Origin of the sequence: Planctomyces sp. SH-PL14, from assembly GCF_001610835.1 — a bacterium.
In the GTDB taxonomy this organism is placed as follows: Bacteria; Planctomycetota; Planctomycetia; order Planctomycetales; family Planctomycetaceae; genus Planctomyces_A.
Genome location: NZ_CP011270.1, coordinates 1,211,104 through 1,441,789 on the forward strand (window position 1 = coordinate 1,211,104; position 230,686 = coordinate 1,441,789).

Annotated in this window: 178 protein-coding genes, 2 tRNA genes and 1 pseudogene (2 of these 181 running past the window's edge); 83 read left to right on the forward strand and 98 right to left on the reverse strand. The window is 65.5% G+C overall.

What is annotated here, in order from left to right; genetic code table 11:
- The 3 genes and pseudogenes from VT03_RS04805 to uvrA all read left to right on the forward strand — a co-directional run.
- A protein-coding gene (locus tag VT03_RS04805; RefSeq protein ID WP_075096932.1) for a 3-hydroxyacyl-ACP dehydratase FabZ family protein crosses the window boundary here: on the forward strand, positions 1–320 show its 3' portion. The gene continues 196 nt to the left of window position 1, outside the view; the window shows 320 of its 516 coding nt (coding positions 197–516); its start codon lies off the left edge, out of view; its stop codon occupies positions 318–320.
- A 69-nt stretch (positions 321–389) separates the two neighbouring features.
- A complete protein-coding gene (gene mtnA, locus VT03_RS04810; RefSeq protein WP_075091938.1) occupies positions 390–1,448 on the forward strand; it encodes an S-methyl-5-thioribose-1-phosphate isomerase in 1,059 nt (352 codons plus the stop codon).
- A gap of 89 nt (positions 1,449–1,537) precedes the next feature.
- Positions 1,538–5,452 (forward strand): annotated as a pseudogene (gene uvrA / locus VT03_RS04815) (excinuclease ABC subunit UvrA); the annotation flags it as partial.
- Positions 5,453–5,846: 394 nt separating this feature from the next.
- Here the strand turns inward: uvrA and mnmA are convergent.
- The 8 genes from mnmA to VT03_RS34950 all read right to left on the reverse strand — a co-directional run bounded on the left by mnmA (position 5,847) and on the right by VT03_RS34950 (position 19,612).
- On the reverse strand, positions 5,847–6,950 hold the full coding sequence (gene mnmA / locus VT03_RS04820) for a tRNA 2-thiouridine(34) synthase MnmA (RefSeq protein WP_231870600.1): 1,104 nt from the start codon (positions 6,948–6,950) through the stop codon (positions 5,847–5,849).
- A gap of 177 nt (positions 6,951–7,127) precedes the next feature.
- Positions 7,128–8,006: an ATP phosphoribosyltransferase gene (hisG, locus tag VT03_RS04825; RefSeq protein ID WP_075091941.1), complete on the reverse strand. Its 879-nt coding sequence runs from the start codon at positions 8,004–8,006 to the stop codon at positions 7,128–7,130.
- Between the two features lie 301 nt (positions 8,007–8,307).
- The gene (locus VT03_RS04830) at positions 8,308–9,852 is read right to left on the reverse strand and encodes a Do family serine endopeptidase (RefSeq protein WP_075091942.1); all 1,545 of its coding nucleotides are present in this window, start codon (positions 9,850–9,852) and stop codon (positions 8,308–8,310) included.
- Between the two features lie 543 nt (positions 9,853–10,395).
- On the reverse strand, positions 10,396–11,034 hold the full coding sequence (locus tag VT03_RS04835) for a histidine phosphatase family protein (protein WP_075091943.1): 639 nt from the start codon (positions 11,032–11,034) through the stop codon (positions 10,396–10,398).
- Between the two features lie 145 nt (positions 11,035–11,179).
- Positions 11,180–12,367 carry a phosphoglycerate kinase gene (locus VT03_RS04840; RefSeq protein ID WP_075091944.1) on the reverse strand — a complete coding sequence of 396 codons (1,188 nt, stop codon included), beginning with the start codon at positions 12,365–12,367 and terminating at the stop codon, positions 11,180–11,182.
- Between the two features lie 306 nt (positions 12,368–12,673).
- Positions 12,674–14,947 carry a transglutaminase family protein gene (locus tag VT03_RS04845; protein WP_075091945.1) on the reverse strand — a complete coding sequence of 758 codons (2,274 nt, stop codon included), beginning with the start codon at positions 14,945–14,947 and terminating at the stop codon, positions 12,674–12,676.
- 419 nt (positions 14,948–15,366) lie between these two features.
- Positions 15,367–16,491 carry a hypothetical protein gene (locus tag VT03_RS04850; protein ID WP_075091946.1) on the reverse strand — a complete coding sequence of 375 codons (1,125 nt, stop codon included), beginning with the start codon at positions 16,489–16,491 and terminating at the stop codon, positions 15,367–15,369.
- Positions 16,492–16,591: 100 nt separating this feature from the next.
- Entirely contained in the window at positions 16,592–19,612 is a 3,021-nt protein-coding gene (locus VT03_RS34950; RefSeq protein ID WP_197489195.1) for a hypothetical protein, read from the reverse strand.
- A 309-nt stretch (positions 19,613–19,921) separates the two neighbouring features.
- On the opposite strand from VT03_RS34950, the gene lpxB reads away from it, so the two are divergent.
- On the forward strand, positions 19,922–21,100 hold the full coding sequence (gene lpxB, locus VT03_RS04865; protein WP_075091949.1) for a lipid-A-disaccharide synthase: 1,179 nt from the start codon (positions 19,922–19,924) through the stop codon (positions 21,098–21,100).
- A 368-nt stretch (positions 21,101–21,468) separates the two neighbouring features.
- On the opposite strand, the gene VT03_RS04870 is transcribed toward lpxB, so the two are convergent.
- Positions 21,469–22,212, reverse strand: a complete 744-nt coding sequence (locus tag VT03_RS04870) for a metallophosphoesterase family protein (protein ID WP_075091950.1) — start codon at positions 22,210–22,212, stop codon at positions 21,469–21,471.
- A gap of 135 nt (positions 22,213–22,347) precedes the next feature.
- Between VT03_RS04870 and VT03_RS04875 the strand changes: the two genes are divergently transcribed.
- Together VT03_RS04875 and VT03_RS04880 are read left to right on the forward strand one after the other, a co-directional pair.
- Positions 22,348–22,644, forward strand: coding sequence for a hypothetical protein (locus VT03_RS04875; RefSeq protein ID WP_075091951.1), 297 nt, complete (start codon positions 22,348–22,350; stop codon positions 22,642–22,644).
- 284 nt (positions 22,645–22,928) lie between these two features.
- Complete coding sequence (locus tag VT03_RS04880) at positions 22,929–25,430, forward strand: serine/threonine-protein kinase (RefSeq protein ID WP_075091952.1); 2,502 nt, start codon at positions 22,929–22,931, stop codon at positions 25,428–25,430.
- A 456-nt stretch (positions 25,431–25,886) separates the two neighbouring features.
- Here VT03_RS04880 and hrpA read toward each other — a convergent pair whose 3' ends face one another.
- Positions 25,887–29,858 carry an ATP-dependent RNA helicase HrpA gene (hrpA, locus tag VT03_RS04885; protein ID WP_075091953.1) on the reverse strand — a complete coding sequence of 1,324 codons (3,972 nt, stop codon included), beginning with the start codon at positions 29,856–29,858 and terminating at the stop codon, positions 25,887–25,889.
- A gap of 580 nt (positions 29,859–30,438) precedes the next feature.
- Here hrpA and VT03_RS04890 point away from each other — a divergent pair.
- The 3 genes from VT03_RS04890 (at position 30,439) to VT03_RS04900 (ending at position 33,026) form a co-directional block, all read left to right on the forward strand.
- On the forward strand, positions 30,439–31,692 hold the full coding sequence (locus VT03_RS04890; RefSeq protein WP_075091954.1) for a diphosphate--fructose-6-phosphate 1-phosphotransferase: 1,254 nt from the start codon (positions 30,439–30,441) through the stop codon (positions 31,690–31,692).
- 106 nt (positions 31,693–31,798) lie between these two features.
- Positions 31,799–32,368 carry a hypothetical protein gene (locus VT03_RS04895; RefSeq protein ID WP_075091955.1) on the forward strand — a complete coding sequence of 190 codons (570 nt, stop codon included), beginning with the start codon at positions 31,799–31,801 and terminating at the stop codon, positions 32,366–32,368.
- Positions 32,369–32,438: 70 nt separating this feature from the next.
- Positions 32,439–33,026, forward strand: coding sequence for an LURP-one-related/scramblase family protein (locus VT03_RS04900; protein ID WP_075091956.1), 588 nt, complete (start codon positions 32,439–32,441; stop codon positions 33,024–33,026).
- A 15-nt stretch (positions 33,027–33,041) separates the two neighbouring features.
- On the opposite strand, the gene VT03_RS04905 is transcribed toward VT03_RS04900, so the two are convergent.
- The 5 genes from VT03_RS04905 to VT03_RS04925 form a co-directional block, all read right to left on the reverse strand.
- Positions 33,042–33,494 carry a tRNA (cytidine(34)-2'-O)-methyltransferase gene (locus VT03_RS04905; protein ID WP_231870601.1) on the reverse strand — a complete coding sequence of 151 codons (453 nt, stop codon included), beginning with the start codon at positions 33,492–33,494 and terminating at the stop codon, positions 33,042–33,044.
- A gap of 362 nt (positions 33,495–33,856) precedes the next feature.
- On the reverse strand, positions 33,857–34,756 hold the full coding sequence (locus tag VT03_RS04910; RefSeq protein WP_075091958.1) for an LpxI family protein: 900 nt from the start codon (positions 34,754–34,756) through the stop codon (positions 33,857–33,859).
- 51 nt (positions 34,757–34,807) lie between these two features.
- Entirely contained in the window at positions 34,808–35,899 is a 1,092-nt protein-coding gene (gene lpxD / locus VT03_RS04915) for a UDP-3-O-(3-hydroxymyristoyl)glucosamine N-acyltransferase (RefSeq protein ID WP_075096933.1), read from the reverse strand.
- Positions 35,900–36,067: 168 nt separating this feature from the next.
- The gene (locus tag VT03_RS04920; protein WP_075091959.1) at positions 36,068–36,538 is read right to left on the reverse strand and encodes a DinB family protein; all 471 of its coding nucleotides are present in this window, start codon (positions 36,536–36,538) and stop codon (positions 36,068–36,070) included.
- Positions 36,539–37,179: 641 nt separating this feature from the next.
- The gene (locus VT03_RS04925; RefSeq protein ID WP_075091960.1) at positions 37,180–38,343 is read right to left on the reverse strand and encodes a DUF1559 domain-containing protein; all 1,164 of its coding nucleotides are present in this window, start codon (positions 38,341–38,343) and stop codon (positions 37,180–37,182) included.
- Positions 38,344–38,729: 386 nt separating this feature from the next.
- On the opposite strand from VT03_RS04925, the gene VT03_RS04930 reads away from it, so the two are divergent.
- The 4 genes from VT03_RS04930 to VT03_RS04945 all read left to right on the forward strand — a co-directional run bounded on the left by VT03_RS04930 (position 38,730) and on the right by VT03_RS04945 (position 45,317).
- Positions 38,730–39,500 (forward strand): alpha/beta hydrolase-fold protein, encoded by a 771-nt coding sequence (locus tag VT03_RS04930; protein ID WP_197489196.1) that lies wholly within the window; start codon positions 38,730–38,732, stop codon positions 39,498–39,500.
- Positions 39,464–40,651, forward strand: a complete 1,188-nt coding sequence (gene queG / locus VT03_RS04935) for a tRNA epoxyqueuosine(34) reductase QueG (protein WP_197489197.1) — start codon at positions 39,464–39,466, stop codon at positions 40,649–40,651. The genes VT03_RS04930 and queG overlap by 37 nt, the downstream gene beginning before the upstream one ends.
- A gap of 554 nt (positions 40,652–41,205) precedes the next feature.
- Positions 41,206–43,896, forward strand: a complete 2,691-nt coding sequence (locus VT03_RS04940) for a DUF2339 domain-containing protein (RefSeq protein WP_156514299.1) — start codon at positions 41,206–41,208, stop codon at positions 43,894–43,896.
- Positions 43,893–45,317, forward strand: a complete 1,425-nt coding sequence (locus VT03_RS04945) for a DUF3999 family protein (RefSeq protein ID WP_075091963.1) — start codon at positions 43,893–43,895, stop codon at positions 45,315–45,317. The genes VT03_RS04940 and VT03_RS04945 overlap by 4 nt, the downstream gene beginning before the upstream one ends.
- Before the next feature lie 38 nt (positions 45,318–45,355).
- On the opposite strand, the gene VT03_RS04950 is transcribed toward VT03_RS04945, so the two are convergent.
- The gene (locus VT03_RS04950) at positions 45,356–46,084 is read right to left on the reverse strand and encodes a hypothetical protein (RefSeq protein ID WP_075091964.1); all 729 of its coding nucleotides are present in this window, start codon (positions 46,082–46,084) and stop codon (positions 45,356–45,358) included.
- A 990-nt stretch (positions 46,085–47,074) separates the two neighbouring features.
- Here VT03_RS04950 and VT03_RS04955 point away from each other — a divergent pair.
- The 4 genes from VT03_RS04955 (at position 47,075) to VT03_RS04970 (ending at position 50,802) form a co-directional block, all read left to right on the forward strand.
- The gene (locus VT03_RS04955) at positions 47,075–47,623 is read left to right on the forward strand and encodes a hypothetical protein (RefSeq protein WP_075091965.1); all 549 of its coding nucleotides are present in this window, start codon (positions 47,075–47,077) and stop codon (positions 47,621–47,623) included.
- A gap of 258 nt (positions 47,624–47,881) precedes the next feature.
- Positions 47,882–48,316 carry a hypothetical protein gene (locus tag VT03_RS04960; RefSeq protein ID WP_075091966.1) on the forward strand — a complete coding sequence of 145 codons (435 nt, stop codon included), beginning with the start codon at positions 47,882–47,884 and terminating at the stop codon, positions 48,314–48,316.
- 353 nt (positions 48,317–48,669) lie between these two features.
- Positions 48,670–49,728: a S1C family serine protease gene (locus tag VT03_RS04965; protein ID WP_075091967.1), complete on the forward strand. Its 1,059-nt coding sequence runs from the start codon at positions 48,670–48,672 to the stop codon at positions 49,726–49,728.
- A gap of 75 nt (positions 49,729–49,803) precedes the next feature.
- The gene (locus VT03_RS04970) at positions 49,804–50,802 is read left to right on the forward strand and encodes a D-2-hydroxyacid dehydrogenase (protein WP_075091968.1); all 999 of its coding nucleotides are present in this window, start codon (positions 49,804–49,806) and stop codon (positions 50,800–50,802) included.
- Between the two features lie 23 nt (positions 50,803–50,825).
- Here VT03_RS04970 and VT03_RS04975 read toward each other — a convergent pair whose 3' ends face one another.
- On the reverse strand, positions 50,826–51,269 hold the full coding sequence (locus VT03_RS04975; RefSeq protein WP_156514300.1) for a hypothetical protein: 444 nt from the start codon (positions 51,267–51,269) through the stop codon (positions 50,826–50,828).
- A 104-nt stretch (positions 51,270–51,373) separates the two neighbouring features.
- Positions 51,374–52,303 (reverse strand): DUF1559 domain-containing protein, encoded by a 930-nt coding sequence (locus tag VT03_RS04980; RefSeq protein ID WP_075091970.1) that lies wholly within the window; start codon positions 52,301–52,303, stop codon positions 51,374–51,376.
- Between the two features lie 399 nt (positions 52,304–52,702).
- Here VT03_RS04980 and clpB point away from each other — a divergent pair, with 399 nt between their 5' ends.
- The 3 genes from clpB to VT03_RS04995 all read left to right on the forward strand — a co-directional run bounded on the left by clpB (position 52,703) and on the right by VT03_RS04995 (position 57,329).
- Positions 52,703–55,318 (forward strand): ATP-dependent chaperone ClpB, encoded by a 2,616-nt coding sequence (gene clpB, locus VT03_RS04985; RefSeq protein ID WP_075091971.1) that lies wholly within the window; start codon positions 52,703–52,705, stop codon positions 55,316–55,318.
- A 565-nt stretch (positions 55,319–55,883) separates the two neighbouring features.
- Complete coding sequence (locus VT03_RS04990; protein WP_075091972.1) at positions 55,884–56,660, forward strand: hypothetical protein; 777 nt, start codon at positions 55,884–55,886, stop codon at positions 56,658–56,660.
- 54 nt (positions 56,661–56,714) lie between these two features.
- On the forward strand, positions 56,715–57,329 hold the full coding sequence (locus VT03_RS04995; protein WP_075091973.1) for a hypothetical protein: 615 nt from the start codon (positions 56,715–56,717) through the stop codon (positions 57,327–57,329).
- A gap of 21 nt (positions 57,330–57,350) precedes the next feature.
- On the opposite strand, the gene VT03_RS05000 is transcribed toward VT03_RS04995, so the two are convergent.
- The 3 genes from VT03_RS05000 to VT03_RS05010 all read right to left on the reverse strand — a co-directional run bounded on the left by VT03_RS05000 (position 57,351) and on the right by VT03_RS05010 (position 63,313).
- The gene (locus tag VT03_RS05000; protein WP_082845943.1) at positions 57,351–58,121 is read right to left on the reverse strand and encodes an LssY C-terminal domain-containing protein; all 771 of its coding nucleotides are present in this window, start codon (positions 58,119–58,121) and stop codon (positions 57,351–57,353) included.
- A 573-nt stretch (positions 58,122–58,694) separates the two neighbouring features.
- Positions 58,695–61,949 carry an ATP-binding protein gene (locus VT03_RS05005; RefSeq protein WP_075091974.1) on the reverse strand — a complete coding sequence of 1,085 codons (3,255 nt, stop codon included), beginning with the start codon at positions 61,947–61,949 and terminating at the stop codon, positions 58,695–58,697.
- 89 nt (positions 61,950–62,038) lie between these two features.
- Positions 62,039–63,313: an exonuclease SbcCD subunit D gene (locus VT03_RS05010; protein WP_075091975.1), complete on the reverse strand. Its 1,275-nt coding sequence runs from the start codon at positions 63,311–63,313 to the stop codon at positions 62,039–62,041.
- Positions 63,314–63,898: 585 nt separating this feature from the next.
- On the opposite strand from VT03_RS05010, the gene VT03_RS05015 reads away from it, so the two are divergent.
- Positions 63,899–64,483: a hypothetical protein gene (locus VT03_RS05015; RefSeq protein WP_075091976.1), complete on the forward strand. Its 585-nt coding sequence runs from the start codon at positions 63,899–63,901 to the stop codon at positions 64,481–64,483.
- 199 nt (positions 64,484–64,682) lie between these two features.
- Here the strand turns inward: VT03_RS05015 and VT03_RS05020 are convergent, their stop codons facing one another.
- Positions 64,683–65,969 carry a hypothetical protein gene (locus VT03_RS05020; RefSeq protein WP_075091977.1) on the reverse strand — a complete coding sequence of 429 codons (1,287 nt, stop codon included), beginning with the start codon at positions 65,967–65,969 and terminating at the stop codon, positions 64,683–64,685.
- A 551-nt stretch (positions 65,970–66,520) separates the two neighbouring features.
- On the opposite strand from VT03_RS05020, the gene VT03_RS05025 reads away from it, so the two are divergent.
- From VT03_RS05025 to VT03_RS05035, 3 genes are all read left to right on the forward strand, one after another.
- The gene (locus tag VT03_RS05025) at positions 66,521–67,141 is read left to right on the forward strand and encodes a thermonuclease family protein (RefSeq protein ID WP_075091978.1); all 621 of its coding nucleotides are present in this window, start codon (positions 66,521–66,523) and stop codon (positions 67,139–67,141) included.
- 27 nt (positions 67,142–67,168) lie between these two features.
- A complete protein-coding gene (locus VT03_RS05030; protein WP_075091979.1) occupies positions 67,169–68,650 on the forward strand; it encodes a hypothetical protein in 1,482 nt (493 codons plus the stop codon).
- A 451-nt stretch (positions 68,651–69,101) separates the two neighbouring features.
- Positions 69,102–69,641, forward strand: a complete 540-nt coding sequence (locus tag VT03_RS05035; protein WP_197489199.1) for a CinA family protein — start codon at positions 69,102–69,104, stop codon at positions 69,639–69,641.
- 6 nt (positions 69,642–69,647) lie between these two features.
- Here the strand turns inward: VT03_RS05035 and VT03_RS05040 are convergent, their stop codons facing one another.
- Positions 69,648–70,106: an RrF2 family transcriptional regulator gene (locus VT03_RS05040; protein WP_075096936.1), complete on the reverse strand. Its 459-nt coding sequence runs from the start codon at positions 70,104–70,106 to the stop codon at positions 69,648–69,650.
- A 133-nt stretch (positions 70,107–70,239) separates the two neighbouring features.
- Between VT03_RS05040 and VT03_RS05045 the strand changes: the two genes are divergently transcribed.
- The 5 genes from VT03_RS05045 to VT03_RS33195 all read left to right on the forward strand — a co-directional run bounded on the left by VT03_RS05045 (position 70,240) and on the right by VT03_RS33195 (position 75,075).
- Complete coding sequence (locus tag VT03_RS05045; protein ID WP_075091981.1) at positions 70,240–70,818, forward strand: protoglobin family protein; 579 nt, start codon at positions 70,240–70,242, stop codon at positions 70,816–70,818.
- 48 nt (positions 70,819–70,866) lie between these two features.
- Positions 70,867–73,140 carry an HlyD family efflux transporter periplasmic adaptor subunit gene (locus tag VT03_RS05050; protein ID WP_075091982.1) on the forward strand — a complete coding sequence of 758 codons (2,274 nt, stop codon included), beginning with the start codon at positions 70,867–70,869 and terminating at the stop codon, positions 73,138–73,140.
- Between the two features lie 187 nt (positions 73,141–73,327).
- Complete coding sequence (locus VT03_RS05055; RefSeq protein WP_075091983.1) at positions 73,328–73,939, forward strand: DNA-3-methyladenine glycosylase family protein; 612 nt, start codon at positions 73,328–73,330, stop codon at positions 73,937–73,939.
- A 25-nt stretch (positions 73,940–73,964) separates the two neighbouring features.
- On the forward strand, positions 73,965–74,462 hold the full coding sequence (locus VT03_RS05060) for a hypothetical protein (protein WP_075091984.1): 498 nt from the start codon (positions 73,965–73,967) through the stop codon (positions 74,460–74,462).
- A 160-nt stretch (positions 74,463–74,622) separates the two neighbouring features.
- Positions 74,623–75,075: a hypothetical protein gene (locus tag VT03_RS33195; RefSeq protein ID WP_156514302.1), complete on the forward strand. Its 453-nt coding sequence runs from the start codon at positions 74,623–74,625 to the stop codon at positions 75,073–75,075.
- Positions 75,076–75,143: 68 nt separating this feature from the next.
- On the opposite strand, the gene VT03_RS05070 is transcribed toward VT03_RS33195, so the two are convergent.
- Together VT03_RS05070 and VT03_RS05075 are read right to left on the reverse strand one after the other, a co-directional pair.
- Entirely contained in the window at positions 75,144–75,656 is a 513-nt protein-coding gene (locus VT03_RS05070) for a DinB family protein (RefSeq protein WP_075091986.1), read from the reverse strand.
- Positions 75,657–75,749: 93 nt separating this feature from the next.
- Positions 75,750–76,106, reverse strand: a complete 357-nt coding sequence (locus VT03_RS05075) for a cupin domain-containing protein (protein ID WP_082846727.1) — start codon at positions 76,104–76,106, stop codon at positions 75,750–75,752.
- Positions 76,107–76,284: 178 nt separating this feature from the next.
- Here VT03_RS05075 and VT03_RS05080 point away from each other — a divergent pair, with 178 nt between their 5' ends.
- Together VT03_RS05080 and VT03_RS32575 are read left to right on the forward strand one after the other, a co-directional pair.
- Positions 76,285–77,262 (forward strand): hypothetical protein, encoded by a 978-nt coding sequence (locus VT03_RS05080; RefSeq protein WP_075091988.1) that lies wholly within the window; start codon positions 76,285–76,287, stop codon positions 77,260–77,262.
- 82 nt (positions 77,263–77,344) lie between these two features.
- A complete protein-coding gene (locus tag VT03_RS32575) occupies positions 77,345–78,490 on the forward strand; it encodes an alpha/beta fold hydrolase (protein ID WP_082845944.1) in 1,146 nt (381 codons plus the stop codon).
- 301 nt (positions 78,491–78,791) lie between these two features.
- Here the strand turns inward: VT03_RS32575 and VT03_RS05090 are convergent, their stop codons facing one another.
- The 9 genes from VT03_RS05090 to VT03_RS05130 all read right to left on the reverse strand — a co-directional run bounded on the left by VT03_RS05090 (position 78,792) and on the right by VT03_RS05130 (position 90,134).
- Positions 78,792–80,243, reverse strand: coding sequence for an Nramp family divalent metal transporter (locus VT03_RS05090; RefSeq protein WP_075091989.1), 1,452 nt, complete (start codon positions 80,241–80,243; stop codon positions 78,792–78,794).
- 549 nt (positions 80,244–80,792) lie between these two features.
- Positions 80,793–82,340, reverse strand: coding sequence for an FAD-dependent oxidoreductase (locus tag VT03_RS05095; protein ID WP_197489201.1), 1,548 nt, complete (start codon positions 82,338–82,340; stop codon positions 80,793–80,795).
- A gap of 165 nt (positions 82,341–82,505) precedes the next feature.
- Positions 82,506–83,471 carry a methionyl-tRNA formyltransferase gene (fmt, locus tag VT03_RS05100; protein ID WP_075091990.1) on the reverse strand — a complete coding sequence of 322 codons (966 nt, stop codon included), beginning with the start codon at positions 83,469–83,471 and terminating at the stop codon, positions 82,506–82,508.
- A gap of 73 nt (positions 83,472–83,544) precedes the next feature.
- Positions 83,545–84,366, reverse strand: a complete 822-nt coding sequence (gene hisN / locus VT03_RS05105) for a histidinol-phosphatase (RefSeq protein ID WP_075091991.1) — start codon at positions 84,364–84,366, stop codon at positions 83,545–83,547.
- Between the two features lie 151 nt (positions 84,367–84,517).
- Positions 84,518–85,921, reverse strand: a complete 1,404-nt coding sequence (locus tag VT03_RS05110) for a glucose-6-phosphate isomerase (RefSeq protein WP_075091992.1) — start codon at positions 85,919–85,921, stop codon at positions 84,518–84,520.
- Between the two features lie 207 nt (positions 85,922–86,128).
- Complete coding sequence (gene pyrE, locus VT03_RS05115; RefSeq protein WP_075091993.1) at positions 86,129–86,683, reverse strand: orotate phosphoribosyltransferase; 555 nt, start codon at positions 86,681–86,683, stop codon at positions 86,129–86,131.
- Positions 86,684–86,826: 143 nt separating this feature from the next.
- A complete protein-coding gene (locus VT03_RS05120; protein WP_075091994.1) occupies positions 86,827–87,807 on the reverse strand; it encodes a DUF3137 domain-containing protein in 981 nt (326 codons plus the stop codon).
- Between the two features lie 98 nt (positions 87,808–87,905).
- Positions 87,906–88,475, reverse strand: a complete 570-nt coding sequence (locus tag VT03_RS05125; protein WP_197489202.1) for a LemA family protein — start codon at positions 88,473–88,475, stop codon at positions 87,906–87,908.
- A gap of 108 nt (positions 88,476–88,583) precedes the next feature.
- Entirely contained in the window at positions 88,584–90,134 is a 1,551-nt protein-coding gene (locus VT03_RS05130) for a sulfatase (RefSeq protein WP_082845948.1), read from the reverse strand.
- A 598-nt stretch (positions 90,135–90,732) separates the two neighbouring features.
- On the opposite strand from VT03_RS05130, the gene VT03_RS34080 reads away from it, so the two are divergent.
- Both VT03_RS34080 and VT03_RS05140 read left to right on the forward strand, forming a co-directional pair.
- The gene (locus VT03_RS34080; protein WP_075091996.1) at positions 90,733–91,638 is read left to right on the forward strand and encodes an FHA domain-containing protein; all 906 of its coding nucleotides are present in this window, start codon (positions 90,733–90,735) and stop codon (positions 91,636–91,638) included.
- Positions 91,639–91,721: 83 nt separating this feature from the next.
- Positions 91,722–92,354 carry a CPBP family intramembrane glutamic endopeptidase gene (locus VT03_RS05140; protein WP_075091997.1) on the forward strand — a complete coding sequence of 211 codons (633 nt, stop codon included), beginning with the start codon at positions 91,722–91,724 and terminating at the stop codon, positions 92,352–92,354.
- Here VT03_RS05140 and VT03_RS05145 read toward each other — a convergent pair.
- Positions 92,348–92,851, reverse strand: a complete 504-nt coding sequence (locus VT03_RS05145) for a hypothetical protein (protein WP_082845949.1) — start codon at positions 92,849–92,851, stop codon at positions 92,348–92,350. The genes VT03_RS05140 and VT03_RS05145 overlap by 7 nt on opposite strands.
- Before the next feature lie 335 nt (positions 92,852–93,186).
- Between VT03_RS05145 and VT03_RS05150 the strand changes: the two genes are divergently transcribed.
- The 4 genes from VT03_RS05150 (at position 93,187) to VT03_RS05165 (ending at position 97,392) form a co-directional block, all read left to right on the forward strand.
- Complete coding sequence (locus tag VT03_RS05150) at positions 93,187–94,080, forward strand: phosphoribosylaminoimidazolesuccinocarboxamide synthase (protein WP_075091999.1); 894 nt, start codon at positions 93,187–93,189, stop codon at positions 94,078–94,080.
- A gap of 493 nt (positions 94,081–94,573) precedes the next feature.
- Positions 94,574–96,031 carry a hypothetical protein gene (locus VT03_RS05155; RefSeq protein WP_156514303.1) on the forward strand — a complete coding sequence of 486 codons (1,458 nt, stop codon included), beginning with the start codon at positions 94,574–94,576 and terminating at the stop codon, positions 96,029–96,031.
- Between the two features lie 201 nt (positions 96,032–96,232).
- A complete protein-coding gene (locus VT03_RS05160; RefSeq protein ID WP_197489203.1) occupies positions 96,233–96,724 on the forward strand; it encodes an RNA polymerase sigma factor in 492 nt (163 codons plus the stop codon).
- Positions 96,721–97,392, forward strand: a complete 672-nt coding sequence (locus VT03_RS05165; protein ID WP_075092002.1) for a hypothetical protein — start codon at positions 96,721–96,723, stop codon at positions 97,390–97,392. The genes VT03_RS05160 and VT03_RS05165 overlap by 4 nt, the downstream gene beginning before the upstream one ends.
- A 67-nt stretch (positions 97,393–97,459) precedes the next feature.
- On the opposite strand, the gene VT03_RS05170 is transcribed toward VT03_RS05165, so the two are convergent.
- The 4 genes from VT03_RS05170 to VT03_RS05185 all read right to left on the reverse strand — a co-directional run bounded on the left by VT03_RS05170 (position 97,460) and on the right by VT03_RS05185 (position 105,152).
- Positions 97,460–97,855 carry a YidH family protein gene (locus VT03_RS05170; protein WP_075092003.1) on the reverse strand — a complete coding sequence of 132 codons (396 nt, stop codon included), beginning with the start codon at positions 97,853–97,855 and terminating at the stop codon, positions 97,460–97,462.
- Positions 97,856–97,904: 49 nt separating this feature from the next.
- The gene (locus VT03_RS05175; protein WP_156514304.1) at positions 97,905–100,289 is read right to left on the reverse strand and encodes a hypothetical protein; all 2,385 of its coding nucleotides are present in this window, start codon (positions 100,287–100,289) and stop codon (positions 97,905–97,907) included.
- Between the two features lie 705 nt (positions 100,290–100,994).
- Positions 100,995–102,296 carry a DUF1501 domain-containing protein gene (locus VT03_RS05180; RefSeq protein WP_075092005.1) on the reverse strand — a complete coding sequence of 434 codons (1,302 nt, stop codon included), beginning with the start codon at positions 102,294–102,296 and terminating at the stop codon, positions 100,995–100,997.
- A gap of 129 nt (positions 102,297–102,425) precedes the next feature.
- Positions 102,426–105,152, reverse strand: coding sequence for a DUF1549 domain-containing protein (locus VT03_RS05185; RefSeq protein WP_082845950.1), 2,727 nt, complete (start codon positions 105,150–105,152; stop codon positions 102,426–102,428).
- 149 nt (positions 105,153–105,301) lie between these two features.
- Between VT03_RS05185 and VT03_RS35175 the strand changes: the two genes are divergently transcribed.
- On the forward strand, positions 105,302–105,799 hold the full coding sequence (locus tag VT03_RS35175; RefSeq protein ID WP_075092006.1) for a pentapeptide repeat-containing protein: 498 nt from the start codon (positions 105,302–105,304) through the stop codon (positions 105,797–105,799).
- Between the two features lie 317 nt (positions 105,800–106,116).
- On the opposite strand, the gene VT03_RS05195 is transcribed toward VT03_RS35175, so the two are convergent.
- The 3 genes from VT03_RS05195 to VT03_RS05205 form a co-directional block, all read right to left on the reverse strand.
- The gene (locus VT03_RS05195) at positions 106,117–106,638 is read right to left on the reverse strand and encodes a hypothetical protein (protein WP_075092007.1); all 522 of its coding nucleotides are present in this window, start codon (positions 106,636–106,638) and stop codon (positions 106,117–106,119) included.
- A gap of 63 nt (positions 106,639–106,701) precedes the next feature.
- Positions 106,702–107,268, reverse strand: coding sequence for an RNA polymerase sigma factor (locus tag VT03_RS05200; RefSeq protein ID WP_197489204.1), 567 nt, complete (start codon positions 107,266–107,268; stop codon positions 106,702–106,704).
- A 243-nt stretch (positions 107,269–107,511) separates the two neighbouring features.
- On the reverse strand, positions 107,512–107,787 hold the full coding sequence (locus VT03_RS05205) for a bacterioferritin-associated ferredoxin (protein ID WP_075092009.1): 276 nt from the start codon (positions 107,785–107,787) through the stop codon (positions 107,512–107,514).
- A gap of 325 nt (positions 107,788–108,112) precedes the next feature.
- Here VT03_RS05205 and VT03_RS05210 point away from each other — a divergent pair, with 325 nt between their 5' ends.
- Positions 108,113–108,526, forward strand: a complete 414-nt coding sequence (locus tag VT03_RS05210) for a PleD family two-component system response regulator (RefSeq protein ID WP_075092010.1) — start codon at positions 108,113–108,115, stop codon at positions 108,524–108,526.
- Between the two features lie 436 nt (positions 108,527–108,962).
- On the opposite strand, the gene VT03_RS05215 is transcribed toward VT03_RS05210, so the two are convergent.
- The gene (locus tag VT03_RS05215; protein WP_075092011.1) at positions 108,963–110,369 is read right to left on the reverse strand and encodes a POT family MFS transporter; all 1,407 of its coding nucleotides are present in this window, start codon (positions 110,367–110,369) and stop codon (positions 108,963–108,965) included.
- A 552-nt stretch (positions 110,370–110,921) separates the two neighbouring features.
- Here VT03_RS05215 and VT03_RS05220 point away from each other — a divergent pair.
- The gene (locus VT03_RS05220) at positions 110,922–114,170 is read left to right on the forward strand and encodes a right-handed parallel beta-helix repeat-containing protein (protein WP_075092012.1); all 3,249 of its coding nucleotides are present in this window, start codon (positions 110,922–110,924) and stop codon (positions 114,168–114,170) included.
- Between the two features lie 364 nt (positions 114,171–114,534).
- Here the strand turns inward: VT03_RS05220 and VT03_RS05225 are convergent, their stop codons facing one another.
- Complete coding sequence (locus VT03_RS05225; RefSeq protein ID WP_075092013.1) at positions 114,535–114,969, reverse strand: universal stress protein; 435 nt, start codon at positions 114,967–114,969, stop codon at positions 114,535–114,537.
- Between the two features lie 197 nt (positions 114,970–115,166).
- Here VT03_RS05225 and recJ point away from each other — a divergent pair, with 197 nt between their 5' ends.
- Positions 115,167–117,008 (forward strand): single-stranded-DNA-specific exonuclease RecJ, encoded by a 1,842-nt coding sequence (gene recJ / locus VT03_RS05230; protein WP_075092014.1) that lies wholly within the window; start codon positions 115,167–115,169, stop codon positions 117,006–117,008.
- A gap of 140 nt (positions 117,009–117,148) precedes the next feature.
- On the opposite strand, the gene VT03_RS05235 is transcribed toward recJ, so the two are convergent.
- Both VT03_RS05235 and VT03_RS05240 read right to left on the reverse strand, forming a co-directional pair.
- On the reverse strand, positions 117,149–118,168 hold the full coding sequence (locus VT03_RS05235; RefSeq protein ID WP_075092015.1) for an NAD(P)/FAD-dependent oxidoreductase: 1,020 nt from the start codon (positions 118,166–118,168) through the stop codon (positions 117,149–117,151).
- Positions 118,169–118,302: 134 nt separating this feature from the next.
- Positions 118,303–118,785, reverse strand: coding sequence for a DinB family protein (locus VT03_RS05240; RefSeq protein ID WP_075092016.1), 483 nt, complete (start codon positions 118,783–118,785; stop codon positions 118,303–118,305).
- A gap of 164 nt (positions 118,786–118,949) precedes the next feature.
- Here VT03_RS05240 and VT03_RS05245 point away from each other — a divergent pair, with 164 nt between their 5' ends.
- The 6 genes from VT03_RS05245 to VT03_RS05270 all read left to right on the forward strand — a co-directional run bounded on the left by VT03_RS05245 (position 118,950) and on the right by VT03_RS05270 (position 126,898).
- The gene (locus VT03_RS05245; RefSeq protein WP_075092017.1) at positions 118,950–119,912 is read left to right on the forward strand and encodes a glycoside hydrolase family 18 protein; all 963 of its coding nucleotides are present in this window, start codon (positions 118,950–118,952) and stop codon (positions 119,910–119,912) included.
- Between the two features lie 520 nt (positions 119,913–120,432).
- Positions 120,433–122,550, forward strand: coding sequence for a serine hydrolase (locus tag VT03_RS05250; protein ID WP_075092018.1), 2,118 nt, complete (start codon positions 120,433–120,435; stop codon positions 122,548–122,550).
- A gap of 110 nt (positions 122,551–122,660) precedes the next feature.
- A complete protein-coding gene (locus VT03_RS05255) occupies positions 122,661–123,347 on the forward strand; it encodes a hypothetical protein (protein WP_075092019.1) in 687 nt (228 codons plus the stop codon).
- 145 nt (positions 123,348–123,492) lie between these two features.
- Positions 123,493–124,311, forward strand: coding sequence for a hypothetical protein (locus tag VT03_RS05260; protein ID WP_075092020.1), 819 nt, complete (start codon positions 123,493–123,495; stop codon positions 124,309–124,311).
- A gap of 245 nt (positions 124,312–124,556) precedes the next feature.
- Entirely contained in the window at positions 124,557–125,099 is a 543-nt protein-coding gene (locus tag VT03_RS05265; protein WP_075092021.1) for a peptidylprolyl isomerase, read from the forward strand.
- A 428-nt stretch (positions 125,100–125,527) separates the two neighbouring features.
- The gene (locus VT03_RS05270; RefSeq protein WP_082845955.1) at positions 125,528–126,898 is read left to right on the forward strand and encodes an NAD(P)/FAD-dependent oxidoreductase; all 1,371 of its coding nucleotides are present in this window, start codon (positions 125,528–125,530) and stop codon (positions 126,896–126,898) included.
- A gap of 449 nt (positions 126,899–127,347) precedes the next feature.
- On the opposite strand, the gene VT03_RS05275 is transcribed toward VT03_RS05270, so the two are convergent.
- The 4 genes from VT03_RS05275 to VT03_RS05290 all read right to left on the reverse strand — a co-directional run bounded on the left by VT03_RS05275 (position 127,348) and on the right by VT03_RS05290 (position 133,857).
- Positions 127,348–128,475, reverse strand: coding sequence for an ABC transporter permease (locus VT03_RS05275; RefSeq protein ID WP_082845956.1), 1,128 nt, complete (start codon positions 128,473–128,475; stop codon positions 127,348–127,350).
- Between the two features lie 3 nt (positions 128,476–128,478).
- Positions 128,479–129,465 carry an ABC transporter permease gene (locus VT03_RS05280; RefSeq protein WP_075092022.1) on the reverse strand — a complete coding sequence of 329 codons (987 nt, stop codon included), beginning with the start codon at positions 129,463–129,465 and terminating at the stop codon, positions 128,479–128,481.
- Between the two features lie 131 nt (positions 129,466–129,596).
- On the reverse strand, positions 129,597–131,618 hold the full coding sequence (locus VT03_RS05285; RefSeq protein WP_075092023.1) for an ABC transporter substrate-binding protein: 2,022 nt from the start codon (positions 131,616–131,618) through the stop codon (positions 129,597–129,599).
- 568 nt (positions 131,619–132,186) lie between these two features.
- The gene (locus VT03_RS05290) at positions 132,187–133,857 is read right to left on the reverse strand and encodes an arylsulfatase (RefSeq protein ID WP_075092024.1); all 1,671 of its coding nucleotides are present in this window, start codon (positions 133,855–133,857) and stop codon (positions 132,187–132,189) included.
- Between the two features lie 483 nt (positions 133,858–134,340).
- Here VT03_RS05290 and VT03_RS05295 point away from each other — a divergent pair, with 483 nt between their 5' ends.
- Entirely contained in the window at positions 134,341–135,885 is a 1,545-nt protein-coding gene (locus tag VT03_RS05295) for a hypothetical protein (protein WP_156514305.1), read from the forward strand.
- 102 nt (positions 135,886–135,987) lie between these two features.
- On the opposite strand, the gene VT03_RS05300 is transcribed toward VT03_RS05295, so the two are convergent.
- The gene (locus tag VT03_RS05300) at positions 135,988–137,343 is read right to left on the reverse strand and encodes an ABC transporter permease (protein ID WP_075092026.1); all 1,356 of its coding nucleotides are present in this window, start codon (positions 137,341–137,343) and stop codon (positions 135,988–135,990) included.
- 222 nt (positions 137,344–137,565) lie between these two features.
- On the opposite strand from VT03_RS05300, the gene VT03_RS05305 reads away from it, so the two are divergent.
- The 3 genes from VT03_RS05305 (at position 137,566) to VT03_RS05315 (ending at position 141,195) form a co-directional block, all read left to right on the forward strand.
- Entirely contained in the window at positions 137,566–138,345 is a 780-nt protein-coding gene (locus VT03_RS05305; protein WP_075092027.1) for a cysteine peptidase family C39 domain-containing protein, read from the forward strand.
- Positions 138,346–138,363: 18 nt separating this feature from the next.
- Positions 138,364–139,893, forward strand: coding sequence for a RimK family protein (locus VT03_RS05310; RefSeq protein WP_197489205.1), 1,530 nt, complete (start codon positions 138,364–138,366; stop codon positions 139,891–139,893).
- Between the two features lie 108 nt (positions 139,894–140,001).
- Entirely contained in the window at positions 140,002–141,195 is a 1,194-nt protein-coding gene (locus VT03_RS05315) for a glycosyltransferase (protein WP_082845958.1), read from the forward strand.
- Between the two features lie 13 nt (positions 141,196–141,208).
- Here VT03_RS05315 and VT03_RS05320 read toward each other — a convergent pair whose 3' ends face one another.
- Together VT03_RS05320 and VT03_RS05325 are read right to left on the reverse strand one after the other, a co-directional pair.
- Positions 141,209–142,168 (reverse strand): proline racemase family protein, encoded by a 960-nt coding sequence (locus tag VT03_RS05320; RefSeq protein ID WP_231870603.1) that lies wholly within the window; start codon positions 142,166–142,168, stop codon positions 141,209–141,211.
- Complete coding sequence (locus VT03_RS05325; protein WP_075092028.1) at positions 142,165–143,115, reverse strand: dihydrodipicolinate synthase family protein; 951 nt, start codon at positions 143,113–143,115, stop codon at positions 142,165–142,167. Before VT03_RS05325 ends, VT03_RS05320 begins: the two co-directional genes overlap by 4 nt.
- A 255-nt stretch (positions 143,116–143,370) precedes the next feature.
- Between VT03_RS05325 and VT03_RS05330 the strand changes: the two genes are divergently transcribed.
- On the forward strand, positions 143,371–144,135 hold the full coding sequence (locus tag VT03_RS05330) for a class I SAM-dependent methyltransferase (protein WP_075092029.1): 765 nt from the start codon (positions 143,371–143,373) through the stop codon (positions 144,133–144,135).
- Positions 144,136–144,181: 46 nt separating this feature from the next.
- Positions 144,182–144,496, forward strand: coding sequence for a type II secretion system F family protein (locus VT03_RS33205; RefSeq protein ID WP_075092030.1), 315 nt, complete (start codon positions 144,182–144,184; stop codon positions 144,494–144,496).
- On the opposite strand, the gene VT03_RS05340 is transcribed toward VT03_RS33205, so the two are convergent.
- The 3 genes from VT03_RS05340 to VT03_RS05350 all read right to left on the reverse strand — a co-directional run bounded on the left by VT03_RS05340 (position 144,451) and on the right by VT03_RS05350 (position 150,822).
- Positions 144,451–145,440 (reverse strand): hypothetical protein, encoded by a 990-nt coding sequence (locus tag VT03_RS05340; protein ID WP_075092031.1) that lies wholly within the window; start codon positions 145,438–145,440, stop codon positions 144,451–144,453. The two genes, VT03_RS33205 and VT03_RS05340, sit on opposite strands and share 46 nt — an antisense overlap.
- Positions 145,437–148,292 (reverse strand): hypothetical protein, encoded by a 2,856-nt coding sequence (locus VT03_RS05345; protein ID WP_156514306.1) that lies wholly within the window; start codon positions 148,290–148,292, stop codon positions 145,437–145,439. Before VT03_RS05345 ends, VT03_RS05340 begins: the two co-directional genes overlap by 4 nt.
- Positions 148,293–148,977: 685 nt before the next feature.
- Complete coding sequence (locus tag VT03_RS05350; RefSeq protein ID WP_082845960.1) at positions 148,978–150,822, reverse strand: glycerophosphodiester phosphodiesterase family protein; 1,845 nt, start codon at positions 150,820–150,822, stop codon at positions 148,978–148,980.
- 7 nt (positions 150,823–150,829) lie between these two features.
- Between VT03_RS05350 and VT03_RS05355 the strand changes: the two genes are divergently transcribed.
- The 10 genes from VT03_RS05355 to VT03_RS05400 all read left to right on the forward strand — a co-directional run bounded on the left by VT03_RS05355 (position 150,830) and on the right by VT03_RS05400 (position 162,016).
- A complete protein-coding gene (locus VT03_RS05355; RefSeq protein ID WP_082845961.1) occupies positions 150,830–151,456 on the forward strand; it encodes a hypothetical protein in 627 nt (208 codons plus the stop codon).
- 223 nt (positions 151,457–151,679) lie between these two features.
- Positions 151,680–153,341: a tetratricopeptide repeat protein gene (locus VT03_RS05360; protein WP_075092035.1), complete on the forward strand. Its 1,662-nt coding sequence runs from the start codon at positions 151,680–151,682 to the stop codon at positions 153,339–153,341.
- A gap of 320 nt (positions 153,342–153,661) precedes the next feature.
- Complete coding sequence (locus VT03_RS05365; RefSeq protein WP_156514307.1) at positions 153,662–154,687, forward strand: multiheme c-type cytochrome; 1,026 nt, start codon at positions 153,662–153,664, stop codon at positions 154,685–154,687.
- Positions 154,684–156,438, forward strand: a complete 1,755-nt coding sequence (locus VT03_RS05370) for a hypothetical protein (protein ID WP_075092037.1) — start codon at positions 154,684–154,686, stop codon at positions 156,436–156,438. Before VT03_RS05365 ends, VT03_RS05370 begins: the two co-directional genes overlap by 4 nt.
- A gap of 228 nt (positions 156,439–156,666) precedes the next feature.
- Positions 156,667–157,641: a DUF1559 domain-containing protein gene (locus tag VT03_RS05375; RefSeq protein WP_082846728.1), complete on the forward strand. Its 975-nt coding sequence runs from the start codon at positions 156,667–156,669 to the stop codon at positions 157,639–157,641.
- A gap of 215 nt (positions 157,642–157,856) precedes the next feature.
- Positions 157,857–158,267, forward strand: a complete 411-nt coding sequence (locus VT03_RS05380; protein ID WP_075092039.1) for a hypothetical protein — start codon at positions 157,857–157,859, stop codon at positions 158,265–158,267.
- 401 nt (positions 158,268–158,668) lie between these two features.
- Complete coding sequence (locus VT03_RS05385) at positions 158,669–159,448, forward strand: tetratricopeptide repeat protein (protein WP_075092040.1); 780 nt, start codon at positions 158,669–158,671, stop codon at positions 159,446–159,448.
- Positions 159,449–159,514: 66 nt separating this feature from the next.
- Positions 159,515–161,350 carry a carbamoyltransferase gene (locus tag VT03_RS05390; protein ID WP_075092041.1) on the forward strand — a complete coding sequence of 612 codons (1,836 nt, stop codon included), beginning with the start codon at positions 159,515–159,517 and terminating at the stop codon, positions 161,348–161,350.
- A 52-nt stretch (positions 161,351–161,402) separates the two neighbouring features.
- The gene (locus tag VT03_RS05395) at positions 161,403–161,807 is read left to right on the forward strand and encodes an SxtJ family membrane protein (RefSeq protein WP_156514308.1); all 405 of its coding nucleotides are present in this window, start codon (positions 161,403–161,405) and stop codon (positions 161,805–161,807) included.
- A gap of 5 nt (positions 161,808–161,812) precedes the next feature.
- On the forward strand, positions 161,813–162,016 hold the full coding sequence (locus VT03_RS05400) for a DUF5989 family protein (RefSeq protein WP_075092043.1): 204 nt from the start codon (positions 161,813–161,815) through the stop codon (positions 162,014–162,016).
- Positions 162,017–162,212: 196 nt separating this feature from the next.
- Here VT03_RS05400 and VT03_RS05405 read toward each other — a convergent pair.
- Positions 162,213–162,287: transfer RNA gene (locus VT03_RS05405), tRNA-Pro, on the reverse strand.
- A 499-nt stretch (positions 162,288–162,786) separates the two neighbouring features.
- Here VT03_RS05405 and aroF point away from each other — a divergent pair.
- Complete coding sequence (aroF, locus tag VT03_RS05410) at positions 162,787–163,806, forward strand: 3-deoxy-7-phosphoheptulonate synthase (RefSeq protein ID WP_075092044.1); 1,020 nt, start codon at positions 162,787–162,789, stop codon at positions 163,804–163,806.
- Positions 163,807–163,831: 25 nt separating this feature from the next.
- Here aroF and VT03_RS05415 read toward each other — a convergent pair whose 3' ends face one another.
- From VT03_RS05415 to VT03_RS05425, 3 genes are all read right to left on the reverse strand, one after another.
- A complete protein-coding gene (locus VT03_RS05415; protein WP_075092045.1) occupies positions 163,832–165,991 on the reverse strand; it encodes a transglutaminase-like domain-containing protein in 2,160 nt (719 codons plus the stop codon).
- A 109-nt stretch (positions 165,992–166,100) separates the two neighbouring features.
- Entirely contained in the window at positions 166,101–167,300 is a 1,200-nt protein-coding gene (locus VT03_RS05420; RefSeq protein WP_075092046.1) for a sensor histidine kinase, read from the reverse strand.
- A 184-nt stretch (positions 167,301–167,484) separates the two neighbouring features.
- Entirely contained in the window at positions 167,485–168,000 is a 516-nt protein-coding gene (locus VT03_RS05425) for a GNAT family N-acetyltransferase (protein WP_075092047.1), read from the reverse strand.
- 305 nt (positions 168,001–168,305) lie between these two features.
- Here VT03_RS05425 and VT03_RS05430 point away from each other — a divergent pair, with 305 nt between their 5' ends.
- Entirely contained in the window at positions 168,306–169,400 is a 1,095-nt protein-coding gene (locus VT03_RS05430) for a hypothetical protein (protein ID WP_075092048.1), read from the forward strand.
- Positions 169,401–169,590: 190 nt separating this feature from the next.
- Here the strand turns inward: VT03_RS05430 and VT03_RS05435 are convergent, their stop codons facing one another.
- The 13 genes from VT03_RS05435 to VT03_RS05495 form a co-directional block, all read right to left on the reverse strand.
- Entirely contained in the window at positions 169,591–170,865 is a 1,275-nt protein-coding gene (locus tag VT03_RS05435) for a serine/threonine-protein kinase (RefSeq protein ID WP_075092049.1), read from the reverse strand.
- A gap of 307 nt (positions 170,866–171,172) precedes the next feature.
- Positions 171,173–172,027 (reverse strand): spherulation-specific family 4 protein, encoded by an 855-nt coding sequence (locus VT03_RS05440; protein ID WP_156514309.1) that lies wholly within the window; start codon positions 172,025–172,027, stop codon positions 171,173–171,175.
- Positions 172,028–172,516: 489 nt separating this feature from the next.
- Positions 172,517–172,915: a bifunctional nuclease family protein gene (locus tag VT03_RS05445; RefSeq protein WP_075096946.1), complete on the reverse strand. Its 399-nt coding sequence runs from the start codon at positions 172,913–172,915 to the stop codon at positions 172,517–172,519.
- A 438-nt stretch (positions 172,916–173,353) separates the two neighbouring features.
- Positions 173,354–174,208, reverse strand: coding sequence for a carbon-nitrogen hydrolase family protein (locus VT03_RS05450; RefSeq protein WP_075092051.1), 855 nt, complete (start codon positions 174,206–174,208; stop codon positions 173,354–173,356).
- 64 nt (positions 174,209–174,272) lie between these two features.
- Positions 174,273–174,728, reverse strand: a complete 456-nt coding sequence (locus tag VT03_RS05455) for a bis(5'-nucleosyl)-tetraphosphatase (protein WP_075092052.1) — start codon at positions 174,726–174,728, stop codon at positions 174,273–174,275.
- Positions 174,729–175,037: 309 nt separating this feature from the next.
- Entirely contained in the window at positions 175,038–176,279 is a 1,242-nt protein-coding gene (locus tag VT03_RS05460) for an NADH-quinone oxidoreductase subunit D (protein WP_075092053.1), read from the reverse strand.
- 143 nt (positions 176,280–176,422) lie between these two features.
- Positions 176,423–176,953 (reverse strand): NADH-quinone oxidoreductase subunit C, encoded by a 531-nt coding sequence (locus VT03_RS05465; RefSeq protein WP_075092054.1) that lies wholly within the window; start codon positions 176,951–176,953, stop codon positions 176,423–176,425.
- A gap of 75 nt (positions 176,954–177,028) precedes the next feature.
- On the reverse strand, positions 177,029–177,619 hold the full coding sequence (locus VT03_RS05470) for an NADH-quinone oxidoreductase subunit A (RefSeq protein ID WP_075092055.1): 591 nt from the start codon (positions 177,617–177,619) through the stop codon (positions 177,029–177,031).
- Between the two features lie 98 nt (positions 177,620–177,717).
- Positions 177,718–178,167 carry a DUF2203 domain-containing protein gene (locus VT03_RS05475; protein WP_075092056.1) on the reverse strand — a complete coding sequence of 150 codons (450 nt, stop codon included), beginning with the start codon at positions 178,165–178,167 and terminating at the stop codon, positions 177,718–177,720.
- 31 nt (positions 178,168–178,198) lie between these two features.
- Positions 178,199–178,762, reverse strand: a complete 564-nt coding sequence (locus VT03_RS05480) for a NuoI/complex I 23 kDa subunit family protein (protein WP_075092057.1) — start codon at positions 178,760–178,762, stop codon at positions 178,199–178,201.
- 143 nt (positions 178,763–178,905) lie between these two features.
- Positions 178,906–182,451 (reverse strand): hypothetical protein, encoded by a 3,546-nt coding sequence (locus VT03_RS05485; protein ID WP_075092058.1) that lies wholly within the window; start codon positions 182,449–182,451, stop codon positions 178,906–178,908.
- A gap of 271 nt (positions 182,452–182,722) precedes the next feature.
- Positions 182,723–183,061, reverse strand: a complete 339-nt coding sequence (locus tag VT03_RS05490; protein ID WP_075092059.1) for a hypothetical protein — start codon at positions 183,059–183,061, stop codon at positions 182,723–182,725.
- A 174-nt stretch (positions 183,062–183,235) separates the two neighbouring features.
- The gene (locus tag VT03_RS05495) at positions 183,236–183,502 is read right to left on the reverse strand and encodes a GlsB/YeaQ/YmgE family stress response membrane protein (RefSeq protein ID WP_075092060.1); all 267 of its coding nucleotides are present in this window, start codon (positions 183,500–183,502) and stop codon (positions 183,236–183,238) included.
- Positions 183,503–183,878: 376 nt separating this feature from the next.
- Here VT03_RS05495 and VT03_RS05500 point away from each other — a divergent pair, with 376 nt between their 5' ends.
- Complete coding sequence (locus VT03_RS05500) at positions 183,879–184,319, forward strand: hypothetical protein (RefSeq protein WP_197489206.1); 441 nt, start codon at positions 183,879–183,881, stop codon at positions 184,317–184,319.
- Between the two features lie 409 nt (positions 184,320–184,728).
- Here the strand turns inward: VT03_RS05500 and VT03_RS05505 are convergent, their stop codons facing one another.
- From VT03_RS05505 to VT03_RS05515, 3 genes are all read right to left on the reverse strand, one after another.
- Positions 184,729–186,804: a hypothetical protein gene (locus VT03_RS05505; protein ID WP_075092062.1), complete on the reverse strand. Its 2,076-nt coding sequence runs from the start codon at positions 186,802–186,804 to the stop codon at positions 184,729–184,731.
- Between the two features lie 122 nt (positions 186,805–186,926).
- Positions 186,927–187,241, reverse strand: a complete 315-nt coding sequence (locus VT03_RS05510; protein WP_075092063.1) for a hypothetical protein — start codon at positions 187,239–187,241, stop codon at positions 186,927–186,929.
- Between the two features lie 504 nt (positions 187,242–187,745).
- A complete protein-coding gene (locus VT03_RS05515) occupies positions 187,746–188,204 on the reverse strand; it encodes a hypothetical protein (protein ID WP_075092064.1) in 459 nt (152 codons plus the stop codon).
- 670 nt (positions 188,205–188,874) lie between these two features.
- On the opposite strand from VT03_RS05515, the gene VT03_RS05520 reads away from it, so the two are divergent.
- Both VT03_RS05520 and VT03_RS05525 read left to right on the forward strand, forming a co-directional pair.
- Complete coding sequence (locus VT03_RS05520; protein WP_075092065.1) at positions 188,875–189,843, forward strand: Ldh family oxidoreductase; 969 nt, start codon at positions 188,875–188,877, stop codon at positions 189,841–189,843.
- Positions 189,844–189,881: 38 nt separating this feature from the next.
- The gene (locus tag VT03_RS05525; RefSeq protein ID WP_075092066.1) at positions 189,882–191,228 is read left to right on the forward strand and encodes a Gfo/Idh/MocA family protein; all 1,347 of its coding nucleotides are present in this window, start codon (positions 189,882–189,884) and stop codon (positions 191,226–191,228) included.
- Between the two features lie 87 nt (positions 191,229–191,315).
- On the opposite strand, the gene VT03_RS34955 is transcribed toward VT03_RS05525, so the two are convergent.
- Complete coding sequence (locus VT03_RS34955) at positions 191,316–191,444, reverse strand: hypothetical protein (RefSeq protein WP_255378554.1); 129 nt, start codon at positions 191,442–191,444, stop codon at positions 191,316–191,318.
- On the opposite strand from VT03_RS34955, the gene VT03_RS05530 reads away from it, so the two are divergent.
- Positions 191,443–192,015 carry a hypothetical protein gene (locus tag VT03_RS05530; RefSeq protein ID WP_075092067.1) on the forward strand — a complete coding sequence of 191 codons (573 nt, stop codon included), beginning with the start codon at positions 191,443–191,445 and terminating at the stop codon, positions 192,013–192,015. The two genes, VT03_RS34955 and VT03_RS05530, sit on opposite strands and share 2 nt — an antisense overlap.
- A 26-nt stretch (positions 192,016–192,041) precedes the next feature.
- Here VT03_RS05530 and VT03_RS05535 read toward each other — a convergent pair whose 3' ends face one another.
- The gene (locus VT03_RS05535; protein WP_075092068.1) at positions 192,042–193,697 is read right to left on the reverse strand and encodes an alkaline phosphatase; all 1,656 of its coding nucleotides are present in this window, start codon (positions 193,695–193,697) and stop codon (positions 192,042–192,044) included.
- Positions 193,698–193,997: 300 nt separating this feature from the next.
- Here VT03_RS05535 and VT03_RS05540 point away from each other — a divergent pair, with 300 nt between their 5' ends.
- Positions 193,998–194,636, forward strand: coding sequence for a TlpA family protein disulfide reductase (locus tag VT03_RS05540; protein ID WP_075092069.1), 639 nt, complete (start codon positions 193,998–194,000; stop codon positions 194,634–194,636).
- Between the two features lie 517 nt (positions 194,637–195,153).
- Complete coding sequence (locus VT03_RS05545) at positions 195,154–196,515, forward strand: (Fe-S)-binding protein (protein WP_231870604.1); 1,362 nt, start codon at positions 195,154–195,156, stop codon at positions 196,513–196,515.
- Between the two features lie 6 nt (positions 196,516–196,521).
- Here VT03_RS05545 and VT03_RS05550 read toward each other — a convergent pair whose 3' ends face one another.
- The 3 genes from VT03_RS05550 to VT03_RS05560 form a co-directional block, all read right to left on the reverse strand.
- Positions 196,522–197,883 carry a hypothetical protein gene (locus VT03_RS05550; protein WP_075092070.1) on the reverse strand — a complete coding sequence of 454 codons (1,362 nt, stop codon included), beginning with the start codon at positions 197,881–197,883 and terminating at the stop codon, positions 196,522–196,524.
- A 100-nt stretch (positions 197,884–197,983) separates the two neighbouring features.
- Complete coding sequence (locus VT03_RS05555; protein ID WP_075092071.1) at positions 197,984–199,771, reverse strand: sulfurtransferase; 1,788 nt, start codon at positions 199,769–199,771, stop codon at positions 197,984–197,986.
- Between the two features lie 561 nt (positions 199,772–200,332).
- A complete protein-coding gene (locus tag VT03_RS05560; protein ID WP_075092072.1) occupies positions 200,333–201,634 on the reverse strand; it encodes an O-acetylhomoserine aminocarboxypropyltransferase/cysteine synthase family protein in 1,302 nt (433 codons plus the stop codon).
- A 126-nt stretch (positions 201,635–201,760) separates the two neighbouring features.
- Between VT03_RS05560 and VT03_RS05565 the strand changes: the two genes are divergently transcribed.
- Complete coding sequence (locus VT03_RS05565) at positions 201,761–202,222, forward strand: hypothetical protein (RefSeq protein ID WP_075092073.1); 462 nt, start codon at positions 201,761–201,763, stop codon at positions 202,220–202,222.
- Here VT03_RS05565 and VT03_RS05570 read toward each other — a convergent pair.
- Entirely contained in the window at positions 202,197–202,973 is a 777-nt protein-coding gene (locus tag VT03_RS05570; protein WP_075092074.1) for a (Fe-S)-binding protein, read from the reverse strand. The two genes, VT03_RS05565 and VT03_RS05570, sit on opposite strands and share 26 nt — an antisense overlap.
- 519 nt (positions 202,974–203,492) lie before the next feature.
- Here VT03_RS05570 and VT03_RS05575 point away from each other — a divergent pair.
- Complete coding sequence (locus tag VT03_RS05575) at positions 203,493–203,975, forward strand: hypothetical protein (protein WP_075092075.1); 483 nt, start codon at positions 203,493–203,495, stop codon at positions 203,973–203,975.
- A 35-nt stretch (positions 203,976–204,010) separates the two neighbouring features.
- Here the strand turns inward: VT03_RS05575 and VT03_RS05580 are convergent, their stop codons facing one another.
- The 3 genes from VT03_RS05580 to VT03_RS05590 form a co-directional block, all read right to left on the reverse strand.
- On the reverse strand, positions 204,011–204,715 hold the full coding sequence (locus tag VT03_RS05580) for a response regulator transcription factor (protein WP_075092076.1): 705 nt from the start codon (positions 204,713–204,715) through the stop codon (positions 204,011–204,013).
- A 404-nt stretch (positions 204,716–205,119) separates the two neighbouring features.
- Complete coding sequence (locus tag VT03_RS05585; protein ID WP_075092077.1) at positions 205,120–206,088, reverse strand: exo-beta-1,3-glucanase; 969 nt, start codon at positions 206,086–206,088, stop codon at positions 205,120–205,122.
- Between the two features lie 98 nt (positions 206,089–206,186).
- Positions 206,187–207,065, reverse strand: coding sequence for a hypothetical protein (locus VT03_RS05590; protein ID WP_075092078.1), 879 nt, complete (start codon positions 207,063–207,065; stop codon positions 206,187–206,189).
- 182 nt (positions 207,066–207,247) lie between these two features.
- Here VT03_RS05590 and rpmI point away from each other — a divergent pair, with 182 nt between their 5' ends.
- Both rpmI and rplT read left to right on the forward strand, forming a co-directional pair.
- Positions 207,248–207,451: a 50S ribosomal protein L35 gene (gene rpmI, locus VT03_RS05595; protein ID WP_075092079.1), complete on the forward strand. Its 204-nt coding sequence runs from the start codon at positions 207,248–207,250 to the stop codon at positions 207,449–207,451.
- Between the two features lie 136 nt (positions 207,452–207,587).
- Positions 207,588–207,956 (forward strand): 50S ribosomal protein L20, encoded by a 369-nt coding sequence (rplT, locus tag VT03_RS05600; RefSeq protein WP_075092080.1) that lies wholly within the window; start codon positions 207,588–207,590, stop codon positions 207,954–207,956.
- Positions 207,957–208,083: 127 nt separating this feature from the next.
- Here the strand turns inward: rplT and VT03_RS05605 are convergent, their stop codons facing one another.
- The 5 genes from VT03_RS05605 to VT03_RS05625 all read right to left on the reverse strand — a co-directional run bounded on the left by VT03_RS05605 (position 208,084) and on the right by VT03_RS05625 (position 212,466).
- Positions 208,084–208,353 (reverse strand): hypothetical protein, encoded by a 270-nt coding sequence (locus VT03_RS05605; RefSeq protein WP_156514310.1) that lies wholly within the window; start codon positions 208,351–208,353, stop codon positions 208,084–208,086.
- Positions 208,354–208,563: 210 nt separating this feature from the next.
- On the reverse strand, positions 208,564–208,743 hold the full coding sequence (locus tag VT03_RS05610; protein ID WP_075092082.1) for a CPXCG motif-containing cysteine-rich protein: 180 nt from the start codon (positions 208,741–208,743) through the stop codon (positions 208,564–208,566).
- Positions 208,740–209,957 carry an L-2-hydroxyglutarate oxidase gene (gene lhgO, locus VT03_RS05615; protein WP_075092083.1) on the reverse strand — a complete coding sequence of 406 codons (1,218 nt, stop codon included), beginning with the start codon at positions 209,955–209,957 and terminating at the stop codon, positions 208,740–208,742. Before lhgO ends, VT03_RS05610 begins: the two co-directional genes overlap by 4 nt.
- Before the next feature lie 5 nt (positions 209,958–209,962).
- Positions 209,963–210,403, reverse strand: coding sequence for a DUF983 domain-containing protein (locus VT03_RS34085; RefSeq protein WP_075092084.1), 441 nt, complete (start codon positions 210,401–210,403; stop codon positions 209,963–209,965).
- Positions 210,404–210,483: 80 nt separating this feature from the next.
- Positions 210,484–212,466, reverse strand: coding sequence for a PDZ domain-containing protein (locus tag VT03_RS05625; RefSeq protein WP_082845964.1), 1,983 nt, complete (start codon positions 212,464–212,466; stop codon positions 210,484–210,486).
- A gap of 546 nt (positions 212,467–213,012) precedes the next feature.
- Between VT03_RS05625 and dnaB the strand changes: the two genes are divergently transcribed.
- Positions 213,013–214,431: a replicative DNA helicase gene (dnaB, locus tag VT03_RS05630; RefSeq protein WP_075092086.1), complete on the forward strand. Its 1,419-nt coding sequence runs from the start codon at positions 213,013–213,015 to the stop codon at positions 214,429–214,431.
- A gap of 31 nt (positions 214,432–214,462) precedes the next feature.
- Here the strand turns inward: dnaB and VT03_RS05635 are convergent, their stop codons facing one another.
- From VT03_RS05635 to VT03_RS05650, 4 genes are all read right to left on the reverse strand, one after another.
- A complete protein-coding gene (locus VT03_RS05635; protein ID WP_075092087.1) occupies positions 214,463–215,161 on the reverse strand; it encodes a TPM domain-containing protein in 699 nt (232 codons plus the stop codon).
- Between the two features lie 61 nt (positions 215,162–215,222).
- Positions 215,223–216,017 carry a TPM domain-containing protein gene (locus VT03_RS05640; RefSeq protein ID WP_197489207.1) on the reverse strand — a complete coding sequence of 265 codons (795 nt, stop codon included), beginning with the start codon at positions 216,015–216,017 and terminating at the stop codon, positions 215,223–215,225.
- Positions 216,018–216,137: 120 nt separating this feature from the next.
- A complete protein-coding gene (locus VT03_RS05645; protein WP_075092089.1) occupies positions 216,138–216,536 on the reverse strand; it encodes a bleomycin resistance family protein in 399 nt (132 codons plus the stop codon).
- Positions 216,537–216,649: 113 nt separating this feature from the next.
- Positions 216,650–217,819: a DUF1570 domain-containing protein gene (locus tag VT03_RS05650; protein WP_075092090.1), complete on the reverse strand. Its 1,170-nt coding sequence runs from the start codon at positions 217,817–217,819 to the stop codon at positions 216,650–216,652.
- 152 nt (positions 217,820–217,971) lie between these two features.
- Between VT03_RS05650 and VT03_RS05655 the strand changes: the two genes are divergently transcribed.
- The 7 genes from VT03_RS05655 (at position 217,972) to VT03_RS05695 (ending at position 226,441) form a co-directional block, all read left to right on the forward strand.
- A tRNA-Ser gene (locus VT03_RS05655) sits at positions 217,972–218,058 on the forward strand.
- A 123-nt stretch (positions 218,059–218,181) separates the two neighbouring features.
- A complete protein-coding gene (locus VT03_RS05660; protein WP_082845966.1) occupies positions 218,182–219,534 on the forward strand; it encodes a tyrosine-type recombinase/integrase in 1,353 nt (450 codons plus the stop codon).
- A 443-nt stretch (positions 219,535–219,977) separates the two neighbouring features.
- On the forward strand, positions 219,978–221,894 hold the full coding sequence (locus VT03_RS05670) for a recombinase family protein (protein ID WP_082845967.1): 1,917 nt from the start codon (positions 219,978–219,980) through the stop codon (positions 221,892–221,894).
- 738 nt (positions 221,895–222,632) lie between these two features.
- Positions 222,633–223,796, forward strand: a complete 1,164-nt coding sequence (locus tag VT03_RS33210) for an AAA family ATPase (protein ID WP_197489208.1) — start codon at positions 222,633–222,635, stop codon at positions 223,794–223,796.
- A 522-nt stretch (positions 223,797–224,318) separates the two neighbouring features.
- Positions 224,319–225,110 carry a hypothetical protein gene (locus VT03_RS05685; RefSeq protein ID WP_075092096.1) on the forward strand — a complete coding sequence of 264 codons (792 nt, stop codon included), beginning with the start codon at positions 224,319–224,321 and terminating at the stop codon, positions 225,108–225,110.
- On the forward strand, positions 225,091–225,861 hold the full coding sequence (locus VT03_RS05690) for a hypothetical protein (protein WP_156514312.1): 771 nt from the start codon (positions 225,091–225,093) through the stop codon (positions 225,859–225,861). Before VT03_RS05685 ends, VT03_RS05690 begins: the two co-directional genes overlap by 20 nt.
- On the forward strand, positions 225,845–226,441 hold the full coding sequence (locus VT03_RS05695) for a DUF4339 domain-containing protein (protein WP_075092098.1): 597 nt from the start codon (positions 225,845–225,847) through the stop codon (positions 226,439–226,441). Before VT03_RS05690 ends, VT03_RS05695 begins: the two co-directional genes overlap by 17 nt.
- A gap of 120 nt (positions 226,442–226,561) precedes the next feature.
- On the opposite strand, the gene VT03_RS05700 is transcribed toward VT03_RS05695, so the two are convergent.
- The 4 genes from VT03_RS05700 to VT03_RS05715 form a co-directional block, all read right to left on the reverse strand.
- On the reverse strand, positions 226,562–226,951 hold the full coding sequence (locus VT03_RS05700) for a hypothetical protein (protein ID WP_075092099.1): 390 nt from the start codon (positions 226,949–226,951) through the stop codon (positions 226,562–226,564).
- A gap of 108 nt (positions 226,952–227,059) precedes the next feature.
- A complete protein-coding gene (locus tag VT03_RS05705) occupies positions 227,060–227,275 on the reverse strand; it encodes an exodeoxyribonuclease VII small subunit (RefSeq protein ID WP_075092100.1) in 216 nt (71 codons plus the stop codon).
- A complete protein-coding gene (gene xseA / locus VT03_RS05710; RefSeq protein WP_075092101.1) occupies positions 227,268–228,995 on the reverse strand; it encodes an exodeoxyribonuclease VII large subunit in 1,728 nt (575 codons plus the stop codon). The genes VT03_RS05705 and xseA overlap by 8 nt, the downstream gene beginning before the upstream one ends.
- A 34-nt stretch (positions 228,996–229,029) precedes the next feature.
- Positions 229,030–230,686 carry the 3' portion of an error-prone DNA polymerase gene (locus tag VT03_RS05715; protein WP_231870605.1) on the reverse strand. 1,520 nt of this gene lie beyond the right edge of the window, so the window shows 1,657 of its 3,177 coding nt (coding positions 1,521–3,177); the start codon falls outside the window, past its right edge — the gene reads right to left on this strand; its stop codon occupies positions 229,030–229,032.

Below are 230,686 nucleotides of genomic sequence, written 5' to 3' on the forward strand. Positions count from 1 at the left end.
ACATGCCCGGCTTCCCGCTGATGCCCGGCGTGCTGCTGTGCGAAGCGGCGGCCCAGCTCGCTGCGTTTTACGGCAAGAAGTTCAACATCCTCGAAGCGGGAGACTACATGGGCTTCGGCGGAATGGACGAAGTCCGCTTCCGCGCCCCGGTCTTCCCCCCCTGCCGCCTGATCCTCTGCGCCAAGGCGACGCGGATCAAGCCGCGTCTCCGGGCCGAGTTCGAGTTCCAGGGCTTTGTCGACGACAAGCTCGTCTTCAACGGCAAGATGATCGGCGTTCCGATCAGCCGCGACCGGGCGTCCGAATCCTCCGCCGACTGAGCCCCGGGGATTGATCTCCAGGGACGGGCTCGACGGATCTCGCTCGCGTCAGCAACAGGGTTTTCCGCGATGACTCAGACTGTTTCCGCGCCCCGGCCGATCGAATGGATCGGCGGGACCGACGGTTTTCTGCGGCTGATCGACCAGACGCAACTCCCGACGGAACTGGTCTATCTCGACTGCCGGACCGTCGAGCAGGTCTGGGAAGCGATCAAGATGCTGCGGGTCCGCGGCGCGCCGGCGATCGGCGTCTCGGCCGCGTACGGCGTCATCGTCGGTCTGCAGAGTGCCACCTCAAATCTCGACGCGTTCTCGAAGCGGCTCGCCGAAGTCACCGGCTATCTGGCCGAAAGCCGACCGACCGCCGTCAACCTGTTCTGGGCGCTCGACCGGATGAAGCGCGTCGCCGAAGGGCTTTCCGGAACGCCCGGAGAACGCCTGGAGCGGCTCCTCACCGAGGCGAAGGAAATCGAGCGGGAAGACCGCGAGATGTGCGCCGCGATCGGGCGGCACGGGGCGGCCCTGCTCCAGAGCGGCATGGGGGTCCTGACCCACTGCAACGCCGGGGGACTGGCAACGGCCGGGGACGGGACCGCGCTGGCGGTGTTCTTCTCCGCGGCGGCTGACGGAAAGTCGCTCCACGTCTACGCCGACGAAACCCGCCCGCTTCTCCAGGGGGCCCGCCTGACCGCGTGGGAGCTGATGCAGCGGGGCGTCGACGTGACGCTGATCTGCGACAACATGGCCGGCTGGGTCATGAAAGAAGGGCGGATTCAGGCGGTCGTGGTCGGGGCCGACCGGATCGCCTCCAACGGGGACGCCGCCAACAAGATCGGGACCTACTCCGTCGCGCAGCTCGCCAAGGCCCACGGCATCCCGTTCTACGTCGCCGCTCCGTCGAGCACGTTCGACCTGACGCTCGAGACCGGGGCGGGCATCCCGATCGAGCAGAGAAAATCGGACGAGATCACGCACGGATTCGGCCGCCAGACTGCCCCAACTGGTGTTCAGGTGTATAATCCGGCGTTCGACGTGACGCCGGCCGACCTGATCGCCGGCATCATCACGGAGCGAGGAGTGATCTCGCCCGTGACCCGGGAGAATGTCGTGAGAATGGTCGAGGTCTGACGGGGAGGTCCGGAGGGGCTTTCACCGGCGGAGCAGGACGTTCCGGTTCGCCCCTTTCGATCCGCCCCCTCGCCGATCATCGCCACTCCATGTCCGACATCGTCATCCGCGGCGCCCGCGAGCATAACCTTCGCAACGTCGATCTCACGCTGCCCCGCAACAAGCTGATCGTCATGTCCGGGGTGTCGGGCTCCGGCAAGAGCTCGCTCGCTTTCGACACCGTCTACGCGGAAGGTCAGCGGCGGTACGTCGAGTCGCTCTCGACCTACGCCCGGCAATTTCTGGGGCAGCTTCCCAAACCCGAGGTCGACGCCATCAGCGGCCTCGCGCCGTCGATCTCGATCCAGCAGAAGACCGCCTCCCGCAACCCGCGGAGCACCGTCGGGACGATCACCGAGATCTACGACTACCTGCGGGTCCTCTTCGCCCGCGTCGGCCAGGGGCACTGCGTCCAGTGCCAGAAGCCGATCACGGCCCAGACGACCGACCAGATTCTGGAGCGGATCCTCACGCTCCCCGAGGGGACGCGGTTCCAGATCCTCGCCCCGCTGATCCAGAACCAGAAGGGGGAGTTCCGCGACCTGTTCGCCGACCTCCTGAAGCAGGGATTCCTGCGGGCCCGGGTCGACGGCGAGGTCGTTTCGCTCTCGGACGACCTCCAGCTCAAGAAGCACTTCAAGCATACGATCGAAGTCGTCGTCGACCGCCTTGTCGCCGGGAAACAGAACCGGACGCGGCTGGCCGAAGCGATCGAAACGGCGGTCCGGCTCTCCGGCGGGACGCTGCTGGTCGACGTCGCGGAGGAGAGGCCCCAGGAGAAGCAAAAGGAGTCCCCACCCGAGTCGGACGAAGAGGGTTCTCCGCCCCCGGCGACGAACTCCCGGCTCTACTCCGCCAAGTACGCCTGCCCCGACTGCGGCATCGGCTACGAAGCGCCGTCCCCACAGCTCTTCAGCTTTAACAGCCCGCTCGGGATGTGCCCCGAGTGCCAGGGGCTGGGGCAGCGTCACGAGTTTCTCCTCGACAAGATTGTCGCCGCGGCGGAGAAGTCGATCCATCAGGGAGCGCTGCATCTGCTGGGGACGTTCAAGGGGATGGGCCGCTGGCGGCGGCACATCTACGACGGCGTCGCCCGGGCGATCGAGCAGGACTGTGAGCTCGACGAAGGCTCGTTCCTCAAGACACCGTGGCAGGATCTCGACGAGACGGCGAAGGAAATGTTTCTGCAGGGGATGGGAGACCGCCACATCACCTACGCATGGCGGCACAGCGGCGGCCTGTGGAAGCACGGCGGCAAGTGGGCCGGCTTCCTCCCGGAACTTCTCGACGAGTACCGCAAAGCCAAGAACCCGATGCGGCGGAAGCAGCTCGAGAAGTTCATGGAGGTCACGGTCTGCTCGGCCTGCGATGGCGAGCGGCTGAACCGCCAGGCGCGGAATGTGACGGTGACGGGACTAGGGACTAGAGACGAGGGTCTAGGGAGAGAGGCGACAGAAGAGACTTCGTCAAAACGCGGTGGCCGGAAGCGCAACTCGAAGAAGGGAGCCGAAGCAGCCCTTGCCGCTTCCCCCACGACCTTCCGCCTTCCGCCTTCCGCCTTAAGCCTCTCCAAGGTCTGCTCGCTCAGCGTCGAAGAAGCCCTCCACTTCTTCCAGGAACTCCAGCTCGACGCCACACAGCAGCTCATCGCCTCCGAGGCGCTCAAGGAGATCCGCGGGCGGCTCGGGTTCCTGCTCCGCTGCGGTCTGAACTACCTGACGCTCGACCGCTCGGCCCCGACTCTCTCCGGGGGCGAGTCGCAGCGGATCCGGCTCGCCGGGCAGATCGGGTGCGGCCTCGTCGGCGTCCTCTACATCCTGGATGAGCCGTCGATCGGCCTGCACCCGCGTGACAACACGATGCTCCTGCGGAGCCTCGAAGACCTCCGCGACCAGGGGAACACCGTCATCGTCGTCGAACATGACGAAGAGACGATGCTCGCCGCCGACCACATCGTCGATTTCGGCCCCGGCCCCGGCGTGCGGGGGGGCGAGGTGATCGCCACGGGGACCGTCGAGGACATCAAGAAGTCGCCGCGGAGCCAGACCGGGGCGTTCCTCTCCGGACGGCGGTCGATCAAGGTTCCGGAGCAGCGGCGGCCGATCGGCAAGCCGAAGATCCGGATCACCGGCGCCGCTCACAACAACCTCAAGAACGTCGACGTCGATATTCCGCTCGGGGCGTTCGTCTGCGTCACCGGCGTCAGCGGCTCGGGGAAGAGTTCGCTGTGCAACGACATCCTGTGGGAGATCCTGAACCGGGACCTCAACAAGGGGATCGGGCATCCCGGGAAGTTCAAGGCCATCTCAGGCCTCGACCATCTCGACAAGGCGATCGATATCGACCAGTCCCCGATCGGCCGGACGCCGCGGTCGAATCCCGCGACCTACACGAAACTGGCCGACGAGATTCGCGACCTCTACGCCCAGCTGCCTCAGGCCAAGCTCCGCGGCTACACCTCCGGGCGGTTCAGCTTCAACGTGGCGGACGGCCGCTGCGAGGCCTGCGAGGGACACGGGGCGACGAAGCTGGAGATGGACTTTCTCGCCGACATCTGGGTGAAGTGCCCCGTCTGCGAGGGGAAGCGGTTCAACCACGAGACGCTCGAAGTCCGCTACAAGGAGAAGAGCATCGCCGATGTCCTCGACATGGACATTCAGGAGGCGCTCGAGCTGTTCAAGAACCATCCCAAGATCCACGGGATGCTGAAGACCCTCCACGACGTCGGTCTCGACTACCTCAAGCTCGGCCAGCCCTCGCCGACGCTTTCCGGCGGCGAAGCCCAGCGGATCAAGCTGGCCCGGGAGCTCGGCAAGCGATCGACCGGGCGGACGCTCTATCTCCTCGACGAGCCGACGACCGGCCTGCACTTCGCCGACGTCGAGATGCTGCTGCAGGTGCTGCACAGCCTCGTCGACGCCGGCAACACGGTCCTCGTGATCGAGCACAGCCTCGACGTCATCAAGACCGCCGACTGGGTGATCGATATCGGGCCCGAAGGGGGAAGCGGCGGCGGGCGGGTCCTCGTGACCGGAACGCCGGAAGAGGTCGCGGCCTGCGAGTCTTCGCACACGGGACGAGCGCTCCGCACCGTCCTGGAGCCGCGCGTCGAAACGACGTCCCCGCGGAAGGGGGCCAAAGAACGCGCTGCGGCCGCTGCCGCGGCGCTCGCGGCTCAGACACTCAACTCCGCCATCACGATCCGGGGCGCGGCGCAGCACAACCTGCAGTCGGTCGACGTCACGGTCCCCCGCGACCAACTCAGCGTCTTCTGCGGTCCCAGCGGCAGCGGTAAGACGTCGCTGGCGATGGACACGCTCTACGCGGAGGGGCAGCGGCGGTACGTCGAGTCGCTTTCGTCGTACGCGCGGCAGTTCCTCGGCCAGATGCCGAAGCCCAAGGTCGAACACATCAGCGGACTATCGCCCGCGATCGCGATCGAGCAGAAGACGGTCGGCAACACTCCCCGGTCGACCGTCGGCACCGTCACCGAGATCTACGACTACCTGCGGGTCCTCTTTGCCCGGCTGGGACAACCCTACTGCCCCGACTGCCAGGTCCCTGTCAGCAAGCAGACGACGGATGAGATCGTGAACCGGATTCTGGCGCTGCCGGAAGGGGAACGGCTCTACATTGCCGCGCCGATCGAGGTTGCCGTGGGGCAGAGCTACACGAAGCTCTGGGACCGGCTGGGGACGCAGGGGTATCTCCGCGTGCGGATCAACGGGACGACCTATGCGATTGAAGACGTGCCGAAGATTGACCACAAGCGGGATCACCTCGTCGAGGTGATCGTGGACCGGGTCAAGATCGACGCGGAGGGCCGGGGGCGGATCGCGGACTCGACGGAGTCGGCGCTCGACCTTGGTAAGGGGGTCGTTCACATCGTTCATGTTCAGAAGGATGTTCCGGAGGAGAAGTGGCCGGTCGACCGTCTCAGCCTGCACTATTCGTGTCCGAAGTGTTCGGGCCGGATGTAGCATTGTTTGAAGACGGATCGGAGAGGTATCTCACCGACACCAGCAAGCGAACGGACTGTCCATCGCATGAGCCAACCGGGGTCCAGGGGGTACCCCTGGTGGGGGATGCAAGGGGGCAACGCCCCCTTTGCCCGCCGGAGGCTTGGCCGTCGAGAGATGTCTGAAGGAATGCGTGTCCAATCGCGGACAACGCGTCGTATGCCCCCTCACAAACCCGCGGGGATCCCAAGGCGAGCAGTGAGTCCTCAACGCCGGTTCCCCAAAGGGGACGTCCGTTGTTTACCACGGTTCCTCATGAAAGTGCCTCCGGCGGCAAGATCGTGTTCCGACGCCCGCGCTTCCGGCTGGTGTTTGTTTCCGAGCCGAGCACCAACTGCAGCTATCGAATCCAGCCACCGCCCAGGACGCGGTCGCCGTCATAGAGAACGACCGCCTGGCCGGGCGCGACACCGAACTGCGGCTCGTCGAACGTGACGCGGAGCTGGTCCTCGCCGATCCGCTCCGCCACGCACGCCGCCGGAGTGTGCTGGTAGCGGATCTGAGCCGTGGCGCGGATCTCTTCCGGAGGCGAGGGGATCAGCCAGTTGAGCTGGTCTGCTTCCAGCGTCCGGCGGCCGAGTTCCTCCCGCGTGCCGATCACAACCCGGCGGGTCTCGGGCTCGATCCGGACGACGAACCGCGGCTCGCCGAACGCGACTCCCAGCCCCTTCCGCTGGCCAATCGTAAAATTCTGATAGCCGTCGTGCCGTCCCAGGACGGCGCCGCTCGTGTCGACGAGTTCCCCCGCCGTCTCCTGCGGTCCGCGGAACCGCTCGATGAAGGCGGAATAGTCGTTGTCCGGGATAAAGCAGATCTCCTGGCTGTCTGGCTTCTGGGCGACCTGCATCCCCGCCCGGGCCGCCAGCTCGCGGATGTACGGCTTCTCGAAGTCTCCGACCGGAAAGAGAATCCGGTCCGTCAACTCCGGGTCGATCCCGAACAGGACGTACGACTGGTCCTTCGCGGGATCGCGGCCGCGGAACAGCCCCGGACGGGACTCGCCCGGAACGGAGGTCAGCCGGGCGTAATGTCCGCTGGCGATGCAGTCGGCGTCGACCTGCTGCGCAAAGTCCCACAGCTTGCCGAACTTGAGCCAGATGTTGCACTTCACGCACGGGTTCGGCGTGCGGCCGGCGAGGTACTCGTCGGCAAAGTAGTCCTGGATCCGTCCGAAGCCCTCTTGGAAGTTGAGGGCGTAGAACGGGATGTCGAGCAGATCGGCGACGCGGCGGGCGTCGGATGCGTCGGATGCGCTACAGCACCCTTGCTTGTGGGCCTTGGCGGCGATGATCGGGAGCGGATTGTCGTCGAGCCGGCAGGCCTCGGCGGCGGCGGTCATGCCGGAGCGCATGAAGAGCCCGATCACCTCGTGCCCCTGCTCCTTGAGCAGCAGCGCCGAGGCGGAACTGTCGACTCCTCCGCTCATGGCCAAAACGACGCGCACGACCTGACTACCTCGTCAATGACTTCCGGGAGTGAAACACCAAGTCACCAAGGATGCACACAGGTCACAAAGAAAGGAACTCGGACCCGTTCCGAACCGAGTTGTGCATCGCCCTTGGTGTTCTTGGTGCCGGCTTGGTGCCTTGGTGTTGAACCGTTCGTCCGGATGGACCACGGCCTAGTCGATAATCTTGCTGATCTGATACTCGACGATCCCGGTCGCTCCCGCCTGCTTGAGGTTGGGGATGATCGTCCGGACGACCGACTCGTCGAGAATTGTATTCACGGCGACCCAGTCCGGGTTGGAGAGCGACGAGACCGTCGGGCCCTGGAGGGAGGGAAGCTGCTTGAGAACGGCGTCGAGATCGGAGCGACGGACGTTCAGCATCAGGGCGACCTTCCCCTCGGCGGCGAGGCACGACTGAAGCATCATGGAGATATTCTCCAGCTTCCGACGCTTCCACGCGTCGTCCCACGACTTGCGGTTGGCGATCAGCCGGGTCGTGCTCTGGATCACCTCGGCCACGATCCGCAGGTTGTTGGCCCGCAGGGAGGAGCCGGTCTCGGTCACTTCGACGATCGCGTCCGCCAGCCGCGGCGGCTTGACCTCGGTCGCCCCCCAGGAGAACTCGACTTCCGCGGTCACGCCGTGCTCGGCGAGGTACTGCTTCGTCAGGCCGACCGCTTCCGTCGCGATCCGCTTCCCCTGGAGATCCTTCACGGTCTGGACGGGGGAGTTCTCGGGAACGCACAGGACCCAGCGGACCGGGCGGCGGCTCACCTTGGAAAAGACCAGCTCGCAGACTTCGTGGACGTCGGCGTTGGTTTCCTTGACCCAGTCGTAGCCGGTGATGCCGGCGTCGAGAATGCCGTTTTCGACGTACCGGGCCATCTCCTGGGCCCGGATCAGGAGGCACTCGATCTCCTTGTCGTCGATCTGCGGGTAGTAGGAGCGGGAGGCGAAGGTGATGCGGTAACCCGCCTTCTTGAACAGTTCGGCGGTCGCCTCCTGCAGGCTGCCTGCCGGAATCCCAAGGCGGAGAATACTTTCGGACATTATCGGTCTTCTGTTCTGATCGGGGGCGGCGAGGCGGCCCCGGGGGCGCTGCGGCCGGCGCAGGCGGACGCCTGAACTCCAACGACGCTTCAAGGGCGGATTCTGTCGGAACGGGCGGGGTCCCTCAACCCAGCGTGCCGCCCGGTTCGCCCCAGCCGGACGGCGACCGCGTGCACCGTTGGGCTTTTCGGAGCCGCAAAAAAAGAGAGGCGGCCGATGACCGAAGTCACCGACCGCCTCCGAGGAGGGTCTTCGATGGGGAAATCCCGCGGGAAACCCCTTTCCGATTCACCAACCGCGATTACTCGGCGTTCTGCAGGATCGTGAAGAAGGCGGACTTGCCCCGCTTCACGTGCAGCCGGACACCCTTATCGAGCGAACCGGAGTCGAGGGCCTTCTGGAAGTCCTCGACCGAGGAGACCGACTGTCCCTGCACCTTCAGGACCACGTCCCCCTGCCGCAGACCGGCCGCGGCGGCCGGGCCATCGCCCCGCACGTTGCGGACGACGACGCCGTGGGCATCTCCTTCGAGGCCGAGCTGCTCGGCGATCTCGTTGTCGAGAGCCACGACCGACAGGCCGAGCTTCCCGTTCTGGGTCGCTTCCGCCGGGACGGGCTTGGCCATCTTGGCGAGGGCCGGGGTGTAGTCGGACGGCATCTGCTCGACCTTCACGACCATCGGCTTCTTGTCACCGTCGCGGAGGACGGTCGCCTGGTATCCCTTGCCCGGCTCGCACTGCTCGACGACCCCCTGGAGCTCGGTCTGGTTCGCGATCTTGCGACCGGCGAATTCCAGGATCACGTCGCCCGACTGCAGGCCGGACTTTTCCCCAGGCGACTTCGGCATGACTTCGCCGATCAGGGCCCCTTCGTTGGGACCGACGCCGAAGCTCTGGCGGAGGTTCGGAGTCATCGGCTGCAGGGCGACACCGAGGTAGGCCCGGCGGACCGAGCCGTCCTTGATGAGTTGCTCGGCGACCCAGCGGGCCATGTTCCCCGGGATGGCGAAGCCGACGCCGTCGTATCCGCCGCTGCGGGTCGAGATGGCGGTGTTGATGCCGATCACTTCCCCGTTGAGGTTCACGAGCGGGCCGCCGCTGTTGCCCGGGTTGATGGCCGCGTCGGTCTGGATGAAGTCTTCCCGCTCGTTGATCGAAGGAGCCCGGCCGCGGGCACTGATGATCCCGGCCGTGACCGTCGTTCCGATGTCGAACGGGTTCCCGACCGCGAGGCACCAGTCACCGACGAGGGCCGTATCGCTGTCTCCCATCTTGAGGGCGGGGAGCGGACTCCCCGTCGGGGCGAGGCGGACGATAGCGACGTCGGAGCGCGGGTCGTTGATCCACGATTCCGCCTTGATGACGCGGCCGTCCTGGAGGTGGACCGTGACCGAGTCCGCGCCGTCCACGACGTGGCTGTTGGTCATCACGATGCCGTCGGCGTCGATGATGAATCCCGAGCCGGCGCCGCGCTGGGCGGGCATGCGGCGTTGCGGTCCCCCCTGGCGGAACATCTCCCGCATCTGCGGGTTGCCGCCGAAGAACTGCTCGAGCATTTCTTCGTTCCCTTCGAACTGGACTCCTTCGCGGGCCGGCATGACGCGGGCCTTGGTGGAGGTTTCGATGGAGACGACCGCCGGGAGGACTTTGTCGGAGACCTCACGGAAGTTCATGTTCATGTTCTGCGCGGTCTGCGGGCTGCGCGAGACCGGGGGGAGGACTTCCCCCTTGAAGGCGACTTCGGGGGAGGTGGGGGGGCCCTTCGCTTCCGACAAAGCGATGGCGCCGGCTCCCAGACAGATTCCCAGCGAGAGGCCGGAGACCCAGCCGAGGTTATGTTTCACCATGATGGATTGCTCCTGGAATGCTTGCGTTTTTCCTGACGTATCGCCGCCGCGGTGGGCACGTTGCCGGGCTGCAGCAGCGGTGTATTCAATTTGAGTGTTGCCGGTGAAACGTCGAATCCCAGGGGGATTTTTGAATTCTTTGCATACGAAGAATTGGGCCCCTTCCGACACTCGTCCGGACACCGTCCTTGCCGGCGCAGCGTCCGTAGCTCAAACGCAATGTGCCACGGCAGCCCGGGGGTCAAGGGGGCCACGCCCCCTTGCCGCCGGAGGCACTCCTGTGAGGAACCGTGGTAAGCAACGGATGTCCCCTTTGTGGTACCAGCTATGAGGATTCCCTCACACCTCACCGCTCGCTTTGTAGTCCCCGCGGGTTGGTAAAGGGGGCATACGACACGGTGTCCGCGCTTGGTCCCTCGCTCCTTCAGAGAGATCGAGACGAGACGGCCTCCGGCGGGCAAAGGGGCGTTGCCCCTCTGCACTCCCCACCAGGGTGCCCCTGGACCCGGTGGGGCTGTGCACTCGATCATCCGCCTGACGACGTCAGAGCGTCTGCGGCAAATGCCGGACGTGGAGGTCGGAATTCAGCACTTCGACCTCCGGACCATTCTCAGTCCAGCGAATGATGTTGACGCAGCAGTTCGTCTGATGAAGCGTCCGCGCGCGGGCGATCGGCAGTTGCAGAATCGAAGCCAGGATCGACTTGTTCACGACGTTATGAGCCACAATCCCGATCGTGTGCCCGACATACTTCCACGCCAGATCTTCCAAGACCGGCAGCGTCCGCTTCTGCACGTCGACGTAGCTCTCGCCGCCGTAGTACGGCACCGTTCCGGGGTTCGCGAGGAACTCGGCAGACTCCCGCGGATACTGCTCCTTGATCTGGTTCCACGAGAGCCGCTCCCACTGACCGACGTTGACCTCCTCAAAGGCCTTCATGGTCTCAAGAGTCAGCGGCCGCGGCCCGATCGCGGCCTGAGCGGTCTGCTGGGCCCGCAGCATCGGACTCGCAAAGAACGCTTTGAACGGAACGCTTTCGAGCAGCGTCGCCAGCGCCGCCGCCTGCCGCCGGCCGTTCTCGCTCAGCGGACCGTTGACCGAGTTCCCCTGGAGGATGAACGGACGGCAGGCGTTCTCCGCGGTCTCGCCGTGGCGCATCAGGTAGATGATCGTGTCAGGCATTCCGGGGACCGCCTTCTCGCAGGGGAGTCGGGAGCACGAGCGACCAGTTCCGGCCCGAGGCGCTGGTCCGTTCGAACAGGGCGAAGCCAACAAAAAACCGGCTCGGGGAACGAGCCGGTTTTCGCTTCAGGTCACGCGGGAAGGCTCAGGCTTCGTCAAGGATCTCGACGGCGCCGAACTTCTTCCCTTCGAGCATTTCGAGGCTCGCTCCGCCGCCGGTGCTGACGTGCGACACCTTGTCGGCCAGGCCGAACTGCTCGATCGCCGCGGCGCTGTCACCACCGCCAATGATGCTCACGCAGTCGGAGTCGGCGAGGGCCTGAGCGACGGCCTTTGTTCCCACGTCGAACGGCGGCATCTCGAAGACCCCCATCGGGCCGTTCCAGATCACCGTCTTGGCCTTCTTGACGATATCCGCATACAGAGCGGCCGTCTTGGGACCGATGTCGAAGCCTTCGTAGTCGTCCGGGATCTTGCCGGCATCGACGACCTGCTTGTTGCAGGTCCCCTTGAAGTCGTCGCCGCAGTGGGTGTCGACCGGCAGCACGATCTTATCGCCAGCCTTGGCCAGCAGGTCCTTCGCCAGTTCCACCCGATCGGCCTCGAGGAAGCTCTTGCCGATCTGGCCCCCCTGGGCCTTCGAAAAGGTGTAGGCCATCGCCCCGCCGATCAGGATCTTGTCGCAGATGCCGATCAGGTTGTTGATGACGTTGATCTTATCGGAGACTTTCTTGCCGCCGATGATCGCCACGAACGGCCGCTCGGGCTTGGCAATCGCGTCGCTGAGGTACTTGATCTCCTTCTCGACGAGAAAGCCGGAGACCTTGGGCTTCGAGCCCATCGCCTGCGGGGCGTAGTACATCGAGACGTCGTTGCGGTGGCAGGTGCCGAAGGCGTCGTTGCAGTAGACGTCGCCGAAGGCCGCGAGGGCTTCCGCGAACTTGGTGTCCCCCTTCTGCTCACCCTTCTGGAACCGGACGTTCTCAAGGACCAGGACGTCCCCATCCTTGAGGGCGGCGACCTTGGCCTTGGCGTCGTCCCCGACGGTGTCGCTGGCGAAGGCGACCGGCTTGCCGAGGAGTTCGCTGAGGCGGGCGGCGGCCGGCTTGAGGGTGAACTTCTCATCCCCCGCTTCCCCCTTGGGGCGGCCGAGGTGGCTCATGAGGATCAGCTTGCCGCCGCGGTCGACGACCGACTTGATCGAGGGGAGGGCCATGCGGATCCGGCGGTCGTCGGTGATCTGCCCCTTGTCGTCCTGGGGAACGTTGAAGTCCACCCGCATCAGCACCCGCTGCCCCTTCACATCGACTTGCGCAATCGTCCGCTTGGCCATGGAACCGTTTCCGAAAAGTGGTCTGCAAAATCGAACCGGACCGGGCGACGCATCGCCGTCCGCTGATGTTCACGCCGGGCCATCCCGCCGCGAGACGGGGCGAATGCTAGAAAAGCCCCAGCGGTGTTCCAAGGGACGCGAGCGGGCCGGCAAGCCGCTGCGGCTTGACGGGGGAATTCGGTTAAACACCAAGGCACGAAGGAGGCACCAAGAACACAAAGGGGCTCTGCCTGTGCCATGCCGACCGTTCCTGCGCCGGCTTCGTTCCTTCTTGGTGTTCTTGGTGCGATCTTTGTGCCTTTGTGTTTAATCCCCTTTTCTCTCCACCTTGGCAGCGAGGGCAGTCCTGAGCTCCTGAACCCGTTCCAGGACCACTCCTTCGGGAGGGTGTTCCAGGACCCAGTCGGCCGCCGCGAGCCCGTCGGCGTAGCGGCCGAGGTTGTAGCACAGGATCGCTTTCATGATCTGGTCCTGACCGCTCTCGGGGCGGAACGCCAGGATCGCTTCCACGTATCGCAGAGTTGCCTCGGCGTCCCCCTTGCGGTTCGCCACGCCGATCAGGTTGCGGCACATCCGCTCGATGATCTGTCGCGGCGTCTGCGGGGCGAGGTATTCGTCGTCCCAGTCGTCGGTCCGCCCGCCGGTCACGCGGACCTGGGCCTCCTTGATCGAGAGCGGCGCTCCGCGGTCGAAGACGTCGATGAGCTGCGGCTCCCCTTCCGACGGGACGTACCGCGTGACGTAGTGCCCGGGCAGCCCGACCCCTTCGACCTTCAGCCCGACCCGCTCGGCGACGCTCATATAGACGACCGACAGTGTGATCGGCAGTCCTTCGCGGTCGTCGAGCACTTCGTTGAGATAGCTGTTCGAGGCGGAGTCGTAGTTGACCCGGCTACCATGAAAACTCTGCTCCTCGAAGAGGAACTTGTGGAGCACCGCGAGCTTGTCCGCCGGCGATGACGCCGCTTCGATCCGCGGCTTCAGCTCCGCCGAGAGGTCGTCGACGAGGCGGACGTAGTAGTCGACATCGAGCTCCGGGTTGTCGAGGGCCGAGATGAGGAGCGCCGCCCGGAGGAGGTGCGTCGTGCCATGCTCGGAGTCGAGCGCGGCCGCGAGGTCCTTCCGGACACGTGACGCGTGAACCGCCCGGGCGAGTTGCCGGACCCGCTCCGCCTGCCGCTGAAGCCGCTGAGCCTCTTGTTCCAGGAGTCGCCGCGAGTCGCCCGTCAGGGCCCCGGCCGCTTCGACCTGCGCGCCCGTCGGCGGCTGGTCGGCGTGGATCGATCGGGTGATCTCCTCGAGCCTGGCGAGGACATCCGGGGAGGGCCGCTCGTCGACGATCTTCTCCGCCAGCGAAAAATTCTTGAAGCGGGCGGTCGTGTGGCGGAACTTGGCGAGCCCCGCCTTCCCATCGCTCCATTTGAACGGGGAGGGGTGCGCGTCCGTGACCGGCGTGTCCCCCTTGAATTCGAACACCTGCTCGCCGTTGCAGAAACAGACGATCCGGTCCGCTTCGACCCGCACCTTGAGGTTGTTCCAGTCGTTCGGGCGGTACGCGGCGACCGGTTCGTCCCAGATCACGTTCCAGTCGTAGACAACCGGGCCGTCGAAGCGGGAGAACCGGAGCTTGCCGCTGCTGGGATAGAAGCCGTAGTGCCGCTGCCCGTCGTAAAGGAAAACAAGCCCCGCGGCCCCGTCCTCTTCGTCCATGCTCACTGTCACTGCGACCTCGTACGGGACCGCCGGGGGAGCGCCCTTGGAGACGCACAGCGATCGGCCGCCGAAGCCCGAGGGCATTCCCGAGGCCTTGATCGTCCCCGCTCGCTGCGACCAGTTGACGTCAGCCGGGGCGTCCCACTGCTGCGGACTCAGCCGGCCGATCGTCAGCCAGCGGGACATTGGAATCGGACTCGGCTTCTCCAGGAGCGGTTTGAGGGCATTGACCGGGACCGCGTAGCCAAGGTTCTCGGTCACCAGGGACTTGAGCGTCAGCAGTCCGTGGACGCGTCCTTCGAGGTCGAGCAGCGGACCACCGCTGTTTCCCCGCTCGATCGGGATCGCGAGCTGGATCATCGTGCGGCCGTCGACTTCTTTCCGCAGTCCCGAGACGACGCCGGTCACGACGCTGTGCTCCAGGCCTTCGGGGTTGCCGATCGCGACGACCGGCTGGCCCTGCACGAGCGTTTCCGAGTCTCCGAGTTCGAGGGCCGGGAGTCCCTCGGCCTTGATCTTGAGGACGGCCAGATCGAGGTCACGTTCGTGGGCTTGGATGCTTTCGACGGGGTAGCTCTTGCCGTCGACCGTGCGGACCGTGATGGGCCTTGCCTCGCCGATGACGTGGCTGTTGGTCGCGATCAGTCCGTCCTGGCGGACGACGAAGCCGGTGCCGACCCCTTCGGTGGAGCCTTCCCGTCCGGCGAAGGAGACGACGACAACGGACTTCCGCACTTTCTGGACGAGTTCGGCGACGTTGATGAGGGCGGGGGCTTCGAGCTTGGCGGTCGCTTCCTGGGCCTGGAGCGCGGGTGCGGCCGAAGTGATCAGAACGGCAGTGAAAAGAGCTGGCCACCGCGGTGACATAACGTGACTCCGGGATCGCGGATGCGGGACGCCCGCACCATTAGAGCTAAAACCGCGCGCTCATCCCACCGGGTCCAGGGGTCACCCTGGTGGGGGGATGCAAGGGGGGCGACGCCCCTCTTGCCCGCCGGAGGCCTGGCCGTCGAGCGATGTCTGAAGGAGAGCGTGTCCAAACGCGGACACCGTGCCGGATTCCCGCTCACCAACCCGCGTGGGCTGCAAAACAAGCGGTGTGATGTGAAGGAGTCCTCAACGCGGGTACCACAAAGGGGACATCCGTTGTGTACCACGGTTCCTCATGGAAGTGCCTCCGGCGGCAAGGGGGCCAAGAAAACAACACAGGCCCCCTTGACCCCAGCTGCCGTAGCACGTTGGGGTTGAGCTATGGATGCTGCGCCGGCATGGACGCGGTTGGATCGCTATTGCGCCATCGACTTCGAGCCCTGCGGCGATCCCGCAATCGGCACCCCATCCGGAAGAGGCCGCGCCGCCACGTTCAGATCGTGATCGTGCGCAAAATCCTGAAGCTGGCGATATAGCTCGAAACTGTCCGAATAGATCCAGAACGTCATCGTCGACAACGCCCCGGCATTCCGGATCGCCTGCTGGAACCGCGATCCCGCCTTGAGCGCCTCCTCCGCCGTCTCACCCGGCACCACCGACTCCGCCCGGATCACCCACCCGGAGACCGTCATCCGCACCATCGTCTGCCCATACTTCAACTCGTCAGCAATGTTCCCCGCCTTCACCCGCTGAATCGCATATTCCATCCGATACCCGTCGATCGGACCGACCGAGCTCGTGTACCGGTCGCGGGTCATGATGAAATCTTTCTGCCGCTGGATCTGCTGCTGCAGATCATTCACCAGCAGATCGACCGGCACCACCGAAACCCGATTGCCGCTCAACCGGAAGTGAACCTCTTTCGTGCTGACCGCCTTCGCCAGCGGCGCCAGCCGGTGCTCCAGCACCTTGGGCTTCGGCTTCTGCGTTCCCAGCGCGGCAAGCTCCGCCCGAATCCGTTCCAGCGCCTTCCGCTTCTGATCGAGATCCACCTGCGCGGCCTGCCGGCGAAGCGTCTCATTCTGCAAGGCGACCAGGTCCTGCTGGATCGCCAGCTCGATGTCCTCGAGCGCGACCTTCGGCTGATCCAGATCGGCCGGTTTCTGAGCCGCAGCCTGGGCGGCCGCCTGCGACTTCCGGACCTGCTCCAGTTCGCTCCGCAACCGCTCCGCCTCGGCGACCAGTTCCTCCGGCGGCGCGACCTGCGCGGTCGTCTCCGCCGGAGGCTGAATCCCCGTCGGCGTGTCGGTGTTGCCGGGAAGAGCAGCCGACTCGCCGAGGCTCACGACGAACGGTGAGGGTTGCTCGGCCGGCTCCGAAGAGAGTACCGCCCCCTGCTCGACCGCATCGGCGGTCCGCTGCCCGGCACGCAATCCAGCCACCACGATCAGGACCACCAGGATCCCGACCATGTTGCACAGCACGTCCAGGAACGAGTCCGTTCCAAGGGCGGGTTCGGCGGCTTCGCGTTTCTTGGGCATGGGAGGGTGGAGCCGTTGAACGTCTCGGGTTGAGTGAGAGAGGTGGATGGTTCAGCGCCGCCTCAGGCCAACGCTCTTTACCCCACTCTCAACGCTCAACTCATTCCAGAACCTGTTCTGAAGTGGAGTGAATGCCCCATTCGTCGGTCAGGGTCTTGAGGGCCTGGTAGTACTGGTTTCCGCCGGGGTGAATGCGGAACGTGACATTCGGGAGCCAGTAGAAGCTGGCCGGCGGCCGGCCCCACTGGGAAACGTGCCTGTCGAGCGTCTGCGAGAGACGGTCCTTGAGTTCGCGATAGGCGGCCCCGTTCTTGAGGCTGATCTCGGGCTCGTCTTCAAGGAGCACACCCTCCTCGCGGATGTGGATCGTCACGGTCCGTTCGAGGGCGATGACACCGCTGTGTTCCGGATCGCCCCAGCGGCGCTCGCGCGGCTCGCCGTTCGAGGGCCCTTCCTGTCCGATCGACCGCAGGTTGCGCGGAACCGGCATCCCCTCGGGGGCCGATCCGGATCGCGAACCGCGTCCAGACGATGAACGTCCTCCCGGCGCGGCGCCGTACACCGGGACGCCGCCCGCACTCGGAGCGCCGCCCGGATCGGATGGCGAGCCAAAGCCAGGAGCGCCGCCAGAACCGCCGCCAGAACCGCCGCCGCCGCCGCCGCCCCCGGTGGCACCACCACCCCCGGCCGAACCGGCTCCTTGACCACCGCCGCCGGAACCTGGAACTCCGGATCCCGGACCGGGGGCGAATCCATCGGACGAACCACCGAACGACGAACTTCCCTCGGAACCAAAGCCACCGGGTTGGCCTCCCGATCCTGCGGAACCGGGAGCGCCGCGCATCGCGGTCCCACTCCCGCTTCCCTGCGCCGTCCCGTCTTCTTCGAACAGTCCCTCAGGACCGAATTCACCGGGAACTCTGGAGCTGCCGCGGGCCGATCCGGAACCGGATCCGGAGCCCGTCGGGCCTCGTGAAAGTTCGCTTCGATCGGCCCAGAGGCCGTCGGGAGACAACTGGGCCGGACCCGTCGCGCGTCCGGAACCGGGCGCCGCGGCGGCCCCTTCGGCGAAGGGATCGATGCCACCACCATCCGCCCCGTCGGCCGTTTCGCCGCCGAAGCTCTGTCCGCTGCCAAGGTTCTGTCCGCCGCCTGATCCCACCCCGCCTTGTCCGCCGCGACCTTGTCGAGCCTGTCCGCGAGCCTGTTGTCCCAAGGCGTTCGAACCGCTCCCTCCCTCACCGACGAGACCGTATCCCGGGCTCCCTTGAGCCCCTTCGGTCCCTCCTCCGATTCCCGGTGTGCCGAAGCCTGGGCCGCCGGACCCCGATGAACCCGAGGGGCTCCCGACCTCAGAGCCGGTCCCCGGGCCGATTCCGCCACTGCCACCAGGTCCCGTCCCGTTCCCCGTTCCTGTGCCGGTACCTGTGCCTGTGCCGGGGGCCGGATAGGGACCGGGGCCGCCGGCGAGTTGGGGATCCGTTCCGGGCGTCGACGCGCCGGATCCGGGTGCGGAAGAGCCGGTCCCGCCCGACGATGTTCCGGCACCGCCGGACGAGCGTCCGCCCGGGCCGCGTGAGTAACCGCCACCGGGCTGTCGCGGAGCCGCAATCGGTCCGGTTCCCTGCGGAACCAGCGGAGCGGCGGAGTTCGATTCGTATTCCGGGAAGGGGCGGAGGCCCCCTGAACGTCGGCCCGAGCCTCCGGTGCCGGTCCCCGAGCCCGACCCGCCGAGCCGCGGACCGGAGCTTCCCTGGAACGTGCTGGAGAACTCGCGATAGGACGACGGGGACGGACGCCCGGGGGCCCCAGGCGTGCCAGATCCTGCCGGGGAATTCCCGCTGCCACCCTCTCCGACAGACGGGCCGGGACCGCCGGAACCCCCTGGGCCGCGAGAACCGGACCCTGCGGACTCGAACGCGCCGGGGAGCTCGCCGCCTGTCCCTGAACCTGGTTCACGCTTCCATCGCTGCCCGCCGACGACGACGGATTCGTCCATCGCACGGAGGCGTTCGACCTCTTCGGTCACGAAGACGCCATGTTCGTTGTCGTACCGGAGTTCGTTCGCCACGGGGAATCGCTGTCCCTGGAGGCCCGAGGCGATCCTCTCCCGTTCCTTGAGGACGCGCTCCACGGCGTCCCGGCAGACCGTCCGGGCCCGCTCCTCGCTGGCCGGCCAGGTCAGCTCCAGATCGTCCGTCACCAGTTCATAGCCGTAGGGCTGGTCGAACTGTTCAAGGAGCTTGCGGGCGACATAAAAGGCAATCGTCCCCTGCGGCCGCACGACGAGCAGCACGTACGGCGGCGGCGGGGTCTTGAGCGAGGCGTTCTGGCGATCCTTAACGCTCCAGTACTCGAAGAGCGCCCGCGTCCCCGCCAGGACCGGGTTGAAGTCCGAAGGAAAACCGCTGAGCTGCGGGGCGGTGAGGGTCACCCCTTCACAGACGAAGGTGATCGACCGGTCGTCGCACTCGATGATGATCGGCCGGCGGGTCGTGCCGAGCTGGCCGTCGTAAGGGAGGAGCGTGTATGGAACCGGCTGGTTTGCCAGTTCCTCCGCTTTGATCTGAACCGCCTTCTTAGTCCGCCGCGCCGCATCGTCGGTGGCCGCCGCTTCGGAGCTCAGGCGCGTCTCGTCGCGGGTCATCTCAGCCCGACTCGCTTCCAGCTCCTGCTTCTTGATGACGAGCCGTTGCCGCTCCGTTTCGAGCGCCGTCCGCTCCTTGTTGTCCGCCTGCTCTTTCTGGATCGCTTCCGCCCGGATCGCCGCCAGAGTCTGGACCTCGTCCGAGTAGGTCTGCGACAGGTCCTCAACCGTCTTCCGCCACTGGGCCCGGAGTTCCGCCGCCTTTTGGGCGCTGATGTCGGGATCGAAGTTTGCCGAGATCGAGACGAGTTGGGGAAGGAAAGCCGGGGCCGGTTCCAGCGTTTCGGTCTCGGCCGCTTCGCGACGGACCGACTCCGCGATCTTCGCCGCGCGAGCCTTGGTCGCCTTCTGGACGGCGACGTTCTTGATCCGCCGCGTCGCAACGAGCAGCAACAGGATCAGCGCCCCCATGGCGCAGATCAGCACCGCGAGGAACGGGAAGAGCTGAACGGATTGTGAGGAGGATTTCGACACAGTCGTTCGAAGGGGACTCGCTCCTCCGGCGAAGTCGCGCGGAAGAACGCTTGCTCAACAAAGTGGCTATCGGCGGTTTCTGCCGGTCACGCCCCGTGCGTCGCGCACCGGGGCCGGAGAATCCGTCTGATCGGAACAATCGGTCCGGACGCGGCGGAGGGTCTACTGAAAGTCCCTGTTGCCCGCGGACGGCCGGCAGAATCGGCAGCCCGGGAAACTCGTCTGGCCGCTCTGGGCTGTTCGCTGGTACAGTCCCACCCGGTTTCCCAGGGACTGGGAGGCCTCAGGGGGATAGGGGGGATCGTAGGGATGCACGTTTTCTTTTCCGTCGGCGAACCGAGCGGTGATCAGCACGCGGCCCATCTCATCACGGAGTTGCGGCGGCGCGATCCCAGCCTGCGGATCTCCGGCTTCGGCGGCCCGCGGATGTCCGCGGCCGGCTTCGAAAAGCTGTTCAACCTGACCGACCTGGCGGTGATGGGGTTCTTTGCCGTCGTCCCGCTGCTGTGGAAGTTCCTGAAGCTTTACTGGCAGGCGAAGGCGTTCCTGAAGGCCGAACGGCCGGACATGGTCGTGCTGGTCGACTTCCCCGGCTTCAACTGGCACATTGCCAAGGCGGCCAAGCGGCTCGGGATCCGCGTCGTCTACTACTGCCCGCCGCAGATCTGGGCCTGGGGCCCGTGGCGGATCCTCTACATGCGGTGGGTCGACCACGTCCTGTCGGTCCTGCCGTTCGAGGCGGAGTGGTACCGGAAGAAGCGGGTCTCCGTGGAGTACGTCGGCCATCCGTTCTTTGACGAAGTTGCCGAGCACCCGCTCGACGAGGTCTTCTGCCAGCACCTCAAGAGCCGCGCCCCGGTCACGATCGGCCTCCTTCCCGGCTCCCGTTCCAAGGAGCTCTCGGGGAACTTCAACGCCATGCTCGAAACCGCCCGGCGGCTCTGCGAGCGGCACTCGAACATCCGGTTCCACGTCGCCTGCTACAAGCCGGCGCATCAGGAGTTCTGCCTGAAGCGGCTTGCGGAGTTCTCCACGCCGCTCCCGATTGACGTCCACGTCGGGCGGACGTCGGAGATCATCGCCAGTGTCGACTGCTGCCTGATGGTCTCCGGCTCGGTCAGCCTCGAAGTCCTCTCTCGCGCTCTCCCGGCTGCGGCCCTGTATCGGATCGGATCGTGGACGAAGCTCTGCAAGCCGTACTTCATCACGGTCCCGTACTTCTCGCTCCCGAACCTGATGGCGGACCGGCCGGTGATGCCTGAGTTCCTGATGGGGGACGATCCGGAGCCGGAGATCGCGGGGATGACGCGGCTGCTCGACGTGTGGCTTTCGGTGCCGGGGGTTCTCGGCGGCGTCCGGGCTGAACTGGAAGACTTGCGGTCGAAGAATGCTCAGCGGGGTGGACTCGTCAATGCGACGGAAGCTCTGATCCGCCAGTTGGAGATCGCCCGTCCGCAAAGCAGGGAAACGATCCGGCGGGTGGCCTAAGGGACCTCGCACAGGAGGGTACGCTGGGCGTAACGGTGAACTCACCGGGTCCAGGGGCACCCTGGTGGGGAGTGCAGAGGGGCGACGCCCCTTTGCCCGCCGGAGGCCCGTCTCGTAGGGCTCTTTCTGAAGGAGCACTTGTCCAAGCGCGGACCAAGTGCCGTATGCCCCCTCACCAACCCGCGGGGATTCCAGAGCGAGCGGTGAGTCCTCAACGCCGGTTCCACAAAGCGGTCGTCCGTTGCTTACCACGGTTCCTCATTGAAGTGCCTCCGGCGGCAAGGGGTTGCCCCCTTGACCCCGGCTGCCGTAGCACGTTGGGCTTGAGCGATCAGAGTCGTGCCGGCAAGGACGCGGTTCAAGCCGTCTCACTCTGAAGCCAGCGGGTCCGGCAGCGTGATCCGCCCGAACAGCTCCGGATCAATCTGCCCTCCCTGCCGCAGCGCCATCTCGACCACACCGACCGTCTCCTCCGGAACCCCGCACCCCACCATCTGCCGCAGCGTGGCGCCGATGTCGTACTCGACCCGCCGCAACTCGACACGGCCGTCTTCAATCACGGCGTAAGAGGCCCGCGGGTCGCCGTCGCGCGGCTGACCGACGCTCCCCGGGTTGATAACCGTCGTCCCCCCCAGATCCAGCACGAACGGGTTGTGAGTATGTCCGCAGCAGACGAAACGGCTCTCGATCCCCGCCGTCCGGTCCTTCCAGAGAGCGGGATCGTTCGGGAGGTACTCGTCCATCGGATCCCGCGGCGTCGCGTGGACCATGCAGAACGAGAGATCCGCAAACCGCGCGAACTGCATCGTCGGCATCCGGGCCAGGAACTTCATCCGCGGCCGGTCGATCAGCTTCCACTGCACCGGCCGCGTCGCCTGCGCCCAGCGGCGATAACCCGTGTTCCCCCGGGCCGGAATGTGCTGGGCCACGGAGTGGTCGTGATTGCCGCGGACGAACTGCGTCGCATGACTCCGCACCCAGTCAATGCAGGGGACCGGGTCCGTGCAGTAGTCGACGAGATCGCCCAGGAAGAGACAGACGTCAAAATCCTCACGGATCGCGCTCAAGGCGGGCCAATTGCCGTGAACATCGGCAACGAGCAGTATCTTCATGTCCTATAACACCTTGTGCATGCGTCGTTGCGGGAAAACCGGGGTGAAGTTCTTGACGACCAGCGGTCGCGGGAGGTTTAATTCGCGACAGACACTCGTCTCCCGACACGGCGGCCCCGAGTATGAGGAATGAGGATGTCCTTCGCACCTGATTCGCTGACGCTGCGGCAGAAACTGATCGAGGGGGATCAACTCGCGAAAGAGTTGCATCAGCACCTGGACCAGGGCTTTCTCCCCAAGATTCAGCACCTGCGGCGTCTTACCCGTCCCCGGACGGATGCGTCGGAGGAAGAGGTGCGGGATATCAGCATCCGCACGGCGGTCGACGATGTCATGGCGAGCGACCAGTACACACGACAATTCAGCAGCCGTCTCCAGCAGTTCCTGAACGCGATCGAAAAGGACATCGTCCGGATCGTTCAGGAGGGCTGAAGCCCGGCGACCGACTCGAATCGCCCCCATTCCCATCTGGCCGATTCGATCCGATCTCCCATCTCGAAATCTCCCGTCCGCGCCGGCGGTTTTTCGATACCCGTCCTTCTCTCCGAGGGTCTCTCGGCGGGAGGCGGTTCAGGTTGCGTCCATCAGGAATCCGTTTGGAACAAGAATTCCGTCCATCGATTGAAGGGAGCTCGGCGAGGACCGCCTACGCGTTCCTGCGACCGCTCCCCTCTCAACGAGCCGCTCCGAGCACACCCGCCCTCGTGCCGGCCGGCATGACGGAGCCCGCGCGCGAGGATGTGCTCCGCCGTCTCTTCCCGTCCCGCGTTCCGGGGGCGGACGACTCCGAAGGTTCCCTCTCCGTAGCGGGGACCGTCCTGGGGCATTTCCAGATCCAGGAGCGGATCGGCCGCGGCGGGATGGGGGCGGTCTTCCGGTCGACCGACCTGCGACTCGACCGGGTGGTCGCCCTCAAGGTCCTTTCCCCCGAGCAGTCTCACGATCCCTCGTCCGTCCAGCGGTTCCACAACGAGGCCCGGGCGGCGGCCAAGCTCGACCACGACAACATCGCCCAGGTCTACTTCATCGGCGAAGACCAGGGGCTGCACTACATCGCCTTCGAGTTCATCACCGGGACGAACGTCCGCGAGCTCCTCTCCCGGACCGGGGTCGTGCCGGTCCCCGAGACGGTCAGCTACGTCATCCAGATCGCCGAGGCCCTGCGGTCGACGGCGGCGGCCGGGGTGGTCCACCGGGACATCAAGCCTTCGAACATCATCATCGAGCCAACCGGCCGGGTGACCCTCGTCGACCTGGGGCTGGCCCGGCAGGCGAGCCAGGCGGGCGAGGAGCTGACGGTCGCCGGGACGACGCTCGGGACGTTCGACTACATCTCACCGGAGCAGGCGGTCGATCCGCGGCGGGTCGACGTGCGGAGCGACATCTATTCGCTCGGCTGCACGGCGTATCACATGCTGACCGGCGAGCCGCCGTACCCCAGCCGGTCGATGTTCCAAAAGATCGTCGACCACCACGGCTCGGCGGCCCCCGATCCATCGCAGAAGAACCCCGCCGTCCCTGCCCGACTCTCGGCGATCATCCGCAAGATGATGGCCAGCGATCCGGACGAGCGATACGCGACGCCGGAAGCGGTGATCCGCGATCTGACGGGCGTGGCGCGGTACCTCGGCGTCCGTCCGGTCCAGATGACGTGGGACGCCCGGCCCCTGGAGCGGAACTGGCTGATGGAGCACCGGGGCTGGATCGCCGCCTCGGTGGCTGTCGTCCTGCTGGGGCTCGCGATCAACAAGCTGCCGGTGGCGACCGACAGTCCGATCGACATTCAGCCGAGCGTCAGCCAGCCCCCGGCGCCCCCCTCGACCGACTCCGGCTCGTCCCAGACAGCGTCGGTCGCGGCCCCCCCGTCCACGACGAAGAGCCCCGCGGCTGTCCCTGCGTCGGCCACTCCTGACACCCCGAGTCCGCCCGCGGCCTCCGGAACCGGCCTCCTGACCGGCGTCGGCGCCGCCAAGGGGGAACTGACCGGAGCCTTTGCCGCCCCCGGTCAACTCACCGAGACGGAACCGCGGACGCCGATGGTCGTGGCGGCGGCGAAGGAGCCGATGTTCTGGGTCCTTGTCGAAGGGACCAAAGAGCGGAGTTTCCCGACGCTGGAGGCGGCCTGCACCGCTGCACCGGACGGCGCCACGATCGAGATCCGCGGCAACGGCAAGAATCCCGAGCCGCAGGGACCGGTCCGGATCGAGCGGAAGCGGCTGCGGCTCCGCGCCGCTCCGGGAACTCGGCCGAAGCTCGAGTTCCGCGATGTCGCCAATGGATCCACGGCGGTCTCGCGGTGGATCACGGTCTCGCGGGGAGCGCTGGAGATCGCGGAGTGCGATCTCGTGATGCGGGTCCCCTCGACGCGAACGGCGGACCGGTGGGCGGTCCTCTCGCTCGACCGCTGCGAGGCGTTCACGCTGCGGGCGTCGACAATCACGGTCCAGAACGATGAGCGGGCCCAGCCGGCGGCGATGATCGAGATCGCCCGCGAGGCGATGAACTCGCTGAGCATGATGTCCGAGACCGAGGCGGCTTCGCTCGAAGCGGTCGATATCAGCGAGTCGATCCTCCGCGGCGAAGCGGACGTGATCGCGTCGCGGGTCGTCGGCGGGGTGTCGGTCTCGTTCGCGTCGAGCGCGGTGGCGGTCTCGGGGAGCCTGTACCGGGTCGATGTCTCGCAGAAGCGGTCGATGATGTCGACCGAGGAGCAGCCGACGTCGCTCGTCCTCGATCACCTGACGGCGGTCCTCGACCAGCCGCTGCTCGTCGTCTCGGCGGATCGGAACCGGCCGCCGATCCTGAACGTCACGATGGACGACAGCCTGGTCGTCATCCGTCGGACCGACCGGCCTCTCATCGCCTTCTCGGGTGAAGAAGACCAGGAACTGTGGCTGTCCCGCCTGCAGTGGCGCGGTCAGACGAATGCCTTCCAGCTGGCGGGCTCGATGCTGGAAGTCGCCTCCTCGCCGGGGGGCCGACCGTCGCTCGTCTGGACGTTCCGGGACTGGAACCGGATCGCCGCGACCTCGTCGTCGGAGTCGCTGCAGACGATGACGCCGTTCGAGCGGAGCGATGCGACGACGTTGTTGCGGTTGTCGGAGACGCCGTTGACGGCGTTCCAGGTGCGGTCGAACGGGACGGGTTTGCAAGACCGCTTCGGGCGGCCGATTGGGGCGGATGTGTCCCGGCTGCCGGCTCTCGATGATCCGCAGTAAGACGGGTGTGCATTCGCCGAGTGGGTAGTCGCCAAATACGGGCCAAACCGGGTCCAGGGGCACCCTGGTCAGGGGGTGCAGGGGGCAGAATGCCCCTTGCCCGCCGGAGGCCTGACCGTCGAGAGATGTCTGAAGGAGCTTGTGTCCAAGCGCGGACACCGTACCGGATGCCCCCTCACCAACCCGCGGGGATTGCAGAGCAAGCCGTGTGCGGTGAGAGTGTCCTCGTAGCCGGAGCTCAAGAGAGGATGTCCGTTGTGTCCTACGGTTCCTCATGGAAGCGCCTCCGGCGGCAAGGGGGCGGGGCCCCCTTGACCCCAGGCTGCCGTGGCACGTTGGGTTTGAGCAAACAGAGTCGCGCCGGCCAGGACGCGGTTCGATTCAGCACGACAAGACGGCGGAGCCCGGCGGACCGGCGGTGCTGGGCATTGGCCGTTCGCGACGTTCGACCGCTCGCTACCTCTTCGCAGTCAGTTCCACCCAAGCCTGGTTCATCCGCTTCTCCGAGACCGGGATCACCGTCCCGACCTGCTGAGCGAAGACAGACACCCGGTACTCTTCGAGCAGCCACCGGAACGGATCGGTCCAGGGATCGAAGTCGGGCGACTTCGACTTCCGCTGAAGATGGTCCTGATACCGGGCGACGTGCGTCCGGACTGAGGCGGCGAGCGACTTGTCCCGATCGAATCCGCCGCCGATCAGCCGTTCCCAGCGAGTCGAGATCGCCTTGAGGTATCGGGGATACTGCTGCAGCCAGGGCCACGGGCAGAGCCACAGGAATCCCGGGGCCATGAGGTGCTCGATCTGGCTGCGGATCTCAGACGCCAGCGGCACCAGCAGCGGGGCCTTGACCTGATCGAGCGTCCGGCGGATCTCGTGAAAACTCTTGAGGAGCGGAAGCGCGAGCTTCTGAACATCCTGGACGGCGACGGGAATCAGCCCGCGGGCCTTGCGGGATCGCTCCGCGAACTCCGCCTGCGTCCGCGGCGCATTCCCTTCCAGAAACAACGCCCGTTCGGCCAGCCGCAGTTCCAGCTGATACTCGAACCCGGCTGCCGCGCCGGAGCCAGGACCAGCGTCCGGACCGCCGGCCGTCACTGCCGCGGGGAGGAGCGGGTCGGCTTTCGGCAGCGTCGTGGAGTGCAGGTTCAGCTCACCGCGATTGGGCCACCAGTTGATCTGCTCCTTGAGCTTCCGGTGTTCGGCTGCCGCGAAGAGGCGGACCGTCGCCCGCTTCGTGTTCCGCTCGGCGACCGCCTTGTCGAGCGAGAGCCGCAACCCCACCGCCCCGCCCTGATCGATCAGCATCGGGAACGCGGGGACTTCGGCCCCGGCCCGGCGGATCGTCACCTGCTGCGGCAGGATCTCGACCGGCCACTCCTTGAGGCCGTCTTTCTGCCAGCGGTCGTCCTGTACCGCGGCGCCGGCGACGGTCGTGGCCTGCCGCTGAAGCGTCTTGAGATCGCGGCCTTCGGCGACCGTCTTTCCCGCACCGTCGACGAGCCGGATCCGGGCCCGGAGGTAATCGGGGAGCCGGTCGAGCTCGAACATCTCGGGGGTGACGTTCTCACCGCAGATCTGCCGGAGCGTCGAAGCCATCTGGGCCACGAGGTCGCCGTCGCCGGAGCGGAGCTGCGGCACGACCGCGGCCGCCGTCTCCGGGACCGGGACGAAGTAGCGGCGGACATCCTTGGGGAGCGACTTGATGAGGGCCGCGACCTTCTCCTCGAGCATCCCGGGGACGAGCCACGCGAGCCGCGTCTCCGACAGCTGCCCCGCCCCTTCGACCGGGACCAGGATCGTCAGACCGTCGTGAGACTCTCCCGGGGCGAGGTCGTACTCGACCCGCAGGTTCATCGTCCCGATCCGGATCTGGTCCGGGAAGAGGTCGGTGCGAAGCGCCGCGTTCGGGTTCTCGAGGAGGATCTCCCGCCGCAGAAAGAGAACCTCGGGTTTCGACGGCTCGGCCTGCTTCCGCCACTTGTCGAGCGACGGGACGTCGTAGACCGTCTGCGGCAGGAGCTTGTCGAAGAACTCGAACTGAGCCTCCTCGCTGGCGAAAATCTGCGACTGCCGGAGCTTCGCCTGCCAGCCCGCCAGCTCCTCTTTCAGGGCGACGTTGTGTCGGTGGAACGGCGCGGTCGTATCCATCTCGTGATGGACGAGCGCCTGGTCGATGAAGATCGGCCGCGCCGCCTCGGGGGCGATTGATCCATACCGCACGCGCCGCTGGACCACGATCGGCAGCCCGAACAGCAGGACTTTCTCGTTCGCCATGACCGAGCCCGCTTTGCGGTCCCAGACCGGTTCGGAATAGGTCCGTTTGACGAGGTGGTCCGCCAGCCGCTCGATGACCGCTGGATCGATCCCGGCGACCGTCCGGGCGAACTTTCGCGTCGTCTCGACGAGTTCCGCGGCGACGATCCATTTCGGCTTCGACTTGAAGAGCGCCGAGCCGGGCCACAGGACGAAGGTCTGCCCTCCGGCGCCGCGGTATTCGTGCGTCTCGCCTTTCTGTGCGACGTTCGAGAGCAGTCCGCTCAGGACCGCCCGGTGGATCGCCTGCGGGTCGTCGTGCCGCTTCGTCGTCTTGAGCCCGGCGGACTCCGCCATCTCCCGGAGCTGCCGGAACAGGTCCCGCCACTCCCGCATCCGCATGAACGAGAGGAAGTTCTTGTGGCAGGTCTTTTCGAGCTGCTTGCGGGTCAGTTCATCGTCCCAGGTCTCGAACTGGTCCCACAGCTTGAGGAACGACAGGAAGTCCGACGCCTCGTGCGTGAACTTCCGATGGGCCTCGTCCGCCGCCTGCTGGTGCTCGTGCGGCCGCTCGCGGGGGTCGCGGACTTCCAGTGCTGCCGCGATGATCAGGACTTCCGTGAGACAGTGCTCGCGGTCCGCCTCGATGATCATCCGGCCGATCCGCGGGTCGACCGGGAGCCGCGCCAGCGACCGGCCGATGTCCGTCAACTGATCTGCTTCGTTGATAGCGCTGAGTTCGAAGAGCGTCCGCAGTCCGGACCGGACCGCCGCCGGGCTGGGGGGATCGAGGAACGGAAAGTCTTCGATCCGGCCGAGGCCGAGGGCCTTCGTCTGCAGGATGACGGACGCGAGGTTCGTCCGCTGGATCTCGGGGGGCGTGTACTGTTCGCGGTTGGTGTAGTCCTGCTCGCTGTAGAGGCGGACGCAGATGCCCGGCCCCACGCGGCCGCAGCGCCCCTTTCGCTGATCGGCCGACGCCTTGGAGACCGGCTCGATCGGGAGCCGCTGGATCTTGGACTGCGGGGCGTAGCGGCTGATCCGGGCGGTCCCCGGATCGATGACGTAACGGATCCCCGGCACCGTCAGCGACGACTCGGCGACGTTCGTCGCCAGAACGATCCGCCGCCCTGCGTGCGGCTGGAAGATCCGGTTCTGCTCTTTCTCCGACAGCCGGCCGTAGAGCGGCAGGACTTCCGGCCGCGGGCCCCGGACAGTGAGCACTTTCAGGACCTTGTGGGCTTCCCGGATATCGCGCTCTGTCGGCAGGAAGATCAGCACGTCCCCTTCACCGTGGCCGCAGACCTCCTCGACGGCGCCGACCATCGCGCCAAACCAGTCGCTCTCGCCCGTCTCCTCGTCTTCGTCGGGCGGCCGGTACCACGTCTCGACGGGGTACGTCCGACCGGCGACTTCGATCACCGGCGCCGGGCCGTGCTCCGAGCCAAAAAAGTCCGAGAACCGGGCGGCGTCGATCGTGGCCGACGTGATGATCAGCCGCAGATCGGGACGTTTCGGCAGGAGGCGGCGGATGTAGCCCAAGAGGAAGTCGATATTGAGCGACCGCTCGTGGGCCTCGTCGACGATGATCGTGTCGTACTGGTCGAGGAACCGGTCTGACTGCGTCTCCGCCAGGAGGATCCCGTCCGTCATCAACTTGATGTAGGTGCCGGGGCTGGTGGCGTCGGTGAACCGGACCTTGAAGCCAACCCCCTGGCCGACCGACATCTTCAGCTCTTCCGCCACGCGGGCGGCGACCGAGCGGGCCGCAATCCGGCGGGGCTGGGTGTGGCCGATCACCCCCGTGATCCCGCGGCCCATCTCCAGACAGATCTTGGGGATCTGGGTCGATTTCCCAGAGCCGGTCTCGCCGCAGAGGACGACGCATTGGTGCCGGGCGATCGCTTCCCGAATGGCGTCGCGGTGCTCGGCGATCGGCAGGGCCGCGTCGTATTCGATCTTCGGGACGCCGCGTTCCCGGGAGTCGCGGCGGTCGAGCGATTTCCGCAGGCGTTCTTCGAACTTCGCGAGGGCCTGATCGAACGGTTTGCCGCTGTCCCGCTGGCGGAGGAGCCCCTTCCAGTCCCGGTTCAGGGCGAACCGGTCCCCCTGCATCGCCCGTTCGATCTGCGGGGCGAGGTCGTCGAGGGAGGAGGTGGGCGATTCCGACATGGGACGTGGTGATTCCGTGAAACAAATGGCCCAGGACTCTATGCCGTGGGGGGACGCGGGAGAAGACAGTGGTGGGGGGTGTCGCGTTCGCGGGCGCGAGCTGCGTCCTTGCCGGACGGACTCTCATCTCTCAAACCCAACGTGCCACGGCAGCCGGGGTCAAGGGGGCAACCCCTTGCCGCCGGAGGCGCTTCTGTGAGGAACCGTGGTCAGCAACGGACGTCCCCTTTGTGAAACCGGCGTTGAGGACTCACCGCTCGCCTTGGGATCTCCTTGGGTTGGTGAGGGGGCATACGACGCCTTGTCCGCACTTGAACACACACTTCTTCCGACAGTGTCCGACGAGACAGGCCTCCGGCGGGCAAGGGGGTGTGATCCCCTTGCATCCCCCACCAGGGTGCCCCTGGACCCGGTGAGTTAACTTTGACGGCGTGCTGGCCACCAAGCGGCGAATGCACCGTTCGCCGACATCCCGCTGGCCCCTCGCTGGCGTCCCACTTTGGGCGCTCCTACGATTTCGGCTTCCGGCGACCTCGCCACGCCGCCCCCCCTTGCCCCACCTGCATCCACTGCTGTGTCCATGTCGAAAGCCAATGCCCTCATCGGCCAGTCCGGCGGGCCGACCTCCGTCATCAACTCCTCCCTCGTCGGCGTCGTCGAGACCTGCCTCAAAGCGCGCAAGATCGACAAAGTGTTCGGCATGCGGTTCGGCATCGAAGGGGTCCTCAACGACCACCTCCTCGACCTCGGCGCCGAATCGCGGGCGGTCCTCAAGGCCCTCCGCAAGACCCCCAGCAGCGCCCTCGGCTCCAGCCGCCTCAAACTCAAGGAAGAACACTTCGCCCCGATTCTCGAGCAGCTCAAGAAGTACAACATCCGCTACTACTTCATGATCGGCGGCAACGACACGATGGACACGATCCACCGCGTCACCGAGTACGCCAATGCCAACGGTTGGGAAATGACCGGCGTCGGCGTCCCCAAGACCGTCGACAACGACCTCTACGGCACCGATCACACTCCCGGCTTCGGCAGCGCGGCCCGGTTCGTCGCCACGAGCGTCCAGCAGGCCGGCCTCCTCGCCCGCGACATGCAGCGGGTCGACCAGTTCGTCGTCTTCCAGACCGTCGGCCGCAGCGCCGGCTGGCTCCCGGCTGCCGCCGCCTGCGCCCGCCGCGTCGCTGGCGACGCCCCCCACGTCATCCTCTTTCCCGAACGGGCGTTCGATCGCGCGAAATTCCTGGCGCGGGTCAAGGAAGTCCACTCCGAGCGGGGCTTCGTCTCGATCGTCTGCGGCGAAGGGATCCGCGACGCCGACGGCAACCCGGTCAGCGCCTCGACGACCCGCGACAAGTTCAACAACGTCGAGTTCGGCGCAATGGGGGGGACAAGCGCCGCCATGATCCTGCACCGGATCATCAGCGACGAGTTCGGCTGGCGCGGCGAATTCCAGGTCACCGAGTCCCTGCAGATGTGCGCGGCGGACCGGGCGGTCAAGCGGGACCTCGTCGAAGCCTACGGCTGCGGCCGTCAGGCGGCGCGGCTGGCCCTCAAGGGACAGGGGGGTGTGATGGTCACCATCGAACGCGCCTCCAAGCCCGGCAAGCCGTACCGCGCCGAGTTCGGCACGATCCCGCTCAAGGAGGTCGCCAACCACGAGCGGCCGATGCCGGACGAGTACATCGCCGAATCGGGGATGGACGTCACCCCGGCCTTCATCAAGTACGCCGCTCCGCTGGTCGGCGAACTCCCCGAATACGCCCAGCTGAAGATGATCAAGGCCAAGCCCTCCGCGCCGCGGAAGTCCGCCTCCCGAACCCCCGCCGCCACCTGACCCACCCCGACGAGCCGAAGCTTCGTCCCCCCGCCGGATTGAGGCCGGGGGACCCGCTCGGCCCCCTCCATCCCTCCGCTCCTTCGTACGACGAAACGGATCGACCATGACCTTCAAAGCCCAGGCCATCCTGTTCGCGGTGCTGACCGCCTTCTTCTGGGGCGTGTACGGCCCGGCCCTCGGCTTCGCCCGCAGCACCAGCCGGCCCCCCGAGTGGAGCCCGTTCAAGCCGTACCTCTTCATCGGGCTCGCGTACCTTGTGTGGGGCTGCGTCGGCGGCGCGATCATCATGAAGGCGGTCTTCAACGACACCTTCACGTTCTCAGGGAACCACGAGGCGGCCGCCAAGTGGGGCTTCCTGGCCGGGTCGCTGGGGGCCTTCGGGGCTCTGACGCTGACCTTTGCGGTCGTGAACGCCGGCCGGGCCGGATCGGGCCCCGCGCTCGTGATGCCGATCGTCTTCGGCGGAGCCGTCACGGTCTCGGCGATCACCGGCTACCTGATCCTGCGAAATAGCCCCGGTCTCCACGTCGAGTGGCTCCCGCTGCTGACGGGGATGGGGCTCGTCCTGGCGGGGATCATCCTCGTCGCCAAGTACACCCCGCACGCCGCCCCGCCGGCAAAGCCCGCGGCCGCCGTCGCTCCGCCGGCGGAAGCCCCGGCGACAAACTCGTAGTCCGCCTTCCGGCCCCGGGTCAGTTTTCGTTGGTGTCCCCGCCCTCTCCGTTTCCACGAAGGTCTGGTCGATGCACCCCGCCCTGGCGAACAACCTCTACCTGATCAAGGAACACGTCGGATTCTTCAAGGCGGCGAACAACTACGACGTCGTCGATCCTGAAACCGGACGGGAGATCCTGCACTGCCGCGAGCCGCGGCTGGGCTGGGTGACCAAGATGTTCCGGTTCACGGACTACAAGCGGCTGACCCCGTTCCACATTGAAGTCACGACCCCTTCGGGCGAGCCGGTCCTCCGCGTCGAGCGGGGCGTCACCTTCTTCCTCTCGAACGTGTCGGTCTTTGACGACGAGGACGAGCGGGTCGGTGGCTTCAAGCAGAAGTTCTTCTCGATCGGCGGCTCGTTCAATGTCCTCGGCCCCAGCGATCAGCCGCTGTGCTCGCTCAAGGGGTCGTGGACCTCGTGGGAGTTCTCGTTTGAGAAGGACGGCCAGCAGTACGCCAAGGTGAGCAAGAAGTGGCGGGGCCTGGGGCAGGAGCTGTTCACGTCGGCCGACAACTACATGCTCGAGATCTCGCCGACCGTGCCGCCCGACAATCCGCTCCGCGTCCTGATCCTGGGGGCGGTCTTCTGCATCGACATGGTGCTGAAGGAGTAGCCGGCGCCGGATCGGTCACCGGGTCTGCCGCAGCCCCTCGTAGACGATCGTGTTGACGGTGCTGGCGAGGTTCAGGCTGCGGGCCCGTTCGTCCATCGGGAGTTTGAGGCACCGGTCGGGATGTCGGGACCGGAGGGATTCCGGCAGGCCGCGGCTCTCGCTTCCGAAGACCAGGACGTCCTCCTTCTGAAACGTCGCGTCCCAGGCGAGCCGCTCGGCGAACTTCGTGAGAAACCACATCGGACGGCCGGCCAAGCGGGTTTCGAGTTCGTCCCAGGTGTTGACTGCTTCCCAGTCCAGGTACTGCCAGTAGTCCATCCCGGCCCGTTTGAGGTACCGGTCGTCCAGGTGGAAGCCGAGGGGGCGGACGAGCCAGAGTTTGGCACCGGCGGCGACGCAGGTCCGCCCGACGTTGCCCGCGTTCTGCGGGATTTCCGGGCAGTAGAGGACGACGTGAAAGCTGGGCATGGAGGGGTTAAGCATTCAAGGAGGGCCGGCTCGAACCGCGTCCGTGCCGACACGACTATGCTAGCTCAAGCCCAATGTGCGACGGCAGCTGGGGTCAAGGGGGCCTCGCCCCCTTGCCGCCGGAGGCCTCTTCTATGCGGAACCATGAGACACAACGGACGTCCGCTTTGTGGAACCGGCGTCGAGGATTCACCGCTGGCTTTGCAATCCCCGCGGGTTGGTGAGGCGGCATACGGCACGTCGTCCGCGCCTGGACACTCACTCCTTCAGACATCTCTCGACGGCCAGGCCTCCGGCGGGCAAGAGGGCGTTGCCCCCTTGCATCCCCCACCAGGGTGCCCCTGGACCCGGTCGGGGCTTTCTTACGACGCCAGGCGGAGCTGCAACTCGTCTGCCTTCACCGAGACGATCACGATCCCGAGCTTGTCCGCCAGAGCGACCACCGCCGGCTCATCGAGCAGGATCGTCATCCCCGCCTCGATCGCCAGGACGCGGGCTCCCGCCTCCCGCATCGACTGCAACGTCTGCACCCCCACCGTCGGCACATCGAACCGCATGTCCTGCTGCGGCTTCGCTACCTTGACCACCGTCATCCCCCCCCGGCGGCACAGCGCCGCCGAGCGGCGGATGCAGGAGTCGGTCCCCTCAATCGCCTCGACGGCGATCACCGCCATGTCGTTGACGATGACGGTCTGGCCGATGTCGAGCCGCCCCATCTCCTTGGCCATCTCGAAACCGAACCGGATGTCCTTCCACTGGGCGGCGGTCGGCTGACGCTTGGTGAGGAAACCGTGTTTCACGAGCAACTCCGGGCAGAAATTGAGGGCGGATTCAAACACGATCTTGTCGCGGGCGAACTCACGGATGACGGCGAGAAGGATCGTGTCGTCCTTCTTGTTCTCACGGGCGTAGCGATACCACATGTGCATCGCCCGCAGGTCCGGCAGGTACTTCAAGATCCGGAAGGGGTCGAAGATCACGGTCTTCTCGACCTTTCCGGCCATCACGGCCCGGGTGATCTTGTGACGGCGGAAGTACCGGATCGCCCGACCCAGCTTTCCGATTCCCGCGAACTCGATGTCGTCGCAGACATCCCGCAGCTCCTCCTGGGCCATCCCCTCGATGGCGAAGCAGTAGACCGAAAAGCCCTGTTCCCGCGCGGCGCGGGCAAAGGTGATCGGGAAAGCTCCCCATCCGGCCAGCAGGCCCACCCGTTCCCCTTGGCCGGGGCGGATGGGGATGATGTTGCGGTGCTCAGTCATGGCAGAGGAGGCTGGAGGCGGAAGACTGAAGGCGAAGGGCAGGCGGGATCGTCAGGCGGCTTCGACCGCAGGCGCTGCCGGCGGAGCGGCAGAGGCGGGCTGCAGCTGCTTCTGGAGGGCTTTGACCGTCTTTTCGAGTTCCTTCACCTGATCGCGGAGATCGGGAAGTTTTCGCAGGGCGAGGTGAATCCGGATCTGCTCCATGTCCGGAGCGGCGGGGACGCCGTAGTAGGTCGCCTTCTCCGGGATGTCTCCCATGACGCCCGACTTTCCGCCGAGCGCCGCCTGGCTGCCGATCGTGATGTGGTCCGCCACGCCGACCTGGCCGCCGCAGCGAACGTAGTCGCCGGTCTTGCACGAGCCGGCGAAGCCGACCTGCGAGGCGAAGGCGTTGTGCCGCCCGATCTCGCAGTTGTGGGCGATCATCACGAGGTTGTCGATTTTCGTCCCCATCCCGATGACGGTCGCGCCGACCATGGCCCGGTCGACCGTGGCACAAGCCCCGATCTCGACGTCGTCCTCGACGATCACGGTTCCGGTGTGCGGGATCCGGACGAACTGTCCGCGGACCATCCGGTAGCCGAAGCCGTCGGCACCGATGACCGCGTTGGCATGGATGATGACCCGCTGGCCGAGCGTGACGTCGTGATAGAGGACGGCGTTGGGATGCAGGACGCATTCGTCGCCGAGCCGGCAGCCCGGGCCGATGACGACGCCGGGATGGATGTCGCAGTTCTTTCCGATGACGACGCCGTCGGCGATTGTCGCTCCGGGCCAGACATTCGTTCCGGTTCCGATCTTGGCGGTCGGTGAAATGACCGCCCGCTGATCGATCCCGAGCGCCGGCCGCGAGCGGAGCGGCCGGAAGTGGAGCATGACCTGGATGAAGGCCGCCTGGGGCTCGGCGACGGCGATCAGCGTGGCGGCGGTCGCACCGCGAGCCGCTTCGACGACCGCGGGGGTGACGAGGATCGCGCCCGCCTGGCAGGTGCGGAGCTTGGCGACCTTCTTGGGGTCTTCCAGGTACGTCAGCTGGTCCGGCTGGGCCTTCTGGAGCGGGGCGACCTCCTGGATCAGGAGGTCCGCGGCGCCGTGAACCTGACCTTCAACGAGGTCGGCGAGAGCTTGAATGGTGGCGGGCATCGGGGCGGAGTCCTTTCCGCGGTGAGCGGGAACCCGGAAAAACCCGAGGCTCCCCAACCTGTTTGCTCAAGGTTTTTATCTCGTCCCGTCACTCCGCGGCAATGCGAATCCAGCGTCGCCACAACTCACTTGTGCCAAATGGGTTACAAAGCAGAGATCCATTGGCGATTAAGCGGGTCCCAGCGCCTTCCGCTTCTCCGCGATGAACTGGGCGTGGTGGGGGATGTGCCGCGTAATGCGGCGGAGCAGCGTTTCGAGGGTGATCTCGCCATCGGCCGAGTGGATCCCGGCCCGTTGGAACGCTTCTTCCGGGAGGGCTTTGAGGATCGACGCGACGTGCTTCCGGCAAACGTCGATCAACTCGAGTTCTACGTTGAGGTCGCGGGTGGGGTAGGCGAGCTTTGCGGCGAACTGGTCTGGGTCGCCGCTCATCATCTTCGGCTTGTCTTCGGCGACGATCCGTTTCATGCGGTCAGCGTAGATTGGCTCGAAGTCTGCGATGTGGCAGATGAGTTGCCGTGTCGACCATTTTCCCGGGACGGGAGCGGCGTCGAGTTGGGCGGGGGTCATTCCCTGGATGGCGTCGCGGAGGAGTTGGGGGCCACGAAGGTATTCGGAGATGAGGTCGTCGAATGGCATGGGAAGCTCCGGCCGGTGGTGGGGAGAGAACGCGGGGATGGATGCGGCGCCGGACATCCTATCGCCAGGGAAGGTTCGCCTCGACTCTGTCACCGGGGTCCAGGGGGTCACCCCTGGTGGGGGATGCAAGGGGGCGAAGCCCTCTTGCCCGCCGGAGGCCTGGCCGTCGAGAGATGTCTGAAGGAGGGCGTTTCCAAACGCGGACAACGTGCCGGATGGCTCCTCACCTAACCCGCGGGGATTGCAAAACAAGCGGTGTGGGTTGAGGGGGCCTCAACGCTGGTTCCACAAAGCGGACGCCCGTTGTATCCCACGGTTCCGCATAGAAGAGGCCTCCGGCGGCAAGGGGGTGAGACCCCCTTGACCCCAGTGGCCGTAGCACGTTGGGTTTGACGTGGCATAGCCGTGCCGGCACGAACGCGGTTCGAGCGAGCGGCCCCTCAAAACACAAAGACCTTCCACTGACGTCCGTGGAAGGTCTCGCCGCCGGCCGGATGGTGACAGTTCCGGCCGACTGGAACGGAGGGGATCACGATGGTCTCAAGTCATTGTCTTCATCTGTGTTTATCCGTGTTGATCTGTGGCTAAGAAAATCGGCCACAGATGAACGCAGATGCACACAGATAGGACGCGACGCCCGATCACTGCGGAATGTCGACCTGCTCGCCATCCGCCCGGGCCACCAGCTTGCCGAGAAGGCCGGCATCCATATTCTCGCTCAAGAACCGGACCGCTCCGTCACCGAACACCGCCTGGGCGCCGCCGGTGTGGAAGCTGAAAATCTCGTCGTTGGGACCACAGTTCTTCGTGCTCCATGCGTTCGCACCGCCCCCCATCGGGCGATTGCTGTTGTTGATAACCCGCCCCGGCGAACCATAGGCCGAAGAGGACGGAGCCGGCATCGGGCCGTTACACTGGCCGCTCACGCCGATCGCATTCGCCGGATCCCCCCAGCGGTTGGGGCACCGCTCATTGTTCCCCGAGCCACACCCCTGGCCGCTCGCCCCCGGATTGTTGTCCGCTCCCGCTCCAAAGGCGCTCGACGCATTGGCGACCGCCCACTGCCGGCCCGCCGCCTCCGCGATCAGGATGGTGTTGCTCGTCCCGTCCGTGAGGAGCCCGATCGGCGTCCCCCCCAGCCCGAGCGCCCCCACGCGGCGGCTCCCAGGCGACGGCGGCGAACCGGTCGGGTTCGGGAGCTTCACCTTGCCGACGTCGGCCGTGGCCCCCGTCGTCTCAATGTCGGTGTAGCTCGTCGCGCCATAGTCGACCTGGCCGTACCCCTGAGTGTCGTCGGTCATCGCCCCGTTGCTCGGGCAGAGAAGGAGAGCGATCTTGGTCTTGGCGGCGCTGATGTTCTGGTTCGTAGTCGGGGTCAGCGTCGAGTTGTAGGCCGCCCCCATGAACATGGAATTGTAGATCGGGCCTCCATCCATGTAGGGGAGGATCGAGGTGAACGTCGAATGCGGATCGAACGCGGGCTCGTACCGCGTCGAGTTGCCGGTGGTGTCCCAGTTCGGCGTCCCGGGCGCGGAGCCGAGCCGCTGGGTCGAGAACTGCGAACCGCTGGCGATCATGTCGACCCCTTTGCCGCTGCTCGGAAAGCGGCGGAAGGTCGACTCGTAGTTCATGACCGCCAGGCCGAGTTGCTTGAGGTTGTTCCGGCAGGTGCTGCGGCGGGCCGCCTCGCGGGCCTGCTGGACGGCGGGGAGCAGGATCGCCACCAGGACCGCAATGATCCCGATGACGACCAGCAGCTCGATGAGCGTGAAGCCGTGTCGATGAGAGTGATGATGACGACGCATGAAACAACTCCATTGAGGACTGCCCCGCGTTCCCGGGGCCGGATCGGCGCGCAGCGGCGCCGCAGAACCGCCGGGAAAGACAAAATCCCCGGCAAGGAAATCCATCAGCGCGGCCGTCACCGCTGCCGCGCGGGAGAGATCGGGAGAACGTCCGCTCCGCGTCGACCGCAGCGAGGGACCGTTCGGAATTCGGTTCGTCAGAGTGCGGAGAGTGGAAGACTCAACCCGCGGGACTCGTCCGGCGGGAGGCCGGACCATTCAGGCATCGATCGTCACGGTTGCCCTGTCACCGGACACCGCCGACGATACGATCTGTCACCCATCAGCCTGTCTCGTCGCGTTCGACGTCCCGTCCGCGGCTGCGGACAATTCAAGGAAGTCCAATCGTGCGAGTCCTCCTGTGCACCCTGTTGTTCTGTAGTACGCTCTCGGCCGGGGAATCCGTGAACAAAGATTCGTTCGAAAAGCATGTCTTCGAAGCGGAAGGGGCGTCTCTCCCCTATCGCCTGCTGAAGCCGGCCAACGTCGAATCCGGAAAGAAGTACCCTGTCGTCGTGTTCCTGCATGGCGCCGGGGAGCGGGGGACGGACAACGAGAAGCAGCTCGTCCACGGGATGTCGGTCTTCCTCGACGGCCAGTTCCGGAAGGACCACCCGTGCTTCGTCGTCGTCCCGCAGTGCCCGGACAAGACGATGTGGGTCGACATCCCCTGGGACTCCCCCCAGCCGCGGATGCCGGAGATGCCGAACCTGAACCACAAGCTCGTCATCGGCCTGCTCGATCGCCTGGAGAAGGAGCTGCCGGTCGACGTCGACCGCGAGTACGCCGCGGGACTCTCGATGGGGGGCTTCGGGACCTGGGACCTCCTCATCCGCAATCCGAAGCGGTTCGCGGCGGGCGTCGTCGTCTGCGGCGGCGCGGACCTGTCGCGGGTGATCGTGGCCAAGGACATTCCGCTCTGGCTGTTCCACGGCGCGAAGGACACGACCGTCCGCGTGGAGCGGTCCCGCGAGGCGGTCGAAACGCTCAAGAAGATCGGCGCGACGCCACGGTACACCGAGTATCCGGACGTCGCGCACGACAGCTGGAACAACGCCTTCGCGACGCCTGAACTCTACGAGTGGTTGTTCACGCAGAAGCGAACCGCCACCCCATGACGCTCCCCGCTTCGCCCGGACCGGCCTCCACGACGCCGGAGTTGAGCACCCGCGAGGGGCTGACCGGGCACCTCAAAACGCTCGCCGCCGCCCAGGGGTTCTGTCTGGCCGGGGTGGCACCGGCGGTCGAGCCGGACGGGTTCGGCCCGTTTCAGGCGTGGCTCAAGGCAGGCTTCGCCGGAGAGATGCATTACCTCCCCCGGCGGGAGAAAGCGTACGAGCATCCCGCGTCGGTCCTCCCGACGGTCCGCTCGGTCCTGATGCTGGCGATGACCTTCCGGACCGAAGACCGCGCCCCGAATCGACCGGGCGCCGGACAGGTCTCCTGTTATGCCTGGGGGGACGCCGACTACCACGACCTGCTGCGGGATCGGATGCGGCCCCTCTCCGATGCCCTCCATGCGGCGCGGCCGGGATGCCGGACGCGGCTGGCGGTCGACACCGCGCCGCTCCTGGAGCGGGACTTCGCCCGGCGGAGCGGACTCGGCTGGTTCGGGAAGAACACGATGCTCCTGAACCGCCGCCACGGGAGTTTTTTCTTTCTCTCCGCGATCCTCACCGACGTGGACCTGGCGCCCGACACGCCGCACGAGACTGCCCATTGCGGCACCTGCACCCGCTGCCTCGACGCGTGTCCGACGGACGCCTTTCCCGAGCCGTATGTCCTCGACGCCCGTAAGTGCATCTCGTATCTGACCATCGAGCTGAAAGACGATCCCGTCCCGGTGCCGCTGCGGGAGGGGATGGGGGACTGGATTTTCGGGTGTGACATCTGCCAGGAGGTCTGCCCCTGGAACCGCAAGGCCCCGCGGTCGGCTGAACCGGTCTTTGCGCCGCGGGAGGGGACGCGGCCGGTCGAACTGACGCGGCTGCTGGAGCTCTCTGAGGAGGAGTTTGCGAGGGAGTTCGGGCACACGCCGTTGGCGCGGCCGGGGCGGCGGGGGATCGCCCGGAATGCGGCGATTGCGCTCGGGAACCAGAAGGACGCCGGGGCTGTTCCTCAGTTGAAACGATCTCTTTCTGATCCGGAACTGCTTGTGCGGGAGGCGGCCGCGTGGGCTCTGGGGCAGATTGAAGGAACGGCGGAGACGTCGGGAGATGCGGCCCCTGCTGTACGCCCGGCGATGCCGTCGCCGGATGGCGGTGGGTGAAACGGCTTCCCCTGCTGGCTCGAACCGCGTCCTTGCCGGCGCGGCGATGCCAAGTCAAACCCATCGTGCCACGGCAACCTGGGGTCAAGGGGGTCTCACCCCCTTGCCGCCGGAGGCACTTCTATGAGGAACCGTGGGAAACAACGGATGTCCGCTTTGTGGTACCAGCATTGAGGACCCCCTCCAACTACACCGCTCGCGTTGCAATCCCCGCGGGCTGGTGAGGGGGCATCCGACACGTTTTCCGCGCCTGGGTACGCTCTTCTTCAGACGTCTCTCGACGGTCAGCCTCCGGCGGGCAAGAGGGCGTTGCCCCCTTGCATCCCCCACCAGGGTCCCCCTGGACCCGGTTCGGCACAGTCTCCTCTCGGCTCCTCTTCCGCCCTCACCGCTCTCCCGGCGGCCCCCTTCGGAAAAACTTCGAAGAATCGGACGCGCCGGGAGGCAATTGGCGTGATGTCCTGCGATTTCCCACGCCAGAACAGACGTGAGGTCCGTGTCGTGAGGGAATGATGGAAGAACTCTGTCTGTTTCTGACGGGTGCCGCGATTGTATTGGGATTTCCAATTGCGCTGCTCGTCACGCTCATCAAACTCTACCACGGCCAGGACCAGCTCCGGACGGAGGTCAACACCAAGTTCCGCCGCGTCCAGGACCGGCTGGATGAACAGTCCTCCCTGATGAAACGACTCGCAGACGGCGGGAGCTTCACCCGCTCCGACGAACCTTCGCCACCCCACGCGGCCGCTCCTCCCGTTCCTCCGCCTCCCGTTCCCACTCCCGCAGCGGCTCCTGCCTCCCCTCCGGTGATGGAAACTGCTCCGCCGATCGAAGCGGAAGTCGGAACTGCGGCGATGGATTCGAGCGCCCTGAACGCGGCCGCGGAGAACAAGCCCGAACGAGCCTCTGAGGCCGTTCCCGCCCTGAATCAGCACATCATCGGTGAGCCCAGTCCGCCGCCGATCGAACCCGCCGCGCCGCTGCGGCCCGCCGCCTCTCCTCCCCCGATTCCCGATCCAGTCCGCCCGGCGGCTCCGGCATCTCCCCCATACCGTGGCTCGACACGCGCCGCCCCCCAGTCTCCGCGCCGTCCGAACTCCGTTCCCGTCCAACGGTCCGCGCCGGTCCCGCCTCGTCAGCCCAGCCGGTTCGAGCAGGATGCCTTCGAGGCGATGCGGAAGATCTGGAACTGGTTCATCGTCGGCGAGGACAACATCCCCAAGGGGGTCTCCTTCGAGTACGCCTTCGCCAGCCAGTGGCTGCTGCGGATCGGGATCGTCCTCCTCGTCGTCGGGATCGGCTTCTTCCTGAAGTACTCGATCGAGCGCGACCTCATCACGCCGATCGGCCGCGTCGGCCTGTCGACGATCGCCGGCCTCGGGCTGCTGATCGGCGGCGTGCGGCTTTTGGGCGGCAAGTTCCACATCTTCGGCCAGGGGCTGATGGGGGGCGGGATCGCCACCCTCTACTTCACCGTCTTCGCGGCGGCCAACTTTTACCATCTCATCGAGATGCCGGTCGCCTTCGGACTGATGATCGGCGTCACGGCCCTCTCGGGATGGCTCGCCGTCCGCTTCCACTCGAAGCTCGTCGCCATCCTGGGGGTCCTGGGAGGCTACGGGACGCCGATCATGCTCGATACGGGCGTGGTCAACTTCACCGGCCTGTACGGCTACATGACGATCCTCGGCCTCGGGGTGCTGGGCGTGTGCGCGCACAAACGCTGGCCGCTGCTGAACTACCTGAGCCTGACCTGCAACTGGGCGCTGGCTCTGGCGGCCCTCCGCGGCTACCAGCCGGTCCACTTCCAGGAAGTCCTGGCGTTCCTGACCGGCTTCTTCGTCCTCTTCTCGACGATGGTCTTCGTTTACAACCTGCGGAACCGGGTGAAGTCGAACCTTCTCGATCTCCTGGTCCTGTTCGGGAACGCGGGGGTCTACTTCGTCACCGCCTTCCGCCTGATCGAGATGCAGCATGGCCGGGAATGGACCGCCGCCCTCACGCTCGGCCTGGCGGCGTTCTACATCCTTCACGTCTACTACGGCCTCGCGCGAAAGATCCTCGATCGCGAGCTGATGCTGAGCTTCATCGGCCTGGCCGCCTTCTTCCTGACGATCACGATTCCGCTGGTGCTGTCGGACGCCTGGCTCACGGTGAGCTGGTCGATCCAGGCCCTGATCCTGCTGTGGATCTCCGCCAAGCTCGACAGCCAGTTCCTCCGCCACATCGCGTACCTGCTGTACGCGATCGTGATCTACCGGTTCTCGTTCCTCGACCTGCCGGCGAACTATCCGCAGGGAGCGATCACCGCCGTCCCGCTGGCGGACTACTGGCGGCTGCTCCTCTCCCGCGTCGTCATGTTCGGCGTCCCGATCGGGTCGATCGCCGCCGCCTCCCGCCTCCTGACCCACATGCCCTCCCGCGGGGCGCTGGCGGTCGACGGCGAGAGCGACATGTCGGAGGTCGTCTCGCGAAACGGGGCGGCGGCGACGCTCCTTGTTCTGGCGGCCGGGGGACTGTTCCTCTCGCTGCACCTCGAACTCAGCCGGACCTTCGGCGACCTTGTCCCCGACTTCCGGCTCCCCGTCCTGACGGTCCTGTGGGTCGCGATGTCCGCCTTCCTGATCCGGCAATACAACCGCACCGCCAATGCCGCGTTCTTCGCTCTCGGAGCCCTGTTCGGCCTGGGAGCGATCGTGAAGTTGTTCTACTTCGACCTCCCCTCCTGGGAACTCTCGGACCGGCTGTGGTACGACGGGGCCTACAGCGTCCGCGCGGCCGGGCTGCGGCTGTTCGACTTCGGCCTCATCATCGCCCTGCTCGCCTGGGTCGCCACCCGGGTCAAGGGGAACGACGTCGAGCCGGGCTTCGGGGTCTCGTCCGGCGTTCTCTCGGTCGGGATGCTGTTCCTCTTCACGACTCTCGAGCTCAACACCTTCCTCCACAGCTACCTAGAGGAGCTCCGCTATGGCGGAATCTCGATCCTGTGGTCGATCTACGCCCTGGTCTTCGTGCTGGTGGGGATCCGCCGGAACGTCCGCGGCCTGCGGTACGTCGGTCTCCTGCTCTTCGCGATCGTGGCCGCCAAGGTGTTCTTCGTCGACCTGAGCCAGCTCGACCAGATTTATCGGATCGTGGCGTTTATCATCCTGGGGGTGATCGTCCTGAGCGGCTCGTTCCTGTACCTGCAGTATCGTCAGACGTTCGCCACGGCCGAGGCGGACGAACCCGGGGAACCTGTATGAGACTCCTCTCGACATGCATCGGCGGGATCGCGGCCCTCTGGCTCGTCCCCCTTTGGCTCGGCGGCCTGGCCGCTTCGGCCTCCGCCGCCGGAGACGAACTCCGCTTTCAGTCGGCCCGGAAGATTGACCTCCCGGCGATCACGCGGGAAGAACTCGTCGCCGTCCCGCTCGATGCCGCGGTGTATGCCGCGACGAACGAGGCGCTCAGCGACTTGCAGATCCTGGACAAAGAGGGCCACGTCGTCCCGTATCTCCTCCGCCCGCAGGTTCAGACCAAGCTGACCCGCACGGTGCGGTCGACGCGGGCCCAGGACGTGACGCTCAAGCTCCCCGAGGATGGAACGCTCGAGCTGCGGTTCTCCGCCGGGGAGCGGTACGACGGTCCCAATCCCAATGGATTGACGCTTTCGATCCCCCTCCGCGATTTCGAGTTCCGGGTCCAGGTCTTCGACGGAGCCGACGAGACCCGTCTGCTCGCCGAGACGGTGATCTTTGACTACTCGCGGTACATGGACCTGCGGGAGACCAGCATTCGCCTGCCGGGGGACGGGACGACGCGGTTCCTCGTCCGGATCGACAGCCCCACGAGTAAGCAGAAGTCGGAGCTCAAGGAGCTGACGCACCAGTTCCTGGAGGGGAAGCGGGAACGGATCGAGGAACGGCAGTCGGTGGTCGACCGATCGCTGCGGATCGACCGGGTGATGATCTGGGCGGAAACGGAACGGGAGGATCCCGACGGCGACGCGACCGTCGACTATCCGGTCAACTCCTTCGAAGTGACGCAGAATCCGGAGCAGAAGGAGACGATCGTCACGATCGAAGCGAACCGCGAGCCGATCACGTCGTTGACGCTCGAGTCATCCGCCCGGAACTTCCACCGGAACGCGGTCGTCGACGTCTTCCGGCCGCAGCGGAATGAATGGGCCCGCGTCGGCATGGGATCGCTCTCCCGCTTCACCTTCCAGGGAAAGAGCAAGGAGGAGATGACGCTCCCGGTCCAGTCCGACCGCCAGAACCGGTATCGGATCGAGATCGTCGACCGGGACAACAGCCCGCTTCCGATCACGGGCGTCAAAGCCCGCGGCCGGGTCCACGAGCTGGTGTTCATCGCCGACCCGGCCAACCTGTACGAGCTCCATTTCGGGGCCGACCGGATCTCCCCTCCCGAGTACGACGTCGTCTCGATTCATCAGGCGCTCGCCACCGGGGCGACGCCCCTTCCGGGAAAGACCGGCCCCGTCGTGGCGAGTTCGGCTCCCATCGAGGCCCCTGCGAAGACCTTCAAAGAGCTCCTGAACGATCCCGTGGTCCTGGGGGCCGTGATCGTCCTCCTCGTCGCGTTGCTCGGCTTCGGCCTGTACAGCGCGGGGCGCCGGGTTCCGGACATGGAGGACGAGGAAGCCGGAGCGCACAGCCGGTAGCACGGCGTTTGGCTTCGTCTTGAATCCATTCGCCTCGCTCAGTACCGGCGGCGGTGGACCGACTTCGTGGTCCGGAACTCTTCGATCTCCCCGTCCGTCAGGAACGGGGCCGTTCCGATCGGCACGGAGACGATCAGCGTCGAGTTGATGACGCGGGATTGGAGCGGGTCCGGCCGGAGGATCCGCGCCGTGTGCAGCATCCCCTTCCAGCTCCAGGGCCGGTCCGTCGTCGACCGGAGCGAGTTGTTGACGCAGACGATCTGCGCCCCCTCCGGGCGGAACGAGTCCAGGCGGATCGTGTACGGCCGGAGCCGCTCCTCCCCTTCGTAAAACATCGGGTTGTGCCGGTCGAGGAGTTCCTGCTCCGAGAGCCCCTGGTCCCCGGCGCAGGCGGAGAAGTCCGCGACCGCCACTTCGCTCTCGACGGTCGACGGCTCGCATCCCAGCATCAGAAAGCAGTTCTCCGGACCGCCGTCTCGGTGCAGCTTCGTGGTTCCCTGCTGGTCGAACCGCGTCGCCGACTGGTAGATCAGCTCCTCTCCGGTCTCCCGCAGGTGTCGGTCCGAGAGCGCTCGCGTCAGGGCCACCAGGCGGTCTCTCATCCGCAGCGACGTCTCCGTCGCCGGCAGCGTCAGGACGCAGAAGCCGGGACGGTCGAGCGTCTGCCGGCAGACGGTGCGGTAGACCCAGTCGGTCAGCTCGGGGAACGGCGTCGCGTGATCGACCGGACGCGTGTAGTCATCGATGGACCAGGCGGGAGCGGGCATAGCGGGCCAAGGGACAGGGTGTGTTTTGCGGGGGAGGCGGCGTGGGGTCCAGGCGGCGGATGGGCTCAAACCGCGTCCTTGCCGGACGGACTCTCATCGCTCAAACCCAACGTGCCACGGCAGCTGGGGTCAAGGGGGTCTCACCCCCTTGCCGCCGGAGGCACTTCTATGAGGAACCGTGGTAAGCAACGGACGTCCCCTTTGGGGGACCGGCGTTGAGGACTCCACGCTCGCTTTGCAATCCCCGCGGGTTGGTGAGGGGGCATACGACACGGCGTTCGCGCTTGAGCACGCACTCCTTCGGACATCTCTCGACGAGAGGGCCTCCGGCGGGCAAAGGGGCCTTGCCCCTCTGCACGCCCCACCAGGGGTGACCCCCTGGACCCCGGCTCTTGGGCCAGCGCGCAACACTCCGGCTTCGACTCAGCAACGGCAGGACAACGACGCCGCTCCGGGCCGGCGGGTTCGCGTGATTCGTTGCGCTGACGACCCGATTGACGAAGTGTTAAGCCCCTGAAACAGGGCGGGCGCAGCCGGCACAATCGCTACAGACGGACTTCCGGGCTCAAAGTCTTTTGCCATCGAATCTTGGGCACAGGCACACTCGGCGCGGACGGTCCGGTGGTACGGGTTATGCCATCTGTAACGATTGTCAGGATGGCAACGGTTTGCAGGGATGCAACGGATTTTCCACTGTTCAGCCGGAGCAGCACTGGACGAATTGGCTGTCGTGTCGGCGGCCTTCGAGAGCGTGTGTGGCGACCTGAGACACCGCCACTTGACGGCCTTCGGGCCGTTCTTCCGAGGCAAGACTGAAAGTCCCCACGGCGTCCGCCCCCTGGCCATGTTGGCCGCGGGTGGGCCACTGGTCCGGGACGACGTGCGAGCCGCTGCGGGCTCAGCTTTCAGTCTTGCCCGGAGTCTCTCGTCCAGCCTCTTCGCCGCGCCGGCGCCGCCCCTCGCCCCGCATCCGCCCCCATGGAGTCTGTCATGCGCACGCTGCGCGCCCTCTGGAACGATGAAGCCGGTTTCATTATCTCCGCCGAACTGGTGCTGATCGCCACCCTCTGTGTCCTGGGGCTGGTCGTCGGCATGACGCTGGTCCGAGATGCCATCGGAGGTGAGTTCTCCGACATTGCCTGCGCTCTCCGGTCTCTCGACCAGAGCTACTCGTACTCCGGCTTCCGCGCCTGGAAGCGGTGCGGCTACGGCTGCGGCACCACCAAGGCGTACACGGCTGGCTCCTTCTTCAGCCAGAAGGGCGAAGTGACTCAGGCCGAAATCGTGAGCTTCGGGGATTGCCGCCAGGTCGCTCCCGCGCTCCCCGCAGCCCCCGCAGTCGAGACGGTCCCCTGTGCTCCGGTTGCCCTGCCGGTCACCGTTCCCTGTCCGCCGCCCGCGGCCCCGACAATCGAGTGTCCCCCCGTCACGCTCCCGGCCCCGGTCGTCTGTCCCCCCGCTCCGATCTACTGCCCGACGACGATCGAAGTCTGCCCGACGATCCCGACCTGCCCGGCTCCGCTCTACGTTCCGCAGTAGCCGATCGAACACGATGGCAACGGAAATCGCCCTCGACTGACTCCAGACGACTTAGCCCATGAGCCCAGGGTTGGCCGCGATGCGGACTCCCTGGGCTTTTGCCATTGGGCCCTCCGATATCCGACACAACCGCTACCTCTTTCGCGGCCGCCGTCTCTTTCGCGATCGATCGGGTTTGACATCGATCTCTCCCGAGCTCGCCGTCGATAGTCCCCTCTGGAGTGCGACCGAACCGGGTCGCGCCCGAGGGACCGAGACATGGCCGACTCCGCCAAATCACTGACCAGCCTCGTGCTGCTTGTCCTGACCACCACGCTCTTCGCCGTGGGATGGAGCGGCGACGCCCATGCCCAGCGGCGACTCGCCGCCGAATGGGCGGACCAGGCGGCTCGCCGGACCTCCCCGTCGTCCCCCACGCGGGAGCCAGCCCCCCTGCCGCAGTCCGCCCGCGCGAGCCGGGAGCTGACCCGGACCGTCGAGACGTCGCCGCTGGCGCGGCTCTCGCCGGGCCGCTACCGGATGACCGACACCGCCGGGCGGGTGGCGACGTTCGTGATCGATTCGAACTACAGCAGCGGCCTTCCGCCGCGTCACCGCGTCGCCCTGATGAACATCGACGGCGTCGCCATGGCCCTCGTCCGCGAAGAACCGGTCGCCGACCGGGCCACGGACAGCCAGACCGCCCTGCGGTGAGCCGCCTGAGAGGCGTCCGAATCCGCGGTCTCCCGTAACACCACGCGCAGGGCGGCCCTCCGGTCCGTCGACCTACCGGTCCACAGGGTTGTCGGGCTGGAGGCCCCCCCTGCGAAGGTGTTTTCCCCGGCCGCGGATCGCCCCCCTCGCCCCACTCGCGACCCCGCCCCCCGCAATTCCGACTCGCGGGAGATGCCGGGAGCGGACGGCGGGGGTAGAATTCGAACGCTCGTCCTGGAATTCGTCCGGAACGGCCGGTGTCGGCACCGGATCGAGCGGTCAGGGGAGCGCCCCCGCCTGGCAGAGGCGTGGCGTTCCGCCTGCCGGACAGCGACTCAGAGGAGGAACGGGTAATGCCCCTCGTGCTGCGGTTGACGCTGACGGTGTTGGTTCTTTCGGCCTGGTCCGCCGCGTCGGGACGTGAGCGTCGGCCGATCCAGCAGCAGTCCTTTGACGCGATCCGCGGCGCGTTTCGCGACGCGACGCGGGAGGCCCGGAAGTCGACCGTCCGGGTGGCCTGCGACGGAGCGAACGCGACCTACGGCGTCATCGTCCGGCCCGACGGCTGGATTGTGACGAAGGGGAGCGAACTCGCCCGCGGCGGCGAGGCGACTATCACGGTCCGGCTGGCCGGCGGACGGGAGTTCGCCGCCCGGCATGTCGGATACGACCCGACGCACGATCTGAGCCTCCTCAAGATCGAAGGCAAAGACTTTCCGACGGCCCAGTGGGCCGACCGCGACCCCGCTCCCGGGACGTTCCTGGCGACCGTCGGACTCGACGAGGATCCGATCGCCTCCGGAGTTGTCAGCGTCGCCCGCCGCAGCATTCCGCGGCTCTCGGGCGTTCTCGGGATCCGGCTCAAATCGATCCCCGGCCCGGCCGAGATCGATGAAGTCTTCGCCAACGGAGCGGCCGAGGCGGCGGGCGTCCTGACGGGGGACATCGTCGAACAGATCGGCGAGGTGCTGGTCAAGGACCGGGAGAGCCTCGTCCGGGAGATCCGTCGCCACCAGCCGGGGGACGTCATCGCCCTGGCGATCCGCCGGCGAGGGGACCCCGTCTCGATCAAGGCGCAGCTCACGCACCCCTTCGGCGACTTCCTGACGCGGGTCGCCGAACAGAACCAGATGGGGGGAGCCCTGAGCAACCGCCGGGCCGACTTCCCCGCCGTCATCCAGCACGACATGGTCCTGAGTCCGGGCGAATGCGGCGGACCGGTCGTGGACCTCAGCGGCAAGGTGGTCGGACTCAACATCGCCCGGGCGGGCCGGACCGAGTCGTTCCTGGTCCCCGCGGCCGCGATCGCGCCGCTGATCGACGACCTGATCGCCGGGAAGTTCCCCCCCCCGCCGCCGGTCGATCTCAATCCCGTGATTCCGCCCCCGCCGCCGCTGGCCGTGACGCGGTAGTTGCGGGAAATCGTCCGTCTTCAGCTTTCCGTGACTGATGCGTGGGCCGCCGGTCGCTGATGTGGGAAACCAATCTTGAAGCTTGTTGTTCATCCGCCGGTCGAGACCGCTCGCCTGAGCCGGATCCGTGAGGCAGCGGGCCGGATGGACGTCGTCAACGCCGAGGATGGTCCGACCGCCCTCCGCGAGATCGGCGATGCGGACGCCTTCTTCGGCAAGCTCACACCGGAACTTCTCCGGCAGGCCCGGCAACTGCGGTGGGTCCAGTCCCCCACGGCGAGCCTGGAACACTACCTCTTCCCGGAGCTGATCGAGCATCCCTGCGTCGTGACCAACATGCGGGGACTGTTCTCGGATGTGATCGCCGATCACGTCCTCGGCTTCGTCCTCTGCTTTGCGCGGAACCTCCACACCTATCTCGCCCAGCAGGCGACGGGAACCTGGGCGCCGGTGGGGGGTGAAACGGAGCGGGCGACGTTCACGAGCGGACCGGGAACGGTCAACGAGATCGACCGCCGCCATCTCCACCTGGCGGACTGCACGCTCGGGGTCGTCGGAGTCGGCCAGATCGGCGCCGAGATCGCCCGGCGGGCCCGGGCCTTCGGGATGACGGTCATCGGCGTCGATCCCGTGGTGACGGCCACGGACGCCATCGAGTCGGTGTGGCCCCTGGAGCGGCTCGGCGACCTGCTGGGGGTGAGCGATTTCGTCGTCATCGCTGCGCCGCACGCCTCGGACAACGCGCGGATGATCGCGGCGCCGCAGCTTCGGCAGATGAAGCGATCGGCCTACCTCATCAACATCGGGCGAGGCGTCCTGGTCGATCTGACAGCCCTGACCGAGGCGCTCCAGGCCGGAACGCTGGCCGGTGCGGCGTTCGATGTCTTCGAGATCGAGCCTCTTCCGACCGATCACCCGCTGTGGCGGATGCCGAACGTGATCCTCACGCCGCACATCGCCGGAACCTCCCCGCGGATCGCCGAACGGCACACCGGCGTCCTGCTGGAGAACGTCCGCCGGTTCGCCGCGGGGGAGCCGCTCGTCAACATGGTCGACAAGCGGCGGTGGTTCTGACGGCGGCAGGGAGCCGCAGTCGATCAGAACTCCTTGATGACCTTCTCAACGACCGGCTTCTGTCCCTTCCAGCTCAACTGGAGCAGGAGCGTATCGGTCGGCTCGTCGACGGTGATCTCCAGCCCGGATGTCAGGGGATCCCCGTAGGATGCGGGGCAGCCAAAGGTCCGCATCCCGTTCGCTTCGTCGACGGAAACGACCGTGACCTTGTGCTTCCCCGGAACGACGCCGTCGTCCTCCGTGAAGGTGCCGAGGACGAACTGTCCTCCCGGCTTGATCGTCGCGGTCGCCGGACGGGCGTTCGCCGGCAGGACCTGGATATAGCCCTTTTCCAGGGCCTTGCCGTCGATGATGATCGAGCCGGACGCTTTGACGAGTGCCGGACGGCCCTCGCCGCAGCCGGGGAGCAGCGCGAGCCCGCAGAGAAGAGCGCCGAAGACCGGCGCGTGACGCAAACGAAGGTTCATGGAAATCCTGACAAAGCCCGAGCGCGGGCTGGAGGAGGACGAGAATTCAATGAAGCGACGCCGGAGCCTGGTCCGGCGTCGCCAATCTGAGCAATCGGGTATCGCTACAGAGCGGTATTCTGCTCACCACCAGCGCGGGTCGACAGGGCTCGAAAGACCGGGAGGGAGATGTTCTCCGAGAGGAACTCGACCCGGCCATCACCGAAGACGAACTGCGCGCCGCCGACGTGGTAGCTGCCGAAAGCCGCGTTGCTTCCGCTGAACAGGATGCCGGCACCCGGCTTGGTATTGATCGGGTTTTCCGTGCTGCGGAACGTGGCAAAGTGGCGCGAGTAGTAGCCCCAGCGGTTCGGGTTCGTGGTGTTGTCGGAAGCCAATACTTCCCCCGCGAGGAATGTGTTGGACATTCCGTCGGTGGCATCCCGCCCCCTCTTGTGGAACTTGTAGACGAACATCCCGTTGTTATCGAACTTGGCGTTTGTTCCCGTCCCGGTCGAGGGACCGTAGGTTCCCGCGCTGAGGCCGTAGCTGATCACCGCGACCGGCGCCGTCGTCGCCCCGATCGTCAGACTGACGGTCGGCTGGCTGATATCGGAAGGACAGACGTAGGTGGGGGGCCGGCTGACGACGATCCGCTTGTTGATCGGGTCGTCCAGCCAGGTCGTGTTGCCGTCCCAGTTCGGCGGGTTGGCGGGGTTGAACAGATTCGAGAGGGCCGTCTGATCGATGAACGGAAGCAGCCCGACGAAGCCGCTCGTCCCCGTGTACGTGTAGTTCGGATCGGCCGCGCAGCTTCCGTCGCACCCTTGCCGACCGACGGGAAGAACATCGTACGTCGATTCGTAGTTGGCGAACGCAACGCCGAGTTGCTTGAGGTTGTTGTTGCAGGTCGACCGGCGGGCCGCCTCGCGGGCCTGCTGGACGGCGGGGAGCAGGATCGCCACGAGAACCGCGATGATCGCGATGACGACGAGCAGTTCAATGAGTGTAAAACCGGCCTTGCGGCACCGGGCGACAGGCGCATTGTCGTTCACGGTACGTTCCTTGATTCAGGGGACGAAGGGAAAAAATGAAAGTCGCCGCCGCGGCTTTGTGAAAACCGCAAGAAGAGAGCAGAGACGACTTGACTATAAGTCCCGCAGGGGCGCCAGACAACAATTGGCCGGCGATTCCCATGGGCTGCCATCGCAGCATCCCCTCTCGAATACCTTCGACCCGGAGAAGTGCCATTTTGGCACCACTCAGTCGACAGCGAATCAACCCGGAAAGTGCCACATTGGCATTTCGCACAGAGTTAAACACCGGTCCCGTGCCGATGGCGCCGGCTTTTCCTTGAGGAATCTCGCGGAATCTGGTGTGGAATAGGGTTTGCCATCTGACGGCGGACAGGGGTGCGGCGCGCCAAAGCGTCGCTTCCTCCAGGAGGCACATCCATGGCGTTTCGTCCCGACAAACTCACTGTCAAATCCCAGGAGGCGGTCCAAGCCGCCCAACATCTCGCCGAGACCAAGGGGAACCGGCAGCTCGTCCCCCTGCACCTGCTCCGCACACTGCTGGACGAGCCGGACAGCGTCCCCCGCGCGCTGCTGCAGAAGATCGGCGCCAACTACGCTCAGCTTTCGAAGATGATCGACTCGGAGATCGGCCGGCTGCCGTCGTCGAGCGGGTCGAACATTTCGCTGCAGGGTTCGTCCGAGATCATGCAGGTCTTCGACGCCGCGCAGAAGATCGCCGATCAGATGAAGGATTCCTTCGTCTCGACCGAGCATCTTTTCCTCGCGCTCACGAAGGTCGACGACGGGGCGAAGAAGCTGCTCCAGCTCAACGGGGTCGAAGAGACCGACGTCCTGAACGCGCTCAAGGCGGTCCGGGGCGGACAGCAGGTCACCGACCAGAATCCCGAAGAGAAGTACCAGGCGCTCAAGAAGTACGGGAAGGACCTCGTCGAGCTGGCCCGCAACGGCAAGATCGATCCGGTCATCGGCCGCGATCAGGAGATCCGCCGCGTTATCCAGGTCCTCTCCCGGCGGCGGAAGAACAACCCCGTCCTGATTGGCGAGCCGGGGGTCGGCAAGACCGCCATCGTCGAAGGATTGGCGGACCGGATCGTCAAAGGGGACGTGCCGCAGAACCTCAAGGACAAGTCGGTCATCGCCCTCGACATGGGGGCCCTGATCGCCGGGGCGAAGTACCGCGGTGAGTTCGAAGACCGGCTCAAGGCGGTCCTCAAGGAGGTCGAGCAGTCCGAGGGGCGGGTGATCCTGTTCATCGACGAGCTCCATACCGTCGTCGGCGCGGGTGCGTCCGAAGGGGCGATGGACGCCTCGAACCTCTTGAAGCCGGCTCTCGCCCGCGGGGAGCTGCACTGCGTCGGAGCGACGACGCTCGACGAATATCGGAAGCACATCGAGAAGGATGCCGCTCTGGAGCGCCGGTTCCAGCCGGTCATGGTCCAGGAACCGAACGTCGAGGACACGATTTCGATCCTCCGCGGTCTCAAGGAGCGGTACGAGTCCCACCACGGGGTGCGGATCACCGACGATGCTCTGATCTCGGCGGCGACGCTGTCCGACCGCTACATCAACGACCGGTTCCTGCCCGACAAGGCGATCGACCTTGTCGACGAGGCGGCGTCGCGTCTGCGGATGGAGATCGACTCCATGCCGGTCGAGATCGACGAAGCGACCCGCAACCTGACCCGGATGCAGATCGAAGCGGCGGCGCTCTCAACGGAGAAGAGCGCGGAGTCGAAGGAACGGCACGAGGAGCTCAAGCGGGAAATCGCTGAACGGGAAGAGAAGGTCAACGCCCTCAAGGCCCGCTGGCTGGCGGAGAAGGAAGTCCTCAGCGGCCTCAAGCCGCTGCAGGAGCAGATCGACCAGCTCAAGCAGGAGTATGAGCGGGCGTTCTCCCGCGCCCGGACGACGAACTCCAACGCGGACTACATGCAGGCCCGCGAGGCCCAGGTGAAGCTCAACGACGCCGAGCAGAAGCTCGCCGGACTCCAGAAGAAGTTCACGGAGATGAACGCCGCCGGCGGGGAGCAGATGCTCCGCGAGGAGGTCACGCCGGAGGACATCGCAAAGGTGGTCAGCACCTGGACCGGGATTCCGGTGGCGCGGATGCTCCAGACCGAGCGGGACAAGCTGCTGCGGATGGAGGACGAGATCCACAAGCGGATGATCAACCAGGAGGAGGCGGTCACGGCCGTCTCCAACGCGGTCCGCCGTTCGCGGTCGGGACTGCAGGACCAGCATCGCCCGATCGGCTCCTTCATCTTCCTTGGCCCCACGGGGGTCGGGAAGACGGAGCTCTGCAAGGCGCTGGCCGGGTTCCTGTTCGACGACGAGCGGGCGATGATCCGGATCGACATGAGCGAGTTCATGGAGCAGCACTCCGTGGCCCGCCTGATCGGCGCCCCTCCGGGGTATGTCGGGTACGAGGAAGGGGGCCGGCTCACCGAGGCGGTCCGCCGGCAGCCGTACTGCGTGGTCCTGTTCGACGAGATCGAGAAGGCGCATCGGGACGTGTTCAACGTCCTGCTGCAGGTCCTTGACGACGGTCGTCTGACGGACGGGCAGGGGCGGACGGTCGACTTCACGAACTCGATCATCGTCATGACGTCGAATGTCGGCTCGCAGGCGATCATGGACCTGACCGACACCGACGAGGAGGAGCAGATCCGCGAGCGGGTCCTGGAGGCGCTGCGGCACAAGTTCCTGCCGGAGTTCCTGAACCGGATCGACGAGATCGTGGTGTTCCATCCGCTGGAGCGGAACGACATCCGGAAGATCGTGGACCTGCAGCTGGCCAAGCTCGAGAAGCAGATGGAGAGCCACGGTTTCAAGCTGGAAGTTTCCGACGCGGCAAAGACGCTGCTGGCGAACGAGGGTTATGACCCGGTGTATGGGGCGCGTCCGCTGAAGCGGGTGATCCAGAACCGGTTGCAGAACTCGCTCGCGAATTCGCTTTTGGGAGGCGAGTTCGAGGCGGGGGCGACGATCCACGTCGACAACCAGCACGGCGAGCTGACGTTCGAGAAGCGGTGAGGAGCGTTCCAAGCCCGACCGGACGCTGACTGATGAACCCCGGGAGCGCTGGCTGCTCCCGGGGTTCATCGTTTCCCCGGTCAACCGGGTCCAGGGGCACCCTGGTCAGGGGGTGCAGGGGGCAGAATGCCCCTTGCCCGCCGGAGGCCTGGCCGTCGAAAGTTGTCTGAAGGAGCACGTGTCCAAACGCGGACAACGCGCCGTATGCCCCCACACCAACCCGCGGAAATGGCAATGCCAGCGGTGTACGTTGGGGGAGTCCTCAACGCCGGTTCCACAAAGGGGACATCCGTTGTCTGCCGCGGTTCCTCATGGAAGTGCCTCCGGCGGCAAGGGGGTGAGACCCCCTTGACCCCGGCGGCCATGGCACGTTGGGTTTGAGCAATGGGAGCCTGACCGGCAAGGACGTTGTCCGAGACAGCGGGATCCAGCCTCACTCCGCGACCGACCACCCGTCGGCGAAAGCCCCGTCGCAACCCGCCGCTTGACCGGATGGCTATCGGGCGGGCACACTCAGATCCACGCGGATGTTTTGAATGGGTCGAACAAAGCCAGCGGGGCCAACATGCTGAGTTGGTTGTTTCCACCGTCCTGTCCGTGCGAACCGGAAGCGAAGGGGTGGGTCGAAGAGCGCCTCGAATGGCTGGCCGAAGAGTTCGACGACTCCGCGTTCAACGGCCGCCGTCTCGTCCTGCCGACGGCGGACTTCTTTCCCGCTCCGTATGACGGATCGGAAGAGGCGGTCCGCGTCCTGTTCGATCAGGTCTGCGAGTACATGGATGTCATTCCGGATCTCGTCGACCTGAAGCTGGTCACCAATACGAGCCAGCTGTGGATCGTGAACGGGTCCGGGCAGGCGTTGCCGCCGGCCGCCGGCGGAACTTACCAGGAGCGGTTCGGGCGGTTCCTGATCCATCTCGATACGTCGGAGATGCATGACCCCGTCGGCATGGTCGGGGTCATGGCCCACGAGCTGGCGCACGCGCGGCTCCTGGGCGAAGGGCGGATCATGAGCGAGATTTTCGACAACGAACTGCTCACCGACCTCACCGTGGTCCACTTCGGACTCGGGATCTTCCTGGCGAACTCGCCGCGGAACTGGGCCGGGCAGACCTCGCTCTGGCCGGGGACGAAGGTGAAGCGGACGGAGTACATGTCGCCGCCGATGTTCGGCTGGGCACTGGCCCACCTGGCCTGGTTCCGCGGGGAGGAACGGCCGGCGTGGGGAGCCCATCTCCATCCCGCCGCGCGAGCGAATCTCATGGAAGGAGTCCGGTATCTGTTCGCGACGTCGGATTCGGCCTACAAACCGGTCCGGCTGAGAAAGCGCCCGCGCCGATGAGGACCCGCCGCCCGATCGGAAGGCCGGGGCGAATTTTGGAAGTGAAGGCCGCCCATGTCCGCCGAACCCATGTTCCGAGCCGTCCGTCTGGCGGACGGCCGCATGTCGCTTGTCATCGGGCAAGGGCGATCCGCTGAGGTCACCGACCGCGAGATGCTCGAGAACTGTCCGCGGCACGCGTACTCGGTCGCGCAGCTGCACGACACCCGCATGGGCGATCTGGGGCTCCGCACCCTGCTGGACGATTCCCGGGCGACGCTCGAGCACCTCAATCTCTTCTGGACCAACATCACGGACCGCTCCGCCGGCGCGATCGCCGCGTGCGGGAAGCTGATGTACGCCACGGTCGCCCGGACCGCCGTAACGGACCGCTTCGTCGCCGCCCTGGCGGGTCATCAGACGCTCACGCGGCTGATCCTGACCGAGACGGAGGTGACGGACGACTGCATCCGCGCTCTGGCGTCGTGCCCGAAGCTGGAGTTCGCGGCGTTCGTCAAGACCCGGCTGTCGGATGAAGGACTGACGCAGCTCGCGGCAATCCCGTCGCTCCGGTGGCTGGCGGTCGGCGGGTCGCGGGTGACGGAAGCAGGCGTCGAACGGGTCCAGGCGACGTCGAGATTGGAGATCGACACGCGTCTGGGACTCGATTCGGACGACGACAACGAGTGAACGGGCCGCGGCCGGCGCGGCTTATTCGACCCGCTTCTTGAGCACGCAGCCCCGGAGGGTGCCGTCCGTATGCCACGGGTCGCCGCCGCCGTTGCGGCCTTCCTTGACCTTGTGGAAGTTGTCGACCTGAAACATCTCCGCAACGTCGCCGGACGCTTCGAGGTCGCTCATGAGCCGGTCGCGCTCGGTGTCGACGTCCGCCGCGATGTGGTGCGTGATCTCTCCGTCGGTATGGCTCAGTCCCACGCCGCGGTCGTAGGTCGCCCCTCCGACCCACAGCGGGCGGCCATCGGGATCGGGCGTCTCCGTCTTCCAGAAGCGGACGTGGTTCCGCTGCCGCGGGTCGTGGCCGACCGGTTTCTCGAACGCGAGGTCTTCCTTGCGATCAAAGAGGTAGAGCGAGCTGACGGGGGCCTCGTCGAACGGCCTGTGGAGGACGGTGTCGGCGGCGATCTCAATCGAGCTCTTGAGACTCAGCGGGTCGGCCGGGTACCACTTGGCTTTCAGCAGGGCGGCGATGAGCTCGTGCTGTGTGCCGACGACGGCGACGTTGAGGGGGTCGGCGGGGATGCCGACCTTGGTTGTGGTGATCCCCGGGACCTTGTCGAGTCCCGGGTGGCGGTGGACGTAGAGGCCCCACCAGAGCGGCATCACGAGATAGGCGACCGCAACGTAAGTCGCGAGGAGTCCGCCGATCAGGAGAGCCAGCGTTCGGGAGGTCCGCCGCTGCGTCGGCGACGCGGCCGTGCTGGGATCCTGCTCAGGACGTTCGACGTTCCCTTCCGATTCCATCACGCGCTCTCCCCGATCTCGATTGATCGGCTGCCCAGCCAGCTTTCCCCGCTTCGGAATTCGAGGGGGGAGTGCCGCGTACATTAGCAGGCTGGGTGGAGATCGGCTCGTCCGGCTCACTCAAACGGCGTCCTGGCCGGACGGACTCCCATAGCTCAAACCCGACGTGCGACGGCAGCTGGGGTCAACGGGCCAAAAAACAACACAGGCCCCCTTGCCGCCGGAGGCGCTTCCATGAGGAACCGTGGTAAGTAACGGATGTTCCCCTTGTGGTCCCCTCGTTGAGGACTCCTTCACATCACACCGCTTGCTTAGCAATCCCCGCGGGTTGGTGAGGGGGCATCCGGCACGTTGTCCGCGTTTGGACAGGTGCTCCTTCAGCGAGTGCCTGACGAGACGGGCCTCCGGCGGGCAAGGGGCATTCTGCCCCTTGCATCCCCTGACCAGGGTCCCCCTGGACCCGGTGCGGACGAAGACCATGGCCGCCTATTGGCTCGAGCCGCGTCCTCGCCGACGCAGCGATGCCCGCTCAATCCCATCGTGCGACGGCCACCCGGTGCAGCGGGACGCTGCCTAGCTGGCCGCTTTGGTTTCCCGGAGGCCCGAACGCGCGGGAAGCCAGATCGGCTCGATCCCCTGGCTCTCAAACATATGCGCCAAATGCAGGTGACAAGTGAAAAGAAGAATCTGCTGCCCCTGATCCGCAAACTCCATCAACGTCTGCACCGCCGCCTCCGTCCGGATCTGGTCGAAGTTCACCACGACGTCGTCCAGCACCATCGGGATCTGGACACCCCGCTCCGAGAAGTCCTTCACCATCGCCAGCCGGATCGCCAGGAATACCTGCTCCCGCGTCCCGTTGCTGAGATGCTCGACCTTCAGCGACTCGCCATGCTCGTCATCCACGACAATGTGCCGCTGACCCAGCGGCGTCCAGATGTTCTGGTACTTGTGCAGTGTCAGCCGATCCAGGTACTCCGAAGCGTGCTTCAGGATCTCCGGCTGGTTGTTCCGCTCGACACGAGCCCGGATCTTCTCAACCGCCTGGGCCGCCATCTGCAGCGCCATCCACTTCTCAGTGGCCCGCTGCATCTGGTCGACGATCTGGGCGTGATCGTACTTGAGGGCCGGAAGCCGCCGGTCATTCTCGAGTTCGGAAACCTCCTGCTTCGCCCGCCCGAGCTTCTCGAACAGCTGCTCCTGCAGGGTGTCGAGATCCTTCATCTCCCGCTTGATGTCCGCGATCTGCTGCTCGACCCGCTTGGGATCGAACGCCAGCAGATCGTCCTCGACGATCGCGACTTCCTTCTCGGACTTCGTGGCGGTTTCAAGCTCCAGGAGGGCGACAGCGTGGAGCTTCCGCAGTTCTTCCAGCCGCTGGTAGCCCCGCAGGCGACTGACGAGGTCATCCCGACCCGACGCACCGCCGCGGGTCAGGAGCGCGGCACGGCGGTTCCGGCGGTCGGCGATCCGCTCGTCGAGGTCGACGAGGGAGCGAGACGAGTCTTCGATCTCGCGGAGGAGCCGCTGCCGTTCGGCGCGGGCCTCGTCCATGACGCGAATCTGCTGGTCCCAGGAGAGCAGGAGCTCGTGGTGGTCCTTCGCCTTGCCGTCCCGAACCTGGATGCGGCGGGCGAGGCCGTCCACGCGGGTCCGGAAGTCGCCGACGATCCGCTCGTCCCGCTCCGACTCCCGCTGGTCAGCGGACCACACAGCCCACAGTTCCTTCGCCTCGGCCACCTTGGCCCACAGGTCGAACGCTTCCGCGATCTTGAGCGTCTCCTTGAGACCGAGCCGCTTCAGGAGGTCGCACCAGTCGCGGCGGGCGGTCCCCACGCGGCGCTGCCGCTCCTTCATCCCCGCGCGGAGCTTGCTGAGCCGGTCCCGCTGGGCATCGATGTCGAGAGCGTCCCGCTCCATCCGGTCGAAGTCGGCGAGACGGCCCCGGATCTGACTGGCGACGTCCAGCTCGGTCAGGTCCCCCTTCTTCTCCGCCACGATCTTTCCGGCCCCCTTGGCCTCGGCGACGTCGAGCGAGCCGATGTGGAGCGACGGGATGCCGCCGCGGGCGTGGTTCTGATTCGTGATCCGGCTGATCTCGCGGCGGACGTCTTCGAGCTCGTACTCGATCTCGGACTTCCGCTTCTGGATCGCCCCCATGTTGAGCTGGGTCGGTTCGAAGTGCTCCTTCATGGACCACGTCACGCCGCCGCAGGAGACCCCCATCAGCATGTAGACGAAGCCGGCGATCCACGCCGCGTGCCCGCCGAAGCCCCCGGAGGAGATGTTGTCCCCCTGGAACAGGATCGAATAGATCCCGGCCAGGAACAGAACGAGGCCGGCGAGGCCGAAGAACCACATCGTGGCGTAGAAGTAGAGCGGCAGGTCCCGCGGACGGAGGGCCTGCGCCATCTGGAGGCCGACCGCGGCCAGAAGCTCCTGGAGCGTCTCTTCGCGGTTGCGGAGCTGGAGCAGCTGATCGAGCTCATCGAGCCGGCGGTGACAGTGCTCGCGGGCCTGCGAGAGCGAGAGTCCGCCGAGGCCGCGGAGGCGGTCCTCGAAGGCGGCCTGCCGCTTCTGGGCCGCGACGGCGAGCCGCTTGTAGGTCTTGTGCGACTGCGACCGCCGCCAGAGGGCGGCGCGGTAGTCCTTGGCCCGTTCGACCATCGCGTGGACGGAGCGCGGCGATGTGTCGGCCTGTTCGAGGTGCCGGACGTCCCAGCTCCCTTCCAGTGAGCCGAGGTACTTGCCCCGCATGTCGGCGAGGTGCTGGTCGAGCTTCCGCTTCCCTTCGAAACCGGTCTGGCGGCGTTCTTCCAGCCGCCGCTCGATCTCCTTGACCTCCCGCTGCTCGTCGAGGAGGTGCCGGATCACCGAGAGGTGGTCTTCCAGCCGGGAGTCGCCGATCGCGACATCGGACTGCCGCTTCATGCGGGCGATGTCTTCCGCGAGCTTGCGGCGCTGGCCGTCGAACTGATCGAGGTCCTGGTCGAGTTCTTCCAGCCGCTGGAGGCCGTCCTTCGGGAAGTCCCGCAGGTCCGGCAGACCGGTCATCTCCATCCGGAGATTCCGTTCCTTGAGCCACGGACCGTGGACCCGCTCGAAGAACGCCGTCGCCCGCAGGTTGTAATCGAGCGCTTCCTGGCGCTGCTTGCTCTTCTGGATCTGCTGGGCGAGCTGGTCCCGGCGGTCAGTCAGCTCGGCGTGGCGGCGGGTCGTATCCCCCAGGCTCGCCATCTCCTTCTCGACCGCGTGCAGGCTGCGGGCGAGGTCGAACAGTTCCCCTTCGTGGCTCTCCGGATTCACGAGGGCCAGCGACTCCCGCTCCGACGCGTACTGCGCCTTGAGGATCCGCTCCCCATCCGGACCGAGGGAGATGCCGTAGATGTGCCGCGCGACTTCCTCGCCGTCGAGGGTCGCCAGTTCCTGGAGCTCCTGGAGGCCGATGGCGAAGACGTTCTCGAAGATCGCTTCGCTCGTGCCGCCGGTGAAGGTCTTGAGCAGGGCTTCCGCTTTGACCTGGTCCTCGACGTTGTCGATCTGGATCCGGCCGCGGGTGCCGGGATAGGTCATCCGGCGGAGGCCGTATTCCCGGCCGGTGTGGTCAAAGTTGATCGCCCCGGCGCATCGCAGCGGCTGGGGGTTGGGGCCGGCGGTCCGCTCATCCTGCGGGCGGAAGCCGTAGAGCATGCTGCGGATGTACCGCATCAGCGTCGATTTGCCCGCCTCGTTCGGCCCGTAGAAGACGTTCACGCCCGTCGGCGAGAGCCGGAGGTTGAGGTCGCTCCAGACGCCAAAGCGTTCGATCTGTAGTTCGCGGATTCTCATACGTCTTTCGTCCTCCCTGACCGTGGAGGCCGAGTTCTCCGGTCAGCTGTCCCCTCAGGGGCGGGCTGACTCGCGAAACTCTGACCGCCTCACGTCCACCACAGTCGGGCCAGTCGTCGCGATTCGTATCCGACGTGCTCCGGGTCCATCCGGTACACGACGCGGTTCAGGCTCGACGCCCAGGGAGCCTGCACCGATTCAAACACCTTGCCGCGTTCCTTCCACTCCGGCGCCCCCGGCTGCAGCTGGTCCGAGATGGCGCCCGTGTACTCCAGAAACAGGTTCGTCGTTTCCAGCTCGCCGTCCTCGACGGGAGGCTCGCGGGTCAGCAGGTGGTGCCGCCGCACCCCTTCCGTCCGGACTTCTTCGTCGAGGAACTCCCACAGCTCGCGCTGGGTCTTCGATTCGCCGAGCAGGTCGAAGAGCTCACCCGAACCGCGGACGATCCACTGGACGAGCCACATCGATTCCTGGCCGACCTCGCGGTCGACCAGCTGCATCGCCATTCTCTGGACAAGCTCGTCGAAGCTGACTCCGGGACGGACTTCCACCGGAAGGGCTTCCCAGCGGACCGGGGCCGTCTTGACGAGTTCATGGACGAGGCTGCCGTCCGACTTGGATTCGACGACCGTGCAGCCGTGCGGGCCGATCCCGCGGCGGAACCGTGACTGGGACGGGCCGGGCGCGTGAATGAGCGTCGAGCCGGAGCGGATGGTCCGCCGGGCTCCGTTGCCGCCGAAGCCGATGTAGTCGACCTCCGCCGCGATCGCCTGCTGGACGATCGCCAGGGCTCCGCTCGACGAGGGGGAACGATCGAGGGTCAGCGGGCCCGTCGAGTCCCAGCGGAGGGGGGCCCCTTCGGCGATGAGGCCGATCTTGAGGCCGCGGGCGGTCTGGAGAGCGTGATCGAGGAAATCCCAGTGGGCTTCTTCGCCATGGGCTCCGACGAGCGGGATGATGGTGGCCAGGGTGCGGCCGTCGGAAACAAGGTCCGTCGGCTCGTCGTCGTTGGCGTCGAAGATCGTGACGGAATCCGGCGTCCGGATGCCGCTCCAGGCCGACGGGGGGTCCGTGTGGCCCGGCAGAATGAACGACGGGATGTTGTTGTCGTCGAGGCGGCCGAGAGCGGCCTCGATGGCGGACTTGGCGCGGAGGCTGAGCTCGCCGCCGGTGAAGGCATTTCCGGTGAGGAGGAAGAAGTCGACCGCGCGGTCGACGCAGGCGTCGACGAGGCGCGACAGGCTGATGAGGGTGGCGTCTTCGGCCAGCCGACGGTCCTCACCGGTGAGCGGACCGGAGCCAACGAGTGGCTCATCGAGGTCCAATTGCGTGGCATGGATGAAACGAACGCGCTCGTTCGCCATGTCCGGACTCCTTTCCCGTGCGCAGAATGCGCGCACATCCCTTGGGCAAACTATAGGGACCGTGGAAATCTAGGAAAAGCCCAGCCAGGGCCTCCCCCCTGAACCCAGGTTCCGTCGCACGATGGGTTTGAGCGGACCGGGCCTGTTTGGGCGGGCGCGATGCTCGAGCTTTCGAGGAGGGGGCGGGCGGCCCTCGTGGGACGTGGCTGCTGGTCTGCCGGAATCAGACGTTCGGGTCGGACCGGAGGTCCAACCCGGGGCTGGAAACCGCGTCCGGCCAACCGGCATGCGATGCGTAGCACCTCGTCGCCGGCCCACCGGGTCCAGGGCGGATGCCCTGGCAAGATGGTCCGGTGGGCGAACCGCTGCGGATGGCGAAAGGGATCCGCGTTGCACTTTCCTTATCGCAAGCGGCCGGAGGGAATTCCGGATTCCGCCTTGCGCCCGGCCAGGATTCCGGCCGGATGCTCAGGGGAGTGTAGGTTTGAGCGTGTCTCGCCCCCGTGCAGACGTCCGATCCGCGTGTGACCGACAGGCCGCGGACCAGACTGCCGGGAGGCTGCCGCCGCAGGAGTCCGCCGTTCCATGAATCGAAAACTCGTTTCGCTCGCCGTCGGGACCATTCTCTCGGCGTCGTCCGTCCATGCGGGGTGCAACTGCAACAAGGGAGGCCGTGTCGGCTATGAGTCGACGCCCGCCCCCTACGCGGTTTCCTATCCGGCCGCGACCGGGATGCCGACTCAAGCCCCGCAACCCGGCTCGCCTGTCCTGCCGATCTCGCCGTACTCCGCCATCGTTGGCGCGGGACCGGTGTACTCCGGGGTCATGGCCGGCTCCATCACCCCCCCGCCGGGGACTCTGGGGCAGACGTACCAGCGGTCGTCCCGCCCCGTCCCGGCCGACAAGCATCCGCGAGCCGGCCTCCTCGAGGTCCGGGCCCCCGGCGCGGTCGATGTCGCCGTCTACGACGTCGAGAACTACCGGATCGAGGACCGCGTCGACGGATTCCGCAACCAGGATGATCCGGCGATGTGGCACTTCGAGTCGAAGCCTCTCACTCCTGGCCTGACCCACATCTACCGGGTCATCATCCGCCGCGGGCCGGGCAAGGACTTCGAAGAGCGGTACGTCCGCCTCGTCATGGGCCGCGTCGTCTCGGTCGACTTCTGATCACGGGACCGTTGCGGGCCGCCGCCGGTCATGGCCGGCCCTCGAAGCAGTCGAACGCGGGATCGGTCCCCTCCCGGTCCCGCGTTCCGCACAGCAGTGCCGGCCGGCAACAAAAAAAATCGGCCGGCACTCGTCTGGAGTGCCGGCCGATCAGAGGCGAGTCGTCCCGTGCTGTCGCACGGAACTGGTCGAGTCCAAGTTACTCGGCCGTGGGGGTCGGGACCGGGCGGTCGGAGGCGGTCTCTTCGAACCCGTCCTTCTTGCTGTTCTCGGCGACCATTTCGGTCCGGCGGCGGTTGACGACATTCCGGGCCACTTCGCGGATCTCGCTGTCGTCGAGCCGGCGAAGGCTGACGCGGGTGGCGAGCGGTTCGATCATGGCGATCGTCCGGGCCAGGGCGCTCTCCATCATCACGATCTCGGTCAGGCCGCGGCGGAGCGAATCGAGCTTGCCGGTCTGCGTGTTGAACTCGGCCTGCAGGTCGGTGATCAGCTCGAGGTTCCCGACAGCGTCGGCGATCAGGCCGGTCTGGGACTTGAGCTGGTTCTGCATCCCGACGAGCGAGCCGAGGTTCTTCTCGGCGACGGGGAGGTTCAGCTCTCCGCCGGTCAGCGTCGACTGGATCGCGACGAGCTTGTCGGTCGTCTGGCGGGCCTGGTCGATCGTCGCTCCGCCGGCGACGATCTGGTCCTTCATGGCGATCATCGAGTCGGTCGTCTGGCGGGCGGCCGGGACGTCCGAGCCCTTGGCGACGATCTCGGACTTGATTTCGATCAGCTGATCGAGGGTCTGGGCCGCGGAGGCCAGATCGGACTGCTGCGCGGCGATCGACTGCCGCAGGGCGACGAGCGAGTCGATCGACTGGCGGGCGGCGTCGATGTTCTCGACGGCGCCGATCGCCTGCGTCTTGACTGAGGCCAGCCGGTCGAGAGCGGTGAGGGCCTTGTCGAAGCCCGCTTCGGCCGCTTCGATGGCGGTCACGCGGGAGGGGGTCTGGCCGGCGAGGGTTTCGACGCGGGCCTGGAGGGAGGCGAGGATGTCGTAGGAATCGGAGGCGGCCTGGAACTCGGCGGAGCGGGAGATCAGTTCCTGCTGGAGTCCGGCGTAGCCGCGGACGGCTGCCAGGGCCTCGGTGGTCTGGCGCGCTTCCCGCAGGACGTTCTGCTGCAGCAGGCGGGTCTGCTCGACGGCCCGGCCGGCTTCGACGAGCTGGTCGTGCTGGACGCGGAGGTTGTGGAGGAGCGAATTGGAAACGACCAGATCATCGCGGTGTCCTGCGAGAAGGAGCATCTGCTTGTTGATCTCCGCCATGTTCTGCTGCATCCCGGCGACGCGGGACATCAGGGGGCGGGCAATGACGATGTGAACGCTGAGCACACCCAGAATGAGACCGCCCGCGAGCGCGGGCAGGTGCAGTTTCTGGAACCACTGGCGAAGGGCGGAGACATTCGCGTCGGATGCCGACGCGGCTACGGAATGGTTCACGGATGACCTCCGGGGTTTCGGTGAAAAAAGAGGGCGCCGAAACGCAATAGCGGCCGGGCAAGCGACCGGCGCAATGAGCAAGGCGGAACAGTTTGCCTCGCTTCTGTCGTTTCTCTCTACGAACATGTATCGCCAGATTCGCCGACCGGCCCGTTGGGTTTCACCGGCAGAAACCGCCATAGCCCCGCAGTCTCGCAATCTCATCGATACAAACGGACTGATGAGTGGGGATTGGCGAAGTGTTCGTAAGGCCTGATTTTTCGTTGAAGAATCGAAAGACCGCCGAAGTCCAGGGCGAGCGGGGAGTCCTCAACGCCCGTCCACAAAAGGGACATCCGTTGTGTCCCACGGTTCCTCATGGAAGTGCCTCCGGCGGCAAGGGGGCGTGGCCCCCTTGACCCCGGGCTGCCGTCGTACGTTGGGTTTGAGCAATGGCCGTCCATCCGGCGAGGACGCTGTTCGAGCTGACGTGATCGAGCCATTCCGCCATTCAACGTCATCACCCACAATCCTGCGACTTCACTCCCGTCGTCCCGAACAAGAGGAAATCCATGACATCGCGGCGAAGGGCCTCCAGCCGCGCGACTTGGAAATGGCCGGTCCGACGCGGCCTGCTGGCGGCGGCCGGCATCGCCGCCCTCCTGCGACTCGCGTCGCTGTCCCGCGAACCGGCGCAGCCCCCCCGCGCCGCGGACCCGACGGCGGTCCACCGAGTCGTCGACGGCGACACCCTGCTGATGGCCACCGGGACGAGAGTGCGGCTCCTGGGAGTGGATTGCCCCGAAGTCCGTCACGCCGAGGCGCCGGCCGAGCCCTGGGCCGACGAAGCAACCGCCTTCACGCGGCAGGCGATCGGGGACCGCCCGGTCCGCTTCGAATACGACCGCGAGCGGCTCGACCGCTACGGCCGCCTCCTGGCCTGGGTCTGGATCGACGACCGTCTCCTGAACGTCGAACTCGTCCGCGCCGGGCTGGGACGGGCCGAAGTCCGATATCCGATCCGCACCGACTACCGGCGGCGGCTGGAACAGGCACAGGCCGAAGCCGAACAGGCGGGCCGCGGAATGTGGTCGGAACCGCGGCAGGCGGACTTGCGGGCCGACGGTCCGCCCCCCATTGTGAGACGGTCCTCCGAAGCTTCCGGAACCGCGCGGCGGTCCGGCGGGCATTGACCGGCAGGACCAGACAAAGGGACCGAGATGAACTTTGCGGTGCTGGGGTCCGCTCCCCTGGCGTTGGAACTCTCTCGACAGCTGGCCAGCGCCGGCGAAGACCGGGTCGTCGCGGCGAGCGACGATCCCGCGGAGATCCTGGCCTGTCCCGAGATCGATGTCCTGGTCCTGGCGACATCCGCCGCGGAGGCCCTGTCGGCGGCGGAACGGCTCTCGGAAAAGACGTCGCTGATCGTCGTTCCGGACCGGGGCCAGGGTTCGGCGTTCGCCTACTCGCTCGTGCTCCACGACCAGGACGGCCGGACCGTCCTAATGCCCGCCTTCTCCGCGCGGTTCGATTCCCGGCTCCGGACGCTCCGGGAGACCCTCCGCTCCGGAGTCCTCGGGCGGTTCGTTTCCGCACGCTTCGAACGCGTCTCCGCTGCCGGTCCTTCCGGCGGCGACATGCTGTTTCCCGCCGAGGAAGCGGAGCGGGCGATCCTCGCGGATGTCGACGCCCTGCGGTTTCTCCTCGGCGAATTCAACAAGGTCAGCGCCGTCCCGGCCGGAGCCGGCGGGGGGCTGGCGAGCCTGACGATCACCTTCGGCAGCGCCGCCGGACAGGACGTCCTGTGGACGTTCCGCCGCGGAGACCGGTCTGGAGCGGAGCTGGAGATTCGCCTGGAACGGGGGACCTGCCTTGTCCGCTGGGAAGCCGAGGGAGTGGCGGGGGTTCGGATTCAGTCTGAGACTCTGGCCGCGCCATCACCGCCTGAAGTCGCCGAGCGGGTTCTCGCCGAGTTCCGTCAGGCCCACGCCTCGCCCGCCGCATCGCGCGAGGCGACCTGGACGGACTACGTGAGGGCAATGGACCTCGTCGACGCGGTCGCCCGGTCGATGCGCCGCCGCCGGACGATCGACCTGCACCTGGAAGAGACCTCGGAGCGGAACCAGTTCAAAACGCAGATGACCGCGATCGGGTGCGCCGTCGCGGGACTGACGCTGATGGGGTTCTTCGCCCTGCTGACGGTCGGGGCGATGCTGGATCCGCGCGACGCTCAGCAGCGGGTCGCGGAAGGGGCGGGGCTCGTCCTGCACCAAGGGGGGAATTCCCGCTCCGATCTTGATGACTCCCAGCTCCGCGAACTGGAGCGGATCCGGGCGAACTATCGCGTCAGCCCGACCGCAATCCTGGTCGAAGGAATGTCCAGCGAGGATGCCGCCGCCGAGAGCCGCCGCAAAGCCGTCGTCGCGGATCTCTTGAAGGCAGGCTATTCCGACGCCGAGACGCGGGTCGTGATCCGCCCGCTGCGAGGCCAATGGTTCGCACGGGGTCTGGCCGCCGGCTGGATCCTGCTCTTCGCGCCGCTGGGCGCGTTCCTGCTGCTCCAGGTTCTTCTGGGCATTACCCGTTCCGGCACAGAAGCGGCCGCCTCAAGCACGAAGCGGCAGGATGCAGGGGCCCGAGACAGTGCCTCGGACGAAAGCGACCCTGCATCCTGCCGAAGTGCTCTCCCTCCGCGCCGCTAGGCGGCGTCCGGCGAGGGAGAATCGCCCCCGGAACAAAAACGTAGTGAATTCAGGAGCCGCGAAGGGGCGCGGTCGGTCGCGCCGGAGGCGGAGAGGACGAGGGCGAGGGGGACACCGCGTTGGGGCGGAGAGAAGAGAGTACGAGCAAGGCGAGTGTCGAACGCCGGCCACGTGCGGTTCGACGAGCTTGCAGAAACTGCCGGTGGTAAATCACGAGCGCTCCGCCATCACACATGCTACGGACTGACACCGCCACGTTCCCCGAAGGGGCCGACTCATCGTCGGCTGTCGCGGCGGACCAGCGTCGTCCCGTTTCCTCCGGTCTGGGGGAAACTCGACAACCGTTAATATCGGAAGAGGTTCTCCGCTTTGTTGAACCGGACTTTTCGAATCGTGAACATCGGGGTTTCACCGGATGGGCTCGATTTCGCCTCAAGGAGCAGGTGCCGCGGTGATCCCCTTCGAAGAGCCGATTCAGGCAGCGGCGCGAGAGCTGTTCAACCTTCTGGATGCACGTCGCATCCGCCTCGCAGCGGCCGAGAGCTGCACGGGGGGCGGGTTCGCCTCCGCGCTCGTTGGCGTCCCCGGGGTGTCACAGTGGTTCTGCGGATCGGCGGTCACGTACCGCGACGATACGAAGCACCGCTGGCTCGGCGTCAGCGCTGCGGATCTGGCCGACCCGGCGATCACTGCGGTGAGTGAAACGGTCGCCCGCGCGATGGCGGCCGGCGTGCTGGAACGGACCCCGGAAGCGGACTGCGCCCTGGCCACGACGGGTCACCTCGGTCCCGATGCTCCCTCGGGTCAGGACGGGCTCGTCTACCTGGGATTCGCCTCGCGGACCGCGGGCGGCCTCGAGGTCCAGGTCACCCGTCATCACCTGCAGGAGCCTCCGCCGCGGAATGCCGGCGATGCCGACGGTCGACAGCGGCGGCAGCGGGAAGCGGTCCTGGCGGCGCTCCGATTCGCGTGCGACTCGCTGCGGCCGTAAGGGGGTTTACCTGGAGGCAGTCGGTTCGATCGCCGCCCCCGGCGGATAGGGACAGAGCGGGATGCTGGTTGTCGGCTCCGACAGGATCTCGGCCAGCGTCGTCTTGGCGAAAGCACTCTCCACCATCTCCAGCGCGCTGTCGAGCCGGTGGTGCAACGGGCAGAGATGAACGCCGTGGGAGGCGAGCCCCAGCGGGCAGGTCCGGATCCGCTGGATTGGCTCGACGGCGTTGACAACCTCAAGGATCGTCAGTTCCTTGGGCGACCGGTTCAGCAGCACGCCTCCCCCGACGCCTCGCTGAGACGTGACCAGCCCCGCGTCCCGCAGCCCCTGCAGGACCTTCGACAGATAGGCCCGCGGGACAAGCGTCTTGCTCGCAATCTGGTCGGTCGTGCGGGCCGCGGACGGGTCGGTCGCCAGATAGACGATCGCCCGGAGGGCATATTCCACGGTCTGAGAAAACACGATCACGCCTCAAAAGTGGACATTGACATCCACAATTCGACCGATGACACTTTCAATGTGGATGTCGATGTCCACTTTACGCACCTTCCAGGCAACTTTCCATACCGCATCCGTTTCCGTGAAAGGGCAGGCCATGCAGACGATTGATGAACCGCGTCTCGAAACCGATCTCGAATACCGCGTCGGCTACCTCGCCGGATTCATGGGACTGGGACCGGAGGACCTGGCGGCGGTCCATGGGGCCGCGCCGCTCCTGGCTCCCCTCGTCTCGGGACTCGTCGACGCTGTCTACGACAAGCTGTTCGAGTACGACTGCACCAAGCGGCATTTCGTACCCCGGCAGTCGGGCTACGCCGGCGCGGTTCCGGAAAGCGTGGAATCGCTGCAGATGAGCCACGAGCAGATCCAGTTCCGCAAGCAGCACCTCGGGCGGTACCTCGTGAACCTCGTCACGAAGCCGTACGACGCCAAGATGTTCCAGTACCTCGACAACGTCGGGAAGATCCACACCCCCAAGGCGGGCTCCCCCACGCTCGACGTTCCGCTCGTCCAGATGAACGCCCTGATGGGATTCGTCTCCGACGCCCTGATCGCCACGATCCTGGGACTCGGCCTGCCGGCCGAGCAGCAGAACCGGACGCTGCGGGCGTTCAGCAAGCTGCTCTGGCTCCAGAACGACCTGATCGTCCGGCACTATGCGTGTGCGTGCTGAGGAATCGAAGCTGACGCGGCAAATGCCCCCGCCGTATGCTGCGGGGGCATGCCGACTCCCCCTGTCAGTCTGACGGCCGCTCCCCCCACGGCCACGCCGCCGGCCCCCGCTCCGCCGATTCCGCTGCGGCCGCGCGCCGATCTGGTGTTTGTCTCGCGAGTGATGGACGGCCGTCGCTGCTGGACCGTCAAGGACCCGGTCGCGCTCCGGTTCTACGAGATCGGGGACCACGAACAGTTCCTGCTGAGCCAGCTCGACGACGCCATCAACGTCGACGAACTCGAAGAGCGGTTCCGCCGCCGCTTCGGACAGACGCTCCCCCGGCAGCAGCTACTCGAATTCCTCGGCCGGCTCTGGCAGCAGGGGTTGGTCATCAATCTGAACCCGGGAACCGGCATCGCCCTCTTCGCGCGTCGGGAGCAGCGCGGAGCGGGCTCGTGGATCTCACGGCTGGCCGGGCTGCTGTCGTTCCGCTGGAAGGGAGTGAATCCCGACCGCTTCCTCGGCTGGCTTCATGGCTGGATGGGCTGGATCTACTCGCCGCCGGTTCTCGTGATCGTGCTGCTGACGATCCTCGCCGCCGCGACCCTCGTCGTGACGGAGTTCGACACGTTCTGGCGCCGGCTCCCCGACCTGCAGTCGTTCCTCAACGTCCGCGACCTCGTGACGGGGGCGATCCTGCTGGGAGGGATCAAGGTCCTCCACGAGCTGGGGCACGGACTGACGTGCAAACACTTCGGCGGGGAGTGCACGGAGCTGGGGGCGATGTGGCTGGTCGTCACGCCGGCCCTCTACTGCAACGTGACCGATTCCTGGCTCCTGTCGAGTCCCTGGAAACGGGCCGCCATCAGCGGCGCCGGGATCGTGACAGAGCTGTTCCTCTCGGCGATCTTCACCTTCCTGTGGTGGTTCAGCGAGCCGGGCCACTTCCACGACGCCTGCCTGTGGGGCATGGTCATCGGCTCCGTGAACACGCTCCTCGTCAACGGCAACCCGCTGATGCGGTACGACGGCTACTACGTCCTGGCCGACCTGCTGAACATCTCGAACTTCCGCGCCCGTTCGCAGCGCGAAGCGGGAGCACTGGCGGCCGCGGTGATCCTCGGCGTCCGCCGACCGCCGTCGGGAGAGCGGGGCGCCCGCCGCGGCGTGCTCCTGGCATACGGGATCGCCTCGTGGGTCTATCAGTGGGTCGTGCTGATCGGGATCGTCTGGTTCCTGTACTATCTGACGCGTCCCTACGGCCTCGATCCGTTCGTGATCGTCCTGGGGACCGTGATGCTCGGGACGCGGGTGCTGACCGGGGGACTCCGGACGGCCGCCGCCGTCCGGCAATGGCGACGCGAGGGATCAATGAGCTGGATCCGGGGGATCATCGGACTGGCGGCTCTGGCCGCCGCGATCTGGTGGGGAGGCACAACCCCCTTCCCGCAGACCGTCCGGGGCCCGGCCCTCCTGGCCCCGCGCGAATCCCAGACGCTCTATGCCACAACCCCCGGCCTGCTGAAGTCTGTGGCGAAGCCAGGGGCCGTCAACGCAGGGGACGAACTGTTCGTTCTCGACAACCCCGACGTCGGAATCGAACTTCAGAAGCTGGAAGGGAACGTCGCGCGGCACGAACGGATCGTCGCCTCACTGGCGGAACGGGTCGTGAACGAACCGCACCTCACGGCGCAGCTCGCCGCGGCTCAGGCCTCGCTCGCCGACCACCGCGAACGGCTCGCCGGTCGGAAGCGGGAAGCGGAACGGCTGCGGATCGTCGCCCCTGCGGAAGGCCGCTGGCGGGCCCTGACGGTCGAAAAGGAGGGAGAAGGGACCTCGCGGCTCCTCTCCCTGACGCCGGGGGACCGCGCGCTGCGGTCGGTCCGCTGGTCCGATCCGCGGATGCTTGGCGCCTGGGTCCCGGCCGGGACGGCGATCGCCGAACTCTCGACCTCCGGTGAGATGGAAGCCCGCGTCTATGTCGAGCAGTCGGAGATCCCGTTCGTCCGCGTGAATCAGCCGGTCCGCTTGCGTCTTCCCCAGGTGAGCGACCGCGTCCTGGAAGGAACGGTCGTCGAAGTCGCCGCGCGGAACGTCGACTCTCCACCGCTGGAACTCCTCCGCCGTCAGCTAGTCGCTGCCCAACCGGCTGCGGCGACCGGCGGTTTCCCGCGCAGCCGCGACGTCCTCTACGAAGTCCGGGTGACAATCCCGTCGCCCCCCCACGATCTCGTCTCCCGCGGCACCGGCGAAGCCAAGATCGAAGTCGGAACAAGCTCGCTCTTCGAGCGCCTCGTCCGGTTCCTCCGGCTGACGTTCCGGATCCGGGAGGGAGTGTAGGAGAGAGGAGGAAGGCTGAAGGCTTAAGGCGGAAGGTGGAGGGGGCCATCCGGCCGGGGGCCGGTTCGCTTCGACGACGATCGGATTTCGCCTAGCCTTTGATCTGCGCCTCCCGAAGAGCTCGAACCGCGTTCAAACGTCTCCTCTACCTTCCGCCTTCAGCCTTAACCCCTTCCGCCTCCCCCTCATGTCTTCCCGCCACCACGCCGCGACCGAACATCTTCACCGCTCGGACAAAGTGCTGCGGCGCGTGATCCTCGCCACGGGGCCGTGCGTACTGCGGCCGAACCGGGATCGGTTCGGAATGCTCGCCCGGTCGATCCTGTCGCAGCAGATTTCGACGGCTGCCGCCCGGACGATCAGGGACCGCCTGATTGCCCTGACCGGGGGACTGGAGGCAACGCGGCTGGCCGGTCTCACCGATGAGGAGTACCGCTCGGTCGGCGTCTCGCCGCAGAAGGCGAAGTACCTGCGGGACCTCTCGGAGCGGGTCGACTCGGGGCGGCTGGAGCTGAAGCGGATCGGCCGACTGCCCGACGACGAGGTGATCGAACGGCTGACCGAAGTGAAGGGGATCGGCCGCTGGACGGCCCAGATGTTCCTGATGTTCGCGCTGGGCCGGGCGGACATTCTGCCGCATGACGATCTGGGAATCCGCAACGCGATGCGGAAGCTCTACGGACTCGAAGCGATGCCGAGCCGCGATGACATGGATCGCATCGCCGAGCCCTGGCGGCCCTACGCAACCGTCGCCTGCTGGTACTGCTGGCGGAGCTTGGAGCAGCCCGCTCAAGTGTAGCCGACATGGCCTGGGGAGGGGAACAATGGACTTGCCCGACATCGTGAGTCGCTTCGGGGCAGCGGATTTCATTTATCCTCCGACCTCCGCAGAGGACTTGAACGCTGCGCGAGTGCGAGGCATCCCTGACTCGCTGCTTGAACTGTTTCGATTGGTGGATGGCCTCTACGTCATCCCCGGTGAAGACTTTCTCGCGCCGAATGGCCAGAGCTTCCGATTCCAGATCCCTCGGTTGAGGCAGATCGAATCCGTTGCGGAGGCAGGCTACTGCCCCAGTCATTCGCCAATGGTTCGTCGTTTAGAGCGATGGTGGCAGTTTCTCGACTGTGGCGACGGTAACTGGGTGGGCATGACGGATTCAGAGGATCATTGCCGGATCGTCGATCTGTTTCACGAAACGATCGGAACACCCGGCTCCCACGCAGTCATCGCGGATTCTCTTGAGCGGTTCCTCGAGTTGCTGTTGGAGCACCAGGGGATGTTTTGGCTTGGGGAGGAATTCCCAAAGGTTGTGTGGATCTGATTACAGTCGCCCGTATTGCAACGGTCACCTGCTGTTCCTGCTGGCGGATCCTGCAACAGTCAGCTCAGGGATGAAGTCCTTCTAACTCAGCGTTTGCGTTCTCAATCCCGCGAACGATCTGCATAGAGAGGGGAGCAACCCTCGATCGGAGGCGGATCCGGTGCATGGTCGCGTCACGAGAATCGTCGTCTCTCTGGTCGCCCTCGCGGTTCTCTCAACGCTGACCGTCTGTCACGACCGTGCGTTCGTGGATCGGCACACCGGATCGAGAAAGGGCTTTCGACAGTGGTGGTTCGGACTGCGGACGGGCGAGTGGTATCGTCAGTCCCTCCTCGAACGGTGGGTCCGAGCATATCGCCGTTCCCCACCGACTTCCGACTGGGTCAGCTACGCCGGGACGGGACGAAATCTCCTCGGGCGACCTATGGAGAGCGGCCACGGGATTCCCGGGCCGATCATTCTCGTGTCGCCGGAAATGCTCGACGAGTACTGCCGCACACACGACGACGCGGAGCTTCTCGCTCTCCATGACACCCTGGTCAGGGACGACTCCGCCGAAGTTCAAGAAGAGATCGGGTGGATCCTGGACTGGAGTCTTCAGGAGACGGAATGACTCCGCCACGGTTCCTGGGCCAGGAATCGACCCTGACAGCACCTCGGCCCCCTGCCCGATCTTCTCTTTCAGGCATCCGCCGACAGGTCTGTTCCGAGACGCTCACCGATCTTCTGCAGATGGTGCCGCAGGTGTGTGACATAGTCCTCAATGAGGTATCCCAGCGTCACCGGCTCATAGGGGCCGATGAAGCAGCGAGTCTCCAGGGACGCCGGCGCGACCTGCCGCATGACGTGGGCGAGATGGCGGTTGTAAGCAGCCCAGAGAGTGATGACATCGGACCAGATGGCGGTGTCGTAGCGTTGCCGCGAAACCCACTCGTTCTGCTCGTACTTGGGGAAGACGAACTCCCCCGGGGACTGAGCCCGCACGAACCGCTGATGGTTGTTGGCGGCGGAGTCGATCAGGTGTCCGACGACCTCCTGGATCGCCCAGCGGTCGGGGGACGGACGGGCGGACACGACGTTGTCGGTCAATCCCCGCAGCACGGGCTCGGCCGCTTCAACCGTTCGCAGCAGCCGGTCGGCGACCGTGTTCAGGAAGGCCCGGTTGTCATCCTCCGTGGATCGTTCGAGGCTCATGAAGCGGGGACCAGTCAGCGATGGGCACTGGGGCCGAATGTAAGAACTGTTCGGGGATCGTGAGTGATGACACCCGCCTCACGTCCGAGGTTCTCACGGGACCGCGTTTCCGGGTGGGTTTTCCCGGAACCACTGAACGATGCCGGGCATGTGCGGCTCGAAGGTGCCAGGAGTCGAGAAGTTCAGGACGCCGGCCCGCACGGTTCCGCGGTTCTCGAAGTCGTGCGTCGTTCCGCCCGGAATCAGGACGAACGATCCCGGCGCGGCGTCGGTCCAGGTCGTCCCCACGAGGATGCTCATGGTTCCCGCCAGGACATAGAAGATGTCGTCCTCGGGATGGGAGTGCGTTCCCGGCCCCTTCGTGTTCGGCTCCAGCCACCACTCCGAGATCGAATACCCACCGGCTGTCTCTTCGCCATCCGCCTTGAACAGAGCGGTGATCCGTCCCATGTCATAGGACCGCCCCGCTCCGGGAGCCAGGACGACGGGACGGCGGGGAGAAACGGGATTCGGTTCGGCCACGGAAACCTCCTCTGGACGGGGCCGGGACATCGTAGCCCCTTTTCCGGAGGAGGTCCCTATACTGGCCGCCGCGGCAGGGCGCCCTGTCGGTCGGGAGAGGCGGTCGATGCGGGGATGTCAGAACGTCGGGCGGCACTGGGCTCTGGTGCTGCTCATCGTCGTCGTGTGGTGCCGGTGCGGCGCCGCGCAGGACCTGATCACGCGGCGGGCGATCGCGCGGAAAGCCCTGGAAGAGAGCGTGGTCTCCCTGCAATCGCTCTCCTGCCGGTTCGATTCCGAGGAGCTGAGGGCCGGGGCGGAACCGGCCGCTCCGGAACATTGGATCTCGATGGAGTCGGGCCGTCGGGCGCTGCTGACGCGGAACGGGACCCCCTCGGGCGCAGGATTGAAGTCCCCCTACACCTGGATGAGTTCCGACGGAGACCGCGGCTTCTGGCTCAAGCCAAGGGAGGCCGATCCCCGGCAGATCGAACTCGTCGTCGTCAGCGCTGCGATCGTGCCGCAGTATCAGTCCTTCGTTCGTCCGGCCCACTTCATCGGCCGGCCGTTCATGCTCACGGCGATGACCCCGGCGAACGCGGTCGCGGCGGAGCGGGTCGAGTTCCTGGGCGAAGAACGCCTTCACGACGCGGCCTGCTGGAAGTTCATGCTCCCGGACCTGCTGGCGACGAGCGGCGCGCGGAAGCGTCTGACGTTCTGGCTCGACCCGCACGCCGGCTTCCTCCCGCGGCGATATGTGGTCGCCCCCGACGATGCCGACCTGGCCCGGCTGGGGGAGCCCGGATATCTCCCGACGTCGACGTACTACATCTTCGATGTTCTCCGGTTCGAGTTTCTCGCGGACGAGGCTACGGGAACGGCCCGCCCGTTCCCCGCCGAGGGGACCGTGGTCAGTCCGCAGGGACGGTGGCGCTATCGCTTTCTCGAAACGCGTCTCAATCCGGAACTCGCCGCTTCGGACTTCCGGCCCCGCGCCCAGGCGAATACGAAGCTGGAGTTTCGCGGCGCCGCGGGACAGCAGGATGTCCAGGTGGGGCGGGCTCAGGAGTGGCTCAAACGTCTTGCGGACGAACCGGAGCGTTAGTCGAGAGATCGTCTCCGCTGACATCTCGTCTTGCCGCCTTGGTTCTTTCCGGCCACGATGAGCAGCCAGCAGCAGGTGCCGGATGGGCGAACGGACTCGATGGCGATGGGGATTCGACAGGATTGCGGCCTGCGCGGCGCTCCTGGTTGCCGTGATCGCCCTGGCGGAGGACCGGCCGGCTGGACGCAGGCCGAATGAGTCCGGGAAAACCCGGGAGCCGATCCCGACCTGGTGCCAAACCCAGCAGCGGCAGGCGGTGGCGGCGCCGGAGTCGCTCCTCGCGCGAAGCTGTCAGCAGTGCCACTCCGCCGATGATGAGAACGCAGGTTCCACAATGCCCTTCAACGCTCCCCTTCCCACGCTCGGCGGCCGACAGCTGTGGGGGGACGTGCGGTTCTTCAGCGGGTGGCGGGTCCAGCAGAACGTCCTCACGAAGCACTTTCGACTGCTCGATCCCGGCGATATCCGGCGGGCGTGGGGAACGCGGGAGGAGTGCGACGCCGTACTCGCTGACATCCGCCGGACACGGGGCCTTCCGCCGATGTCCGGCAAGGCGTGTCTCCTGATCCACGGGATCTCGCGGTCGTCCAAGTCGATGGCTCCCCTGGCGGAGCCTCTGCGGCGAGAGGGCTACCTCGTCGTTCCGTTCGATTATCCGAGCACGCGTCTCTCGATCGAAGAGTCAGCCGACTATCTGCGGCAGGTCGTCCGTTCGCTCGAGGGGGTCGATCAGATTGACTTCGTCGTCCACAGCATGGGGGGGTTGCTTGTCCGTTCCTCGCTGGCGAAGACAGCCGACGCTCCCGAGCCTGATCCCCGGTATCGGCGGCTGGTCATGCTCGGTGTTCCCAACCATGGTGCCCGGATGGCGGACCTGGTTGAGCGGCAGCCGCTGTACCGGCTGATCTATGGCCGGGCGGGGGGGCAGCTTGTGGGGCGGGCGAATCCGTTTATCACCGAGCTGCCGATTCCGGCGTTCGAGTTCGCGGTCATTGCGGGCGCACGGGGGACGGCGGATGGTTACAACCCGCTGATTCCCGGGGACGACGACGGGACGGTGCGGGTTGAGGAGACCCGTCTCCCGGGGGCGACGGATTTCATGACGGTCCCGGCGATCCATAGCTTCCTGATGAACAACCCGGCGGTGATCGACGCGAGTCTGCGTTTCCTCAAGGAGGGGCAGCTCCGGAGCGAGCCAGGCCGAACGCCGATTCCGCAAGGGCCTTGAAGCGCGCTGGCCGTCGCGACTCCCATAGCTCAAACCCAACTTGCCACGGCAACCTGGGGTCAAGGGGGCCACGCCCCCTTGCCGCCGGATGCACTTCCATGAGGAACCGTGGTAAGCAGAGGACTCCCTCACATCACATCGCTCGCTTTGCAATCCCCGCGGGTTGGTGAGGGGGCATCCGGCACGTGGTCCGCGCCTGAGCACGATCTCCTTCAGACATCTCTCGACGAGAGGGCCTCCGGCGGGCAAAGGGGCGTTGCCCCTCTGCACTCCCCACCAGGGGTGACCCCCTGGACCCCGGCTAAGAGAAGGCGGCGATGAGATCGCGCAGCTGCGTCGGGACTGCGTAGGCCGCAACGATCAGGATCGACACCACCGCGATCCATAACAACACATCCGTCACCACCCACGGCTGGAGCCGCTTATCGACTCGCGTATACCGGAAATACATCGTCACCAGCGCGATCATCGGCAGCGTCATCGCCTGGGCAATCCCCCCCACCTTGACCATCAGCTGCGGGTCACGGGCCACAATACAGAAGAACAGCGCGAGTGCCGGAAAGAACAGACAGAACCGCTGAATCATCCGCACCCGCTGCGGAGCGGTCGGCGAAGGAGCGATCGTGGTGAGCGTCAGAAAGTCCGCGGTCAGCCGGCTGTTCGCCGCGCACGAAAGATATAGGGTCTTGAACAGCACCGCCCCCGCCCCGATCAGAAACAGGATCCGTGTCCAGGCCCCGAACGGCCCGATGAACATCTTGGACAGCGTATTCACCAGGGCCGCCCCCTTCGGGTCCAGTCCCTGCGGATGCAACACCGCCGCCCCCATGACGTAGAAGGCGACCGTCGAGATCGTGAACACGACCATGCTGACCCAGGCGTCCAGGTGCATGACCCGGATCCAGCCTTTGGCCCGCCGCTCCCATTCTTCGGTCGGCTGGACCCGGCCCGTGAAGCGGGCGTAGCCCTTCTCCAGACACCAGTACGGGTAATAGAAGAGCTCCGTCGCCCCGACCCCGGTGATGCCGAAGACCGCGAACGCCGTCGACAATCCCGCGGCCGGAACCTGGAACTCCAGCCCCTTGAGCAGATCCTCGCCTCGGACCGGGAAGTCGGTCCACACGAGTCCCAGCGCGGCGGCCATCGTGATCAGCGTCACGCCGACCACGATCACGGTCGTCAGCCACTCGATCCGCCGATAGCTGCCGTGGTAGATGAGGGCCATCGTGACGAGGCACACCAGCACTGCCCACGGAAGCTCGGGAGCGTCGGTGAGAAACTGCCCGAGCGCCGGGGAGGCTTGTGTCGCAACGCTGACGACCTTCGCCGAGAGCGACGGAAAGGCGAGGTTCAGGGCCTGCCCGATCCCCCCCGTCATCCCGCCGAGCTGGAAGACGGTGCAGAGCATCATCAGGAACCACCACCAGACGAGCCAGTGGCCGTAGCGGCTACCGCCGGGGACCTCGTTGAGCGCTCCGAGCGTCGGCTTGCCGGACGAGATCGCGTAGCGGCCGAGCTCGATCTGGACGAAGACCTTGATGACGCAGCTGAAGAGAATCAGCCACAGAAACACGAAGCCGTGTTTTGCGCCGAGGCCCGTGGTGACGATCAGCTCCCCGGAGCCGACGATCGTCCCGGCCAGGATGATCCCCGGCCCGATTTTGCGCAGTGCCTCCCACGTTGTGGCGGGAGGTTCCTGGATCGCGTCGGGAGGGAGCGCATAGGGATCGTAAGCGAGAACCTCATCACTCATTCGGGTGGCTTTTCATCAGGAGCGTCGGTGATGACCACGTCCGCGCGATGATAACGCCGATCCCGACCTGCTGCGCCGCCGTGCGGGAGCGATTTTCCTTGGTATGCCGCGGGACATGACACGATCGTCATGTCCGTTCGAGCCGGTCGTACTGGAGGCTGATTCTGATGCTTCAGAGCACGTCCTTGCCGGCGCGACTCTGATTGCTCAAACCCAACGTGCCTCGGCAGCCTGGGGTCAAGGGGGCCACGCCCCCTTGCCGCCGGAGGCACTTCCATGAGGAACCGTGGGACACAACGGACGTCCGTTTTGTGGTCCCCGCGTTGAGGACTCCCCCACACCACACCGCTCGCTTTGCAATCCCCGCGTCATCGGTGAGGGGGGCATACGGCACGTTGTCCGCGTTTGGACACGCCCTCCTTCAAACATCTCTCGACGGCCAGGCCTCCGGCGGGCAAGGGGGCGTTGCCCCCTTGCATCCCCTACCAGGGGTACCCCCTGGACCCCGGTTACCTTCGCCAAGGGATGTTCCATCCGGACACCCGGCCGCTACGACCCGGAATTCGAAGCGGTCCGCCGTCGCGTCGGCTTGCGGCCCACCGTTTTGAGCGGCGTCTCCGCCGGCCCGCCAATGACCTCCCCTGTCGGCAGAAACCGCGAACCGTGACAAGGACAGTCCCACGTCTTCTCCGCCGAGTTGAACCGGACAATGCACCCCATATGGGTGCAAACCGCCGAGCAACGATAGAGCGTCCCCTCTTCGTCCCGGTGACAGGCGACCTTCTCGCCATCGAGCGTCAGAACCTTCCCCTCGCCCGCCTTCACGCTGCGGACGCTCTTCTCTTTCCCCTGCGTCAGCCAGCCGGTGATGAAGTGGTAAGGAACCTCCATGTTCTCAGTCAGGAAGTCCCACGCGCCGCCCAGGACCTTCTTGCGGCTCGGCGAGAAGATCTTCTGCCACGGATTGCTCTGACCGAGCGCGACGTCCTTGGCCATGATCCCGGCGATCGTCCCGAATGTCAGGCCGTTTCCGCTGTAGCCGGTACCGACGAACTGGTTCTTCGCCGTCTCGCCGATGAACGGCAGACCGTCGTTCGTTTCCACGACCTGCCCCGACCAGCGGCGATCGATCTCCGCCCCCGGCACCAGCCGGCGGAACATCGCCTCCAGCCGCTGGAAGCAGGCTTCCGTGTCGTCGACCTGTCCCGTCTTGTGGTCCTCGCCGCCGAAGATCGCGTAGTCATGGTCCACATTCGAATGGACCCGCAAGTAGTAATAGGGATCCGAGGTGTCCCAGTAGAGCCCGGCCGCGAACCGCCCCTTGGGAATCCGGGCGCCCACGACATAGCTGGAATAGGGATAAAGCTTGGTCTGAAACAGCGTCGCGCTGACGAGGCCGGTATTCCCCATGAGCGGGACGTGTGTGCCGATGACCACCGACCCCGCCTGGATCTCCACGCCGTTGACCTTGAGCCGGATCGGATCCTCCTGGAACTCCGTCACCTCCGAGTTCTCAAAGACCCGGCTGCCATCGCGGTCGATCGCGCGGGCGAGTCCCGTCAGGTACCGCAATGGATGAAAGATGGCGTTGTCGGCAAAGGCGACCGCCGGTTTCCCTTCGACCGGCCCCTGCGGAAGGAAACGGACCGGGAATCCGAGCTCCTTGACCAGTTCGAAGTCCGCCTTGAGAGCGGCCGTCTCGTCCCGAGCCTCCTTCAGGCTGGCATGGAGGAACCCGGGAACCCGCTGAAATCCACAGTCGATCCCCAGGTCCATCACGATCGTCTCGATGGCATCGATCGCCGTGACCCCCGCCTCGAGCGTCAGCCGCAGACCGTCCTTCCCGAAGGTCCTCGATAACTCCGTTGGACGCAGATCGATCGGATAAGCGAGATGAGCCGACGTGTGACCGGTCTCGCCTCCCCCGATCTGCCCCTTCTCGATGACGCAGACTTTCTTACCGGACTGCTTCAGGAAATATCCGGCGGTCAGCCCGGTGATCCCCCCGCCAACGATGGCGACGTCAAAGGTCTGAGGCTGCGAGGCCGCCTCGAACCGTGGCTGATGACCTTCCATCCAGAGCGACGAACTCTCCATAACCGACTCTCCCAGAGCGAGAACGGACAGGTGTCCCGGGGGAAGAACACGGTGGCAAACGGCATACCGTCCCGCTGGGCCGGGAAGGGCTGCCATGTCGATCGTGAGACGCCGGGCCCATCGGAGAAACAGGGCGGACGGCGGTGTGGTCGTCAGCCGAAACGTTTAGTCCGCTTCGTTTTCAGCGCCGAAGCGGGCGCCGATGGGAACGCTGTTCCCGCGCAGAAACTCGTCGATCATCATCGCCCGCTTCCCGGCTGCCTGAACCCGCTGGATGGCGACAACCCCGTCCCCTGTTCGGACATGAAGCGACTTTCCATCGTTGGCCACGACGCTTCCCGGAAGCGCTGAAGCGCCCCCTCCACCGGAGACCTCTTCCGTCGACAGGACGAGGAGCCGCGCTGGCGGCCGGTCCTTCACATGCAGAAACGTGAATGGCATGGGCCACGGCTGCATCGCCCGGAGGTGCCAGTCGATCTCGCGGGAGGTCTTCGACCAGTCGACGAGCCCGGCCGACTTGGGCATCTTGGGGGCCTTGGTAACCCCCGCGGCATCCTGCATCGTCGGGTGCGTCGTCCCCGATTCAATCTCCGCGAGGACGGTGACCGCCAGATCCGCTCCCAGGTCGGCCAGCCGGATTTCGAGTTCCCCGGCGGTCTCGCGCGGACCGATCGGCGTCTTGACGATTCCGAGGATCGGGCCCGCGTCGAGGCGGGGCTGGATCTGGAAGATCGTCACGCCGGTCTCGGCCTCCCCCTTCCAGACCGCGTACTGGATGGGAGCCGCGCCGCGATACTTGGGGAGGAGCGACGCATGCAGGTTGATCGCACCGAGCCGGGTGACCGTCAGGAACTCCGCCGAGAGGATCTGGCCATAGGCGGCGACGACCATCAGGTCGGCCCCCAAGGCCCGCAGAGCCTCGAGCGACTCCGGCGCGTTACAGCTTGCCGGCTGCAGGACCGGGAGACCGGCCGCGACCGCCCGCTCTTTCATCGGGTGCGGATGGTTGTGCTTGCCGGGTCCGGTTCGGTCGGGCTGCGTCAGGAGGGCCGCGACCTCATGGGACGAACCGAGCAATCGCTCGAACGTCGGCAGCGCAAACTCTCCGGTCCCGACCATCACGATCCGCATGGAACACTCACTCCGCTGAACGGCCCGCCCGATCGGGCGGGGCTGATCCTGCACGATATGGCCGCGCTCCCGCTCAATCAATTCGCGTCCGCGTCCCGACCTCGGGCGTGTCCTCATGGAGGAAGGCGAGAACGGCGTTCTTGAGCGCCGCGTTGACGGAAATCCCGCTCCCGCCATCGGCCCGGGCAACTCCGGAGAAGTCGACGAAGTGTCCCCCCGCCTCCTGGAGGATCGGCACAAGGGCGGCGGCGTCCCACAGACTGAGCTGGGGATCGATCATGACGTCGGCCCGGCCGGTCGCGACGAGAATGTGGCCAAAGCAGTCTCCCCAGCCCCGCGTCAGCCGGCACGTCCTCGTGAGCCGCTGCATCGTCTGAAGCCGTCCCACCGCTTCCCACGTCCCGAGCGACGTGAAGCACAGCAGCGCATCAGCCAGGTTTGAACAGTTCGTGACGCGGCACCGCGTCGCCGCGGCCGAATTCCGCCGCCACCAGGTTCCTTCTCCCCGGCTGGCATAGATGACTTCATTCTGCGCCGGCAGGCCGCAGACTCCGGCGACCGATTCCCCGTCGAACTCCAGCCCGATCAGCGTCCCGAAGAGGGGCACCCGGGCCACGAACGACTTCGTGCCGTCAACCGGATCGAGGACCCACCGGTACCCGCTGGTGCCGGCTCGCTCGCCGAACTCTTCCCCGAGGATGGCGTCGTCGGGGAACTCCTTCGAGAGGAAATCCCGCAGCAGCTCTTCGGCCCCCCGGTCCGCGGCCGTGACCGGCGTCTGGTCCCCCTTCCAGTCGACGACCAGCGAGTCCGCCTCGTAGTACCGGAGAATCAGTTCGCGAGCCCCTTCATATCCCCGGAGCGCGGCGTTCAGGCGGGCGGTGATCTCGGTCATGGCGGTGCGTCCGGGAAGGAGGGGCGAAAGCCCGAAGGTCCGAGCGAGGCGACGGAAATTGCACACCCCGTTCCAGACTTCGGAAATGAACGAAGCCGAAGGGGCGATCGAGCGTCCCTCCGGCTTCGGACTCAGTCTGCGGCGGGCCGGCTCACTTGCCGTACAGGATCGCCGCCATGTTGTTCTTGTATGCCTCGACGCCCGGCTGGCCGTAGGGGTTGATCCCGATCAGCCGGCCTTCGACCACCGTCGCCAGCATCAGCATCTGGAGGAGCTGGCCGATCGCATAGGCGTCGAGCTGCGGCAGGACGATGTCGGCGGTCGGCCGCTCGTCGTCGGCATAGGCCTTGTTCGTCCCCTGGATCGCCGCCACAAGAAGCTGGTCGAGCGTCTTCCCCTTGAGGCGATTGAGCTGATCCTGGTCCTCGGTCTCGGCGACGACCGGCACCGCGATACCCGGCAGGCTCGGCTTGCGGACGATGACGTTCGTGATGAGCTTGTCCCGCGCCCCTTCCTGGTGCTGCTGGCCGCGGCTGTGCAGGTCGCGGGTGTTGACGATCGTCAGCGGCAGGGCGCCGCGTTCATGCTTGCCGAGGCTTTCGGCGAGGAGCTGGTCGTACCACAGGCCGGCCGCTTCCAGCTTCTTGCCCCAGGTCGACAGGATCCGGGTCTTGAGGCCGCGATGCTTTTCGAGCAGGTGGCAGACCGCGGTGTAGTCGAGGACCGGGTTCTCGCCGATGGCGGTCTTCTTGAAGGTCTCGGTCATGTCGGCCGCCCCTTCAAGCATCGCCTTGATGTCGACGCCGAGGACCGCCGCCGGATAGAGACCGACCGCCGTAAAGACCGAGAACCGGCCGCCCACGCCGTCCGGAATCGGGAAGGTGTCCGGATACTTCCGGCCGTTCGACAGATCGCGGAGTTTTCCCTTTTCGCCCGTGACCGGGACGATCAGGTTGCGGGCTTCGGCCGAATCCGGGCCGTAGTACTTTTCGAGGGCCTGCCGGAAGATCCGGAAGGCGGCCGCCGTTTCGAGCGTTCCCCCCGACTTGCTGATGACGACCGTCCCCCACCGCTCGGTGAGTTCCTTGGGGTTCCGGCACCGCTTCTGGAGCAGATCCAGCAGTCCGCTCGTGGCGTCGGAGTCGAGGTTGTCCCCTTCGAAGTAGAGCCGCGGCGAGCCGTTCCGCTCGCTGCGGGTCAGCTCGTTGTGATACGGATGGCAGCAGGCTTCGAAGATCGCCCGCAGGCCCATGTAGGAGCCGCCGATCCCGAGCGAAACGAGGATGTCGATCTGGTCCCGCAGCCGCTTGGCGGAGTCGAGCATCCGGTCGAGGAGCTTGTTGTCGCCGCCGTCGAGCAGCCGCCGCGGGAGCTCGATGAACCCGGAGTCGAGCGGGTCCTTCGCGGCCGGAACCGCCTTCTTGGAGTCGAGCATCTCGACGTCGGCGATGACTTCCTTGCGGGCGGCCTCCAGGGCCGGGGTCACGCGGTCCCAGTCCGGCCCCGAGATGTAAGGCTGGGCGGCGGAGTAGTTGTACTGCAGCGGAGAAGCCATGGGAGAGTCCTTCTAAGGCTGTGGCTGGAAGCTGGGAGGCTGTGGACTGTCGATCACGAGGCCAATGGCCAGGGGCGGCGGCGGACGATCGATCGGACCGGCCCCTGACGTCGACACACAACGCATTCTGCCGGAAAGGTTATCGATCCGGACGTCCGCGCTCGATTCCGCCGCGGTCTATTCCTGCAATCTTCATCACCCGCGGTGTCACGCCTGCGGCGGCTGAAGGCCGAAGTCTTCGATCGTCAGGAGCGACTGGAACGGCAGGTTCTTGTCGGCGAAGTTCTGGCGGCCCCCTTCCATGCGGTCGATGATCGCCAGGACCAGAACGACTTCGGCTCCGAATTCACGGACCCGGTCGACTGCCAGGATCGAGCTGCCGCCGGTGGTCACGACGTCTTCGACGATCACGACCTTGTCGCCGGGCTGGATCGGCCCTTCGACGTATTTCTGCGTCCCATGTCCCTTCGATTCCTTGCGGACCAGGAATCCATCGAGGCTCTTTCCCTGTTCCGCGGCGACGGTCAGGATCCCGGCGACGATCGGATCGGCCCCGATCGACATCCCGCCGACGGCGGAGCACTCGACCCCCTGCATCAGCTCGAGGAGCCCCTGGCTGACGAGCCGCAGTCCCTCGGAGTGGAGGGTGATCTGTTTGCCGTCGAGGTAGTACTTGGCTTTTTTGCCCGAGGCGAGGGTGAAGTCGCCGAACTTGAGGGCGCGTTCGCGGAAGAGCTGGAGCAGGCGGGGACGGTCGAACATGGTGATTCCCGGGACATCGAAGCGTCGCTGGGCATGTTACTTAGCGCGTCCGAATTTGAAAGGAGTGGGAGGCTTGGGCCGGCAACCGCCGCTTGAGCGAACAGCACAGAGCCGGCAAGGACGGCGCTTGGCCCGATGAACACCTACTCCTTCCCCCAGATCCGCACATTCAGCCCCAGGGCCTCGACGATCCCGACACAGCTGTTGATCTGTTCGTAGTAGCCGCGGAGATATTGTTCGTCGAACAGACTGGTCCCGAACCGCGGCTCGAACAGATTCCGGTCGAGCGGGACCGCGATGAACAGACTGGAGTGGATGAACGAGAACGTCACCGGGGCGTTGAACTTCCGCCGAACCTCCAGCATCCGCCGCATCATGTTCGGCGTCAGGATGTAGCGGGCCTCGATCTGGTCCGTCGCATTGACCACGAACTCCCTCTCGAACTCCGGATCCTCGAGCTGGACAAGCCGATTTCCTCCGGGACTTCTCTTCTGAATCGCCCGGCCGAGGATTCCGAACGTCCGCTCCGCAAAGTCCGGCCGGACGAGCGTGTGGCCATGGAAGTTCTTGTGAAAGTCCGCGTGAATGAACAGCCCTTTGAAGATCGTATGCCAGGTCGTGCTCTTGCGCCCCTTGCTGTCCTTCGACGTCGTCTTGTACTCCGTGTGGAGCTCGGACATCTGCACGTAGGTCTTGCCGATCACTCCTTCGAGCCGGTCCTCCCCGCCGTAGCGGTCCGGGGAAGGCTGGAAGATCGCGCTCGCGGCGTAGAGTTTTGGAAACACCATGCGGTTCGGGGCATACCGAAACCCGTCGCCGATGCTTTGGGCGATCGGCGCGATGAAGCGGCGTTTGAATTCGACGACGTAGGTGGCCCGCGGCGCGACAATGTCAGACGTCCACGCGGAGGCGATCGTCCACACCGCCGAGATCAGGATGAAGGGGACCACGACTCCCCATTTCAACCACAGGCACATGGCGGTGAGGGCTCCGCCGATCACCACCGATCCGGCGACTTTCAGCCAGCCATGGATCACCTTCTGATAGAGGGCGGCCCGCAGTCTCTCCAGGTCGGCCAGTTCCCGCCGAAGTTCCGGGAGGATTGCATGAAACGGCCTGAGCATGGACAGAACACAGATGAGAAGAGCGGCCGGCCGAAGGCAAATCCGCCGAGAAGAAACAGAAGGCCCGAAACGGTCGCCGACGCCAGTCCCGCGGCGGTTCAGGCAAAGAGCTTTCCGACATCCACGTTCTGCCGATCCGCCTCGGGAATCTCGAAGTACGCCCGCCGCTGGAAGTTGTTCATGTTCGCGATGACTTTGTACGGGAACATGTCGACGGCGTTGTTGTAGTCCAGCACGGTTGCATTGAAGGCCCGCCGCGCCGCGGAGATCTGCTCTTCCGTCTCGTAGAGCACCGCCTGGAGCTGCTGGATGTGATCGTTCGCCCGCAGGTTGGGGTAGGCGTCCATCGCGATCCTCAGGTGCCCCAGTGCCCCGAACAGCAGTCCTTCAGCCTGAAACCGCTGCTCTGAGGTGGAGACCGGACTGACCGCTGTGTTTCGGAGACTGGTGATTCGTTCGAGAAGGCTCGCCTCGTGCCGCATGTACTGCTTGACGCTGGCGACGAGGTTCGGGATGAGGTCCGTCCGCCGCTTGAGCATGACGTCGATGGAGCTGAACGCATTGTCAACGGCGTTCCGTCGGCCGACGACCGTGTTGTAGAGCGACGCCCAGACGAGCGCGCCCGCCAGCCCGATCACCACGATCAAAGCCACAGTTGGAACATCCACGGTTCGCTCGCAGCGAAGAAGAAAGGAACAGGAAACGGTCCACAATACGACAAAAACACCGCCCCGGATCAAGCAGTCTCAACCTCCGTGCCCCGCCGCGGCCCGCGGCTACTCATACCGCCACTTCAGCTCCCACGGGTCTTCCGTGCTCTTCTCCCACGCCTGGAGCTTCTCCTGAAGGCGCTTCAGCGTCGCCGCATGCTCGGCCGAGGTCGAGAGATTGTTGGTCTCCCAAGGGTCCGCCTCGAGATCGTACAGCTCGAACCGCGTCCGCTGGAGGAAACTCTCGACCGTCCGACCGGCAAACATCTTCTCGTTTCGCTTCAGCACTCCCTGCCAGGTGGGGGAGGCGTAGATGTCGGTCGCGAACGGGTAGGGGAGCTGATGGGCGATGTTGAAGATCAGCTTCCATTTTCCGTCGATCACGACCCGCATCGGGTAGTACATCGTGATCTCGTGGAACGTGTGGGAGGCGTAGAGCTCGTCCCACCCTTCGGGGTGCGGCGTATCGAGGAGAGAGAGGAACGACCGGCCGTGGAATGTCACCGGGACCGGCTTCGGCTGTCGACGGGCATTTCCTCCTTCGGGGCCGCCGTCGTCCGGGCCGCGGCGGATCGGCGGTGCGGGGGGCGGCGTGACGCCGCAGTAATCGAGAACGGTCGGGACGAGGTCCGCCCAGGAGACCCGCGCGTCGCAGGTCGAGCCGGGCTTTGTTGCGGTCGGGCTGCGGACGAGGAGCGGAAGGTGCATCCCCGGCTGGTAGAGCGAGGTCTTGGCCCCCGGAAACGGCGGCCCGTTGTCGGAGAGGAACAGGATCAGCGTCTCCTTGGCCCGCCCACTCCGGTCGAGGTAGTCCAGCAGGCGGCCAACCCCCTGGTCGACCCGCGTGATCGCCTCGTAGTACTCCGCCAGTTCCTGCTTCACTTCAGGGGAGTCCGGCAGCCACGGCGGCGGAGTCATCTCCTCCGGCCGGAACCGGATTCTCTCGCAGCCGGGGTACTGGTTCGGCTGGTCGTCGGCCGGGTTGGCGAACCCTCCCGGCCCGCCGCCGCGATGCGGGTCGGCGGTCGCGATATAGAGGAAGAACGGACGGTCGTCTTTCTCGGACATCCACTCGATCGCCCGATCCGCCATCTGGACCGGATTGCGGGCCCCGCCGACCCCCTGGTTCCGATACGTTTCAAAGTGGTACACCTTCTCGGGGGCGAGGTGATACTTTCCGATCGAGCAGGTCCGGTAACCCGCGTCGGCGAGATAGACCGGGAGGCTCTTGACGGACGCGAACGTGCTGAAGTGGTGGAAGTCGTGGGCGTGGCCGTAGTGCCCCGTCGCATGGTTATGCAGGCCCGTCAGGATCACGGAGCGGCTGGCGCTGCAGCTTGCGGAGGTGCAGTGGGCGCGGGTGAACCGCGTTCCGGTCGCGGCGAGCCGGTCGATGTTCGGCGTGCGGGTCACCTTGTCGCCATAACAGCCGAGCTGAAATCCCAGGTCGTCGCAGACGAAGACGATGACGTTTCGCACGGCCGGGGCCGGGCGGGCGGCCGGTGTCGAGGCGGGCGGTGCCGAGGGGGGCGGGGGTGCGTCGGCCCGAAGGGATGACAGGCCGCAGGCGGTCAACCAGACCGTCGCGCACCACACGAGACACCGCGGAATGCTCATTGTCCCCTCGCGCCCCATCGCCACAGTGGAGAGTCCGGCCGGATTATTCCGATCGGGTGGAGTGGATGTAAGGACGAACCCCCGCTTTCTCGCGGCCGTTTGACGATTGCCCGTGAAGAGGGCGGAGCGAGGTGCGTTTTGAAGAACAGCCCCTCCTGCCATAGTCGTCCCGTTGCCGCGGACCGCGCGTGTCGGATTAAATTTTCGGCAGCTTCACTTCATAAAAGTCGGCGGTCCGACGGAGCGGCGAAGGACTTTGCAGGAGGCCGCCGGTCCCTTCCAAGCGTGACCCCATCAGAGGCTCAGCGAACCTTCATCTAGAGAATTGACACCCACCAAGGGGACTGGTAGTCTCGTTGATCACCCCGTTTGACGCAGCCTTTCTCTTCATCCATTCTCATTGAGGTTGCTGCAGCAGGGTGTGACGGATGTTGAAGGTCGGTCGTTCGACTGGACCACAACTCGGTGAATCGTAGGACGTGACTTCATCCATTCGTCACCTCATGTCAGGGTGCCCAGCCTAGAATACCACACCTCTCGTTCACTCCGAACGAGACCGTCGCGCCCAGGGTGATCTGACGGGCTGCGGAGAGTCTAGATGTTGCAGGCAAAGCTTCGCGTTGCATCGGGTAAGCAGCAGGGAAATGAGATTCCGCTCCCCCATGGAAAATTCCTGGTAGGGCGGGAAGAGGACTGCCATCTCCGCCCGAACAGCGACCTCGTGAGCCGTCATCACTGCGTCTTTACGCTCGATGACTTCACGCTCCGGCTCCGTGACCTCGGAAGCACCAACGGAACGTTCCTCAATGGCGAGCGGCTTCGCGGCGCCGCCGTTCTGAATCCCGGCGACCGGATCGTCATCGGGAAGCTGGAGGTGGACGTCGTCATCTCCGCCGGGGACGACACTCAGCTCGTCGCCCCCCCGGAAGAGGCGACCCAGCTCGACAACCCGATCGTCGTCGCCGTCGAATCGGCGACCGATACGCCGGAGGGGCAGAGCCCGACGGTGACCGTCGACCTGGGCGGCTCGACCGAATTCCAGATGCCGGCCGCTGCCATCGCTCCCCCTCCCGCGGGCGACACACAGTATTACCAGGGGCAGGTTCCGCCGGGCTATCAGGTGCCGGTTGGATATCCCCCCCAGTACCCGCAGTATGGCTATCCGCAATATCCGCAGATGCCGGGCTATTACCCGCAGATGGGCTATCCGATGCCGGGAATGATGCCCGGCGGTCCCCCGATGCCGGGATACCCGCAGCCAGGATATCCCCAGGGGTATCCGCAGCAGGGCTATCCGGCTCCCGCCCCCGCCGCGATCGAATCGGCGACGCCGGCCCCCGCTGCCAAGCCGGCCGGCAACGCTCTCGAAGTCAAGCTTCCTGATCCGGAGACGACGGGGGCCCGGGCTCCCGAGCAGGTTCCGGGCTCAGGCGGGACAGGCAACAAGCCCGCGATCCCGAAGGCAGCTGACGAGATCATCAAGCAGTACATGACCCGCCGCTGATCTTCCGGCGGCCGTCTGGCCAAGGCGGTCCGTTGTGAATCTCCCTCCGGTAGCGGTCGCCCCCCGGCGTTTACGCCTTCGCCATGCCCGCACCCTCCCGTCGTGACCTGCTGCGGTGGGGGCTGCTGATTGAAGGGGGGCTCGTCCTTCTCGCGCTGCTCGGCGCGTGGCTCTTCCGCGTCGACCTTTCGTGCGTGAGGTGGACGCCGGCGGCGGTCTTGTGGGGACTGGGCGGAATTCTCCCGATGCTGGGCGTCTACCGCGTCAGCGGAGAGTTGCGGGATCGTGTCGTGGAGCTCCTGGGCCCGACCCTCATCCGCTGTCGCTGGTACGACCTTCTCCTCCTGGCCCTCCTGGCGGGCGTCGGCGAGGAACTCCTGTTTCGCGGCACGATCGAACTGGCCCTGGAGCGGTACCATCTCTGGGGCGGCATGATCCTGGCGAACCTGCTGTTCGGCCTGGCCCACAGCCTGTCGTGGCAGTATTTCGTCTTCGCCACGGTGATCGGCGTTTACCTGAGCTGGCTCTCAGGGTTCCCTGGTGAGCGGAACCTGTTGCCCGCGATCCTGGCGCACGGGCTCTACGACTTCGCAGCGTTTCTTCTGATCCGGAGAGAGGTCCGCGTCGCCTCGTCGGAGACAACCGCCGAATTCTCGTCGCTTCCGGTCCCGCCCTCCGCCCCAGCCCCGGGCGAGGGGGCCGACGACGGTCACTGAGCGGCGTACTGCTCGGCGTATTCGAGGACCCACTGCTCGATCATCTGCTCAAGGACGGTGACGTCCAGGGTCTCGAGCTGCTGGTAGTGCCGGCGGTGAAAGACTTCCCGGTTGCGGATCGTCCCCTTGGCCACGATCTCGACGATCGGCGCGGTCCCCAGCGGCGTGACGAGCATCTCCAGCCGCGAATAGAGCGACTCGGAGGAGCGTCCGGACTGGAGCCGCAGGTCGTCGCGGCTGACCTTCGCCCCCCAGCCGTCGGAGCCGATCAGCGACTGGTACTGGAAGCCGGGAAAGTGGTCGGCGAGTTTCCGCAGGCAGGTCTCGATCTTGTCCGAGAGCTCGGTCCGGGCCGAGGAGTGCCGGGAACGGACTTCCTCCGCGGAGAGCTGCCGCGCCAGTTCGGCCCGGTCGCGCGCGGTCCGGGAGCGCTCTCCCCGCGCGATCGCCTTCTCGAGTCTCTGCTGAAAATCCATGACAACCCCAGTCGTGCTCATGGCAGTGTCCTGCGTCTGACTTCGTGGTGCAAACCTGTCGTCAAAAAATGCTATGCCGCGCGTCGGCCGGACATAGCCCCGTTGCCGGGATGGCAGCCGCCCGGTCCGGCCTTACTGACCCTGCGGGGGCGACGTGCCGAATTGGCACATTTCCACGAGGTTTTGCGGTCGCTTGCGGCTGTCCTTCGACCCGGACACTTGTGAGCGGTCGGGCGAACGGCGTTCGCAACGCGATGGTTTCTTGATTCGCGGCCCCGCATGCCTCACGCTATCGCGGCTCGCTCCCAGCCCGGGGCCGGCTCCCTCCGCGCCCCTTTCCCGTGAGTCTTCCCGCGATGTCCCGTGCCCCGCTGCTCGAAAGCTCTCTTCCCGGCATCCCGGTCCGCCGGGGGAAGGTCCGCGAGGTGTACGATTTCGGGGACCGGCTCCTGCTCGTGGCCTCGGACCGGATCAGCGCCTTCGACTGGATCCTGCCGACGGGGATCGCCGACAAGGGGCGTGTGCTGACCAAGATCAGCGAGTTCTGGTTCTCCCACCTGAGGGAGGTACGGCACCACCTGCTGAGCATGAACCCCCGCGACCTTCCGCTGCCGGCCGGCGTCGACGCCGCGGCCCTCGACGGGCGGAGCATGGTCTGCCGCAAGACGCAGGTGGTCCCGGTCGAGTGCGTCGTCCGTGGATACCTGGCGGGGAGCGGTTGGAAGGAGTACCGCCAGAGCGGGACGGTGTGCGGGATCCGGCTTCCCGCCGGCCTGCAGGAGAGCAGTCAGCTTCCCGAGCCGATCTTCACCCCCGCCACGAAGGCCGAGGAGGGGCATGACGAGAACATCCCGTTCGAGCGGATGCAGGAGATCGTCGGCGCGCCGCTGGCGGAGACGCTCCGCAAGCTGAGTCTCGAGATCTATGCCCGCGGTGCGGCGCATGCTCGCAGCCGGGGAATCCTCATTGCGGACACGAAGTTCGAGTTCGGGCTGGTTGGCAGCGAGGTGATCCTGATCGACGAAGTGATGACTCCGGACAGTTCCCGGTTCTGGCCGATGGACCAGTATGCTCCCGGCCGCGGTCAGCCGTCGTTCGACAAGCAGTTTGTGCGGGACTGGCTGGAGCAGACGACGTGGGACAAGAACAGTCCTCCGCCGGAGTTGCCGCCGGAGATCGTGACGGGGACGCGTGACAAGTACATTGATGCGTACGAGCGGCTGACGGGTGCGGCGTTCGAGTGGAAGTGATCGCTGCTCGCCGGATCGCGTTCTTGCCGGCGCAGCTCTGTTTGCTCAAACCCAACGTGCGATGGCAGCCTGGGGTCAAGGGGGCAACCCCTTGCCGCCGGAGGCGCTTCTATGAGGAACCGTGGTGCACAACGGGCGTCCTTTTTGTGGAACCAGCTATGAGCACTCCTCTACACCACACCGCTGGCTCTGCAATCCCTGCGGGTTGGTGAGGGGGCATACGGCACGTTGTCCGCGCTTGGACACGCCCTCCTTCAGACATCTCTCGACGGCCAGGCCTCCGGCGGGCAAAGGGGCGTTGCCCCTCTGCACTCCCCACCAGGGGTACCCCCTGGACCCCGGCTGGTGACGCATCTCTTGTTATCACCGGACCTTCAGGTTGCCGTCCCGTTGGCGTCGTAGCGCAAATCGTTCTCGTCGCCGGTCGGAAAACGCCGTACACTGACCAGCAAACGCCCCCAGCGGGCGGCAATTGTCGAGCAAGTGGACGGACATGGCGGACTACTTCGTCGTCGAGTGCGGCACCGAAACCCTGACAGGCCTGGAGGTCCGCGTTTCCAAAGGGACCGCCGAACTCGTGCGCGCCGTCCGCTCGACTCAACCGACCGAGCCCGGAAAGAACTGGGACCACGACACCCCCCTCGCCATCGAAAACATCCGCCGGACCCGGAAGGAATCCGGCGTCCAGGCAAACCGGATCGTCCTGCTCCTCCCCCGCGAAGCCCTCGTCGCCCGCCAGCTCGACCTTCCCGACGTCCCAGACGACGAACTGCCCGACCTCGTCCGCTTCCAGGCCGCCGTCCGCTCCGCCGCCCCGGTCGAGTCGCTCGCTCTGGACTACATCCCGCTCCCCGCCGGACCGCATCCCGGCCGGCGAGTCCTCGTCTTCACCCACGACCGCGCCCGCATCGCCGAATGGCAGAAGGGGCTCGCCGCCGAGGAGATGGAACTCGCCGGATGCTTCGCCACGCCGATCGCGATGGCGGAGTTCGCCGACCGGATCCGGACCGTCGCCGATGACGAGACCCGGCTCCTCGTCTTCCAGCGGGGCGCCAAGATCGAACTGACGCTCGTCGACGAGCGGATGGTCGTCTTCTCCCACGGCACGCAGCTCCCTCCCGGCACGGGGATGACGCATGTCCAGCCGCTCCAGGCGGAACTCATCCGCACCACGGTCTCGCTCGGGCAGCTCCATCCGGGGGTCGAGATCGGCCAGGTGAGTTACCTTTGCGACGGCGAACCGGATGAGACCGTCGTCGGCCTGCTCGAACAGCGGTTCCCGTCCAAGGTGAGCATCGTCCGGGGATCGAAGCCGCTGGCCGCCGCCGGGGCTCTGTCCGGGAACCCGCCGGCGACGCTCGTCGGGGCGGGCCTTTCGCTCGGAACGCCGGCCGTCCCGCGGCTCGACCTCGTCAATCCCCGCAAGCCCGCCCCCAAGACCGACGGGCGGCGGAAGCAGATCCTGCGGGCCGCCTGCGGAGTGGGACTTGTCGCAATCATCGCGCTCGGCGTGTGGTGGCGGGCGGTCCTCGCCCGGGACGCGCAGATCCAGGAGCTGAACGATTCGATTGCGGCGCTCAGCGACACGTTGAAACAGGGTGAGCCGGCCCTCAAGGAGACGAAAGCGGTCGACCGCTGGTACACCGGAGTCGCCGCTCCGCTGACGACGCTGGACTCCTTTCAGCAGGTCCTGCCGGGGACCGACCGGCTGTACTTTGCCGAGTTGCACCTGGAGCCGGACCTCAAGATCGGCGGACGACCGCGGATCTCGGGTGTCGCCCGGGCCCGGACGGCGGAGGACAAGCAGGAACTGGAGCAGCGGCTCCGCGACAAGGGGTACGAGGTCCCGCCCAACGTGGCCACGACCGGCAAGAAGGACCCGGATTACCCCGTCGAATTCTCCGTCAACGTCGCGGTGCCGGCCCCTCCGGCTGGCAAGTCCGGGACATAAGGCCTCTTTCATCAAGGACTTGCGGGCGCGCCTGATTTCCGGGCGGTCCAGCGTTGCCGAAGACGGGGCGAGGGGATCGGCCCTCGCTGATCTCAGCGGCGATTGAAACCGCCGGTCCATCCGTCAGGTAACATGGATGCTGCCGTGACGGATGACCTGACTGAACTTGCCGAACGCTGCCGCGCCGGGGACGCAATTGCGATGCGTCAGCTGGTGGAGCGGCTGCATCGGCCGGTTCTCAGTCTCTGCCTGCGGATGATGGCCCATTATCAGGACGCGGAAGATGCGGCGCAGGAGTCGCTTGTCCGGATGGTGCGGTATCTCGACGGGTGGGACCGGTCGCGGGCGTTCGTGCCGTGGGTCATGGCGATCGCCGCCAACCGCTGCCGGACGGCGCGGCAGAAACGGCGGCAGCAGGCGACGAGCCAGCCCCTCGTTCATGAGGTTGAGGGCCGCGTCCCGGCGCACTCCAACGGGGACATCGCCCCGCTGGTGCAGCAGGCGCTGCACCAGCTCCGGGACGACTACCGCGTCGCCTTCATCCTGTTTCACATTGAAAACCTGTCCATCGCCGATGTCAGCGACTCGCTCCAGGTCCCGACCGGGACCGTCAAGGTGTGGCTGCACCGGGCACGCAAAGAACTGGCCGACATCCTCCGCACGCTGGGAGTCCAGCCGGGAGACGGATCATGAACATGCCGATGACCTGTGAGGAGTTCCGCGAGCGGCTCGAGGCCTGCCTCGACGAGCATCGTCGTGCCGGCGCGGAGCTGGCGGAGCACGCCGCGGCCTGCGGGAGCGAGGCGTGCCGCCGGGAGTGGGATGACGCGCAGCTGCTCCTCCACGTCGCCCGGTCGCTGGAGCGGCCGGTCTCGATGGAACTGGTCGAGCGGACCCTGGCCGATCTGGCCCAGCGGCCGGCGGTCGCCGTCGCCACTTCCTCCACCGCCTCGCGCCGGAAGTCGCCACAGGTCGCCGCGATGGGCCTGGGCTTCGTCACCGCCGCGGCGCTGATGATGGCCGTGATCGTCGGCCTGCGTCCCTCTGCCTCCGGCCCCGCTTCGAGCGTCGCCCGCGCTCCCGTGCGGCCGATCGAGTCCCCGGACGGGCCGGGGATGTCATCCGCTCACCTCGCCGCTCGGGCTCCCGCGTTCGTGGCCGACACCGTCCGCGAAGGGATCGACGGCCGGGCCCTTCGAGACATTCCGGTCCTCAGCCCGCTCGTCTCGACTGTGGAAGACACGATCACCCCGGTCGGGCAGGAACTCCGGGAATGGGTCATGGAGTTCCGCCGCGAGCCGGAGATGAACATGGACAGCTCGTCGCTCGCTCGCCCGGACGGCGTCGACGGCCGGGCCTGATCGGACGGCAGACGAAGCGACTCCGCTGGGACGTGGGCTGTCTGCAGCGGTTTGGTCATATGACCGGCTACGGCGCCGAGAGAATGAGGTAGAGGGCGACGCCCGCTCCCGCGACGCAGAGAATGGCCGCCAGGCCAATGCCGGCCTGCGACGGCTCGAGCCGCCACGGATCAGGGCTGCGGAGGCGGCGGATCGTCTGAACGTGCTGCACCGCCGAACCGGCCAGGACGCCGACCCCCAGGAAGATCATCAGCGTCCCGATCCAGAACGAGACGCCCGACGATGCGTGCGGCCGGATGTGCTCCGCCGCCGCCAGTTCCCGCAGGAAGAGGCCGAAGCGGGCGACCACAAAGCCGAATCCCATCAGGGCCAGCCCCGTCCGGATCCAGGCTAGAAACGTCCGCTCCGCCGCAAAGGCCACGCGCGGATCGGCGGAGGGCAAGTCCTGCGGTTTCTCAGGCATCACGATCGCCGCGAGACAGAAGAAGCGGAACGAGTCTCCCGGGCGCCTCTCATTTCTTCATCGCCTCGACGAACCCCAGCCGGATCGCCGCGCGGTCCGTGTGGTTGAGGGCCGTGGTCTCGGCCGTCAGCCGCCACATCTCGGGCCAGGTGTTGTCAAGAATCGAACGCGACGCGATCAGCCGCAGCGCGTCCTCGCGGATCAGCGGGTCGCGAAGGCGATGGGCGAAGTCAAACGCCTTCGCCGTTCCGAGGTTCCCGGTCACCGCCCCGAGAACGCGGATGTCGGTCCGCCACCGCTCGATGTTCGGATTCGCGTAAACCCCCCGCAGGGCTTCGGCCGCCCCTTCGGGGTTCCCCGCGTCGAACGCGGCCCGGGCCTGCACCAGCCCGGTGAGGTTCGCCGGGACCTGGAGGCCGGCGTCCGCCCCCTTGAGGCTCGCGACGAGGTCCGTCTTGCCGGCCTGCTCGGCCGCCTGGAGCAGCATTCCCCCCAGCGGGCTGGCGAGGTACTTCTCCTGGTCATTACCGCGGGCCTTCTGCCGCTCGATCACAAGCGGGACCACCTGCTCGAGCATCCCGCGGTCGACCGCCCGCTGCAGGAAGAGCTCGGCGAGGTGCTTCCGGCGGTGGCTGATCTCCAGGAGTGCCTGGAGCTGCCGGCGGTAGCGGGTGGCGGCGAGCCGCAGCTTGGGCGCGTCGTTCGGAAGGTTGAGGGCGGTCCGCAGCCGTGTCTGGATCTCGTCCGACTGCTTCTCGGCCTGATCGAGCTGAGCCTGGACGGCGTCGGCGGAGGGCGTCGCGCTCCGCAGGACGGCCAGCCCCTTCTCAAGGTTCGTCCAGCCTTCGGGCTTCTTCGCCAGCCGCATCTGAAGGTCGGCGACGTCCGCCAGAGCGAGCGCGGAGTCGAGCGCCGCGAACGGGTCCGGAAGTCCGGCGAAGGGTCGGCCTTCGCTGTAGTAGATGTCCGTCATTTCCGGAATCGCCATCCCCTTTCCGGGAGCGATTCCGGAGGCGAGGGCTTCGGCCTTGGCGAGCGCCGCGGCGGCCCCTGCCTGGTTCTTCTTGAGCAGTTCGGCATCGGCCACCGCGACCAGCATCCGGATCTTGCCGGCCGGCTCGGCGGCGGCGAACTCGGCGGCGAGGGCTTCGGGGACGCCCGACTCGGCCCGCGACGGGACGTTCGAGCTGACCGCGGCGGCACACGCCGCGAGGGCGGCATCCCGGACCGCGGGGTTGGGAGCGGACTTGGCCCACTTGATCGCCAGGGCCGGATCTCCCTTGAGAGCCGCGCTGAAGGCGGTCGCCGACATCGCGGTCTGGGGATTGGCATACAGGAACGACATCTGGCTGGCGGCGGTGACGTCGAACGTCCCGGTCTCGCGGGCGACGAGCCAGATCGCCGAGGCCCGGGCGCGGTCGTCGGACGGGATCTCCTGGACGAGGACGGTCGCCTCGCCGTCCCGCCCGAGACCGACCAGAAGAGCCGCGAGCGACGTCGCGGCGTCGATCGCCTCCCGGCCGACCTTGGCGAGCTTTTCCGACGCCTTGAGGGCCGCGTCGGCGCTGGCGGTGGCGGCGGTCTTGTCCCCCCGCTTGAGGTCGGCCCACGCCAGGCGGACGAGGGGCTCGATCTCATACGTTCCGCGGCTCCCCCCGATCTGCTTCACGAGGGTGATCTGCTCCTTGGCCTCGGCGGTCTTGCCCCGGAGGGCCAGGGCCTCGGCGGCGTACTGCTTGGTGACCGGCTGGCTGCGGGTTTCCCCCCGCTGCTGCGAGTCTTTCACAATCTCCTTGAGCGACTTCGTTTCCAGATCGCCCACGTTGGCGGGAGGCTTGTCGGTCACCTCCTGCACATTGCCATCGGGGATGAGGTTGTTCGTCTCGTTCTTCTTCTGCTCGGGGGTCGGTTGCTCGATTTTTCTGTCCACGACTTCCGGCGTCTTGACCTCCGGTCCCTTCAGGACGAAGAAGTAGACCGCGCCGCCGATCACCGCCGCGCCGACGACCCCCAGGATCGAGAGCGTCGCGGCCGACATCCCCTTGTCGACGACGACCTCTTCCTTCTTGGCGAGCGCCGGGGCCCGGAAGACCGGGACCATGCAGTCGGGATTGCAGCACTTGACGTCGCGGCCCGCCTGCTTTTCGGTGATGTAGCCCTTCGTCTCGCACATCGGGCAGACGACTTCGATCGAGCGTCCCTTGGCCGGCTTGGGGCTGACGGGAGAGGTGGAGCGGAGGGCGGAGTTGTCGACGTCGAACGGGTCGTTCGATTCAGGCGGCTTGGGGGCGGGCTTCTCCGCGCGGGCCGCCGGTTTCGCCCCTGCGCCCGCAGGTGCTCCGGAGGCGGCCGGGACGGAGGGACTGGACTTCTTCTGCGCTGGTTTGGCCGCCTGCGGGGCGGGTTTGGGAGCGGCGCCCGGCTTCCCGGACATGGAGGCTCCGCAGAACGGGCATTCCTGGGCGTCGTCCTCGAGGACGGAGGCCTTGCACGAGGGGCAGTTGCGGAAATCCATAGGTTGAGTCGGCGACGTGAGAGAAGGGGATTCCCCAAGTATAACGTAAAGGCGGGGAAGTTCTTGCGCGAGAACGGCCGCGTCGGCCACTTTCGAACTTCGGCCCGCCCCTGGACATCTGGGGCATTGTGGCCAGCCTCGGCTACGTCGATCCACCCCGCGCCCGGATTCTGCCCCCACCGGGTCCAGGGTCCCCCTGGTGGGGAGTGCAGAGGGGCAAAGCCCCTTTGCCCGCCGGAGGCCGGGCCGTCGGGAGATGTCTGAAGGAGCACGTATCCAAACGCGGACCGCGCGCCGTATGGCCCCTCACCAAACCTGCGTAGATTGCAGAGCGAGCGGTGAGGCTTCATCGCCGATACCACAAAGTGGGCGCCCGTTGCTTACCACGGTTCCTCGTTGAAGCGCCTCCGGCGGCAAGGGGGCCAGGAAAACAACACAGCCCCCCTTGACCCCGGCTGCCGTGGCACAATGGGTTTAAGGTAGCCATACCGTGCCGGCCAGGACGCGGTTCGGAAAGCCCCAAAACGAAAACGGGCGGAACCGCCGCCGCGATTCCGCCCGTCAAACACCGAGAGTTCCAGGGATACCCGCCTCCCCGCCTCTCTCGATGGCAAGTCGTCTGCCCTACGCAAACAGCTCCGGAATGATCTGCCCTTCCCGGACAATCATGACCGGCCGGCCGCTGGAGGTGTGATACTCCTTCGTGTGGTCGATCCCGAGCGTGTGATAGAACGAAGCGGCGATGTTGTCCGGCGAGTAACCCTTGCCGTCCGCCGGGAACTCGCCCTTGTCGTCCGAGGCCCCCAGCACCTGGCCCCCCTTGATCCCGCCCCCCGCCATGAGCTGGAACATCGCACGCGGATAATGGTCGCGGCCGGCGGTCTTGTTGATCTTCGGCGTCCGGCCGAACTCCCCGGTCACGTAAACCGTCGTCGTCTCCAGGAGCCCCCGATCCGAAAGGGCGGTGAGCAGCGAGGACAGCCCCTGGTCGATCGGCGGGAGGAGGTTCGTCTTGAGGCGGTTCCAGTTGTCGTTGTGGGTGTCCCAGCCGCCCGTCGAGATCGTGACGAACCGCACGCCGGACTCGACAAGCCGTGTCGCCAGCAGGCAGCTCTGGCCGAAGCCGCTCTTCCCGAACTTCTCGGAAACCTCCGGCTTCTCCTTGCTGATGTCGAACGCCGCCCGGGCCCGCGGCGACGTGATCATCTCATACGCCTGCTGCGAGAACCGGTCGAGCCCCTCCAGAAGCTGGCTGTTCTTCTCGTACCCGGCAAAGGCGGTGTCGAGCTGCTTGAGGAGCCCCTGCCGCTTCTCGACGTCCTCGATCGTCAGGCCGTTGCCGAGGGCGATCCCGCGGACGTTGAACGACTGCCCCTGGACCGGAGTCTTGCCGGTGTTGAGGGGGCTGTACTGGACGCCGAGATAACCCGCTTTCTGGGCGCTGTTGGGAATGGCCACGCTGTTCGGCAGGTCCCGCGGTCCGCCAAGTTCCTTGCTCGCCACGGCGGCAAAGCCCGGGAACTCGAGCGACGGGAGCGGACGGTTGCCGGTGTTGACGTATTCCGAGCCGAGCTGGTGGGCGGCGATCGAGTGCGACACCCCCCGCAGGATCGTGAACTTGTCCATCGTCGAGGCGAGCAGCGGCAGGTGCTCGCAGATCTCGATCCCGGAGACCTTGGTCTGGATCGGCTTGAACTCGCCGCGATGGGTGTCCGGAGCGTTCGGCTTGAGGTCGAACGTGTCCATGTGGGTCGGACCGCCCGGCAGGTTGATGAAGATCGCCGCCTTGGCCTTGGCACCGGGGACCTGCGGAGCCCCGTGGCTCATCCGCAGGAAGCTGCCGAACGTCAGGCCGGTCGCGCCGAGGACTCCCACCTTGAGGAAGTCTCGCCGCCGAACGCCGTCGCAGGTGATGTTGAGGGACATGGGAACTCCGTGGGAGAGGTATCAGGTGTGAGGTATCAGGTATCAGGAACGACGAGAGGAGGCTGGTGAAGAGGTTCGATGCCTTGCCGGATAACCGACCCCGGCACCTGATCCCTCTCCCCCTTCCACTCAGTGATTCACAATGAACTCTTTGGTGTTCAGCAGCGTCCACAGCAGGTCGCGGGTGCCGGAGACCGTGTCCTTGGCGTCGCGGACGAAGCCGACGGCGAGGGACTTTTCCGCGTCGGTCGGGTACCGGTTGACCGTCCGCAGGTACACCTCTTCGACGATCCGCGAGACATCCGCCGCCGCGACCGCCACGGGGGCGGCCGGGGCTTCCGTCGTCTTCTCGTCGCGGGCCTTCGGCTTCTTGTCGCCGCCGGCATACTTCTTCTGATACTCCGCCAGGAGGTCTTCCGCCCGGGCCTGCCGCTTCTTGTTGTCTTCCTTCTTCGCCCGTTCGATCTGCTGCTTGAACCGGGCCACGACCTGGTCGTAGTCGGCGGGCCGCTTGGCGTCTTCCTTCTTCCCCCCCTTGTCGGTCTTGGCCGGGTCCGTCTGCGGGGTGTACTTGACCTTCATCTCCTGCGCCACGCTCGCCAGCCACCCCTCCTTGGTCCGGTCGATCGACGAGAGGAACTCGCCGTCGTTCCGCAGATAAAGAGTCTGGAGCAGGCTGGCATCGGACGAACGATCGCAGTCGCAGTTCGACTCGCGGATCGAGCGACCGAAGACGTTCAGGGCGTAGAACGAGCCGTTGAGGTTGTTGTTCCGCGGGTTCGAGGGGATCGTCAGCGACCGCCCCTTCAGGTCGTCCTTGAAGGTCTTGGCCCGGTCGGACGAGGCGGTCGCCATCGCCACCGCGTCCACCGCGACTTCCGCCGGCAGCCGACGGGGGACCGCCCGGCCGAAGTTCCGCTCGTCGAGCTTGTTGGTCTCATTCGGCTTCCACGACGTCTGGTAGGTCCGGCTGTTGGCAATTGTCCGGTGGACCCACTTCATGTCGTAACCGCTCTCGACAAAGCCCTTCGCCAGGTAGTCGAGCAGTTCCTCGTTGCAGGCCGGGTTCGCGAGGTTCATGTCGTCCGTCGGCTCGACGATCCCCCGGTTGAAGTAACCGGCCCAGACGCGGTTCACGAAGGACCGGGCGAACAGCGGGTTCGTCCGCAGCCACTCCATCATCGCCCCCCGCGGATCGGCGATCTCCTCGATCGCCACGACATCGCCGCCGAGGAGCTTCGCCGTCGGGTAGTCCGGTCCGTTGTACTTCTTGGCGTTCGCCTTGGGCTCCTTCTTGGGGCGGGCGTTCGTCTTGGCCTTGCTGACAAACAGCTCCGGCATCGGAACGGCCTTCCCCTCCTTGAGGTACTTCGGGATCTCCTTCCGCAGGTCGTTCCCCTTCAAGTTCTGGGGAATCCCCGCCGCCGTCAGGACCGCTTCATACTCCTTCCGGTCCTGGCCGTTCTGGGAGTAGCGAATGCGGGTAAAGAAGTTTTCGAACTGCTTGAAGTCGTCCTGCGACCACTGGTCGAAGGGGTGCTTGTGGCACTGGGCGCACTGGATCCGCAGGCTGAGGAAGGTGTAAGCAAACCCGATCGCCCGGTCCTCCGGCTTCACGAAGTTCCGGCGTCCCCAGAAGTAGGTCAGGCCGTCGTTCTTGGCGTAGCCTTCGGCCCCGTCGGCCCGGATGCGGTCGCTCTCCCGCTTGCAGTAATCGGCGTAGCTCTCCCCTTCCTTGCGGCTGTTCGCCAGGACGATCCCCGACACGAGATCGTCGTAGGGGACATTGTCGGCGACGCGCTTGTAGATCCAGGCATACCACTCGGCGCTGGGCGACTCGCGGGAGACGCCGACGTTGTTGAGCTGCGTGTCCGAGTTGCCGGTCCAGTCGTTGAGCTTCGTCGACCACCACGCGGCGTAGGCGGGGGTCTCGAGGAGAGCGTCGATCTTCTTCGCCCGCTTGTCGGGCGTGCTGTCCTGCAGAAAGCTCCGGACTTCGTCGGCCGACGGCAGCGTCCCCGTGATGTCGAGGCTCACCCGGCGCAGGAACTCGGCGTCATCCGCCGCGTCCGAGGGGACGATCCCGAGCTTCTTGAGCTTGGCGACCACCAGTTCGTCGACGCGGGTCGGCGTCGCGACCTTCGGATACTTCGGACCGAGCTTGTCGGAGACCGGCCGGATCACGGGGACCGGGACGACCGCCCGGTCGTAGAAGGCCACGACGTGCGTGTCGCCGGCGTCGCTCGCCGTCACGAGACCGGTCTGGCTGATCTCGCAGACCTGCGGATCGTTCGACTGGAACCGGCACAGGCAGGTAACGTCTTCGCTCGTACCATCCGCCCAGCGGGCGATCACCTTCAGCGGCTGCGTCTGTCCCTTGGTATCGAAGCGGATCTCCTTCGGAGTGACGTCGAGAGCCGTGAGCACCATCGGCTCCTCGGTCCCCTTGGCTCCCGCCTTGATCCAGTTCAGGAAGACGTTGTATTCCCAGCTCCCGACGTCGAACCGCTTTCCTCCCTTGTGCGGCGTGGCGAGGGTCGCCTTCTCCATCGCGTAGCTCTTGGCGGGCTCATCGAGGTCGAGCCGCTCCGCCAGCCCCTCGTGGTCCATCTTGAAGTCGTATCCGAACAGCGAGAGCCGGAAGCCCCCCTGTCCCTGGAACGACCCGTGGCAGGCCCGGCCGTTGCAGCCGAGCTTGCCCATCAGCGGAACGAGGTGCCGCTGGAAGTCGGGCGTCTCCTCAACCCCCGCCTTCTGGAACCGCTGCTGCGCGGGGGGAAGGGGGGCGGCGGCGAAGACAGCCTGCGACCACGAAATGATGGCGGTCGACAGGAGAATCCATCGGGTGAGTTTCATTCCAGAACTTCCGCAATACGGGAGGATGTTCGCGTCCGTGGCGGCGGCTTCCGATCGACATCGGAGATGTCTCTGAAGACCGCGCTCGATCGATTGAGTCGGAGAATCAGTCTTTCTTTGCAGACTTCGGCGTCTCCGCCGCGTCCTTCGTGGGAGCCCCCTTCTCGGGGGCGGATTTCGCCGGGACCGCCTTCTCGGGTGCCGACTTCTCTGATGCAGATTTTTCTGCGGCCGGCCTGTCCGGTACCGGCTTTTCCTTCGCGGCCGGGGCGGCGTTGGCCGCCTTGACGTCGCGCTTCTTCGGTGCGGATTTCAGCAGCTTGTCGACCTCGCGGTCGATCCGCTCGTCCCGGTTCGACTCCGCCTCGGCCAGCTCGGCTTTGGTTTTCGACAGCTGTGTGGTCAGCCGGTCGCGGTTGAACTTCAGGAGACGGAGCTTCACGTCCTCCCGCCGGGCGACGAGGTTCCGCAGCTCCTCCTTCAGCGAGCCGGAGCTGTCGTCCATCATCGTCCGGGCGACGGTGAGGCGGATCCGGGACTCGATCTTCCACTGCTCCAGGTCGAATTCGTACCGGCCGGGATTGTTCACCCGGGTGCGGGCCAGACGTTCGCTGTCGCGGAACAGGGCGTGGATCCCCTTCTCATAGGCGGCGCGGTTCGACCCCTTCAGGTTCGTCAGCAGGTCCGCGAGTTCCGCATGGTGTTCGCGGGCAAACTCCAGGGCCGCCTGCTCCCGCTCCGCGTTCATCTTGGTCGCGGAGTCCAACCTGGCAGCGCCGGCTTTGGTCTCCGCCTTCGGAGCGGCGGTCACCGAGACCTTGCTCTTCCCCTTCTCCGGACCGTCGGCCCGCACTGTGGCGAGAGGGAGCGAAGCCAGGACGAGCAGCCCCCACGCGAAACGAGCCGGCTGCCGGCCCATCCGAACGACGCTCTCCAGGGTGGCGGAAACGGTTCTGGTCATGTTTCAGAGCTCCTCTTCCTGAGGGCGGCCGGAGTCATCCATCCGGCCTTCGGCTTCGACTGCGGCGAACAGCCAGTCGGGCACGTCGAGCGCGTTGATCTCGTCGTCCGATGGATCGACGCCCATCGACTCCGGACCGTCTTCGTCATCAGCCGAGGAAGCGAAGAGCGAGTCGAGGACTTCGGGGTGGGAGAGCTCCAGGCTCCCCTTCGCCATTTCCACCTGCCGAGGCGTCTGCTGGACGAGGGCCACGACGCCAACCATCGCGACGGCCGCCACGCTCCAGCCGAACCGGCGGAGGAGCTGCCGAGAATCCGGCACAGCCTCGTGAAGCGGCGCGGGGAACGGCACATCGCCCACCGCCTGGTGAATCAGCACCACATCGGCCAGGGCCGCCGCCAGTTCCTCGTCTTCGCCGAGCCGGGTCTCGAACGCCTCCACCTCGGCGGACGACAGCTCTCCCAGCAGATAGCGCTGGGCCCACTGCAGGCGGTCGTCGGATGAAAGGGGGGCGTCGGAGGACATGGGGATCTCGATCAGACTACTTGTATGAGGTCATCCGTTTTGATGTTCGAGCCAGCCGCCGCTCTACTCCCGCGGCGACGATTCCGTTTCGGACAGGGCGGCTCGCAGTTTCTCGAGGGCCAGCCGGTTTCGCGTCAGGACGGTTCCCAGGGGAACATCGAGCTCTTCGGCGATCGCGGCGAAGGTTTTCTCTCCATAGATCCGCTGCTCCACGACATACCGCTGGTCGCGAGGCAGGTTTTCCAGGGCCCGGTGGACCCGTTCGATCGTCTCCCGCTTCACCAGGGGATCGTCGGCGATCCGCTGGGCCGTCTCGCCGCCGCTCCCTCCGCCCGGCGTCTCCACCGCGCGGCTTTCGACCATCCGCTGGAGGGCGTCGCTGGCAACCCTGGCTTTCCGGCGGATCAGCATGGCCTCGTTGTAGGCCACCCGAAACAGCCAGCCCCGAATGCCGTCCGGCGTTCCCTCAGGGAGGGCCCGCACGGCTTGCCGAAATGTGTTCTGCAGGGCCTCGGAGGCCAGTTCCACGTTCCGCAGGACGCCGTACAGGAATGCCCGGAGTTTCTCCCCATGCTGCGCGTACAACTCCGCGACCAGCTCCGATCGCCGGGTTGACTCCGCGTCACTCACAAAGGCTGCATCTCCTGGCAGTCACCTGAATCAATGCGCGCATGGCGGCGAATATTCCTTGAGATTCCACAAACGATCACCAGCCCACAGGAAGTTCGCAACACATTTCTGAAGAAGGGGTTGCGCCACTGCTCATAGGCATCTGATCTGTGTCCATCTGTGTTTATCTGTGGCTAAAACGAATTCAAGGCCAGCCACAGATGAACACAGATTCACACAGATAAGAAGATGCGGGGAAGCAACTTACGTCGGAGTCGACGGCGGGTCGGGTTCGTGGACTTTGCCCCGGTCGATGTAGGCCGTCCGGGCCGCGGCGTATTCCTCTCGGGTCAGTTCCCGCCGCCCTTCCGAGCTTTCGAAGTACCGCCGCAGAAACGGCACACACCAGCCGCACCCCGTCCCGGCCCCGCCGCACTCGCTGAGCTGGCTGACCCGCGAAGGGCGGTGGATCCGCAGGTAGTTTTCGATCTTCCGCCGCGTCACGTGAAAGCAGAGGCAGACTTCGTCGTCCGGTCCCATCAACGTTCGTCTCAACTTTCCTTGCCTATCCGGGAGAACCGGCAGGTTTTTCCAGCGAATCGCGTCCCCTCGCGGCAATTTTACGAAAGTCCCGACCTTTCATTCCATCCCCGTAACGTAAGGTGGAACGAGGGGACCATCCTGCCGATGAGAGCGAATGGCTCGCCAGCCGGGCGAGTCCCGAACCCTTCGGTCCGTCGAATCCTTGACCTTCCGGTCTGACCCCGATTTCTGATCCCGCCTCGTCCTTCCCGCCACCCTTTTTCCCGCCGGTCGCCTTTCCCTCCCTCCCCGCAAAACGTCTCTGGTCAAGCAGGAGGCCTTCATGCCGTCCCCCATCTCCTCGTCCGCTCCCCGCGTTTTCGTCTGCGACAACCATGAGCATGTCACCCGCGTTCTGACGCTCTGGCTTCGCCGTTCCGGCTATGACGTCGCGACTTTTGAAGACGGGCTCGATACCTGGGACGCGTTGCAGATGGAATCGCCTGCCGCGCTGATCTGCGACTCCGAGATGCCCTACATGGATGGTCTGGACCTGTGTCGCCGCCTGCGGAGCGACTTCCGGTTCCGCGATCTCCCGATCCTGTTGCTGGGGGATTACGGGCACCAGTTCGACGAAGCGGCGTTGCGGAAGGAGCTGCAGATTTCGGCGGTTCTGAGCAAGCCGCTCAATCCGGTTGAGCTTCTGTTTTTCCTTCGCCGTTGTGTTGGTTCTGCTGAGGAAGAGACCGCCTGCTGAGCGCGGCTTCGAGAGACCGCTCTGACAGCGTCCTGGGCCAACGGACGTCCTTAGCGTAACCCGACCTCCCTGGCCCACCGGGGTCCAGGGGGTACCCCTGGTGGGGAGTGCAGAGGGGCAACGCCCCTTTGCCCGCCGGAGGCCTGGCCGTCGAGAGATATCTGAAGGAGTCAGTGTCCAAGCGCGGACACAGTGCCGTATGCCCCCTCACCAACCCGCGGGGATTCCAGAGCCATCGCTGCGATGTGAGGGAGTCCTCATAGCTGGTACCACAGAGGGGACATCCGTTGTGTCCCACGGTTCCGCGACGAAAATGCCTCCGGCGGCAAGGAGGCCAGGAAAACAACACAGCCCCCCTTGACCCCAGGCTGCCGTAGCACGTTGGGTTTGAGGTGGCACAACCGTGCCGGCAAGGACTCGGCTCAGGCTCTCAGCGTCACGTCGCCGCAGGCGGCTGGGCCTCGGTCTGCATCTGGCTTCTGCCGCGATACGTCAGAGCCCAGGGGACATAGACGACCGCCGCGGCCGCCATACAGCCGGCGAAGAACCAGTAATACGTCGCCCCCTCCAGGACCGTCTGACCGCTCGCCCGCATCTTGGCGATGTAGTCGTTGATCCCGCCGACGAAGAGATTCCCCAGCGTCACCGAGAGCATGTTCACCCCCATGACCAGCGACTTGAGAGCGGTCGGGGCCTGGGTGTAGGAGAATTCGAGCGCCGTGATCGAGACCAGGACCTCGGCCGACGTCAGGACCGCGTAAGCAAGGAGCTGCCAATAGATGTGTGGCGTCGCGCCGCCGTCGATGCGGGCCTGGATCCAGGCGGAGATCACGAACACCGGAACCATCACGAACAGCCCCAGGCCAATCTTCCGCAGCGGCGTGAGCCGCCAGACCTTATTGATCGCCGGGTAGACCACGAGCGAAAACAGGGGGATCAGGAGCAGGACGAAGATCGCATTGGCCGCCTGCGTCTGGGCCGCCTTGATCGTGAAGGTCCAGGGCTCGGCCCCCCCGGTCGGAATCGAAATCAGGGTCCGGTTCATCTTCTCCGCCTGATCGATCCAGCGGGATGACGACTGGTCGAACAGAGCCCAGAAGACCGCAACAAACAGGTACAGCGGGACGATCCGCGCCACTGCGAGCAGCCCCTCGCGGTCGAGCGATCTCACGAACCGCTCCCGCGACGCCGGGATGTGGGCATACCTGTTCCGCCCGAGCCAGAAGACGAGCGTCGCCGCCGCCATCAGGAATCCGGGAACACCGAAAGCGACCCCCGCTCCGTAGCGGTCGAGAAGCTCCGGACAGAGATAGAGCGACACGCCCGCCCCGACGTTGATGGCGAAGTAGAACCACATGTAGACCTTTTCGAGGAGGTGCTGGTTCTTCTCCCCGAACTGGTCGCCGACGTGGGCCGAGACGCAGGACTTGATCCCCCCCGCCCCCACGGCGATCAGTCCCAGGCCCATGTACAGCAGGTGCTTGGGCTCGATGCCGACCGGCATGTCCATCAGGAACAGGACGGCGTGCCCCAGGCAGTACACCAGGGACAGGCTGACGATCATGAGGTACTTGCCCGTCAGGGCGTCCGCGATCACCGCCCCCACAAACGGGAAGAAGTAGTTCGCCGCCTTGAAGTAATGGATGACGGCGCTCGCCTCGGCCTCGTTCATCCGGGCCGCCTGCCCCTGCGAATTCACGAGGTGCATCGTCATGAAAGTCATGAGGATGCCGGTCATCCCGTAATAACTGAACCGCTCGGCCGCCTCGTTCCCGACGATATAAGGGATGCCCGAAGGCATCTGCGTCGTGTCTTCCGGAGTCGTGCGATAGGCGTGGGCCATAAGAATTCCGCTGGAAGGCCGGGAAGGTCGAGGGGACGCGGGCGCAGGACGAGCGGGGGCGATCGTAGAAGACGGCCGCGGAACCTGTCCATCGGGGCGGCGACCTCCGCCCCCCGAAATCGACTGGTCCAGACCGCTTTCGACCGGGCCGAACCGGCCTCGGTGCACCTGAGAGCGGACGTTCCCACACGGGTCGTCAATGGCGACTCGCACAGCCGCGGGTTAAGAATCGGAAATGTCCGATCGGTGAATCCGCCGCCTCAGGAAATCCCCGGAGAGGACCGCCCGCGACTGATGCAAATTGCGCTGCGGACGCGAAAGCGGGGAGACGCGTGACCGGTCGAATCTGCTGGTCTTGAGCCCGATTCGCTGATGGGAAGCTGAATTTCGCCCCAGTCCGCCGCTGGTCCCTTCCCGGCGTCTTGACCGAATCGGTTTCTGCGCTCATAAGCCGCGCACCGATGGCCCCGGTCCGGTGGGACCTGTCACTCAGTTCGTCATTCGCACGAAGGCGAATTGAGCGATTTTCGGGGATCAGAAAGGAATCTGAGCATGTTTCGGTCTGCGTCGCTGGAAGCGCTCGTCCGCCGCCTCACCCGTCGCCATTCCCATTCCGGCAGTTTCTGCCGGTCGTCCCGCTTCCCCCGTATCACGGCCGCCCTGCTGGGGACCTGTGTGAGCGGCTGGATGGTCTCCGCCGGAGCGGCTCCCGCTCTCGCCAAAGAGGACCCGGAGTGGACCCAGTGGGAGGAAGAGTCTCCCAACGGCAAGCCCGCCTCCGGCTCCGCCACGTCGACGTCGACATCAACTCCGACCCGGGCCCCCCGCGTCGAGCCCGCCGTCGATTCCTCGCAGTATATGGGAGCGATCGGCCGCGGCGGACACCTGGCCGCCCCGACCTTCGGGCGGGAGGAGTCGATCAGCCCGATCGAGTTCATGCCGTTCCTCATGCTCGAAGAGCACATGTTCTTCGGCGATGCCCGCGGTTTCCTCTCGAACCGCGGCCAGGGGGGCGGAAACCTCGGCCTCGGTTACCGCTACCTCGATAACCCGGCTCACGCCTGGTACGGGGCGAGCTTCTGGTACGACATCGACAACAGCACCGGATACCACTTCCAGGACGTCGGCATCAGCCTGGAAGCGATGGTCGAGCGGTGGGAGTTCCGCGGGAACTTCTACGCGCCGGTCGGCCCGGAGACCAAAGACCTCGGGAGTTTCAACTCGAACGCCCGGTTCGCCGGGACGCAGCTCCTGTTCGACTCGACCCGCTACACCGGGACGGCAATGCGGGGCTTCGACATCGAAGCGGGCTACTCGCTGCCGGTCGACCTCCGCGGCGTCAACGACCAGCTCCGCGGTTTCCTGGGGTACTACTACTTCACCGGCAAGAACGTCGACGACATCAACGGCGTGAAGGCCCGCGTCGAGCTGGAGCTCTCCAGCACCGTCACCACGAACCTGCAGTTCACGCACGACAACACGTTCGGCACGAACCTCATGGTGGGGGCCCAGCTCAACCTGCCGTTCGGCAAGAGCAACCCCGCCTCGCAGTGGCGTGAAGACGCTCCCAATCCGTTCCGGTACGTCGAACGCAACTACAACGTGATCGTCGACCGGACCGTCGACTTCGAGTCCGGCGTCGTCGCCCGCGATGCCAACGGCAACGCCTTCGTCGTCGGCCAGATCGACAGCACCGTCGGAGCCGGCGGGACCGGGGCGGTCAACGATCCGTTCGGAAGCGTCGCGGAAGCCCAGGCCAACCTGACGGGAGTCAACCTGCTCTTCGTCCGCTCCGGCTCGGTGCTCAACGAGCAGATCACGCTCGCCAACGGTCAGCAGCTGATCGGCGAGGGAGCCGGGGCCAGCATTGCGGTCCAGGGTTACGGCACGCTCGCGCTGCCGACGCTCGGGCCCGGCGGCGGAGGGGCAGGAACGCCGATCATCCAGGGGGTCGCGGGGCCGGCGGTCACGCTCGGTTCCGGCAGCCGGATTGCCGGGTTCACCATCAACAACATCACCGGGGATGCGATCGTCGGCAGCGGCATCAACGGCGCCTCGGTCCAGAACGTCTCGTTCAACAACATCAGCGGGAACGGGATCGCCCTCACGAACGCGACCGGGAACATCGACCTCTCGGGGCTCAGCTTTGACACGATCGGCGGCAACGGCCTGCTGATCAGCGGCGGCTCGGCCAACATCACCGCCTCCGCGACGTTCCAGGACGTCACCGGCGACGGCATCGTGGTCCAGAACACGACCGGCGGCTCGGTGACCCTGACGGACGTCAACGTGACGAACGCCGGCGGCCGCGGCCTGTTCCTGAGCAACCTCCTGGGGAACTTCTTCTCGAACAACCTCGGCATCGACGGGACCGGCGGGAACGGGATCGAGATCGTCGGCGGGACCGGGACGATGGAATTCAACGGAGACACGACCGTCGCCGACCCGACGGGAAGTGGCTTCGTCCTGAACGCCTCCGACGCCAACGTCAGCGTCAACAACCTGACGGTCACCAGTTCCTCCGCCTCCGACGCGGTCGAGATCGACCAGGCGACCGGCGAAGTCTTCTTCAACCGCCTGACGGTCAACACGAGCAACGCCGCGAGCCGAGGCCTCGTGATCACGGACTCGGACGACGTCGAGATCGACAACGGCAGCATCACCGCCAACGGCTCCGCGGCGGTGGACATCGACAACTCGACGATCGACATCCGCCTCCAGTCGGTCTTCGCCAACGGCGGGGCGGTCGGGATCCGGGTCCTCGATTCGGACGGCGTGTTCTTCGTCATCGGAAATGCGTCCGCCGGGAGCGGCGGCACGATCCAGAACGTGACGAACGCCGTCATCGCCCAGAACTCGGGGACGATTGCCCTGCAGCGGATGACCTTCACGAACAACACGAACGGGATCGTCACCTCGGGGAACGAGCTCGTCTCGCTGAGCGGGCTGACGGTGTCCGGGACGACGAACTACGCCTACGACTCTCTCAACGACGAACTGGTATCGATCGCGAACTCAACGTTCACCAACAACGGAACCGACGGCACGATCCGGATCCGGGCGGATGTCGATGGGACGTATCAGTACCAGTTGCTCTCGAACACGATCACGGACACCAGCGGAACGGCGGTCTCGATCTCGAACTCGGGGGCGGCGGTCGGGGCGGACGTCACGCTCATCGCGCAGATGAACACGATCAGCATCAACCAGAACGACGAGTCGGCCTTCGAAGTCCTGTGGAACGGCCCGCTTGGCATCAACTATGCCGGCAACACGGTGACGATGCTCGGAAACAACCAGATCGGCTTGAACCTGCACGCCCTGTCGACGACCGATCAGCTCTCGGGGACGATCAGCAACAACGCCCTGACGATGAGCGGAAACAACGGGATCGGCTACCGCATCGAGGCGGAGGACACCAGCAGCATGCTGATCTCGCAGAACGGCGTGACGATGAACGGCGGTTTCGGGACCGGGTTCTGGTTCGACTTCGCCGACGCGACCGACTCCTTCATTCACACGAACGGTGTGATCGACAATGGCGGCAGCGGGACCGGGATCCGGTTCAATGCGGTGGCGGCGAACTCCCGGCTGCAGATCGACAACAACTACCTGAACTTTGCGTCGAGCAGTCCGGCGGTCGATCAGGGGATTGTGTTCAGCAATGTCTCGTCGACGATCCAGCTCTTCAGTACGACGAGCAACACGATCACCGGGGCGACGAACGCGATCATCCTGCCGGGAGTCGGCCAGGCGACCGGATCGATCATCATCAACGGTGCCGCGGTGGCAGCTCCATGAGCTGAGACACGGTGATTTCCCCACCGGGTCCAGGGGCACCCTGGTGGGGAGTGCAGAGGGGCAACGCCCCTTTGCCCGCCGGAGGCCTGGCCGTCGAGAGATGTCGGAAGGAGTACCTGTCCAAGCACGGACAGCGTGCCGTATGCCCCTCTCACCAACACGCGGGGATTGCAATGCGAGCTGTGTGATGTGAGGGAGTCCTCAACGCTGGTCCTACAAAGCGGACGTCCGTCGCTTACCAAGGTTCCTCATAGAAGCGCCTCCGGCGGCAAGGGGGCGTGGCCCCCTTGACCCCAGGCTGCCGTCGCACGTTGGGTTTGAGCGAGCGACGTCGTGCCGGCTAGGACATGGTTCGGGCGAGCTGCTACTCCGCCCGCCGCAGCACAAGAACCGGACACGGCGCGTGCCGCAGAATCATCTCGGCAACGGACCCCAGCAGGAACCGCTTGATCCCGGAATACCCGTGTGACGCGATCACGACCAGATCCGCCTTCTCCGCCTTGGCGAACTCAATGATCTCATGAGCCGGGTGCCCCAGCCGCACATCGAAGCGGACATCGGTCAGCCGCTTCTCCCGCAGCACCGTCCGGCCATGGTTGCGGACCCCTTCTTCACGGGTGTCCGGAAACGGCGCTCCCCAGGCGACCCCGGGAGCCAGCGTGTCGAGCGGCGGAAGGACGTGCAGGGCGCGGAGCCGACTGTGATCCCCCTCCGCCAGGTCGAGAGCCGCATCGAGGATCTTGTCCGTTGCCGGAGAAAAGTCGATCGGGACGACAATCACGTCGCGTTTCAGGGCCATGCTCACTCTCCCGGAGGCTGGGGTCTCGCACTGCCAGGCCGGCTTCCGCCTGACGGCTTCGACGCGGCAGGTTTCACGCCGTCGACGGCAGACGCTTGAATCCCTCCGCCGGCAGCCGGGAACTCGTCGCTCCCGATCGCTATAGTATCAGGGCCATGAGCTGTGGTCGCCCGACCCGGCTGGGAAGGGAGTAAGCAATGCCGGATCGCTGGAAGTTCGCCCCGCACGACCGGGCGGTGGTGGGGCGCATTGTGCAGGAGCTGCGCTGCTCTCCGCTCCTGGCCCACGTGCTGGCCTCGCGCGGCGTGCTGAACGGACAGGACGCCAAGGTCTTCCTCGACGCGAAGATGAACGACCTTCATCCGCCGGCCCAGCTCCCCGGGATCGACGCCGCGGCCGACCGGGTCGTCGCCGCGCTCCAGGCCAACCGCCGGATCACGATCTACGGCGACTACGACGTCGACGGTGTCACCGCCACCAGCATCCTCTGGCACTGCCTCAAGCTCGCCGGCGGACGCGTCGACTACTACATCCCCTGCCGGCTCGAAGAAGGCTACGGCCTCAATTGCGAGGCGATCCGCAAGCTCCACGAAGAGGACCCCGAGCGGCTGGTGGTCACGGTCGACTGCGGGATCTGCAGCGTCGAAGAGGCGGCCCTCGCCCGTCAGCTCGGACTCGAGCTGATTATCACCGACCACCACACGATGCTGGAGCAGCTTCCGGACGCGGCGGTCCTCGTCCATCCGCGGCTCCCCGGCAGCACGTATCCTTTCATGGACCTGTGCGGCGCGGGAGTCGCCTTCAAGCTCGCCTGGGCAGTCTGCCAGCGGCTGGGGGACGGCGAGCGGGCGACGCCGGCGATGCGGGAGTTCCTCAAGTCCGCCGTCGCCCTGGCGGCGATCGGGACCGTGGCGGACGTCGTTCCGCTCGTCGGCGAGAACCGGATCCTCGTGAAGTTCGGGCTGGAGGTCCTCGGGCGGTACAACGACAAGAAGACAAAGAAAGTCGAGCAGCCGATCCCCGGCCTGGAGATGCTGATCAAGATCGCCGGCCTGGGGGAGAACACGCTGTTCACCGCCGAGGACATCGGCTTCAGCATCGGTCCCCGAATCAACGCCGCCGGACGGCTCGGCCAGGCGCGGCTCGCCGTCGAGCTCCTGACGACCTACAACCGCCAGCGGGCCGCCCAGCTCGCGGACTACCTCGACCAGCTCAACAAGGAGCGACAGACGGTCGAGCGGAAGATGTTCAAGCAGGCGCGGGAACTCGTCGACGAGCACCCGGAGTGGGCCGACCATCCCGCCCTCGTCCTAGCCCATCCGGAATGGCATCCCGGTGTGATCGGGGTCCTGGCGAGCCGGATGGTCGAACAATACCGCAAGCCGGCGATCATGATCGCCATGAACGACGCGGAGAAGCTCGGCCAGGGGAGCGGACGGTCCTACGGCGGCTTCGACCTGCACGCCGGCCTGACCGCCTGCGGCGAACACCTCGTCGGATACGGCGGGCACAAGTACGCCGCCGGTCTGCGGGTCCAGGCGGACCGCCTCGACGCGTTCCGGCTGGCGTTCATCGAACACATGACCGCCAATAAATCGAACGTGGTCTCCGAGAAAGAGATTTACGTCGACGCCGAGGTCGCGCTGGCGGACCTGACCAACAAGGCGATGACGGAGCTGGAGACGCTCGGGCCGTTCGGATCGCAGCATTCGAAGCCGGTCTTCGCGGCGACGCGGTGCGAGCTCGTCGAGCCGCCGAAGAAGATCGGCGGCGGAGAGCGGCACCTCTCGTTCAAGGTCCGCCAGTTCAACAAGATCATCCGCGGCATCGCCTTCGGGCGGGCCGAGTGGGCGGACGAGATGGCGGCCTGTCCGGGACCGATCTCGATCTGCTTCGCCCCGGGTTTCAACCGGTACAAGGGGTACGAATCGGTCGAGCTCCAGCTCATCGACTGGCAGCCGGATCCCTCGACCGTGAATCCGTTCGCCAAGTCTGCTCCCGCCCCGGCCGCGGAAGAGGGTGTCTCGACGGCCGTCTGAGCGGCTTTGGCTGTCACGGATGGCCCGTTCCCCCTGAATCATGGGGGGGGAAGGAAGGGCAGCCACAGATGAACACAGATAAACACGGATCAGAGGGCGGGACCTTCGTGTTTCCGTGCCTCACCGTGGCGAGGGCGGCTTCACCCGAATCCGATGCTCCGAAGGAGTTCCTCCGCGAAGAACGGAGCCTGGAGCGTTCCCTTTGAGCCGAGGCCGTTGAAGACCGCCAAGTTCGGAACTCCCGGAACGGGGCCGATCAGCGGCGGGAGGTCATGGAGGATGGGCCGGACCGCGGAGTCGTGCCCCACGACTTCGAACGGGACGCGCAGAACCCGCTCCAGCCGACCGACGAGATCCGCCCGGCCCGCCTCGGTCGGTCCGCTGTCGATGGACTTCCAGTCATAAGTCGCGCCGACGCGATACCGGGTCCCCTGCTGCCGCGCGATCCAGACGCCCGCGTGGACGACGCGGTCTTCGCCCAAGTCCGGAATGTCGACCGTCAGGATCTCCCCCCGGGCCGGATTCCAGCGGAGCCAGTCGAGCCAGGGGCAACCTCGCGCGGCGAATCCCAGACAGAGAACGACGCGGTTGACCACGAGATCGAGCGACGGGATCCGGATGCCGTCGGCTGCCAGCTCGACATCGCCGGGGAGACGGAGATCGGCGCACCGATAGCTGTCGGTTCGCTGCAGCATCTCCCGTGTGACATTGAGGTAGTCAGCCACCCGGAGCCGCCCACCCGGCAGGATCTCAATCGCCCCTTCGGCGGCGGACGGCTGAAAACGGCCATCCGCCTCTAAGTTCGGCGCCGCGCAAACCAAGCCGGCCAGTTCGCCCTTCCGCTTCTTCTCGAAAATCTCCCGTTCGGCATCGGTGTTGAGGAACCGGACCATCGGTCCGACGTCGAGGAGCGACGTGCCGGTCTCGGCTTCGATGCCGCGATAGAACTCGACGGCGAACGGCCACAGCTCATCCCATCGCCAGGACTTCACCAGCCGCTGCCCGGTGACGCAGGTCATCAGCCCTGCGGCGATCCGCGAGGACGTCACCTGTTCTTCCCGATCGACGACGAACACCGACGCCCCGCGCCGCCGCAGCGTCCAGGCGAGCGCCGCCCCGGCCAGGCCAAGACCGACAATCAGGACATCGCGCCGACCCACACCGCCAGCGCAATCTGATCTGTGTTCATCTGTGTTCATCTGTGTTCATCTGTGTTCATCTGTGTTCATCTGTGGCGAAACACAAGTCTTTCTGCTGCGGCCCGGTACGCTTCCTCGGAAGCCCCTCGCCTCGTTCAGAACATCGCCCCCTTCCCCAGCATCCGGCGGACGATGACCCACTGGCCGCTGTGCATCAGCCAGTGGCTCCCCTGCATGGCGAACATCGCCCCCCGCGTCGGGGCGTAAGGGACGCCCGTCGGGATATCGAGGTCCGCATCGCTCGCGGCTTCAAGAAGACGGAGCGTGGCGGCCCGCTGCTGCCGGAACGCATCGAGCAGAACCGCCTTGGGCAGCAGAAGGGCCGGGTCGTCCACCTGGACCGCCTCGCGGGAATACAGCTCAGGAAGCCGGTCCGGAAGCTGGGGCATCTGGCCGGGAGCGAACCGGCCGATGTGGTTGTGCTCGGAGCCGACGAGGTGGCCCACCTGCCAGTTGATGTGGTTCGCCCCCGGGTGGGGCCGGAGCAGCAGGTCGCCGTCCGACAAGTCCTCGAGATAGCCGAGGCAGACGAACTGCGAGAGTTCCAGTTGCGTGCGAATCGCCTGGCGTGCGTCCACGGAACAGGTTCCTGAGGATCGAAGGAGGGGCTGGATGGGACTGGGTGCCGGCATGATAAGGCACGCCCCTTCCCGCGGGGACCTACGGCCGCCTGTCTTGCGGCGGGAGCGGTTCGAAACTACACGAGACGCGCGCCCGCTCAGACAGCCCCGCGGAGATTTCCATGGCGATCCGAAGAACGTTTCCGGTCCTGGCGCTTCTCATCGCCGCCCTGGCTCCTCTCGGTGTGCCCGCGGCCGATCCGCCTGCCGCTCCCCGGCCGGTCGTCGTCGGATACCTCCCTGAGTACAAGGTCGACGGATGGAAACCGGACCGACTCGGAGCGGTGACCGATCTCGTCTATTTCGGCCTGGCGCTGAACGGGCCTTCCGCCCTCCCGCTCCCGCCGCTTCCCGAGGGCGTTGCCGAGCGGCTCAAGGAGCTTCGAAAGCTCGGTCCGCAGCGGATTCTCGTCTGTGTCGGGGGTTGGGATCGCTCCACCGCCTTCCCGCGGATCACGGCGGACAAGACCGAACGGGCGGCGTTCATCCAGGCCCTGGCGGCCTACTGCCGGACGAACGGCTTCGACGGAGTCGACTACGACTGGGAACATCCCGAAGGCCCCGATCAATTGGCCTCCCTGACGACGCTCCTCCGCGAGACTCGCGAGGCTTTCGCGGACGACAAACGCCTCGTGACGATGGCGGTCCCAGCCTGGCTCGATCTGCCGGAAGAGGCTTACCGCGCCGTCGATCGTGTCCACCTGATGTCGTACGACCAGCCATTTCCGCAGTCGACGGTCGAGCAGCTCGAAAAGGACATCGAGCGGCTCACAGCGCGCGGCTGCCCACCGGAGAAGATCGTCGCCGGCGTCCCGTTCTACGGGCGCAACGCCAAGGGAGATGCGCGGACGTACGGCGAACTCATGTCGAACTCGCGTCGGATGGCGACCGGTGACGTCATCGACGGCTACGCCTTCAACAGCCCGGCGACGATCCGCAGGAAGCTGCAGCTCATTCAGGACAAAAAACTGGGCGGAGTCATGTTCTGGGAGATCACGCAGGACTCCGCCTCGCCCGAGACGTCGCTTCTGGAGGTCATCCGGAACGAACTTTCGCGAGACAGGGCGCCATCGAGAACTCGCTGACGGGGAATGGCCAGGACCAACGCGGAAGCCAGGAGAGGCTCTTCGACCTGCGTGCATCTGTGTTCATCCGTGGCGATTGAGCCAACGATTGAACGGTGCGGGAAGCCGAGTCTGGCGCTTCCCCAGGGCAGGCTCGCGGATCAGCCGCGCCAAGGTTGTTGAGTTTCATAAGCCTTCGGGTTTTTGAAACACAGAGACACAGAGGACACGGAGAGGGACGGCGGGAAAGCAGACGTTCGCGCCGTTCTTCGGGAGAGAGTGGGAGCCACAGATGAACACGGATGGACACAGATCAGGGCCAGAAGGCGATTCCCCCCCCCCCCCGTCCTCTCCTCCGGGCTCTCTCCTCTCCGTGTCCTCTGTGCCTCTGCGTTTCCAACCTCTTCTCCTGGGGAACCCGCAGAGCGGAGAGAGGGCGTCGGCGCAAGGCTCATTCTGTGGCTCAGTAACTCTCGCTTTGGTTTTGTCCCAGTCCCGCGCAGAATGCGGCGGACATCACCGCCTCAGGGAGCAAGAACTCATGCGCTACGGTTGGTTGCTCGCGATCGTCTGGGTGGTCCTCGCCGGACCACGGCCCGCTTCGGCCGGAGAACCGAAGTTCGACCCGGAACTCCCCGCCCGGCTCACGGCCAGGTTCCAGGACTTCATCGACCGGGGTCAGATCGCCGGAGCGGTCGGTCTCGTCGCAACGCGGGACGGGACGCCGCACGTCGTCGCGGTCGGAATGGCGGACCGGGAGAGCGCCCGGCCGATGGCGGCGGACACGATCTTCCGCGTCGCCTCGATGACGAAGCCGGTCACCGCCGTCGCCCTGATTCAGCTCGTCGAACAGGGAAAGGTCTCCGTCGATGATCCGGTCAGCAAGTACATCCCCGCCTTCAAGGGACAGAAGACCGCGGCGGGCGACGCGGTCCCCGATGTCACGATCCGGCAGGTTCTCACGCACACCGCCGGACTGGCCCAGCCGGAGCGCGGCGAGTTCCAGGACCGGTCGCTGGAGCAGATCTGCGACGGGATCGGTTCCAAACCGCTCGTCTTCCGCCCCGATTCGCAGTGGCAGTACAGCAGCGGGCTGACGGTCGCCGGGCGGATCGTCGAGATCGTCTCGGGCGAGAGCTTCGCGGACTACATCGAAGCTCACATCTGCAAGCCGCTGGGGATGGTCGACACCACCTTCCGGCTCGATGCCCCCCGCGCCGCGCGGCTCGCCGCGACTTACAAACCCGGGAAGGAAAAGGGCTCGCTCGTGAAGGTTGAGATCCCCGATCCGACGTCGTCGAAGTCGACGCCGAACCCATCGGGCGGCCTCTACTCCACCGCGGCCGACATGGCCCGCTTTTATGAGGCGATCCTGAACGACGGCGAGCGCGAGGGAGTCCGGATCCTCAAGGCCGAGACCGTCCGGGCGATGCTGGCCGACCAGACGCCGACGCTCGTGACCGGCTTCACGCCGGGGAACGGCTGGGCTCTCGGGTGGTGCCACCTCAAACAGCCGCAGGGGGTGACGCGGCACCTGATGCCGGGGACCTACGGCCACGGGGGCGCGCACGGCACGCAGGGCTGGACCGATCCGCGGCGGGGGCTGATCCTCGTCCTGATGATCCAGCGGTCGGAGTTCGGCAACAGCGACGGATCGGACGTCCGCGACGCGTTCAACGAAACCGTCCTGACGTCGTACCGGGGAGCGGAATCGGAACACGCCCGCTTCCAACCCTTCGCCAACTACAGCGGCGCGGTCGAGCTGACGCTCGGCGGTGCGAAGGCGATCCTGTGTCCCGAGGCCGGCGGGCGGGTCCTGTCGTTCTCGGTCGACGGCGTCGAATCGATGTACCTCGAAGACCGCGAGAAGGAGTGGAAGCCCGGCCAGCCCTCCCCGGCGTCGGCGGGGCGGTTCGACTTCGGTCCGGAGCTGACGGTCCCCCAGCATCCGATTCTGTGGTCCGGACCGTGGACTGCGGAGATCACCGGTCCGCACTCGGCCCGGCTGACCAGCCGCCCGGACGCGGCATCGGGGATCCAGCTCTTCCGCGATTTTTCGCTCGTGCAGAGCGACGCGAAGGCGCCGGTGCGGCTCCTGTGCCGGCAGACGATGGTGAACATCTCCAGTGAAACCCGCGAGGTCTGCCACTGGGGCCGGTCGTTCTCACCGGGGGGCGGTGTCTGCCTGATTCCCCTCGCCGGACAGAGCCGCTTCCCGAGCCGTTACGCCATGTATGAAGAGAGCGCGATCATCAACGTCCGGAACACGGACGAAAAGATCCGCGAACGGGACGGCTTCCTGGAAATCGTTTCTCCCCCCCGCAAGCCGAAGCTCGGCTTCGACTCGCAGGCGGGCTGGCTGGCGTACGTCATGTCGAAGGGGAACCTGTTCGTGAAGCGCTTCGCGGTCTCGCCGGACCGGGTCTACAACGAAGCGGCCGGCCTGACCCTCTCGGTCTGGTATCCCGAAGGACCGCGGATCGAGCTCGAACCGATCGGCCCGCGGGAGCGGCTGGCGGCGGGCGAAGCGGCCTCGTTCACCGAGGAGTGGAGCGTCCACCCGTTCCCTGCTCCGGAGGCCGGAAAGCCGATCGATCTGCCCGCCGTCCGCAAGGCGGCCGCCTCGTTAGGCGAGGCAGTTCCGGTTGGAGCAAATTGATTTCGGAATTTTTGTAAAATCTGGACGGCCAAAGACTCCGGTTTTGACATTCGTGACGGCCCCCTCCTAGCGTGAACGGCTCAGATGAGTCGATCCAAGGGAGTCGTGCGATGAAGTCAGCCATCAACGGAACGTGGAGAGCGCTGGGGGCCGTCGGCCTCCTCCTCGCGGGAACGGGAGCCGCGGAGGGGATCGACCAGACGGTGCGGGACAAGTCCGGCCAGGAATGGACGGTCTCGATCAACGCCGGATCCTCGCGGATGGCCCAGGGACGCGGCGGCGCGAGCCGTTCCGTTCCGGAGCCGCGGACCGCCGAAGAGGCGCAACTGTTCCTTCCGGAACCGGCAGCCCCGTCGTCCACCGCCGCGGATCTCCCCAGCGATCCGCCGCCGCCGAGCGCCCCGGTCCTTCCGACTCCCCCGATGCCGGGAACGGCGGTCCGCGATACCGGCCACGGCATCCTGATCGTCCCGGCGAAGGTCGCCGCCGACGCCGCGCGGACGAACGGAAAGACCTACCGGGAGGTCTACGATTCGATCCCGTTCAGCTACACGGAATACCTGGCGAATCCTGGCTATCGCCATGAAGCGGCCATGGAGATCCTCTTCGGGCAGATGCGTCCGACGACGGTCCACAAGGAATACACGCCACAGGTCGTTCCCGACCCGACGCCGTCGCTGTACCAGCCGTTCCTGTTCGCCCACCCCGAGCAGTGGATCTACCGCTACACCGACTACCGGTACAACTGGTTCCTGTCCCCCGAGTACTACGCTCCGTACGGAAAGTTCCGGTGGTAGGGGTTAAAGGGCCCGGTCCCGGGTCCCATCGGCATCCTTGGCCGGGTGCCGCGATAGAATGCAGCGGTGCCGAGACCGGCACCGATGGACGAACATGCGGACGCCCCCGACGGGCGCCGCTCCCGAGTCGTCCCGAGTGCCGGTCATGTCGAAGCTGAGCCACATCGCTCTCTCTCTGGCTGTTGTCGGTTCCGTCCAGGTCGCGGACGCGAACTACCGGATGGTCTACAAGGTCCGCCAGCGCGGCCGCGGCTGCTGCGGTCCCGTCGCTCCGCCGATGATCCCCTGGCAGGCCGGCGTCCCGATGTCGATCGGCCCCAGTTGCTGCGGCAACGTCATCGCGCCGGCGATGCCCGTCGCCCCCGCCCAGCCGATGCTCATGGCCCCGGTCCCCTCCGCCTGCGGCCCCTCGGTGCAGCCGGTCGTCTCGTTCCAGGACGTGCCGCGAACGCAGATCCAGCGGCAGGCGGTGTCGGTCAACGTCCCGGTGACGACCTACAACCAGGTCACCGTCGACCAGGGGAGCTACCAGCAGGTCTGGGTGCCGCGGCCGGTCACGAAGGTCGTTCCCCAGACGGTCATGCAGTCGCAGATCCAGTATCGCGACGTCGCGGTCCAGACGGTCGAGCGGATTCCGCAGTACCACACGGTCGTCGTCCCGCAGCCGCAGATGACCTACGTGCAGAGCGGGATCTACGTTCCGCAGACCGCCGCCCAGCCGGAGACGATGCCGTCGATCTCCGTCCCCAATCCGCCGACCGCCCCCCGGACCAGCCTCCTCGGTGAGCCGCTCGACAACGGCGGAGCGGGAGGCGGGCTGAAGTGGGAGCCGGTGAAGCCCCGTGACAGCGTCGACAAGAAGACGAGCTCGGTGGAACGGGGCCGCTCGCGAGCTGCGGGGCGGTTCTCCCCGGTGGGTGTTCCCCACACCTTCGACGACATCCAGACCGCGCGGGCGGACTGAGACGGAAGCGGCCTTTTTTCCCGGGGACGAGCCCCCTTTCCTTTTTGCGACACGGCGGCGATCATGACCGCCTGAACGTGAGATGAAGACGGGCCTCCAATTGCTTTCGGCGATTGCCCGCTTTGAACCGTGTGGACGATGACGCTCCCGGAGTCGTCCGTTATCCTCGCCCATTGACGCACCGACTCCGTGCTCCGTCTGCTTCGTGGCAGGTTGTGAGGTCGGGGGCAGCCACAGGACGATTCATGTTTGGGACGAAGAACTACAAGGCCGACGTCGAGACCAACACGAAGGACGTCGACTTCGACAAGAACACGTATCAGGTCGAGTTCACGACCACGGCCGGAAAGATCGTCCTGGACCTCTGGCCCGATGTCGCCCCCCTGCACTGTCGGAACATCATCGGCCTGGTGCGGAGCGGCTTCTACAACGGGATCATCTTCCACCGCGTCATCGACGGGTTCGTGATCCAGGCGGGCTGCCCGAAGGGGACCGGGACCGGCGGCCCCGGCTACAACGTGAAGGCGGAGTTCAACAAGAGGCTCCATGAGGCGGGGGTCCTGTCGATGGCCCGCACGAGCGACCCGAACTCCGCCGGCTCGCAGTTCTTCCTCTGCCTGGGGCGCGTGCCGCACCTCGACAACCAGTACACCGGCTTCGGCAAGACGGCGGACGACGCCAGCCTCCAGGCGGTCCTCAAGATCGGCAAGTCGAAGACGAACGCCGACGACCGTCCGCTGCAGGACCAGAAGATCGAGAAGGCGGAGATCAAGGTGACGCCGAAGTAGGTCGGGCTCGACGAGAACGACCGGGCCGCCGAAAGTCGGCGAGAGAACGTCAGGGGAGGCCGGCATGCGTCGGTCTCCCTTTTTCTTTGCCTGCCGCGTCCGGCGATCCGCCTGACGGCGGGAATCCAGACTGTCAGACGCGAGAACTCACGCCGCGTTTTTGTGGTTTGCTCCCCCGCGGCTTATGATCGCCCCCCAAGCCGAGGAGCGTGCCAGGACGGACCGCGTTTTGGCTCCCGCGGGACGCCCGCTCCCGTGAACAACGAGATCACGCCGCGAAGCGGAGGCGCCAATGATGGCGCGACCGCCGCGGCAGGCGAGAGAGCGCTCGGCAGCTCGGAGCGGTCCGCCTGAACTTCCACACGAGGGTGGCCCTCCGGTCCGGACGACCGGGGACACTCGATTCGACGGCATTGGGAACACTGGACATGGGCGGTGCAGCACACGCATCCGGGGGCGGACACGGGCACGATCAGCACAACGGTCACGGGAATGGGGGGCATGGCCACGGCGGTCACGGCCACGGTCCCGCGATCGTTCGCCACCGCGATCCGGGGAACCGGGTCGTGATCGTCGGCGGGGGCGTGGTCGGCTCGGCCTGTGCCTACTACCTGCGGCAGGCGGGCAAAGAGGTGACGATCGTCGAGCGGGCCCAGTTCGGCCGCGGCGCGTCGCACGCCAACTGCGGGTACGTCAGCCCCAGCCACGTCCTGCCGCTCAACAAGCCGGGCGCGATCCAGAAGACGCTGAAGTCGATGTTCGACAGGACGTCGGCCTTCTACCTCAAGCCGCGGATCGATTTTTCGCTCTTCGGCTGGATGATGCGGTTCGCCTCCAAGTGCAACAAGAAGGACATGATCGAGGCGGGGCACGCCCTGAACCCGATCCTCCAGTCTTCCGCCGAGCTTTACAAAGAGCTCCTTGCCTCCGAACTCCAGGAGACCGAGCACGAGGCGAAGGGGATGCTGTTCGTCTTCAAGACGGAGAAGATGCTGGCCGAGTACGACGCCGTCGACGCCCTGCTGCGGGAGCACTTCGGCGTCGGCGCCCGGCGGATCGGCGGGGACGAGCTGCACCGCATGGAGCCGGCCCTTCAGCCGGGTCTCGCGGGGGCCTACTTCTACGACATCGACTCGCACCTGCGGCCGGACCGCCTGATGGGGGCCTGGCGGCGGACGCTCGAAAGCCACGGGGTCACGATCCTCGAGAACCGCCCGGTGAAGCAGATCCGCAAGGAGAACGGTTCCGCCCGGGCGATCGTCACCGACCAGGGGGAGATCGAAGGGGACACCTTCATCTTCGCGATGGGGGCCTGGACCCCCAAGCTGAGCACGGAGCTCGGCTGCGCGATCCCGGTTCAGCCGGGGAAGGGATACTCGATCACGATGGCCCGTCCGGAGCCCTGCCCGGCGTATCCGATGATCCTGGAGGAGTACCACGTTGCCGTGACGCCGTTCGCCTCCGGCTACCGCCTGGGCTCGACGATGGAGTTTGCCGGCTACAACGACAAACTGAACCGCGGCCGGCTCGACATGCTCCGCCGCGGGGCGAAGGAGTACCTCGTAGCCCCGACAGCCGAGCCGGTCCAGGAGGAGTGGTTCGGCTGGCGTCCGATGTGCGCCGACAGCGTGCCGATCATCGGCCGCACGCCGGGCCTCGACAACACGTATCTGGCGACAGGCCACAGTATGCTCGGCGTGACGCTCGCGCCGGCGACCGGGAAGCTCGTTTCGGAGCTGGTGCTGGGAGAGAAGCCGCACATTGATCCGGAGCCCTACCGGGTGACACGGTTCGGGTAGCACGGAAGTATCCAGTCGCAGCCAGGCGGCCGCGGGTGGGACCGCTCGAATCACGTCCTTGCCGGCACGACGCTGCTAGCTCAAACCCATCGTGCTACGGCACCTGGGGTCAAGGGGGCCTGTGTTGTTTTCTTGGCCCCCTTGCCGCCGGAGGCCTCTTCCTCGCTGCACCGTGGGACACAACGGATGTCCGCTTTGTGGTATCGGCGTTGAGGACTCCCACCCTCGCCCTGCAATCACCGCGGGTTGGTGAGGGGGCATACGACACGTTGTCCGCGTTTGGACACGCTCTCCTTCAGACATCTCTCGACGAGACAGCCTCCGGCGGGCAAAGGGGCGTTGCCCCTCTGCACTCCCCACCAGGGTGCCCCTGGACCCGGTTTCAACTGTCCGCCGGCACGCCACCGCCATTCAGCGAACGCACCCGTGGCGGTCCGCCTTCCTTCCTGTCACTTCCGCCCATCCCGGAGCCGCGGATCCGTCGCCGCCTGGATCCCTTCGCCAATCAGGTTGTAACAAAGGACCGTAAAGAAGACGGCCATCCCCGGGAAGACGATCAGCCACCACAAGTCGTAGTTGGACCGGCCGTCCTTCAGGAGGTCTCCCCAACTCGTCGTCGGCGGCGGCGGGCCGAAACCGAGAAACGTCAGGGCGTTCTCGATGAAGATCGCGCCCGCAATGCCGAACGTGATCGGCACAAGGACGGGAGCCATCGCGTTCGGCAGGATGTGGCGGAAGATGATCCGCAGATGCCCGGCGCCGACCACGCGGGCCGCCGCGACGAAATCCGATTCCCGCAGACGTAGAAACTCGGCCCGCGTCAGGCGCGAGATGCTCGTCCAGCCGGTCAGGCCGATGATGGCCATCATGTGCCAGATCGTAGGCTCCTTGAGCAGCGCCATCAGGGCGATGATCAGGACCAGTGTCGGAATGCAGATCACCACTTCGGTGAAGCGGCTGATAATCATGTCGGTCCAGCCGCCGGCGTACCCGCCGATGGCCCCCAGCGTAATCCCGATCGCCGCCGCAATCCCCATCGAAATGAATCCGACCACGAGCGCCGTGCGGGTCCCGTGAACGAGCTTCGCGAAGACGTCGACACCCGTCTGGTCCGTCCCGAGCCAGTTCTGGGCGCTGGGGTGGCCGTTGTTCTGGTTGGGGTTGGCGGGCCGGTCGGGCCACATGTCCCCCTGAACGGCATAGTACGGATCGTTGAACGAGAGGGGCCAGATCGCCCAGCTCTCGGGGTCCTTGTCCTTCAGTGCCTGATGGAACTTCCCGCGGAAGCGGTCCTTGGTGAAGATCGGGTTCTGCCAGCTCGTGTTGAAGTAGTACAGGCAGGGGAAGTAAAGCTGCCCCTTGTATTTGCAGACGACCGGCCGCGTGCCCGCGATCGCCGGCGACAGGATCGCGACGAGGCACAGGAGAATGACGCTGACGAGCGCCGCCATCGCGAGCTTGCGGCGACGAAAACGTTTCCAGGTCTCCGCCCAGAAGCCGGGGGACTTGTGAACGACGATCGAACCGGCGGTCGAGGCCGGGGGGGCAGTGACAGGAGAAGTGGCGGTGGGACTCATGGCTCAGCGATCCCCCAGACGGACACGGGGATCGACCATGGCATACAGGATGTCTGCCATGAGCTGACCGATGACGGTCATGACCGAGAACATCAGGAGCAGTCCCATCAGAAGCGGATAGTCGCGGGCCGTGATCGACTCGAAAAACATGCGTCCGATGCCGGGCCAGTTGAAGATCTGCTCGATGATGACCGCCCCGCTCACGAGAGAGGGAAGCATCAGGCCGATCGACGTGATGAGCGGAATCAGGGTGTTCCGAAAGGCGTGCCGGAACATGATCGTCCAGCCTGTGAGCCCCTTGGCCTTGGCGGTCCGGATGTAGTCCTGCCGGACCACTTCCTGGAGATTGGCGTTGATGAACCGGGAGTCGTAGGCCAGGGTCGCGTACGTGTAGCAGACCATCGGCAGCATGAGGTGCCAGAACTGGTCCTTGACCTTGCCGAACGTGGAGAGCGACTCGTAGTTGTCGCTCACGATGCCGAACAGCGGAAACCATCCCATCTTGAGGGCCACCCACATCTGCAGCAGCAGGGCGGCCACGAAGTTGGGAAACGAATAGAGCATGTAGAGTCCGGTGCTGATCCCCCGTTCCACGCGGGTTCCCGACCGGGCCGCGACAAACAGTCCGATCGGGATTGCGCCAAAGTAGGCGACGAGCAGCGACGTGATCGACAGGAAGAGCGTCGGCCCGATCCGCTCTCCGATCAGGCGGGCGACCGGCTTCTTGTGGGAGAACGAGCTTCCCAGGTCCCCCTGCGCCAGCTGCTTCAGCCAGTCGAAGTACGCTTCGTAGAACGGCTTGTCGAGGCCATAGACCTTCTTGAGCTGCTCGAGCTGCTCGAGGCTGATCGTCTTGGTCGGGTCAACCTCGGAGAGGCTCAGTGTCAGGGGGGTCCCCGGCATGAACCGCAGCAGGGCGTACAGCAGGAACGTGATGCAAAGCAGGGTGAAGACCCCGATCAGCAGACGTCGGACAAGGAACTCGAACATGAAGGCGGGTTCAAACGATAAGTCGGAGCAAAACCGGACGCCGGAAATGGAGGAGGGACGTCAGCAGGGTTACCGGAACGCGGCTGGCCACGGGACGAGTGCCATTTTCCCGCATCCCCAGTACAGCCGCCTCACTTCACCGCCCAGAACGCATCGACGCCGGGGCTGTAGCTGTAGGGACCGCGGGGACTGAACATGTACCCCCGGAGCCGCTTGTTGAAGCCGTAGAAGGAGCTGCGGTAGTAGAGCCAGGTGTAAGGCTGCTCTTCCCAGAGGATCTCGTCGATCTTGCGGTACACCGCCTTCCGCTTCTCGAGGTCGAACTCCTTCCGCCCTTCGTCGAACAGCTTGTCGACTTCGGGATTCGAGTACTGCGTGTAGTTCCGCTGCTCGCCGGTCTTCCAGAGGTTCTCGGTGGTGCTGGGATCGGTCCCGGTTCCCCATCCGGCAAACTGGGCCTCGAATTCGTGCTTCTGGGCCTTCTCCTGCAGGACGGTGAACTCGGTCGGACGGACGTTGCAGCGGACGCCGATGTTCTCCAGGTTCTTCTTGAGGATCGTGCAGGTCTTGATCCGCAGATCGTCGTTCGCGCACATGATCTCAAACTCGAACTTCACCTTCTTGCCGCCGATCACTTTCTCGCGGACGCCGTCGTTGTCGTTGTCGACCCAGCCCGCTTCATCGAGCAGGTCTTCCGCCTTGTCGAGGTCCTGTTTGTAGGGCGTCCGCGGCGTCGCGGGGGCCATCCACGACGTCGGGTGGAACTCGCCGACCGACTGTTCGTAGAGCCCGTAGGTCAGGTCCTCGAGCAGCTCGCGGTAGTCCATCGCATAGGACATCGCCTTACGGACCCGGGCGTCGGAGAAGAAGGGGGTCTTGGTGTTCCAGCCGAAGTAGTAGTACGTCCATTCCGTGCCGCGGACCTTGGTCCCCAGCCGGTAGAACTCGTCGTCCGTCGTCTGCGTCACCCACTGGTTGGGCTGCAACTCGATGTCTTCGATGTCGCCGTTCTTGAACGCCAGGAGAGCGGTGTTGCGGTCCTCCAGAACGCGGAGCCGGACCGTCTTGAAGCGGGGCTTCTCGCGGATCTGCTTGCCATTCTGCATGTAGTACTCTTCGCGGCGCTCCAGGAGGATCTCCTGCCCCTTGAGCCGCTTGACGATGCGGTAGGCGCCGCCGACAACCGGCTCGTCTTCCAGCTTCACATGGGCCGGAGAGCTGACGAGCGTCTTGTCTTCCGGAATCGTCTTCTCATAGACGTGCTTCGGGATGACGGGGAAGTTCATGTTCCAGACGTTCGTGACGAGCGACTCCCGGTGGGCGATGACGAACGTGTGGTCGTCATAGGCGTGGACCCACTTGATCTTCTCCATCCCGGTCCGGACCGCCGGAATCGGAATGTCGTCCGTCATGATGACTTCGTAGGTGAAGACGACGTCATGAGCCGTGATCGGCTTGCCGTCGCTCCAAGTCAGGTCGCTCCGCATCACGACCTTGTCGTACAGCTTGTCCTTGCTGGTCTGCCAGGAGACGACCGTGTCGGAGACCGCGCCGGGCTCAAGTTTCCAGTCGAAGGAGAAGAACCCGATCCCGGTCAGGTTCAGGAGATAGCCTTCGTAGACCGAACTCTGCATCAGCGGATTGGTCGACTTGATGTCCGCCGGAATATGCCGGTTGAACGGCGTTGTGTCGTCGAGGTCTCCTTCCGCGGCCGGGGGGCGTCCCAGGCCGTCCAAGATCTGGGCGTTGATCTCGGCGCTCGTGTTCCGCAGCTTGAGGGCGTCCGCCGCCGAGGTCTTCTGGGGCTTCGTCGCGAGGTAGTCCGCGAGATGCTTGCGGTAGTCGACGATCGGGCTGTCGCCCCACTCGACCCTCTTTTCCAGTTCTTCGAGAGGGGGAACCTTCTCGGTCTGTTTGAAGATCGTCACCTTTCCGCCCGACGGGTCAGCCGCGGGAGCCGCGGTCTCGGACATCGGGGCGGCGGGCGGCGGCGAATCCCCGGACTTGGGGGGAGCGGCGGAGGGCTCCTTGTCCGACAGAGCGGACGAAGAAGGGGGAGCTGCCGGAGGGGACGGCGAGTCGCAGCCGATGAGCGGGACGAGAAAACCGGAGAGAAGTCCGAGAGCAACGAGCCGCCGTCTCATCATTCGCATCGAGCCGAATCCTTAACACGAATACGCGAACTGTCTGTGCCCCAACGCAGCGAGCGAACCTCCTTGAGGCAGGGCGATTCTGGCAAAGCGGCCGGAGACGGGCAAGCCGCATCGATGGCTGCCGGGGATTTCGGGGGCATTCGCCGATTGGCGGAAATTGTGTCGAGGCGGACGGATCCTCAATGCGCAACCGATGTCATTCGGCCAGCTGGGTCCAGAGGGACCCTGGTCAGGGGTTGCAAGGGGGAGAATCCCCCTTGCCCGCCGGAGGCCTGACCGTCGAGAGATGTCTGAAGGAGTCCGTCTCCAAGCGCGGACAACGTGCCGAATGCCCCCTCACCAACCCGCTGGGATCCTAGAGCGAGCGGTGAGTCCTCATCGCCGGTACCACAAAGGGGACATCCGTTGCTTACCACGGTTCCTCATGGAAGTGCCTCCGGGGTCAAGGGGGGCTGTGTTGTTTCTTTGGCCCCTTTGACCCCGGCTACCGTCGCACGTCGGGATTGAGCCATGGGAACCGTGCCGGCAAGGACGCAGTTCGAGCCAATGCAGCGATGCGACAGCCGCCTCACCGGGGCTTCGCCGTTCCCGCCTTGGGCTTCGCCTTCTCCGCCTCAACGGGCTTCTCGGCGTCCGGCTCGGGCTTGGATTCCGCCGGCTTCGCCTTCGGTCGGAGCGGCATGCTCGGCTGCGGAGTCGCGCCGGGACGGGGTTCCGGCGGCATCGGCGTCTTCGGTTTGCCCGCAGGCGCCGGTTCCGGCCCGATCGGCTTCTTCCCCGGCGGAGAAGGCGCGCCGGCCGGTGTCGGCTCGCGTTCCGGACGCGGATCGGGAATGTTTGGCGGCCGCTTGCCGTCGAGCGACCAGTAGAGGCCCGGCTCGTGAGCCTCGTAAAAGATCCCCGCCATGTGGCGGACAATGTCCGGCGTCGACTTGGCGACGTCCCGCGACTCCTGCGGGTCGCTCTCCAGGTCATACAACTCGATCGGGTTGTCCGCGCCTTCGTAGCGGACTCCCTTCCATTTCCCCATCCGGGCGGCCTGCGCGACCTTCCCCTCGTAGAACTCCCAATACAGGTACTCGTGCTCCCGCTGGCGGGTCGGGTCCTGAACGAGCGTCGGGACCAGGCTCAGGCTATCCCAGTCGTTGAGCGGAGGGACACCCGCCAGCTCGCAGGCGGTCGCGGCAACGTCACCGTGGTAGCTGATGTGGTGCGAAACCGTTCCGGGAGCGATCTTGCCGGGCCAGCGGACGACGAACGGGACGCGCAGCCCGCCGTCATACATCGCCCGCTTGATCCCCCGCAGGCCGCCATTCGACTGGAAGAAGTCGGGATCGTGCCCCCCTTCGCGGTGCGGCCCGTTGTCCGAGGTGAAGATCACGATCGTCTGGTCGTCGATCCCCAGATCCTTGAGCTTCTGCATCACCTGCCCGAGGTCGCGGTCCATCCGGGCGACCATGGCGGCGAACGCCTTCTCGTTTTCGGGCCAGTCCTTGTCCTTGAACTCGCCCAAGTCCGGGATCTCCATCCCGGCGTTCTTCCCCTCGTTGTTGGCGTGCGGCAGGGTGGTCGGCAGGTAGAGGAAGAACCGCTCCTTCTGGTGCTGCTCCAGGAACTGCAGCGCCTGGGCCTGGATCAGGTCCGGCGCGTAGTCGACCTTTTCGCTCGCCACGCCGGTCCCGTAGAGGGTGTCCATGTCTCCGGGGACCACATTCCTGAGCTTCACGCGGCTTCGGTCTTCGACCAGGAACGACGGGTAGTAGTTGTGGGCATGGTGCTGGTCGAGGTAGCCGTAGAACTTGTCGAACCCCTGCTGGGTCGGAAGGCCCGAGGTGTTCTCCTGCCCCAGGCCCCACTTGCCGAACATTCCGCTGAGGTATCCGGCCTTTCCGAGAAGTTCCGCGATCGTCACGTCCCCCGCCCGCAGGCTGAGCTTGGAGTTCCCGCGGATGAGGGTCCGGCCGCCGTGGAACCCGGTCATCAGGACGCAGCGGGAGGGGGCGCAGACTGTCGCACCCGCGTAGTAGTTCGTGAACCGCATTCCTTCGGCGGCAAGTTTGTCGATGTTCGGGGTGGGGATCCGTTTCTGGCCGTAGCAGCCGACGTCGCCGTAGCCGAGGTCATCCGCCAGGAACAGGACGATGTTCGGTTTGGGGAGTGGATCGGCCGCGTGCGCGGCGGTGGTGGCCACCGAGACCAGGACGAGCAGCAGTGAAAGGCAAAGGACGGTTCGGCGCATATCCGCTCTCGAAATCATTGGCCAGAGACGGGATTGAGCGTAAGTCCGGGAGGGAGAGGGATGCAACTGGAACTTCAAGAGGAGGGAAACAGGCTCGCGCCGATGGCGTACTTGCCGGTGCGACTCCCATAGCTCAAACCCAACGTGCCACGGCAGCCAGGGGTCAAGGGGGCCACGCCCCCTTGCCGCCGGAGGCGCTTCCACGAGGAACCGTGGTAGGCAACGGACGTCCCCTTTGTGGGACCAGCGTTGAGGACTCCCCACTCGCTCCGCGCTCACCGCGCGTTGGTGAGGGGGCATACGGCACGGTGTCCGCGCTTGGATACGTGCTGTTTCCCATGGTGTCCGGCGAGACGGCCTCCGGCGGGCAAAGGGCCAAAAACATACACAGGCCCCTCTGCACTCCCCACCAGGGTGCCCCTGGACCGGTTCTTGTCCCTTGCAGGGTCGATCCGGTCCCGACTCCACACATATAACTCCTCCATGCGCTCTCCCATGCTCCGGCCCCTGCTCGCATTCCTCCTCCTTCTGGCTTCGGCCCAGGCCCAGCACGTCTCCGCCCAGTCGCGACCGGCTCCCATGGAGATCCGCGTCGTCGACGACAGCTCCGGACGCGGCCTCCCCCTCGTCGAACTGGAGACGGTCCACAACGTCCGGCACATCACGGACAACGCCGGCCGCATCGCCTACGACGAACCGGCCCACAACGGCGAAGAGATCTTCTTCGACATCCACTGCCACGGCTACGAAGCCCCCAAAGACGGCTTGGGGATTCGCGGAGTGCGAATCCGGATCGAAGCTGGCGGAAAGAGGGAGATCCGCCTCCCGCGGCAGAACATCGCCGAGCGGCTCTACCGCCTGACCGGCCGGGATCTCTATCGCGACTCCGTCCTCCTGGGGCACGAGACGCCGCTCAAAGCCCCCGGCGGCCCGGCCCAGGTCGCCGGCCAGGACTCGGTACTCGCCGTTCCGTATCGAGGAAAACTTCACTGGTTCTGGGGAGACACGAACCGTCTTGCGTATCCACTCGGACGGTTCCGGACGACGGGCGCGACAACGCCGCTCCCGGGCCCGGACCTCCAGCCGGAGGTCGGGATCAACTACGACTACTTCGTCGGCGCGGACGGATTCGCCCGCGACATGGTCGAAGTCGCGAATCCCGAAGGGGTCGTCTGGATCGACGGCGTGACGACCGTCCCGGACAACGGGGGACGGGAACGACTCGTCGCCCGCTTCTCCCGCCGCAAGGGCCTGGCCGACGCCCTCCAGCAGGGGATGGTCGTCTATAACGACGACCGGGACCTGTTCGAAGTCCGGACCGAGATCCCGCTGACCGAAGAATGGCGGTTCCTCCGCGATCATCCGATCACGGTCGAAGACGGCGGCGAGACCTACCTGGCCAGCGGCAATCCGTTCCCGGTGACGAGAGTCCGCAAGACACTCGAGGAGGCGCTCAAGCCGGCCGCGTTCCGGTCCTGGTCCTGCATGGACCCCGCCGCCGATCCCAAGTCGGTTCCGCCGCGCCGCAGGGCGGACGGCACGCTCGACTGGCAGTGGCAGGACGGTCCGCCGGTGACGGTCGCCATCGAGCAGCGGTGGCTCAAGGAAAAGTCGATCCGTGCCGAAGAGGCCTATTTCCTCCCCGAACACGCCGGCCAGCCCGGGACGCAGGTTTTCCCGCACACCGGCACCGTGCAGTGGAACGCTTACCGGAAGAAATGGATCCTGATCGTCGTCGAACTGGCGAAGGACAAGAAGAGCCCCTCGATGCTCGGAGAGGTCTACTACTCCGAGGCGGACGAGCCGCACGGCCCCTTCCGGAAGGCAGTGAAAATTCTCTCGCACGACAAGCAGACGTTCTACAACCCCTGCCATCACGTCTTCTTCGACCAGGACGGCGGGAAGACGATCTACTTCGAGGGGACCTACTGCAACACGTTCACGACCGCGCCGGCGACGCAGCGGTACAACTACAACCAGATGCTGTACCGGCTCGATCTGGCGGACGAGCGCTTGCGGCTCCCATAGTGGTGCAGTTCTCCGAACCGCACGAGACGAAACCGCCACCGTGCCAAGTGACAAGTCCCGCTGTCGCCCGAACGGCGGTATGCGACTCGGAGAGTCGCACCACTATGCCGCGCGGCGAATCGCCGCCATGGGCGACATTCGGGCCGCGTACCACGCCGGGTAAGCCCCGCCCAGAACCCCCAGGAGCACGCTGCATCCCAGCCCCAGCAGGATCAGTCCCGGACCGGCGTGAAGGTGCAGACGGTCGGGCCAGATCGAGTTCAGCACGCGGGTGGCGATGAATCCGCAGATCGCCCCCAGCACGCCGCCCCACGCCCCCAGCAGCGCACTCTCGAGCGTCACCAGCTTGACGATGTCGTTCCGCGTCCAGCCGTTCGCCCGCAGGACTCCAAACTCGATCGTCCGTTCCGTGACGCTCATCAGCATCGTGTTCACGATGCTCAGGCTGGCGATGACCAGCCCGATCGTCGTCATGATCCCCAGGAACAGGTTCAGGTCTCCGCTGAACTCATTGAACCGGTCCGCCCAGTCGTTCGCCGAACGGACTTCGACCGCGGACGCCCCCTCCGTCCCTCCCCCCGTCGCCGTCCTGGCCGAGGCCGGCGTAGCCCCTTTCGAGCCGGGTGCGCCGCCGCTTCGAGGTGAAACGGGCGTCCCAGCCTGCCCACCGGTCCGGATCCACAGGTCGATCGAGCGGAACAGGTCCTGGAAGGGATTCGTCTGAGCGGCCCCCAGCAGCGACGGAGTCCAGTGCGAGTGCCCGCGGCCGACGAACAGGGCCTCGATCGCCTTCGTCAGCACCTTGTCCGGTACGGTCCCGTCCTGCTCGACGTAGTAGGAGCAGACGTTCTCGGGCGGGATCCGGGCAATGCTCCGGCAGGTCCCGATATCGCACAGGATGTTGACGTCCAGCAGCAGGGAGCCGCATTCGTAGATCCCGATGATCAGCACATTCTCGCCGTTCACCGCCAGAGCGTCGCCGATTCCCTTCTGAAATTCGTCGGCAATCTGGCGGCTCACGACGCAGCGGTTGGTCCCGCGGTCCCCCGGCTCCAGGAACCGCCCCTTTTTGAGCCCCTCCCGGAAGACGTCTTTCTTCAGCTTCAGCCGGCTCTCGACGTCGAAACCGATCAGGAACCGCGGCGGACTGATGATGTTTTTGCCGTCGATGATGTTGGCCCGCCCCATCACTTCGGCGTTGACCACTCGAACGCCGGGGACTTTTTCGATCTCCTGCTTCCAACTGCTGGGCATGTTGGAAAAGAGGGGGAACGGCGCCCCGCGCTGCTGCACCAGGATCCCCGGGATCTGGTCAAACGTCGAAACGACCAGGCTCTGGATCCCGCCGGCGATCGAGAACAGCCCCACCATCCCGGCAATGGCGACCGTCAGCCCCAGGATCGACAGGGCGGATCGGACAGGGCGGCTGCGAAGATTCCCGATGGCAAAGCGGAACATACGTCGGCACAACAGGGGTCAGTCGGGGCGGGTACGGGACGAGGAGCAGACGCGAGCGACAAAACGGCGGGCAAAGGCCGGATGTCCGATCAAGTCTAGGGAGCCCGGACGGGGAATACAGGCCGAAATCGCCTCGGCCACCCGCCTCTCATCTCCTTCATACTGGCGAATCCCGATACGACCGCTCTTTGCGGGACGGAGATTTCAAAATACGATCCCCGCATGGAGAGTCGTCTGCACCTGGACATCGCACCGCAACCGGACAACAACACCTGCGGTCCGACGTGCCTGCACGCGATCTACAATTACTACGGTGACGAGGTCCCGCTCCCGCAACTCATCCGCGAAGTCCCGGCCCTGTCGGAAGGGGGGACGCTGGCGGTGCTCCTCGGCTGCCACGCCCTGGCCCGCGGCTACACGGTCAAGCTCTACACCTACAACCTGACGGTATTCGACCCGACGTGGTTCCAGCCCGGCGGCCCGCCGATCGCCGATCGACTTCGGAAGCAGATGGAGCTGAAGGACATTCCCAAGCTGCGACTCGCGTCGCAGGCGTACCTTGAGTTCCTCCGCCTGGGGGGGAGCCTCCGGATGGAGGACATGACGGGAAACCTGCTCCGCCGCTACCTCAAGCGGGCAATCCCGATCATTTCCGGCCTCAGCGCCACCTATCTGTACAACGAGCCCCGCGAATCGATGGACGGCGGACCGGACGACGTCGGCGGGACACCGCAAGGCCATTTTGTGGTCCTGTGCGGTTATGACGCCATTGAACGCTCTGTCCTGGTGGCCGATCCCCTTCAGCCGAACCCGCTGGCGGCGCCGAACGGCAAATATGATGTTGACCTCGACCGGCTGATGTGTGCAATCATGCTCGGCGTGGTCACCTACGACAGCAACCTGCTGGTGATCCAACCGAAAGGTCGGAAAGACTGGATTGCCGCACCGGACTCGGACGGGTCCGGAGCGAGACCCGCGGTCGATGCGCCTCGACCGGACTGAACCCCCAGGGACGGGAACGTGATTGTCGCGACGAACAACGGTACGGACGAAAAGCCACTGCAGCGCAAGGACGGAGCGATGTCGACGTTGATCGTCGCCAATTCCCCGAAGGACTGGCCCTTCGAGATCCCCGGCGTCGAAATCGTCGACGCCTGGGACTACCTCACCCAGTCGGAATACAGCGATCTGCGGGGGGCCAAGGTCCTCAACCTCTGCCGCTCCTACAGCTACCAGAGCACGGGCTACTACGTCTCCCTGCTGGCGGAGGCCCGCGGCCACAAGCCGATCCCCAGCATCCAGACGCTGCAGGACATCCGCTCCCAATCGATCGTCCGGGTCGTCTCGGACGACCTCGACGACCTCGTCCAGGAGTGCCTCGGCAGCCTGCACTCGGAGGAGTTCGAGCTCAGCGTCTACTTCGGCCGGAACATGGCCAAGAAGTACGACCGGCTCGCCCTGCAGCTGTTCAACCTCTTCCAGGCCCCGCTGATCCGGGTCAAGTTCGGCAAGAACAAAAAGTGGTCGATCCGCAGCGTCAAGGCGATCAGCGGCCAGGACGTCCCGGAGTCGCACCGCCCGTTCGTCGCCGAGGCGGCCGCGAAGCATTTCTCCGGCCGCGCGGTCTCGAAGCCTAAAAAGGCCCGCAGCCGCTACGACATGGCGATCCTGTGGGACGCCACCGCCCAGAACACCCCGTCGGACGAAGCGGCCCTCAAGAAGTTCATCAAGGCCGGCACGAGCATGGGGATCGAGGTCGAAGTCATCTCCAAGGATGACTACGGCCGGCTCCTCGAATTCGACGCCCTGTTCATCCGCGAAACGACCGGGATCAACGACCACACCTATCGCTTCTCCCGCACGGCGGCGAACGAAGGGCTCGTCGTCATGGACGACCCGCAGTCAATCGCCCGCTGCACCAACAAGGTGTTCCTCGCCGAGCTGATGGAGCGGCACGAGATCCCGACCCCCAAGACACTCGTCCTCCACGAGGACAACGTCGACGAGGTGGTCGCCAAGCTCGGCTTCCCGATGGTCCTCAAGAAGCCGGACAGCGCCTTCTCGCAGGGCGTGGTCAAAATGAAGACCGAGGACGAACTCCGCGAGCGCCTGAAGGAGTTCTTCGAGGAGTCCGAGCTGCTCGTCGCCCAAGAGTTCCTGCCGACGGAATTCGACTGGCGGATCGGGATCCTCGACCGCCGGCCGCTCTTCGCCTGCAAGTACTTCATGGCCCCCGGCCACTGGCAGATCATCCAGCAGGAAAAGACGGGCGACGGCCGTTACGGCAAGTACGAAACCCTCCCGGTCGAGCTCGCCCCCCGCAAGGCGGTCAGCGTGGCCCTCAAGGCGGCGAACCTGATCGGCGACGGCCTCTACGGGGTCGACGTCAAGCAGTCGGGTGGAAACTTCTACGTCATCGAAGTGAACGACAACCCGAACATCGAGCAGGGTGTCGAGGACTCGATCCTCCGCGACGACCTGTACCACCGGATCATGGCGTGCTTCCTCGCCCGCCTCGAACGCCGCCGCGCCTGGGTGCCGGCGGAGTGAGATCCGGTCCGTTGTCACCTTCGTCCGGGAAGGCGAGGCTCCTGCCGAGCCGCAGGCCGGGGGACGCGTTGAACTTGGCCTCGGCTGGCATCAGAATCCCCCATCCCGATGGCGATCCCCGATGACAGTCTGACGTCCCAACCCGCTGAGGCCCCGCCTGCGGAGCAGGATGGCCGCATTCGCCTCGCTCTCGTCATTCCCACGCTCGACCAGTCCGGGGCGGAGAAGCAGCTCTCCCTGCTGGCGACGGGGCTCCCCCGGGACCGTTTCCAGGTCGATGTCGTCGCCCTGACCCGCTCGGGACCTCTCGAAGCGGTTCTTCGCGAGGCGGGAATCCCAGTCCACGTCATCGGAAAGCGCTGGCGGTTCGACCCATTTCCGGTCCTCCGGCTGCGGCAGTGGATCCGCGAGCGCCGCCCCGGCATCGTCCACTCCTGGCTCTTCGCGGCGAACTCCGCGGTCCGGATGGCGGTCCCCTCCCGCTCGCCGGTCAAAGTCGTCGTGAGCGAGCGCTGCGTCGACAGCTGGAAATCGAGCTGGCAGCTGTGGCTCGACCGCCGGCTCGCCCGGCGGACGGACCACCTCGTCGGAAACTCGCAGAGCGTCGTCGACTTCTACCGCGCGCAGGGAATCGCGTCGGTCCCGATGAGCGTCATCCCGAACGGCGTGACGGTCCCCGCGGATCCAGGCCAGACCCGCGCCGAATTCTTCGCGACGGTCGGCATTCCCGCCGATGCCCGGGTCGCCCTGTACGTCGGACGGCTGGCGAAGCAGAAGCGGCTCACGGATCTGCTGTGGGCCGCGCAGCTCGTCCGCCAGAAGGATCCCCGATTCCGGTTCCTCCTCGTCGGCGACGGCCCCGAACGGGCGGCTCTGGAGGAGCATGCCCGCAACGTGGAAGTCTCCGAGTTCGTCCGATTCCTGGGCCATCGCCCGGACGCCGCGTCGCTCCTGCATCATGCCGACGTCTTCTGGCTGGCGAGCGATTTTGAAGGGATGTCGAACAGCCTGATGGAGGCGATGGCGTGCGGAAAGCCGTGCGTCGTGAGCGACATCCCCCCCAACCGCGAGCTCGTCCTCCACGGCGAGACGGGCTACTGCATCAATCCGGGCGACAGCGTCGGCTTCGCCCAGTTCACGAGCCGTATCCTCGAGGATCTTCCCCTCGCCGATCGCCTCGGTCAGGCCGGCCGGCAGCGGATGGCGGCGGAGTTCCGGATTGACCAGATGGTCGAGCGGCATGCGGCGCTCTACGAATCGCTCGTGCGGGACTCCGTCTTGTCCGGTCAATCCGCGGGGTGATCCGGAAACCGGATCAGCTTCCCAGCGAGATTCCGTGGCGGAAGGGATCGGCCGGTTGCCGGATCAGGGTCGACTCCCCGCAGATATAGGCGCGGCCGGTGATCGTCGGATGGATCCGGCCGGCGGTCCCTTCCCGGTAACGGGCGGTGAACCGGCTGCCAATGATGCTTTCCTGGACCCACGTCTCCCCCGGTCCCAGCTTCCCCGCCGCCGCCAGACAGGCGAGCTTGGCGCTCGTTCCCGTCCCGCACGGGGAGCGGTCATAGGCTCCTCCCGGACAGTAGACGAAGTTGCGGCTATGGGCGTCGGGAGCCTGAGCGGGGCCGAAGAACTCGATGTGGTCGATCTCCTGCCCCTCGGCCCCCGTGATCTGCTGCCGCCGGAGCGCGGCACGAACGCTGTCGGCGGCATCGTTCAGGCGGCGGAGGTTCGCCGGGGTCAGCGGGCAGGGGGACTGCTCCACCAGGAAGAACCAGTTCCCTCCCCAGGCGACATCCCCCACGACGGTCCCCAGCCCTTCGACGTCGACCGCCATCTGGCTGCGGTAGCGATAGCTCGGCACGTTGCCGATCGCCGCCTGGTTGGGATCGATCAGTTCGACGTCGACGACCCCGACGGGGGTTTCGAGCCGGTGCATCCCCGGACCGATCCGGCCGAGATAGGCCAGCGTCACCGCGACGCCGATCGCCCCGTGACCGCACATCCCGAGATAGCCGGCGTTGTTGAAGAAGATCACCCCCGCCGCGCACGACGGGTCTTCGGGCTCGCACAGGAGCGCCCCGACGAGCGCTTCCGAGCCGCGGGGCTCCAGGATGCAGGTCCGGCGGAAGTCGTCCGCCGTCTCGCGGAAGCGGCTCAGCCGGTCCTTGAGCGGGCCGGCCCCGAGATCCGGCCCGCCACTGAGGACGACCCGCGTCGGCTCCCCCTCGGTGTGAGAGTCGATCACGCGAATCGGGAGGTCGGAGAGGCTCACTTCGTCTCCCCCCGTCCCGGCCAGGCGCTCCACCAGCTCTTGAACAGCGTCCACTGGCTGCGGACGAATTCCCGCTGCGTGGGACTCAGGGCGTCGGTCGCCTGGAAGTGGTGCTCGTACTCGGGATTCCCTTCGAGGACCATCAGGTACTTGTAGTAGAGGACGAGGTCCGGCCCTTCGTCGTATTTCGAAAGGACCTGCAGGGCTTCTTCGAGCTCCTGCGCCCGCCTCCGCGACTCGGGATCACCCGCGGCCGCTTTCTCGCAGAGGCTCACGAGCCGCAGCACCGGCCCGGGGAGCGCGTTGCCGATGCCCGTGATCGCGCCGACCGCCCCGCACCGGACAAAGCCGTGGTAGACCTGCGTGTCGACGCCGACCATCAGCGCCAGGTCCGGGTCGCCGCTCGTGATGAACTCCGCGGCGTAACTGAGCGAGTCCGCGCCGCCGAATTCCTTGAAGCCCACGAGATTGCGGTGGTCCCGCCGCAGCTCGGCGAACAGTCCCGCCCGGGTCTGGTAGCCGTAATAGGGGCTGTTGTAGATCACGGCGGGAAGGTCCCCGCCGGCGCGGAGGACCTCGGAGAAGTGTGCCCGCTGGGCCGATTCGGAAATCCCGCGTGAGAGGACGCGGGGAATGACCATCAGTCCCGCGGCTCCGACCTTCCGGGCGTGGGCCGCATGTTCGGCGGCGAGGCGAGTGTTCTGGGCTCCCGTCCCGACGACGACCGGCACCCCCGCTTCGACGAGCCGGCGCACCCCTTCCTGCCGCTGGGCGTCGGTCAGAAGAGGCCAGTCTCCCATCGACCCGCAGTAGACGACCGCCCGCATCCCGGCGGCGACGAGTTCCCGTCCCTTGCGAACGAGGGGGTCGTACTCAATGGTCCCGTCGGCCCGGCAGGGGGTCATCAGGGCGGGCATGCAACCGCGGAAGAGATCAGAGGCGGACATGAGTGCGAACGTTCTCGGAGGGGACGGGGGTCTCGCGGACTGTCGCCGGCGACGAGGCTGATGGTATCGCCGCGCCTCGTTCAAGTCTTCGTCCCCGGGGTTGGCACGGGTTGCCAACGCCCGAGCCTCGCCGCTCTCCCCCATCACCGCTTCGCGCGTCAGGCATCCCTTGCTGGACTCCGCGAGGCCGGTCGGCACACACTCCCCCGTGCGCGGCCTTCGCGGATCGGCGAGCACGCGAGGAGGAACGACGGGATGACGGCGGCCAAGGACTTCGGGGCGATCGAGAGCGACTACGCGTTCTTCATGGCGCATGCGACGGAGGCGGAGAGCGACGTCGCCGAGTACGTCCGGAACCTGGCGGGCTTTGCCGCCGAACGAACGTCGATCCACGTGCTCGATTTCGGCTGCGGCACCGGGGAGTTCTCGCGGCGGCTGGCGTCGGCGTTGAACTGGCCCCCCGAGCGGCTGCACTGGGGACTCGTCGAACCGGTGCGGCACCAGCGCGAGGAGGCGGCGCGACGACTCGCCCCGTTCAGCCGGCACGCGATCGAGAGCTTCGAGCGCCTCCCTCCCGCGTCGGAGCGATCCTTCGACCTGGTACTGTCGAACCACGTCCTCTACTACGTCGACGATCTGGCCGCGACGCTCCGGGAAATGCAGGAGTCGCTCCGTCCCGGCGGCCGCCTGCTCCTGGCGATCGCCGGGTGGGACAATCCCCTCCTCCAGCTCTGGAAGGTCGGCTTCGCCTCCCTGGGCCGGCCGGTCCCCTACCGCGCGGCGGAGGAAGTCGAAACGCTACTGTCCCGGCAGGGCGCCCGCTTTCGAAAGTCCCGGGCGGACTACCAGCTCCGCTTTCCCGACACGGTCGAGAACCGGCTGAAGCTGCTCCGCTTCCTGTTCGGCCCCTTTCTCGACGAGATCTCGCCGTCCCGCCTGCTTGGCGAACTGGACCGCCATGTCCGCGGCGACCATCTCGAAGTGAATACGCACAGCGATCACTTCGCCGTCGAGGGCTAGCTCACGTTCCGCACCTGAAGGCCTGTTCGAGGTCTACGGGAACGAAATGCGCCTCGGCAGCAACCGGAGAAAAGCGCTGCACAACTTCGGCAGGCGAGCGGGCGTCGACGATCTGAACTCGCTGGCGAACGTCCTGCTGCAGGCGGATCGATTTGGAACGGCAATCTCCACGGCCTTAAGAGACATGGAGAAGTCGATCCGTCACAAGCGACGGCAGAAGGCGGAGGAACGGGCCTCCAACTCAGCTGTGACGCTGCTCATACCGCTGATCCTCGTAGGTACCCGGCGTTCCTTGACGCTCACTCTCCAACGTGCCTACTTTGGCTTCGCCCCTCCGACGCTGATGACGAGCCAGGACTGAACCGCATCGAGAGATCGGTTCTCGCCGAGATCGGCCAACTCGGGAAGCTGTGTTTCGATGTACTTATCGACGAGGGCTTTGGCGAGCGGGAGTTTGCTGATCTTCTCCAGGTCGCGTGCTTCGGTCGCCGTGGATCGCAGCCACAGCTCCATACGCACGTCTTTCAGACGAAACGGGTGGTCGGGCAGTTTGGGAACCTGACTCCCCTGTGGCCCATAAGCCGCCTGGAGGAACTGAGGATCGCTGGACATCTGAAACGCCCACTCCCTGGTTTCAGGGAACAGACGATTCAAGGATTTTTCGACCGGCGTCCGGCGGTTCAGTTTTGCGGCGATCTGCCGGCTCAGGTCGTCGACATAGTTCTTCAGGTACGACCGGGCGATTGGAGTCGCCTGCACTTCCGCACTCGGGACCAGTCTCTGGGCCACGGGAAGCATCAATCGTCCGATGATTCGTCCGATCGGCCTGCCGCGTCGTCCCTCGATGCGATGCAGTTCGCCATGGACCTGGGCCCATGGCGTCGTCTGCACCGGAATGAATTGTCTGCCGTCGAATCGAATCAGCGTCTCGCTCGAAAATGGACCATACGCCACGCCGCTGGCCACAAACGGCCCGCGCACACCCCGCGGAGAGGTCCAGGCCGACCCCCGGCTCTGGAGGACGAAGGTGGCCTGGTCCCGCATTTCAATCGAGATCTTGCCGCGAGCGTCGATCACGCCTCGAGTATTGAAGCCCTGCACCTGAGCGTTGTAGGGGACGGCTGCGACGATTTCCTGGCGCGCGGCTTCGTCCTCAATGAACTGCTTCGAAAGACGGGCGATCGCCTGGACCTCGCCCTGTTGGACGGGCAGAGTCTGGCCGTACAACGGCGTCAACGTCAGCAGACACGCTGAGACCGCAAACAGCATTCGAAACGGACGCCTGGCGACGAACAGGGAACTCATGTTGGCTCCTTGAGCTGGGTCGTCTTTTCATCCGATTTGATCTCGGTCACAACCGGCTGGTCGACGGTCCCTGTGACGCGAAAACGCACTGGAGCCGCCTTCTTGATCTCCAGAGCCTTCTTGTCCAGCAGGACCCCTGGGACTTCCAGTTCGAAGTCCAGCGTCTGGTCGAAGCCCACGGACCCCTTCGACGCCACCAGCAGCTCGGCGGCGATCTCCGGAAAGCCCAGACGCAGCCCCTCGTGATACATCCGACCGTTCCGAACCCGGAAACGGACATCCGCATCCTCGACGACGCGCACCACCTCGGACGCTGGCTTCCCGTGCATGTCGGCCACCATCTTGACCATCGTCTGCAGTAGAGGAGTCTTGGTCGACGCCGAGATCTGATGCAGTTGAAGTCGGCCTGACATTTCGATCCCCTTCTCCAGTTCGCTCTGGCCGACCCCCAACGGGACGCGGAACGTCTCCAGGGAGAGCGAGACCTCGCCCTGCACACTGGCCAGGTCCGACAGAGTCGGCGCGATCAGATGAAACAGTTCTTCGCCCAGTTCGGGCGTCAGACGCTGGTTCTCGAAAAGAGTGACCGGAGCCAGCGTCAGCATCCTTCCACGTTCGGTCTCTTCCAGGCCGAAGTTCAGATTGACGTTGTCGACGCTCAAAGCGGCCTTGTCGCCATCCTTCAGCCGCACGACCAGCCGGCCGTTCTGCATGGCAATACTGGGCTGAAAGATGGTGCCGGTAACGTGGCACTGAACTGAGTCCCTCCCCGATTTGTTCTTGCTCAACCAGGGGACTTCCAGATCGAGATCGACCGACTCATCAAGGCCGATCGATCCGCGGGAAGTGATGACGAGATCGGGGTCGATCTCGGGAAAGCCGATTTTTTGTCCCGCGTGATACAGGCGACCGTCGGCGACGCGGAAGTGGATCTCGGACTCTTCGACGAGGTGAATGACGTTCGACGTCTTCTTGCCGTTCATTTCCGCGATAACGCGGATCAGGCTCTGCCACATGGGGCTTTTGACTTCGGCGGACACTTCGTGCAGCGTCAGCGTCCCTTCCGCTTCGACTTTCTGAAGGACCTGGTCGCGGTCAACGCCGATCGGAATCCGCACTTTCGTCATCGCGAGCGTGATCTCGCCCGTGACGCGTCGTTCCGTCTCGGCCACGTCCGGCGCCAGCAACTTCAACAGCCCGCTCACGACGGCCAGATCGAGCTTCGTATTCTTAAACAGCTCCACCGGCGCGACGACCAGCACTCGGCCCGTGTCGGTCTCCTCGACCAGCATGTCCAGATCGACCCCGTCGACGGCGATGATCGGCTGCTCGCGCCCCTGCTCGCGCAGGACGAACGTTCCGTCTTCAACGTGAATTCTCGGATTGGCAATGGTCCCGGTGATATGGCAGTGGGCCGGCTTCTTGTCTTTCCGCAGGGCTTTGTCCAGACGGGGCAAGTCCACATGCAGATCAACGGTCTCGTCCAGTCCGATCGACCCACGAGTCGTGATCACCAGTTCCTCGTCGATGTCCGGGAATCCGAACCGCATTCCTTCGTGATGAAGCCGCCCGTCCCGAATTTGAAATGGGATCTCTGCATCGGCCACCAGCCGATGGATACGAGGCGGCTGTTGACCGTTGATGTCGGCCAGCATCGTCATCAGTGCCTGCCACATCGGACTTTGGACGTGGCTGGCGATCTGGTGCAGAGTCAGCGTCCCTTCCGCATGCAGCTGTTTCGCCGCTTCGTCCCGGTCTGTCATGAGCGGGATCTGCAATCTGGAGAACGCGAGTGAGATCTCGCCGTTGACTTCACGCTGCGTTTCCGCGACGTCCGGGGAGAGCAACTTCAACAGGCCGCTCGCCGCCACAAGGTTCAACCTCCGCTGCTTGAAGACCTCGACAGGCTTCACCACCAGCACACGGCCTGACGGGAATGTCTCGACCTGCATATCCAGATCAATTCCGTCGGCAGCGAACATCGGTTCCTGGCGATCGGGTTGCCGGAAGACCAGCGAACCGTCTTCCACCGTAATCCTGGGGTTGGACAGTGTGCCGGTCACGCGACACCGAGCCGGGGCCTTTTTCTGGCGGAGAGCTTCATCCAGCCGAGGCAGTTCCAGAGCCAGGTCGAGCGTCTGATCCATCCCGATCGAGCCGCTGGATGTGATCTGCAGAGCCGGGTCGATATCCGGGAGGCCGATTCGTAGCTCTTGATGATGCAGTCGACCGTCGCGGACCTGAAACAGGATCTCGGTGTCCCTTGCCAGGTGCATCGCCTCGGTGGCCGCCTGCTTTCCGTTCAGGTCCGCCACGACCCGGACCAGCGCCTGCCCGGTCTGACTCGTGACCGCTGTCGAAATCTGATGGACGACGAGTCTTCCTTCACACGTCAGCTTCTTCTTCGCTTCGTCGTAGGGCAGTCCGAGAGGAACCCGCAGCTCATTCAGAGCCAACGTGAATTCTCCGCTGATATCCGAGTCGTCAGGGATCGTGGGATCAATCAGCCGAAGCAGCCTGTTAACCTTCGCTGCCGATACGGCCCGACGGTCAAAGAGGACGACGGGATCCACCGAGACGATACGACCTTCCTCGGACTTCTCGACTCGGGCCGTCATGTCGACGTCATCGACGTCGATCAGAGGTTCCTCCTGCCCTGCCATTCGTACGATCGCACGGGCGTCTTTGACGACCGCCGTGAAGTTCGGCAGAGAACCACCCTGTCGTTCCGGAAGTTGACCGTCGAATGGCAGATCCAGGATCAGCTGGGGCTGTTCGATCTCGATGGCGCCCAGGTCGGTGGATGCGAGCCAGAGCTGAAGCAGAGACTGCTGTGACGCGATTCTCTGCACACGAATGTCGAGTTGGTTATTCGCGTCGGCCAGGCGCAGCCCGCGAACGGAAAGAGGCAAAAACCAGCTGAACGAGGCCTCGTCGCAGGAGACTGTGACACCCGGCATCGCGACGATTGCCGTGATGACCGAGTTGCGAAGGCCGGTGTGAGACACGATCGACGGAGCGAATCCGACCAGCATCAACACGCAGACCACAGCCACGCCAAGGATCTGTATGATCCTGCCTCTTCGCGGCTTGGGTTCCGGTGGACTGGCAGCAGCCTGTTGGCTCATGGCCTCACCTTTGCCTGACCGAGTTCGAACTCACGGCCGCTGCACGGACGTGCCATTGCGGAATGAGACGCCCGCTCGACGTCGTCGTTTGCCGACGCGGCGTCTGACAATCCTCGTTTGACCTGAGAGCTGACCAGGCCTCAATTCGCCGAACCTGGCGTGACCGTCGCTCCGTCTCGAGAGACTGCCCATGCTTGCGGGGCGTTGCTCCGGCCCGATCCGGAACAACGCTTCGCGGAATGCCGTCATCATACCCCGCGTGACCCCATTTCAAGAGAGCGTTCGGGGGAATTCGTGCGGCGGGAACGGCCGAGCGACGGAGGCGCGGACGATTCGATCATGGGTGTCAGGCAGGGCGGACAACACTGGTGTCAAGTCGCCGTTCTAACGGGTGCCCACGATCAGGAACTCACGGTCGTCCGTTGGTGAACTCGCTACGTGCTCGAAGCAGAAGCCGATCGAGAGGACTCAAGCTGCGGATTTCTTCCAGTCGCGATCGCATCAGCACAGGATCGTCGGTAATGACATTGGCAACCCCTCGATCGATTAACGGCGACATCCATGCGGAATCGTTGACCGTCCACGCATGGACCTGCATTCCGTGAGCGGCCGCCCGTTCGACCAGGTTGCGTGAGATGAGCTCGGATTTGACCATCAGAAAATCGACATCCAGCTCAGCGAGATCTCCGATCGAAGTCGCCGCGATGAACCCGATCGGCAGCGAGGGCTCAAGCCGCCGCGCCAGCTGCAGGCTCGGGTAGGATTGCGAGCAGATCCGACAGCGATCGACCATGTTCGCTTTGCGAATGGCCGTGACGACGGCTTCGGTCAACGCCGTCTCGTCCGCTTTGCCGTGCGGCTTGAGTTCGACATTCATTCGAATCTCCTGTCCCGCCGCTGCCAGCATCTCTTCCAGGGTTGGCACTCTTTCTCCGGCGAATTTCTCATTCACGACGGTGCCGATTTCGAGTGCGCGAAGCTCCTCGAAAGTGACGGAATCAACGCGTCTGTTCCCGCCCCCGATCCGTGCCAGATCGATGTCATGCAGGATCACCAGAGCATTGTCCCGGGTGAGTTGCACGTCGATTTCCGCCCAGTCCGCACGGTCCATGATCGCCTGCCGCAGCGCGGCCACGGAATTCTCCGGTGCATGGCTGGCGCCAGCCCGGTGAGCCGTGATCTCCAGCCGGTCGTCAAGCGTGACGGCAGCCAGCAGGCGATGACTCAAGGCTCCAGTCGCGATGGCGAGCAGCAGCAGTCCTCCTGACACAATCCACGGCAGAACGGGGGCACGCATCGTCCCCTGCAGCGCCTGGTCGTTGTCGTCGAACGACGAGTTCCCGGCAGCTTCTCGAAACAATGCCAGTGTCAGCCCTGCGAACGTCAATGAGGCGACCAGAGCCAGCAGGGCGCCCGCCACTGCGAAGATGACCAACAGGGCTGCCGTCACAGGCAGAGCCGTTTTCAGGGATTCCCCCGCAAGGTTGATTGCAATCGATGCTCCCCACCTTAGCGCCAGGAAGACAGCGAGATTGAGCAGCAGCTGCATCAGCGACCAGGCAAGAACCAATCCGAGCAGGCGGAGTTCCTGGCCCGCGGTCCGCGTGACACTCCACTGCAGTGCCGCAGGTGGGGAGATGCTGGAGTCGAACAACGTCGCCGGGACTGCCAGGATCCACTTCAGAAACCAGCGCGCTGCCATGACGGCGTAGGTGAGGAGCAATCCGCCGGCCAGCAGGACTCCCCACCAGAAAACCGGCGGTCTCAGATGGATCAAGCCGTTCAGATCACGCCCGCGCCACAGCATCCAGTAGGCCAGGGCGATTCCCAGCACGAACGGGACTGCCATGAGGAGAAAGAACACGAACTGTCTGGCGCCGAGCTGAAGTAAACGCGGAATCAGTCGCCCCGAGGCAAGCAATGCCTGCCACCACCTGAGACGTCCGTCGGCCAGGAGCCGCATCAACCCGGCAAGCTCCAGATAGAGGGAGCCCAGCGAGATCGTGCCGACGCCGATCAGAGCGGCCAGCCCGGGAGGCGACAGCAGAAACGCCGCGATCTCGAAATTGCCGACTGAAGCTCTTCCCCAGCGTTGCAGCAGCAGCCGCAGACTGCCCGCCACGATCGGTATGACCAGTGCCGCCTGAAGAAGTCTGAACGACAACGAAAACGGCACCGCCGCGCGAAAGCGCTGCGACGTCCGCTGACAGACCCAGCTCACAAGTTCGCGAGAGTTCATGCGCAGGAGTGCCATCAGCGGAATGCCGAAAGCGTTCTTGGTGGACGACTTGGTCGCCTGCCCAGTACCACAGCTTGGAGGCAATAGTGAGGCCTACGGCGACAATGTGCAATCGGAGGCGGCTGACCGTGATGACGCTCACCAGCGCCTCATTTGCCGTCAGACGTCCGCACCATCTCCACAGAAGGATTCACCCCCAACGAGTGAAAGGACTTCACAGATACGCAGGGAGCATTCGCAGAAGGTCAATCCTCGATACCCCGAGCTCCAAGGCCAACGAACGCTCCTCATCACCCAGCAGAGCCGCCTCATCGACATGCGGATCGCCGCGGAGGTCGACCAGGAGACGTTCGCTCGGAAGCAGACCGAGCTACGGGATCGGCTGGCCTCGATCACTCTGCAACTCGAAGCGGTCGACCGCTCGCAATCTGAACTGGCCGACCTGGCGGTCAAGGTGGTTGAACGTTCGCGAGCGCTGTCCGAGAAGTGGCCTACAGCAGACTGCGTCACGGAGCGGCGGAGCCTCGAAATCGTCAGTCTGAACCGCCGCCTCGATGACGTAAGTCTCAGCCCACAAATGAAAAAGCCCTTCGACGTTCCCGTCGAAGGGCTTCTCGTTCCATCAAGTCGGGGTGACATGACACAGTGAGGACTCTTCGTGTTGGGCGTAGCATGTTTTCCTCCTTTGTCTCAGTCATCGCATCGCGGCGTAAAGCCCCGTGAATTCTCTTGTTGAAGCGTTCAAGTCCGACGGCTCAGCTAGTAAGCTCTGCGGGGCGTGACAGTTCTTCAACGATTGGTCTTGAGCGAGTAGGCGCTTGGCTGCGGCTGGCGAGGTATTGCGACCGGAGCAGGAGAGCGAGCGGGGCAGGGTGAAGGTCTGGCCGTTTGTCCTGGGGCTGATCGTCCTGACCCTGCTCCCGTATCTTCAGGTCGCAAACTTCGATTTTGTGCTGTTGGACGATCCGCAGTACGTTGTGGATTCCGAGCTGGTCCGCCGCGGGCTCGATCCGCTGGCTCTTTGGGGAGCCCTCACCGAGTTCCACGCCGACAACTGGCATCCGCTCACCTGGTGGAGCCTGATGCTGGACTTCGAGGTGTTCGGGCTCCGAGCCGGGCCGTTCCATCTCGTCAACCTCGGTCTTCACCTCGCCAATGTCCTGCTTCTGTTTCACGTCTTCCGCTCCTGGACCGGAGACGTGTGGAGGAGCTTTCTGCTGGCCGGAGTCTTTGCCGTCCACCCGCTGCACGTTGAATCCGTAGCCTGGGTCGCCTCCCGGAAGGACGTGCTCAGCGGCCTGTTTGTCGTATTGAGCTTCTGGGCCTACGGCGGCTGGGCCAAGACGCGGGAGCCAGGGTGGTGGTGGCTCGTCACGCTGTTCGTGACGCTGGGCCTGCTGGCGAAGCCGACCGTTGTCGTCCTGCCGTGCCTGCTGCTTCTGCTCGACCTCTGGCCGTTCCATCGCTTGGGCGATCTCCGGCTCGGAGCGACCGTCGTCCGGCGGTGCTGGCGGCTGGTCCTCGAAAAACTGCCGTGGTTCGGACTGGTCGCGCTGACTTCGGCGATCACGATGTCGGCCCAGCGGATGGGACGGCTGTCGCGGGATGCGGGAGACTGGCCGCTGGCTCTCCGGTTGGCCAACGCGCCGATCCAGGTCTGGAACTATCTGGCGAAGATGGTGTGGCCCTCGCCGCTCTACGTCCCCTACATGTACGACCCGCCGTCGAGCCGCCTGTGGGTCGCCGGTGCCGTGGGGCTCATTCTGGCGGTCTCCGTTGGCCTGTTCGCGTATCGCCGCCGCAGTCTGGCGCCGCTGGTCGGATGGCTGTGGTTCCTCGGTATGCTGGTTCCCGTCAGCGGCCTCGTGCAGGTCGGCAAGCAGCCGATGGCGGACCGGTACATGTACCTCCCCATGATCGGCGTCCTGATCGGCGTGCTGTGGTGCCTGCCGAATCGGCCGCGGCGGACGGCGCGGGCCCTCGCCGGTGTCGGTTGCCTCGTTCTCGGCCTGCTCGCGACGAAGTGCTGGTCGCAGGTGGGAGTCTGGAGAAACACCGACACGTTGTTCGGCCATGCGCTGGAGATGGATCCCACGAACGACTCCGCCCACTACATCCTCGGGTCGCGAGCCCTTGCCCAGGGGGATCCCGAGGTGGGCTTGAGGCATCTCCGACAGGCGGTCCACTGGGACCGCACGCGATGGGAGCGGCGGCGGCTCTTCGCCGGAGACCCCAACCCGAAAAACACTCGGCACGCCAAGACTCGATGGGCGGACGTCTACTACTCACTCGGACAGGCGGAGCTGGGTCAAGGGAAACTTGCGGAAGCCACCTCCAGCTTCCGGTCGGCGCTCGAACTGGATCCGGACCGACTCGATGTCAGGCTGTCGCTCGCCGGGACGCTGCTCGGCCAGAGGGAAGAGGACGCCGCGCGGAATGAGCTCGCGGAAATCCTCCGGCGCGATCCGGAACATGCCGCGGCACGGCGGATCACGGAGCGTCTGGGTGGTTCCGTTCCGCAGGTGCGTCCATGAACGCGGAACGTCAGGGACACGGGACTCGAAGGGGACGGAATCCGGAACTGCTTCGAGCGAGCAGCCCGCTCCTGTGAACCGCCCGGTCCTCGCCCTATCATGGGAGTCGCCCATCCCAGCAGGCCGGTTCCGTGACAACGTCTTCGAGTGGTCAATCAGAATTCCCTCGACCGACTCGAACCTGGCTCCGTCTGGGAGTCGTATCGGTCGGGCTCGCTTTTGTGCTGGGACTGGGTCTCGGGCTGCGGAACCCGGATGTCGGATCGAAGCCGCCGGATCCCGCCGCGTTTCACCTCCCGTCGGATCCGGAACAAGGCTGGATGAACCCGCTGTCCCCCGCCTATCTCGGAGATGGCGGCTGCGCGACGTGCCATGCCGAGGAAGCGAAGCGACACCGCGGAAGCGGCCATTCCAGGACGCTTCTGGCCCGCGACCTCGCGCTCGCTTTTCCCGATCTCGCCGGGCGGGAAGAGAACAATCCCGAGCGGGAGGGGCGGATTCGATTTGTCCGGCAGGGGAATGATCTCGTCGCGGAGTACCGGAACGGCTCTAACGTGGAATCGCTGCCGATTCAGTTCGCCGTCGGGTCGGGGACGCATGCCGTGACCTTCCTGACATTGCTCGCGTCCCCGGATGACACCCCCAAGGGGCTTGAGCATCGATTCTCCCTTTTTGACCAGGGAAAGATCCTGGCCCTGACGCCAAGCCACCGGCGGGAGGAGGTCCGCGAGCCGATGGAGCGTTTCGGGCGATTGCATCACGGGCGCGATGTGCAGGGATGCCTCGGCTGCCACAGCGTGACGGGGCAGATCCAGGGGACGACCGTCGACGACCTTCGTCCCGGAGTCGGCTGCGAGAGCTGCCACGGCCCCGGCCGTGAACATGCGGCTTCGATGACGGAAGGCGGGGAGGCTTCGACCATCCTCTTCGCAAAGGGGCAGGCGTCGGCCCTGGGGGAAGTCCGCATGTGCGGGCGATGTCACCGGCTGCCGGAGATGATCGTTCCGCCGGAGCCGATCAGCGAACCGAAGCTGGCCCGCTTCCAACCGGTCGGTCTGCTCAACTCCGCCTGCTTTCAGAAAGCCCGTGGCCAGCTTCGCTGCACCACGTGCCACGATCCTCATGCCGCGACGGAGCGCGACCCCGCGTACTACGCGGCAATCTGCCTGAAGTGCCACTCCACCGGCGTTCCCCAGGCGCGCATCTGCCCGCAGTCCGCTCAGGATCGGTGCGTTGAGTGCCACATGCCGCCCGTGGAGGTGCATCCCCACATCGCGTTCCACGATCACTGGATCCGGGTACGTAGCGATCAAGCGGACGAGACACGGGAGAAACGCCGTCCATGATCGAGCCCCCGACGCCCCCACCGGAACTCTCCTCGGCGCCGGAGGTTCTTCCTTTCGACCGAAACCGGTCCGCCACGCGTCCGCCCGCCGGTCGGCGGTTGTGGCTGTTTCGAGGGCTCGCGGTCCTGCTGGCTCTCGTGCCATTCCTGGTTCTCGAAGGCGGACTGAGGTGGCTTGGCATCGGGCGCGATCCCGCCCTGGTCATTCCAAGTCCGCAGGAGCCGGGGACGTTTCAGTTCAACTCGGACTTCGACCGGGCTTACTACGGGGAGACCGACCTCTCCGGGCCCGAGCTGCGGCCGTTTCGATTGCCCAAGCCGGCAGGGGTGCGACGGATCCTCGTTGTCGGCGGATCCACGGTGGCGGGATTCCCGTTCCCGTCGGAACTCGCATTTCCTCGCTATATTGAAGCCTACCTGCAGGCGCAGGCGGATTCCGGCGAGACCATCGAAGTCCTCAACGCCGGAATCACCGCGATCGGCTCCTCGACGGAGGTCGACGTTGTCCGAGAAGGGCTGGCGGTCGATCCCGACATTGTCGTCGTCTACACGGGACACAATGAGTTTTACGGTCCCGGCGGAGTAGCCTCGTCCAGCGGGTCTCTCTCGCCCGGATGGTTTCGGGCGTTGGCCAGAGTCCGCGGCTTGAGGACCGTCCAGTTCCTGCGGCAGGTGTTCCGACGGCGACCCGCCGACACACCTTCGCGCGATCTCCTGGAGGTGCTTCCCGGGGATGTGCACATCCCGCTCGCGAGTCCAACCTTCGCCGTGGCGTGTCATCGCTATCGCGACAACTTGCGGCAGATGGCGGCCCTCGCTGCAGAGCGGAGAGTGCCGATGCTATTCGCGACACCGGTTGCCAACGAACGAGATCAACCGCCGATCGAGCGCCTCGATCCGAGTCAGATCGCGCCGCTGGTCATTGACGGGCAGCGGTACGAGTTTAAGTCCTTCGACGGCAAACCTGCCAGTGGGGACACGCATGATGCGGTCCGGATCCTGAAAGCCTTTCATCAGGCGAATCCGGCCCACCCCCTGGTTGCCTACCGATACGCGCAAGCCCTGGAGAGGACCGATGACTTTGCGATGGCCCGTGACCTCTATCAAGAGGCTCTCGAAATCGACGGCTGTCGATTCCGGGCTCCCCGGGCGTTTCGCGAAATCGTTCTGACCGAAGTTGCATCGGGGGATGGCGACGGGGTGGCGACGCTGGACCTGTATCCCATGCTGGGGGAGTTGGAAGTCTGCGGTGCGCCAGGCCGGCGATCGCTCGTCGAGCATGTGCATCTGACGTGGGAAGGGAACGAGGCGGTCGGAAAGAGGATCGCCCGCGGCGTCTGGCAGCAGATGGGGCGCACGTGGGAGGAATCGAGGGAACCGACACGCGGAGAGCTGTTCGAGCGGCTCGGAACGCTGCCGGAGGATCTGCTGGCCGCCCTCGTGCTGTCCTCCGCCGTCTATCAGCGGACTCCCTTTCGCGAAGGTGCGGACGCGGAACGGCTCGGGAAGCGGCTGGCGGAAGAGGCGGCCGCTGTGTACTCCGCCCTGCCGGATCGCCGAAAAGCTCTCATCGATCAGGTACCGACCTCCGCGATGTCGACCGACCTCCTGAGCACTCTGCTGTCCCGTGCCTCCGCCCCCGATGACACGGAACTCCGGACGACATTTCTGAGAGCGGGGCTTCGCCGCCGACCGTGGAACCACTCTTGGCGGGACGAACTCGACCGTCTGCCCGGTGCCCCCGGAATGTGACCCTCTCAATGGCGCCACCAACTGATCGGCGCGTTGCAGCGAGGATCGACGGTCGGCCGCTGTGACATGGAATGGCGTCGTTAACGGCAGTGGAGCTCACAACGATTCTGCAAGGACGCATCGGAAATCATTGACACAGTTTCCGTCTAGACGTAGGCTCAGGACCACATTTCCGGGGTTCTCCCGTTTACCGTTCTGGCCAGCGTCTTTCTGTTTGCGGGTGTCATTATGCGTTCGTCTCCTTCCGTATCGCGGTGGCGGCTGCCGCTGATGGGCTTCACTCTGATCGAGTTGCTGGTGGTCATCGCGATCATCGCAGTACTCGTGGCCATTCTCCTCCCGGCCGTGCAGCAGGCCCGCGAGGCGGCCCGTCGGTCGCAGTGCCAGAACAACCTCAAGCAGTTCGGAGTCGCTCTCCATAGCTATCACGAAGCCCACGGGATCTTCCCTCAGGCCAAGGTCTACGGGACCGAATCGCAGGGTTCCGCGTGGATCACCGGCAGCGGCTGGAGCTGGCGGGTGATGCTCCTGCCGTACATGGACCAGACGGGGCTGTACAGCCAGATCGACATGAGCGAGTGGATCCAGACCCGAACACTCAACAACACGTTGGCGCTTGTCCGCGGCAAGGAGATCGGGGGCTTCTTCTGTCCGTCCGATCCGACCGACAAGGTTCGAGGAGGCTACGCGGGAACGAACTACGCCGCCATGGCCGGAGCTGCCGTGGGAACGGCCCTAGACCCCTTCCAGGGAGCGTGCGGCATGGCCGGTCTGCCAACGATGGCCGACAACTCCGGAGGATTGAACTACAAGGGCCGCAGGATCGGTGAGTTTCTCGACGGGGCGAGCAACACCCTCCTGGTTGGCGAAGTCTACCGCGGAAAGTCTTTCTACAACCTGTGCGGTAACGCCGACATGACGGGCCAGCGCTGCCATCGCTGGATCGAAGAGTCCGGTTGGTGTTCCGCCGACACGTCTCGTGGCCCGAACAATTCGCTCCGCGATGAAATCGACTGGGCCGACCAGATCGCGGCCGGCGGACGTCCTGGCGCCCGTCCGGTCTCCAGCACGCATGCCGGCGGTGCAGGCGTTCTGCTGGCCGATGGATCGGTGAAGTTCGCCAGCAACGAAGTCGACATCACGATGTGGCGGGCCATGGGAAGTGCTGCCGGCAAAGACATCGTGAAAGGCGGCATAGAATAGTGGGCTTAAGCAGCCGCCTCGATCAACCACGGAGGCGGTTCTGATTGTCGGGAAGCGGTGGGCAGGCGCCCGCCGCTTCTTTTCAAAATGACTGGAGAGAACGGCACGATGGTCCGTTCTTTCGGCGTCTCACCGCGAGGACTCCGGGGACCTCCGTCATCCGGGGCTGCCGACCTCGCCTTCGTTTTGTCCTCAATTTTCGCTGAACAACTCTTATGATCCGTCAGCTTGGAATTCTCCTCCTGGGCTTTTCGCTGTTGAACTTTGTCGGTTGCGGTCCGAGCGGCAAAGTGGCCGAGATGAGTGTCGCTCCAAAGGTCGTGACCTGGCCGACCCTGGATACGCTCATGGAGCCGGAGCGCAACATGTTCATCGTGATGAGCGTACAGACGGGAGACCTGGCCGGCGCCAAGAAGGCCGCGTCCGACCCTAAGATGAAGGAGGCGGTCGACGCATTTGAGAAAGACCCGATCCCCGCCCCGTTCGCGTCACCCGCCCGCGATGCGGCCAAGGCGGACGTCGTGAAGCACTACCGTGAACTGATCGAGGGTAAGGGAGACCTCCGGAAGGTCGTTCAGGAGCTCCAGACCGCCAAAGGGAAGCTGGTCGACATCAACCTGAAGTGAATCGTCCGGGTGAGGCGGGGCACGGTGAGACCTGTGCCTCAGTCGCCATGCTGTTCATTCACACGGGGATGCGGACCGCTTCCGGCGAACGGGCGTGAGTGATCGCGTCCTCTCGGGAGTCCGGCATCCGAAAGTCAGTCATGTTTTCCGCGGTGATCCGCCCGGTCTGTGTTCTGGCCGTTCTCGTTGTTGTCGCTCTGGCCGGTGGATGGTGGGTAGGGCGGCGAAGTCGGGACGCCAGTTCCTCCACGACCTGGCGCGATACCGTCTCCCGGGCCTCTGGAGATCGGCGCGGGAAACGGGAAACGGTCTCGCGACCTGCTGAAGACTCGGAGGACGCTCGGCGAATCGAGTTGGCCGAGCGTCTCAGGAGCTCCGACCCGCGGGCAGGGCTTCAGGAATTGCGGCACATCTCCCCCGATTCAACTGCTTGGCTGCGCGCCGCTCGACTCGCGGCGGTCGACAATCTCCAGCTCGGGCGCGACTACGACGCTCTCGCTCCTCTCAAGGCCCTGGCTGCGGCGTTCCCTGACGATGCCGGCGTGCATCAGGCGATCAGCGAGGTTGCCTTCCGGGCGGGCGACTACCGTCAGGCGCTCGGCGAAGCGCAGACCGCCCGGCGTCTCGCTCCGGCTTCAACGGAGATCTGCCTCCTGATCGCGGACTGCCTGGACAACCTGGATCGCTCCGCGGAGATGGTCGAGCCGCTCCGGCAGGCCCTTCAACTGGATCCGGCCCTTCTTCCCGCGCATCTCAATCTGGCTTACTCGCTGGAAAAAAGCGGCCGTCCGGACGACGCGCTGCCGCATGCCGAGCGGTTTCTGGCGGAACGGCCGGAGAGCGTGCAGGGGAACAAAGTGCTCGCCCTGGTTCGGCGGCGGCAGGGGAGACCGGAAGAGGCCTTAACGGCGATCCAGCGAAGCCGGCGGAAGGACTCCTCGAACGTCGTGCTGGCGATCCTGCAGGCGGAGATCCTCCTCGACCTCACGAGGCCGGGCGATGCCTTCGAGCTTCTCGCCCCCTTCGATGCCGGATGGGGATACGAGCCGCGGTTCGCCCGAGTGTTTGCCAGAGTGGCGCGTTCGGCGGGGCGGGCGGAGGCGGAGGGCTTGGAGCGCCGTCTGGTCGATGTCCGAACTACGGCTTCGACTTCGTCTGCCGAGCCGGATGTCGTACCGTAGCAGGGTCCCCCTCCCGACGGGCTGAAGCGGCGCCTGGCGTGGCCGCCCCCTGCGAAGCAAATCGAAATGACATCGATCCTCGGCATCTCCGCGTTTTATCACGATTCCGCCGCGGCCCTCGTGGTCGATGGCGAGATCGTGGCGGCCGCCCAGGAGGAGCGATTCTCGCGGGTCAAACACGACGCGGACTTCCCCCATCGGGCCGTGGAATACTGCCTCAAGGAAGCCGGTCTGACGCCGGCGGACTTGTCGCTGGTCTGCTTCTACGAGAAGCCCTTCCGGAAATTCGAGCGGCTGCTGGAAACCTATCTGGCGTATGCCCCGATCGGACTGCGGTCCTTCTGCCGCGCGATGCCCGTCTGGCTGACAAAGAAGCTGTTTCTTCGACGTGAGCTGAGCGCCGCGCTGGGACATGCGTATCGGCGGCAGTTCGCCTTTCCGGAGCATCACGAATCGCACGCCGCGAGCGCCTTCTTCCCCTCCCCCTTTGAGTCCGCCGCCATTCTGACCGTGGACGGAGTCGGAGAGTGGGCCACCACGACCATCGGCGTGGGAGAGGGCAACCGCATCCGCCTGCTTCGCGAGATCCGCTTTCCGCACTCGCTGGGACTTCTGTATTCCGCGTTCACCTCGTACTGCGGTTTCCGGATCAACTCCGGAGAGTACAAGTTGATGGGGCTCGCCCCCTACGGGAGTCCGCGGTACGCCACCGCCATCCGGGATCAGCTGATCGAGGTCCGGGACGACGGATCGTTTCGACTGAACCTCAAGTTCTTCCGGTATTGCCAGGGGCTCGTGATGACGTCCCCGGCCTTTCACCGACTGTTCGGCGGGGCGCCGCGGACGCCGGAGCAGCCGCTCTCCGAGCGGCAGATGGATCTGGCCGCATCGATCCAGGAAGTCCTCGAAGACGTCCTGCTGAGAATGGCCCGATACGCGGCCGATCTCACCGGGGAGCGGAATCTCTGTCTCGCCGGAGGGGTGGCGCTCAACTGCGTCGCCAATGGCCGCCTCCTTCGCGAGGGCCCCTTTGCTGATGTCTGGGTCCAACCGGCCGCGGGGGATGCCGGCGGGGCCCTGGGAGCGGCTCTCTTCGCCTGGCATCACCTGCTGGGGGAGCCGCGGACGGCGAACCCCCGTGACAGCCAGAAGGGGTCCTTGCTGGGCCCCGGCGTGACGGAGGCAGACGCCCGGCGCTGCCTGGACCGCGTCCAGGCAGTGTATCGGTCTGTCCCGGACGACGACGAGCTGTGCCGGAGCGTCGCCGAGTCGATTGCCGCGGGCGAGGTTGTCGGCTGGGTCCAAGGACGAATGGAGTTTGGACCGCGGGCGCTCGGCAGCCGGAGTATTCTGGGGGATGCGCGAAACCCCGGGATGCAGTCCGCCCTCAATCTCAAGACGAAGTTTCGCGAATCGTTCCGGCCCTTTGCGCCCTCCGTTCTCGAACATCGCGCGGCCGAGTTCTTCGATTGGCCAGCCGGCCGGTCGTCCCCCTACATGATGTTCGTGACCGGCGTCCGCGATCGTCCCGCAGTAGCCCGAGTCGACGACTGCAGCCTCCCTCCACTGGAGCGGCTGCGTGGAACAGGCGCCGCCCTCCCCGCCGTCACGCACGTCGACGGCTCCGCCCGTCTTCAAACGGTCGACGCCGCCCGTCACGGTCGATACGCCAGACTGGTGGAGCACTTCGCCCGACTGACGGGGACGCCGCTGCTCATCAATACGAGCTTCAACGTCCGTGGCGAGCCGATCGTCTGCACCGCGGAGGACGCCTACCGCTGCTTCATGGCCACGAATATCGACATCCTCGTTCTGGACCGCTTCATCCTGCGGAAATGCGATCAGCTTTCGCTCCCCTCCCAGGATGCCGAGCGTTTTCGCCAAGCGTTTCCGCCCGACTGACACGCTCCCGGTTCCGCGTCACGACATCCCAAGTCCGTCCGAGGCCGATGACATGATCTCGCTCAAGAAGGAGCCGACTTCCAGGGACCTGCGGGTGTTCGCGGTTCTCCAGCTCCCGTTCTGCGCGATCGGCCTGACGAAGCTGATCCACGGCGTCCCTTCCTGGGCCGTCATCGGAGGGGTAGCCGCCTCAAGCGTAATCGCTGCCGTAGGAGCGATCTCGCCGCAGCGAATCGTCTGGATCTATCGCGGTTGGATGCGGATCGCCTTCCCAATCGGATGGTGCGTGTCGTACGGTCTCCTGGCCGCAACCTTCTACTTGATCCTGACTCCGATCGGACTCATGATGCGCCTGGCGGGGCATGATCCGCTTCACCGCCGTCCGAACGCCGGAACGACTTTCTGGGAAGAACGGCCCCCGGCTCCCCCCGCCGACCACTACCTCCGACAATTCTGATTTCCATGTCTGATCAGGACCGCGGTCCCGTTGAGTTCCTCAATCGGGCGGAAGAGGCGTCTCCGGGTATTGCGAGGGAGTTCATCGACTTCCTTCGCTTCAATAAGAAATGGTGGCTCATCCCGATCATGGTGATGCTGCTCCTGATCGGCCTGCTCTCCCTCCTGAGCACGACGGCTTTGGCACCGTTCATATACCCATTGTTCTGAAAGTCTTCCGGGGGGCGGCCGTATCTCGCGTTGGAGGCCGTTCTTGCGTTCGAGCAGTACGGCCCGTCTTTCCAAACAGAATGGCGACGAATCCCGGAAATCGCGACCTGAACGGCCGCGTTGATAACGGAAGTCTGTGCCGGCAAATGAGAAAGCCCTTCGACGTTACTGCCGAAGGGCTTCTCGTTCCATCAAGTCGGGCTGGCGGGATTTGAACCCACGACCTCTTGCACCCCAAGCAAGCGCGCTAGCCAGGCTGCGCTACAGCCCGATGGGCCCGAGATCGAAATCTCGGAGGGCGAAGGCTATCGGAACACCCCCCGATGGTCAAGGTGCGGAATCGTCCCTCTAGACAACCGGCCGGAACCGCAGGTTCGCGTCGGAATCCCATTCCGCCCCATGGATTCCGGCACGGACGAGGTCGTGTCTCTCCCGCGTGTCGAGCCGATCCTCGCTGTTGCTCTCAACTCCGCCCGTTGACACTGCCGATTTGCATGGGTACAAGAACCACCATGACGACTGTCTCCTCCTATCAACTGGCTTTCTGCTCCGCCCCGGTTTCGGGCGCGCGGTTTGGGTATGCCTTTTGGTATCTGTTCCGGGATTTCCGGGCCGGGTGAGCGACTGCCGTCTATCAACCCAACACTCAAAGGCCCTGAAATCCCAAGTGGAATTCAGGGCCTTTCGCCATTTCTGGAGGTGAGTTCTCCGGAGAGGCGGTTGAGACCACTTTCCACCGAACCATCGCCCAGGAAGAGATCGAGGATGCCATGATTGTCGTACTCAAGCGCGGCGCCACCGCCGAAATGATCCAGCGGATGATCCGCCGCGTCGAAGATCTGGGGCTCAAGGCCCACGTGATCGAAGGGACCGAGCGGACCGTCATCGCCGCCGTCGGAGAGAAGCGGGCCGAGACGGTCCGCGAGACGCTCGAGTCCTGCGAGGAGGTCGAGAAGGTCGTCCCGATCCTGGCCTCCTACAAGGTCGCCAGCAAGGAGACCAAGCCCGAGGCGACGGTCGTCCGGGCGCGGGACCTCGTGATCGGCGGCGGCCACATCGGCGTCATCGCCGGTCCGTGCTCGGTTGAATCCGAGGCGCAGATTCTGGAATCGGCCAAGCTGGTCAAGGCGGCGGGGGCGACGGGCCTTCGCGGCGGAGCCTTCAAGCCGCGGACGAGCCCTTACGCCTTCCAGGGGATGAAGGAAGAGGGGCTCAAGCTCCTGGCGGCGGCCCGCGACGCGACGGGGCTGGCGGTGGTGACGGAGGTCATGACGCCGCATCACGTCGAGATGGTTGCCAAGTACGCGGACGTCCTCCAGATCGGGGCCCGCAACATGCAGAACTATCATCTGCTGCAGGCGGTCGGCGAGACCCGGACGCCGGTGCTGCTGAAGCGCGGTCCCTCCGCCACGATCGAAGAGTTTCTGCTGGCCGCCGAGTACATCCTCGACCAGGGGAACAAGGACGTCGTGCTGTGCGAGCGGGGGATCCGGACGTTCGAGACCCACACGCGGTTCACGCTTCCGCTGGCGACCGTCCCCTACCTGCAGGAGAAGACGCACCTGCCGGTCGTGGTCGACCCGAGCCACGGAACGGGGATCGCTTCGCTCGTCCTGCCGATGGGCCTGGCCTCCGTCGCCTGCGGGACCGACGGCCTCATCATCGAGATGCATCCCGATCCGCGGAAGGCGATGAGCGACGCCCAGCAGACGGTCTCGCCCGCGGTCTTCCAGCAGATCATGGAGCAGTCGAAGGTCGTCGCAGCGGCCCTCGGGAAGACTGTTGGCTGAAGGAGTCCCGTACCCTCCGCCGTCCTTACGGATCCGGGACGGCGGGGGACAGGACGGATGGGGCTGCGGCCGGAGGCGTGACGGCGGGAGTGGCCGTCACGTCCGGCGGTGGCGCCGAGCGCTCAGGCGCGTATCGCGCTGCGGCATAGGTGCGATACCACGCTGCGGCCGGATGAGACGCGCCCGTTGCCCCGATTGATCTCGTCTCGCCGTCCCCTGTTGTCTCTTTTGCGGTCGTCCCGCTCCAGGTGGCCTCGATCCGTTCGGCGAAGGTCAGTGGAGGTTCCTCGGGCCGGCGCGGCAGACCGGCCCGCTTCATCCGGCGATCCATCCGGTGGAGCAGCCGGTGCCAGCTCCGCAGGTCGTGCAGAAGAGCTGGGCCGGCTTCGTTCCGGGGGCGACGGCGTCCCAGCCAGATCAGGAGCACAAGGACTCCTCCCGCCGCGAGCGCCTGGACGACTGGCTTCTGCAGGAGATCGAGTAACAGAGCCGGCAGCCCCGGGTCCTGGAGGCGGGCCCACAGCGTCTGGAGCGCCTGGGTCAGGCCGATCGAGAGTTCCGAGGCGATGCCGGAGCCGCGGCGGGCCGGGACCCCCGAAGAGGGGGTCGACTCGACGATCACCCACCGCCCTTCCTCGTCATCGTAGGCTTCGACCCAGGCATGCGCATCCTTGCTCCGCGCCAGCCAGAGGCCGCCGAGTTCGTTGCGCTCCACCGCGACGTACCCCGTGACATAACGGGCCGGAACGCCGGCGTGCTTGAGCAGGAGCGCCGTGGCGGCGGCAAAGTACTCGCAGTGAGCCGCGGCCTTCGTCGTCAGAAAATGAACGATCGGCTCCTCGTCCGGAGGAATGTCGATCCCGAGCTGGTACTGGTGGTTCCGGTGAAAGTACGCCATCACGGCGTTCACCTTCTCCCGGACGGAGCGGGAGCCGGCGAAGATCTCGTCCGCCAGATCCCGGACCCGCGGATCGAGCGGGACGACCAGCTCCAGCGCGGCGTCGCGCTGGGAATCGGTCGGAACCTCGCGCGGCCGCTCAAGGGGCAGGAGCGCCGCGTACGGTCCCTTGTCCGCCGTGGCGGGCCGGCGGAGGATGGCGCGGCTCTCGTCCATCGAGAGGTTCGGCTCGTTGATGTAGAGGTAGGCGGTCTCCAGTGGGAGAAACGTGGTGGCGATGTTGTCCGCATCGGCGCGGAACACCATCTGCCGCCACAGCGGCGCCTCGATCGGGGCGAGCCGGAAGAAGTTGCCCGGGAACGCGGGGCGTCCGGCGTTCCGGGGTCCTCCGATCCCGACCGACTGGGTCCCCTGCCCATTGCTCCACCGTCCCGCGTAGGGCGCATAGGACGTGAAGACGCTCCCCCGGAGATACCCGGGGGGGACATCGGACTCGACGCGGAGCCGGATCCGTTCGTCGTCTTCCGTCTTCCAGTTGGAGACCTGCGAGAGCGTTCCGGAGTGCTCATACCCCGTGCGGTGCGCCCCCTCCCCATCCTTCCCCGCCAGGTAGCTCAGAACGAGAGACTCGAGGTCCCGCTCGTAGCGACGGAGTGTGAGCGATCCGGCGGAGGCGGCGATCACGAACGTGGAGAAGACCGCCGCGGTCAGCAGCAGGCGGGCGACCGACACCTTTCTTCGCTCTCCCCGGACCTGTGGGCGGGGGCGGCGGGAGGTCATGGCGAACAGGGCCAGGCCGAGGAGGACCAGCAGCGTGAGGATCAGCGAGATCCGTCCCAGCCGGATCCCGTAGATGCGGGCATTGCTGCCGAAGACCGCCGCCATCCCTCCCAGGACGGCGAAGGTCGCGGGGAGCCGCGCGGCGTACCGCGCCTGGTAGAGCATGACGATCTGCGTCGTAATCAATCCGTAGGCGATGTCGCGCGTCATCTCGCTGTTGATGTACGACGTCTCGAACGGGTACTCGTCGAAGAACGCCGTGTACTTGATGACGTACAGGACGATGATCGCCACGACCTGCCAGAAGAAGGAGGCGTCCACCAGCGTCCGCCGGCTGGCCGCCAGGATGCTTCCGAGCGAGAGGACCATCAGTCCGAAGGCGAGATACCACTCTTCCGAGGGGAAGGCGACGACCGCCGCTTCGGCGATGACGGCGTAGACCGCGGCCAGCCTCTGCAGGGAGACCGGGGGAACCGTTGCCGATGGAAGAGGGGTGGAGGCAGACATGGGAAGCTCTCACCAGCATCGGTGGAGCAGCCTCGCTCCGCAACCAACATCCCGCATCGCCTGGACCGGCTCTCCGTGAGCGAAGCGGGTCCCCGCCGTGGCGCCCCGCTCACGCCGGCAGCAGCGGCAGGCGAACGACGAACTCCGAGCCACACCCCGGCCCGTCGCTCGCAGCGGCGACCTCGCCGGAATGATGATCGAGAAGCTGCTTGACGAGCGCCAGTCCGAGCCCCAGTCCGGACCGCCCATCCTCCAGGCTGGCCCGTCCCTGCGTGAACGTCTCGAAGATCCGGGGGAGCAGTTCCGGCTCGATCCCGATCCCGGTGTCGCGGATGCGGAGTGTCGCCGTCCCGGGGCCGCCGTCGTTCCCGTCCGCGGCGAGGCGGACCGTAACCCGCCCCTGGGGGTCCGTAAACTTCCGGGCGTTCAGGAGGAGATTCGTCACGACCTGTCGCAGCCGGACCGCGTCCCCTTCGATCCAGACTGGCGCGCCCTCCACATCGCAATCGAGAGTCAGCTCCGACTGCTGGAAGACGGCGCGGAGATCCGAGACCGCTTCCCGGACGACCCGCGCGAAGTCGACGCGGTCCCGCTGCAGGTTGAGCTTCCCCTGCGAAAGCCGCGAGAAGTCGAGCAGGTCGTCGACCAGCCGCATCATCTGATCGACCTGACGGGTCAGGACGTCCCGGCTCCAGCCGATCGTTTCCGCGTCCGAGGCGAGCGACATCAGGTCGAGCGCCGTCTTGATCGGGCCGAGCGGGTTGCGAAGTTCGTGTCCGAGAACCGCCAGAAACTCGCTCCTGCGGCGGTCGAGTTCCTTGAGACGCTGTGTCTGATCGCGGAGGGCGTCGGCGGAGAGGCGATGCCGGCCCTCCGTTTCATCGACATAAGCCGAGACGCTGGTCGCGATGGCATCGTCGAGGGCAACGCCGACCGCCATGAACTCGCGGCTGCTGAGGGGGCGTCCCAGGCAGTCTTCCAGATGATCCAGCAGAATGACCTGGAGCAGCTGGTAGTCACGGACGACTTCCGGCAGCGACCATCCGGCGTGCCAGCGCTGCTGGCCATGCTCGCGGGCCCAGCGGTCGCGGCTGGAGTCCTCGCGGCTCTCCGCCAGGGAGCGGCTGAGGTCGTCGAGAAACTGCGGGAGATGGTCGATCAGCTCCGCGTGGTGGATCCGCTCCCGGTCTCCCTGTTCGGCCAGTGCGCGGTCGGCCCAGCGGGAAATGATGGTTGCCGACTCGCGATGGATGACCTCGGCGAGGAGGTCGTGCCGCTGCGCGCGGACGTAACGTGTGTCGACACTCATTCGCAACTGCTGCCGCAAGGCGGGGGGAGAAGAGAAGCGCTCGCGGCGGATTCTACCAACTTCCCATCCCCTTGTCGCGAAGCCCGGGTGACCGCGGCCCTCATCCCTGGGAAAAGAGGAGCCTCGGCCAGGGAAAAGTCGAGGAACGGGCCCTCGTGGCAGCGTGGCTCAGGAGCGGTCCGGGTCACGCATTCGCGGCCGACAGGATCCGAACCATGTGGTGTTCGTCGTGCAGAACGCCGTCGACCAGCATAAAGCCTCGCTCAGTGCCGAACGCCCGGAAGCCCAGCGATTCGTAGAGAGCGAGGGCCCCGCCGTTTGCCGCGTTGACGCCGAGATTGATCTGCCGCAGCCCCGGCCAGCGTTCCGCTTCCTCGATCGCCCGGGTCATGAGTTCGCGGGCCACGCCCCGGCGGCGGTGGCTGGGGGTCACATAGACACCCCACAGAAAGGCCTTGTGAGCCAGCTTGCGCTTGGGCTCACGGCGGAGTCCGACCACTCCGGCCAGATCGTCCGCGACGAACGCCCCCAGAACCACCTGGTCCGGACCGGGACTGAGCCGCTCTGCGACCTCGGCCAGGGTGAGGGACCGTTCTTCCTCGAAGCTCGACGCGAACGACGCCGGGGAGTCGCGGAGTCCCTCCAGCCGCAGTCTCCGGTACGTCTCGGCGTCATCGGGATGGAGCGGGCGAATCAGCATGGCGGGTTCCTTCGGCACGTGGCGGGGGCGGGGGAGGGGGAGGGACGGGACCGCGGGGACGGTGGCGGGAAGACACCAGGGAGGCTGCCGGGTTCGCCTGCGGCCGGGCGCGGGCAGGCGCGACGAGCCGGCCCTTCAATCCCTTGCGAAGACCGCCAGAAACGATTCGAGTATGATTCTTCCCTTTCCGCACCTGCCTGCGGAGATCGGTCCTTCCGGCAGAGGCCTGGCCGTCGTCGGAGGGCCGGCACGGCGGGGAGGAAAGCGTCGCCGGCCCGCCCTGTTGATCCCACCCGAGGTTTTCCGTGAGTTCTCTCGACCAGTTGATCGCTGACAAGAAGGCCGCCCTCGACAAGCACACCGTCGAGACCGTGCAGCTCCACTTCCACCCCGAACTGGGCGCTCCCTACTGGCTCGAGAAGGCGAAGACTCTCAAGTTCAACCCGCTCAAGGAAGTCAACTCCTTCGACGACCTGAAGAAGTTCCCCCTCTTCGATGACGAGGACCTCCGCGGCGGGCCGGTGACGCGGATGCTCCCGATGAAGTGGAAGGACGAGCCGAAGTACGTCTTCGAGACCGGCGGAACAACCGGGATTCCCAAGTCCCGCTGCGTCGTCCGCGACCACTGGATCGATTACGAGCAGTTCTCCCACACGATCCCGGACGCCGCCTTCCCCCGAGGGGCGAACTGGCTGATGCTCGGTCCTTCGGGACCGCGGCGGCTGCGGCTGGCGATCGAGCACCTCTGCCAGTTCCGCGGCGGGATCTGCTTCTGCGTCGATCTCGATCCGCGGTGGGTCGTGAAGGTCCTCAAGAAGGGGGACGTCAACCACGCCAAGGGCTACGCCGACCACGTCATCGATCAGGCGATGACGATCCTCTCGGCCGGCCACAACATCCAGTGCGCGTTCGCCACGCCGAAGCTCCTCGAAGCCCTCGCCCTGCGGCTGATCGACAAGGGATCGAGCCTTGAAGAGGCGGGGATCAAGGGGGTCTTCTGCGGCGGCACCGAAATGACCTCACAGTGGATGCGGTTCGCCAAGGAAGAGCTCCTCGGCGAGAACGTCTACATCACGCCGACCTACGGCAACACGCTGATGGGCCTGGCCTGCGGCAAGGACGTTTCGCCCGAGGAGAACTACAAGATCAGCTACTACGCTCCGCAGCCCCGCGCGGCGGTCGAGGTGGTCGACTTCAAGGACTACAACCAGGTCGTCCCCTACGGCGGCACGGGCCGCGTGAAGCTCTACACGCTCACCGAAGAGCTGTTCATCCCCGGCTTCATGGAGCGGGATGAAGGAGAGCGGGAGAAGCCCTACGAGAAGTTCCCGTGGGACGGCATCAGCGGCACCCGCCCGTTCCACGAGTTCGCCAAGACGACGGTCGTCGGAGTGTACTAACAGCACGGACCAGCCGAGTGGCCAAAGACGCCGGGACATCCCCGGCGTCTTTCGTTTCACCGTCGCTCACTGGGCAAAACCCGCCGGGCCGGCCTTTCCATCCCGTGCTCCCGTGGCATCCATGTCCACGACGGAACTGTCCGGCCGACCCGGGGGTTTTCACTCGCTGCCGACTCGGTCGGCCGGTCCGTTATCCGAGGAAGACCTTGAGCGTCAGGGCCGCCCCCGCGGCCACGGTCAGGAACTGCAGCAGATGCGTCGCGATCACAGTGGCCATGCGGGGTCGGTAAAACGCGGCACAGTTCCGGTCGCTCCGCCGCCACTCCGGATCGCGCGTTGAACAGGCCAGGAGCCGCGGGTCCCGCCCACGGCGGCGGTCGCTGCGGGCCTCGTCACGCAGGTCCATCCGACAGCGGGCGAGGCGGTCGGCGACCTCCCGCGCCGTCTGAGGCCGGTCCGCCGGCCACTTCTGATGGAGATCGGAGATCAGCCTCGCCAGCGCATCCGGAACGTCCGCGCGGTGGCTGTGAATCGGAGCGGCCGGTTCGTCGGCGACCCGCTTCAGGACGGCGGCGGCGGTCGGCGCGGCAAACGGCGGGTGGCCGCTGCAGAGGGCGTACAGCACGCTCCCCAGGCTGAAGAGGTCTACGCGCTGGTCGAGCGCATCGCCGCGGACCTGCTCGGGGGACATGTAGAGCGGCGTCCCCAGGATGATTCCGCTCTGCGTCAGGCTCGTGTCGTCGACCGCCCGCGCGAGGCCGAAGTCCGTGATCCGGGCCCGTCGCTCCCCCTGATGCTCCACGAGGATGTTGGCCGGTTTGACGTCGCGGTGGATGACCCCCTTGGCATGGGCCGCGGCGAGGCCGGTGGCCATCTGGTGTCCGTACCGGAGGACGTCGTGGATCGGGAGCGGACCCGATTCCTCGAGCATGTCCTGCAGCGTCCGGCCGGGAACGAACTCCATGACCAGGTAGGGGTACGGGTTCTCGCCGACGCCATGGATCCCGACGATGTGCGGATGTCGGACCGCCGCCGCCGTCCGGGCCTCGCGGACGAACCGCCGTCGCGACGGGCAGTCCGGGGGGAGGTCCGGGTTCAGGACCTTGATCGCCACGTAGCGGCGGAGAGGCGTGTCGAACGCCTTGAGGACGACCCCGAAGGCGCCCCGCCCGAGAACTCCCATGACCTCAAAGTGTGCGAGACGTCCCAGGGAATTCTCGAGGCGTCCGGGGGCGAGCCGATCCAGGAGCCGGGTGACGCGGTCCTGCGAACAGTCATCCGGCGAAACGCCCCCCCAGACCGCCGGCAGCGCGGAGAGCCCGCCGGGTTGAGGCCGCCGCATGTGTCCCGAGGTCGCGAGCGTGCTGACGCCGCCGGACAGGGCGTGGTCCGTATCCGGGATGGGAAGGAACGAGCCGCATACCGGCCCGTCCAGCGTTGAATACTCCATCGCTTTCGGGGACATGGGAACTTCTCCAGCTTAGAAGTCCATAGGGGAACCAGTCCGGCAGCGCGTGCGCTGCCTGGACGGAAGGGACGCCATGGGCGGAACCTCTCCGCAGTGCGGACGGTCCGCGCGCTCGTTTGCCCGACTTCCCGCGTAAACTCCGTCAGTCCTCAATCAACTCCGTGGGCACGGATGTCGGTCACGTCGACCGCCCGAAACTGCCCTCCACGAGTGATATACGTCGCCGTTGAGCGAACCTTAACGGAGCGTCCAATTCGTAAGGTTCGGCGGTTCGTCTCTTGCGGGAGCCGCGAGGCTGGCCAAGTCAGCGGGCCAGCTCTTCGCACATCGCTTCCATGTGGCGGGAGAGCGTGTCCCAGGGGTTTTCCTCCCCCTCTCGTCCTGGCCGATAGGGATCCTCTGTGACGTAGACCCAGCGGGCGTAGCGGCGGACGACGTGAAGCGAGTTCTTGTCGAACCGCGTCGTCGAGTGCACGAGCACCGCCCGCGTCCATGGCGGAAAATCGCCGTAGCCGCCGGGGCGGTCCCCCTGAATCCTCCGTTCCTCGGGCCACGTTTCGCCTTCATGGACGACGAAGCAGTCCGCGGCTTCGGCGGCAAAGAACCGGCCGGGGGTGTCCGTTCCGGGATTGGCGACGATGGGCCAGAACCCGGACCGCTCGCCGGCTTCCTTCAGGGAGAGCTGGAAATCGACCGCGGCGTCGCGGTCCTCGTAGTTCATCTCGTCGAAGAACAGGCCGTGGACGCGGGGGTAGAACGCGACCCAGCGTTCGATGTCCTCCTGGATCTCTTCGGCGGGGCGCTTGGCGTAGTCCGTCGAGACGTAGCCGATGACGGTGCATCCGGCGCCGATGAGGCGGTCGATGGCCCGTGTGTAGTTGGGGTCGACGCGGGTGCCGGGCCCCGAGGCGGGGTTGACGATGACGCGGAACGGAACAGTCTCGTAGCGGCGTTTGAGGTCGATGAGGCGGTTGTAGGCCGGGTGGGTCTCGATGTCTGCGGGGTAGATGTACAGCGGGATCAGGAGGCCGGTCCGCTGCTGGGCGGCGGATTCGAACTGGCGGTTCCGCAGTCGGCGGGCGGCGGCGGTTCCTTCTTCCTGGGCGGGCAGCGTGAGGGGAAAGAGGAGGGCGAGCAGCAGCCACACGGATCGGAACATCGTCACGGAGCAACTCCAGGAGATCGCGGACACCTGAGCGTCATGAGATCGTAGTCGACGGCGGGAGCGAGGACGACCAGTTGGGACGGTCTCGTCGAACGCCGTCCTCGCCAGCACGGCTCTGCCTGCTCAAACCCATTGTGCGACGGCAGCCGGGGTCAAGGAGGCCGAAAAACAACACCGGCCCCCTCGCCGCCGGAGGCGCTTCCGTGAGGAACCGTTGTCTGTAACGGGCGTCCCCTTGGTGAAACCGGCGTTGAGGACTCCACGCTCGGTCTGCAGTCCCTGCGGGTTGGTAAGGGGGCATCCGGCACGTTGTCCGAGCCTGGACGCTCACTTCTTCAGACATCTCTCGACGGCCAAGCCTCCGGCGGGCAAAGGGGCGTTGCCCCTCTGCACTCCCCACCAGGGTGCCCCTGGACCCGGTCGATTAGCAGCGTTGAGGGACGGATCGGAGACCTTGACTCACCACTCGAACTGCGCACTCAACTAGCTCACTTGCGAGAGGACATCCTCGTCGACGTAGATCGGGAGATGCGGTTCATAATGCACCGCCAGAGCGATCGCGTCGCTCGGCCGGCAGTCAATCTCGTGCAGCTCCCCTCGATGCCGCACACGGATCGCGGCATAGTACGTATGCTCGACCAGCCGCGTGATCACCACGTCCTCCGCCTCCGCCCCCAGCTCCTCGATCACCGATTTGACCAGGTCATGCGTGAGAGGACGCGGCGGTACGTTCCCCTGCACCCGGCGGTCGATGCTCGTCGCCTCGAAGATCCCGATCAGGATCGGGAACGAACGGCCGCCATCCACCTCTTTGAGGAAAACCACCTGCTGATCGTTGATCTCGCTGATGATGATCCGGGCGAGCTGCATCTCGACAAGCACGTCGAACTCCACGGCGAAGGCGGGACAGGGGCGTTGTGAAAGTATATTCGCCCCCTTCGCCCCGGCAATCGGTCGAGTGACGGCGATGTATTCGCCACCTGGTGGTCAGCACGCGGCTCCACCGGGTCCAGGGGCACCCTGGTGGGGAGTGCAGAGGGGCAACGCCCCTTTGCCCGCCGGAGGCCTGGCCGTCGAGAGATGTCTGAAGGAGTGAGCGTCCGAGCGCGGACAACGTGTCGTATGCCCCTCACCAACCCGCGGGGATTGCAAAGCGAGCGGTGGAGTCCTCAACGCCGGTCCCACAAGGGGGACATCCGTCGTTCACCACGGTTCCTCATGGAGGTGCCTCCGGCGGCAAGGGGGCGAGGCCCCCTTGACCCCAGCGACCGTGGCACGTTGGGTTTGAGCTAAGAGAGCCCGTCCGGCAAGGTCATTTCTCTACCGGTGCAAGTCGCGCGGCATCGTCAGCGAATGCGGCTCCGTCAGCAGCCCGTAAAACTCCGGCCGGCGGTCGGCAAGACGGTCGATCTCGTGCTTGTCCGGCACACGGATGATCCGCTTCTGCCGGGACCGCGCCGGGTCAATCTCGGCGTAAAGAATCGTCGGCTCAGCGTCGTTGCTCGCCGCCAGGGTCTCGCCGGTCGGCCCGCAAATGCTGCTGAGACCGATGAACCGGACGCCCCGCTCGACGCCGACCCGGTTGACCGCGACGAAATAGACGGCGTTCTCCAAGGCCCGCGTCGGAATCGCGTGGCGGGCCGTCGTCTCCGCCCCCGGAGGCCAGTTCGTCGGCAGCGCGATCAGGTCCGCCCCAAGGAGCGTCTGCACGCGGCTCGCCTCGGGGAACGCCGCGTCGTAACAGATCTGCATTCCGAGGTTGAGACCGCCCATGGTGTGAACCGCCAGCGGCTCGTCCCCGTGGGTCGTCAGCATGTCGACCCCCAGATACGGCAGATGCACCTTGCGGTAACGGGCCAGCACTCCGCCGGGACCGATCAGCACGGCGACGTTGAACAGCCGATCCTCGTCCCGCTCCAGCCCCCCGACGACAGCATGCGTTCCCAGCTCCCGGCAGACCGCCGCCAGGGCGAAGGTCGACGGCCCCGGCATCGTTTCCGCGGCCTCCTGGGCCTCCTCCCGGCTGCCGAAGCAGTACCCGGAGATCGCGCACTCCGGAAAAATCGTCAGCTCGGCTCCGCCGCGGTGCGTCTCCCGCAGGACGTCGCTCATCCGCGCGACGTTCGCGGCAGGCTCGGAGATCCGGATATCGATCTGGGCGCCGGCAATCTTCATGGGAAGAACCTGGTGTTCGTCGAAAGGAGCGATGGCCCCGGGCGCCGGGGCTACCCGCCGCGGATCACTTCTTGTTCCCCTTGCTCGCGGTCGGCGGACTTCCGGGAACGAGATGCTTCTGGACCGCCGCCAGGAGCGGATCGATCGTGAAGTCCTGGATGCGGTGCGGCGGCTTCCACTTGAACCACTTGTAGCCGTCGTGCTCCGTCAGCTTGATCGTCGGATCCCCTTCGATCCAGCCCAGGTAGATCACGAGGGTCTTGAGCTGCCGCTTGCCGTCCGTCCGGGCGTACTTGACGTAGTACTGCTGCGTGTAGCGGAAGTCCGGGTCGAGGCGGATCGCCTCCTTGGCGATGCCCGTTTCCTCCCACGTCTCCCGCAGGGCGCATTCGAGTTCGGTCTCGCCGTCGTCGATGTGCCCCTTCGGAAGGTCCCACCGCTTGGGATGCTTCATCAGCAGGAAGTCGGAGAGGGGATTCCCGCGAACGATCAGAATTCCGCAGGACTTCAGTTCCGGCACCTCGCGTCCCTCCCGCGGCCGAAGCGCGGACGCGACATCCGGGAACGTTCGGAAACGGCTCCTGTTTCCGCACGCGACGCCCCGTCCCCGCGACCGATCCGGCCTTACGCTGTGGACTTCGGACTATGCAGGTCGAGCGCGCGTCTGTCCAGTTGCGGCGCGGTCGAACTTGGGGATTGTCCGGAAGTCAGCCTTGCGACTGCGGCGACCGGAAAGGAGCGACCGAACAGGAGAGCCCGGCCCAGCCCGGACAGCCGCCGCAACCGGTGCCTTGCGCACGCGGCCGCGGCCAGGCCCGAAGTCCGCCGGTCAGCGGTCGATCTCGCCCATCACGATGTCGAGCGAGCCGACGATCGCGGGGATGTCGGCGATCAGGACGCCGGTGCAGAGAGGCCCCGTCACTGAGAGGTTGCAGAAGCAGGAGCTCTTGGCCCGGGCCCGGAGCGGCTCCGGCTGGCCGTCGCCGACAATGTAGAACCCCATCTGGCCCCGGGGGCACTCGGTCTCCAGGTACGCTTCGTCGACCGGAAGCTTCTGCGTCATCTTGTACGGGACGCGGTGCGTGCCGGCGGCCGCGGGGTACTTGGCGATCCCCTGCCGAACGAGCCGGATCGACTGGACCACTTCCATCATCCGGACGTAGAACCGGCACCAGTTGTCGCCGAGGATCGCCTCGGGCGGGGCGTCCTTGAACGGAGCGACCGGGATCTCGAACTGGAACCCGTCGTACATCCGGGTGTAGATCTTCTCGCCGTCGCGGCGGAGGTCGAAATCGACGCCGCTTCCGCGAAGGACAGGGCCCGTGCAGCCGTAGCCGATCGCCATCTCCCGCGGCAGGATCCCGATGCCGGCGGTCCGCTTGATGAAGATCGAGTTGCGGGTCAGCAGCGTGTGGTACTCGACGATCCGCTTCTCGAGCCACTCGAGGAACATCAGGCAGGCGTCGATCCAGGAGAGCTGCAGGTTGGGGCTCTTGCCGGTCAGCGACGCGAGGCCGGGGGGGATCGTGATCGTCTTCGGCAGGTCGTGCGTCACGCCACCGATTGTGATGTAGCTGTAGGTGAGCCGGGCGCCGCAGACCTCTTCGAAGAGGTCGAGGACGATCTCCCGCTCGCGGAAGGCGTACAGGAACGGGCTGAACGAGCCGAGGTCGAGCCCGTACGCCCCCATCCCGACGAGATGGCTGGCGATGCGGTTCATCTCACCGATGATGAGCCGCAGGACCATCGCCTTCTCGGGGACTTCCATCCCGATCAGCTTCTCGAAGACGAGCGCCTGACCGAGGTTCATGTTCATCGCGGCCAGATAGTCCATCCGGTCGCTGTAGGGAATCCACTGCGGCCCGGTGAGGTTCTCGCCGATCTTCTCCGCGCAGCGATGCAGGTAGCCGATGTGCGGCGTCACTTCATGGACGATTTCGCCGTCGGTCCGCAGCAGGAGCCGGAGCACGCCGTGGGTGCTGGGGTGCTGCGGCCCCATGTTGACGAGCATCTCGTCCGTCCGGACGTCGAACTCGATCACACGCTGGTCGTCGATTTCGGCAAGGCTCATGGCTTCCTTCGCTGCGCTTCGGAAGAAGGATCAAGTATCAGGTTTCAAGTATCAAAACGGGCCGGATCCAACCTCTGACTGATACTGGATACCTGGCACCTGATACTTCTGCATCACCGTGGTTCGGAACAAATGTCCCGGTCCTAACCCCTCATCCCGTGGTATTCCTTCGGGAACACGTAGTCTTTCCGCAGGGGATGCCCCTCCCAGTCCTCCACGCACAGGATGCGGACGAGGTTGGGATGGCCGACGAAGCGGATCCCCATCAGGTCATAGGCTTCCCGCTCGTGCCAGTTGGCGATCGGCCAGATGTCCGAGACGGTCGAGACTTCCGGGAGCTGTCCCGTCTGGTCCCCCTTCCACCGCGGCAGCTTCACCTTGATGACGCAGGAGTGCTTCTGGTTGTAGCTGTAGAGGTGGTAGACAACCTCGAGGTGCGGAGTGTACGGAAAGTTCTTGGCGAGCTTGGCGTCCGGCTCGAGATAGTCGACGCCGGTCAGGTCGCACAGGTGGTCGAGCTGAAGCTGCGGGTCGTCCCGCAGGAAGAGGCCGACTTCATGGATCGCCGACGGGGCGACTTCGATCCACGGATCCTTGGCCGCCTCGTGGACCGTGACGATGCGCTCCGACCCGAAGGTGTTGGTGAGCCGCTCGAAGATCTGCTGAATCGTCATGGGGCTGGAGCCAGAGTGCGAGGGGGGCCGCTTTCCGAGTTCGACGGCAGCCGGCGGGCCGGCGAAGAGGAGACGCTACGACGCGGTGGTGGCGGCCGCCGCCGCGGGCTTCTGCTCAAGGGCCGGGATCGGCATCGTCGGCCGGGCGCGAGCTGCGTTCTGACGGGCCTGTTCGACCATGGCCCGCACCCAGTCGAGGTCGCCCCGCTTCCAGACGTAGGCGAAGCCGAGGACCAGGACCCCGAAGAAGACGGCGATGTCCAGGAAGCCGAGCTTGGCGATCGTGTGGGCGTCCACGGCGGAGATCACGGTGTCGGCGGTCGTCGTGCCGGGGGGGAGGTCGAGGAGCCGGTCCGTCAGGTTCGAGCGGACGACGGGCGGGAGCGAGGTGTCGGCGAGCTGCGTCGCTCCGCCGAAGATCAGGGCCCAGGGGAAGAAGAAGGCGACTTCGACGTCGAAGATGATGAACAGCAGGGCGACGACGTAGAACCGGACGTCGAACTGGATGTAGCTGGAGCCGATCGCCGGCTCGCCGCACTCGTAGGGAGCGTCCTTTTCTTCGGTCGGCAGGCTGGGCCGGACGAAGTAGCCGATCAGGAGCGGCAGAAGCACGAGCGTCGAGCCGGCCAGGATCGACAGCAGGAAGTGGATATTGAGGTCTGTCATGAGCGCGTCGTGCTTTTAGGACCTGAGGCTGGTCGGTTCCGGGGACAGGCCCCGCGTCACGTGCTGATCCCGCCTTACGTGCTGATCATCGAGGCGGATCAATGTTCCGCCCGCTCCAGGAGGCTGTGCCGGCCCGAGTAGCCGGCGTCCAGTTCGTGCCAGAATTCCACTTCGTTCTCGCCGTGCCGCCAGCAGAGGTACACCTCGCGGCCATCCATCATCGACCGGAAGTCGACGAGGCCCATCAGCGGATCCTTGAGCTCGACCCCGATCCGGCGGAGTTCCTCGACGAAGCCCCGGATGCGTTCGACGTCTGCCTCCAGCTCGTCCTCCATCTGCTGGACTTCTTCGGAGTAGGCGTCGCTCGTCTTGCGGCCCGCGCCGCGGCGACCGCGGATTTCCCGGAGCCGATCCTGCCGGTCTTTCACGTCCTGGGAGAGGGTGACAATGTCCGCCACGACCGCCTTCACGAGCGGGAGGGTGCTGTTCGCCTGAGCGACAGTGAAAAACTTTCGGGCAGCGTTGGGAGGTGGAGGCGTGGCAGTCATGGGACTCTCGAAATCGGCACCGTGTTTCCAGCTAATGATCTTCCGGGGCGGCGAACTCGTACGGAGAGGCTTCCCCTTTGACCCAGACCGGCTGGTGGAGCACCTTTGATTCCGCAACGGCCGTGGGATTGAGAGTCGCCTGCCCCCACGCCACTTCCAGCGGGACCTTGGCATAGTCCACGATACACCCGTCGCGGCTGAAACAGCTCAGGTCGTGGTTGGAGCCCATGAAGATGCAGTCCACCGGGCATGGTTCGACGCAGAGCGCGCAAAACATGCACTTGGTGTAGTCGATCGTGAACCCGTCGATGCGGAAGCCCTTGCCGACGGGGCTCTTGACCTTGTCGATGTAGATGCAGTCCACCGGACAGGCCGCGGCGCACTTCTCACAACCGATGCAGGTCGTGAGGTCAAAGCGGTGGAACCCGCGGTATCGAGCCTTCACGGGGACCGGCGTCTCCGGGTACTCGTAGATCTCAGCGAACGTCTTCCGCCGGTACGTCGCGAACATCGTCCCGAGCGTGACCCACAGTCCTTCCAGGACGGTCGTCACGGCCACATAGATGTTGCGGAGCCACTCACCAAATCCGCTCATGCCGTCCTCGCGCGAAGTCGAACTCAGGCCAAGCCAACCCTTTACGCAGTCCAATTCCGATTATAGGTGGGGGGCAGGTCGTCGCAACCAAGCCGGCTCGAACTCCCGATTGTGAGACACTTTCGAGCAGCGGCGGTTCGTCGTCAGTTCCCGGCCGGAGCCGCCTTCGGGGCTTTTTCCTCGGGCTCCGCATCGAAGGGGGCCGCCCCGCCCGCCCTACCTTGTCCGCGTTGAATCAGGTCTGCCGCCAGCCGCGCCAGCTCGTTCTGCTGCCGGACGAGCTGCCGGAGCTCCTCAGCCGCGATCTGCGCCTCGGGGCCGCCGGCGTTCTTTCGCTGAAGGAGCTCGGTCGTCGTTTCGAGGAGCTGTTCCTGCATCGACTTCAGCAGTTTCAGTTCGGCAATCAGAACGAGCCGGTCCCCCGACTCCTCCGGCGACTCTCCGCCCGGCTTCGCTCCCCCCGGGGAATTCGAGGCGACATCTGGCTCCGAGGGAGCGAACGCCTTCGCCACGGCCCGGAGCCGGCCCGCGATCTGCGTCTGCCGCCGCTGCGTCTCGGCGTCGACCGTCCGCTGCTCGAGCCGCGAGCCGATATCGGCAATCCCTGAGACAGCCTCCTGAAACGCCATTTCCAGCACCGTCTGGCCGGCCACGTCTGGAACCATCTGCTGGACCTCGTTGCCCAGTTCCTTCTGTGACTCGCGGATCCGCTGCAGCGTCCGCAGTTCCGTTCGGGAGAGGCGTCCCTCTGCCGACTGCTGTTCGTGGAGCTTGGCCGTCTCGTCGCGAACCCCCTCCTGCCGGACCGCCAGCGCCTCAACCCGGGCGGCCAGGTTCTTCAAGCGGTCCGCCGCCTCCTGAAGCCGGGCCCGCGCCTCCTGCCGGGCGAGCTCCCGCTCCGTCTGGAGCAGGTCGTCGAGCGCTTCCCGCTGCTGCTGGCTCGCCTCTCCGGAGTCCTGCTTGTCGAGCGCGTCGGCGGCCCCCTGCATCCGATCCGCGCTCCGCTGCGCCGAAGCGGCCGGCTGCGACTGGTTCCGTTTCTGAAGCCGGCGGGCCAGTTCCTCGGTCCGGTCCTGCAGCTCCGCCTGACGCTTGCTCAATCGCTGGAGCGTTTCCTCCCGTTCGGCGGGCGATCCCTTGGCGGAAGCCTCTTCCGCCTGTTTGCGAAGCTCGTCCTGTTCCGACCGCAGTCCCGCCGCTTCCTCGCGGCTCTGCGCCAGGGCTTTGCTCAGATTCTCCCCGGAGGCGGACTCCGTCCCGGCAAGCCGCTCGTTCCATTTCCGGAGCGTCTCGACGACCTCCTCCTGAAGCTCGCCGGCCCGCTGCACGCGGTTGGCTTGAAGGAGCGAGGCGATCTGTTGCATCTTTCCCGCCGCGCCGGCAACGTCGGTTTTCTTTTCTCCAGCGGCCGATTGCTCTCCCCCTGCGGCATCCCGCCGGTCGCCGCTCGCTCCGGAAGCCTCCGGTCCCGAGGGAGGATCCTTTTCCGAGGTCTGCGACGCCTTGATCGCGGAGTCGAGAGCCCGGACGTCATCCGCCAGCCGCGCCTGCCGGTTGGCGAGCCGCTCGAGCGTCGCCCGGTCCTGGGCCGACAGCTCGTCGACGGAGCGGGAGAGAGTCTGGCCGGCGAGTTGCCGCGTGTCGTCGAGGAGTTTCTGCTGGGCGTCGGCCGCTCCCGCGACCTTGGAACGCAGGTCCTCCTGGGCTCCCCATTCGCCGATCCGGCGGAGCAGGCCGTCGAGCGTAGAAACAATCCGGTCCTGCTCCGTCCCGATCTTCTCGAACCGTTCGGTCATCGCGCCGGAGCTCGGGGCGGAGTTTTCGGCCTCGCGCTGCAACTGCCCAAGGTTCGCCTCGACCGCCGCGGCCGCGCTCCCGTCGAGACGCTCGATCTCCTCCCGCAGCGCCGGAAGGGGATCGGTCCCCGGTTCCGGAGCGAGCCCGTTCTGCTCGCCATCGCGAACGATTTCCCCCAGTTGCTGGAGCGCGCCCCGCCGCGGATCCGTCAGTCCGCTCCGGACCTCGGCCTGGGCCATCGCGGACCGGGCCAGTTCGGCCCGGTCCGCGTCGGACAGGGCCCCCGTCCCCTTCCACTGGCTCTCCAGATCCCGCACTTGGTCCCGGATCCCCTTCTGAAGGGATCGGGTCTGCCGCAGTGCCTCGGCCACCCCCGCCCGCCGACGGGTGAGCTCGTTCCGCTTCTCGTCCGGCGTGACGACTATGATCCGCCGCGGCGCGCTGCGGGCGACGTGTGCCCCCTTCCCCGGCCCCTCGTAAAGGTCGCGGGCCTGGGCGCGGATGGTCCATTCGTCCCCCGGATTCGCCTGGAGCGTCCCCAGGTCGACCTCGATATCCGACTGAACGGTTCGAGCCAGGGCCGCGACCGCGGGACCGGGGAGCGTGCGATCGGTCGTTCCGTCGGCGGGGCTCAGGACGAGGTCGACGTCCGCGAGCCCGAGGTCATCCGTCGCTTCGATCCGGACCGGAATGCGGGCGGTCGGCACGACCCGGAGGTCGGTCTCCGGCTGGAGGATCAGGACGGCGGGAGGACGATCGAGGGCGCCGCGGATCTCGTATCGCGGCGGCGCGGCATGCCGCAGCCCCTGGGTGTCGACGAGTTCCAGCCAGTAGGAGCTCCGTTCAGCCCCGGTGATCTCGAACGAGGCCCGGATCGTCCGGCCGTCGGGCTCCATCTCGAGCCGCGCCGTCGGCTGACGTCCCAGATGGAGCGACGCCTTCTCGAGCGGTCCGTTCGCGACGGCGATCAGGTCGACTCGCGACCCGACGAGCCCCTGCACATGTCCGACACCGCTTGTCGTTGTCTCGGGCTTGAGACCGGAATAGGGGGGCGGAGTGACGGTGATCTGGAACGACTCGACGGCGGGGGGCGTGGCGACATCGACGACCAGCGGAGGGAGCCGGTCGTCGTCCCCCCCGCTCACCTGGATCCGGAGCGGGCCCGACTGCGGGAGGAGGCTGACGACCCCCACCGTCTGGGCCTGTCCCGCGTCGTCCCGCAGGTCCGACTGGGGGAGGAGCGTTTCGGTGACCGAACCGTCGGGAAACTCGATCTTCGAGATCAGCCGTTCCGGCAGCCGGCGGTTCCGTTCCGTGACGTAGACCGTGAGCGTTTCGCCCTTGGCGACCCGCCACGCCGCGGCGGGGTCGATCGGCCCGAAGCCGGCGTCGCGGAACTCGAGGGTGAACCGCCGCGGCCACTCGATCGACCGCCACGGCGTTGCAAGCCGGGACAGGGCCAGGCCCACATCCCCCGGATTCCAGAGGGTCAGGCCGGCGAGGAGAGCGCAGGCCGCAGCGGCCCACAGCCAGCTCGACCGGATCGCCCGCCCGTTGACGAGGCCGTCCCCCGCCGAACTCGGGAAGTGCTCGACCGTCTGCGCAACAAGCTCCCGCTCCAGCGGCGTCAGGGGACGAGCACCCGCCTGCGTGAACTGCACGGCGCTGGCCAGATCGCCCGAGAGCGAATCGGAGTTCCGCTCCAGCAGCAGCGCCAGATCGACGTCGCTGAGGTCCGACCTCCAGGGCCGAGAGACGTTCCACCAGACGAGCCAGACCGTGGAAGCGATTATCGCCAGCAGCGCCGCGCCCCGCAGGGCGGACGAATTCAGATGGGCCGTCCGGTCCAGCAGGACCCACACCGCCAGTTCTGTCGCAAGAACGGCGATCACAATCGCCAGTCCCCGCGCCGCGGCAGATCGTCGAATCCTTAGGCGAATCCCGTCGAGAGGAAGCCGGAACGGTGCCGGATCAGGTGAAATCGAACCGAAGCGGTCGGCGTCACCGCTCAACAGCGAGCCGTGCGCGAGCGGACTTTCCGGGCCGTTTCTCGGAGAGGTGTTCACATGGCCATTGTTTGTCTCGTCAGCGGCAATTGCAACGCGAGTCCGCGGCGGAGGCGGGCAGCCCGCCGCGGTCGGTCACTCCGCGAGAACGGGACGCTCACTGGAGCGACGTCGACCGGGAGGCGGTTTTCCGGTCTCCCTCGACCGTTCGCTCCTGGGTCTTTTCCCTCGTCCGGCGTGGGCGACGACCTCTGAGGATTGCCCCGGCGCTGATGACCGCGGCCGTGCCGATGATGGCGGAGCAAACCCATGCCGTGATGGCGACACGTTCCGAGGCGGAAAAGATCGAGGTCACGGCGGCTGCGGCGGAGACACCGATCGGGACCAGCGCCCCGGCGATCATGACCGGCTGCGGATCGACCTGCGGGCTTCGTCGCTCCTGCACGACGGTCTCATCGGCCGCAGGGGCCACGTACGATTTGCGAGTGTCGACCACGAGAACCTCCTTCGGGTCGGGGCGGGAGGGAAGGGGGGGGGGGGAGAAAACGGAAGCTCACGCGGAGTGAGGGGTCGCGGAGGAGGAGATCGGACGTCTCGCCTCGTTCGCGGCTCCGTCACTCGACGTGAGCTCAATCCGCCATTCAGAGTTTGGAGTCGCAGGCCTCGGACCTCAGATCCGCTGCCGGCTTCCCATCGAAAGGGCGATCAGCAGCACAACGACTGCCCCGGCGATGGACATCAGCATCCCCGACGGCTGAAGGGGATCTCCCCCGCGGATCAGGTAGTGCACGAATCCACCGGCGAACGAGCCGGCGATCCCCAGGGCGATCGTCGAGCCGAGACCGATTGCCTGACGACCGGGAACGAGGAGCCGACCGAGGGCCCCCGCGATGAGTCCGAAGAAAATCCAGCCGATGACTGCCATGATCGTGTTCATTGCCGCTGCACCCGTTGAGGACTGAAGAGATTCGCGAAGGACCGTCTTCGCGTGACGTGGGCAGAAAGCAGGTCCCGTGCCGAACTGCGGACTTCCAGTCGACTCCCAAGCCGGTGCCGGCGTCGTAAATCCAAAGGAAATCATTGGTTGCCAACTCGCGGTGGAGTTACCCGGAACAACCACCGAAGTGATGCAAAGCGGAAAGTCCGAAGATGCCATCCCAGGCTGATCGCCCGTCGATCAGGTTTCTCCGTGCACCGGCGTCCGGTATCGTCCGGGCCCTCCGTTCGGTCCCCCGTCGCGCCGCGCGGCGTCGCCTCATCAACCCGGTCGTGCCTTGGAAGAAACTGCCTACCACGAATCCGGACACGCCTTCATGGCGACGTACCTCGGGGCCAAGGTCCGTTCCGTGACGATCGATCCGGACCGGGACGACGGGCCGGAGCGGCACGGCGACACCCAGGTCCTCTGGCGGCGCTCGCGGATGTCCGAGCGGGAGTATTACGAGAAGGCGATCCAGGTGATCCTGGCGGGTCCCGTCGCCGAGATGCTCTACACCGGCGACGCCTATCACCCGGGCTTCGTGGCCGAGTGGGCCGCCGACTGGCGGCTCGCCTGGGAACTCGCGGCGACGCTGGCCCCAGACGAGCGAAAGCGGCTGGAGCTGTTGGAAACGATCACGCTTCGGCTGCACCGGCTCCTCGATTCCGAGCCGAACTGGTCCGCCGTCGCGGCTCTTGCCGATCATCTCCTGGCCCACGAGACGCTCGAAACGGAAGAGGTCCGGGAGATCGTCGGCGAATGGCTACGCCACTGATGACCTCGGGAACCACAGAGACAGGGAGGAGGAAGAGGGGCCACAGATGAACACGGATGGACACAGATAATAGGGGGAACGCGGATATCGAAGCCTCGCCGCCGAGTCCTCGGTTTCCTAAGCCTTTGAATTTTGAAACACGGAGGCGCAGAGGACACAGAGAGTTAAAAGGCCGAGAGAGCACCGGGCCGTGGGAGTCGCATCGCGGCTTTATCTGCGTCCATCTGTGTTTATCTGTGGCTCCCCTCCCTCGCCCTGACAACGCTCCACGACCGTCTGCTTCCCTCTCAGTGTCCTCTGTGTCTCTGTGTTTCAATCCTCTTCCGCCTCTGGGCAGGCGCAAAAAAGCAGGCGGGAGACCTCGTCGATCTCCCGCCTGTCGCAGTCGGCCACAATCACAACGCGCGGGTTACCGCTGCGTCGGGATCGGGGCTTCCGAGAGCGTCCCGATCGAGTTCTCCGGCGCGATCTCGAGGGGAACCGGATTGCTCGCCGCACCGTCGCCGCGGACGACGAGGACTTCGGCGTTCAGGGCCGAGTTCACGTCGACGTCGGGAACGGTGAGCTGAATCCCCAGGTCGTACCACCCGCGGATTTCCGCCGGGTGTTCCTTGCCATCGACCACGACCATCACTTCGCCCGGCTCGGGGCCGAAGCCTTCACCGGCCAGCGAGATGACCGACCCCGGAGCGGCCGCGGTGACGTTCGTGGAGAACGCCGCCGGGTCGACCTGGTAGATCTCGCCGCGGGCCAGGATCGTCCCGTTGTTCTCTTCGCTCGCTTCCTTCAGCGCGTTGCGGCTGTCGACAACGGCGTGGAGGAACTCGAACGGAACACGGTCCTGCTGGTCGTTGGTGACGAGCTGGTTGGCTTCTTCGGGAAGCCGGATGTCGACGGCGATCGTGTCGTTCGCCGGGACTTCCGGAACATGGACCCCCGCCTGCACGACCTGATCGGACAGCTTCTCGTTCGCCGAAGCGAACAGGGTCACGTCGATCGGATCGCGGACGTCGGCGTCGGCGTTGTTCCGCAGCCAGACGCGATACCGCGGTCCCAGGTGTTCATCCGGGTGTCCAGGATCGACGAACCGGACCGCCAGGAGCTGGAGGTCCGAGCCGGTCGAAACCGGAACCGCCGGAACATCCACCCACGTCCCGGAGGCGACGACCGGAAGGTCCTGCCAGACCGGGTAGCTGTCGTAGACCGTCACGAGCGGAGCCTGATCGTAGTAGTACGGCCGGACGGCGAACGGCCGCGGATCGTAGATCGGCAGCACGTTGTTCCAGAACGACCACGCGACCCACGGGCTCCACTGCGGCGCCCAGGCGTAGGAGGGGTACCACGTCGGACCGGGGTACCAGGCGCTGAACGCCGACTGCGTGTAGCCGGGGAAGATCGGTCCGACGAAGCGGTTCCGCCATCCCCCGCCGGTCACGAGCGTGTTGTTCAGCTGCAACTGCCGGGCGATATCCCCCTGCGTCGCGAGGCTGAACTGCCGGCCGAGGTTGAGCCGCTGTCCAAAGCGCGTCTGGGCCAGCGGTGCGAAGTCATTATTGCGGGCGCGGAGCTGGAACCGTCCGGAGACGCGATCGAGCGGAAGCGCCTGGAGTCGCGCATTTCCATCGACGTTCCCCAGCCGGGAGAACGCCTGCTGAAGCTGCGCCTCGCTCCGGACATTGCCGAGGTCGCGCATCGCCGCACCGACGGTGGCGTCGTTCTGCAGCCGCTGCGGGTCGATCTGGACCTGCCGCACGGGGCGGTTCGCCGTGTCACCCGGATCGCGGGGACGGGTCAGTCCCGGCGGAACGTTGTCCAGGTTTCCCCGGGCGGCGTCGCGGGCCTGATTGGCGGCATCGCGGGCCCGTCCCGTGGTGTCCCGCGCCCGATCGGCGGCGTCGCGAGCGCGGTCCGGAATCGCTCCCGGACGGTTCGGATCGGTTGCCCGATCAGCGGCATCGCGGGCTCGATCCGCGGCATCTCGCGCCCGGTCCGGAATGGAGCCGGGACGGTTCGGGTCGGTCGCCCGACCGGCAGCATCGCGGGCCCGGTCGGCGGCGTCCCGTGCCCGGTCCGGAACGGAGCCGGGACGGGTGGGATCGGTGGCGCGATCGGCGGCGTCGCGAGCCCGGTCGGGAATCGACCCCGGGCGGTTCGGATCGGCCGCGCGACCGGCGGCGTCTCGCGCCCGATCAGCCGCTCGGCCGGGGCGCGGTGCCTCGTCCATCCGGTTCCCCGGCGTGTCGCGACCGGCATCCGGAACGATCGGCTTGCGAGTCTCGATCGACTGTCCGCCGGCACCCGGCGCGTTGTCGCGTCCCGGAGTGCGGGGCGTGTTCAGATTCGGGTCGAGCGGGCGCTGTCCGCGCGGCGCGTCGGTCGACGGATTGCGCGGGGGAGTGGCTCCCGGAACATTGTCCGGTCGCGGTGTCCGCGGCGGAGTGACGTTCGGCGTGCTGTCGCCACGGGGGGCGCGGGGCGGAGTCACGTTCGGCGTGCTGTCGCCACGGGGGGGGCGGGGCGGAGTCACGTTCGGCGTGCTGTCACCACGGGGGGCGCGGGGCGGCGTCACGTTGGGGGTGCTGTCACCACGAGGCGCCCGCGGGGGCGTCACGCTCGGCGGTGCGCCTCCTGCCCGGGGAGCATCGCCTCCGGCGCGAGGCGGCGGTGTCGGGGCCGATGGAGCCCCCCCGCCACGCGGAACGGAGGGGACGGACGGAGCCGCTCCCCCTCGCGGAACCGATGGCGCGGCGGGCGCGCCCCCGCCACGCGGCGCGGACGGAGCCGCTGGTGCTCCTCCGCCTCGAGGCGGAGACGGAATGTTGCCTCCTCCGCCCGGCCCTGGGCCGGCGTTCCCGCGGCCTCCACCTTCACCCCCTCCACGTCCCGGACGATCTTGTGATTGGGCCGTCCCGGCGACTGCAACGGCGGCAGCGACGAGCACAGCCCACATGGACCGCTTCATTGGATTCCCCCCTGATAAGTCTGCAGCAGAATGTCCGATGATTGCCGCGCTCGCGCACAGACCTACGGAAGCGGGATGAGCCAACGGCCCAAAAACAGCGAAGCCGGGCGCCTCGATCCGCCAGGAGCAACGTCAAGACGTTCTCCTGACCGGTCGGGAAGTCGGCTTCGCTGGTCAATCGAGTTGGCAGACTCCGATTGCAAGTCGCATTCCGGTTCGGCGATTCGCGAAAGATCGGCTGGCATTCAGCGACGGTTTCTTGAGCAGCGATAAGCAGAACGGTCGATTTTCTCGCCGGACCTGCTAACGGAGGTTTGAAGGTCCTGTTTGCTGTCCGGATCCACGCCCGAAAGCGTTTGATCGACTGGCGTTCAACACGACGCCACGCGCTTCACCGTTTGCGCAGTAAGAATCCGGTTAGAGAAGCGGTGGGCCCTTAACGAGATCGTTCGCCGGCGGGCGTTCTATGGCTGCCGCATCCGGATCGCTTCCTGGCGGTAGCGTTCGCCGGTCTCGTGGTCGTACGTCTCATGCTCGTGCGTCAGCTTCACGCCGCCATGTCGCGCGCGGCAGCGGTAGCAGACGAGGACGTCCGGCATGACGACAAAGAGAACCATGTCGGCCGCGGCAAAGGCCATCAGAATTCCGAGTGCCCAGACCGGCTCGTGGTAGTACCACGCGATGCTGCTGAGGATCGCTCCGGCGGCCACGCAAAGGACTCCCACGCTCTGTGGGAAGTCCTTCTGTCGCCAGAGGTCGGGGCTGTCGCACACGAGGCATCGCACGGGAGCGTCGTCGACGATGAGTTCCTTCGGGACGGGACGTTGCCAGCCGCACTGCGCGCAGCGCAGCTCTCCCCCTTCGGAGGGGAGATGGTCGAGAACGGGCTGCTCGCAGGCAGGACAGGCGCAGCGGACGTGCATGGGGTGATTGTCGCGACTGGTTTGGTGGGTTGGCCAGTCGTCCGGCGCGAGTCTCAGGACGTGGAATCGTCGGGCGTCCAAGGTGTCTCACCGGCCGACCGGGTCCAGGGGCACCCTGGTGGGGGATGCAGAGGGGCCTGAGTTGTTTTTTTGGCCCTTTGCCCGCCGGAGGCCCGTCTCGTACGGCTCATTCTGAAGGAGCACTTGTCCAAGCGCCGACCACGTGCCGTATGCCCCCCCTCACCAACCCGCGGGGATTGCAAAGCAAGCGGTGAGGTGTGAGGGAGTCCTCAACGCTGGTCCCACAAGGCGGACGTCCGTTGCTTACCGCGGTTCCTCATGGAAGCGCCTCCGGCGGCAAGGGGTGACCCCCTTGACCCCGGCTGCCGTGGCACGTCGGGTTTGAGCTATGAGAGCCGCGCCGGCAGGAACTTGGTTCGAGCCGGCCCGCCGTACGGCAATCCGAACCCGTTCCCCCCTTGTCCACAGAACACCCCCTTGCCGATAATTCCGCTGCGGCACGCGGGGCGACGCAACATTTCGGGAATCGGTCCCGCAAGGACCGAAACACGACTCCACTCCCCCCGGGAGCGGACATGATTCCCGTGGATCGATTCCGACCGCGTGTTCCTCACCCCGGCCTCGCCCGCCACGCGACACCGAGTCCACCATGAGCCTTCTCTCCCCTTCGTGCACCGCCGCCGCTCCCCCCCCGGAGCACGTCGCCGTTCCCGTTCAGGGAGTCCGCGACCTGGCCGTCCGGCTCCTCGTGGCCCGCAGCGTCTTCGAGTTCGACGCCGGGACCGTCGCCCAGCGGATGATCGAAGCGGACCAGTTCGGACTGCCGCAGGCGGGAATCGCAACCCTTCCCGGCACTCTCGACTGCATGGCGGCCGGAGATGTCGACCCCCGCGCCCGCGTCCTCACGCTCCAGGAAACGCCCGCCATCGCCGTCCTGGACGGCAGCCGCGCCCTGGGACAGGTCGCCATGACCAAAGCGGTCCAGGTCGCCGCCGCAAAAGCCCGCCAGATCGGCACCGCCACCGTCGCCGTCAGCAACAGCCAGGCGATCGGGGCCCCCAGCCTCTACACCCGGCTCGCCGTGGCCGAAGGGTTCATCGCTTTCTGCACAACCAGCACCGGCGGCGCAACCGTCGCCCCCTGCGGCTGCCAGGAACCGGGAACCGCCAGCCACCCGCTCTCCTGGGCGATCCCCACCAAGCACGGTCCGGTCGTCACCGAGGGAACGACCTGCGAGCTGATCGACGAGGATCCCGAAGGGAACATGCTCGGGTTCGGACTCTCGTTCGTCATGTCGGTCCTGGCCGGGCCCCTCTCCGCGGGCCGGATGCCGCTCCACAAGACCCGCACCGCCTCGGCGGACGGTTCCCAGCACTTCCTCTACCTCATCGATCCCAACCACTTTGCGGACATGATGCGGTTCGAGCGGGAAGTCGGGATGACGACGGCGGAGCTGAAGTCGCTTCCCCCCGCCCCCGGCATCGATCGGGTCCGCCTCCCCGGTGAGCGAGAAGCCGAACGGGCCCGGCAGTGGCAGGAGACGATTCCGCTCGCTCCCGAGACGGTCGCCGAACTTCGCCGCCGGGCGGAGGAGAAAAAGATCGCTATCGATTGGTAGACTCCGATGCATCCAAGTCCCCTCACACGAGGTTCTTTGTGGTGCATCGTCAGTCCCGCCGCCGTTTTCTTGCTACCTCTGCCGCTCTGACCGGAGCCGCCCTCTGGCCCTCCGTCGGCCGGTCTCAGTCTCCCAATGAAAAACTCCGGATCGCCGTGATCGCCTGCGGCGGGCGAGGGGGGGCGAACCTCCAGGGCGTCGGCGGGGAGTCGATCGTCGCCCTCTGCGACGTGAACGCGAACGCCCTGGGAGCCGCGGGGGAAAAGCATCCGAGCGCCCGGAAGTTCACCGACTTCCGCAAGCTGTACGACGCGCTCGGCGACAACGACTTCGACGCGGTCGTGGTCAGCACGCCGGAGCACACGCACGCCTTCGCGACGCTTCCGGCTCTCAAGCGCAAGAAGCACGTCTACTGCGAAAAGCCGCTGACCCACAACGTGAAGGAGGCCCGGCTCATCACGGAGACGGCCAAAACCGCCGGGGTCGCGACCCAGATGGGGACGCAGATCCACGCCACGGACAACTACCGCCGCGTCGTCGAGCTGATCCGGGCCGGGACGATCGGTTCCGTGAAAGAGTGCCACGTCTGGGTCGGGCGGGCCTGGGGCCGGCAGTCGGAAGAGGACGCCAGGAAGAACCACGACATCGTGTGGGTCATGGATCGGCCGACCGAGACGTCGCCGATCCCGGCGGAACTCGACTGGGACCTGTGGCTCGGCCCCGCTCCGTCCCGCCCCTTCAACTCGGTCTACTTCCCCGGCCCCAAGTGGTACCGCTGGTGGGATTTCGCGAACGGGACGATGTCCGACCTCGGAAGCCACTGGATCGACCTGCCGTTCTGGGCGCTCGATCTCGACGCGCCGAAGACGATCGAAGCCTCCGGCCCGCCGCCGCATTCGGAGCTGGCCCCGGCCTCAATGAAAGCGGTGTACGAGTACGCCGCCCGCGGAAGCCGCGGACCGCTGACGCTGACGTGGTATCAAGGGGCGATGAAGCCCGAGCGGTGGGAGAAGAAGGAGATCCCGCAGTGGGACAGCGGTGTCCTGTTCGTGGGGGATAAGGGGATGCTCCTCTCCGACTACGGAAAGAACCTCCTCCTCCCGCTCGCAGGGAAGGACCTGCCGGCGCTCCCCGAGATCAAGGACCGGATTCCCCCGTCGATCGGCCACTACGCCGAGTGGATCCATGCCTGCAAGACCGGCGCACCGACAACGTGCCACTTCGGCTACAGCGGCCCGCTCACGGAGGCGAACCACCTCGGCAACGTCGCCTACCGGGCGGGGAAGAAGATCGAGTGGGACGCCAAGGGAATGCGGATCCCGAACGCTCCTGAGGCGGAGCAGTACCTCGGCCGCGAGTACCGCAAGGGGTGGTCGCTCACCTGAGCGGCGCGGCAGCTTTCGCCGAAGAACGGCCGTTTTCCGTCGGGAGCGGCCGTCAGAGCCTGTCCGCTCAGGCGTCGTCTCTTCGTCCTACTGCGTTTCGAGGTAAGGTCTCGCCCGCTCCGCGCTGCCGGCCATTTCCGGGCGACGGAGCAGGACGAGGCCCGAGATGACTCGACTCTGGATCGCGATCGCTTCGATCGGAATGAGCGGCTGCATGTCACTCGCCTCCGGCAGCGGTCCGCAGGTCACCCGCGCCTGCTCGCCGGAGCAGGCGGCCACGCTCCCCGAGGGAGCCCGCGTCGAGCTGACGAAGACGTGGAATGAGTTCGGCCTCGTCACCGAGCGGCAGTATCGCACCCAGCGGGTCGGCACCGTCCTGAAGTCGAGTCCCGAGGGTGTGGCCCTGATCAACTGCACCGTGGAACAGCGGGCCGGTCTCGGCGGTATCAACCGGCAGCTCAACCGGATCCCGTACATCAGCCGGCTGTTCCGCAACACGGGCGTCGCCGCCTTCACGGTTCCGGTCGTCTGGATTCCGCTGGACGAAATCGGAGACGTCCGCGTCGTCGAGCCGCCGCCGGCGGACTACGCCCCCGTCGACCTCACGATCGAGACCGTTTCCCGCCCCGGGCCCCAATTCGAAGCGATCGGAGTCGACTTTGATTTCGCCACGGGAGAGGTGTCGACCTCCGTGGTGCCGGTCGCGCCAGCGACTGAACAACCGGTCGTCCGGCGACCTGCCCCACCGTCGCAGGGCGAGTCGGCCGGACGACAGAGCCTCGACTGACGCTCGATCGATCTCCAATCGAGGGACTACCGCTTCGCCGTCATCGCCGGCTTGATCAGCAGCGCCGGGTTGTCGAGGAACAGGTAGTGGCCATGGTCGGCGGTGACGATCACCAGCGACTCGTTCCAGTTGCTGTTCTTCTCGACCCAATCGGTCGCCGCCTTGACCGCCGCGTCACCGGAGAAGACCGCGCCGATCGAGCTGTCGATGTTGTTGTCGTGGTTCGCCCAGTCGACGTCCCCCGCTTCGATCATCAGCCAGAAGCCCTTCGGATTGGCCGAGAGGACGCTGATGGCCGCTTTCGTCATGTCGGTCAGCGTCGGGTTCTCGACGAGGTCCCCCTTGGTGTACTCCTCCGGGTTCTTCTTCTTCCGGCCGACCGCCGGGGTGTAGTCCCCGTTGGCGGTCGCGAACGGGAGGTGCATCGTCGAGGCGACGCCGTAGAAGCCCAGCAGGCGGTGGTGCCCTTCCCGCGCACTCTCGGCGGCGGCGGCCAGCCCTCGTGAACCGGCGACTCCCTCGGTCCGCTCGGCGACGACGTATCGCCCGCCGTTGCGGACATCGGCCGCGGCCATGTCCTTGTCCGTCAGGTAGGCGTTCCCCGGAACGAAGTTCTTCCCTCCGCCGCTGTCCTCCTTGCGGGTCGCCCCCCATCCGGTCCCGATCAGGACGTCGAGCCCATTAAGCGGCTTCTCCGGATGACTGATCGACGGGAGGCCGATCAGGTCCCGGGTGATGTCCTGGTAGTCGTCCCGGTGGACGTTGTGGGCCATGGCGGCAGCGGGAGTGGCGTGGCTGATCGGCACGCTCGTCACCGCGCCGGCTCCCATGCCGCGGTCCTGGGCGATCATGGCGATCGTCCGCAGCGGCTGCCCGGTCGGGTCGACGTTCACGGCGTTGTTATAGGACTTGATCCCCGTCGTCATGTTGCTGGCCGAGCAGGACGAGTCGGTATAGGCGTGGAGGTCGGAGCCCAGCTTCGGGCCGGAGATGAGGTAGTCGATGTCGGTCGGGCTGTCCCAGCAGAACTTTCCTCCCCGCTCGGCGCAGTAGCCGCCCCGAAGGGTGCCGCCGGGGTTCTTGACCGTCTGGGTGTCGACGTCGACGTCGGTCCCGTTGTTGTGGGGGCTGGTGACCATCATGGCGAACTGCGTGTTTCCGCCCGCCTGGTAGTCCTGAAAGTGGAGGCCGGTCCCGCGGCCCGACTCGTACTTGACCGCGCCCGTCCTGGCGATCGCGGCGGCCCGCGTCGTCTGCCAGTCCATCCCGTCGAAGATGATGAGGAAGACGTGCTTCTTCCCCGCGTCCAGGGCCGCCTTCTGGATGTCGAAGAGGTTCGTCTGGTCCATGTAGTCCGCCTCGGGATTGAGGGTCCGCGGCGGGAGGTAGCCGTAGAGACGGCGGATCGCGCTCTCGTCCCGGTAGGGGCTGTGCGCGCCGGTATAGGTCTCCAGGTCGACGCCCGCCGCCGAGCCGCGGGTGCCGAAGGCGTACACGGGGATCAGGCGGTTGGAGTGGGTCGCCCAGGCGGTGTAGTTCTTCCTGTCGTTCCCCCAGTGACCGAAGTCCGCCGCCCCCTTTTCGACCGCCTGCGTCTGGAGGTCGAACCAGTAGTCGCCGGCGAAGGATGTCGCCGCTCCGGCGAAGAGCGCCAGGCCGGACAGAACGAGATTGCGGAACATGGAGATGAGTCCTTTGCTTGCCCCGCGGGTGTGCGGAGGAGCGAGGCGGGCGAGGGAGGCATGGGAAGGGGGACGGGCTGCCGGGATCGAGGCCGTCGCGTCCGGGAGGAGGCTTTATGGTGAACTGCCCCATTCCGCGATGCAACCGCTCGGCGGCCTTGATCGATTCTCGGCGAGCTTGCGAACGGAGGGGCGGGGGTGCAACGGACGCTCCCCTGCTCCACAGGACCGCGCTTTCCCCACCCAGCCCCGAAAGCTACGCTTCGTGCTTACGTGTGATACTGGGAAGGAGCTGCCAATATGGTCATGCGAGTCTGTGCCGCGGCGTGCCTGTCGCTGGTCCTGTGTCAGGGATGTGGGGAGTCGAATCCTCCGGCCGCGAGCGGCTCGGGACCGGTCGCCAAGACCGAGCGGAAGACGGCTCAGGAGGAGATGCCACCACTGCCCGAGCAGACGGAGCCGGTCTCGACGGAAGCGCCGTCGAATGTGAGCGTGAAGGTTCTGGACTGGCCGGGGACGGAGAAGCTGATCGCCTCCAAGAAGGGGACGGTCGTCGTCGTCGACTTCTGGGCGACGTACTGTCCGCCGTGCGTGAAGGAGTTTCCGAACCTGGTGCAGCTCCACAAGAAGCATGGCGACAAGATCGCGTGCATTTCCGTGTCGGCGGACTACGAGGGGGACAACATCGCCCCGCTGGACGAGGTGAAGGGGCCGGTGCTGGAGCAGCTTCAGAAGTTCGGGGCGACCTTCGACAATGTTCTGCTGAGCGTGAACAGCGAGGACTTTGCGAAGCAGATCGGTGTCAGTTCGGTGCCGGTGGTGATGGTTTACAACAAGGCGGGGGAGCGGATTGCGATGTTCCCGGATCCGAAGAATCCGGACGAGTTCACCTATGCCAAGGACATTCTGCCGGTCGTGAACAAGGCGCTGGCGGAGTAGTGCCAGAGGCTGAGAGCGAATGAAGCGGAGACGAGGCCGGGCGTAGTGCGCCCGGCCTCGCTCCATTTCGGGACAGTCTTGATCCGGGTCCAGGGGCACCCTGGTGGGGAGTGCAGAGGGGCAATGCCCCTTTGCCCGCCGGAGGCTTGGCCGTCGAGAGATGTCTGAAAGAGCACGTGTCCAATAGCGGACACCGTGCCGTATGCCCCCTCACCAACACATGGGGAGTACAGAGCGAGCGGTGAGTCCTCAACGCCGGTTCCACAAAGCGGACGCCCGTTGTGTCCCACGGTTCCTCTCAGAAGCGCCTCCGGCGGCAAGGGGTGACCCCCTTGACCCCGGCTGCCGTCGCACGTTGGGTTTGAGCTATCGAGCCGGGCCGGCAAGAACATCGACCGGGATCGCCCCCATCGCGTCGCGGGGTTGTCTTGCGAACCAGAGTGTGGGATTTTGTCCGAAGGGAGCGGCACGACGCCGTTCCGGCTTTCCCGCCCTGCTCAACGGACGCCCCACCGCCGTGACCGCCGTCGCTCCGCTGCCGGAACTCCCCGTCCTCAAATCGCCTCCGGCGGCCAAGTCGCCCACCCCCGGAAACCCCGGCGAAGGGATCGACTACGAGAAGTTCCTCGACTGCGTCCACTGCGGACTCTGCACCGCCGCCTGCCCGACCTACCTCGAAACCGGCAACGAGAACGACAGCCCCCGCGGCCGCATCTACCTCATGCGGGCCGTGACCGACGGCCGCCTCGACCTGACCGAAAAAGTCTCCCGGCACCTGGAGCTCTGCCTCGACTGCCGAAGCTGCGAGACCGCCTGCCCGTCCGGAGTCCAATACGGGCGGCTGATCGAGCCGTTCCGGGTCAACATGCAGAACCTGGAGCGGGCCGGCGGCCAGGGAGTCGGCTGGTTCGAACGGTTCATCCTGTACGGCATGTTCCCCTACGCCGACCGGCTGCGGCTGGCGCTTTTCCCCGCGCGGCTCATGCAGCAGCTCGGCCTCGACCGCCTCGCCGACCGTCTGGGCATCACGCGGCTCCTCCCTCAAAAGCTGCAGCGGATGCAGAACCTGCTCCCGCCGCTTCAGCCCCGCGGCCCGCAGCTCCCGGATCTCCTCCCCGCGATCGGCCCCCGCCGCGCGCGGGTGGCCCTCTTCACCGGCTGCGTCGCCGACGCGATGTTCCACCACGTCCACTGGGCGACCGCCCGGGTCCTGCAGCGGAACGGATGCGACGTCGTCATCCCCAAGACGCAGGGCTGCTGCGGAGCGATCCACTACCACAGCGGCGCCGGGACTCCCGCACTGCACATGGCCGAGGCCAACGCCGAGGCGTTCCCGAAGGACGTCGACGCCGTGATCGTCAACGTCGCCGGCTGCGGGGCGATGCTGAAGGACTACGGTCACATGGCGGAGGAGTTGTCGCCGGGCCGCGAAGATCTCCACACGCGGCTCGATGCGTTCTCCCACAAAGTGAAGGACGTCTCGGAGTTCCTGGCCGCTCTCGGCCCAGTAAAGCCGACCGGTGAAGTGAAGCTCACCGCGACCTACCACGACGCCTGCCACCTCGCGCACGCCCAGAAGATCCGGGCCCAGCCGCGGCAGCTCCTGGAGATGATCCCGGGACTCACGCTTGTCCCGCTGGCGGAGTCGGACATCTGCTGCGGCGCGGCGGGGAGCTACAACCTGACCGAAGGGGAGATGGCGGACCGGCTCGGCGAGCGGAAGATCCGCAACATCCTCGCCACCGGGGCCCAGGCGGTCGTGAGCGGAAACGCCGGCTGCACGCTGCAGCTCATCTCGACGCTGCGGAAACACAATGCGGCGGTCGAAGTCCTCCATCCAATGGAGCTCCTCGACCGGAGCTACTCCGCGACGCCTTGATGCCGGTCATGGCTCGATCGGCATCAGGGGGTCGTACGCGAATCGGCGCCCTTTCCGGAACCCGATGGCGTCCAGCTCCGTGTCCCCCATGATGATGCCGCCGGGCTTCTGCGTGTCGTCCAAGATCTCGACACCGACGTAGAGGATCCCGGGCGTGCCGTGGCGGGTGATGAACAGGAACGTCCCCCGCTCCCGCGGCGCGACCTCCTCTCCTTTGCCGGTCTGGTGCAGAAGAAACTTGCCGACCGGACGCCCCTGCTCCTGCAGCTCCTTGAGCGTCTCATCATTGAAGGCGGTCTTCCACCGCTCCGGCGCCAGCTCCCAGACATGCATCCCCAGTGAGCGCAGGGCATAGACTTTCTCGCCACCCTGGGTCTCGTACTCCGTTCCCATCAGGTCGAACCCTTCCCGAACGGCCCAGAAGGCGATCTCGTCCTGGCGCTTGGCGATCTCTTCTCGCTCGAGGTTCCTCCACTTTGGCGGCAGCGGACCGACACGGCCGATATCGAAGTCATAAAACACGTACTCCGCCTTGGGGCTCTCCACCGATTCCAGGAACCATCCCCGGTGGCCCCCGGCTGCGTCCGTCTTGAACCGGCTGTCGGGCGAGGGGGGCGGGATGTCCTCCTCGTCCTCGGACGGAGGAAGCCGGACGGCGGCGAAGTGCTTGTCTCCCACCAGCCCCTTGCCGTTCTGATTCCACCACTCGGCCCATTGATCGGTGACTCGTCGATAGAGCCGCCGCCGGAGCTGCTGCTGTGAGGGGGAGCCTTCCAGCATGACATGGATCAGATCATCCTTTCCAAGGTCCTGCCCCGTCAGCACCTCCAGGGCGCCGCAGATCTCCCGGACCGGCCGCCCGAAGCCGTACTCCTTCCCCCGATGCTCCTTATCGAGGTCGTACTTCTGGGCGAACGCGACCAGTTCCGGGTCGGTTGCCTCGAGCCCCATATCGGACCCCGGCGGCAGGAGCGTTTTCGGGACGGCCCGGATCAGGGCCGGAACCGCCCGCTTGTCGCCGATCGCCCGCAGCGTGAAGCCGAGGCTGCGGAGCATCAGGTTGTCGTGGGTCGCGTCGAGTTCGCGGACCAGACCGGGAACGGCGTCCGGGCCCAGGTCGACGATCTCCTTGAGCGTCCGGCACCAAGGGTCTTTGAAGAGCTCCTGCCCCGCGTTCTGTTCCTTGAGCTTCGCCAGCAGCCGGTCGACGGCGGCCTCCCCCTCCCCCCTCCGCTTTCCGGCGTCGCCACCGGGTGCCGCAGGGGGCTTGTCGTCTGCATACGCCCGGCCCGCCCCGTACAGCCCCCACAGCAGGGCCAGGAATACGAGACAGCCCAGAATCGATGGCCGGCCCCACGAAGTAAGCATGGTCGAGATTCCAGAGAGAGTGCCTGCGGCGCAACAGAGACCGACCGGATCCGCTCAGCATCCAGATATGCCACACTCAAGCCGGAAAGGGAAGCGAGCTCTACTGGACGGCCCAGGCCGGACTCGCCGCGCGGAACGTGACCAGCTCGCGGGTGAGGGGATGGACGAAGGCGATCTCGCTGGCGTGCAGGCACAGCGGGGCATCGTCGATCCCGCGAGTCTGAACTTCGCCGAGCCGGCGGCCGGGGAGATAGCTCTGTTCCCCGACGATCGAGTGCCCGAGGTGCCATAGGTGGATCCGGATCTGGTTCGTCCGGCCCGTCAGCGGGCGAACGCTGACGAGCGATGTGCCGTCGGCAAACCGTTCGAGAACCTCGAACTCCGTCCGGGCCGGCAGGCCCCCTTCGTCGACCGTCCGTCCTCCGAACTCTCCCGCCTCCGCGCTGATCGGGGCATCGCAGGCGAACCGGTCCTGCGAAGGATGTCCCTCGACCCGGGCGAGGTATCGCTTCTCGACGCGACCGTCTTCGAACTGAGGCTGGATCCGGCTGGCGAAATGCCGGCTGCGAGCCAGAACCAGAACGCCGGTGGTGTTGGCGTCGAGCCGGTGGACGGGGCGGACCTTCTGCGGCGCGTAGACGTCGTTCAGAACATTCTGCAGCGTGTGGCGGTGGAACCGGCCGCAGGGATGGACCGGCAGCGGCGCGGGCTTGTCGACGACAACGATCGCTTCGTCCTCATGCAGGATCCGGATGTCGAGGGAGACCGGCGGCTCGACGGTCGCCGGCATCCGCTGCTCATACCGGTCCCCCGCCCGGACGATTCGGTCAGGATGGACCGGTTGTCCGCCGGCGTCGACAAACCGCCCCTCCGCAAAGACCGCCGCCCAGTTCTCCGTCGGAACATGGTCGAACGTCGCCGTCAGCGCCTCCAGCAGCGTCCGCCCGTCCTGGTCGAGCGGAATGTTGAAGGGCCGGACATTCTCGTACGGGACGCTTCCCGGAGGATGGACGGCGATCGCAACAATCGCCGCCTGCCGCTCGGCAATCCGCCGGGTCATCTGCTCTTCGGTCGTCAGGAAGCAGTACGGGCACGACGTGCCGGGGACGTACCGCGGGTCGGCCTGGTCCTCGGCCGTGAGCGGGGTCAGGCACTCGAAGCACTGCGTGTTGTCGGTCTCCGAGAGGGCCGGATCGACGCCGACCCGCTGGTCGAAGACAAAACACTCTCCCTGATAGTGATCCCCGCCGACTTCCTCGAAGTACTTCAGGATCCCGCCGTCGAGCTGATAGATCTGCTGGAACCCCGCCTGTTCCATGTACGGCCCCGCCTTCTCACAGCGGATGCCGCCCGTGCAGAACATGACGATCGGCCGCTCCTTCCAGTCGGGAGGGAGCGAGTCGACCGCCTTCGGAAAATTCCGGAAGTGGTCGAGACCGAGCGTGACGGCGTTCGTAAACGTTCCGAGCTTCACCTCGTAGTCGTTCCGCGTGTCGAGCAGCGTGACAGGGCGGCCTTCGTCGAGCCACTGCTTCAGTTCCTTCGCCGGCAGCTTGGGCGAAGTCCGCCGCGCCGGATCGATCCCCGGAACACCGAAGGCGATGATCTCCTTTTTGATCCGGACGAGCATCCGCCGGAACGGCTGACCTTCGCTCTCGCTGTATTTCGGAGCGAGGTCTTCGAGACCCGGGATCGCCCGGAGGAGCGCGACCAGAGAATCGACCGCGGTCCGCTCGCCGGCCACGAAGAGATTGATCCCTTCCGGGCTCAGCAGAATCGTCCCTTTCAGGGCCTGTTCCTTGCTGAAGGTCAGCAGGCGTTCGCGCAGGGGCTTGAGATCGCAGAGAGACGCGAAGCGATAGGCGGCGATATTGACGACGTCGGACATGGAGCCAGTGTAGCCATCCCGCTCCGCAGGATGAGCCCGCGGGCGGCGAAATCGAAGTCCCGGCCCTAGCGACGGAGCCAAACGTTGTCCTTGCCGGCACGACTCGATATCTCAAACCCAACGTGCCACGGCAGCCGGGGTCAAGGGGGCACCCCCTTGCCGCCGGAGGCATTTTCGTCGCGGAACCGTGGGACACAACGGATGCCGCTTTGTGGGACCGGCGTTGAGGACTCGCCGCTCGCCCTGGAATCCGCACGGGTTAGTTAGGGGGCATACGACATAGTGTCCGCGATTGGACACCCACTCCTTCAGAAGTCTCTCGACGAGAGGGCCTCCGGCGGGCAAGAGGGCGTTGCCCCCTTGCATCCCCAACCAGGGGCGCCCCCTGGACCCCGGCTTTTGGCCTTTATCTGTGTCGATCTGTGTTCATCTGTGGCCCGCTTCTCTTCCTCCGTGCCCTCCGTGGCCCAGTCAACAAAAAAAGCGGGACCCCGCATGACGCGAAGACCCGCTTGAACTCGGCTTCCCAGCCCGCAAGCTCATCTCCCAGGAACGAGATCGTCACACCTGCTCGAGCGCCTGCTTGAGGTCGGCGAGGATGTCTTCGATGTCCTCGGTCCCGATCGACAGCCGCACAAAGTCCGGCGTCACACCGGTCGCCTTCTGCTCTTCGGCGGTGAGCTGCTGGTGCGTCGTGCTGTTGGGGTGAATGATCAGCGACTTGCTGTCGCCTATGTTCGCCAGGTGCGAGAAGAGCTTCACGCTGTTGATGAGCTTGATGCCGTTGTCCCGCTGCTGCGTCGGCGTCGCCCCTTTGATCCCGAAGCCGAAGACCGAACCGCACCCCTTGGGGAGGTACTTCTTGCCGAGCTTGTACGACGGGTGCGATTCCAGTCCGGCGTAGTTGACCCAGGAGACCTTGGGGTGGCTGCCGAGGAAGTTGGCGACGGCGAGAGCGTTCTCGCAGTGCCGCGGCATCCGCAGGTGCAGCGTCTCGATCCCCTGGAGAATCTGGAAGGCGTTGAACGGGCTGATCGCCGGACCGAGGTCGCGAAGCAGCTGCGTCCGGACCTTGAGGATGTAGGCCAGCTTCATCCCGCCGAAGGTCTCGAAGAACTTCATCCCGTGGTAACTCGGATCGGGCTCCGTCAGCTCCGGGAACTTGCCGTTGTTCCAGGGGAAGTCCCCCTTCTCGATGATCGCCCCGCCAATCGACGTCCCGTGGCCGCCGAGGAACTTCGTGCAGGAGTGAACGACGACGTCCGCCCCGTGCTTGAACGGCTGGCAGAGGTACGGCGAAGCGGTCGTATTGTCCACGATCACCGGGATCCCGGCTTCCTTGGCGATCGAGCTGATTGCCTCGAAGTCCGGAATGTCGCAGCGGGGGTTGCCGATCGTCTCCAGGAAGATGCAGCGGGTCTTGTCGTTGATCGCCTTCCGGATGTTCTCCGGGTCCGACTGATCGACGAACTGACAGCCGATCCCCATCTTGGGGAACGTGTAGTGGAACAGGTTGTAGGTCCCGCCGTAGAGGCTGGCGGACGAAACGATGTTCTGGCCCGCCTGGGCGATGTTGAGGATCGCCAGCGACTCCGCCGCCTGTCCGGACGCGACCGCCAGCGCCCCGCTCCCCCCTTCGAGCAGCGCGACCCGCTTCTCGAGGACGTCGGTCGTGGGGTTCATGAGCCGGGTGTAGATGTTCCCGAACTCTTTCAGCGCGAACAGATTCGCCGCGTGGTCGGCGCTGTTGAAGACGTACGAAGTCGTCTGGTAGATCGGCACGGCCCGCGAGTTGGTGGCGGGATCGGGCACCTGCCCCCCATGCAGACAGAGCGTCCCCGGCTTCAAAGCTGATTGGTCCATAGCTGACTCGGCTCGACTGGCGAAAAGAACGTGAGAGAAATCGTGCAACCCGACGCGGAATGCTAATGTGGACTTCGGACGCATTCAAATCGCGAGGGCCCGCCGGTCAGCGTCGGAAAAGTCGTCATGTTTCAGCGAATGCTCGCCATGCTGCTGAGTCCACTTTGTGCCATCGCCGGCAAGTTGGAACTTGGGAACATCCCCACCGAGCGGGTCTACAAGACCGAGCGGGCTGCCCGTCCTCAGCTCAACGACGCGGCGTTCTACGACAAGTTTTACGCCGGCACCGAGATTCCGCGAGACATTCCGATTCGATACCGGCGGCTGCTCGAAGCGATCCTCGGTGAAGACCTGGCGGGGTTGTGGCCCGACGACAATATCGCCGCCATCTACGACGGCCTCGACTTTGCGGACGTCATCTACCGGATTGAGCGGGAATTCCGGGTCCGGATCCCCTTGGCCGAGAACCTCAAGCCGCCGCTGACGTGCGGCGACGAAGCGGCGCCGCAAGGAACCATTGACGGGACATTCGACTCGGTCATCCGATATCTCGCCCGACGGCTCAAGCCGGAGCGACCAGCGGACTGACCTCTTTCGGCTGCCGGCCCGCAAGGATCTCGGCGATGTGCATCACCTGGAGCGGCTTCTTCTGGCGGCGGAGCAGGCCGCTGAGGTGCATGAGGCAGGACATGTCCCCTGCGGTCATGACCTGGGCTCCCGCTTTCTCGTGATCGTGGATCCGGTCGTTCCCCATCATGCAGGAGACCGCTTCCTCGGAGACGGCGAACGTCCCGCCGAAGCCGCAGCATTCGTCAGGCCGCTCTAGCGGCACGAGCTCGATCCCGTCCAGCAGTTGCAGCAGTTGCCGCGCCTTGCTGAAGTCCGGTTCCATCCGCTCGGACGCCTTTCCCAGTCGCAGCTCCCGCAGCCCGTGGCAACTGTTGTGCAGCCCGACGCGGTAGGGAAAGCGTCCCTCCCAGCGGTCGATCTTCATCACGTCGGTCAGGAATTCGCAGAGCTCGTAGGTCTTTTTCCGGACCGCCTCGTAGGCCTCGTGGCCGTGGGGGAAGAGGTCGTGGTAGTGGTGCGTGACCATGGCCACGCAGCTGCCGGACGGGCAGACGATGGCGTCGTAGGGGGCGAAGAGTTCGACGAACCGTTCCGCGAGGGGGCGGGCTTCGGCCCAGCAGCCGGTGTTGGCCATCGGTTGGCCGCAACAGGTCTGTTCCTCGGGGTAGTCGACTGTGCAGCCGAGGCGTTCGAGGATTTCGACGGTGGCCATCCCGACATCGGGGTAGAGCTGGTCGACGTAACAGGGAATGAACAACCCCACCCGCATGACAGGTCCGGCGCTTCCGTGAGGGAATGGGGCGCGGTTGGGCGCCCCGGATCTTGGTCTGCCAGATTAGGGGGGGTGTGGGAGGTGAGGGAAGCGATGGGGGGTGATTCGCAATCTCTGGAAGGTGGAATGTGGCCCGCCCTCACCGGGTCCAGGGGCACCCTGGTGGGGAGTGCAGAGGGGCCTGTGTTGTTTTTCTGGCCCATTGCCCGCCGGAGGCCTGGCCGTCGAGAGACGTCTGAAGGAGTGCGTATCCAAGCGAGGACAACGTACCGGATGCCCCCTCACCAACCCGCCTGTATTGCAGACCGAGAGTGGAGTCCTCAACGCCGACACCACAAAGTGGTCGCCCGTTGTGTACCACGGTTCCTCACAGAAGCGCCTCCGGCGGCAAGGGGGTGAGACCCCCTTGACCCCGGCTGCCGTCGCACGTTGGGTTTGACGTGGCAGAGCCGTGCCGGCGAGGACGCGGTTCGGGCCGCAGGACAGATCGGCCTCCAGCCAGTACCCTCCGGCTCCATGACCCACTCTACCGAAGAGATCGTCACCGCCTACCACGAGGCCGGCCACGCCGTCATGGCCCTCGCCCTCGGACGGCCGGTCCACGCGGTGAGCATCGAGCCCGACCGGGTCCGCCTGGGCCACTGCGAAATCCGCAAAGGAACCTTCCGCCCCAATCCCGACGCCCTCGAAACCGCAATCCTGATCCTCCTGGGTGGCCCCGCTGCCGAAGCCCTCCACCAGGGAGACTACTGCGAGGTCGGAGCGCGACAGGATCTCCGCGAAGTCCAGGAACTGGCCGAGATGCGGGCCGCCGGACCGAAACAGGTCGAAAAACTCCAACGGCGGCTCATGAGCAAGGCGGACTCGATCCTCTCCCGCGCCGAGAACTGGCGGGCTGTCGAACGCATCGCCCGGGAACTGCTTGAGCGACGCGTCATCAGCGGACGCAGCGCCCACCACCTCTTCGATCTCGAAACGCGCGACGCCGAGCAACGGTAGTCCCCGCCCGGACAAACGGCCCCGCCGCCGCGAACTCAGCTGTTGAAGACCGGATCTTCCATCCGCCGCAGCCGGTACCCCACGGTGCGGAGCGTCTCCAGCAGCGCCGCGGCTGCCCCGAGCTTGCCGCGCAGACTCCGGATGTGAACGTCGACCGTCCGCTCCATCGTCATGGCATTCTCACCGCGGCAGTGCGTCAGCAGCTCGCCGCGGGAAATCCACCGCCCCGGATGGCTCGCCAGGGCCCACAGCAGGCGGAACTCCGTCAGCGTCAGCCACACTTCCTTGTCGTCGACGGTCGCCACGTGATTGACGCGGTCGATCCTCAGCGGACCGTGATGAATCACCTGACTGTCTTCGGTCGGATCCTGGCGGCGGGAGAGCGACTGGATCCGCGCCACGAGCGCCTTGATGCGGAACGGCTTGACGACATAGTCGTCGGCCCCGGCCAGGAACCCGACCATCTCATCCTCTTCGCTCGCCATGGCGGTCAGCATGAGGATCCGGATATCGCATGTCCGCCGGTCCGCCCGCAGCCGACGGAGGACTTCCAGTCCATCGATCCCGGGAAGCATCCGATCGAGTACCACGACATCGGGGGCGCGGAGCTGGCACTTCTGGAGCGCCTCCAGGCCATCGCCGGCGGTCTGAACGTCGAACCCTTCCCGCAACAGATGGTACGAGAGGACCTCAACAATCGAATGTTCGTCGTCGACGACTAGGATACGGTTTCTGGACATCACCGGCAGACAAAGTAGCGCTCAGCTCTCCGATGCCGTAAGAACACTGGAATTCAGTAAAGGCTCCGCGAACGAACAGCGAAGAAGCCGTTCAGGAGAAGGGCCCCGGGCAGAACGTGGGTGTCCCAAGCGGTCTGAACTACAGAGATACGGAGAAAGACAAGTCGCCGGTCTGCCGCGGCCAAGGCAGGAGGCTGGGCCGAATTGAAAGAATGACGCTTCCGAGTTTCAAGCGGGGCCGGTTTTTTGAAACACGGAGGCGCAGAGGACGCAGAGAAAGACCGGATCGGACGGCGAACTGGGAGAGTGTCTCCCCATCATCTGCGTTCATCCGTATTCATCTGTGGCTCCCATCCTCCGCCTCTCTGTGTCCTCTGTGTTTCAAATCCTGCGGCGCCGGGCCACTACCGGCTGAGCCTGACCCAGACGTCAAAGGCGGGATACGGCTGTCGCTGCGGGTTCAGCATCCCCCAGGACTTCTCGATGTCGAGCTTGCTCTCCTCGCTCTTCCAAGGGAGGTCGAACGCCTCGAACGACACACCGTGATAGCGCCACGCTCCGGCCCCGGTTCCCGATCGCGCCAGCAATCCCGGCGCGGTGTACTCCCGCCAGAAATCGGCCTGAAGCTCCGGCGTGTACTTGTTGCGGCCCGCGTGCGGAAAGCCGGTCTCCTTGACCAGGACCGGACGGTCGGACCGGCGGGCCAGGGCGGCCGCCTCCTGATGCACCCACTCGGCCGCCTCTTTCGCCGCCATGTTCGGGCGGTCGAACACCGGGTGAATATTGGGAGCGAGGAAGTCGCCGAAGTCGACGAGCGACTCCCGCTGATAGCCGACGAGCGGCTCGCTCGTGGAATAGGGGATTCCGACCGGGAGCTTCGCCCGCAGTCGACGGGCAGCGATGAAGAGGTCCTCCTCCTCATAGCGGTTGAACGTCAGTCCCTCGTTGCCGATCAGGACGCCAACCGCCATGTCCCCGGCGAACGTGTTCGCCAGATCCGCGACCCCGTCCACTTCGTCCTGCGACCGAGGATCCCAGATCGCCAGGAGCACGGCCCGGTACTTGAGGTCCTTCGCCACTGCCAGGATGCGGGGCGTACAGGCTTCGTGATAGCCGTAGAGGATGAGACCGTCGAAGGCGGGCCGCAGAGCCTCCAGGTCCGCCCGGACGGAGCTCGTCTTGAGGGCCCGCTGGTTGGCCGCATTCCGGGGATCCAGCTCCGCCGGCGTGTAGGCGATCATCGTCGCCGGCTGCCGCCCCGTGAGATAGTCAAAGAACTTGCAGGACCGCAGGATCAGCTCGGCCGCCGCTCCGGAGCTGGAACCAGGCCCGAGAAACAGACACGCCAGCACGACGCCAATCACGGTGCGCATAATCAGATCCGCCGGAAAATCGGGGAGTGGGGTGTCCCGCCAGTCTCCCCGCCTCGTCCGCCCCCTTCAAGCGCGCCGCGGCGGCTTCCGCATGCAATTCATCGGGTCTTGAGCGAAGACTCCGCGGCCGCGACGGCGTCGGCGATCTCCGATTCCGCTCCGGCTCCCGCTTCGGTAGCGGTCATCGTCTCCTCGATCTCGACATCCGGCTGGAACTCGTCCCGGGAGGCGGTCGACGGCTTCGTTTCCGAAGCGGACTTCGCCGTCCACTTGGCGACGCCGAACAGGAACTTCGGATCGTCGGTCCGGACCAGTTCGGTCGACGTCGTGATGCGGGAGGTCGGCGTTTCCGAGGTGGCGGTGGCGGTCCAGGTCGTCCCGGCAGCATCGCCGAGTGGCGTCTGGACGGTTTCTTCAGCACCGGCCATCAGGTCGCGGTAGTGCCGGAGCTGGGCAACGACGGGATAGAGGTCGAAGGTCCCGGAGTCGATCGCGACGGCCGCTTCATCGCCGGTCTTCCGGAAGCCGCGGACGATCGGAATATAGGAGACGAAGATCTCGCGTCCCGGGCCGACCTCTTCCGTCACGGTCCCGCGGATCGCCTTTTCCGGAACGAGGAGCTTGTAGATTCGGCTTCCGCCCGGGCCCGCTTCCAGGATCCCTTCCTTCACCTGCCCGGTGACCGCCTTGATCTCGATCCACCAGCCCGGCTGCTTCTCGCCCCGCCACTCGACTTCTTCCGACTTGAGGGACTTGATCGTAATGTGCTTCGTCCACTCGACGTTCAGGTCCCCTTCGGCGTTGTTCGGCCGGTGGACCGTCTGCTTGTAAGTCCCCTCAAACCGAACCCATTTTCCCTCTTCCTTCGGAAGCTTCCACAGGAGCCCCTGGGCGCTGGCGGTCGTGCCGCCGGCGAGGAGAAGGCAACCGGCAACAATAAGGCGGACCGGGAGGGAAAGGAGTGAACGAACGGTCATGTCAGTTTCCGAACTAGCGCGGTGGCCGGCATTTCGGGGAAAAAAGTCGCAAGCCAAGACAGTCTGCCACACGACGGGAAGGGGGGCAAGAAGCGGTTGCGAACTTCCATGAATGTTGAGTGGCGGAACCCAGAACGCGCCGTTATACTTTTCCCTTTCCGATTTTTGGCTGAGAGCGGACGATGCCCAAGCCCAATAAGACCCACAAAGGACTGGCCAAGCGGTTCAAAGTGACCGCCACCGGCAAAGTCAAGCACCGTAAAGCTTTCCGTGGCCACATCCTCGGGAAGAAGAGCGGCAACCGCAAGCGTCACCTCCGTCAGGACGGCGTCCTGACCGGAACGAACGCCATCAAGATTGCGGCCTGCCTGGCGCCGGGTGTGTAGTTTCCTGCGACGGGGTGGACGCCGGATTCGGGGGCGATTCTTCCGATCGCGGGACGTCAGCCCGTCTTCAGTTTTCGTCAGTCAGTCTCCTGTTTTCTACTGTCGGACCTGTCAGCAGGTCGTCTGGACGTGAGCCATGCGAGTTAAGTACGGGAAGTCCCGCCACAAGAAGAAGAAGCGGATTTTCGCGGAAGCCAAGGGACGGGTCGGCGGTTTGCGCCGGCTCTGGCGTACGGTTCAGGAGCACGTCCGCCGCGCCCGCGTTTACGCCTTCCGCGACCGCAAGGTGCGCAAGCGTGACTTCCGCCAGCTCTGGATCATGCGTCTGACCGCCGCCGCCGAAATGCGCGGCCTGCGGTACTCGCAGCTCATCCACGGCCTCAAGCTCGCCAACATCGACCTCAACCGGAAGATGCTCAGCGAACTGGCGATCCACAACACCGAGGTCTTCGACGAGATCACGGCCGTGGTCAAGGCCGCCCTCGACAAGGCCGCCAAGGCCTGATCGAAGCGATCGACATTCGAGTTCGAAACGCCCGGTGACCTCACCGGGCGTTTTCGTTTTTGAGTCAGGCACCAAGGCGCGAAGGGGATACAGAGAGAAGTGACTCCGGCTCGGTCGGGAGCGGGATCTACTCTTCGGCCCCGGGCTCCTCGGGGCCTCCTGGAGCCATCCACACACGGATGCCGGAAGCGAACGAGGGCGGGTTTGCCTCGAGAACTTTCTCTCCGAGGGAGGTCACGACGGCGTGATCCCCCTCCTCTCGGGCGAGGCCTTCGTGGATAAGCGTCCCGATGATGTCGTCGCCGCATTCGTCCTCGGCGAAGACACGGCGCATCGGGGCAAAGTGCAGTCGATTCAGGCAGCTCCACTGATCAGCAACAAGAGTGATTTTTCGCATGGCTTTCGGCTCCGGGAACCTCGGACACGCCAGCTAAAGGGGCAAATCCCCTTCCCAAACTGGTCCGCAGACCCCGCGAATACAGGCTTTCGCTGAAATGGGTTTCTCCCAACGGGACCTCGTCGCATGAGTCCAACGCGACACCTTGTTGGCATGGGCCCCGGTCAAGCCCGTACGGTCCCCGCCGGAATCGAAGCGACGGGAAAGGCTCTACTCCGGCTCGGCCCAGACCCGGACGTCCCCGTCGTCGATCTCGACGTGGACGATGTTCGGGCGACAGCAGACCGGGCAGTCTTCGACGTACTCCTGGCTCTCTCCGCCCGAGAAGTCGATCGGAACGACGATCTCCTCTCCGCAGGCGTCGCAGATATAGCTGGCCTCTTCCTTCATGATCGTGTCTCCTCGAGCTGAGGGGCGAGTCGGTCGACCAGCAGGTTTCCGATATTGAGGGACGACGTCGCCGCGGGGGAGGGGGCGTTTCCCACGTTGACGACCCGGCCGGACTGCTGGATGACGAAGTCGTCGACCAGCGTCCCATCGAGACGCAAGGCCTGCGCCCGGACGCCCGCCGGGGCGGGAATGAGATGCTTTGCCTGGATCGCGGGGACGAGCCGCTGGAGGGCCTTCACGAAGGCCGCCTTGTTCCACGACCGCCACATCTCGCCCGCTCCCGTCCGCCAGTTTCGCAGCGCGAGACGGCGAAAGCCCGGATGGGCGAGGGCCTCCCAGAGGTCCGCGGGGTTGAGGTCCGTCCGGCGATACCCTTCCCGGGCGAAGGCGAGCACGGCATTCGGCCCGCAGTCGACCCCGCCGTGGATCATCCGCGTGAAGTGGACGCCCAGGAACGGGAACTTCGGATCGGGAACCGGGTAGATCAGCCCGCGGCAGAGATGCTCTGCCTCGGGAACCAGCTGGTAGTACTCCCCGCGGAAGGGAACGATCGGCGCTTCGGGAACGCGCCCGCTGAGCTTCGTGACGCGGTCCGCGTGGAGCCCCGCGCAGGTCATCAGGAACCGCGACTCAACCGCCCCCTTCGTGGACTCAATGATGATCCGGTCGCTGGATTCCCGGATCGCCGTGACCCGCGCGCCGAGCCGGATCGTCCCGCCGACCTCCTGGATCCGTTCCGCCAGCCTTCGGCTGACCGCGGGGTAATCCACAATTCCTGCTTCAGGGACGTGGATGGCGCGGATCCCGGCCGTGTGCGGCTCGATCTCCCGCAGCTCCTCCTGCGTCAGCATCGAACAGCGGACGCCGTTCGCCTGACCGCGCTGAAAGAGAACGTCGAGCTGCGGGAGCTCTGCTTCGGAGACCGCCACGATCACCTTGCCGCAGATCCGGTAGGGAATCTCCTCCTGGTCGCAGAACGCCTGCATCGCGAGTTTTCCCGCGCGGCAGTTCTGGGCCCGCAGCGACCCCGGCCGGTAGTAGATCCCGGTGTGCAGGACGCCGGAGTTGTGGCTGGACTGGTGGGGAGCGACCCGGTCTTCCTTCTCGAGGACGACGACGCGGGTTCCGGAAAACCGCCGCAGGAGCTGGAACGCCGTCGCCAGTCCGACGATCCCGCCCCCCACGATCGCCACGTCGGTGAAGAAGTCCGGCATCGCGCTCACTCCGTCGATTCGTCGGTCATGACGTAGCGGTCGAAGTGGCAATCGAGCGCCAGCCAGACCGCGCGGGCGTAGCGGAAGGCCCAGAGCGGAAAGAGGACGCAGAACGCCGACAGCGGGAGGGCGAGCTGGCGGTTCGACCAGCGGAAGCCGAAGTGCAGGACGAAGTAGGCGAACATGAGCACCACCGCCGTGATGCCGTAGTTCACGTAGGCCGACCCGAGAAAGTAACCGGGAGCCCGCTCGTACTTCATGTTGCAGTTCGGGCAGCGTTCCGGCATCGTGAACCATCCGACGAACAGTGGCCCGTTCCCGCAGCGGGGACACTTCAAGCGGAGCGCCCGTCCCAGGAGCGTCTCGATCGTCGGCCGCGGAGCCCCGGGAGCGGAAAATGGCGATGGCGCGGAGGCGGGGACTTGATCGTCGGTCGGGTCGGTCATGATGACAAGGAGCCGCAGGAGGCCAGCTGTCGCGGAAGGGACGGGACGGAGAGCGATCAGGGTGCGAAAGCGAAACGCCTCTAGATCCGGTCCAGGAGATCGATCCAGCGAGCCATCGCTTCCACCTGGTCCGTGGGGTACGCGTTGCCGTCCGTCCCTTCGATCAATGTTGCCGGGAACTTGAGTCGCTGGAGTCCTGCCGCGGTCTGCTGAATCGCCTTCACGACCGGCTCGGTGCCGCTGGCGATGAGGAGAATCTGCTGGCGGGTGGCGGGGTCGTTGTCGGCGGGGGCCTGCTTGAGCGGCGTCCCGGAGATCATCAGCCCGCCGAAGGTCTCCCGCTGCCGGAAGCCGACGAGCCAGGCGAAGCCGCCATCCCGATGGCCGTGGACCACGATCCGCTTCTCGTCGACCGAATACTGCTCGCGGACCCACTCCATGATCCCTTTGACATAGTCCGCCTCGTCCGGCGTCCATCGCGCCAGGTCCTCCGCCCGGGGCCCGACCAGGATCACGCCGCGGCGGTTCGCCTCGACCTGCCACGCCTTGAGAAAGTCCGCCTCCAGCGTGTCGCCCGGCGGGTGGATCCAGACGAGGACGGCGTACTCGTGACGCGGGTTGTAGTCGTCCGGAACGTACATCCAGAACTTCCGCTCTTCGCCGGCTATCTGGGCCTCGAAGCGGCCGATCTGCCGTCCGTCGAGCCCGACTTCAGCGGGCCGTGATGGGATCGGCGAGGGGGAGAGTTCGGCCGGGACCTCGTTCGGAATCGATTTCAGCTTCAGCTCGACCGTCCGCTCCTGACCGCCGCGGAGGAGGCGAACGCTCGCCGTCTCTCCCGGTTTGACGCGGCTGACGCGATCGAGCAGTTCTTCCGCCGTGGCGATCTTCGCGTCGCCGAAACCGACAATCCGGTCGCCCCGTGCAATCTGGCCCTCGGCGGGGGAGCCCGGAAGGACGTCGCGAACTCCGGCGCCACTGAAGGCTCCCGCGTCGCGTTCGACCCGTTCCGGCAGGACACCCAGGTATCCGGACTCGTACGGCAGCAGGACATCGGCCAGCTTGATCTCCGCCGTGATCGATTCCTCGCCGCGGCGGGCGACGACGCGTATCGTCTCGCCGGCGTTCTTATTCCCCAGATAGTGCCGCAGAGCCGGGATCCGCTCAGTCCTGTGGCCGTCGATCTCAACGATGACGTCACCCACCTTGAGCCCCGCCTTGGCTCCGGGGGACTCGGGCCGGACCCGGTCCACGCGGGCTTCGCCCGCCAGCGGACTGATGTCCGAGAAGCTGACCCCCATCAGGCCGGGCATCAGCGTCTCGCCCGTCTTGAGCCGGGGGAGGACGCGGTAGATGTCTTCCATCGGGACGGCAAAACCGATCCCGCCGTCATACCACTCCACGCCGGCGGTCTCGGCGTCTTCCTGCGGGGACATGGGGACCAAGAGGCCGATGCCCCGCCCCTGAACGTCGACAATCGGTCCGCCGTAGTTGACGGGGGAGATCTTGGCGTCGGTCTGGACCGCCCGGCCGTAGATCCGGTCCAGCGCGCTGAGGACGCCGACCGACAGGCTCGGGAAGGACAAATCGAAGGTCCGGCCGAGGGCGATGCTCCACTGGCCAACGCGGAACTCGGATTTGGGGGCGGCGGGGAGGGGAGTGAGCCCCCGGGCCTCGATCCGGAGGAGCGTCAGTTTGCGGGCTTTGTCGGCGGCGATGATCTCGGCGGGGTACTTCTTTCCGTCGGCGGTCAGGACGATGACGGAGCTGGGCTTGTTGAGGAAGTTGAAGGAGCTGGTGATGACGTATCCGTCGTCGGAGACGATCACGCCGGTCGTTGGTCCCGAGGCGACGAGGATCTGGTCGACGACATCGAGGCCGCCGACGGTCTGGATCTGGACGATCGAGGGTTCAGCCAGGGTCGCGGCCTGCTTGAAGGCGGCCTCTTCCTGGAGGTCGAGCGAGGTGGACTGAGCGAGGGCGGGGGGTGGAGCCGGGGAGGCCAGCGTCAGCATGATTGCCATGCATGCGCCGAGCCGTTGAACGCCAGACCAGGAGGACATGCGAATCCCTGCGAGGAAAAGGTTTCCCAAGTCTATTCGGATTGCACGGTTCGGAGTAGGACGGCGCTCGGCAGCGGGATGTTCCCGTGATGTCCCTGGCCAACCGGGGTCCAGGGGGTCACCCCTGGTGGGGGATGCAAGGGGGCAACGCCCTCTTGCCCGCCGGAGGCCGTCTCGTCGGAAACGATCGAAAGGAGTGCGCGTCCAAACTCCGACAACGTGTCGGATGCACCCTCACCAACCCGCGGGAATTGCAAAGCGAGCGGTGTGCTGTGGGGGAGTCCGCATAGCTGGTTCCACAAAGCGAACGTCCGTTGTGTCCCACGGTTCCTCATCGAAATGCCTCCGGCGGCAAGGGGTTGCCCCCTTGACCCCGGCTGCCGTCGCACGTTGGGTTTGACGTAGCGGCGCCGTGCCGGCAAGGACGTGGTTCTCACCGATGTTCTGACAGGTTCTCCACATCAGGATTCCCAAGAAATCCTTCCCTCCGGCGTCCTGAGCGTCACACACTCATCCTCGCAGCCCCGGGCGTTACAATATTGCTCTATGCCCGCTGCCTCCTCCCCCGCCGAACTCTTCGACAAGGTCCCCCCACAAGACCTGGAAGCCGAACGCTGCGTCCTCGGCAGCGTCCTGATCCACAACCAGGCCATGGACGACGTCGTCGGACACGTCCAGAAGGACCACTTCTACGCCGATGCGCATCGCAAAATGTTCGATGCCATCCATGCCATGTACGAAGGAGGCATCCGCGGAATCGACGCCGTCACCCTCCGCGACGAACTCGACCGCCGTGGAGACATCGACGCCGTCGGCGGTGTCCCCTACATCCTCAAGGTCCTCGAGACCGTCCCGCACGCGGCCCACGCGGAATATTACGCCAAGATCGTCCGCAACAAGGCGCTCCAGCGGTCCCTGATCGACGTCTGCACCGACTCCCTCCGCGAGGCCTACCACGGCCACGACGACATCGAGGACATCCTCGCCCGGGCCGAAAAGAACATCTTCGAGATCGTCGAGAACCAGACCGGGATCTCGAAGAACGCCATCGCCGACATCCTCGAAGAGACCTTCGCCCGCATCTTCGAACGCATGGACAAGGAAGGGGCCATCAGCGGCATCCCGACCGGGTTCAACAGCCTCGACGACATGCTGAGCGGCTTCCAGCCCTCGGAACTGATTGTCCTCGCCGCCCGCCCCGCGATGGGGAAAACCGCCCTCGTCTGTAACTTCGCCCTCGCGATCTCCAAGTACGCGCATGGGGTCTGGGAAAACGACCAGGCTGCCGGCAAACCGACCCGCAACGCCCCCGGCGGCGGCGTCCTGCTCTTCAGCCTGGAACAGTCCAAGCTGGAACTCGCCGAGCGTCTCCTGTGCATCCACGCCAAGCTCAACGGCCACAAGCTCCGGCAGGGAACGCTCGACGAAATGGAGCAATACGCCCTGACCGAGGGCTCCAACGAGCTCCGGCATTTTCCGATCTTCATTGACGATCAGGCGGGCCAGACCATGACCCGCATCGCCGCCGTCTCGCGGCGTCTCAAGCGAAGCAACGACATCGGCATCGTGATCATCGACTACCTGCAGCTCATCGAAGCGGAAGACAAGAACCTCCCCCGCGAACAGCAGATCTCGTCCATCACGCGGCGCCTCAAATTCCTCGCCAAGGAACTGCACATTCCGGTGATCGCCCTCGGCCAGCTCAACCGCGGCGTCGAGCAGCGGGAAGACAAGCGGCCCCGTCTCGCCGACCTTCGAGAATCCGGCGCGATCGAGCAGGACGCCGACATCGTCATGTTCCTGCACCGCCCGGACGCCTACGAGCCGGACGATCGCCCGGGAGAAGCGGACCTGATCGTCGCCAAGAACCGTCACGGTCCGATCGGCACCGCTGAGCTCGTCTGGCTCAAGCACGCCCTCAAGTTCGGCGACAAGAGCCCGATCTCCGAGCCCGAAGGGTTCTGACCGGTCCGGCCAGTCGCTCGGTTCTGCCCCATTACGGAGAGGGGAGCAGCACCAGCGCGTCCGGATGTTCATTCGTGTCGTCTGGACGGATGGGGAGCGCGGCCGCGAGCGTTGGCGCGATCTCCCGGATCGTGGACGCGAGTGCCTCCGCTACGTCCCCGGTCTTCAGGCGCCCTACGAGCAGGTCCCGTGTCCGTTCCAGCAAGAGAGTCCCAAGAGCCGGATGGGCGAGAATTTCCTGATCCGCCAGCACGGTGACTTCGTGCTCCAGGAGCGAGACGTAGATCAACAGCCCGTTCCGCCCCGCCGTGTGATGTACCCGCTGGTCGAAAAACACCTCGCGGGCCCGGCGGGCGACCTCTTCGTGCTGCTGCTTCCGCGGGACGGCCAGCCGCCGGAGCCAGGCGGTCCGCGACGCAATGACGGCCCCCACGAGAAACCCTCCCACGATCCCGGCCACGAGCAGGACCAGGCCGAGAGCACCGGTTCCGGCTCCCCAGGCCCCGCTTCCGGCCTCGACCGAGCGAGCGGGGAACCACGTCCAGATCGCGATGGCGGCGAGGACGCCACACCACAGGCCGATCATGTCCTCGCCGCGGTCATATCGGCCGGACGCCTCCGCCACGACCGGAATGATCTCGCAGGCGGTCGTCTCCTCGGCGCGGCGGACCGCCTCTTCGACGGCCTGCCGCTGGGTGCTGGAGAACTGATCGTCGATCCGATTATTCATCTTCGCTTTGCCTGCCCCTTCGACACGACCGCTTCCCAATTCTTTCGCGGCAATCAATCCGTCACCACGATCCGGACGCCCCGCCCCCGCCGGACGACCCGCCCCCAAACGACCCACCGCCGAAGCCGCCTCCGCCGCTGCCACGGTTGTTCAGCATCTGATACAGAATCGTCCCTAGAATGGAGAAGACGACGCCCCACAGCAGCCAGGCCCAGCCGCTGCTCCCCCGCCGATACAACGAGACCCCGGTGAAAACCGCCAGTCCCAGAAACGCCGCTCCCATCAGATAGTGCGAAGCGGGCCGGGGAGCCGTCGGGAGTTCCAGCTTCCGTGCCATCGCATCCAGCCCTTCGACCCCCGCCAGAATCCCCTTCGAGAACTCTCCTTGTTTGAAGCGGGGAACGATCAGGCTGTCCATGACTCTCCGCGCGGCCGCGTCCTCCCGCCGCCCCCAGCCACCTCCCAGCTCGATCCGCGCCCGCCGGTCCCCCTTTGAGACCAGCAGCAGCATCCCGGTGTTCCAGTCCTGGTTCCCGAGCTTGGCGTGGCCGATCTGCCACTGGTTGAAAAGGATCGTCGAGAACGACTCGATCGTCATCCCCTCGCCGCCCCATTCCGCCATCGAGTCGATCGTCACGACGATGATCGGCGTCGCCTTGTCGGTCAGGAGCTTGTCAGCGATCGCGCGGATCTGCTTCCGGTCGTCATCATCGATCAGTCCCGCCAGATCCCGGACGAACTCCCGCTCGCCGGGCCGCTCCAGAGTGATCTCGAGCGCCCTCGCCGAGGAGGCGAGACCAAGAACGAGCAGCGTCGCCGCGGCGAACACTCGAAGGCTCTTCAAAGAATTGACCAATGCTCTGCTCCATCGTCCGAAATGCGGATCGACCGCGGCCAGAGAAACGGAAGGGAGACGACATCGGATCATCGGCGAACACACCCCGATCCGGAATCGCCCAATCCCGCAACCGAACGATCAGGCCGGTTCGGGGCAATCCGATGACTGGCTGATCCGGAAGATGTGCCCGTCCGGATGGCGAACGTGCATCTCGCGGACGCCCCAGGGCTCGTCCTTCGGAGGCCGGGTGACTTCGATCCCGTTGGCCTGGCAGTTCGCAAACTCGGCATCGACCTTCGCGACCCACATCGACATCCACATTCCCATCTCGCGGTCCCCCACCTGCCCGCTTCCGCCCTGGGCACCCAGGCAGAGAAAGATTTCGCACTGGCCGGAGCCGACCGCCCCGAACGTGACCGGAGCGTCAGGGGTCGCCTGCCAGTCCCAACGCTTCGTCCACCCCAGCCGCGTGAACCAGTCGAAGCTCTGCTCCATGTCGGAGACGTTCAGGATCGGCGTCAGGTGCTGAGCGTTCATGGGAATCGAGCCGGGCCAGGGAGCAAAACCGTCTGCTGGCGACGGGACACGACAGCCAGCCGCACATGTCTCGACAGCATACGCCGAAGCCGGGGACATCGGCGAGCGGCCGCTCAGCGGGCGAGTCGCGAGGCGTAGGCCTGAAGCTCTTTGTCCAGCTTCGACAGATCCCCGCCGAACGCGGTCCGGAAGGCAGCCAGCCGGTCCTCGTCGGTCCCGATGTCGAGCGGCTGTTTCGTGGCGAGCGTCTTCAAAAAGGCGACGTACTCCTCGGGATGCTTGTGCCGGAGAAAATGCACCAGCAGCCACCCTTCCGCATACGCATCCGCCGCCGTGTCGGGCTTCGCGAAACGGTCGTTGGCTCTCACGAGCGTCTCAAGCGAGTCCCGCCGACGCCGGTTGCGGGCATAGTCCCGGAACCGCTGGATCCGCGTCCGATTGACGTTGCCGGTCGTCTTCCAGCCGGAGGAGTTCCGCAGGTCGGGCGACTCGAAGTACATCGCCACCCCTTCGGTCAGCCACATCGGATTGTCCGCCAGCCGGACATGCAGCCCCCGGTTGAACGCGAGCTGGTGCGTCGCCTCATGGACCAATGTCGTGACGTTGGCCGGGCTGACGATTTTGGAGAGGTCGCTGTCCGGGTTGCGGTTCGAAGCCGGGGTCAGGTCACGCAGTGCGACGCGGTTCGTCAGCGACGAGTAGTACCCCATGTCGACCGGCACCGAACCGACATCCCGCCGGGCGTACTCGCGATAGTCCGCCTCCCGGGCGAAGAGAATCACCGGCAACGGGAACGGAGCCTCCGCCAGTTCCACCCCAGCCTTCGTCCACTCCTCCTCGAAGCCAACGTAGAGACGCTCCAGCAGCCGCCCCGTCCACTCGGCAAACTTCCGCCCCGCGTCCGTGCAGAGGACATAGTGCTCGGTCCGGACAACCTCGAACGAACTCCCGAGTTCCCGCCGCAACTCCTCGCCGAGCTTCTCCCCGGTCAATGGACCAAACGTCTCGCCAGCGGTCGTCTTCTCCCGAATCTGATCCGCCGGCAGCGACCAGTACCGCCCCCCTCGATCCAGCAGCAGCACCCCACCCTGCGGATCCTCCAGAATCACGGCACCGGAGACCGTTGCCGGCAGGCCCGCCGTCTCGGACCGCACCGTCACGAGGTCCGCTCCCCACGACGCCGGGGTCACGAAGACGATGAGCGACAGAAAGAGAAAAATCCGGATCAGAGTTCGGCTCCGCCAAGTCGCCTGGATTGGACAATCTCGACGAGTGAAGGGCAATCCGGCCTTCCAGTATGGCGGTCTTCGGGCAGGCCGGACCGACGCGAGACGGCGGCCGCAGGGGCCATCAATCGGATGTCGCCGGTCCGGTCAGAATCGCACGAGAATCGCTCGACTTGTCTCATTTGTCGCGATACAGTTCCGCCCCACCCGGAGAGGTGGCAGAGTGGCCGAATGCGCCGGTCTCGAAAACCGGTATACCCGCAAGGGTATCGAGAGTTCGAATCTCTCCCTCTCCGCTCCTTCTTTCAGCACGCTGCTGTAATCGACTGCGACGTCACCACTTACGGTGACGCCGCCCGCGCGAGAAGCCGTCGTTGGTGCACAAATGGTGCACACTCGGTGCCCAGAATGGACGGCGGATGTCTCGCAAGTCGAGACGTAGCGGTGCACATCGCACCCGCGTCGGGAAAGTCTCTCTCTATCAGCATCACGGGGCGTGGTGGGTCTACTACCGGGATGACCAGTCCACACCGATTCGGCGTCGGGTTGGTTGCGATCAGGCGGAAGCAGAGCGTGTCGCCGCGGAGTTGAACGCTCAGGTCACGGTCAGCGCTCCGACACTGTTCTCATTTGAACCCGTTTCTGTTCTGACGCTCCGTGACCGGTTCATCGCATACCACGAGACCGTACTTCGCTCCTCACTGGCGACAGTGAACCGGTATCGCACGGCTCTGGAACATCTCGTCGCATTCGCGGCGGATGGCGCGCAGGAGGTCCATCGGGTTTCAATCAATGACTTCGTGGCATTTCTGCGGACCCGGCAGATTTCCCCCAACGGGCATCCGAACACGCGAAAGCGAACACTTCGGGACAAGGGCCTGCGGTACATCCTGGAGGTCTGCCGGTCTGCGTATGCCTACGCTCAGACCAAACGCCACCTACCTCCCTACGCTCCGAATCCGTTTGCAGAGCTCCCGATCGATCGTCTAACCGTTGAGGACGCCAAGCCGGTCTTTGTGTTTGACGCAAAAGCCGAGCTGGCCTTCTTGCGGGCTGCCAAGGAGTGGGAGTTCCCCGTGCACCTCATTCTGAGCAAGACCGGGATGCGGCCCGGGGAACTCTGCCATCTCCTCATTGAGGAGGTTGAGCTCTGCAGCGGGTGGATCCATATCCGCAACAAGCCGGACCTCGGATGGTCGGTCAAGACCCGGAACGAGCGTTCTATTCCGATCCCGTGGGAAGTCAGGGCCGTTCTCTCTCGGGTGATCGGAGATCGGGGGAACGGGCTCGTCTTTCGTCGTCCCCGATTCGAGGACCTCCCTTCGGACCGGAGAGGGAGCCTTAAAGAACTCCGCGCTACATTTGCCCGGCGGTTGGAATACAGCGAGGCTCTCAAGAAACAGCCACTGACACGGCAGGAGCGGGCACGGATTGCCAAAGCACTTTGGGCAGGAATTGGGATCCTGTCTCCGAACCAGATCCGCACATCGTTCATACGCATTTCTAACGGCATTGGCTTGGAAGATGCTACCTGCCCCAAGAGTTGGCGGCACAGTTTTGCCACGCTGCTTCAAGATGCCAATGTGGATCCACTGCTGCGGCAGATCACACTCGGGCACAAGCCAGCAGGCGCCACCGGCGCGTTGGGCATGACTTCGATCTACAGCCATTCGCGTCCGGAGACACAGGCTCGTGAGATCGAGCGAGCACTCCGGACGTGGCCAGAAACCCTCACTCTTGCTGCCCAATGGGCAAAGGATGCGTCTCGATGAAAGAGTCTCGTCAACCACAAGTCCGACCGTTGAACGTCCTGCTGCTGCTCCGGAGCTCAGTTCCTCCGCAGGACGGATCGTCGGTACTCCAGGCCGTCGAAGATCTAAAGCAGTACGTCCAGTCGATTATCTCCCCGCCCGTGCGGTTTCTCAGGCGGCTTTGTCTTAGCCCCAATTATGGGCCCGACTGGATCCCCTGGGAGCGAAGGCTCCCAGAATTGGAGCAACGTGGGCTCGACATCGTTGCCGTTGAAGACCTGACGCGGGTGTCTCGAAATCCGGATGACCAGGACGCCTTTGTGGAGACGCTCAGAACGAGAGGCATTCGTCTCCTGATTCAGGCTCCGAACGATCGCATCACTGAGGGAGGCGATGGACTGCCCCAATACTGAATGACTTTGACCCGATTCCATTTCCTCTCTTGTACACGGAGGTACTAACTAATGAGCATCCGTAAGCCTTTCGTCCCTCGAATTCCAGGATCCCCGCTGATGGTCGTGATGACCGGACGGATCTCCACGCCACATCAGGACATGCACAATATCGATGCCTCTCACGCTGCTTGCGAGAAGTACTTGAGGGAACTCTACACCGGCGAAACGAAGATCGTCCGCCTTGGTGAGCGCGGGAGTGGGAACAAACTCAGCCGCATCGCGATCAATGAAGCCAAGCGGCTCATTGCGACCCGTACGGTTGATCTGGTCATCTTGGAAGACCTCAGCCGCGCCTATCGCAACCCGGCATTTCAGTTCAGCTTTGCACATCTGTGCGTCGATCACGGCACCAGGTTGATCTGCTATGGCGACGCGATCGACACGGCCGACGAGCAATGGGAGATCATGCTGAACGTTGCCGTCATGCGGCACTCGGCGACCGTACCAGAAGTGCGACGTCGCGTCCGAAGAACCGCGGACCACACATTCCAGCGCGGCGGGATGGTTGGAAAGGTCGGCTTCGGATACCGGCGCGTGTCGGCCGAGGAGGCAGCACAGGGCAGCGGAGAGCGGGTCGCAAAGGTGCCGACCGACTCACCAGTGCTGTCTGAAATGCGGAACCAGGTTCTGCGGGGGGCAACGTATGAAGCCGTTGCCGATTGGCTCGATGACGAGAGGATTCTCCCCGGCCAATACTCCGTCAACGGTCAATGGACCGGAAAGCTGGTCGAGACGACATTGAGGAACCCGATGCTGCATGGGGAGCGGCGTTTTCGGGAGACGATCCACCAGCTCATCTATGCCACCGGCGATCATCGTCGCGAGAAGAACCGCGATCCGCTGTTTCGTGTCGTTCCGGAGCTTGCTCACTTCACCTTGGAGGAGCATCAGGAACTCCTCGACTACATGGACGCTCGCAAACGCCGGCGCGGCGAGAGCTCCCGAAAGGACGTCAGCCGGAAGCGGACGTATTGGCCGGGGCAACATCTGCTCTGCGCCATTTGCAGCGAGCCGATGTACTGGTTGAGCCGCGGCCAGCTGAGGTGCTGCAATGCGGGACCGGGACGCCCCCGTAGGTGTTGGAATCAGACCGTGGTCCAGGCGGAGATGATTCGAACGAAGGTTCTTCCCGCTCTCCTTGAGGAGCTTCGTCGGCGACCAACGGTTTACCGGCAGATTGTCAGTGCCGCTTGGGACGAATCGCGTCGCGCTCTGCAGCGGGCTTCGGGCCGACGCGAGTCGCTCATGACAGAGATTCGTGAACAGGAGCGGCAGGTCAAAGAGGTCACCGACTTGCTCCTCAAGTTGAAGTCCGAGAGTCTCATGGGGCGGCTCACCGAGGCGGAATTGCATCTGAAGCGGCTGCGCTCGGAGCTAAAAGCCTTGGATGCTGACGGCGATTCGCCGACTGTGCTGCCGACGATGGAGATGATCGAAGAGAACCTCGAAACAGTGCTGCTTGAACTCTCAAGGACCTCCTACTCCTTCGATGAGCTTCTGAGGCAGATGCTTCCCGAGTTTGAGCTCATTCCGGTTCAGGCCCTCGATTCCGGGCAGGTTCGTCCGCGGGTCCGTCTCCACGTACCAGCCGGAGATGGCGCGGACGCGACGGAGCTGATTATCGACGCCTTCGAAGAGCCGTTGCAGATACGCTTCGCAAGGGCGGCTGCCGATCTGAAGTCGTCCAATTCCACGTGGACGCTGAAGCAGATCGGAGACGCACTCGGCCTCCATAAAAAGGTCGTCTGTGATGCATTGAAGTACCACACGCTCATGCAGGCCGCGGGGCTCGCTGTTCCCTATCGCGTTCTGACTGTGGCCCCCGAGAGAGCGCCTCGGTGGCGAAAGCAGTCACTGCAAGGTGGTACTCCCGAACCGCGAAGCGATCCTGGAGATCCCCGGCCGCCCGGGAAATCGATGGCGTAGCCAGTTCTTCCAGGATCGGCGACGCGGGGCAAGCCGTTGAAATGCGGCATGCCTTCCACGGCAAAGGCTTTGTTGCCGTCAACAACCTCGCGATGGTGAGTTACCAGCCCCGGCCCGTTGGCCGGGGCTTCTTCATTTAAGGAGGAGGATTTATGGCTCTGATTTAGCGCGACATTGGGGTCATGCGAGTTTGTGAATCGGCTCAACAGGGGTGTCGTGGTTCCCTTCGTCACGTCGACTCTCGGCCATCTCTCGGGCCTGCTTTCCAAGCTGCATGTACTCTCGGCGGTTTCGAATCGAGAATCCCAGTCCGCTTGAGCCCGGCCAGCCGTTGCGGCTTCGGCGAGGTCTCGCAATCGAAGCAGCGGCTGGCCTCACACGAAATGCGCCATCTCAAAGGCTGCGTCGCTGTCTGCAATTCAGAGCCGGCACTCCGCCGGACTCTGCCAAACCAACCATATTAGGAATCTTATGCCTATCGACTTTTTCGTCTCGTGCCTTCAGTGTCCCCAATTGGGCACTTGGACAGAAACCTCCGACCCTCTTGAAGCGGAACTTCTCATCCAACGACTGGGCCGGGAGAACGGACTCAGGATCATTGAATGGAATCCCGCGGACGGTCTCACCCCGAATGATTGGCAAACCAACTGCCGGGGACGTCCGGAACAGCTATTGGAGATGCTCCCGTCATTCGTCTCTCAATTCTGTCACACAGTGCTCGTCCTGCGGCACATTCATATGTATCTCGACGATACCCGCATCCGAGCGGCTCTTCGGCGGGCGGTGGAGTTCGGAGCAGCGCATCGACTCACGATTGTGGTGCTCGCACCGGATCCCCATGTTCCTGATGAGCTCCGTCATGCCTTCAATCTCGTGAGCCACGATCTCCCGAAGCGGAACGAACTCCTTGGTCTTCACGGATCGATGGTAGGATCGATCGAACGTGAGATGGTCGCACATGGACTGGCAGGACTGACGCGTTCCGAAGCCCGCCACGCTCTGGCACTGACCCATTCGATGACTCCCGTCGAACGGATCGCCGGCATCTGGTCGTACAAGGCCTGGCATGTTGAGCAGAACTCCCTCGTCCGGTTTGTTCGCCAGACGGTTGCGATCGAGAGCCTCGTCGGGATGAGCCATCTGAAGCACCACGCGCTCATCGGAACCCAGCCGGGGCGATCACCCGCGCGGCGGGGTCTGTTGGTCCTCGGGCCTCCGGGTTCGGGCAAGAGGTCTTTCTGCCAGGCGCTCGGCAACACGGTCGGGCGGCCCGTCGTTAGGATCCGCTGGGACGGATTCCTGGGCCTGGTCGCTCAGGATCTTGAGCACGAGCTCCGAAAGACGCTATCGGTTGTGGAAGCGCTGAGTCCCGTGGTCCTAGCATGTGACACGGGCGATCGGGGACTGACCGAGATGGGATTCTGGAATGCCCCGCTTGCTGCCCGCTTGTGGGCGGTTTTCTTGGAATGGCTTCAGTGCTCCAAGCCGGGCGTTTACGTCGCGGCAACAGCCGAGAACGCAGGACACGTTCCCAAGGAGTTCTGGCAACGAGAGTTCCTAGATGCCGCCTACTTCGTCGATTTACCGGAGGCGTCGCAGCGTGAGCAGGTCTGGCAACGGGGAAGGATGGACTTCGGCTTGCCAGAGGTGCTGCCGCGTCCAACGTTTCAGGAGTGGACCGCCTCGGAGATCTACCACTGCTGCCGCACGGCGTCACAGCTGGGCCTGACCATCAGCGAGAGTGTGAACCGGATCACTCCATATTCAGAGTTGAGCAGGGAGCCCTTGAATCGGCTGCGGCTTGCCGCGTCTGGCCGAGCTCTCAAAGCTGACAGCGGAGAGCTCTATCGAGCCTGTGAGCCCGTGATCCCGCGTCGGTGGAGTGATCCATCGCTGAACTGACGGCGGTTTTGTTCCGGTGGAACCTGCCTCTGGGGGTCGGTACAGTACGACGTTGCCCTTCGATGAGGGGCAACGTCGTTTCTGTTCTCTCTGGAGCCGTTTGTTGATTTTCTCGAGGTGGGCAGTAGTTCCACCTCGCCAACCCGGATGACGCGCGAGCGTCAAGCACTGCTTCCCGCAAATACCGCCAAACTGAGCCGCAAGGCTCTTTGCAGACGATTGCAGTACTTGGACCGCGCCCCCGCAAGGGGGCGTCGGCCATGTGCTGTTTCGTCTGGCCCCTTGGCGGGGGTTGCGGGAGCGGCCGTGGTTCGGCGCTCCTGATTTTTTCCCGCGGGGTGATTCGGATGTTCTTCTGTTTGGACGGGCTACGCTTCCGAGCTGCAATCTGGCCCGCAGCTCATGTCACGGCGCATTGGGACCTTCGCAAGTCGGGCCGTCGACGATCTTTGTCTGGACGGACTTCACAGGGGGTAACGCGCCCGTTAGTGCTGAAGTCGCCCTTGCCAACGGGAGAACGTCATGCCCGTTGAAGGCGACGCGATCTGGTACTACGTGGAGCAGGGAAAGGTCATCGGCCCCGTGTCGACCGGCCATCTCCTCCGGCTCATCGGCGAGAAGAAGTTCTCCGTCGCCAACTCGCTCAGCCGGGACCAATATCACTGGTTTCCCGCACTTCATCTGCCCGTTCTGAGGGAGCCACTTGAGGCGCTGCAGCGTCAACAGTGGCGCGCGTTGGGCCTTGCGCTGACCGCCATTGCTGTGATCGGCCTGCCGCTGCTGCCAGGTGGAACTTGGGTCACAACGACCAGGATCATCCGGTATGTCTCACCAAGTCTGGCGGCAGAGTGGAACCTGTTGGACAGGTCTACCGCGTTGCGCGAGGACAAACGGTTGCACTGGAGCGAGATCCAGTTCGTCCTGCTCCGTTTGCTCTCGAAGAATGTGTCCCCGTCCGAGTTCCTCTCGTTTCCTGAAGCGCTACCCGATCAGCATCCGGGGGAGTTCGCCGTCTCTCCAGGCGAAGCGACGGAATTCAAGAAGAAGCTGAAGACTTGGTTCCGTGATGTGGAGACGCAGGCGAATGCCACTTTCAACCCGGAGCAATTTCTCACCACTCTCCTTAATGGAATTGGGCAGCACGAGATGGATTCGATGATGAAGCAACAACAGACCGCGAGTGACTTGCGTTCTCGATTCAAAGACCTGGTCGAGGAGTCTGAAACTCTGCGGAAGGAACTCGAGGAATCGTACCAATTGACTCTCCCGCCCTGCTTGCTGAGAGGAGCCCAAGGTGACAGTCAGTACAGATAGAAACTATTCCGGCCTTGTCTGGCTCTGCCAGCGCGGGCACCCGATCGGTCCCTATCGCCGCGATCAAGTGTTTCGTGGCGTTTTGCAGGATCGTCCCCGCTTTGCGGACCTGATGGTCAGCGATGATCTGAAGACTTGGGTCCCGTTGCGGCAATCTCCCTTCTGGAATCCTCATCCTGATGAAGATCCCGATATGATCGACACCCTGTTCGCTCCTCCACCGGGGAGTCTGCACGGGTTGTGGCCCATCCTGTTCGGAGCCTATCTCGTAGCGATCATCCCCGCGGCTACCCTGCTCGGAATGCTTTACCAGTTCGTAGCTCCGGAATCCTGGGTTGAAGGGACTCGATTCGCGCGTTTCATGGCCCGCATCATTGTGGTGTCTCGTGATCTCAATTGGCTTATTGCGTTCATCGGAGTTTACATCGGAATGCTTTTGCTGCGTCGCAAGCGTCTAGGCGTCGTTGCCGCGACAGCCATCGTCGCTGCCCGGTGGATTCTCCTGCTTGGGATTCAGCTTTTGACCAGGGGAGCGGAATGGGCCGCACCGGACGGACAGGTACTGGCAGATGTCGTTCACTTTAATGCGCGAGCAAATCAGTTCCTTCACCTGTCTCAGATCCTATCCATCGTGTGCTTCCTGTTTGAGGGCGTCGGACTCGCGATTCTCTGGCATGAACGTGAACGCTCGTTGCCGCTCCCACTGGCTCACTCTTCGAAGGAGGCTCAAAACAATGACGTCCGAGTATGAAGTTGAGATCGGCGGCGTGCCTCAGGGCGTATTGGAGCTGAACGAGATTCGGCAGTTGGCAGCCGAAGGGACGCTCGCTCGAACCGACCGACTACGTGCCGCCGGGGGCGAGTCGTGGCAATCAGCGGACCAGTTGTCCGACTTGTGGACCTCGCGGGCGGATGGCGAGGGTATACAGAAATGGATACCCTCTGCGTTCCCCGACAATTCGCGTCGCGAGTCAAATCACATCGCTTACTGCGTCTGGGCAATTGCCGGTCTTTTCGGCGCTTTGGGATGGTGCCTCCTTCCAACGGTGGAAGCGGCTGAATCGTTGCTGTCTTGGCCTCTGATCGTTGTTCTGCTGCCGATGTTGATACTGAGCCAGGTGGCACTCATGGTCGCTTTGCGTTGGCAGCCATCGTTCATCCCGATTGTCACAATGATGAGTTGTTGGAGCTATCTGGCAGTGGCTTCCAGCCTGATTCTGCTGATTGCCACTGCACTGGCCTTCCGGCGGTTGAATGAACCACGTTCCTGTGCGCTTCGTCTAACTGAATCATTATTCAAGGGCCCGCATCCAAATGTGATTCAACAGTAATCCGTATCTTCCTTGCTTGTCATGAAAGAAGGTGCTGGCCATCGGGCCAGCACCTTCTCTTTTTTAGCCATTGGAGATCGAGGGCATCTCACTGGCGACAGGATCGCCGCGACTAGCTTGTTACGTCCCCGGCTCGAAGCTGCTCAGCTTTCCCTCGATCGCCCCCACGATCCGCAGGGTGTTCTCGACACCGCCGCAACGGATCGTGAACGCGATGAGCGGATCCGCCTGCAGCTTCTGAACGGCCTTCGAGACGGCGGGAAGCCCGCCCATCTTGAGAGCAAGCAGCATGACTTGCTGCTCCATCTGTTGTTCACGGTCGGCGATGTCCGGAAGCGGCCGGCGAACTGTACGGAACTTGAACTCGAACTTGTGGTGGCATGCGGGGCACTCCTTCGTCACTGGCCCTTTGACGAAGCCTTCGCACTGCGGGCACCGCTTCCATCCCGCTCCCTGGGGTTCCTTCGCGTAACCTTCGATTTCAGTTTCGGTCGTTGCCTTTTTGGCCATGCTTTCGCCTGTAGATGTGCTTCCGGAAACGTGGCCGGACCCTAATCCGACCGAATGGCAAGGTCAAACCAGACGCACCTAGAAAACCTGAGACTGTCTCAAATCCTCTCATGTCTGCGCTTCGTTCTGGGCATCCATCTCAGCAAAGACCTTCGTCAGCTCGGCCTTCGTAGCCCGAAGTGTCGCCTGCATGCTCATGATCAAGCCAGAGGCCTCCTTCGCTTCGGCAGCAAGCTGATCCATTGGGGTCTCTGACTTGTCGAGGCGGTCGAGGATCTCATCGAGTCGCTTCTCTTTGTCTTCGTAGGTCATCTCGTCAGTCATGCGATTCCTCAACTCTGCTCTGGACGATCCCGTCCTGGACCTGCGTGTAAATGATTTCGCCAACCTGGACGTCTGCAACGCTCCGAATGAGCCGACCGTCAGCTGCTCGACTGACGCTATACCCTCTCTCCAGCAGCCGCTCTGGGGAGAGTGCGTCGAGCCGCTTCTGCTTCTCAGAGAGCCGAGCTTCGGCCGTCGAGTGACGAGCCTCGTACGTCTCCAGCCGGATCCTCAAGGCCCGGCGCCGCAACTCAGTTTCGATTCGAGATACGGCTGCCTCAGTCTGATGGAGAACCCGTCCTCTCCAAGCCACCGCTTGACTGGCCGTGGCGATTGCAGCAGTGGCCTTGGCCACAATCTGGACCTGTCGCGATGCCAATGCCGTGGCGCGGCGTCCCACCTGTCGATCGGCAACCCCACGAAGCCGCTCCAGTGCGTGCCGCAGTCGACCGTCCGACAGCGAAAGGTGTTTTCGGCCGCCCTGTTGTAACCCGGTGAGCGACCGACCGAGCTTCTCCGCTGCCCTCTGCTGCCGATGGTCCGTCGACCGCAAGATTGCTTGTCCTACCGAAATCAGGCGTACCGCATGCTCCTCAACGATGGCGCGCGTCCGCTCCGCCAGACGGGTCACCGCCTCTTGGAAACGGCGTCCGTACTTCTCAGCCTGTTGTGCGAGTTCGGTCTCAAGGCGGCTGAGGTATCGCTCGAATCGTTCCGTCTGGATGAGCAGGTGTTTTCGCGTTCCCTGCCGGAAACCGTTCTCCGATTGGGCGAGTCGCCGCTCAGCAAGATCGACCGCCCGGTTCAGCGAGTCTTCCAGCCGCTCCCTGGCCGACATCAGCCTGTTGTGGACGTCGCGGAGCTGAGCGACCAGCGCCTCGGCCACGGCCGTCGGCGTCTTGTGGCTGGTGTGGGCGATGTGATCCAGCACACCAAAATCGATCTCGTGGCCAATGCCGACCCAGATCGGCACTCGGCAATTCACAACGGCGCGGGCAATCTCTTCGTTGTCGAACCAAACCAGATCCAGGGGAGAACCGCCACCGCGAATGATGCAGATGAGGTCGAGAGGCTCTTTCTCCAGCCGATTGATCGCGGCGACTACAGAACGAACCGTCGCTGCACCTTGTACTGCCGCGGCCACGTGAACGATTTGGAATGCGAAGCCCGAAGTTGTGAGTGTTCGTAGGAAGTCGGCGTAGGCTGCGGAGTCGGTGGCCGTGATGAGGCCGACCTTGAGAGGCGCTACTGGAACGCTGCGTTCTTTGTTCCGATCCAGCAACCCGTCCTTTTGGAGGCCCTCCAGGATCAAACGGCGGGCACGCTCAATCTGTGATTCGCCGAGGTCAGGGTCGAGGTCCCAAATCGTCAGTGAGAGCCCAAAGATCGGGTGGAAACGAACCGAGCAGGAGGCACAGACGTCGCCGCCCTTTCGAAGGATCTGCAGATGCTCCTCGCCGCGGGCCCGCAGAGTGTCTTCGATTCGCTCGACATCGTTCTTCCAGATCATGACGCGGATCTTGGCGACGTCCCGTCCCTTGTCATCCTTCTCGACCAACTGACCGAAATAATGGCCCCCGGAGGATCGCGTCTTTTCGGGGACGAGTTGCGCACGTAGCCAGAACTGTTTTGTCGTCACCGGCAACAGCACTTCCCGAAGACGCTTTGTGACGTCTTGCAGCCGGAAGATGCGCGGCGGAGTGGATTCTGGCTCGGACATGGCGACTGCCGCTGGTTATAGGACCGGGCGGCATCTATCGAAAGTCCCTGGCCTTTGGATCCACGCCGGACATCATCGGTGTGAGGTCTTCCATCCGGTCAACGAGCAGGTGGATGACATCGGCATGATTCTGAAGCCGCCCTGAGACGATCATCCCCGTGGCGTGGCGGGCGACTCGGTGGAATCGCTCCCACACCTCGATCCGAACGATGAGGTTGGCGACTCCCGTTTCATCCTCCAGTGTCATGAAGGTGATCCCCTTCGCCGTCCCGGGCCGCTGACGCAGGATGACGATGCCGGCGACGGTATACCTCCGATCGGGCTCGAGCTTGGCCAAAGCGGCGGTTGTCACAATGCGACGCCGCTGAAGCTGGGGCCTCAGGAACGAAAGCGGGTGGGCATTCAGCGAGAGGCCGGTCGTCTTGTAGTCGGCGACCATCTCTTCGTGATCGCTCATTTCCGGCAGTGCGGCCTTCGCCTCGAAGTCTTCCAAGTGGTCAAACAGCGGTGCCCGCTGACGACTCTGCATCGATTCCCACACAGCACCGCGCCGGGAGTCGGTCAGCGATCGAAACGCATCCGCTCGAGCCAGGGCCGAAAGGGCGTTCGCCGGCAGCCGCGTCCGCGTCACGAAGTCGCGGTACGACGCGAAGGCCCCTTCCGCCCGACGCTCCGGGATCGCCCCTCCATGGGACTCGGACATCCCAAAGACCATGCGGATCCCCAGACGCACGGCCAGCGCCCCCGCCTCCGTCCACTCCAGAGTGCAGTCCCAGTCGCTGCACTGAACGTCAACAGGTAGAACCTCGACGCCGTGCTGACGGGCATCCCGGACGAGCTGTGAGGGCTCGTAGAATCCCATCGGCTGGCTGTTGAGCAGGGCCGCCAGGAACACCGCCGGGTGGTAACACTTGATCCACGCGCTGGCGTAGACGAGCAGCGCGAACGACGCTGCGTGGGACTCTGGGAATCCGTAAGAACCGAACCCTTCGATCTGCCGGTACAACTGCTCGGCGAACTCGGCGGAGTAGCCGTTCGCCAGCATGCCGTCCCGCATCTGGATCTTGAACTTCTCGATGATGCCGGTCTTGCGCCAGGCACCCATCGCCCGTCGCAGCTGGTCCGCCTCGCCCGGAGTGAAGCCGGCGGCGACGACCGCCAGCTTCATCGCCTGCTCCTGAAACAGCGGAACACCGAGCGTTCGGCTCAGAACGGACTCGACTTCCTTGCTGGGATAGGTGATCTCCTCCTGCCCGGTCCGCCGCTTCAGGTAGGGATGGACCATGTCACCCTGGATCGGCCCCGGGCGAACGATCGCCACTTCAATGACGAGATCGTAGAAGCACTTGGGTTTGAGCCGCGGCAGCATCGACATCTGGGCCCGGCTCTCGATCTGGAACACGCCCACGGTGTCCGCCTTCTGGATCATGCCGTACACGCTCGGATCCTCGGCGGGGATGGTCGCCAGGCTGAGGGACTGTCCAGCGTGCTTGTGGATTAAGTCGAAGCCTCGGCGGATCGCGGAGAGCATCCCCAGGGCCAGGCAGTCGACTTTCAGGATTCCCAGGGCGTCGAGGTCGTTCTTGTCCCACTGGATGACGGTCCGGCCCTCCATCGCCGCGTTCTCAATAGGGACGAGCTCGCACAGCGGGCTGTTCGTCAGCACCATCCCGCCGACGTGCTGACTCAGA

Excerpts from the sequence above, each read along its gene's own strand:
- mtnA (WP_075091938.1), top strand. The coding sequence starts at position 390 with ATGACTCAGACTGTTTCCGCGCCCCGGCCGATCGAATGGATCGGCGGG.
- hisG (WP_075091941.1), bottom strand. The coding sequence starts at position 8,006 with ATGTCCGAAAGTATTCTCCGCCTTGGGATTCCGGCAGGCAGCCTGCAG.
- VT03_RS04830 (WP_075091942.1), bottom strand. The coding sequence starts at position 9,852 with ATGGTGAAACATAACCTCGGCTGGGTCTCCGGCCTCTCGCTGGGAATC.
- VT03_RS04835 (WP_075091943.1), bottom strand. The coding sequence starts at position 11,034 with ATGCCTGACACGATCATCTACCTGATGCGCCACGGCGAGACCGCGGAG.
- VT03_RS04840 (WP_075091944.1), bottom strand. The coding sequence starts at position 12,367 with ATGGCCAAGCGGACGATTGCGCAAGTCGATGTGAAGGGGCAGCGGGTG.
- VT03_RS04845 (WP_075091945.1), bottom strand. The coding sequence starts at position 14,947 with ATGTCACCGCGGTGGCCAGCTCTTTTCACTGCCGTTCTGATCACTTCG.
- VT03_RS04850 (WP_075091946.1), bottom strand. The coding sequence starts at position 16,491 with ATGCCCAAGAAACGCGAAGCCGCCGAACCCGCCCTTGGAACGGACTCG.
- lpxB (WP_075091949.1), top strand. The coding sequence starts at position 19,922 with ATGCACGTTTTCTTTTCCGTCGGCGAACCGAGCGGTGATCAGCACGCG.
- VT03_RS04870 (WP_075091950.1), bottom strand. The coding sequence starts at position 22,212 with ATGAAGATACTGCTCGTTGCCGATGTTCACGGCAATTGGCCCGCCTTG.
- VT03_RS04875 (WP_075091951.1), top strand. The coding sequence starts at position 22,348 with ATGTCCTTCGCACCTGATTCGCTGACGCTGCGGCAGAAACTGATCGAG.
- VT03_RS04880 (WP_075091952.1), top strand. The coding sequence starts at position 22,929 with ATGACGGAGCCCGCGCGCGAGGATGTGCTCCGCCGTCTCTTCCCGTCC.
- hrpA (WP_075091953.1), bottom strand. The coding sequence starts at position 29,858 with ATGTCGGAATCGCCCACCTCCTCCCTCGACGACCTCGCCCCGCAGATC.
- VT03_RS04890 (WP_075091954.1), top strand. The coding sequence starts at position 30,439 with ATGTCGAAAGCCAATGCCCTCATCGGCCAGTCCGGCGGGCCGACCTCC.
- VT03_RS04895 (WP_075091955.1), top strand. The coding sequence starts at position 31,799 with ATGACCTTCAAAGCCCAGGCCATCCTGTTCGCGGTGCTGACCGCCTTC.
- VT03_RS04900 (WP_075091956.1), top strand. The coding sequence starts at position 32,439 with ATGCACCCCGCCCTGGCGAACAACCTCTACCTGATCAAGGAACACGTC.
- VT03_RS04905 (WP_231870601.1), bottom strand. The coding sequence starts at position 33,494 with ATGCCCAGCTTTCACGTCGTCCTCTACTGCCCGGAAATCCCGCAGAAC.
- VT03_RS04910 (WP_075091958.1), bottom strand. The coding sequence starts at position 34,756 with ATGACTGAGCACCGCAACATCATCCCCATCCGCCCCGGCCAAGGGGAA.
- lpxD (WP_075096933.1), bottom strand. The coding sequence starts at position 35,899 with ATGCCCGCCACCATTCAAGCTCTCGCCGACCTCGTTGAAGGTCAGGTT.
- VT03_RS04920 (WP_075091959.1), bottom strand. The coding sequence starts at position 36,538 with ATGCCATTCGACGACCTCATCTCCGAATACCTTCGTGGCCCCCAACTC.
- VT03_RS04925 (WP_075091960.1), bottom strand. The coding sequence starts at position 38,343 with ATGCGTCGTCATCATCACTCTCATCGACACGGCTTCACGCTCATCGAG.
- VT03_RS04945 (WP_075091963.1), top strand. The coding sequence starts at position 43,893 with ATGAGACTCCTCTCGACATGCATCGGCGGGATCGCGGCCCTCTGGCTC.
- VT03_RS04950 (WP_075091964.1), bottom strand. The coding sequence starts at position 46,084 with ATGCCCGCTCCCGCCTGGTCCATCGATGACTACACGCGTCCGGTCGAT.
- VT03_RS04955 (WP_075091965.1), top strand. The coding sequence starts at position 47,075 with ATGCGCACGCTGCGCGCCCTCTGGAACGATGAAGCCGGTTTCATTATC.
- VT03_RS04960 (WP_075091966.1), top strand. The coding sequence starts at position 47,882 with ATGGCCGACTCCGCCAAATCACTGACCAGCCTCGTGCTGCTTGTCCTG.
- VT03_RS04965 (WP_075091967.1), top strand. The coding sequence starts at position 48,670 with ATGCCCCTCGTGCTGCGGTTGACGCTGACGGTGTTGGTTCTTTCGGCC.
- VT03_RS04975 (WP_156514300.1), bottom strand. The coding sequence starts at position 51,269 with ATGAACCTTCGTTTGCGTCACGCGCCGGTCTTCGGCGCTCTTCTCTGC.
- clpB (WP_075091971.1), top strand. The coding sequence starts at position 52,703 with ATGGCGTTTCGTCCCGACAAACTCACTGTCAAATCCCAGGAGGCGGTC.
- VT03_RS04990 (WP_075091972.1), top strand. The coding sequence starts at position 55,884 with ATGCTGAGTTGGTTGTTTCCACCGTCCTGTCCGTGCGAACCGGAAGCG.
- VT03_RS04995 (WP_075091973.1), top strand. The coding sequence starts at position 56,715 with ATGTCCGCCGAACCCATGTTCCGAGCCGTCCGTCTGGCGGACGGCCGC.
- VT03_RS05000 (WP_082845943.1), bottom strand. The coding sequence starts at position 58,121 with ATGGAATCGGAAGGGAACGTCGAACGTCCTGAGCAGGATCCCAGCACG.
- VT03_RS05005 (WP_075091974.1), bottom strand. The coding sequence starts at position 61,949 with ATGAGAATCCGCGAACTACAGATCGAACGCTTTGGCGTCTGGAGCGAC.
- VT03_RS05010 (WP_075091975.1), bottom strand. The coding sequence starts at position 63,313 with ATGGCGAACGAGCGCGTTCGTTTCATCCATGCCACGCAATTGGACCTC.
- VT03_RS05015 (WP_075091976.1), top strand. The coding sequence starts at position 63,899 with ATGAATCGAAAACTCGTTTCGCTCGCCGTCGGGACCATTCTCTCGGCG.
- VT03_RS05025 (WP_075091978.1), top strand. The coding sequence starts at position 66,521 with ATGACATCGCGGCGAAGGGCCTCCAGCCGCGCGACTTGGAAATGGCCG.
- VT03_RS05030 (WP_075091979.1), top strand. The coding sequence starts at position 67,169 with ATGAACTTTGCGGTGCTGGGGTCCGCTCCCCTGGCGTTGGAACTCTCT.
- VT03_RS05045 (WP_075091981.1), top strand. The coding sequence starts at position 70,240 with ATGCAGACGATTGATGAACCGCGTCTCGAAACCGATCTCGAATACCGC.
- VT03_RS05050 (WP_075091982.1), top strand. The coding sequence starts at position 70,867 with ATGCCGACTCCCCCTGTCAGTCTGACGGCCGCTCCCCCCACGGCCACG.
- VT03_RS05055 (WP_075091983.1), top strand. The coding sequence starts at position 73,328 with ATGTCTTCCCGCCACCACGCCGCGACCGAACATCTTCACCGCTCGGAC.
- VT03_RS05060 (WP_075091984.1), top strand. The coding sequence starts at position 73,965 with ATGGACTTGCCCGACATCGTGAGTCGCTTCGGGGCAGCGGATTTCATT.
- VT03_RS05070 (WP_075091986.1), bottom strand. The coding sequence starts at position 75,656 with ATGAGCCTCGAACGATCCACGGAGGATGACAACCGGGCCTTCCTGAAC.
- VT03_RS05075 (WP_082846727.1), bottom strand. The coding sequence starts at position 76,106 with ATGGGACGGATCACCGCTCTGTTCAAGGCGGATGGCGAAGAGACAGCC.
- VT03_RS05080 (WP_075091988.1), top strand. The coding sequence starts at position 76,285 with ATGCGGGGATGTCAGAACGTCGGGCGGCACTGGGCTCTGGTGCTGCTC.
- VT03_RS32575 (WP_082845944.1), top strand. The coding sequence starts at position 77,345 with ATGGGCGAACGGACTCGATGGCGATGGGGATTCGACAGGATTGCGGCC.
- VT03_RS05090 (WP_075091989.1), bottom strand. The coding sequence starts at position 80,243 with ATGAGTGATGAGGTTCTCGCTTACGATCCCTATGCGCTCCCTCCCGAC.
- VT03_RS05095 (WP_197489201.1), bottom strand. The coding sequence starts at position 82,340 with ATGGAGAGTTCGTCGCTCTGGATGGAAGGTCATCAGCCACGGTTCGAG.
- fmt (WP_075091990.1), bottom strand. The coding sequence starts at position 83,471 with ATGCGGATCGTGATGGTCGGGACCGGAGAGTTTGCGCTGCCGACGTTC.
- hisN (WP_075091991.1), bottom strand. The coding sequence starts at position 84,366 with ATGACCGAGATCACCGCCCGCCTGAACGCCGCGCTCCGGGGATATGAA.
- VT03_RS05110 (WP_075091992.1), bottom strand. The coding sequence starts at position 85,921 with ATGGCTTCTCCGCTGCAGTACAACTACTCCGCCGCCCAGCCTTACATC.
- pyrE (WP_075091993.1), bottom strand. The coding sequence starts at position 86,683 with ATGTTCGACCGTCCCCGCCTGCTCCAGCTCTTCCGCGAACGCGCCCTC.
- VT03_RS05120 (WP_075091994.1), bottom strand. The coding sequence starts at position 87,807 with ATGCTCAGGCCGTTTCATGCAATCCTCCCGGAACTTCGGCGGGAACTG.
- VT03_RS05130 (WP_082845948.1), bottom strand. The coding sequence starts at position 90,134 with ATGAGCATTCCGCGGTGTCTCGTGTGGTGCGCGACGGTCTGGTTGACC.
- VT03_RS34080 (WP_075091996.1), top strand. The coding sequence starts at position 90,733 with ATGTTGCAGGCAAAGCTTCGCGTTGCATCGGGTAAGCAGCAGGGAAAT.
- VT03_RS05140 (WP_075091997.1), top strand. The coding sequence starts at position 91,722 with ATGCCCGCACCCTCCCGTCGTGACCTGCTGCGGTGGGGGCTGCTGATT.
- VT03_RS05145 (WP_082845949.1), bottom strand. The coding sequence starts at position 92,851 with ATGAGCACGACTGGGGTTGTCATGGATTTTCAGCAGAGACTCGAGAAG.
- VT03_RS05150 (WP_075091999.1), top strand. The coding sequence starts at position 93,187 with ATGTCCCGTGCCCCGCTGCTCGAAAGCTCTCTTCCCGGCATCCCGGTC.
- VT03_RS05155 (WP_156514303.1), top strand. The coding sequence starts at position 94,574 with ATGGCGGACTACTTCGTCGTCGAGTGCGGCACCGAAACCCTGACAGGC.
- VT03_RS05160 (WP_197489203.1), top strand. The coding sequence starts at position 96,233 with ATGCGTCAGCTGGTGGAGCGGCTGCATCGGCCGGTTCTCAGTCTCTGC.
- VT03_RS05165 (WP_075092002.1), top strand. The coding sequence starts at position 96,721 with ATGAACATGCCGATGACCTGTGAGGAGTTCCGCGAGCGGCTCGAGGCC.
- VT03_RS05170 (WP_075092003.1), bottom strand. The coding sequence starts at position 97,855 with ATGCCTGAGAAACCGCAGGACTTGCCCTCCGCCGATCCGCGCGTGGCC.
- VT03_RS05175 (WP_156514304.1), bottom strand. The coding sequence starts at position 100,289 with ATGTCCGGGAAGCCGGGCGCCGCTCCCAAACCCGCCCCGCAGGCGGCC.
- VT03_RS05180 (WP_075092005.1), bottom strand. The coding sequence starts at position 102,296 with ATGTCCCTCAACATCACCTGCGACGGCGTTCGGCGGCGAGACTTCCTC.
- VT03_RS05185 (WP_082845950.1), bottom strand. The coding sequence starts at position 105,152 with ATGAAACTCACCCGATGGATTCTCCTGTCGACCGCCATCATTTCGTGG.
- VT03_RS05195 (WP_075092007.1), bottom strand. The coding sequence starts at position 106,638 with ATGTCCTCCGACGCCCCCCTTTCATCCGACGACCGCCTGCAGTGGGCC.
- VT03_RS05205 (WP_075092009.1), bottom strand. The coding sequence starts at position 107,787 with ATGGGACCGGACGACGAAGTCTGCCTCTGCTTTCACGTGACGCGGCGG.
- VT03_RS05210 (WP_075092010.1), top strand. The coding sequence starts at position 108,113 with ATGCCGTCCCCCATCTCCTCGTCCGCTCCCCGCGTTTTCGTCTGCGAC.
- VT03_RS05215 (WP_075092011.1), bottom strand. The coding sequence starts at position 110,369 with ATGGCCCACGCCTATCGCACGACTCCGGAAGACACGACGCAGATGCCT.
- VT03_RS05220 (WP_075092012.1), top strand. The coding sequence starts at position 110,922 with ATGTTTCGGTCTGCGTCGCTGGAAGCGCTCGTCCGCCGCCTCACCCGT.
- VT03_RS05225 (WP_075092013.1), bottom strand. The coding sequence starts at position 114,969 with ATGGCCCTGAAACGCGACGTGATTGTCGTCCCGATCGACTTTTCTCCG.
- recJ (WP_075092014.1), top strand. The coding sequence starts at position 115,167 with ATGCCGGATCGCTGGAAGTTCGCCCCGCACGACCGGGCGGTGGTGGGG.
- VT03_RS05245 (WP_075092017.1), top strand. The coding sequence starts at position 118,950 with ATGGCGATCCGAAGAACGTTTCCGGTCCTGGCGCTTCTCATCGCCGCC.
- VT03_RS05250 (WP_075092018.1), top strand. The coding sequence starts at position 120,433 with ATGCGCTACGGTTGGTTGCTCGCGATCGTCTGGGTGGTCCTCGCCGGA.
- VT03_RS05255 (WP_075092019.1), top strand. The coding sequence starts at position 122,661 with ATGAAGTCAGCCATCAACGGAACGTGGAGAGCGCTGGGGGCCGTCGGC.
- VT03_RS05260 (WP_075092020.1), top strand. The coding sequence starts at position 123,493 with ATGTCGAAGCTGAGCCACATCGCTCTCTCTCTGGCTGTTGTCGGTTCC.
- VT03_RS05265 (WP_075092021.1), top strand. The coding sequence starts at position 124,557 with ATGTTTGGGACGAAGAACTACAAGGCCGACGTCGAGACCAACACGAAG.
- VT03_RS05270 (WP_082845955.1), top strand. The coding sequence starts at position 125,528 with ATGGGCGGTGCAGCACACGCATCCGGGGGCGGACACGGGCACGATCAG.
- VT03_RS05275 (WP_082845956.1), bottom strand. The coding sequence starts at position 128,475 with ATGAGTCCCACCGCCACTTCTCCTGTCACTGCCCCCCCGGCCTCGACC.
- VT03_RS05280 (WP_075092022.1), bottom strand. The coding sequence starts at position 129,465 with ATGTTCGAGTTCCTTGTCCGACGTCTGCTGATCGGGGTCTTCACCCTG.
- VT03_RS05285 (WP_075092023.1), bottom strand. The coding sequence starts at position 131,618 with ATGCGAATGATGAGACGGCGGCTCGTTGCTCTCGGACTTCTCTCCGGT.
- VT03_RS05290 (WP_075092024.1), bottom strand. The coding sequence starts at position 133,857 with ATGCGCCGAACCGTCCTTTGCCTTTCACTGCTGCTCGTCCTGGTCTCG.
- VT03_RS05295 (WP_156514305.1), top strand. The coding sequence starts at position 134,341 with ATGCGCTCTCCCATGCTCCGGCCCCTGCTCGCATTCCTCCTCCTTCTG.
- VT03_RS05300 (WP_075092026.1), bottom strand. The coding sequence starts at position 137,343 with ATGTTCCGCTTTGCCATCGGGAATCTTCGCAGCCGCCCTGTCCGATCC.
- VT03_RS05305 (WP_075092027.1), top strand. The coding sequence starts at position 137,566 with ATGGAGAGTCGTCTGCACCTGGACATCGCACCGCAACCGGACAACAAC.
- VT03_RS05315 (WP_082845958.1), top strand. The coding sequence starts at position 140,002 with ATGGCGATCCCCGATGACAGTCTGACGTCCCAACCCGCTGAGGCCCCG.
- VT03_RS05325 (WP_075092028.1), bottom strand. The coding sequence starts at position 143,115 with ATGTCCGCCTCTGATCTCTTCCGCGGTTGCATGCCCGCCCTGATGACC.
- VT03_RS05330 (WP_075092029.1), top strand. The coding sequence starts at position 143,371 with ATGACGGCGGCCAAGGACTTCGGGGCGATCGAGAGCGACTACGCGTTC.
- VT03_RS33205 (WP_075092030.1), top strand. The coding sequence starts at position 144,182 with ATGCGCCTCGGCAGCAACCGGAGAAAAGCGCTGCACAACTTCGGCAGG.
- VT03_RS05340 (WP_075092031.1), bottom strand. The coding sequence starts at position 145,440 with ATGAGTTCCCTGTTCGTCGCCAGGCGTCCGTTTCGAATGCTGTTTGCG.
- VT03_RS05350 (WP_082845960.1), bottom strand. The coding sequence starts at position 150,822 with ATGGCACTCCTGCGCATGAACTCTCGCGAACTTGTGAGCTGGGTCTGT.
- VT03_RS05355 (WP_082845961.1), top strand. The coding sequence starts at position 150,830 with ATGCCGAAAGCGTTCTTGGTGGACGACTTGGTCGCCTGCCCAGTACCA.
- VT03_RS05365 (WP_156514307.1), top strand. The coding sequence starts at position 153,662 with ATGAACCCGCTGTCCCCCGCCTATCTCGGAGATGGCGGCTGCGCGACG.
- VT03_RS05370 (WP_075092037.1), top strand. The coding sequence starts at position 154,684 with ATGATCGAGCCCCCGACGCCCCCACCGGAACTCTCCTCGGCGCCGGAG.
- VT03_RS05375 (WP_082846728.1), top strand. The coding sequence starts at position 156,667 with ATGCGTTCGTCTCCTTCCGTATCGCGGTGGCGGCTGCCGCTGATGGGC.
- VT03_RS05380 (WP_075092039.1), top strand. The coding sequence starts at position 157,857 with ATGATCCGTCAGCTTGGAATTCTCCTCCTGGGCTTTTCGCTGTTGAAC.
- VT03_RS05390 (WP_075092041.1), top strand. The coding sequence starts at position 159,515 with ATGACATCGATCCTCGGCATCTCCGCGTTTTATCACGATTCCGCCGCG.
- VT03_RS05395 (WP_156514308.1), top strand. The coding sequence starts at position 161,403 with ATGATCTCGCTCAAGAAGGAGCCGACTTCCAGGGACCTGCGGGTGTTC.
- VT03_RS05400 (WP_075092043.1), top strand. The coding sequence starts at position 161,813 with ATGTCTGATCAGGACCGCGGTCCCGTTGAGTTCCTCAATCGGGCGGAA.
- aroF (WP_075092044.1), top strand. The coding sequence starts at position 162,787 with ATGATTGTCGTACTCAAGCGCGGCGCCACCGCCGAAATGATCCAGCGG.
- VT03_RS05415 (WP_075092045.1), bottom strand. The coding sequence starts at position 165,991 with ATGTCTGCCTCCACCCCTCTTCCATCGGCAACGGTTCCCCCGGTCTCC.
- VT03_RS05420 (WP_075092046.1), bottom strand. The coding sequence starts at position 167,300 with ATGAGTGTCGACACACGTTACGTCCGCGCGCAGCGGCACGACCTCCTC.
- VT03_RS05425 (WP_075092047.1), bottom strand. The coding sequence starts at position 168,000 with ATGCTGATTCGCCCGCTCCATCCCGATGACGCCGAGACGTACCGGAGA.
- VT03_RS05435 (WP_075092049.1), bottom strand. The coding sequence starts at position 170,865 with ATGTCCCCGAAAGCGATGGAGTATTCAACGCTGGACGGGCCGGTATGC.
- VT03_RS05440 (WP_156514309.1), bottom strand. The coding sequence starts at position 172,027 with ATGTTCCGATCCGTGTGGCTGCTGCTCGCCCTCCTCTTTCCCCTCACG.
- VT03_RS05450 (WP_075092051.1), bottom strand. The coding sequence starts at position 174,208 with ATGAAGATTGCCGGCGCCCAGATCGATATCCGGATCTCCGAGCCTGCC.
- VT03_RS05460 (WP_075092053.1), bottom strand. The coding sequence starts at position 176,279 with ATGAGCCTTGCCGAAATCGACGACCAGCGTGTGATCGAGTTCGACGTC.
- VT03_RS05465 (WP_075092054.1), bottom strand. The coding sequence starts at position 176,953 with ATGACGATTCAGCAGATCTTCGAGCGGCTCACCAACACCTTCGGGTCG.
- VT03_RS05470 (WP_075092055.1), bottom strand. The coding sequence starts at position 177,619 with ATGACAGACCTCAATATCCACTTCCTGCTGTCGATCCTGGCCGGCTCG.
- VT03_RS05475 (WP_075092056.1), bottom strand. The coding sequence starts at position 178,167 with ATGACTGCCACGCCTCCACCTCCCAACGCTGCCCGAAAGTTTTTCACT.
- VT03_RS05480 (WP_075092057.1), bottom strand. The coding sequence starts at position 178,762 with ATGAGCGGATTTGGTGAGTGGCTCCGCAACATCTATGTGGCCGTGACG.
- VT03_RS05495 (WP_075092060.1), bottom strand. The coding sequence starts at position 183,502 with ATGAACACGATCATGGCAGTCATCGGCTGGATTTTCTTCGGACTCATC.
- VT03_RS05500 (WP_197489206.1), top strand. The coding sequence starts at position 183,879 with ATGGCGACGTACCTCGGGGCCAAGGTCCGTTCCGTGACGATCGATCCG.
- VT03_RS05515 (WP_075092064.1), bottom strand. The coding sequence starts at position 188,204 with ATGCACGTCCGCTGCGCCTGTCCTGCCTGCGAGCAGCCCGTTCTCGAC.
- VT03_RS05520 (WP_075092065.1), top strand. The coding sequence starts at position 188,875 with ATGAGCCTTCTCTCCCCTTCGTGCACCGCCGCCGCTCCCCCCCCGGAG.
- VT03_RS05530 (WP_075092067.1), top strand. The coding sequence starts at position 191,443 with ATGTCACTCGCCTCCGGCAGCGGTCCGCAGGTCACCCGCGCCTGCTCG.
- VT03_RS34955 (WP_255378554.1), bottom strand. The coding sequence starts at position 191,444 with ATGCAGCCGCTCATTCCGATCGAAGCGATCGCGATCCAGAGTCGAGTC.
- VT03_RS05535 (WP_075092068.1), bottom strand. The coding sequence starts at position 193,697 with ATGTTCCGCAATCTCGTTCTGTCCGGCCTGGCGCTCTTCGCCGGAGCG.
- VT03_RS05540 (WP_075092069.1), top strand. The coding sequence starts at position 193,998 with ATGGTCATGCGAGTCTGTGCCGCGGCGTGCCTGTCGCTGGTCCTGTGT.
- VT03_RS05550 (WP_075092070.1), bottom strand. The coding sequence starts at position 197,883 with ATGCTTACTTCGTGGGGCCGGCCATCGATTCTGGGCTGTCTCGTATTC.
- VT03_RS05555 (WP_075092071.1), bottom strand. The coding sequence starts at position 199,771 with ATGTCCGACGTCGTCAATATCGCCGCCTATCGCTTCGCGTCTCTCTGC.
- VT03_RS05560 (WP_075092072.1), bottom strand. The coding sequence starts at position 201,634 with ATGGACCAATCAGCTTTGAAGCCGGGGACGCTCTGTCTGCATGGGGGG.
- VT03_RS05565 (WP_075092073.1), top strand. The coding sequence starts at position 201,761 with ATGTTTCAGCGAATGCTCGCCATGCTGCTGAGTCCACTTTGTGCCATC.
- VT03_RS05570 (WP_075092074.1), bottom strand. The coding sequence starts at position 202,973 with ATGCGGGTGGGGTTGTTCATTCCCTGTTACGTCGACCAGCTCTACCCC.
- VT03_RS05575 (WP_075092075.1), top strand. The coding sequence starts at position 203,493 with ATGACCCACTCTACCGAAGAGATCGTCACCGCCTACCACGAGGCCGGC.
- VT03_RS05580 (WP_075092076.1), bottom strand. The coding sequence starts at position 204,715 with ATGTCCAGAAACCGTATCCTAGTCGTCGACGACGAACATTCGATTGTT.
- VT03_RS05585 (WP_075092077.1), bottom strand. The coding sequence starts at position 206,088 with ATGCGCACCGTGATTGGCGTCGTGCTGGCGTGTCTGTTTCTCGGGCCT.
- VT03_RS05590 (WP_075092078.1), bottom strand. The coding sequence starts at position 207,065 with ATGACCGTTCGTTCACTCCTTTCCCTCCCGGTCCGCCTTATTGTTGCC.
- rpmI (WP_075092079.1), top strand. The coding sequence starts at position 207,248 with ATGCCCAAGCCCAATAAGACCCACAAAGGACTGGCCAAGCGGTTCAAA.
- rplT (WP_075092080.1), top strand. The coding sequence starts at position 207,588 with ATGCGAGTTAAGTACGGGAAGTCCCGCCACAAGAAGAAGAAGCGGATT.
- VT03_RS05605 (WP_156514310.1), bottom strand. The coding sequence starts at position 208,353 with ATGCGAAAAATCACTCTTGTTGCTGATCAGTGGAGCTGCCTGAATCGA.
- VT03_RS05610 (WP_075092082.1), bottom strand. The coding sequence starts at position 208,743 with ATGAAGGAAGAGGCCAGCTATATCTGCGACGCCTGCGGAGAGGAGATC.
- lhgO (WP_075092083.1), bottom strand. The coding sequence starts at position 209,957 with ATGCCGGACTTCTTCACCGACGTGGCGATCGTGGGGGGCGGGATCGTC.
- VT03_RS34085 (WP_075092084.1), bottom strand. The coding sequence starts at position 210,403 with ATGACCGACCCGACCGACGATCAAGTCCCCGCCTCCGCGCCATCGCCA.
- VT03_RS05625 (WP_082845964.1), bottom strand. The coding sequence starts at position 212,466 with ATGTCCTCCTGGTCTGGCGTTCAACGGCTCGGCGCATGCATGGCAATC.
- dnaB (WP_075092086.1), top strand. The coding sequence starts at position 213,013 with ATGCCCGCTGCCTCCTCCCCCGCCGAACTCTTCGACAAGGTCCCCCCA.
- VT03_RS05635 (WP_075092087.1), bottom strand. The coding sequence starts at position 215,161 with ATGAATAATCGGATCGACGATCAGTTCTCCAGCACCCAGCGGCAGGCC.
- VT03_RS05645 (WP_075092089.1), bottom strand. The coding sequence starts at position 216,536 with ATGAACGCTCAGCACCTGACGCCGATCCTGAACGTCTCCGACATGGAG.
- VT03_RS05660 (WP_082845966.1), top strand. The coding sequence starts at position 218,182 with ATGTCTCGCAAGTCGAGACGTAGCGGTGCACATCGCACCCGCGTCGGG.
- VT03_RS05670 (WP_082845967.1), top strand. The coding sequence starts at position 219,978 with ATGAGCATCCGTAAGCCTTTCGTCCCTCGAATTCCAGGATCCCCGCTG.
- VT03_RS33210 (WP_197489208.1), top strand. The coding sequence starts at position 222,633 with ATGTATCTCGACGATACCCGCATCCGAGCGGCTCTTCGGCGGGCGGTG.
- VT03_RS05685 (WP_075092096.1), top strand. The coding sequence starts at position 224,319 with ATGCCCGTTGAAGGCGACGCGATCTGGTACTACGTGGAGCAGGGAAAG.
- VT03_RS05695 (WP_075092098.1), top strand. The coding sequence starts at position 225,845 with ATGACGTCCGAGTATGAAGTTGAGATCGGCGGCGTGCCTCAGGGCGTA.
- VT03_RS05700 (WP_075092099.1), bottom strand. The coding sequence starts at position 226,951 with ATGGCCAAAAAGGCAACGACCGAAACTGAAATCGAAGGTTACGCGAAG.
- VT03_RS05705 (WP_075092100.1), bottom strand. The coding sequence starts at position 227,275 with ATGACTGACGAGATGACCTACGAAGACAAAGAGAAGCGACTCGATGAG.
- xseA (WP_075092101.1), bottom strand. The coding sequence starts at position 228,995 with ATGTCCGAGCCAGAATCCACTCCGCCGCGCATCTTCCGGCTGCAAGAC.